The following is a 230,686-nucleotide window of genomic DNA, read 5'->3' on the forward strand; positions in this document are numbered from 1 at the left end:
CGAGTTATCCGCATGACTGCCACATGCGCTCGCCACCACGCTCGCCCGCCGTCACGAACAACATCGTGACTACGACGCCGAGTCTGCGCGATGCGACGATCAATGCACCCCGCTCTGCTTCCTGAAGGCGTCGAGAATGCGCTTTTCAAGCGAGTTGTAATCGCCGCCAAAGTGATGATCGCCAGACGTGCGAATCACCTCGATGCCGGTTTTGGTCAGCGTCGGACACAAGGTGTCCTTCTCGTTCTCGCCGTAGAAGCACTGCACGATGGCGGGCGGCACGCGCGTCAATTCCGGCTGGACCTTCAACGCCTTGTCGCTTGCCGGCATGCCGAGCCAGCCGCCCACGCGAATCTGAAAATCGGCATCGGGCGCGAAGCCGAGCAGCGCGATCAGCGAGACCTTCGCGCGCAACGCTTCCGGCAGACGGTTATAGGCGAACGGCATCACATCCGCGCCGAACGAATAGCCGACGAGCGCAATATGCTGCGCATTCCAGCGCGCGCCGTAGGTTTGCATCACGCGCGCGAGGTCGCGGCTGGTTTGCGCGGGCGGCTTCTCGCTCCAGAAATAGCGCAAGCTGTCCCAACCGATCACGGAGACGCCGTCTTTCTGCAAAGCCTGCGCGATCGTCTTGTCGAGATCGCGCCAGCCGCCGTCGCCGGAAATCACGATGGCCATCAGGCCGTTTGGATGCGCCGCCGGCAATTCGATGAGCGGCAGATCGGAAACGTCGTCGTCGCTCGTCGACACGGCCTGCAAATGCGGCGTGAGCAACGCGACGAGGCGCGCGCGATCCGCATTGCCCGTGGCCGCCTTTTCGACGAAACCGGGCACCTTGTCGCGGATAATCGTCGGGTCCGGCGGGCAAGGCTGAAAGCGTGCATCGAGCGTGTGCTCGGCATCCACCGCGACCGCGCCGGCAATCGTATTCGACGGCGCCTGTTCGAGCACATGCATCGCGAGCGTGGCACCCTGACCCGTGCCCGCGACGATCGGCGCGAAATAATGGCTCGACTTCGACTGCCGTTCGAGCTGATGGCTCAACGCTTCCGCATCGCCCACCAGTTGATGGCAGGCCTCTTTCTTCGCGGCCAGATTGGCGGCGTAGCGAGCCGTGTCGACACCGACGGTCAACGCACCGGCCTTGGCGAGCGCATCGGCGCTCTGCTGATCCGCCGCGCTCCAGCCGCTCGCTTGCGAGTACAGCACCACGAAGCCGCGTAACGGACCGGGTCCAGTCGGCTGAGTGACCGTGACGTCGCCATAACGGCCGCCGGGCACCGTGGTGGTTGCCGCGTGCGCGAGCGCGCCACCGGTCACGAGGCTCGCTGCGAGAGCGAGCTTGAACAACGAATGCAATGTCATGAACGCCGGCCTCCTGCCAGCAATGACAGGTCCGCGAGCGTGAAGAACACGCCGACCGAACCCGACGCCGCGAGATAGCGCGGCTCCCAATGCGGCTGGAACTTGCTTTTGAAAGCACGCAGTCCGCGGAAGTTATAGAAACGGCCGCCGAAGCGCCATACGATGCCGGCGAACCGGTGCCAGCGCGACGCCAGCGGCGTGGGCTGCATGCCGGAGAGCGGTGCGATGCCGAGACTGAGCGAGCGGAATCCCGCCTGCTTCAGATGCAGCGCCAGTTGCGTGAACAGATATTCCATTGCATACGGCGACGCGCTTTCCACATGACGCATCACGCCGACGGTCGCCTCGGTGTTCATGTCGGTCGTCATGAAAGTGACGAAAGCAGCGGGCTCGCCGTTCTGACGCACCAGCATCACCGATTGCGCGGCGAGATATTCGTCCGTGAAGGCGGCCACCGAGAAGCTCTTTTCGCGCGCGTCGCGGCTGTCGAGCCAACCGTCGGAAATCTCGCGCAACGTGTCGAGCGACGCGGGCACGTTCGCCTGATCGATCACTTCGACGGTGAAGCCATCGCGCTCGCCACGCTTTAACGCATAGCGAAGATGCGCGCGATGCGAGCCCTTCAGGTCGAAATCGTCGAGCACGACGTGCGCTTCCTCGCCGAGCTTCATCAGCGTGAGGCCGGCATCGAGGTAAAGCGGCAATGCGTTCGCGCGCACCTGATAGAACGCAGCGCGGCCGCCGTGCGTGTGCGCGAGCGCGACGAACTTGCCTATCAGACCGGCCCACTCTTCGCGCGGACCCACCGGATCGTGCAAAGCGGCCCACGTGCGGCCGTATTTCGCGTACATCAGGAAAGCCTTGCGCGACTCGGAGAACAGGAAGCTCTTGTCGCCCATCAGTGCGAGACCGGCGTCGCTGCGTTCCTGCGCGCGCACAATGCGCGCCGCGTCGTGCAGATCTTGCGGCGCAGGTTTGACGAAGCGCCCCGGCGCGGGACGCAGCAGCTGCCAGAACGAGAACGTCGCAGCGAACAGGCTCGCGGCCAGCGTCGCGCGCAATGCACGCGGCGCGCGTTCGTCGAAGGCGAATTGCCACCACAGGTCGCGCGTGTACGGCACGTCGCGGAAAGCAAACAGCATGACCCAGGTGGCCAGCATCAGCACCATCGCGACCGACACCAGCCAGCCCGCCGTGAAGCGCTCCGCGAACAGCGACGAATGACGGTTGAAACGCCTGCGCGTGGACAGCAGCAACACGACCAGCATGCCGAGCACGCCGGCTTCCACGAACGCGAGACCTTTGGTCAGCGACAACGCGAGACTCAGCACCGCCAGCAGAAGCGTCATCCACCACGCGGCGTCCAGGCGCCGCAGCAAACCACGCGCGACGAACAGCAGCAGCACGCCCAGCACGCTGCAAAGCATCTGCGAACTTTCGAGCACCCACAGCGGCAGCACGTTGCGCAGCATGTGAATGCGTTGCCAGAACGCGGGCGTCGCGCTGGAAATCACCAGCATGCCGCCGACCACGAAGGTGACGAGACTCAGAAACAGCGGCGCGAGCTTCGACGCCGCAGCGGCATGTTGCAGCGGCAAACGGCTTTTCAGCGCGCGCCCTTCGAATCCGGCGAGCAGCGCGGCCGAAACGATCAACGGGACACCGAAGTAAATCGCGCGATACGCGAGCAAGGCCGCAACCATCTGATGCGTTTGCACGCTGCCGTTCAGCGTGAACACCATCGCTGCTTCGAACACGCCGACGCCGCCGGGCGTGTGGCCGATCATGCCGAGCAGCATGGCCGCGGCGTACACCGTGATGAAGGTCACAAAGCTCACGTCCGCATGTGGCAGCAGCGCCCACAAGGCGAGGCCGGCGGCCACCACATCGAGCACCGCGAGCGCCACTTGCGCGAGCAGATCGCGGCGTGCGGGGATATCGAACGAGAGCCACTGCCAGCGCGTGCGCACCGGGCGCGTTTCGCCGCGGCAGGCGGCCGCCGCCGAGGCGAGCGCGGCGAGCAGCGCCACGCCGGTCCAACGCAGCGTAAGCGGTTCGAGATGCAGCATCGGTGCGAGCGTGCCGGCCACGCCGACCATGCCGAGCGCCGTCATCAGCACCAGTGCGAGCGCGAGCGACACGCTCGTGAACACCGTCATGCGGCCGATCTGCGCGGGCGTGACGCTCGCCACGCTGTAGACCCGCGCGCGCACGGCGCCTCCGGTCAGCGCGCCGAAACCGGTGGCGTTGCCCAGCGCCGAGCCCGCCGTCGCGCCGATCCACAGCGCCACACGCGGCACGGCCGCGCCCAGATAGCGCAACCCGACGGCATCGCGGCCGACCAGCGCCACGTAGCTGAGCGCGGTGGCGCCGAGCGCGGCGCTCCATTCGCCGGCCGTCAGTCGACGCAACTCGCGCATCACCGAGCGATAGTCGACTGCTTGCGAGAGGTGTTGCAAGACGACCAGCAGCAACGCGCCAATTCCAAGCGCGAGCAGGGGCGAGAGAAGTGCCCGGTTGCCGAGCGTTTTCGACGCCCGGTCGAACATCGCGCCTAGCCGGTCGAATTTATAGTTATATCGATGGAACATGGTCAATGCTGGGCCTTGCTTGGAGCTGTTGCGACGACGGATCGTCTGCCGCGGCATCGCCGGCTAATGGCGATTACAAATGGATAACGGCACAGGGGTAAAAAGGTTGACAGCGTCAGCCGTATTGCGGGGGTTTAACCTGATAACGCCATTGGATTTGAAAGCGCCGCGCGGCGCGCCACGGCGATTTGCGTGAATATGCGGTCGATATTGCCGATTGCGGCGCGAGCGAGGCGCGCCTGATAGCTGACAAGGGGCTGAAGTTTAAACGCTATTTGCGCGCTGAGAATGAAGATTCGACGTCGCGTCGATCGCATGCGCATGCCGTATCGCTCGATGTGTTGAAGCACGGCATCAAGATTTTCTCTTCGCGTGCCGTAATCGAGAGCAATAGCTCAGTGAAACGCGGCGCATTTGCCGGGTGAAATTCGGTACTTGAAGGGGAATGAAGATGGCGGAACAGGATTGGATGATGGCGGGCGTGTATCTGGTCGGCCTGGTGTCGATGGCGCTGTTGATGAGCGCGCTGGCCACGAGAGCGACCAAGGAACGCAAGACCGCAGCGACGGTGTCGAGCCGCGCTCGCGACTGAACCAGGCCACGACGTACGGTCCGGTGCCGTACGAGATTGGAACTCGAGCGGCGTCACGAAAGCCGCTCAAACGCGCAAATTACGCGCGTGCTGCCGCTGCAACGAGATTCGAATGACTGAGGAACCGGATCGCGCAGCACACGCTGCGCATGTCCGCGCCCCGCTCTATCGGTCAGCGCATGCGGCGCGGCCTTTCTCTTACTCAGGACGGCGATGCGCTTCCGCGATCACGGCGCAGTTTTGCAGATGCAGGTTCAGCGCATGCAGGGCCAGGGCGCGCAGCTTGCCGAAGAACGTGTTGTTGGCGGGGACGGCAGCGCGGACGGCGGAAGCATTGGAAGCGGTGTTCATGGCGGACTCCTGTATAGGGTTTATACCTAGGCAATAACCCGATTATAACGATCTCCTGCCGCACTGCAACAAATATCAATAAAACCTTAGGCCTCTGCCCGACGGTCACCTGCACAGCCGTCCCAATCTCAAAAAAGGGTGACATCGGCTGCCGCACTTTTAACAATCCGCACCGTACAGGTGCAATAATGACCCCTTTGCCCGCGACCATTCGCCGCAGCCCGCCTTCATGACCGCCGTTCAGAAAGCCCTGATTGCGCCCTTGATCGTCGCGTGCGCGATGTTCATGGAAAGCGTCGATGCCAACGTGATCGTGACCGCGCTGCCCGCCATGGCGCGCGACTTCGGGCGCGATCCGGTCACGCTGAAAATCGCAGTGACGAGCTATGTGCTTGGGCTCGGCGTGTTCATCCCCGTGTGCGGCTGGCTCGCCGACCGGTTCGGCGCACGCACGATCTTCCGTACGGCAATCGGCATCTTCGTGACGGGTTCGCTGCTGTGCGCGGCGTCGAATTCTCTCGCCACCTTCACGCTCGCGCGTTTCGCGCAAGGCGTGGGCGGCGCGATGATGGTGCCGGTCGGGCGGATCATCATCTTCCGGGTGGTGCACAAGGCGGACTTCATCCGCGCGATGAACTATCTGAGCGTCCCCGCCATGCTCGGTCCCGCCGCGGGGCCGCTGCTCGGCGGCTTCATCACGACCTATCTGCACTGGCGTCTGATTTTCTTCATCAACGTGCCGATCGGCATTCTCGGCATCTATCTGACCAACAAGCACATCGCCAACACACGCGAGCCGGATCCCGGCCCGCTCGACTGGATCGGTTTTTTTCTGTCGGCGGCGGGCGCGGTGCTGCTTCTGCTCGGGTTGTCGCTGGTCGGCGGTGAACTGATCTCGAATCGCGACGCGTTCGGCATGTGCGCATGCGGCGCGGTTCTGCTCGCGGGCTATATCGCCTACGCGCAGCGCGTCCCGCTGCCGCTGCTGGACTTGCGCTTCTTCAAGGTGCCGACGTTCCAGGCAAGCGTGCTCGGCGGTTCATTGTTCCGGATAGGTCTCGGCGCACTGCCGTTCCTGTTGCCGCTGATGCTGCAGGAGGGTCACGGCATGAGCGCGTTCGAATCCGGCCTGATCACCTGCGCGTCCGCGTTCGGCGGCATGTTCATGCGCACGGTCGCCGCGAGCGTGCTGCATCGTTTCGGGTTCCGTTCGGTGCTGGTGGTGAACGCCGCGTTGTCGGGACTTTCGATCGCGGCCTGCGGACTGTTTTTCCCCGGCACGCCGACCTGGATCATCTGGGTGGTCGTGTTGCTCGGCGGCTTCTTCCCGGCGCTTCAATTCACGAGTCTGAACTCGCTCACTTACGCGGAAATCGCGAGCCGCGACGTGGGCCGCGCCACGAGTCTCGGCAGCGTCGTGCAGCAGATGTCGCTCGGCCTCGGCGTGACGATCGGCGGTATCGTGCTGCAGATCTCGCGCGTGCTGCATGGGCATCCGGGCATCACATGGTCGGATTTCTGGCCGGCGTTTCTGGTGGTCGGGCTGTGCTCGTTCGCGTCGATTCCGGTCACGCTGCGCATGCCGCGCGGCGCCGGCGAGGAAATCGCGCGCGGCGGCCGGGGTTGACCGGTTCGATTCACGCCTCTTTGCGGATCACGCTCACTTCGCCGTTGCGTTCGAGAATCGCCGCGGCCACGTTTTCCATCGAACGTGAGCCGGTTTTCTGCCGCACGCTTTCCTGGACATCGGTTCGGCTGATCAGCGCGGCGTCCATCTCGCGCTCGTTGAACTCACCGTTGCTGAACACCTCGCGCTCGACGCCGCCCACTAGCCGCTCCAGCGCGCGCGAGTGCATGCACGCCCACGCCAGCGCCCGGTGACAGATGACGATCATGAACGAAGCGCCCACGGTGGCGATAAACGGCGACGCGCCGACGATGGCCCGGCTCAATGTCGCACCGAGCAGAATGACCACCACCGAATCGAACGGCGAGCGTTGTCCGAACGAGCGCCGGCCCGAAATCCGGATCAGCACCAGCGCGATCAGAAACACGACAATCGCGCGCATGGCCATCTGCAGCGGGTCAAGCGCCCTGCCCTGACCGAATAGCAGCAACGTCGCTTCCATCACGTCGCCCTCCTTTGACAGCAAGCGACGACCGCTTATCCGGCCGCCGCCCACGAAGCAAGCGTATCGCCGAAGCCGCCCCGAGCGCGGGCCGCTGCGCGCGCGCTCGTAATGACGCGCGGCGCCGCGCTCCACGCGATGCGCGCGCCGATCGCGATGAGCCGGTCGACCAGCGCGACATCCTCGCTGCATTTGAGAGGCGGAAAGCCGCCCGCGCGCCGGTAGGCATCGGCCGACACGCCGAGGTTCGCGCCGTGAATGTGACGATGACCGTCTGCATCCACGTAAGTCTTGCGGAAATATTCGCGCACGCTGTGCGGATGCGCGGTCCAGTCGTCGACTGCAATCGAACCGCACACTGCGTCCGCATCCAGCGAAAGCTGCGCGACCAGCCAGCCTGACGAGACGCGGCTGTCGGCATCGGTGAACGCGAGCCAGCGCGCGCCGTCCGCGAGCAGGAAGTCCGCGCCGGTCGCGCGCGCAATGCCGACGTTGCGCGCCTTCAGCGTGAGCGTCTCGACGCCGTAGGCCCGCGCGATCGCGCCGCTGAAGTCGTCGCATGCGTCGAGCACGACCACGATGCGCACCGTTTCGCCCGCCAGATCCTCATGGCGCGAAGCAGCGATCAAGGCAGCGAGACAAGACGCGAGCAACGCCTCTTCGTTATGCGCCGGAACGATCACGCCGATCATAGGAGCCCCTCGCGTTGCGCAACCGAGCGTGCGTCGCGCGACCAGACATCGATCAGCAGATCGGCTTCATCGTGATGCGCGAGACGCGTGAGGCCGCAGCGCGCATCGAACAGCGCATGCGCGGCATCGGCGGTTTCGAGCGCTTCGGCGAAGGGCCGGCGCCAATGACAGGCGAGCAACGTGCCGTCCGTGGTGAGCGAGGCGGCAATCCGTGAAGCCAGCGTTTCAAGCTCCGCCGAATCGAGGTAATACGCGAATTCGCTGATCACGATCAGATCGAATGGGCCGGCCTCGGTCGGCCATTCACGCGGCACCGTGCGCTGTTCGACACGCACGTGCGTTATGCCGGCGACGCGCTCGCGCGCCAGTTCCACCGCGCGCTCATGCAGATCCGCCGCGAGCAGCCTGTCGCAGCGCTTCGCCAGCTCGACGGTCAGTTCGCCATTCGCGCAGCCGGGTTCGAAGGCGTTCTGGTAACGCGGACGCGGCAGCAGCGCGAGCGTCAGCGCACGCTTGCGGCTCTCGTACCAGCCTTCGCGCAGCTTCCACGGATCGTCGCTGTGCCGATAGAGTTCATCGAAGTAGGTAGCCGGCGAGCTCATGTCAACGGCCCTCCGTGCATGACGTCAGAGCGTCCACGGGGCACCTCCGGCATCAGCATCGTCGTGATTGTCGGCGGCTTGCGCGGCTGCGATCAGTTCGCCGAGCGCGGCGAGATCGCGCTCGGCGTGGCTCTGCCGCAGGAACACCGGCAGATCCGCCAGCGCACGCGCGAAGCGCGCGTTGCGGCACAACGGGCCGGCGCCCAGCGTACGCGTCGCGTGATTCATCACGGCAGTCGACGCCTCTTCCACCACGAGACGCGCGCGCATAGTCTCGCGCTGCGAATCGGCTAGCGGATTGGCGTCGATGTGCGCGGCAGTCTCGCGCAATACTGCGGCCGCGCCCGCCAATGCCACCTCCACCGCACCGAGATGAGCGAGCCGATGCGGATCCACGCGCTGCGTGCACGCGTCGCGCAGCATCCGTCCGATCTGCGCGGCGGCCCCGTACCAGCACGCGGCGATACCGGCGCCGCCGTGCCAGAAGCCGGGACGCTGTACATAGCCATGCGCGCCGCCCACGAGTGTCGCCGCTGCGTGATCGAAGCTCACGTCGGCGCTGGCCGTGGCCTGCATGCCGACCGCTTGCCACTTCGACGTGTCGATTGAAATGGACGGCTGATTCATCGCGACGGCCGCCAGCACCGGCTCATCGTCCAACCAGGCGGTAACGAGCGCATGCGTGGCGACACGCGCGCCCGAGCACCAGGCCTTCGTGCCGGTGAGACGAAGGTCTGCGCCGTCGCTTCGGATTCCTACTTTGAGCGCCTGCACGCGCGCATCGGGCGGCTCGGCGGCCCAGACACCCCAGCGGCTATCCGCGGGCGGCGTGGGGCCGCGAAGCTCGGCGAGAATCGCGAGCGCATCCGTGTGTCCTTCGAACAGCTTGACAAGCCCGAGATCACACGCGGCCACCGCAGCGAGGCTGCGCCAGCGCACGAGCGTCTCGCCGTGGCCAGGCAAGGGCGAAAAAGGCGCGCGGTCAAAGCCGCGTTCGACCAGCGCGCGCAACACGTCGCCGAGCGCGGCGGAGTCGTTGGGATCGAAAGGCGTGTCACGCAGAAATTTTTCAAGCGACCCGGCAGGTTGCGCGTCCTTCCGGGTGCTGCTCGCGACCGCATGGAAATCGCGGGACGCGGCCATGGCGGAGCTTTGCGGCGGCCGCGCATTGACGCCGGCCGCACGATCACGCGTATCGAGCATCGTGCCTCCCTGAAGCTGTTCGATCGATTGCCGGCGGACTCTCGAGGGCCGCCGCTCACAAAAGATCCTCAGCAAGTGGCGTGCCTCCGGCGCCCAACGCCGGGACACGCACCACTTTTCTTCAGGAATCAGGAATGCCGATGCACGCAGGCCGTCAAACCACGCTGGTATGAAGGAAGCGTGCCTCGGTCGATGGGCTAGCCGGGACCGCGTTCGCTGCGCCGCGCTTCCACGTCGGCCAGCAAAGCATCGAACAGCTCAAGTGCAACCGGCTTCACGAGGTGCGCATGGAAACCGGCTTCGCGGGTACGCTCACGATCGCTCGCCTGGCCGAAACCGGTCATGGCGGCGTACAGGGTATGGGCGAGTTCGGGCATCGCGCGCAGCGCCGCGATGGTCTCGTAGCCGTCCATCTTCGGCATCGCAATGTCGATCACCGCGAGGTGAGGCACGAAGCGCGGCGCGACCTGCACCGCCTGTTCGCCCTCGTAGGCAATGCGCACCTCGTGGCCTTTGAGTTCGAGCAGCATGGCGAGACTGTCGGCGGAATCGCGATTGTCGTCGACCAGCAGAATGCGCAGTGGCCCGACTTCGGTGTCCGCTGCGTTCGCCTCATCGCCCGTCGCCTCGGGCAGCGCGGCGGCCAGCGGCAGACTCAGCGTAAAGGTGCTGCCGCAGCCCGGCCCTTCGCTGCTCGCGATAATGCTGCCGCCGTGCAGCTCGACGAGCGACTTGCACAACGTGAGGCCGATGCCGAGACCGCCCTCGCCGGCATTCTGCCCGTCCTTTTCCTGAGCGAACAGCTCGAAGATCCTGTCGAGCGAACGCACAGGAATGCCGCAACCCGCATCGCGCACTTCGAGCACGGCCATGTGGTAGTCGATGCGCGCCGCGACCTCGATGGCGCTGCCGACCGGCGAGAATTTCGCGGCGTTGTGCAAGAGGTTCTGCAACACCTGCACGAGGCGCGTCATGTCGCCGCGCACGATCACCGGCTCATCGGGCATATGCTGGACGACCCGCTGCTCGTGCGCGTCCGTAAACGGCCGGGCGGCCTCGATCGCGCGCCCCATGACCTCGGCCAGGTCGACACGGCCAAGGCGCAACTCGACCTTGTTCGACATGATCCGGCCGACGTCGAGCAGATCGTCGACGAGGCGCGTGAGGTGCGTGACCTGCCGGTCGATCAGGTCGCGCGAACGCGCCAGCGTGGGACTCACGCCGGTTTCGAGTTGCATCACGCCGATCGCGTTGCGGACCGGCGCCAGCGGATTGCGCAATTCATGGGCAAGGGTCGCGAGAAACTGGCGCATGCGTTCGCCCGAACGTTCCAGTTCTTCACGCTGACGCCGCTCGGTCAGGTCGCGCGTGACCTTGGCGAAGCCGCGCAGCCGGTTCGATTCGTCATGCACCGCGGTGATGACGACGTTGGCCCAGAAGGTCGTGCCGTCCTTGCGCACGCGCCAGCCTTCGTCCTCGACGTGGCCGAGCTGCCGGGCAATCGCCAGTTCGCGCGCGGGCTTGCCCGCCGCCGCTTCCTCGGGTACGTAGAAGGTCGAGAAATGCCGGCCGACGATTTCCTCGCGCGTATAGCCTTTGATGCGCGCGGCGCCCGAATTCCAGCTCACCACGTAGCCTTGCGGATCGAGCATGAAGATCGCGTAATCCTTGACGCAGTCGACCAGCAAACGGAAACGCTCTTCGCTTTGACGCAGCGCTTCGACGTACTCGCGTTGCGCGCTGAGATCGCGCGTGATCTTGGCAAAGCCGGTGAGTATGCCCGCGTCGTCGCGCATCGACGTGATCACGACATTCGACCAGAAGATCGTGCCGTCCTTGCGCTTACGCCAGCCTGTGTCCTCGAAGCGGCCGGTCAGCGATGCCTGCTGCAGTTCGTAGGCGGGCCAGTCGCGCGCCACGGCTTCCTCGGTATAAAAGCGCGAAAAGTGCTCGCCGACGATCTCCTGCTCCGAGTAGCCCGTCAGCTTGTATCCCCCGCCGTTGCAGCTCACGATCCGCCCGGACGGATCGAGCAGGAAGATCGCATAGTCTTCGATTGCCTCCAGCAGTGCCCAGTAATCGATTTCGACAGACGCCCTCGAGCGGGCCGCGGCCGGGACTTTGGCGGGCTTGCCGTTCTCGCCGGCGGAAGGGACATCAAGCTGTTTCATTGTGGTCGAAAATAAGGTCTACGGCCAAAAGCATACACCGCCAATCGCCGCCTGCTTCGCCTATGGTTTCACCTGAGGTCCGCGAGAAAGGCCAGCGCCAGCGTTCGCGTCGAGAAAAGCGCCGTCTGGATCGCCGGGCCCCGCAATTGCTACTCCCTGATCGCACCACCATCAAATAATAGGAGTCGCAATTGAAACAGGCATTCACCACCCTTGCTCTCGCTGCCGCGCTGGCACTCACCTGCACCGCCGCGCAAGCCGAGGGCTGTACGAAAGGCGCGGTCGTAGGCGGCGTGGCCGGCCACGTCGCGGGTGACCACGGCGTAGCGGGCGCGGCGGCCGGCTGCGCGATCGGACATCACGAGGCCAAGAAGAAGGACAAGGAAGCCAGCGCGGCCGCGGCCGCGGCCGCGAGTCAACCCGCCGGGAAATAACGGCGTGTAGAAAAGAGCCGGTAGTGACCTGCGGATCACTACCGGCTCGCTCAATCAGGGACTCGATATCTTCGCAAGATGATCACCCGGTGGCGCTGACCTTTTCCGCCAGCTTTGCGTCGTAGCTGGAATGCACGTGCACGCGCTTTTTGTCCGGATAAGCGTACGAATATGCGCGGCGCAGCGCCAGCGACGCCTCATGAAAACCCGACAGGATCAGCTTCTGCTTGTTCGGATAATTGGCGATGTCGCCCACCGCGAAGATGCCGGGCCGCGAGCTCTCATAGTTCGACGTATCCACATCGACGCGCCCGGCGTGAATCGATAGCCCCCATTGCGCGATCGGCCCGAGATCGGCAACCAGTCCATAGAGCGCGACGAGATGCTCGGCCGCGAGTTGCGTCTCGCCCTCGATATGTCGCAACGTGATGGACTTCAATGCATCGCCTTCAACGTTGAGCCCCGCAATCGCGCCGACGATGAAATCCATCTCGCCCGCCTCGACCGCGCGCCGCATCGACGCCACACTCGAATCGGCCGCACTAAAACCGCTGCGCCGATGCACCAGCGTCACACGGCGCGCGACCTTGCGCAGCGCCAGCGCCCAGTCGAGCGCGGAATCGCCGCCGCCGGCCACGACCACGACCTTGTCGGCAAAGTCAGCGAGACGCGGCACGCTGTAGTGCACATGACGCGACTCCAGCGGCACGGCTTCGGCCAGCGCCAGCTTTTGCGGCACGAATGCGCCGTTGCCGGCAGCGAGCAGGATCGCCGCGACGTCGAACACGAGGCCGCGATCGGTGCGTACCGTCCAGCGTCCATCGTCGTTCTGTTCGACCGACTCGACCCGCTGTTCGAGATGGATAGGCGGATCGAACGGCTTGCATTGCGCCAGCAGCCGCTCGACCAGTTCACGCGCGGTGCACGAGGCAATAGCGGGAATGTCGTAGATCGGCTTGTCCGGATAGAGCTCGATGCATTGGCCGCCGACCTTGTCGAGCCCGTCGACGATCTGGCAGGACAGGCCGATCACGCCCGCCTCGAAAGCGGCGAAAAGCCCCACGGGGCCGGCGCCGACGATCAGGACGTCGGTGCGGATCGGCGGCGGTTGTTGGTCTGCAGCGGAAGTCATGCGCAATCTCTTCGGATGGATAGATGGGCGAATGACCCACCATACCGAATCAGCCGATGCGCGGCAACGATGCCATTACCACCGGTAAGGACGCTCGGCGTGCCACCCGCGGTCGTCGCCGCCAAATCGAAGTGGTTACCTGAAAATAGCCGAAATCGGTTATTTCCCAGAACCAGTCAAGCGCCTAATCTTCACTCATCGCATCACGGCATGCGTCCAACCCAACTCAGGAGTGAATCATGGAACAACGTCTCGACTTCTACAAAGCCAACCCCGCCGCGATCAAGGCGCTGATCGGTGTTGAAGAACGCATCGGCAAATCGGCGCTCGAAAAATCGCTGACCGAACTGGTTCGTCTGCGCGCCTCGCAGATCAACGGCTGCGCGTACTGCGTCGATATGCACACCGCCGACGCCCGCAAGGGCGGCGAAACCGATCGCCGCCTGGCCACCGTGGTGGTCTGGCGTGAAACGCCGTTCTTCACGGATCGCGAACGCGCCGCGCTCGAATGGACGGAAGCGCTGACGCTGGTATCGCAGGAGCACGTGCCCGACGCTGTGTGGGAAGCCGTGCGCCCGCACTTCAGCGACGAAGAACTGGTCGATCTGACGCTGCTGGTCTCCGCGATCAACGCATGGAACCGCTTCGCGATTTCGTTCCGCAAGCTCCCGGCCTGAGGGCCGCGCGCTCAAAGGCACACCGATTAAGTTAAGTTAGAAAGCAGGCTCGCGCTGCGCCGCATCGCTCGCGACTTTGAAGGCCACGGTCAACTCGCTCAATTGCCGCGCCTGATCCGCGAGCGAGTTCGCGGTCGCCGCGCTCTCCTCGACCAGCGCCGCATTATGTTGCGTGACCTCGTCCATCTGCGTGACGGCGAGGCTCACCTGCTTGATGCCCTCGCTCTGCTCTTTCGAAGCCGCCGCAATCTCGCCGACGATACGCGCCACGCGGTCGATCGCGGCTTCGATTTCCTGCATCGTCTCGCCCGCTTCATTGACGAGCCCCGCGCCGCTCTCGACGCGCGAAGTCGACTCCGCGATCAGGGTGCCGATTTCCTTCGCGGCCGCCGCTGAACGCTGCGCGAGACTGCGCACCTCGCCAGCCACCACCGCGAAACCGCGCCCTTCCTCGCCCGCGCGCGCCGCTTCGACGGCCGCGTTCAGCGCGAGAATATTGGTCTGAAACGCAATGCCTTCGATCGCGGTAATGATGCCGGTCATTTTCGACGAACCCGCGTGAATCACGCGCATCGTCTCCACCATGCTGCCGACTGAAGTGCGCCCGCGCGCGGCCATCTCCGAAGCACGCGACGCGAGTTCGCTCGCGTGATGCGCGTTCTCCGCGTTCAGTTGCACGGTCGACGTGAGCTGCTCCATCGCCGCCGCGGTTTCTTCGAGCGATGCCGCCTGTTCCTCGGTGCGTTGCGAGAGATCGAGATTGCCGGCGGCGATCTGCTGCGTCGACGACGCGATCGAATGCGAGCCGGCTCGTACCGTGGTGACCGTGGCGCCGAGCTTGTCCTGCATCGAGGCGACGCCGCGCAGGAGTGTCGCCATTTCGTCGTTCGAACGAATCGGCACGCGGGTGGTCAGTTCGCCGGCGGCGATCGCGTCGAACTGGCGCAAAGCGTCGTTCAGCGGGGCCATGATCGCGCGGCGCAGCGTGCGCCAACTGATGGACGCAACCGTCAGCCCCAGCAGCGTGCTGCCGATGCACGCAGCCAACAGCGTATGAAAGAGCGCGGCCGAACGCTCGCTGGCGTCGCTCGCCTGCTGGTTCAGATAGTCCTCCAGCGCGCCCTGGCTCGCGTTCATCGCCGTGTAAAGGCCGATCAGATGGTTCGCGCGGCTTTCGTCCATCCAGCTCGCGTCGCCGGTGCGGATCGCCTCGATCAGCTTGTCGATGCCGTCGCGGCGCACGGCGGTGCGCTTCGCGTCGAGGTCGCCGGTGAGGCGTTGCAGTTCGGGCGTTTTCGGCAGATCGCGAAAGCTGTTCCACCATTTATCCGAATCGCCGAGCAGCATGCGCGCACGTTCCAGTTGCGCATTCAGTTGCGGGGAGTGCGGATTGCTCATCGCCCAGTCGAGCCCGAAACGCGCCCGCGACATGGCCGTGCCCGATTTGCCGAGCGCGACCACGGAAGCGAAATGCACCGTGTAGGCGTCGCGCTGCGCCGAGTTGCTTTCGCGCATGCCGAGAATGCCGAGCATGCCGGTGGCGATCAGCAGCACGCCGAGAAACGCGATGGTGATCGCGATCCGAAGATTGATGGTCAGATTCTTGCTCATCTTGGTTTTTATCGCTCTGGCTGGTTCTGGCGCTCTGGCTTATGACGTGCGGCCCCGCGCACGTGAACGATCAAACGTTCCTTATATGGAGCACTGAACCGTATGTGGAAAGTATAGCGATTCGCCTTCCGGTGAAAAAACAAAATTTCGCGGACGCGGTAAACGCGCAACAGGCCGCGACGTGCTTGTTTCGCCGGTGGGCGGTGCCGCCGGGCTCGGATAGATTTAATCGACGAACCACCAGACAGCGGCATGCCGCTGCGGATTATTCTGGAATCCTAGTTATACGGCACGCAAGCGTGGCATGGGTCCTCACGGCTCGCCCCTATTCGCCGATCCACGACCCGCGCAGATCGCTGTCATGCAGCAATTGCAACAGCGTGCCCGCCGGCTTGCTGAGCCGTTTCGCCGCCAGCGCAATGAATTCCACCGACGGCAGCGTCGGCAGACTCGCCATGTTCAAGGGCGCCGCGAGACCCCGCGCCGCCAGATACTGCGGACGAACCGTAATGCCGAGCCCGCCGCGCGCGGCCGCGATGCAACCCGCGTGGCTGCTGCTCGTGCACACCAGCTGCCAACTGAAGCCCGCCTCGGCGAGCGCGTCGAGCACGACGGCGCGCGTCACGCTCGGTTCGGCGACCAGAATCAGCGGCAACGGCTGGCTTAGATCGACCAGCGTGCCGGCGCGCGCCAGCCACTCCAGCCGCCCGGTGAAGAGCGGCACGCCGCGGCGGTCGCCGAGACGCCGCTTGCCGACCAGCAGATCGATCGCGCCGGCGTCGAGCAGTTCGTACAGCTTGCCAGTCATGCCGATGGTAATTTCCAGTTCGACGTCCGGATGCGCGTCGCGAAACGCCGCCAGCACGGTGGGCAATGGGCCGAGCGCGACGTCGTCCGAGGAACCGAGCCGCACGCGGCCTTTCAGACGCGGCGCGCGAAACTGCGATTCGGCTCGCGCGAGCGCCTGCAGAATCACGCTGGCGTGCGCGAGCATGGCTTCGCCGTCGGGCGTCATTGCGAGCGAATGGGTGTCGCGCACGAAAAGCCTCCGGCCCACGCTCTGTTCGAGCCGGCGGATGTGTTCGCTGACGCTCGATTGCGTCAGGTCGAGCCGCCGCCCCGCCTCGGTGAAGCTGTGGCAGGCCGCGACGGTCGAAAAGGTCTTGAGCCAGATGGGATTGAGCATGGAGCATTGTCGCGCTGCTCATCGGCAAAGTCGATAACAGTCAACATCCCTAGTGGGGTTCCCGATTGACGAGGATGTCAATATGATTACGGAATTGCCTCACTGAATGCTCGGAGCCGGGACGGCCGTCACCGCCGTCACCGCCGCCGCCCCGCTGCTCCGTCAAAAGATGACCAAGGATTCTTCCCAGACTGCTTTGCTCTGGATCGTCGCCGCCGGCTTTTTCATGCAGTCGCTCGACACGACCATCGTCAACACCGCGCTGCCGTCGATTGCGAACAGCCTGTACGTGGCGCCGCTCGCGATGCAGCCGATCGTGGTCGCCTACACGCTGACCATGGCGATGCTCACGCCCGCCTCCGGCTGGCTCGCCGACCGCTTCGGCACGCGGCGCGTCTACTTCGCCGCCATTCTCGTGTTCGTGCTCGGCTCGATCTGCTGCGCGAGCGCGCATACGCTCGGCCAACTGGTGATGGCACGCGTGCTGCAAGGCGTGGGTGGCTCGATGCTGCTGCCGATCGGGCGGCTCGCCGTCCTGCGCAGCGTCACGGGCGACCAGTACGTCGCGGCGCTCGCGTTCATCTCGGTGGCCGGACAGCTGGGCCCGATCGCCGGGCCGACGCTCGGCGGCTGGTTCGTTCAGGCGATCACGTGGCACTGGATTTTCCTGATCAACGTGCCGATCGGCGCCGTGGGTCTGTACGCGGTGCAGCGCTTCTTGCCGTCGCATGGCGAAGCAAAGGCGCCGCCGTTCGACTTCGTCGGCTGCGGGTTGCTCTCGTTGTGCATGATCGCGTTCTCGCTCGCCGTCGACTCGCCGATGCCCACGCATCGCGTGGCGTGGTCGGTGGCGCTGTTCGCGCTCGCCGCTATTAGCGCGCTCGCCTACATCCCGCATGCGAGACGCCGCGTGAATCCGCTCTTCAAGTTGTCGCTCTTTCGCGAGCCGAACTTCAGTGTGGGCCTGATCGGCAATCTGGTGTGCCGCATCGGTTCGAGCGCGGTGCCGTTTCTCGTGCCCTTGCTGCTGCAATTGCAACTGGGCTACTCGCCGCTCCATTCCGGTCTGATGATGCTGCCCGCGGCTCTCGCCGGCACCGTCGCCAAACGCTGGATCGCGCCGCTCGTGCGCCGCTATGGCTACGACACCTTCCTGCTGATCAATACGATCGTTGTCGGTTCGTCGATCGTTGCGTTTGCACTGATTACGCGCGGCACGCCGCTCGTGGTCGAAATCGCGATTCTGGCCGTGTTCGGCGCGGCCAACTCCATGCAATTCGCGGCCATGAACAGCGTCACGCTCAAAGGCCTCTCGCATGAAGATGCCGGCAGCGGCAACAGCCTTTTTTCGATGGTGCAGATGCTGGCCATCGGGCTGGGCGTATCGATCGGCGGCGGGCTGGTGAATCTTTTTTCGGCGCAAGCCGGATCGGCGGCGCTCGGTTTTCGGCTCGCCTTTGTGTGCGTCGGCGTGATCACACTGGTGTCGGCGTGGGTGTTTCGCCACCTCGACGAAGCGCCTGCCTCGCGCCCGGTGCAGGGGCAAGCGACGCAGGGCGCGGGCCGCTGATATCCACGCCTTGCGTCACGTCAATCCGGCAAGCGGATGCCGGAAAATCCCGCGCACGCCTCGATCAAACGCTCCTGAACGGCAACGTCGCGCACAGCCGGGTGTGTTTCGCACTGCTTCATGTGATAGAAATACGCGCCGCTGACGGTGGCCGCCGGCTCGTCGCTGACGGCGAGCCACACTTGAGTTTTCGGCGCGGCCTGCAAATCGTCCGGTGCACCCGGACCACCCATTTTCGTCGCCACCCAACCCGGCTCCAGCGCATTCGACAACACCCTCGGCCAGCGCCGCGCCATCGCGAACGCCAGCAACGCATCGTGCAGTTTCGAGTCCGAGTACGCCGCCGCGCCTCGCCAGGGACGCCGCTCCCAGGCCAGATCGTCGAGGCTCGCGTCGCCGCTGCGATGCAGGCCCGAACTCAGATAGACAAGCCGCTTCGGCTTCTCGATCAAAGCGGTGAGAATGTACGGCGCCAGCGTATTGACCGCGAACACGTGCGGCAAGCCGTCGACGGTGGCGACCCGCCGCGGCTCCTGATAGCCGACCGCCGCGTTGTGGATCACCGCGTCGAAACGGCCAAGCTGGTTGACCTGCTCCGCGAGCGCCACCGTGGCCGCGATGCTCGACAGGTCGCCGGCCAGCGCGGCTTGCGCTTGCGGCACGGCTTGCAACGCCTGGTCGGCGCGCGCCGCGCTGCGCGCATGCAACACCACCTGATGGCCGGCCTCGACAAGTAGACGGGCAGCCATTTGACCGAGACCATCGGCGGAACCGGTAATAAAAATTCGCGACATGGGACGTCCTCCTTGTTCAGCGTGAATATGCCCGATGCATGACGAGAAGCACTTGTCTTGGTGCTTCGGGCGAACGCCAACAGATTAACGCCCGCCGCTCGACTGACGCGATAGCCTGGCTGTCATTCCACTCATGACATCACATCATTCGTTCGCCTTACTAGGCGGCGTTTCCCCGAGTCCACGCGTGAATTCAAACGGACTTTCGCGTTAGCATGTCACGCATTAACGAATAACAAAGGACTTATCACATGCCATTTGACGAGCGCATGCTGAACGGCATGGGCGTCTTGACGGCGATTGTCGATTGCGGGAGTTTTGCGGCAGCCGGAGAAGCGCTCGACATGTCGCAATCCGGGGTGAGCCGTTCGGTCGCGCGGCTCGAAGCGCGTCTGGGCATCCGGCTCTTCGATCGCACCACGCGTTCTGTCACGCTGACCGACGAAGGCCGGCGTTTCTACGAACAGATCGTACCGCTGCTGGGCGGACTCGAAGAAGCGGCGGCTTCCGCCGCCCAAGGCGCAACCGCCGTGCGCGGACGTTTGCGCGTGAACATGGATCCGTTCTTCTCGCGCCTCGTACTCGGGCCTCGGCTGGGCGGTTTTATCGACAAGCATCCCGATCTGCAGCTCGAACTGATCACCCGCGATCAATTGGGCGATCTGGTCGGCGACGGCTTCGATCTCGCGATCCGTTTCGGCGATCCGCCGGTGTCGACGCTGATCGCGCGCAAACTATTGGACACGCGAATTCTCACCGTAGCCGCGCCGTCGTATCTCAAGAAGCACGGGCATCCGACGACTCCGGCCGAACTCGAAAACGGCAAGCATGTCTGCATCAAGTTTCGCGACCCGCTCACGGGCTACCCGTTCAGTTGGGAATTTCATCGCGGCCGCAAGAAAATCTCGATCGCGCCGCAGGGTCGCTTGACCGTGAACGACGTGGGCACCCTGCACAGCGTTTGCACGGCGGGCCAGGGCGTCGCGCAGATTCTCTCGCTCGGCACCGAGTCGTTGATGGCGAGCGGAAAGCTCGTCGAGCTATTTCCCGATTGGGGCGACGAGGTTTATCCGCTGTATGCGCTCTATCCTTCGCGGCATCATCCGCCGGCGAAGGTGCGGGCGTTTTACGATTTCATCGTGTCGCTGACAGGCGGCGCACAGCGCGAAACGGCGGCTTGAGGCCGTGTTCGGCGACGTCCGCGCATTGGCATGATGCCCTGCGCCGCGCCGCGTCAGGAAATCGTGTAGCGGTTCTGTGGGCCGCCGATGTACAGACCGCGCGCGAGCGTGAGAATCTGCTCGCGATGCTGGTCGAACGCGGCAAGCACCGCTGGTTCGTCGGAGCCGACGCTTGGGCTCAGATTCGAAATCACCGACCGGTTGACGGCAAAAGCGATTTCGCGTGCGTTGTCGTAGCCCCAGAAATTCACGCAGTGATGCGAGGCGTCGTAACTGCGGCTGGGATTCGGGAAGTTGAGGGACATGTCGTACTCCCGGGAGGTAGGGTGCTCCTTGCACGGTGCGCTGAATGGGGGAACGGGTCAAGGCTTTGTTTGTCAGCGCGCGCAGCGCGATGGCCAGACCCGAACAAAACACGAAACATGCGCCCAGGTCTGCCGATTGCTGCACTACTCATGTCATCCAACCAGGAGAGGATCATGAGCGAAACCAAAGAACAGGCCAACAACAAACCGGCCGATATCGAGCATCCGCAGCCCGCCGCGCACAGCGACAACGAGAAGAGCAAGCTGCCCAAACGCGACGACGAAGGGCGCGATCAGGCGCCATCGGACAATCCGGGCAAGAAACCCCGCGAGGGCGAGCCGCCTGTCGGCTGAAATATTAAGCGCCAATCCCGGAGCGGCTTTGCTGCTTTTCGCCAGCGAAGCCGCATAAATTTTTCCCTTCTGGCGGCTTTCATAAGCCAAACATTTCTTCCTGTTTTTTACCGATTATTTTTTCCGCGTGATGGACTATTTTTCTGCTTGCAGCGACGTGTGCGCCAAGCAGACCAGCTGCCGCCCCTCAACAGATAACAAAGGCGACGCTTATGTCCATCTCCTCGACTCCCCCTCACCGCCCCCACGTGTCCATCTGTCTGCCGACCTGCGATCGCCCTGAGCTGATCGCAACGTGCATCGACTCGTGCCTCGCGCAGAGCTACGACGATCTGGAGATCGTGATTGGAGATGACTCGAAGGACGCGCGCACCGAGCGGTTGATCGCAGCCCGCTACGCGCACGAACCGCGCGTGCGCTATGTGAAAAATCAGCCGCCGCTCGGCCAGGCGCGCAATGTTGCAAGCCTGTTCGAGCGCGCCAGCGGCGACAAGATTCTGCTGATCCACGACGACGATCTGCTCGCCACGGACGGCGTCGAAAAGCTCGTGTCGCTATGGCTGCGCCACCCGCAACTCGATGTGGCGTTCGGCGACCAGTACGAAGCCGATCACGGCGGCGCCATCGATTTCGCGGCGAGCGCGAAGCTCAACGCCGCATTCCGGCGTACGAAGGACGCTGAAGGCCTGCAGTCGCAGCCCGGTCGAACCGGTCTGATCCAGATGTTTCCGAACAACGGCTGGATGGCCAACGCCGAACTCGTGAAGCGGATCGGCTACCGGGAAGAATACGGTGTGTGCTGCGACTTCGTATTCGGCACCGAACTCTGTCTCGCTGCGCGCGAGGTGTTCTATCTGCACGACTATGTCTCGGTGTATCGAAAGACGGCAAGCTCCATCTCGCATAGCACGCGCGGCACAGCAGTCGCGGCGACGGTCAGCGCGTATGCATTCGTCAAGGCGTTGCAATTGCCCGGGCAACTGGAGCCATCGCGCAAGCTGGCGTTGCGCCGGCTCGCGCCGATCGTGGTATCGGTTCACGCCAGAAATAATCAGGTGCTCGACGGGCTCAAGGTCGCCTTCACGCATCTGTTCGCGTACAACTACGGCTTGAGCACGCGGCTTTACTATCATCTTCTCGCGCTTGCGCGTGGCGCGCTGAGGGCCCCTCAGCAAGCCGTCGCGGCGGCCGCGGTGGCGGCGGTGGCGGCCGCGCCCGTTGTGGCCGCGGAGCCGGCCGCCGTGGTGAAGGAACTCGTCTCCGAACTGGTAAGCGATCGTTCGGAACCGGTCTGACGCGCCGCCGGCGACGCGTGCAGCGCGTGCAGCGCGTGCAAGCCTTCAGCAATCAGCGTGTTTTATGCTAAGCATCCCGTGCTAAGCAAACGCGGATTTATTGCTTGGTCCGGCGTGGCGCACTGATTACGATGAAAGCGAACCATCACCAGCCCCGAGGTGACTCGCATGTCCGATAGTGCCTGTTTCAAGCCGCGTGTGATCGAACCCGTCGTCGTCAACCAGCCTGAAGGATTGGGCCTCGCTGTGGAGCTATGGCTCGCGCAACCCGTCGACGGAATCGCGGGGCGGGCGCTGCAGATTCATTTACGCAGCGACGCAAAAATGGCGCAGGCCGAGACGCTGCGCGATCTGCTGCACGCGTTGGGCACGGAGATAGTCGTGGCGTGAGCATGGGCTTTGGCCATGAGGCGCGATGGGTTTGCATCGCTGCCCACGCGCATAAAAAATCACGGCGGCCAAGGTTGCCCTGGACCGCCGTTCTCATGCGTCGCCCGAACGTACTTCGCGAGCGAGCGGGCCTCGATTCAAAGCTTCAAGCCTCAAGGCTCCAGACGCAAATACCCTTCTTTCGACGGATCGCGCATCCGCAGCGAAACGATGCCGGCAATCGCGCACAGCGCGGTCACGTACCAGTAGAAAATCGACTCGTTGCCGACCGACTTCAGCCACAGCGCCACATACTCGGCCGAGCCGCCGAAGATCGCATTCGCCACCGCGTATGAAAGCCCCACGCCGAGCGCACGCACTTCCGGCGGGAACATTTCCGCCTTGATCAGGCCGCTGATCGACGTATAGAAACTGACGATCGCCAGCGCCACCACGACCAGACCGAAGGCCGCATAAGGGCTCGTCACGTCTTTCAGCGCGTGCAGCAGCGGCACGGTGCCGATGGTCGCGAAGAAGCCGAAGAACAGCATGGAACGACGGCGGCCGATGCGGTCCGACAACGCGCCGAACGCCGGCTGCATCACCATGTAGACGAAGAGCGCCGCGGTCATCACGTTGCTGGCCGTCTTGGCGTGCATGCCGGCCGTGTTGACCAGGTACTTCTGCATGTAGGTGGTGAACGTGTAGAAAATCAGCGAGCCACCGGCCGTGAAACCGAGCACGGTCATGAACGCGCCTTTGTGCAGCCACAGGCCGCGCAGCGTGCCGGCTTCTTTGCGCTGACGGGTTTCGGCGGTGGTGGTTTCGTCGAGCGATTTACGCAGATACAGCGCGACCAGTGCCGCAACCGCGCCGATTGCGAACGGCACGCGCCAGCCCCATGCTTTCAGTTCATCGTTGGAGAGCGTTTGTTGCAGCACCACCAGCACCAGCAGCGCACACAACTGCCCGCCGATCAGCGTGACGTACTGGAACGATGCGAAGAAACCGCGCCGGCCCTTGAGCGCGACTTCACTCATGTAGGTCGCGCTGGTGCCGTACTCGCCACCCACCGACAAGCCCTGGAACAGCCGCGCGACCAGCAGCAGCGCCGGCGCCAGCGCGCCGATCTGCGCGTAAGTGGGCAGCACGGCGATCACGAGTGAGCCGCCGCACATCATGAACACCGACACCATCATGGCGGTGCGGCGGCCGTGCTTGTCGGCGAGGCGGCCGAAGAACCAGCCGCCGATCGGACGCATCAGGAAGCCGGCGGCGAACACGCCCGCCGTGTTGAGCAATTGCGTGGTGGTGTTGCCGCTCGGGAAGAACGCCGGCGCGAAATACAGCGCACAGAACGAATACACGTAAAAGTCGAACCACTCGACGAGATTGCCCGATGAAGCGCCAACGATCGCGAAGATGCGGCGCCGGGTGTCGTGAGCCGAGGCCACGGTTTGGTCGGTTAGGTCGGTCATGCTTGTCTCTATCCTTGTAATTGAACGGAGGTCACCGTGGTGGCGCCGCCTTCAGATCGCGTGCACGGGAGCGTTTATCCCGTCCAGGCTAATTTTACAGAATCGCAAGGGAGAGTTGGAGCTTTGTTCGGGCAGTTAAGGAGCTAAGTTGTCGCGCAGCCGCGCTCGTGTCTGAATCTGCTGCATCGCATATAAGAAAAAGCCAGCTCGAGATAGGAGCTGGCTTTCGTCTATCGCACCGTATATGGCGCCGTATATAGCGCGTCCTGCTGCAATGCGCCGGTCACACTCTCACTGCAGGCGGCACATAGCGGCACTCGTAGCGCTTGCGAACCGTGCCGTTCTCATCGACGCTTTCCAGATACACGTCGAACTGCCACAGCCGCGCCATGTGCTTGAGCACTTCGTCGCTATCGCCGGAGAGATGCCGGTTGTCGCTCATGAAGTGCCGTAGCGTCAAACTCCGGTCGCCACGCGTATTCACCGCCCACACCTGAATGTTCGGCTCGCGGTGATGCATGTCGTACTGCCGCGACAACGCCTGACGCACGTACTGATAGCCGCTGTCGTCGTGAATCGCCGAGACTTCGAGCGCGTCGCGCATGTCGTCGTCGAGCACCGAGAAGAGGCGCATTTCGCGGATCAGATGCGGCGACAGATACTGCGCGACGAAACTCTCGTCCTTGAAGTTGCGCATCGCGTAGTGCATGGCCGGGAGCCACGGACTGCCCGCCAGTTCCGGGAACCACTTGCGGTCTTCTTCCGTGGGCGTTTCGCAGATGCGGCGAATGTCGCTCATCATCGAAAAACCGAGCGCGTACGGATTGATGCCGCTGTAGTACGGCTTCGTGACCGGCGGCTGATAGACCACGTTGCTGTGCGAATGGAGAAACTCCATCATGAAGCCGTCTTCCAGCTTGCCCTGGTTGTACATGGTGTTGAGCAAGGTGTAGTGCCAGAAGGTCGCCCAGCCCTCGTTCATCACCTGGGTCTGCCGTTGCGGATAGAAATACTGGCCGACCTTGCGCACGATGCGGATCACTTCCCGCTCCCACGGCTCCAGCAGCGGCGCGTTTTTCTCCGCGAAATACAGCAGATTTTCCTGCGGCTCCGGCGGATAGCGCTCCTCGACTTCCTCCGGCAACGGCGTATGCCGGGTCGGCAAGGTGCGCCACAATTCGTTCACCTGCGACTGCAGATAGGCCTCGCGTTCACGGCGCGCTGCAAACTCCTTTTGCAGCGACAGCTTCTGCGGACGCTTGTAACGGTCCACGCCATAGTTCATCAACGCGTGGCAGGAATCGAGCAGTTCCTCGACCCGGTCGAGCCCGAAACGCTCCTCGCACTCCGCGATGTAATTCTTCGCGTACACGAGGTAGTCGATGATCGCGTGCGCATCCGTCCACAGCCGGAACAGATAGTTGCCCTTGAAGAACGAGTTGTGGCCGTAGGCCGCATGGGCGATGACGAGCGCCTGCATCGTCATCGTGTTCTCTTCCATCAGATACGCGATGCAGGGGTTCGAATTGATGACGATCTCGTACGCCAGCCCCATCTGCCCGCGACGGTAGCTTTTTTCGGTGGAGAGAAAGTGTTTGCCGAACGACCAGTGACGGTAGTTCACCGGCATACCGACGGACGCGTACGCATCCATCATCTGTTCGGCGCTGATGAGTTCGAGCTGGATCGGATACACGTCGAGTTCATATTGCTCTGCAACACGGGCAATATGCGAGTCGTACTCTTCGATCAATTCGAAGGTCCAGTCGGACGGGCACGGCAGAGGCCGTCTATCGGCTACGTTCATACGGACTTCCCTTTGCCCCTGAGTGGGCGTTCCGGTGTGTCCCCGTGCTGCAGCGGTGTGGACTGCTCCGGCTGCGGCGGTTCCGGTATCGTCCGCCCTTGCCTCGGCATGCCCCGACTGTTGCTGCTGCGGCACGCCTTTCCCGCGCTCCGGCGCGCCGTTCTCCGGCTCGCCGCGCGCTTCGTTGTGCAGGTGCTCGTTCGTCATGAATTCGCCGCCTGCTTTTCGAACAACTCGCGAAACACCGGATAAATGTCGGCCGCGGTCTCGACTTTCTTCATCGCCATGTGCGGCTGGCTCAAGGCCAGCTGCGCATACTCCAGCCACAGATTCTGTTCTTCCGGCGTCACCTGAATATACGCAAAATAGCGCACCTTCTCCAGGATGTCATCCGAGAGTATCTTGCGGCACTTCGGCGAGTCGTCGGTCCAGTTGTCGCCGTCCGACGCCTGAGCGCCGTAAATATTCCATTCAGTCGGCGAATAACGCTCGTCCATCACCTTCTGCATCAGCTCAAGCGCGCTCGACACCACCGTGCCGCCGCTTTCGGTCGAATGGAAGAACGTGTCTTCGTCGACCTCTTCGGCGCGCGTGTGGTGACGAATGAACACCACTTCGATCTTCTCGTAGTTTCGCTTGAGGAACAGATACAGCAGGATGAAGAACCGCTTGGCGAGGTCCTTGCGCTGCTCGTCCATGGAACCGGACACATCCATCAGACAGAACATCACGGCCTGACTGGAAGGCGTGGGCTGTTTCACGCGATTCACGTAGCGCAGATCGAACGGATCGATGAACGGAATCCGCCAGATGCGGCCGCGCAAATGGTGAATCTCCTCTTCGAGCAGCTTGATCTCTTCGCGACGATCGTCGGGATCGGCTTTCATGACCTCCAGTTGCCGTTCCATCTCGTGCAGCTGGTTGACGAGCGGCGCACCGAGCGCGATACGGCGGCCGAGCGCGCTGCGCAGCGAACGCACCACGTCGATGTTGTTCGGCGTGCCTTCGGCAGCCCAGCCCGCGCGGATGCTTTTCCACGTCGGCACGGCAAGCAGATGGGTTTTGACGAGACGCGGCAGTTCGAGATCGTCGAAGAAATACTGCATGAATTCTTCGCGGCTCAGCTCGAACACGAAGTCGTCCTGACCCTCGCCTTCGTTGCTGGCCTGATTGCCCCCGCCTCCGCCGCCGCCCCCTTGCGGGCGCTGGATCTTGTCGCCGCGGATGTAGTCGGAATTGCCCGGATGCACCATTTCCCGCTTGCCGCCGGGGCCATGTCGGAACGACGGTTCGGCAATGTCCTTGCGCGGGATGGTGATGCTCTGGGTGTTCTGAATGTCCTTGATGCTGCGGTCGCGCACGGCTTCCGAAACGGCGCGACGAATATAGTTCTTAACGCGACGCAAAAAACGTTCGCGATTCGCAATGCTTTTGTTCTTGCCTGCTAACCTGCGGTCGATAATTTGATGAAGCACGCCCGGTCTCCCGCTGTAATATCGCGTTTGCGAGACGTAGCTGCCCAAGGCAACGCTATGTCCATGCAGCTTGCGCCTCGCAGGGTGCCCGCGCGGTCGGACCGCGCGGGCGGCACGCAATACGCATCATGACGACTTGCGCACGCGCAGATACCAGTCACACAGCAAGCGCACCTGCTTCGGCGTATAGCCCTTCGTCACCATGCGATTGACGAAGTCTTCGTGCTTGCGTTGTTCCTCCGCCGAGCCCTTGGCGTTGAACGAAATCACCGGCAGCAGTTCCTCCGTGTTCGAGAACATCTTCTTTTCGATCACGACGCGCAGCTTCTCGTAGCTGACCCATGCCGGATTCTTCCCGCCATTGGCAGCACGCGCACGCAGCACGAAGTTCACGATCTCGTTGCGGAAGTCCTTCGGGTTGCTGATACCCGCCGGTTTCTCGATCTTCTCCAGTTCGGCGTTCAGCGCCGCGCGGTCGAAACTCTCGCCTGTGTCGTGGTCGCGGAACTCCTGATCCTGAATCCAGAAGTCAGCGTACGTCACATAACGATCGAAGATGTTCTGACCGTACTCGGAATACGACTCCAGATACGCGGTCTGAATCTCCTTGCCGATGAATTCCGCGTAGCGCGAGGCGAGCACGTCTTTAATGAACGACAGATACTTCTGCTCGGTTTCCGGTGGGAACTGCTCGCGTTCGATCTGCTGTTCGAGCACGTACATCAGATGCACCGGATTGGCCGCGACTTCGGTCGAGTCGAAGTTGAACACGCGTGAGAGGATCTTGAACGCGAAACGGGTCGACACGCCGGTCATCCCTTCATCCACGCCCGCGAAATCACGGTACTCCTGATACGACTTGGCCTTCGGATCGGTGTCCTTCAGATTCTCGCCGTCGTACACCTGCATCTTCGAAAACAGGCTCGAATTCTCCGGCTCCTGCAACCGAGTCAGCACGGACATCTGCGCCATCATCTTCAAGGTGCCCGGCGCGCACACCGCATTGGCCAGCGACGAGTTACGCAGCAGCTTCTCGTAAATCTTGATCTCTTCACCGTAGCGCAGGCAGTACGGCACCTTCACCACGAAGATCCGGTCGAGCAGTGCTTCGTTGTTGCGGTTGTTACGGAACGCCTTCCATTCGGACTCGTTCGAGTGAGCCAGAATCACGCCGTCGAACGGGATCGCACCGAAGCCTTCCGTGCCCTTGAAGTTGCCTTCCTGGGTGGCGGTAAGCAGTGGGTGCAGCACCTTGATCGGCGCCTTGAACATTTCGACGAACTCGAGCAGGCCCTGATTGGCGAGACACAAGCCACCGGAGTAGCTGTATGCGTCCGCGTCGTCTTGTGCGTACTGTTCGAGCTTGCGGATGTCGACCTTACCGACCAGCGACGAAATGTCCTGATTGTTTTCGTCGCCCGGCTCGGTCTTGGCGATACCGATCTGGCGAAGGATCGACGGGTAGCGGCGCACCACGCGGAACTTGCGGATGTCGCCATTGAATTCGTGCAGGCGCTTGACCGCCCACGGGCTAAGAATGCTTTTCAGGTAGCGGCGTGGAATGCCATATTGTTCTTCGAGAATCGGGCCATCTTCCTCGTAGTCGAACAGACCGAGAGGCGACTCGTTCACGGGCGAGCCCTTGATCGAATAGAACGGCACGCGTTCCATGAGCTGCTTGAGACGTTCCGCGATTGATGATTTACCGCCGCCGACCGGGCCCAACAGATACAGGATCTGCTTCTTTTCTTCGAGCCCCTGGGCCGAGTGGCGGAAGTAGGCGACCACCTGCTCGATCACCTCCTCCATTCCGTAGAACTCACGGAATGCGGGGTATACCTTGATGACCTTGTTCGCGAAGATGCGCGACATGCGCGGATCGTTACGAGTGTCGATCTGTTCCGGCTCCCCGATCGCCGTCAACATGCGTTCGCCAGCCGTGGCGTACGCGGCGGGATTGTCTTTGCAGAGCGCGAGATACTCCTCGAGCGAGAGCTCATCTTCTCGCGTTTTCTCGAAGCGGGTCGCGAAACTGCTGTAGATATCCATGCTACCTCCTCGCCGAAGTCTAGACCGATGTCGTGCGCGGCGCGCTATTCGGAAACGACATCGCTCGAATTCATCCTAAACCCTTTTAAATTTTTTTTCACGAACTACGTTGCGAAAATCGCGCCGTATTCGCCCCCCAACAATTCCTCACTTGGAAACAAAGTTTCGACCACCTACAATCTTGCGCTCATACCGTAGCGATTGTGGTCACACCTCGCTGCCCTTCTACTGCCCCGCAGCCTCGTCAGCACTCTTCTGCAATGCTGCTCGATGCTCATCGAAGTGTCCCGCATTACTTCGCGATACTCCTCAATACTCTCTTGCACCAGCCATTACGTTCATCGAACGATCCCACTGCAATACCGGACGGCATGTCTGCACACGCACACTTTGTTGCTAAAAGCGCGGACGTCTACACGCTTTCTGTGTCCGGGTGCTTTCTCCTCAACGCACGACACGAGCGTTCGGTCTACAGCGACACAGGCCTGTTACATGTTCATGAACGCGTCATGTGTGTCCCTCACGCCGTCTCACGCTTAAGCAAAGTCCGTGCAGCTCCATGCGGTTCGTCAACTCATGAACGGTTTTGTTCCGCGTCATTTACATGCGGGTCATGGATCGCCGTGCGGGACGTGTGCGCATTAACCGCGCCGTGAGCATGGTTAGCCGCGTGTATAACGGGATGACGACCTCACCATGTGTCGCTTCAATAGGTGTATACGGTGAAGCCGCAGTCACAGATGCACGGAATGTAAAACGGCCACCCGCAGGCAGCCGTCTTGATGAAGCTTCGTAATGTGTTGTTACAAGCGGTGTTGTTACAAGCCGGTCGTTACAAGCGTGTTGTTACACGCGCGCCTTTTCAGGTCAGTTCAATCTCCACTTCCCCAAGGCCGTCGATGTGCCCGCGCACGACGCCCGCCTGGTCCAGCCTGTGCGCGCCGACATACGAACCGGTGGTAATAGTCCATTCGGGTTCGATCGTAATGCCCATGGCGGCGCAATGGTTGACGAACCACACCAGCAGTTCGCGCGGGTCGCCGGCCGGATTACCGGTGGCTTCCGGCAGTAGCGAAGCGCCGTCGAAGCTCAGTTCCAGTTCCGGCGACACGAAGTCGAAGCCGCGCGCGAGCCCGGCATAAGCGACCGGCTGCCCTGTGATCAATGCACCGTTGTTCTGGGCGTCGGCGAGTTGCGCGAGCGGCGCGACGTTCGGCCACTCGGCGAAGCGGCTATCGACGATCTCGATGGCCGGCAAGACGACGCCGACCTTGGAGAGCACCTCGTCGCGCGCATAGGCCCGGCCGCGCGGTTCGATGGCCTCGGCGAAACGGAAGGCGATTTCCAGTTCGACCAGCACCCTGAAGAAGCCGTCATGCGCGACGCGCGCCGGCGATCGAAACACCAGCGAGGCCGGAATCGGCGCGCCCGCGGCAGCGCCGCCCGGCGCTTTGGCGCCGATCTTCCAGGCGCCGGTCGAGTCGCCGAGACCTGCGATGACCGCCTGCTGGATCGCGTAAGCGGTTGCCGCATCGGGCGGCAGGCAGTCGGGTGCGGGCGCGTCGATCGGGCGATGCTGCCGGCGTGCTTCGACGAGGCGGTTCGCGAGGTCGTATGGCGTCATGTCGGTCCTTTGTGGCTGGCGCATTGAGCGGTTGGTTGTGGCGTGCTGGTGGGGGGTGACCACACGTCGGGCCATGCGTTGGGCTAGGCATTGCAGCGCTCAAAGGCGGCGCAGGCACACGCGCGGGCCAAGGGGCCAACGGCGCTTGCCGCACACCATGCCGGGCAGCGTTCACCAGGCACAGTTGCTTCGGTGCGTCCGTCAATGTACCGGATCATGGCGCTCGCCAGGGCGCCGACTGACGGCGCAAACGTTACTTAATGCGCACGCCATAAAAAAAGACCGCGAATGTCTGTGCAATCGCGGTCTTTTGAAGCGAGGCAGCGTGCTCTTTCACAGCGCCTACCCATCTAATGGGATTGGCTGCGGCGCCGGGAATGAATGTTGCGCGTGCCTTGCGCTCAGAACGTTTCCCAATCCTGATCGCCGCCCGCGCTGGCGGTCGCTTTAGCAGGCGCGCGTGTCGTCGCGGCGGCGGGCTGTGCCGCCGCCGGCGCGTTCGTCGCGACCGCGGCGTGCGGCGCGGGCTGCGCGGCGCGAGTGTGCGAGACCTTGCGCGCGACCACCGAACGCAGCGGCGTCGATGCGCGCTTCGGCGGCGTACTGACGGGCGCCTTGTAACCGCTTTCTTCGAGGTGGAACACGGCCACCGCGGTACGCAGTTTGCCGGCCTGATCTTCGAGCGACGACGCCGCGGCCGCCGCTTCTTCGACCAGTGCCGCGTTCTGCTGCGTGACTTCGTCCATTTGCGTGACGGCGCGCGCCACCTGATCGATCCCGCTGCTCTGCTCCTCCGAAGCCGCGGCGATTTCGCCCATGATGTCGGTCACGCGCTGCACTGCGCCGATGATCTCGGTCATGGTGCGGCCGGCTTCGTCGACCAGCGCCGAGCCCGACTGCACGCGCTCCACCGAGGTGTCGATCAGTTCCTTGATTTCCTTCGCCGCCGCCGACGAACGCTGCGCGAGACTGCGCACTTCACCGGCCACGACCGCGAAACCGCGCCCTTCCTCACCGGCCCGCGCCGCTTCCACGGCCGCATTCAGGGCGAGGATGTTGGTCTGGAACGCAATCCCTTCGATGATCGAAATAATGTCGGCGATCTTGGCCGAGCTTTGATTGATGTCGCCCATCGTGCCGACCACCTGGCCGACCACCGCGCTGCCCTTGTTGGCGATCTCCGACGCATTGGCCGCCAGCGAACTCGCCTGGCGGGCGTTGTCGGCGTTCTGCTTGACCGTGCCGGTCAGCTCTTCCATGCTCGACGCGGTTTCCTGCAGCGCCGACGCCTGCTCTTCGGTACGCGAGGACAGGTCGATATTGCCGGCCGCGATCTGACGCGTGGCCGTCGCAATCGATTCGCTGCCGCTACGCACGGTACGCACCGTTTCGGTGAGACTGCGCTGCATTTTGGCGATGCCGTCGAGCAACTGCCCCATTTCGTCGCGCGAAGTCACGACGACCGGGCGGCGCAGATCGCCCGCCGCAATCGCGTCGAAATGGCCGAGGGCGGCATCGAGCGGCCGGGCGATCGCGCGGCTTAAGGTCAGGTACGAGATCACCGCCGCCAGCACGCCGATCAGCAAGGCGCTCATGCTGACCATGCGAAACACGCCGAAGCTGCTTTGCGCGGAGTCGTAGCCCTCTCTCGCCGACGTGAACTGGTATTTGCGCAACACGTCGTCGGAATTGGCGAGGTCGTTGTAGGCGACTTGCAAACGCTTGGCGCCGTCGACCAGTTTGGGCGAGTCGCTCGCGGCGACGATCGTCGCGAAGGCGTCCATCTGCTGATGCAGCGCCTCACGTTTGGAAACGACGTCCTGCGCAAGGCGGTCTTCGTCCGGCTCGCGCGACATGTCCATGTACTTCTTCCACCACATGTCGGACGTGGCGCGCATGCCGCGCGCGCGCTCGAGCGTCGCCGCCACTTCCGGCGTGCCGATCATGAACGCCGCGCGATCGAGCGCGAGGCGCTCGCGCGCGGCGAAAAGCTCGGCGTTGCCGATATCGACCGCACTCGGCATGGCGTTGGTGAACGTGTCCTTATAGGCGTCGTTCGAACGGCTCATGCCGAACAGACCGAATACGCCGATGGCGACGAGCAGCGCGGCGAGAAAAGCCATCGTGAGGCCAATCCGCGCCTTGATCGTAATGCCCTTGTTCAACATGCTTGTTCCTGTGCTTTGACAAAATGAGAGGCTGCGTCCGCAGCGCGGTTTGGCGTGTGGCGTCTGCGTCATGGCGCGTTTTTGACGGCGCGCTCTAATAGTTTTGTTTACGGCAGAGCGACTGCGTACTTGAAGGATTTATATGGTATGAGGAAAGACGCGGTAAGCAACGGAATAAATTACAAATTGCTGACGAAGTGGGATGCGCAGGCCGTTGATGCGGAGCGGGGAGCGGCTATGGCCAAGGGTCGGCCGAGAGAGACGCCATGCCGATGCGGCGGTTGGCGGTGTGCTGACGGCATTTAGTCGCAGGTCTGGATTCCGCGGGACGATAGGGAGCGCCGCAAGGCTGAATCCGGCCGGCTTATCGCTTTCATGGCTCAGCAAGAGCAAGCGCCGAAATACGGTTCAGCGCCGGGATTACGCGCGCCATTCCAGCGCTGTATTGAACAGCGCTTCGGGGTCGCCGACGTGTTCAGCGGCCCGCGCTGCGGGTGAAAATCGAAGGCGACGCGTTGCGCCCAAAGAATGGCCTTGCGCGAGCAACCGCTCCGCTAGCCACAAATGCGCGTTTCAAATCCGCGCATCACATCGCATCCAGTCAGGCGGCCAGATCGCGCTTGGCCGCGCCGGCCCAGGTGGCGGTGGATTCGCGCACGATCAGCCGCGGCGACACCACGCGCCGGCGGCCCGGCGCGCGTGGCGTGCCCGACGAGGTCCCGGCAATCCGCTCGATCAGCGTCTGCGCGGCCATATCGCCGAGCGCGCGCACGGATTGCCCGACCGTCGAGAGCGCCGGATAGGTGAAACGCCCCAGTTCGATATCGTCGAAACCGATGATCGAGCAGTCGCGCGGCACGCTGATATTACGTTCCGCGGCGGCCCGCAGCGCGCCGATGCCCATCATGTCGTTGCCAGCAAAAATCGCCGTTGGCCTGATCGTGTCGAACAGTTGCGCGGCCGCGCGGTGGCCGCCGGTGCCCGAAAAATCGCTTTCCACGATCGCGTCGGGCGGAATCTCGATGCCGCGCTCCGTCATCGCGCGGATAAAGCCGTGCACGCGCATCGCGCTGACCGCCGTCTGAATCGGCCCGGTGATGCAGCCGATCCTTACATGCCCCAGTTCGAGCAGATGCCGGGTCGCCAGATAGCCGCCCTTCTCGTGGTCGATCTGCACCAGATCCGCGTTCAGCCCTTCGATGTTGCGATCGAGAATGACCAGCGGCTCGTGCGAGTCGGCGAGCGTCTGCGCGAGCACGGCGTCGTCGCCGGCGGACGCGACGATCAGACCGTCGATGCGCTTTTCCTGCAGCACGCGCAGGTAGTTACGCTGCTTGGCCGGATCGTCGTCGGAATTGCAGAAGAAGACGCAGTAGCCGTTGCGCGAACAACCGTCCTCGATGCCGCGCGCCAGTTCCGCGAAGTACGGGTTCGTGGCGTTCGGCACGACCAGCCCGATGGTCGCCGTGGCCCGCGCCTTCAGCGAGCGGGCCACCGCCGACGGAACATAGTGGAGCTGACGGATCGCGTGCTCGACCTTCGCGCGCACGTCCGCCGACACCGGCCGCGAGTTGTTCACCACGTGCGATACCGTCGTGAACGACACGCCTGCCGCAGCCGCTACATCCTTGATCGTCGCCATAACCTGTTGCTCTCCCGCCTGTTTTACCCGCCGGCCGCGCCACCTGGCGACCCACCGGACGTCTCATCGAAGACCGACCCAATCCATGAATTCTTACGCTTTACCGCTCACGACGCGCTGACCGCCCCGCTTGCGTTACTTTGCCGGCTGACGGTGACCGTCACCGGTCAGGCCCGCTTGCGGCGGCTGCGATACGTATCCAGCACCACCGCCACCACGATCACCGCGCCGGTGATCATCCGCTTGGTCGGCTCGTTCGCGCCGATCTGCGCGAGGCCGGCCGCCAGCACGGAAATAATCAACACGCCGAAAAAAGTGCTGATCACCGAGCCGCGCCCGCCCATCAGGCTCGTGCCGCCGATCACCACGGCCGCGATCACCTGCAGTTCCACGCCTTGGCCCGCATTCGGATCGGCCGCTTCCAGACGCGAAATCTGGAACAGCGCGGCCAGCCCCGAGAGCGCGCCCATCAGCGCGAACACGATCACCTTGTACGGCCGCGGGTTGACGCCCGCGAGCCGCACCGCTTCCTCGTTGGTGCCGATGCCGACCAGATAGCGGCCGAACACCGTGCGCGTGAGCACCAGTTGCGCGATGACCATCACCGCCACCGCGATCAGGAACGCCGGCGAGATGCCGAGCGCGATCGGGTTCGACAGGAAGTCGAACGCGTCGCCGATATAGGCGGTGCGCGAATTCGTCATCTGATACGCCATGCCGCGCGCTGCTTCCAGCACGCCGAGCGAGACGATGAACGACGGAATCCGCCAGCCCACCGTCACCGCGCCGGTGATGGTGCCGGTCAACGCCGCCGCGGCGACGCCGAGCACGGCCGACGGCAACGGCCCCCAGCCCCACTTCAGCGCCGCCACGCTGACCACCGACGCGCCCAGCGCCAGCACCGATCCCACCGACAGATCGATCCCGGCGATGATCAGCACGAAGGTCATCCCCACCGACATCACCACCAGATCCGGAATCTGGTTGGCGATCGTGCTGAACGTGTCGTAGGTCAGAAAGTGCGAACTCAGCAGCGAGAACAGCACGATCATCCCGAGCAACGCGCCGGCAAGCCCCAGGTAATTCGAAAAGCCCAGCCGCGTGCCGGCCGGTTTGCCGCTCGCGAGCGGCGCCGACGGATCGGCCGGCGGTGTCACGCTGCCCGTGCCGCCCGCCGTACCCGGCTTGTCGCCCGACGCTTCCCGCAACGGTTGATCGTTCATGACGCACTCCCTGCTTCGCTGGTGTCGGGGGCGGCGTGCAGCAACGCTTCGCGGCTGCGATAACCGGCAAAAGCCGCGGCCAGCAACGCATCCTGCGACCAGTTATCGCGCTCGAACACACCCGTCATACTGCCCGCGGACATCACGCCGATCCGGTCGCAGATCAGCATAAGCTCACGCAGGTCGCTCGACACCACGACGAGCGCGCGCCCTTCACGGGCCAGCGCACCCATCAGGCCATAAATATCGAACTTCGCGCCGACGTCGATGCCGCGCGTGGGTTCGTCGAATAACAGCACACGGCAATCGCGCGCCAGCCAGCGGCCGATCACCACCTTCTGCTGGTTGCCGCCCGACAGTTCGCCGACAATCTGCCCCGGCCCCGACGTACGGATTCGCATCGCCGCGATCTGCGTCTGCGCCAGCGCGTTCTCCCGCTTCGCGTCGACGATGCCGTGCCGCGCTACGCTGCCGATATTGCCCAGCGACACGTTGGCCGCGATCGGCTGCGGCAGCAGCAAGCCTTCGCCTTTACGGTCCTCGGTGATGAGCGCGATGCCCGCGCGCACCGCGTCCGAAGGCGAAGCGATTTGCACCGGCGTGGGTGGCGCGCCCGGCGTTGCCGCCAGCGAAACGGTGCCGCTATCCTTCGGATCCGCGCCGTAGATCAGCCGCATCAACTCCGTGCGGCCCGCGCCGATCAGGCCGCTGATGCCGAAAATTTCCCCCGCGCGCACTTCGAACGACACCTCGCGGACCACCTTGCCGCGCGTGAGCCGGTCCACTTTCAACAGCGGCGCGCCGATGTTGCGCACCCCCAGATCGATCCGCTCGCCGAGTTCCCGGCCGACCATCCATGTGACGATTTCGTCGCTGGTCAGGTTGGCCATCGCGTCGACATGCACCAGCCTGCCGTCGCGCAGCACCGCGATCTGCTCGGCCACCCGCGCAAGTTCTTCGAGCCGGTGCGAGATGTAGACGAGTGCCACGCCGCGCGCCTTCAGCCGGTCGATCTGTTCGAACAGCAGATCGACTTCGCGCGCGGTCAGCATCGCGGTCGGCTCGTCGAGGATCAGCACGCGGCAGTCGTCGATCAGATTGCGCGCGATTTCCACCATCTGCTGATGGCCGATGCCGAGCTCGCCGACCAGCGTGTCCGGATCGATCGCGTCGAGCCCGACCTGCGCCATCGCCTGGCGCGCGTCTTCGCGCAGCTTGCGCCGGTCGATCCAGCCGAAGCTGAACGCGCCGGCCCGCGGCAAGCGGTTCAGGAACAGATTTTCGGCCACCGACAAGGTCGGAAGCAGATTCAGTTCCTGCATCACCATGCGCACGCCGAGCGCCTCGGCCTGAGTGCGGCTCGCCGGCGCATACGGCACGCCGCCGAGTTGCATCGTGCCGGCGGTCGGCTCCACCAGCCCGCCGATGATTTTGGACAGCGTACTCTTGCCCGCGCCGTTCTCGCCCGTCAGCGCCAATACCTCGCCGGCGCGCAACGACAGCGAAATGTCGGCGAGCACCGGTTCGGCGTAGGTCTTGCCGATGCCGCTGACAGACAGGACGGCGGGCACGGCGTCGTGATCGGTTGAGTCCATCGCAATCCTGGTTCCGGGGCGGCAGCCGCGACCTCATGCGATGCGCTCGAATGAAGTTGCGGCCCTTGCGCCCCTCGCGCCCCGTGTCATGCCGGCCCAATGCGCGCAATGCGCAGGCGCTAACAGCCACGCAGCCTCCCGTCGCGCGGCACCGTCATGACGCTTACCTCTGGAATTAACGGCGGCGCGGCAGGTTTCTTGAGCGTTTATTGAATAGACGCGGGTTTGCGAGCGCAAGCCAAGCGTGGAGCATGAAACGGCGCCGCAAATCCGCGTACCCGACCTACCCCGGCACTGACCGGGCGATGCTTACTTCGTGACCAGATCGCACGGCGTTTCCACCACGCCGGAGAGTTCCGCCTGCTTCTTGTGTCCGCTGAGCGCCTTCAGCGCGGTGTCGATACCGAACACCGCTTGCTTGGCAGCGTACTGATCCGCGGTGGCGAGCACGCGGCCGTCCTTGAGCATCGGCTTGATCGCATTGATGTTGTCGTAGCCGACCACCAGCACCTTGCCTTGCTTGCCCGCTGCGCGCACGGCCGAGACCGCGCCGATCGCCATGTTGTCGTTGCCGGCGAGGAGCGCCTTCAGGTTCGGATACTCGTTGAGCATGGCCGAGGCCACCGCGTTGCCCTTGTCGATTTCCCATTCACCCGATTGCACCGAGACGACCTTGGCGCCGACCTTCTGCATCGCGTCCTTGAAGCCCGCGGTGCGCTGCTGCGCGTTGGTAGTAGTCGACACGCCTTCGATGATGCCGACCTCGTCGCCCGCCTTCAGCTTCTTCGCCAGGTAGTCGCCGACCTTCTGCGCGCCCTTGCGGTTATCCGGGCCGACGAACGGCACGTTCAGGTCTTTCGACTTGAGCACCTCCGGGTCGAGCCGGTTGTCGATGTTCACGACGATGATGCCCGCGTCCACCGCTTTCTTGACGACCGGCACCAGCGCCTTCGAGTCGGCCGGCGCCAGCACGATCGCGTCGACCTTCGACACGATCATCTGCTCGACGATGCGGATCTGGTTCGCCGTATCGGTCTCGTCCTTGATGCCGTTGGTGATCAGGTCGAACTGCGACGGGTTGTGCTTCTGATAGTCCTTCGCGCCGGTCTCCATCGTGAGGAAGAACTCGTTGGCGAGCGACTTCATCACCAGCGCCACCTTCGGCTTATGAGCCGGCGCGCTCTGCGCGTAAGCGGAGGACAACGGCAAGGCGGCGGTAGCGGTAGCGAGGACGGCGGCCGTCAGGATGCGGCGGCGAATGCGTTGGCTCATGCATATCTCCAAGAGTCTGTCAGGCTCGCGACGGAGCCTTATTTTTAATTAGTGCGCAAACGTTTGCGAGGCTCATTCTCAGCGCAGTCTATTCTGATTGTCAACGACGCGCGGTGTTGCAGTGCATCGGCACGTGGCGCCGCGCGGCGCGGATGTGCGCCTCGTCGAATCGGAGCGGCGCGCTGTTTTGGCGCGCCGGCAGGTGGCGTCTGGCAAGGTTCCTCGCTTGGTCCGTGCGTGGCGGATTGACCGTCGGCTGCAAGATCGCAGGCCGACGGGCCGCCTATGCTGGACTTTTATTGCGCGCGATGCAAGCGCGAAGCGGCGCCGGGGAACGCCGGCCAACGCAGCCCCGCCCGCATCAAAGCCAGCCGGCCTTCCGGAAGCGCCAGTACAGCACGAGGTCGACGCTCAGCATGACCAGCAGACAGATCGGATAGCCGTACTGGTAGTGCAACTCGGGAATGCTCTGGAAATTCATCCCGTAGATGCCGGCGATCATGGTCGGCACCGCGAACAGCGCCGCGAACGAACCGAGCCGTTTGGTCACCTCGCTCTCGGCCAGCGAAATCATGCCGAGGTTGACCTGCACGGCGGTGACGACCATTTCGCGCCGCCCGTCGATGATCCTGACAATCCGTTCGAGGTGGTCGTAGACATCGCGGAAGTACGCCTGCATGCCTTCGCAGATGCTCGGAATGCGGCCTCCCGTCAGTTTGCTGATCGCTTCCTGCAACGGCGCGATATGGTGCTGCAGGATCACGAGGCGCCGCTTCAGCGAGTACAGATCCTGAATGATCGCGCGCGACGCCGCCGAATTGTTGCGATCGAAAATGCGGTCTTCGAGCGCTTCGATCTCGCTGTTCATCGCCTCGATGATCGGGAAATAGCGATCGACGATGTCGTCGGCAAGCGCGTACAGCACGAACGCCGAGCCTTCCTTGAGCAGTTGCGGCTCGCGCTCGCAGCGGGCACGCACGTTCTGAAAGCCGGCGCGGGTGCCGCGCCGCACCGACAGCACGTAATTGTCGCCGACGAACACGTCGACTTCGCCGATCAGCAGTTCGCCCTCTTCGTCCATTTCCACCGTGTGCATCACGGCGAACAGCGACTCGCCGTACTCCTCGATCTTGGGACGCTGATGGCCGTTCTGCGCATCTTCAATCGCGAGTTCGTGCAGGCCGAACTCGTGTTTCATCACGCCCAGTTCGCCCGGGCCCGGGTCCTTCAGCGCCACCCAGACGAAACACTCGGGCCGCGCCACGTAGTCGCTGATGCTATCGATGTCGATGTCTGCCAGCTTCCGGCCGTCCTGATAGGCGGCGCAATTGATCAGCATGTTGGATTACCTTGAAAACGGAACAGACCGGCCACACGCTTACGATACGTAAGCCTGGCGGCGGCTCTGCATGAACGGACTTGCGTTAGCCGCCATGTTAAGGGCTATGCGTGAAGGCCATGTATCGAATTGTTAAGCCTCGCGGCCGACGCTGCGCCACGCCCGGCACGCGGGGCATTTCTATTGCGTCTATCACACTCCATCGCTGCTATTGCGCGACCCGGCGCAGCGCGATGCGATGATCGTCGCCGAACGTGACCGACGCGCGGTTGGAGTAGCGCGTATCGGCGATGACCGTGAAGCGCATTTCAACCACCGGATCGAACTGCGTCGACACGCCGATGCGATGCACGCCGGGGCTCAGATAAAAAACCACATGCTCGCCGTTCATCAGGTCAGTGACCTGCTCGCCGTCGATGTAGACCAGCGCGTCGCGAAACCGGACGATCACGTCGCGGGAACGCTCACGGCGCACGTCCACGGCGACCAGCCCCGCGCCCGGCTCCGTGTAGCCGGGCTGGACGATGCGCGCGGCCGGCACCGGCTTGAACGGCACCGGCTCGGCGGGCGTCGAGGCACAGCCGGCGAGCACGCCGAGACTTAGCGCGGCAAGCGCGCCCAGCTTCGCGAATGCGGCCAATGCGGCCGGGGCGGCTTGGCGGCGGTGGTCCGGATGCGTCGGCATGCTGGTCTCCCGTGTTGTTGGTTTTGGTCCTGCTCGTGGAGGTCTTCTTTCCGATCGGGATGCTGAACGATGCCTGGCCGTCCTGATTGCTGCTGCCCGTTGCTGCCCGCTGCTACTGCCCGACCTTTGCCATGCATCATAGCAACGCGCGCCCGTTCTGCCAGCCTGGCCGAACGGCCGACCCCGCGACCTCTTGCACGGCGGCGAGTTCTTCTTCATGATCGTTGCAACGGGCGATTCCCTCGGCTGCCGCGTGCAAGCTCCACGTTGCGGACTTACCCTTGCTTCCGGCGCACACCTTCACCCGCCGGCATCTCGCCATCGCTCTGACGGCAATGTGAAACGCTTCAGGTCCGGCCTCGTCCGACATACGACCAAGGAGACTGCAATGTGGTATTTCACCTGGATTCTGGGCATTGGCGTGGCGTTGGGCTTCGGCATCATCAACGTGATGTGGCTGGAGGCCGGCGACAAGTTCACGCGTGACCCGCAACGCGCCCGCGCCGTACCCGCCACACCCGAGGACGCGCCTTCGTGACTCATCTGGTTTTCATCTGCGGTCACGCGGGCACCGGCAAGACCACGCTCGCGAAGAAACTGCTCGGCCCGCTAATGAAAGCGAGCGCGACGCCCTTCTGCCTGCTCGATAAAGACACGCTCTACGGCGGCTACAGCGCGGCCGCCATGGCCATGCTGACCGGCGATTCGAACGACCGCGACAGCCCGCTATTCCTGCAGCATCTGCGCGATCCCGAATATCGCGGCCTGCTCGATACTGCCCGCGACAATCTCGAACTCGGCGTCAGTGCGCTCGTGGTCGGGCCGCTCTCGCGCGAAGTACGCGAGCGGCGTCTGTTCGATCGCGCGTGGCTCGGTGTTGGTACGGACGTGACGCTGCGGGTCGTATGGGTCTTTACGTCGGAAGAGATGGCGCGTCAGCGGATTCTGGCGCGCGCCAATCCGAACGACGCGTACAAGCTTGCGCACTGGGACGAGTACCGGCAGCGCCGTTTCGAGCCCAGCGGCGACATCCGCGACGACCTGTTGATGTTCGACAATACCGCGCCTGCTTCGGCGGACTATGAAGCTCTGCTCGCGCGCATCGTCGGCGAGCCGCGGGCGGCGACGCTCATGCCGCCGGTGCCTGTGTAGCGCAGCGTCGGCATCGATAAAAACGAAAACGCCCCGAGAATATCGGGGCGTTTCCTCGGCTCTCTGCGAAGCCTTCCTGGTTGCTCACGGCAGACATTTCATGCGCGTTGCCGCATTGCCGCGTTGTCGCACGGCCCTCGGTGCCGATCCTTCAGACCGTCGCCATCGTCTCCAGTGCCTGCCCTTCGTACAACTGGCCGAAGCGGTTCGCGAGGAAATCGCGCAGCGACACCTGCTCCTGGCGCACGAAGCCCTTCTGCGGCAGCTTCTGTTCGCGGAACAGATCGAGCACCGCGCACATCGCGCCGGCCGTGGTGATCTGGATCGCGCTCATCGGCACGCCGCACACCGTCTTCGCGAAGATCTTGCGAGTGAAGACTTCCTGCACCAGTTGACCGTCGCGCATGCCGCTCACCGTGATGAACACCAGCACCACGTCTTGCGCCGTGGAGGGCACCGAGCGGCGCATGATGGTCTTGAGCGTGTCGCGGTCGCTGGCAAGACGCAGGTCTTCGAGCAGGAACTGCATCAGGTTGCGGTGACCCGGATAGCGCACCGACTTGTAGTCGAGCGACTCGACCCGTCCCGACAGCGTCTCGCACAGCGTGCCGAGGCCGCCGGAGGTGTTGAAGGCTTCGTATTCGGTGCCGTCGAGCGAGAAATGTTCGAGGCCTTCGAGCGGCTGCACCCACTGCGTGCGGCTGTCGCGAATCGCTTCGCACGGCTGGCAGTACTCGTTGATGAGACCGTCGACGCTCCACGTCAGGTTGTACTTCAGCGCGTTGGTCGGGAATTCCGGCAGCGCGCCCACGCGCATCTTGACGTCGCGGATTTCCGTGAAGCGGTTCGCCAGTTCGTGCGCGGCGATGCCGATGAAGCCCGGCGCGAGACCGCATTGCGGCATGAAAGCGTGATCGGCGTCGTCGGCGATCGCACGGATCGCATGCGTGGCGCGCACGTCTTCCGTCAGATCGAAGTAATGCACGCCCGCGCCCTTGGCCGCCGAGGCCACGTTCACCGCGAGGTAATACGGCAGCGCGTTGATGAGCGCGTCGAAGCCTTGCACGGCGGCGCGCAGCGCGGCGGCATCGGCGGAATCCACGCGGTGGGTCGGAATGCCCTGGGCGGCGAGTTTGTCGAGCGCGTGCTGGTCGCGGTCGAATGCGACGACGTCGTAGTCGCCGGTCTCGCGCAACATGTGGGCGATGGTGTGACCGATCAAACCTGCGCCAACGATGGCTACTTTCATGCGCTTCTCCTGATTATTGTGTGCTGTCTCCAGCTCTGGGAAGTGCGCTGCGCTCGTGGCGCGGCGCCCGGCGGGCTGTACCCTTCAGCAACAGTTTAGGGAGAAGCAAAAACAGTTCATACGCGCAAAATGCTGCGGTATGACCATGAGGTTCGACGTTATGACGAACCAGTCAGTCAATGTGTCGAAAAAGTATAAAAATGGGGTAAACGTCAGGCGTCGCTCACACCATGCCGCGATCGATCTTGCGCGCCAGAATGATCGAAGTCGTGGTCCGCTCCACGCCTTCCAGTTCGCCGATCTGATCGAGCAGATCGTTCAGGCGATCAGGCGAATCGGCGCGCAGCCACGCAACGTAATCGAACTCGCCGCTCACCGCGCACAGCAACTGCACCTCCGGCATCTTGCCGAGGCGTTTCTGCACGGCAGGCCCATGCTTCGGCGCGATGATGATGCCGACATAAGCCACGATGCTCGAGTCGAGCACGTCCTGGCCGAGCCGCACGCTGTACCCGGCGATCACGTTGCTGCGTTCGAGCCGCGCGATGCGCGCGATCACCGTGGTGCGCGCCACGCCGAGCTGGCGAGCGAGGTTGGCGACGCTCTCGCGAGCGTTCGCTTGCAGCAGCGCAACGAGGTTGCGGTCGAGGTCGTCGAGTTGGTCGAGGCGCGGTGGTCTCATCGAGGGGAAAGGAAGTGGCTCAGGTGAGGCGGATTATCGCGCGTCTTTATCGGCAAATGGAGAAGTCGGCGAGTCGATTGCCATCAACACGCCGACAGGGATCGCACGAGATGTCACCAAATGGCAGGCGTTCTGCGCATCACGGCAGCGCATGCGCCGCGAGGCTCATACACCGAACCGTTCGACCACGAAATCGATAAAGCTGGTCAGCTTGGGCGTGGCGCGGCGATCGCGCGGATACAGCAGATGGACCGGCGCGCCATCGGGCAAATAATCTTCCAGCACCGACACCAGTTCGCCGCTGGCAATCTCTCTCGCCAGCAGCGCCTCCGGCTGCAACACCAGCCCGAAGCCATGCAACGCGGCCACCTTGAGCGCCTGGCCGTTGTTCGCGCGAAACCGTCCGGCGCGCAACTGGCATTCGTCCGCGTTGTCGCCGCCGAGACGCCACAAACCTTCGCGGCCCCAATGCAGAAATCCGAGACATTCGTGATGCATCAGATCCTCCGGCGTGCGCGGCGTGCCGGCCCGCGCCAGATACGCGGGCGACGCGCACGCGCGCATCCGGTAAGGCTTCAACGGCCGCGCCACGAAACTCGAATCCGGCAGGCGGCCAATGCGCACCGACGCGTCGAAGCCCTCTTCCACCAGGTCGATGATACGGTTCGACAGATCGAGTTCGAGCGTGATGTCGGGCCATGCGCTCAGGAACTCGGTCATCGCCGGGGAAAAGACTTCCACGCCGTAGGTGAGCGGCACCGTCACCTTGAGCACGCCGCGCGGCGCGGCGGCCATCGCCTCGGCGAGCGACTCGGCCCCTTTCACGTCGGCGAGAATGCGCCGGCATTGCTCGTAATACTGCCGGCCGATCTCCGTCAGACTTTGCCGCCGTGTGGTGCGCGTCAACAGCCGCGTGGCGAGCCGCGTTTCGAGCGAACGGATATGCTTGCCCACCATCGCCGACGAAATGTCGAAGCGCTCGGCGGCCGCGGTCAGGCTGCCCGCCTCGACCACGGCGACGAAGATTTCCATGCTGACGAATTTGTCCACCCGCTATTTCCTGTTCGTTTCGGTTGTAAGCGTTTGTCGCATAAGAGCCGCATTGTAGGGATATCGTGATACTAATAGCGGCGACGGCAAAGTGGGCAGCCGGCCGCCGTGCATCGTCATGACTCGCGCATGACTGACGCACCACGGGCCGCTCGCTCGCAAGCCTTGTCCCAATTCGAATAGACATCAGGAGTTTCGATGAAAAAAGCACTGGTAATGCTGGCCACCGCAGTCGCCATGAGCGGCGCATTCGCACAAACTTCCGCGCCGGCGTCGGCACCGGTGAGCGCCGCTTCCGCACCCGCCGGCAAGGCCGGCCATGAGCGCAACGTCGAAGACCGCATCGCCTACCTGCATTCGCAACTGAAGATCACCTCGGCGCAGGAATCGCAGTGGAACGCATTCGCCGACGTGATGCGCGGCAACGGCCAGACGATGGGCCAACTGTTCCAGCAACGCCGGGCCGCCACCAACGTGTCGGCGCTCGACGACATGAAGCAATACGCGACGATCGCGCAAGCGCACGCGGACGGCATGAAGAAGCTCGTCGATGCGTTCGATCCGCTGTACAACAGCTTCTCGCCGGAACAGAAGAAGCTGGCTGATGTGACCTTCCATCAGCCGGGCGGCGTGGAAGGCCGTGGTCATCATGGCAAGGGTAAAGGCGGCAAGGCCGCGCCTGCTCCGGCAAGCGACGCCACGGTGAAGCCGTAAGTATCGAAACCCGCTTGCGCGCAGTGCCGGTTGTTCACGCTGCGCGCGGCGGATATTTTTTGCCATGTGCGGCAGAGGTTCGCCCTCACGCTTGCCGCACGTCGAACTTTCCTGCCGTCCACACCACGGTCCGGTTCGTCCCGCACCTGCGATTTCCGCGCGGCAAACAGACGATCCGCGCCGCCATCCATCGCAAAAGAAACCGGTCGCCAGATGCATCTGGCATGATGCGAGTCGTACGCGGCCCGAAGACTTCAAGTCCGGCGCGGCCGTCAAACTCTCCACACCTGCTCGCTTCATGACCGAACTGAAAAATCTCGACCTGAGTCAAGACGCCGACGCCTGCCGCGTCGTCAAAGACGAAACGGTCAGCGTTGAATTCGCCGCCGCCGAAGGCGAACTGATGAGCCTCGAAGGCCCCAACCGCTATGTCCGCGGCGACGCGCTGATCACCGGCTCGACGGGCGACCGCTGGGTCGTCTCGCGCGCACGCTTCGACGCCAAATACGTCCCCGCCGACGCCGCCGTCGTGCACGGCGAAGCCGGCGCGTACCGCAACCGCCCCGCCGTCGTGCTGGCCAAACAGATGCACGAGGCGTTCACGCTCGCGCGCTCGGCAAACGGCGGCGACGTGCTGCGCGGCGTCGCCGGCGACTGGGTCATGCAATACGCGCCGGGCGACTACGGCGTGGTACAGGCAGCCCGTTTCGCGAAGGTCTACCGGCTCGCCGATTGAGCGGGTTGAGCCGATTGAGCCGATTGAGCCGGTTGCGCATGGGCATCAGGCGAACTCGTCGCCGAGGTCCACGGTGACATCGCGCGGCACCGCCTCGCCATTCGCATACTGTTCTTCGAGCGAGCCGATGCTCGCTTCGACATACGCGCGCAGCACCGCGAAACTGCGGCCGCGCAACCGCGCCGGCAACGCGCGATAACGCGCCAACGCGGCCGGGGCGGTCACCACGGTCATCACGATACGGCGCGCGGTAGAGCCGAAACGCATCGCCACCCAGTGAATCGCCAGCGTCGGCGTGCCGTCTTCCGCGGCGCGCTGAATGAACTGTGTCTGCTCGGGAAACAGATCGCTGATGACACGCGCCAGTTCCTCGAACTCGGGATTGGCGCAGTCGTATTGGTAAGCTTCTTCCATTGAAGTGTGCCGAAAGGGTGGCCTTGAAAAGAGGCCGATTGTAGAGAACGGTTGACGGTGCAGGATGGGGCGCGTTTCATGCGCGCCATCGCGCGGTCTTCAAGCAGCCTTCACGCCGTCTTCGCGCCATCGTCACGCACGCACAAAGCGGCCATCAAGCGGCCACCACAGGACGCCTGTACGCCCGGAACAACAACCCCGCGACGATCACCGCCCCCACTGCATACAAGGCGTCCACCGCCGCAAGCGGCACGAGCTGCGCCTGAAACATCGCCGCAGGCACATCCACCAGCGCATGCAACCCGATCGCGAGCGGCAGTATGCCGCGCCAGCCGGCCCGCAAGCCGCGCCACATCAACACCGACAAGCCGATCTGGAACACCAGCGCGGCCACTCGTTCGAGCGCGAAAATGCCCGCCGTCTGCGGCGTCAGGCTGGCGAGAATCAGGTGAATGCGCATCAACGAATCGGTCGGCAGATTGCTCAGATAGCCGTCCAGTTGGCCGCGGTTTTCGAAGACCGCGAACAGGATCCATTGAATCTGCACCAGCACGCCGACAAGCCATGCTTCGGCGCCGCCGTGGCCGAGGCCGTAGGTCAGCGCGGTGCCGTCGTTCGTGCCCGCCGCGAGCGACGTGGAGCCGGCCTTCGCCGCCGCCCGCCTGAGCAGCAGCCGCATGCCGATGAAGCGCCCCACTTCCTCGCAAATACCCGCGGCCAGCGCGCCGTACACCACGAAGGCGAGCGGATTCGACAGGAAGTTCGCGGTCGCTTCGTTCCGATGCAGCACGTAGTCGTTCAGCGCGCGCTCGATCACCATGGCGAACAGCGCGAACACGGCGATGCCGGTGATGGCGTCACGCGGCTTGAGCGCGAGCGGCCGGCGCAGACGGCGGTAGATCAGGAAGGGTAAAGCGGCGACGAGCAGCGTCGCGAGGGCGAGGCTCGAGAGGGTAAGCGGTGCAACTACCATGAGTTTCCTTGCGATGACCGGCGCGCACCCGCTGCGCGCCGCAGCCCGAATGATCGCAGATCGGCGGGCATTCAGCGCAAAGTGGAGGCGCGGACGATCAATTCGCCCGGCAGAAGACAGTCGCGCGCGATGGTCTGTACGCCTTCGATACGCTCGTGCAGGAACTCGACCGCACGGTAGCCGATCTCGTAGGTCGGCTGGCGGATCGTGGTGACGCCGGTCAGTTCGGCCCAGTCGGGGTCGTCGATGGAAAGCAGCGCGACGCGGGCTTGCCAGTCGGCGCCGTAGCGCGCTTTCAGATGCAAGGCGAGGCATAGCGCGACGGGCGCATTGGCCGCGAACAGGGCGATGCGCGCGGCGTTGCCCGTGGCGGCGGCGGCATCGCTCGCTTGAGCGGCTGCGTCGATCGCGCGGTCCAGTTCAGCGAGGCTGCGCGCCACCTCGTCCGCGTCCGCGAGGTTGAGCACCAGCGTGTGACCACGCGCCGCGCTCTTGCCGCGTTGCTCGCCTTGAGCACTCATCGCCTCACGAAACGCCGCTTCGCGCAGTTGCCGCGAACTGACCTGCTCGAAAGGCTGAACCACGAACCAGATCTCGTCGAAACCATTGTCCAGCAGATGCCGCGTACCAAGTTCAGCCGCCGCCCGGTTGTCGAGCCCGACCATATCCGTGACGAGCCCATCCACCGAACGGTCCACCAGCACCGCCGGAATCCCGCCGCCGCCCACCGGCCGCAGCGTTTCCTCGCGCACGCCGAGCGCATTGACGATCACGCCTTCCACCCTGTACGTGGTGAGCAGTTGCAGATAGCGCCGCTCCATCTCGACTTCGTTTGCCGCGTGACAGATCAGCGGCATCAGCCCGAGCGCGTGGCATGCCGCTTCCACGCCTTGCAGCACTTCGACCGTGTAGGGATTCGTGAGGTCGGCGAGCAGCATGCCGATCAGGCGGTTGCGGCCGCGCTTGAGGCCGCGCGCCATCTGGTTGGGCTGATAGTCGAGGCGCGCAATCGCGGCTTCGATGCGCGCGCGCAGTTCCGGCGACAGCACGCTCATCTCGCCGTTCAGATAGCGCGAGATGCTGGTCTTGCCGGTGCCGGCTTCGCGCGCGACGTCGGTGATCGTCGCGCGGCGCGGCGCGGCCTGCGGCGTGGTGCTCATCGGCTCCTCTTCGATAGGCTCATTTGGAAAGCACTTCGCGGTTGACGATATTGCTGGTCAGCGTGCCGTCGAGCGCGGCGACCAGATTTTCCGCCGCATTGCGCGCCATCGCGTGACGGGTTTCATGGGTCGCCGAACCGATATGCGGCAGCGCGACCACGTTCGCCAGCTTCAGCAGCGGCGAGTCGGACGGCAGCGGTTCGGTCTCGAACACGTCGAGACCGGCGCCGTGGATCGTGCCGTTCTGCAGCGCCTCGATCAGCGCCTTTTCGTCGACGGTCGCGCCGCGCGAGGCGTTGATCAGGATCGCGCTTTTCTTCATCGACTTCAGCTCGGCCGCGCCGATCAGATGCTTCGTTTCCGGCGTCAAAGGCACTTGCAGGCAGACAAAATCTGCCGTGGCGAGCAGTTCCGCCAACTCGACGCGCCGCGCACCGTAAGCCTCTTCGGCCTGCGGGTTCGCGCTGCGGTTGGTGTACAACACCTTCATGTTGAAGCCGAGCGCCGCGCGCCGCGCCACCGCGCCGCCGATCCGCCCGAGCCCGACGATACCGAGCGTCTTGCCCTGCACGTCGACGCCGAACAATGCCGGGCCGATGCTGTGCTGCCAGTGCCCCGCCTTCACCCATTCGGCGAGTTCGACCACGCGCCGCGCCGAGGCGAGAATCAGCGAGAACACCGTGTCCGCGGTGGACTCGGTCAGCACGTCCGGCGTGTTCGCGAGCACGATGCCGCGGCGCGTGAGATCGGCCACGTCGAACTGGTCGAATCCCACCGAGATGGTCGACAGCGCCTTGAGCCGCGTCGCGCCTTCGAGCATCGCCGGCGTGATCTTCACACTAGAACCGATGCCGCCGTCCGCGTCTTTCAGCGCGGCCACGAAAGCGTCGTGCTGCGTGGCATCGACCTGCACGACTTGCGCATGCTGTTGCAGATAGGCGAGCACATCTTCGGGCAACGACTTCCAGGCGACGATCTTCTTCATCAGCTTATTTTCCTTGCGACGGGGTGGCGTGCGGTGGCCGCATTGCTGCTTTCCTGCTGCTGCGGTTTGACGATCAGCGTCAGAATCACGGCGGTGACGAGCGCCACGCTCATGAATGCATACGACGCGGCGGGCGAACCGGTCGCGCCGTTCAGATAGCCGACCACATACGAGCCGACGAACGAACCGAGCGCGCCCATGCTGTTGATCAGCGCCATCGCGCCGCCCGCGACGTTCTTCGGCAGCAGTTCCGGCACGATCGCGAAGAACGGGCCATACGGTGCGTACATCGCGGCGCCGGCGATCACCAGCAAGGCATACGAGAGCCAGAAATGCGTGGAGCCGAGCGCGTACGACGCCGCGAACGCGACCGCGCCGACCAGCAGGAACGGCCACACGAAGACCTTGCGGCGGTTGAGTTTATCCGATGCCCACGAAGCTGCAAGCATCGCGATAGTCGCGGCAAGATAAGGCAGCGCCGAGAGCCAGCCGGTTTCGACCATGCCGAGCGTCGAACCGTTCTTCAAGATGGACGGCAGCCACAGCACGAAACCATACACGCCGATGCTCCAGCAGAAATATTGCGCGCACAGCTTGATCACCGCAGGCGTTTTGAACGCGTCGCTGTAGTTGCGCACCGGCTTGATCGCGGCCTGCTCGGCGCGCAGCGTTTCGGCGAGGTCGTCCTTCTGCTGCTGCGTGAGCCACGACACCTGTTGCGGCTTGTCCTTCACGATGAACCACCAGCACACGGCCCAGAGAATCGCGGGCGCGCCCTCGGCAATGAACATGTGGCGCCAGCCGAACGAATGCACCAGATAGCCCGACACCACCGACATCCACAGCACCGTCACCGGATTGCCGAGAATCAGGAACGTGTTGGCGCGCGAGCGCTCGCTCTTGGTAAACCAGTTGCTGATAAAGATCAGCATGGCCGGCATCACCGCGGCTTCGACCACGCCGAGCACGAAGCGGATCACCATCAGCGAGGGGATATTGCTGACCATGCCGGTGAGCGACGCGCAAGCGCCCCACAGAATCAGGCTCCAGAACACGAGTTTCTTGACGCTGCGGCGTTCCGCGTAGATCGCGCCGGGAATCTGGAAGAAGAAATAGCCGAGGAAGAACAGCGCGCCGATCAGCGACGACAGTCCCTTGCTGATGCCAAGATCCTGGTTGATGCCGGCGGCCGACGCGAAACCGTAGTTCGCGCGATCCAGATAAGCGAGGCTGTAGGTGATGAATACGATCGGCATGATCGTCCACCAACGGCGAATCGCAAGCGATGAGGTCATGGGGTGTCTCCTTGGACGGCTTCCCGAAACAATGATGGACGGTCTTGGGGCGCTCTGTTCGAGCGCTCTTGCTGTTATCGAAGTGGCTTGGTTCAACGCGGCTTGCGGTCTTGCGGTTTTGCGAGCCGCGCGGTGCTTTCGGGCCTTTTCGGGCTTTTCTGTCGTCAGGCCGCGGCCGCGACGGACGGCGCTTGCGCGGCTTCCAACGCGTCGAGTTCGGCGCGGCTCGGCAACCCTTCCGAATCGCCGATCACCTGAATCGCAAGCGCACCGATGCGGTTGCCGCGCGCCACCGCTTGCGGCAGCGACTTGCCTTCGAGCAAAGCGCTGACCACGCCGACGGCGAAACCATCGCCCGCGCCGACCGTGTCCACGACTTTCGCAACCGGCTGACCGGCGATCATGGCGGCATCGTCGGCGGTGCGAAAGTACGCGCCCTGCGCGCCCAACTTGATGATCACGCCGCGCGCGCCCTGCTCCAGATAGAACTTCGCGATGTCATCCGGCTGCGTGTAGCCGGTCAGAATCTCGCCTTCGCCGATACCGGGCAGCACCCAGTCGGCCAGCGCGGCGAGCGCATTCAGACCTTCGACCATCGCGGCGCGCGACGGCCACAGCGTCGGACGCAGGTTCGGGTCGAACGAAATCGTCTTGCCAGCGGCACGCATTTCGCGCGCCAGGTGAAACGCGAGTTCGCGCGAGCTCGCCGAAATCGCGGGGGCCACGCCGGTCAGATGCAGGTGACGCGCTTGCAGGACGTAGTCGGCCGCATAGTCAGCCAGCGAGAGATGGCTCGCCGCCGAACCCTTGCGGAAATACTCGATCGCCGGGTCGCTGCCGTCGTCGTTTTTCGACTTGAGCTGGAAGCCGGTCGGGTAGCGCTCGTCGGTCGTGACACAGCCCTGGTCGATGCCCTCTTTCGTCAACGTGTCGCGCACGTACTGGCCGAAAGAATCGTTGCCGACGCGACTCATCCAGCCGACCTTGAAGCCGAGGCGCGACAAACCGATCGCCACGTTCAGATCGGCGCCGGCGACGCGCTTCGTGAACTGACCGACACCCGCGAGCGGGCCGGTTTCGGCGGCCACAAACATGGCCATCGCTTCACCGTAGGTGATGACATCGAGTGATGTGGTTGTCTTGCTCATGCTTTGCTCCTGCGGATCCTTTTTGCTGCGTGTTTTGCGTGTTTTGCGTGGGTGGTTGTCGCTTACGATATGCAGCGCGAGGTTGGCAGCGTGTCGTTTGGGCCTACCGCTTAGCGCACGCCGTTCATGCTTTCCGTTTGCGCTTTCCGTTTGCTTTGCGTCTGCCGCTTGCCGTTCGCTACTTTCCGTTAGCTGCCTTCCGTTTGCCGCTTCCCACGCCGCTTTCCATTGCTGCGGCCCGTTTGCCGCGTGCTTGTTGCCGCGTGCTTTTCTCGGTGCCGCTTCTATCTCTCAGGTTCCACATGCCGCTCACGCGGCGGCCAGCCACGCGACGTAATGCGCCGCGTCCGCATCCGTACGGCTCGTATCGAACGGAAACTCGATGCCGCGCGGCACATGACGCGGCAATTTGTCGAGGACGGCTGCAAACTGCGCGTCGTCGGCGGCCGGGGCGGCGGGAAAGCGTCGTGTGCCCTCACCCACCGTAGTCTTGCAATGGATGTAGTCCACATGCGCGGCCAGCGGCGCGGCTGCGTCGAGCGGCATTACCTCGCGCCAGGCCCAGTTGCCGATGTCGAAGGTCATGCCGAGCACATCGGCGTGGCCCTCGCGCGCCAACGCGTCGAACAGGCCGGTGAACTGCGCGAGCGAACCACCCTCGGCCAACTGCCCGTTTTCGACGACGAGGCGCAGTTCCGCGCAGCGCATGTGATCGGCGATCACGGCGGCATTGGCGTCGGTGGCGAAACCGCCGAGTTGCAGCTTCACGAACCGCGCGCCGAGCGCGAGCGCTTCTTCGATCGAGAGACGCAACGCTTCGGCGTCGAGCTTGCCCTGCGCCGTGTACAGCGAAGCCGGCGTGGAATACACGGACCACAAGCCCAATTCCGCGATTTGCCCGCCGAGTTCGCGCAGTTTGTGCGGCGCGGCGTCGCTTTCGTTGGCGAACAGTTCGCGGCGCACTTCGAAACCCGCCGCGCCGGCCTGTTTGCTCGCTTGCGCCCACTTCAGATGACCGTCCGTGCGGACCGCGTCCATCCCGAATGCGCTTGCGACGATCACCACGTCCACTGCATCAGCCATGTCGAATTTACTCAAACCTGTCTCATGATCGGCATTTGGAACCGGTTCCAAATGCACTTCCAAAAAAAGCGCCGAGGCGCTTTCGTTGCCCGAATAGTGCGCCGAGGGCGCCGTCATGCACCATAGTGGAAATCCCCAGGCGCGGGCTGGCACGGTGTGGGAGTTGCGGGAGGGATTGGTCAATTTGGCGGCTCTCGACCGGGAAAATTTATCCGGCGGTTAGCAGCTCTAACAGCACCAGCGCCGACCTGCGGCGCAAGCCGCGGCGCCACTCTCTACCGTCTCGGGCTGCACGCCAGACCGCGACGCGTTTTACGCAAAACCACCCGCACGCGGCGCGCCGATTGCCGGCGCCGAAGACTCAGAGCTCGTCCGCGAGACACAACGCGAGAAACTGCTCCACCACCCGCGACGGCGCGCTCGCATGCGGCACCAGAATCGACAGGCGCCGCGTGAGCGGCTCCGGGCTGAGCGACAGCAGACACAGCGCGCGGTCCTCATGGCGCATCGACATGGCCGACACAAAGCCGATGCCCATGCCCGCGCGCACCGCTTCCTTCACGCCTTCGACGCCCGCGATCTCCAGCGCCACGCGCATCGGCACGCCGGCCCGCGCGAACGCCCGCTCGACGATCTGCCGCACGCCCGAGCCCGCCTCGCGCAACACCAGCGGATATTCGCCGAAAGCCGCGAGCCCCGCCTGGCCGCCCTGGCCCACCTCCGCCGATTGCGCCGACAGCGCCAACTCCGCCAACGGATGCGTGCGCGGCATGATCGCGACGATCTCGTCTTCGCGCCACGAGTGCACCGCGGTGTCCGGCGGCAGATCCACGCCGACCGGCCCCTCGATCATCGCGATGTCCACCGAATCGAGCGCGCCGACGATCTCCGTGGTGTTGCCGTCCGCCGTATGCAGCGTCACGTCCGGATAGCGGCGATGGAAGTCGGCGATCAGATACGGCAGCAGGTAGCTCGCGGGCGTGGTGCTCGCCCCGATCCGCAACGTGCCCTGCTCCAGGCCGCGCAAGGCGTCGCGGTACGCATGCGCCTGCCGCCAGGTGTCGCGCAGGCGCGTGGCATAGCTGGCGAGCTGCTCGCCCGCCGGCGTGAGCCGCACGCCGCGGCCGTCACGCTGATACAGCGGCTCGCCGAATTCGTCCTGCAACTGCCGAAGTTGACCGGACACGGCGGGCTGCGACAAATGCAGCGCCACCGCCGCCCGGCTGATGTTGCGATGCTCGGCGACGGCAGCGAAAGTTATAAGTTGATCCGGGGTCATGGAGGTCAAAGTATCGGCTGAGACGATACCTTACATTCTAAATCACGATTTTTCATATCGATATCTCTAATTTAGGATTAGCCCCATAGAATCTTCGTCAGTTACAGAAAAGGGCTGCTCCATGTCCACCGCTCATCTCACCGCCGCGAGTACCCCGCACGCCGGGTCTTCCACCCGAGGGCAGCTCAACGGCGTCCTGTTCGTCGCGCTGTTTGCCGCTGCCGTCACGCGCATCGCCGCGATTCCCGCCATTGCCGGATTGGGCTTGAGCCCGCTGATCGTCGGCATCGTCGCCGGCGCCATTTACGGCAACGCGCTGCGCGACGGCATGCCCGCCAGCTGGGCGGCTGGCGTCAATTTTTCGGCGCGCAAGTTGCTGCGCATCGCCGTGGCCTTCTTCGGGCTGCGCGTCAGCCTGCAGGAAATCGCTCAGGTCGGCGTGCCGGGCCTCGCGGAATCGGTTCTGATCGTGGTCAGCACGCTCGTGATCGGCACGTGGGCCGGCATGAAAATCATGAAGCTCGATCGCGACACCGCCTTGCTGACGGCCGCGGGCAGCGCGATCTGCGGCGCCGCCGCCGTGCTCGCCTTCGAATCGACGCTGCAATCGAAGCCGCATAAAAGCGCGATGGCCGTAGGCAGCGTCGTGCTGTTCGGCACGCTCTCAATGTTCCTTTACCCCGTTCTCTTCAAGGCAGGCTGGCTGCATCTGGACACCGTCGGCGCGGGCCTGTTTTTCGGCGGCACGATCCACGAAGTGGCGCAGGTGGTCGGCGCGGCCAGCAACGTGAGCCCGGAAGCGACGCACATTGCCACCATCGTGAAGATGACCCGCGTGATGTTGCTGGTGCCGGTGCTGCTGGTGGTCGGCATGTGGGTGAACCGTTCGGCGCGGCGCGATTCGGCCGCGGCCGGCGCGCAGGACGGCGCCCACGGCAGCGCGCCGCGCAAGCTGGCGATTCCCTGGTTCGCGCTCGGCTTTCTCGCCTTCGTCGTGATCAACTCGCTGCATGTGCTGCCGGAAGCCGCGACCAGCACGCTCAACACGCTGGACACCTTCGCGCTGACCATGGCCATGACCGCGCTCGGCATCGAAACGCGTATTGCGCAGATCCGTCAGGCCGGCCCCCGCGCGCTGACTACCGGTTTCATCCTGTATGTGTGGCTGATTGCCGGCGGGCTCGGAATTACATGGACTGTCCAGCACCTGTTCGGCTAAGCCGCCCTCGCCTTCAAACCCACCCCGCCGCGCGCGGGGTTTCGCGCATTCTGGAGACCCAATCTGCCCGCTCGCGCGGCATACTGGTCGCTGGCGTTGTCAGCTCATGCAGCATGCTTATGCGGCCCGCTCCCGCGCTCCGCTTGGCGCGCCGTCTTCGCGTCTGTGTCAATGCAACCGGAATGAGGATCGATCGATGAGCGTGGAACTTTACTACTGGGACGGCCTGCAAGGCCGCGGCGAATTCGTGCGGCTCGCGCTGGAAGAAGCCGGCGCCGACTACGTGGAAGTGGCGCGCGGCGAAGCATCGGAAGGCCTCGGCACCAAGACGATGATGTCGGTGATGAAGAGCAAGGACGAGCCGTATCCGCCGTTCGCGCCGCCGTTTCTTAAAGACGGCGACCTGGTGATCGCGCAGACCGCCAACATCCTGTTCTATCTCGGCCCGCGGCTGAACCTCGCGCCCTCGGTGGAGAGCCTGCGCTATGTGGCCAACGGCCTGCAACTGACCATCGCGGACATGGTCACCGAGGCGCACGACACGCATCACCCGCTCGCCAGCGCGCTGTACTACGAAGACCAGAAAGACGCCGCCAAGGTACGCGCGCACGACTTCATCGACAACCGCATTCCGAAGTTCATGTCGTACTTCGAGCGCGTGCTCAAACAGAATCCGGCCGGCGATCAGTTCATGGTGGGCGACGCGCTCACTTACGTCGACCTGTCGATGTTCCAGCTGATCGACGGCCTCTTGTACGCGTTTCCCCGCGCACTCAAGCGTTTCGGCGAACACTACCCGCGGCTCGCCGCCCTGCACGACGCGGTGATCGAGCGACCGAACATCGCTGCGTATCTGCAGTCCGAGCGGCGCATCGAACACAACGAGGCCTGCATCTTCCGGCACTACCCGGAACTCGACAAGGCGGCGGCTTGAGCTGCGCCTTCTTCCCGCGTTCGCTCGACGTTTCGCGCCCGCCGTCCAAAGCGGGCGCGATGCTGTTACCGTGCGCGCTGTTCAACCTACTTTCACGACCCGTACCGTCGACGTGCTTTCATTCCTGCTGAAGCTGCGCACCCGCGCCCAAAATCTGTTCCGTCTCTCCGACGCCCACACGATGCTGATCTGGTCGGTCGTAGTCGGCGTCGCGGGCGCCTTCGCGACCATTGCCTTTCGCGAAGCCATCGCGCTGCTGCAATTCGCGATCGTCGGCAAGTCCGGCAGTTTCGTCGAAATGGCGCGCGGCCTGCCGTGGACCGTGAGGATCTGGCTGCCCGCGGCAGGCGGCCTGATCGCAGGCTTCCTTCTGCTGATCGCGCGGCGTTACGAGGACAAATGCAATCACATCGACTACATGGAAGCGGTCGCGATCGGCGACGGCGTGGTGCCGGTCAAGCTGAGCATGTGGCGCAGCGTGTCGTCGCTGTTCACGATTTCGAGCGGCGGGTCGATTGGCCGCGAAGGTCCGATGGTGCAACTCGCGGCGCTCGCCGGTTCGCTGATCGGACGCTGGGTGCATTTCGATCCGCCGCGGCTGCGCCTGCTGGTGGCCTGCGGCGCGGCGGCCGGGATCACCTCCGCGTACAGCGCGCCGATCGCGGGCGCGTTTTTCGTCACCGAGATCGTGCTCGGCTCGATCGCGATGGAGAGCTTCGGGCCCGTGGTGGTGTCGGCGGTGGTCGCCAACATCACGATGCGTGAATTCGCCGGCTACAAGCCGCCGTACGAAATGCCGGTGTTTCCGCCGGTGGCCGGCCTGGAGGTGCTGCTGTTCGTCGCGCTCGGCGCGCTGTGCGGCGCGGCCGCGCCGCAGTTTCTGCGGCTCCTCGACCTGTCGAAGCAAAGCTTTCGCAAGTTGCCGGTGCCGCTGCCCGTGAGGCTCGCGCTCGGCGGCCTGGTGGTCGGCATTCTGTCGGTCTGGACGCCCGAGGTGTGGGGCAACGGCTACAGCGTCGTCAACGCGATCCTGCATTCGCCGTGGACGTGGACCGCGCTCGTCCTCGTGCTGGTGTTCAAGATCGTCGCCACGGCGGCTACGGCGGGCTCCGGCGCGGTCGGCGGGGTGTTCACGCCGACGCTGTTCGTCGGCGCGGTAGTCGGCTCGCTGTTCGGCCAGGGCATGCACGCGCTGTGGCCGCACGGCACGTCGGCACCGTTCGCGTACGCGATGGTCGGCATGGGCGCGTTTCTGGCGGGCGCGACCCAGGCGCCGCTGATGGCGATCCTGATGATCTTCGAGATGACGCTCAGCTATCAGGTCGTGCTGCCGCTGATGCTCTCGTGCGTGGTCGCCTATTTCGTGTCGCGCGCGATCGGCAAGAACTCCATGTACGAAATCACGCTGCGCCGCAATCACGAGGAACAGGAGCGCTCGCGACTGCGCGCCACGCAGATGCGCGAGCTGATCCGCCCCGCCGAAACCGTCGTGCCGCCCAACGCCACCGTGCACGACATGACACGCGTGTTCCTCGAATATCCGGTGAAGTATCTCTACGTGGCGAACGAGTCCGGCGCGTTTCTGGGCGTCGTCGCTTTGAAGGACATCACGTCGGATCTGCTCGACGGCAGCGACACCTCCGCGAAGACCGCGGCGAACTATTTGCAGCCGCATTTCGACGTGCTCACGCCGGACATGCCGCTCGGCGTCGCCTTGCAGCACTTTCTCGCGTTTCAGGGCGAGCGCCTGCCGGTGGTCGAGAGCGCCGCGCACCCCACGCTCGCCGGCGTGGTCTACAAAACCTCGCTGCTCGACGCCTATTTCCGCATGAATCCGACGCGTTAGGCGCCACGCTCAATTCGCCTCCAGGCCGAGCCCGCGGTCTGTTTGGGGCCCGTGCAAAGCGCGGCAAATTCTCTACAATGGACAGACCGCTGCGGGTTACGCCGACAGCGCGCGTTACGCCAGAACGGGCGCACCGAGACGCCCGTCCTTCGATCGGAGCGAAGATGAGCGAACCGTCCCTCGATGCCGTGCGCCGCGACCAGGCAGGCTGGATTTTCCTGCATATCGAGGGCGAACCGTACGATCGCGGCGAGCAACACGGCCAGTTGCTCGCCAATGAAATCCGCAACGCGATCCACACCGCCCGCTACCTCGCGAAATGGGACACCGGCGAAGATTTCGACACCTTCGTCAACGCCGCGGTCTCGCAGTTCGCCAACAAACTCGACACCGAATTCGCCGACGAAATCCAGGGCATCGCCGACGGCGCGAAGCTGCCGTTCGCCGAAGTGCTGGCGTGGAACGGCTACATGGATCTGCTGCAAAGCTGGTGGCCGGCCCACGCGTCGCAGAAGCAGCCGAACCTCGGCGTGAAGCCGTGGCGCGGACGGCGCGGCCACCACTGCAGCGCGTTCATCGCCACCGGCCGCGCAACGCGCGACGGCCGCATCGTGATGGCGCACAACTCATGGGATCGCTACGCTGCCGGCGACGCGTTCAACGTGATCTTCGACATCGTGCCCGACGAGGGCAACCGCATCCTCATGCAAGGCTTGCCCGGCTGCATTTCCAGTCTCACGGATTTCTGGGTCACTGCCGCCGGGTTGATGGTGACGGAAACCACCATCTCCAACTTCGCGGGCTACAACGCAGCGGGCGCGCCCGAGTTCTACCGCTCGCGGCGCGCGTCGCAGTACGCGAACAGCATCGGCGAATGGTGCGAAATGTTTGCGATCGCCAATAACGGCGGCTATGCGAACAGCTGGTTGCTGGGCGACGCCAAGACCGGCGAGATCGCGCGCTACGAACTCGGCCTGCACTTCTCCGGTTTCGAGAGCACCAAAGACGGTTTTTATAGCGGCTATAACACCGCCACCGACCTGAAGATCCGCAACCAGGAATGCCTCGGCGAAGGCGAAGACTATACGGACGTGCGCAAGAACGGCGCGCGGCGCCTGCGCTTCATGCAGCTCGAGGAAATGCATCGCGGCAAGATCGACGTGGAACTGGCCAAGGAGATGATCGCGGATCATCACGACGTCTATCTCGACCGTAACGACAACCCATGCTCGCGCACCATCTGCGGGCATCTGGAACTGGACGACGCGCGCTTCGGCGGTACCGATCACGGGCCGTTCAATCCGTGGGGTGCCAACGACGGCAAAGTGGTCGACAGTGAAATGGCGCGCGAGATGGCGTTCAGCGCACGCTGGGGCCACCCTTGCGGGCGGCCGTTCGACGCGCAGGCGTTCATGAAGCGGCATCCGCAGTGGAACTGGCTGAACGGCTATATGCGCGATCGGCCTTCGTGGCCATGGACGCGCTTCGACGTGCTGCGTTGAAGCGCACCTGCCGCACTGCAACATCGCCGGCGCACGACCGTTCGCAATGACGCTGCTGCGCTGTTGCCGCGTTTCTGCCATCATCTGAAATCGACAATACGGTTTTGCCGCAAACATGCGCGCTCAGAAGAATTTGCGCGCATAAGATGGAAGATGCGTGTTAGCGGCCGGTCGCAATACCTCGGCCCCACCGCGCGGAGCATGCGCCGTCCTTTCGACGCGGGGACGGCACAGCGCTTGCTCAACTGTCAGCGCCGCATGAGCTTAGGAGGTCGGGATGAAAACCTCGACACTGTTGACCATGGTGACCCTGTCAGCCTCGTGTTTCGCCGCGCCGGTTCACACCGCACCGGACAGCACGAACGCCAATAGTCTCGCCGAACGTGCCAACGCAGCACCCGTCGCCCCGGCGGCGCCGGATGTTGCCGCCACGGACAATAGTCCGCAACAATGGCAACATATCGCGCTGCCCAAGTCGCGGCATCTCGATCGAAGCTTCAGCGGGCAGAACGAGCATTTGCAGACCTGACGCCGGCATGTACGCAAGTGCGCGCCGCTTGTACGCCTGAGACTTCGCAGCCCTGCATCGGCGACGATGGCGAGCGCGCCTGTGCACTTTCTCAAGCGGAATGCGGCGAACAACGCGGCCTCCGACGTTTCGCTCAGCGGCAATTCAGCGGCAACACCCACGTCCTCATCACCTCCAACCGTAATAACAGGAGCGTTTGCATGACCGCATCGGCTATTCCCGGCGAATCGATCGACCTGCAGATCAGCGATCTTCTGAGCGAAGTCCAGTTTCCGACCTACAAGGACGCGCTAGTCGACGCCGCGCGCGAAGCCGGCGCGAGCAACGAAGTACTGTCGATGCTCGACGGCCTGCCAGAACAGGATTACGCCGACGTGGCCTCCGTGACGCGCTACATCAGCGGCAATTTCGGCCCGGGGCTCGGCGGATGAGCGGAGAACCGGCTCCGTCGCTGCCGCGTTCCCAGCCGTTTTCCCCTTCGCACACGCTGTCGTCTGCCCAGAACAAGCGCGGTTCCGACTGGATCTATCGCTCGCCGCAAACGGGCGGCGCGAGCGGCATCGAACGGATCGAGGCGTTCTTTCATCAGGCCGGCTACGCGATGCATCGCCACGATACTTATGCGATCGGCCGTACGCTGTCCGGCGTGCAGAGTTTTCGCTATCGCGGCAGCACCCGCAACAGCTTGCCGGGCGGCACGATGGTGCTGCATCCCGACGAACCGCACGACGGCCAGGCCGGCACCGGCGACGGTTTCCACTACCGCATGATCTATGTCGATCCGGCGTTGTTCCAGCAGGCGCTCGGCGGCAAGCCGCTGCCGTTTCTGGAAGGCGGGCTGTCGAACGATCCGCGCCTGTTCGCCGCCACGCAAAGCCTGCTGCGCGCGATGGACAGCGCTATCGATCCGCTCGAACAGGACAGCGCGCTCTACGATCTGGCCGTCGCGCTCGACACCGTGGCAGGCGCACCGGATACACCGCGTCCGGTGGATTACCGCGCGTCGACGCTGGCGCGAGACTACCTGCTGGCGTCGCTCGATCGCGCCGTCACGCTCGATGAACTCGCTGCCGCGGCGGGCCGCGACCGTTGGAGTCTGTCGCGGGATTTTCGCGCACTGTTCGGCACCAGCCCGCATCGCTATCTGACCATGCGGCGACTCGATCTCGTGCGGCAACTGGTGCTCAAGGGCGTGTCGCTCGCCGACGCCTCGGCGGCGAGCGGCTTCGCCGATCAGAGCCACATGACGCGGCACTTCAAGCACGCCTGGGGCGTCGCACCAGCGCAGTGGCTGAAGATGCTCGGCTCGCCTTCGGCCGGCGCGCGCTGAGCGAACGCGCGCCTGAACGCGCCGCGCCGGAGAAGCGCGCACAAACGTTCAAGACCCGCATCCCGCTTGCGCCGTACGCTCCTGCCTGACACAACCGCTCAGGAGGAGCACTGCGATGTCCGACGCTCAGGTCACTCAACGGCCGTATCAGGCCATTAATTTCGCGCAGAAACTGGGGCTCTTCAACGACCAGTGGCAAGCACGCGTGGTCGCCGAAATGAACGACTATCAGTTCAAGCTCGTGCGAATCGAAGGGGACTTCATCTGGCACGAGCACGCCGACACCGATGAGACGTTCATCGTGCTGGAGGGGCAATTGCGCATCGACATGCGCGATGGTTTCGTGCTGATTTCAGCGGGGGAAATGTTCGTGGTGCCGAAGGGCATCGAGCACAAGCCGTACGCCGAACGTGAAGTGAAGCTGCTGCTGATCGAGCCGCGCGGCGTGAAGAATACCGGCGAGGAAATCAGCGAACGGACGGCGGCGAACGACGTCTGGATTTGAGTGAGTTGAGTTGCCGGCGCGGCTTTGCGGCCGTGCCTGAAGGCGAAGCGCGTCACGTGGAAACGGACCGCAAAGAGCACGTTCCAACGCCGCGCTTTCCCGCTTCGATATCCGCTCGCACCCGCCATCAAAACGGCGACGAAGCCGCGATCCGCGAGCGCGCGGCTTTGTGCAAGGGACGCGCTGCGTCGGCCGTCAATTCCGGTACGGGCAGGTCGTCGTCCATGCCCGCTGCAACCTCCGCCGCCCCGTTCCCGGAACGCACCGGCATCACAGCACGCGGATCGCGTGTCTGCTGCCCCGGCTGCTGAAAATACTCGACGAGGTGATCGATGAACGTGCGCACCTTCGCCGGCAAATGCAGGCGGCTCGGATAGGCGATCGTGACTTCGATCTGCGGCAAACGATACTCGCGCAGCAGCGGCACCAGCCGCCCGGACGCGAGGTCGCGGCCGATCAGATAGCTCGGCAGCATCGCCACGCCCATGCCCCGCAGCGCAAACTGCCTGAGCATCTCCGTGTTGTTCGCGACGATCGCATTCGTCGGACGCACGCGGACTTCGCCGTCCGGTCCGGTGAACACGCGCTCCTCGCCGCCCTGCTCGGACGGCCGGCTTAGACAAGGATGCGAGAGCAGATGCTCGGGCCGCGTGGGCGTGCCGTGCTGCGCCAGATAAGCGGGCGTCGCGCACACCGTCATGTAGCCGGTCGTGAGCCGTCGCGTGACGATGCTCGCGCTGCGCATGTGCCGCGCCACGAAAATGCCGACGTCGAAGCCCTCTTCCACCAGATCGACATGGCGATCCGCGAGCGTGACGTCTGGCACCACATCCGGATAACGCGCGGCATAAGACTGCACCACCGGGGCAAGGCTGTGCAGCCCGAACACCACCGGCGCGACGATGCGCAAGGTGCCGACCGGCTCGTGATTGCGCGCCACCACCATCTGCTCCACGCCTTCCAGGTCGTCGAGAATGTGGCGCACGCGCTCCAGATAGGTCGTGCCGGACTCGGTCAGCGACAGCCGGCGCGTGGTGCGATTGAGCAGGCGCGTGCCGAGGCGCGCTTCGAGGTCGGCAACGTGGCGCGTGACGACCGCCGTGGAAAGATCCAGCGCGCCTGCCGCGCCGACGAAACTGCCGAGGTCGGCCACTTTGACGAATACACGCATCGACTGCAATTGGTTCATGGGACGACTCCTGCCTCGGTAAAGCCGGGCCGGCGCACCCCGCGCGCCTGTGTCGACCCGCGCGGCAAGGCGCGCGCGGATTTGCCCAACGATCCGATTGTATCGACCCGATCATGTCCCAACCCTGACCCGAACATGACAATCCGGACAGGTTTCCGAGACGCTCACGCCACGCTCGTGGGCTGCGCTTCTGAGCTGAACAAGCGCTTGATGGCGAGCATTATTGCGGATTTCGAGTAGGTATAAACCCTAGTATTCTGGTAACATGGCGTCCGAAAGAAATCAATCGCATTCAATCCGCCATGACACACCGTTTTCAGCTTCTCGAAAAAATCGCGTTCTCGCTGGTCTGCTGGTCCGCCGCGGCCTGCTCGGCATTCATCGCTTATGAGCGCTGCCCGGACATCAAGGTGGTCCTGCACGTGGGCGAAGAAGTGTTGCGCTACAGCGGTCAGTATTCGTACGCATGCGCCACGCCGGTTGCCGACGCCTGCACCCAGTTGCCCACCAACTGATCGCGCGCGCCACCGCGCTTACGCATCGCGCCCGAACACCACGCGCGCGAAAAATCCCGCCAGCACCGCTTCAACTCTCTCCGCCGGCACGTTCTGCGGGTCGACCGTGTAGAAGAACTGCAAGCCGTCGCACAAGCTCATCAGGCCGATCGCCAGCGTCTCCGGCGGCATCAGCATTGGCGTGCCGACCCGCGCCGAAAACTCGCGAATGTATACGCCCAATTGCTCGAGCTTGTCGTGCATGAACGCGTTAAAGCGAATCCGGAAACGGCCGTCGCGCACCGCGAGCAGCTTCGCCTCAGCCCACAGCAAGAAGCACTTATTCTCGCGATGCAGGTTGCTGTAATAGCGCAGCACGCGCTCCTCCATTTCCTCACGCGATGCCGCGTTCGCGAAAATAGCCTGCAGCCCTGCCTGCATGACCTCGTGGTCGCGCCGCAATAGTTCGAGAAACAACTCGCTCTTGCTGCCGAAATTCGAATAGAACGCGCCACGCGTATATCCCGCCGCCGCAGCGATGTCTTCGACACTCGCTGCGACAAACCCTTTCTTCATAAAAATTGCTTGCGCAGCGTCGAGCAGACGCTCGCGCGTCTGGTCCTTGCTCTGCTCGCGTGTCAGTCGTTGCCGTTTCATGGCCGCAAGTCTAGCACTGAAAAGAATTCGAATTCACTCCAACATTCAGATACAGGTGTGTATTAGAATGCACTTCGTCATTCCGAATCAGTCGCGTATGCCAATTGCATGAAACGGCCGGCGCGTCTTCGCTGGCGGGCCGCTGCGGCTTGCCCTGTTCGTTCGCTGTCTCCAGTTGGGGTAATTGTGAAGCGTCCCGGTCTTCCCGCATCGTCCGCGATGCGTCCGCAGTCCCATCCGTATCGTCATCGCGCGCGCTTGCGGCGCGCCGCATTCGTACTGGTTCTGGCCGGCGTCGTCACGCTGGCCGCGTGTTCGAAGAAGGAAGCCGCGGCGCCCGAGCCGCGTCCGGTGGTGGCCGTCGCCGTGCATGCGGACGGCAGCGCCACGCAGGCGGCTTCCTTGCCCGGCGAGGTGCAGGCGCGGTATTCGACGCCGCTGTCGTTTCGCGTCGGCGGCAAGATCGTCGAGCGGCGCGTTCGTCTCGGCGATGTGGTGAAAAACGGGCAGATCGTCGCCCGCCTCGATCCGGCCGATCAGCAGAAGAATGCCGCGAGCGCGCAGGCGCAACTCGCCGCCGCGCAGCACGCTCTCGTGTATGCGAAGCAGCAACTAGATCGCGATCAGGCACAGGCCAAAGAGAACCTGATCGCGCCCGCGCAACTCGAACAGACCACCAATGCGTACGCATCCGCGCTCGCGCAGCGCGATCAGGCCGCGCAGCAGGCGGCGCTGTCGAAAGACCAGTTGCAATACACCACGCTCGCCGCCGATCACGCCGGCGTGATCACCGCCGAACAGGCCGACACGGGCCAGAACGTCTCCGCGGGCCAGGCCGTCTACAACCTCGCGTGGAGCGGCGACATTGACGTGGTATGCGACGTGCCGGAAAGCGCGCTCGCCGCGCTCTCGGTCGGGCAAACCGCCAACGTCACGCTCGCCGCGTTGCCGGCGCGCAAATTTACGGCGCGCGTGCGCGAACTGTCGCCCGCCGCCGACCCGCAAAGCCGCACCTATCGCGCCAAACTCACGCTCGACAATCCCGGTCCGGACGTGCGCCTCGGCATGACCGCGGATATCGAACTCGCCGCGCCAGCTAACGCCTCGGCCGGTCAGCACGGCTCGTTCACTGTGCCCGCCACGGCCTTGTTCCATGACGGCACGCAGCCCGCCGTGTGGATCGTGCGCGCCGCGGATAACGCGCTGGAACTGCGCCGCGTAACGGTCACGCGTTACAACGAACGCACCGTGGTAATCGGTCAAGGTCTCAAGGACGGCGAACGCGTCGTGCTGCAAGGCGTGCATACGGTGACGGCCGGCGAAAAAGTCCGCGCGATCGCGTCGCTGCATCCCGAGGACTTCGCTTCATGAGCACGCCGCACGAAGAAGGACGCTTCAACCTGTCCGCATGGGCGCTGCGCCACCAGGCGCTGGTGGTTTTCCTGATCGCGCTCGCGACCGCGTTCGGCATCCTCGCCTATACGCGGCTCGCGCAATCCGAAGATCCGCCGTTCACGTTCCGCGTGATGGTGATCCGCACCTTCTGGCCGGGCGCCACCGCGCGCCAGGTGCAGGAACAGGTGACGGACCGCATCGGCCGCAAATTGCAGGAGACGCCCGCCATCGATTTCGTGCGCAGCTACTCGCGCCCCGGTGAATCGCTGATGTTCTTCTCGATGAAGGACTCGGCACCGGTCAAGGACGTACCCGAGACCTGGTATCAGGTGCGCAAGAAAGTCGGCGATATCGCGGCGACGCTGCCGCAAGGCATTCAAGGCCCGTTCTTCAACGACGAGTTCGGCGACGTCTACACCAACATCTACACACTCGAAGGCGACGGCTTTTCTCCCGCGCAACTGCACGACTACGCGGACCAGTTGCGCACGGTGCTGCTGCGCGTGCCGGGCGTCGCCAAGGTGGACTATTTCGGCGATCCGGACCAGCACATTTACATCGAGATCGCCAATACGCAACTCACGCGCCTCGGCATCTCGCCGCAGCAACTCGGCCAGGCGATCAATTCGCAGAACAGCGTCTCGCAAGCCGGCACGCTGACCACGGCCGACGACCGCGTGTTCGTGCGCCCCACCGGCCAGTTCAAAGACGTCAACGCGCTCGCCGACACGCTGATCCGCATCAACAACCGCTCGTTTCGTCTTGGCGACATCGCCACGATCAAACGCGGCTACGACGACCCCGTTGTCACGCAGATGCGTGCCGGCGGCAAGGCCGTGCTCGGCATCGGCGTGACGATGCAGCCGGGTGGCGACGTGATCCGCCTCGGCAAGGCGCTCGATCAGCAGATGGCGCAGTTGCGAAAGGCGCTGCCCGCCGGCTTGCAACTGGTTGAAGTGTCGAGCATGCCGGACGCGGTCGCGCGTTCGGTCGACGACTTTCTCGAAGCCGTCGCCGAAGCGGTGGCGATCGTGCTGGTGGTCAGCCTGGTTTCGCTCGGCCTGCGCACCGGCATGGTGGTCGTGATTTCGATCCCGGTGGTGCTGGCCGTCACCGCGTTGTGCATGTATCTGTTCGACATCGGTCTGCACAAGGTGTCGCTCGGCACGCTTGTGCTCGCGCTCGGACTGCTCGTCGACGACGCGATCATCGCCGTCGAGATGATGTCGGTGAAGCTGGAACAAGGCTGGAACCGCACGCGCGCCGCGGCCTATGCGTACACCAGCACCGCTTTTCCGATGCTGACCGGCACGCTCGTTACAGTCTCCGGTTTTCTGCCGATCGCACTGGCCAAGTCGAGCACCGGCGAATACACGCGCTCGATTTTCGAAGTATCGGCGATCGCGCTGATCGCCTCGTGGCTCGCCGCGGTCGTGCTGATTCCGCTGCTCGGCTATCACCTGCTGCCCGAGCGCAAACGCGAGGCGCACGAAGCGCATCTGCCGGACGATCACGAGCACGACATCTACGACACGCGTTTCTACCGGCGCCTGCGCGGCTGGATAGGCTGGTGCATCGAGCGGCGCTTCGTCGTGCTGGCGATTACGGTCGCGCTGTTCGCGCTGGCCATGGCGGGTTTCACGCTGGTGCCGCAGCAGTTCTTCCCGAGTTCGGACCGTCCCGAGTTGCTGGTGGACGTGCGCCTGCCCGAAGGCGCGTCGTTCGAAGCCACGCTGCGCCAGGCCCAGCGGCTCGAAAAAGCGCTGGTGGGCCGCCCGGAAATCGATCATACGGTCGACTTCGTCGGCACTGGCGCGCCGCGTTTCTATCTGCCGCTCGATCAGCAATTGCCGCAGCCCAATTTCGCGCAGTTCGTGATCACGGCGAAGTCGGTGAAGGACCGCGAGAAGCTCGCGCAATGGCTCGAACCGGAATTGCGCAACAACTTTCCGGCAATTCGCACGCGCCTGTCGCGCCTCGAGAACGGGCCGCCCGTCGGTTATCCGGTGCAGTTCCGCGTGAGCGGCGACGATATCGCCACCGTGCGTTCGATCGCCGAGCGCGTCGCCGCGACCCTGCGCGCGGACCGCGGCACCCGCAACGTCCAGTTCGATTGGGACGAACCCGCCGAGCGCTCGGTGCGCTTCGAAGTCGATCAGAAGAAAGCGCGTGAACTGGGCGTCAGCTCCGACGACATTTCGAGCTTCCTCGCGATGACACTCTCCGGCTACACCGTCACCCAGTATCGCGAACGCGACAAACTGATCAGCGTCGATCTGCGCGCGCCTAAAGCGGAGCGCGTCGACCCCGCGCAACTGGTCACGCTGGCCATGCCCACGCCGAACGGTCCCGTGCCGCTCGGCACGCTGGGCCACTTGCGCAACGACCTCGAATACGGCGTGATCTGGGAACGCGACCGTCAGCCGACCCTTACCGTGCAGTCCGACGTTGCGCCGGGCGCGCAAGGCATCGACGTCACGCATGCGGTGGACAAGGCGCTCGGTCCGATTCGCGCGGCCCTGCCGGTCGGCTACCGGATCGAAATCGGCGGCTCGGTTGAGGAAAGCGGCAAAGGCCAGACCTCGATCAATGCGCAGATGCCGATCATGATCATCGCCGTACTCACGCTCCTGATGATCCAGCTGCAAAGTTTCGCGCGCGTGCTGATGGTCGTGCTGACCGCGCCGCTCGGGCTGATCGGCGTGGTGCTCACGCTGCTGCTGTTCGGCCAGCCGTTCGGCTTTGTCGCGATGCTCGGCGTGATCGCGATGTTCGGCATCATCATGCGCAACTCGGTGATTCTGGTCGATCAGATCGAACAGGACATTGCGTCGGGACATAAGCGTTTCGATGCGATCGTCGGCGCGACCGTGCGGCGCTTCCGGCCGATCACGCTGACCGCGGCCGCCGCCGTGCTCGCGCTGATTCCGCTCTTGCGCTCGAACTTCTTCGGCCCGATGGCGACCGCGCTGATGGGCGGCATTACGAGCGCCACGATCCTCACGCTGTTCTATCTGCCCGCGCTGTACGCCGTGTCGTTTCGCGTGCGTGCCGATGAACGCGAGCCGCAGACGTCCGGTCCGAAGCATACGGGGAATTGAGCATGGCCACTTTCATCTTCTCCCGATACTCGCGCGGCGCCGCCCTCACCGGCATGGCATGCGCGCTCGCCGCGTGTTCGTTCGGGCCGAGCGGCGAGCCGCCCGCGATGCCGCAACCGGCCCACTACGGAGCACAGGCGCAACCGACGCAAACCGTGCCAGCGCAAGGCGTCACCCAACAGTTCGTGGTCGGCGCGAAGCCGGTGCCGGAGTGGTGGAAGCTGTATCGGTCGGACGCGCTGAATGCGCTTGTCGATGAAGGCCTGCGCAACAGCCCGACGCTCGCCGCGACCGACAAGAGCCTCGCCGCCGCGCGTGAGCAGTTGCGCGCGCAGATCGGCAGTTCGATGCTGCCGACCGTCGACCTCGGCGGCCAGGCGACCCGCAATCGCGCGCTGGCGATCCCCGAGGCTGGACCGAACACGTTTCTCTACAACATCTTCGTCGGCCAATTGCAGGCGCACTATACGTTCGACCTGTTCGGTGCCGCGCGTCTGGCCGACGCCGCGCTCGCGGCGCGCGTCAACGTTCAGGCGTATCAGTTCGACGCCGCGCGCCGCGCGCTGGCCGCCAACATCGTGACGGCCGCGATCACGAGCGCCGCGCTTCATGCGCAGATCGAGACGACCGAACGGCTCGTGACGATCGCCAACGATCAGGCCCGCGACACACAGCGGCGCTATGCATTGGGTGCTGTTTCGCATGCGGATCAGTTGAGCGCGCAGCAAAGCGCGGCGAGTCTGTCGGCGAGTTTGCCGGGGCTGAAGCAGCAATGGCTGAGCACGCGGCACGCGTTGGCGGTGCTGCTGGGCCGCACGCCGGATGCGGCGCCGGATGATCTTGAACTCGCGCAGTTGCGTGTGCCTGAGCAGGTGCCCGTGGTGGTGCCGTCAGAGTTGCTGCGCGCGCGCCCGGACATCCAGGCCGCCGATGCCGCCTTGAAGGCCGCGGCGGCCGACGTCGGTGTCGCCACCGCGCAGATGTTCCCGAGTCTGTCATTGAGCGCGTCGATGGGCCAGGGCGGCTTTAGCTGGCCGGTGGCGCTCTCCGGCGCGGGCGCGATCTGGAGCATCGGTGCGTCGCTGTCGCAGCCGCTGTTTCATGGCGGCGCCCTGTTCGCGCAACGGCGTGCGGCGGTCGATACCTACGATGCCACGGTCTCGCAGTACAAACAGACGGTGTTGGCCGCGTTCCAGAATGTCGCCGATACGCTCGCCGCGCTCGAGCACGACTCGCAGGCGTTGGATGCCGCGAACATTGCGGCGCGTTCGGCGCAAGGGATCTTTGATGAGACCTCGGGGCGTTATCGATTGGGGGCGTTGCCCATCGCATCAGCACGTTCGAGCGAGCAGCAGTTTCGCAACGCGCAGCTCGATGAGATCCGCTATACGAGCGCGCGTTTGACGGACACGGCGGCGTTGTTTCAGGCGATGGGGAATCCGCCGGTGGGGACGGCGGCGGATTCCGCAGCCGCTTCGACTGCGGCTTCGGCTTCGGCATCCGCGATTCCTGCTGCAAACGCGGGCATCTCCGAATAGCTTAACTTGGGATTCCGTACTGATTGCAGCGAACTTATCCCCATTTTTTGTTGATGAGCCTGTTGAAAACTATCTGACAAGCGGGCTAACTCATTGAACGCGTGGAGATTCGTGCGGGCGGTACGGAATGTACCAGCGGGGCGCGGAACGATGACTCTTCCACTGAACGAAGATCCTGGGATGCCTCAACGTTATCCCCAGTTTATGTTGACAGGGTTGTTGATAACTCCATGGCTACCCACTTAAGTGTTTGACCCGAATGGGTTTGTTACGCGAGCTGCCGGTGGATGCAGCGGCCTTGCGCACCGCGGGAATGACTGACAGCGCTGCCGCTTATCCACAGATTGTGTTGACAGGGCTGTTGATAACGCCAGGAGATCCTACCTAAGTACTTGACCCCGCACCACATTCACCCGCAGACCCGTCTGACACCTACCCACATCAATAAACCCCCGCCTCCCCCGCCGGCCGATTCTTAAACCGCTTATGCACCCAATAATATTGATCAGGAATCCGCCTCACCTGCGTCTCGAGAAACTCGGTAATGCGCCGAGCGTCGACGGTCACGTCGTCGGACGGGAAATCGCTCAACGCGTCGAAAATCGTGAGCTTGTAGCCGCGATAATCCGGCAGCACTTCCGTCACGAACGGCACCACGCGCGCATTCGCCGCGCGCGCCATCCGCGAGACGGAGGTCAGTGTGCAGGCCGGCACGCCGAAAAACGGCACGAACACCGAATCGCGCAAGCCGAAATCCATGTCCGCGGCCAGCATCACCGGCTTGCCGTCACGCAACGCGCGTAACGCGCGCCGCACGCTGTCGCTGCGCGGAATCATCTCCGTGCCGAAGCGGCCGCGCTGTCGCTTGGCCATCGCGTCGAGCAGGAGATTGGACATCGGCGTATAGAGAGAAGCGACCGGATGCCGCGTCGAATACATCATGCAGCCCGCCTCGATACCGACGAAATGAAAGCCCACGAAAATCGTCGGCTTCCCTTCCATGTCGGACAGATCGATGGCGCTTTCCACTTCGACGAGTCGCGCCAGCGCCTGCGCATTGCCGAACCATTGCGGCCCGCGCTCGACATAGCTGCGGATCACGTGACAAAAGTGCGCGCGCGCCAGACGCTCGCGCGCCTCGTCGTTCATATCCGGGAAACATAGCTTCAGGTTGGTGTGCACGACGCGCCGCCGCGTGCTCGGAATTCGGTACAGCAAGGCGCCAATGCCGGTGCCGATTCGCGCGACAAGGCTATACGGCAAAAAGGCAAACGCGCGCAGCAGACCTGTCGTCAGACAGATCAGAATTCGACTTTTCACAAGGCGGGACCCGGTGGATGCTGGATGGCAAACACGCCGGCCGTGGCAACTCGACATTGCCAGCGGACGAAGTGACAGGCGCGCGCGTCATACCGGGTCTCGCGCGGCGCGGGGGTTCGAGAATGGACATCTCGCTCGCGGCGAGACGCAGTGGTGCTGGAGGCCGAGAAACCGTCTAGGGATCAGGCGTCCTTTAGGACCCTTGAGAAAGCACCGCCGGCGTGATTAAAACACATCGCGCGTGGCGAACACAGATTCTCCTGGTCGCACCACCCGACGAACGGCGCGCATGCCGTCCGGGGCGGCGTTTTCCTGTTCTTTCAAAAACTTGCCTGCGTGCGCGGCCGCACTCCAAGGGAATGCCCTTGGAGAACATCACGGCTTGTTCGATTCGAACAGATCCATGATCTGCTTCTTCTCATTCGACGAGACACTCGGCGGCGGCACCGCCGGCGGTGTCATTCCCGCAGGGCCGACGCCACCGACCGCATCGCTCACGCCGGCGGTCGGATTCGCCGAGTCCAGACCGATGCTGGCGACGAAGCCATTGCCCGGCGTCATATCCGTATAGAACAGTTCACCGTCGACGGAAGTCACGCCGTCCGGTTGCGCCGGTTCGCTTTGCGGCACCCCGCGCAGCGCGCGCTGCATGTATTCCACCCAGATCGGCAATGCCAGTTGCGCGCCGAATTCGCGGCTGCCGAGGCTCTTCGGCTGGTCGTAGCCCATCCACGCCACCGCCACCAGCGACTGCTGATAACCGGCGAACCAGCCATCTTTCGCGTCGTTGGTCGTACCAGTCTTGCCCTGCAAGTCGGTACGGTGCAGCGCGTTGGTGCCCGCGCCCGTGCCGGCCGTGGCCACCGAATGCAGCAGACTGTTCATGATGTAGGCGTTACGCGGTTCCAGCGTGCGCGGCGCATCGCGCCCGGCCGTCAGCGGCTGCGCCTTGGAGAGCGGTTGGCCGCGCGCGTCCGTGACCTCGTTGATCAGATACGGATTGATCCGGAAGCCGCCGTTCGCGAACACCGAATACGCACCCGCCGACTGCAACGGCGTGACGAGGCCCGCACCGAGCGCCATCGGCAGATATGGCGGGGTCTTGTCGGCGTCGAAACCGAAACGCTGCGTGACGAAGTCTTGCGCGTACTTGGTGCCGATGAACGACAGAATGCGGATCGACACGAGGTTCTTCGACTTCTGCAACGCGAGACGCATAGGCATCGGACCGTCCGGCTGGTCGTCGTCCTTCGGCTCCCACGCATCGCCGCCCGGCGTGCTCGACGGGAAGTACAACGGCGCGTCGTTGATGATCGTGGCCGGTCCGAGACCCTTGTCGAGCGCAGCCGAATAGATGAACGGCTTGAAGCTCGAACCCGGCTGACGCCACGCCTGCGTGACGTGGTTGAACTTGTTCTTGTTGAAGTCGAAGCCGCCCACCAGCGCGCGAATCGCGCCGTCCTGCGGCGTGAGCGACACCAGCGCGCCTTCCACTTGCGGCAGTTGCGTGATCTGCCAGTTGCCCTTGTCGTCCGCGATGAGGCGCACGATCGAGCCGACCTTGATCTTCGTGGCGGCCGTGGCGCGCGCGCTCAATGCGCCGGCGGCAAAACGCAGGCCGTCGCCACTGATCGTCACCTGCGTTCCGTCCACGAGTTGCGCCTTGACCTGCTTCGGAGCCGCCTCCGTCACCACGGCGGCGATGATCTCGCCGTTGTCCGGGTGATCGGTGAGCGCGTCGTCGATAGTCTGGTCGCGGTCGTCGCCCGGCGCGGGCAGTTGCACGAAACCTTCAGGCCCGCGATAGCCATGGCGCCGCTCGTAATCCATCACGCCCTTGCGCACCGCGCGATAAGCGGCGTCCTGATCCGCGGAGTCGATCGTGGTGGTGACGTTCAGGCCGCGCGTGTAGGTTTCGTCCTTGTATTGGGCGTACATCATCTGCCGGACCATTTCGGCAATGTACTCGGCGTGCACGCTATATTCGTTGCCCGGATTCTTGGTGTGAATCTCTTCCTTCACAGCCTGATCGTACTGATCCTGGCTGATGTATTTCAGTTCGAGCATGCGCCGCAGAATGTACTCCTGACGGATCTTCGCGCGCTTCGGATTGACCACCGGGTTATACGCGGACGGCGCCTTCGGCAAGCCGGCCAGCATTGCCGATTCCGCCAGCGTGATGTCCTTCAGATCCTTACCGAAGTACACGCGCGCGGCCGCGGCAAAACCATAAGCGCGTTCGCCCAGATAGATCTGGTTCATGTACAGCTCGAGAATCTGATCTTTGGTCAGCGCGCGCTCGATCTTGTACGCGAGCAGCATTTCGTAAATCTTGCGCGTGTAGGTCTTCTCGCTGGAGAGGAAGAAGTTGCGCGCCACCTGCATGGTGATCGTGCTCGCGCCCTGCGAGGCGCCGCCGTGCGAGAGGTCGGAGACACCCGCCCGCAGAATGCCGATGAAGTCGACGCCGCCATGCTCGTAGAAGCGATAGTCTTCGATCGCGAGCACCGCTTTCTTCATCTGATCGGGAATGTCCTGGAAGCGCACGAGCGAGCGCCGCTCCTCGCCGAATTCGCCGATCAGCACGTGGTCCGCCGTATAGACCCGCAGCGGCACCTTCGGACGATAGTCGGTCAGCGCGTCGAGCGACGGCAGTTGCGGCCCCATCACCACGAGTGCATAGCCAACGATCAGCGCGCCCACCACCGCGATGGTCGCGAGCAGGCTGGCGAACCAGATGACGAGCGTCGTGCCAAGGGAACGGCGGCCGGCCTCGGCATCGCGCGAAGCTGCATTGCGTCCTGGCGTGCGTTGGTAGGAATCCCGGTCTTCACCAGACGGAGAATTGGATGAATGCGGTCGTTTGATGATTGGCATGACTGGAATAGTGGGCGCATGACTGAACGCCTTTCTGCACGCGCTCATGGCGCGCACACGGATCATGTTCGAGGATCGTAGCCTGAGGCGCAAACCACCGCGCGGCCCTGAGCCCCCGGCCGGCCGCACGGCGCGCCCGGGTCGAGTCCGGCGCAACGTAACAGCGCATTTTAAAAGAAATCAAGCGCGGTCCAAGTTAGTTTTTTTGTAAGAATTCCCTTCGCGCGAAAGGAATCTGTAGTTTCGGGTGGTGCTACGAGCGCTTTCCCACGCGGTCAGAGTTATTCACAGAAAATGTTGAAAGGCCTGTGGACAAGCCGCCCGCAAACGCTACAACTCATTGATGTCACGGGATTTTCATGTCGCGCCCGTTTCGCATCGGGGCAACTCGTCATATGATGGACTCGGCGCGCGCTAACACGTGCGCGCGCCGCGGCGTCCGCCAAACGCCCGCTTTGAACCGCCCATGCCAACAAGTATGCGAGCCGACTATGAATAAGCCCAGCGAACGCATCGTCGTATTCGTCACGACCGCGCAGAAACGCGCGATCACCACCACCGCCGAGAATATGGGCATCAGCGTCAGCGAACTGATGCGGCGCGCGGTCCTGAGTTTCGGCGCGACCAGTGAACAGGTGAAAGCGGCCAGCATCGTCGACCGTTTGCGCGCGCCCCGCGCGCCGGACGCGCTCGACGCCGCATTGCAACGGGTCGCGCGCGGCACACGGCACGCACGCGCCGCATTGCCGCCGGCTTTGCAGACGCACGTCGATAGCGCAACCGGCGCGTCCACGGATGGTGCGGTGGGGGTCAATGCGCCTGCGCCGGGTGCATCGACGGATGCATCGACGGATACATTACCGAGCGCAGCAGCCGGGCAGGCAGAGCCCGCGCCGCTGTTACCCGCTGGTCTTGCCGCCGCCCTCGCCGCCGGCATCGACGAGGAAGCCGCGGCAACCGCTGAAGCCGTCGCGCGCATGGCAGCGGCCGAAGCGGCATCGGCGGAAGGATCAACACTTCGGACGGATACGGAAACGCAACTGCGCAGCGTGCTGAAACGCCCACGCGTCGACACCCCGCGCGACGACGATGATCCGCTCGGCGATCCCAGCACAAAGGGCGGCCGTTTCGCGTAACGAGGTTAGCGATGCATATCGCGCGACGCGCAACGCGCGTCGGCACGTTGCATATCGTTACATTAGCGTCGCTCAAAATGCGCGAGCTTTCGGCATTGCAAGCTTGGTATTCATCCCGCGATTAAAGGCGGCTTGTTGCGCATTAAAAATACGCTCGGCATGCACGTCTTTCATGTCGTTGAATGCACGGCTGCCAGACGTGCTCAGCCATGCTCAGGCACGAGCAACAATAGACGCAAACCGTGCGCACGCGCACCGCGCCTATTCACGCCAGCGACACTTGCCGCGCGCAAAGTTGTCCAATTTGTCATCGCGCCCTTTAAGTCGGTTTTAAGAGAGCCCGTGGTGTAATATCCGCGAGCGGCTGAATGACGCGTCGCGCGATTTAACCTTTGAGCTGTTTGCCGCTCGATATTCGAATCGAACAATTTACGTCGCCGCTATTGCAATCGGCGCGCGCGCCCCGAACTCCGGTCCGAACGTTGCGCAGCTTCGCGTGCAGCGGCGTAAAGTAGCAGTTGAATGCAGTTGAGCGCGCGGGATCATTCAGCGCCGTTTACATTCTTTGGAGGTTTTCATGTCGCTTTTCGACAGCATTTCCCGCACGCTTAAAGGTCTCCTGAACGACGCAGCCGACTCCGTGCAAGATCCGTCGCGCGACTCGCGCCAGATCGTGCGGGAGCTCGATGAGAGCATCGCCAAAGCCGAGAACTCGCTGATCGAGATTCAGGCGCAAGTGGCCACGCAGCAAAGCAAGCGCGATGTTGCCGCGGACAAGGCGAAGAAATACGAAGACGGCGCGAAGCGCGCGCTGCAATCCGGCGACGAAGCGCTCGCGCGCGAAGCCCTCGGCGCGCAAGCCACGGCCGAAGCCGAACGCGATGCGCTCGCCAAGGAACTCACTACGCTGGAGCCGTCGGTGGCGCAGCTCAAGAGTCAGATCGAAGACATGCGCACGCGTCGCAACGACCTGAACGCCCGCTCGAACATTCTGCAAGCCAAGCAGCAGATCGCTCAGGCGAAAGACGTGGCGGCCACGGCGTTGGGCGGCATTGGCGGCAAGAATCTGTCGGAAGATTTTCAGAAGCTCGAAGACAAGGTCGCGCTGTCCAATGCCCGTTCGGACGCCCGCCTGAATTCGGCCGACGTGAAGAGCGGCAAGGCGCTCGACGACAAGCTCGCGGATCTGAACCGCGGCCCGTCCGTCGAAGATCGTCTCGAAGCATTGAAGAAGCAGATCAATACGCCGGCCCAGTAATTGCGTCGACAGCAGTACATACCGGCGGCCTTCGTGTGAGCCGCCGGAATCGACTGAAGGAGACGGGCGCAACGCGTCCGGTCCGCAAATGAAAAAATTTCTCGCAACCGCGTTTGCCTCACTGCTGTTCGTGTCGGCCGCGGCGTTCGCAGTGCCCACCGTTCAGCAAATCGAATCTGCCATGTCGCAAGGCAACTGGCAACAGGCCGACGCCGGCCTGAGCGAAGTGCTGCAGGCGCATCCGAACAATGCGCGCGCGCACTATCTGTATGCCCAGGTGCTCGACCGCGAAGGCCGTTCCGCCGATGCGCTCGCCCAGGTGCAGCAGGCCAAGACCCTCGACCCGCAGATCCGTTTCACCGATCCGACCCGCTTCGCGCAGACCGAAGCGCGCATCCGCAAAGACGCGGAACGCGCAGGCGCTGCGGGTGGCAACACGACCAGCCGCGCACCCAACCCGTTCGCGCAGCAGCAGACCGCGCCGTCCGTGCAGCAACAGTCGGCCATCGTGCCGCAAGCGCCGCAACGGCATGGTCCTGGCATGGGCATGTGGATCGGCATTCTGGTCCTCGTCGGCGTGATCGCGCTGGTGCTGCGCTGGACCTTGCGGCGCGCCCGCGCACAAGGCGATACGCGCGCCGACGACGACCGTCGCGTGCAACTCAAGCGCGCCACGGAGATGCTCAACACTGTGCGTTCGCTCAAGCTCGACGTGAAGCTCTCAACCGTGCAAGGTCATGAGGCGCTGGAGAAGGAAGTCGAAGCAACCGAAGACCAGTTGCGCGGCCTCGTCGAAACGCTGTCGAATAGCAAGAATCCGCTGCCGCCGTATCAACTCGACGAACTCGAACAACGGCTCGGCAGCATGCGCGCGCGCCTCGAAGGCCGGCCCGATCCGTATGCCGCTCCGGCCGCCAGCGCGCAGCAACAGTCGCCATATGCGCAGGAAGCCGAACGCTTCGGTAATCCGCCGCAAGCGCCCTATCCGCAGCAAGGTCCGTATCAGCAACAGCCGCCGGTTATCGTGCAGCAAGGCGGCGGGGGTTTCGGCGGCGGCATGGGCGGTCTGCTGACTGGCGTGCTGCTTGGCGAAGCGCTGAATTCCGGACGTGAGCGCGTGGTGGAGCGCGACGTGATCGTCGACGACGAAGCGCGCCGTCGCGGCAACGACGGCGGCAATGGCGGCAATGGCGGCAATGGCGGCGGCCTCGACTTCGGTCAAGGTTCGAACGACTGGAACGACAACGGCGGCGGCGTCGATCTGGGCAGCAACGACGACTCTGGCGGCTGGAACGACAACACCTGAGCTTCGCCGCGCGGCTGAAGTCGAATCAGGCCGCACAAGCGTGCGTCACGGAAACAGGCTCCTTTACGGAGCCTGTTTCGTTATGGCGATTCGTCTCTGAGGCTTCACGCCCGCATCGGCACCACTTCACTGACCGGCTCATGCTGCGCCAGCACCGCCGAACCCGCGAACAGTCTGACGATGAAACGCTCCGCATATGCGATCAGCGCAGTACGGCGCGCGTCGTCCGCATCGATATATTCGGCTGAGAGATGAAAGAGTTGCAGCACGATCTGCGTGCAGACTTCGTCGACGGTTTCACGCGAAAGTGTCGGCATCAATGCCAGTTGAACGACGTCGTCGGCCATTTCCGCCGACACCTCGTGCAGGTTCGCGCGCACGGCCTCGCGCAACGCCGGCGACGTACCATGATATTCAGCGAGCGCGCTCAGAAACGCCGCGCGGTTTTCCAGCGCGAACGCAAAGAACGCGACGCAGGCGCGACGCGGCACGCTATGCGGCTCGTCGTGCGCGGCGAGCCAGCGCTCACGCCGCAGCATCGGCCGCAAACGGCGGCTCACCGATTCGACGGCTTCGCGCGCAAGGTCGTCGAGCGTGTCGAAATGACGGTAGAACGTGTTGGGATTGAGTCCGGCCTCGCGCGCCAGTTCGCGCAAACCGAGGCTCGTAAAACTGCGGCCGCTTGCCGTCAAGCGCAATGCGGCTTCAATCAGTTTGCGCTTGCCGGCCGGCAATTCCTGCTTGACGGCAACGTGGTGTTCGACGGCAGCAGCCGCGTCCGGTACGGATGTCATGTGTTTTCAATCGGTGCGCGCCAGGCGCGTTTAATAGCCGTACTCTAAACGATCTTGACGCCAGGTGCACAGTTGTCTACCCTGCGCGTTATACCGCAGTAGACACATGTAGACGCCTGAAACTCGCCCCATGCCGGAGACCGCCGTGACGCCTGCCTCATCTGCTCCGCCTGCCGCGCCGCGCATCGCGATCGTCGGGGGCGGCTTTGCCGGCATCGACATGGCGATTCGCCTGCAGCGAATGGGCATCACGTCGTTCACGATCTACGAGGCGGCCGGCGATATCGGCGGCACGTGGCGCGACAACACCTATCCCGGCGCGGCCTGCGACGTGCCCTCGCATCTCTATTCGTTTTCGTTCGAGCCCAATCCGGCGTGGTCGCGCGCGTTCGGCGGCCAGGCGGAGATTTTCGCCTATCTGAAGCACTGCGCGCGCAAATACGACGTAGAACGTTACGTGCGTTGCAATGCGCGCGTGGCCGCGTCGCGTTTCGACGAAGCGCGCCAGGTCTGGCATGTCGACGTCGATGTGAACGGCGTACGCGAAACCATCGAGGCCGATGTCGTGATCGCTGCGAGCGGTCCGCTGTCGCGCCCGGCCATGCCGCAAATCGCCGGGCTCGAACGCTTCGAAGGCAAACTGTTTCATTCCGCGCGCTGGGACCACGCGTATCCGCTCGAAGGCAAACGCGTCGCGGTGATCGGCACGGGCGCGAGCGCGGCCCAGTTCGTGCCGAAAATCCAGCCGCGCGTCGCGCATCTCGATCTGTTCCAGCGCACCGCGCCATGGGTCATGCCCAAGCCCGACAAGCCGATCGACGCCCGCGCCCGCTGGCTGTTCCAGCATCTGCCGTTCACGCAGCGCTTCTTGCGCAGCGCGATCTACTGGCAGCTCGAATCGCGCGCCATCGCATTCGTCGTCAGTCCGGAACTGCTGAAGGTGCCGATGAAGTTCGGCCTGAGCTACCTCGAACGACGCGTCAAAGATCCAGAACTGCGCGCCAAGCTCACGCCGAACTACCGGTTCGGCTGCAAGCGCGTGCTGCTTTCGAGCGACTACTATCCCGCGCTCAGCCAGCCTAATGTCGACGTGGTGACGAGCGGCATCCGCGAGATCGTCGCCGACGGCATCGTGACCGAAGACGGCGTGCATCGCCCCGCCGACGCCATCATTTGCGGCACGGGTTTCCAGGTCAACGACGTCCGCGCGCCGTTCGAAGTGACCGGCCTCGACGGCGCGGATCTCAGCACTCAGTGGCTGCGCGACGGGCCGGAAGCCTACCTCGGTGTCAGCGTGGCGAACTTTCCGAACTTCTTCATGATCGTCGGCCCGAATACGGGCCTCGGCCACAACTCGCTGCTCTACATGATCGAGTCGCAAGTGCAGTACATCGCCGATTGCCTGCGCGTCTTACGTCGCCGCAAGGCTCGCACGATGAATCTGCGGCCCGACGTGCAGCGCGATTTCAACGCGCGTTTGCAGAAGGACATGCAGCACTCGGTGTGGGCGAGCGGATGTCGTAGCTACTATCAGACCCGCAGCGGCAAAGTGACCGCGTTATGGCCGGGCTTCAGCTTCAGCTTTCGCAAACGCACGCGCCGCGCGCGTCCGCACGACTATCGTTTCGCGCCCTGACGCCCTGACGCAGTGAACGGCGGCCGACAACCCAAGAGAACACGACGCCGTCGATGCAATCCGCTTCAAAGCCACGCGAACCAGAAATCGAACGACAAGGGAGATAACAAACATGGCAAGCATCGACTCCGGCACGCCCGCCTCGACATCCTCGCTGCCGCCGCGCTCGCTCGCCGCGCGGCTCGGCATTACCAGCGTGCCGCGCGACGAATTACGCCGGCGTTATACGCAGAGCGGTTCCAGTTTCGTGAAGATCATGGGCGCGGACGTGCATTACGTCGACGAAGGCAGCGGCGACATCATCGTGATGATCCACGGCTTCGCGTCTTCGCTGCACACCTGGAATCGCGTCGCCGACGAACTCAAGCGCGAGCATCGCGTGATCCGCCTCGACCTGCCGCCGTTCGGCGTGACGGGACCGCTGCGCTCCAGCAGCGGCGCAATCGAAACGATGAATCTGCCGACTTACCGGCGTTTCATCGACACGTTCATGCAGGCACTCGGCATCTCGCGCGCGACCTTCATGGGCAATTCGCTCGGCGGGCTGATTGCGTGGGACTATGCGGTGCGGCATCGCGATGCGGTTGAACGGCTCGTGTTGATCGACTCGGCGGGCTTTCCGATGAAGCTGCCGATTTACATCGGCCTGTTCAACAGCGCGCTGGTGCGCGTCAGTTCGCCGTGGTGGCTGCCTGAGGTCATCGTGAAAAGTGCGGTGCGCAACGTGTATGGCGATCCGCGCAAGATCGATGCGGTGACGCTGCGGCGCTACGTCGAGTTCTTCCACGGCGAAGGCACGCGCACGGCGATCGGCAAGATGGTGCCCACGCTCGACTTCGAGGATGTCGACACCGACGTGCTGAAGACACTCGACGTACCGACGCTCGTGCTATGGGGAGCGAAGGATCGCTGGATTCCGACTGCGCACGCCGCCGAATTTGCGAGCCGCATTCCGGGCGCGAAGTCGGTCATGTATCCGGGGCTCGGCCATATTCCGATGGAAGAAGCGCCCGAGCGCGTGATGGCCGATCTGCGTGCTTTTCTCGGCACGCGTGGCGCGCGTGTTCCGGTTGACGAAGGCACTCGCCGCGCACCGGCCTGACCCGGCTGCTTTCGTCACTGCGATCATTTGATCGATGCTTCGCGCGTGCTCGCGCGTTCTAAGCGCATATATCGCGCGCGCGAATCTTGCGCGCCCTTCCCTCGCGTCGCGTCGACGCGTTCAGCCGCCGCCCAGCAGACGCAACAATCCCCAGAGAAACTTGCAGAGCATGACGATCAGCTCCCACAGATGATAGAGCTGTTGCCAGCCCGAAACGCGTGCGAACGAGTCGATCATGAAATACCGGTAAGAAACGGAAAGGCCTGCGGATAAGGGTGTGGATCGCAGTTGGACCGCACATGATAACGACTGCGGGATACCCCGTATCAAGTCGCTTGAAAGATTGCCGTAAAGGCGGCGAGGAGACGCTGTAGACGCGTTGGGTGATTCGCCGATTGAATGCGCTGAGCGCGCCAGTCGAAAACAGATTGCATGGGAGACGAGCATGACGCGTTTCAGCTTTCGCCGTTCGGCCCGTTCGCACACGGTCGTCGGCGATATTGCCGCGCAAGCCGGCAAACTGGGCATCGAAATCTGCGACGTATCGGGCCACGTCGAGGAAGTGGCCGCGCGCGTGCAACATCAGGCGCAAGTATGCCGCGCGTTGCGCGAATCGGCCGCGCAGACGCTCGCGGGCAATCATCGCATTGCCGCGGCCGCACGGAAAATGAGCCACGTATCCGCCGAAGCCGCGACCGGCGTGCAGGACTCGCAGCAAACGCTCGAAGCGTCGCTCGCCGACATTCATGGACTCGTTGAAGGCGTGACTGTCATCGAAAGCCAGATCGGCGCGCTGCGCAGTGCGCTGGCGCATGTGAGCCGTGTCTCCGAGGAGATTTCGCTGATCGCGCGTCAGACTCATCTGCTGGCGCTGAATGCCGCGATCGAAGCTGCGCGCGCCGGCGACTCCGGCAAAAGTTTCGCGGTCGTCGCGGCCGAAGTGAAGAACCTCTCGGCGAAGACCGCGCAGGCCACCGGGCAGATCGAGACGACGCTCGCGCAACTCACGCAGCAGACCGAGCAACTGATCAGCGAGGGATCCGTGAACACCGCGCGAGCGCACCGCGTGCGCGAAGGCACGCGCAAGATCGGCGACGTCGTGCATGCAACCGGCGATGCGATCGCGCATCTGAATGACGAGGCGGGCCAGATCGCCGTGCTGACCGGCGAGATCGAATCGCAGTGCGACGGACTCGAGGCGCAGGTGTTGGAAATGGCGAGCGGCGTCGAGGATTCGAGCGAGAATTTCGTGCAGGCGAAGGACCGGTTGGGCAATTTGCTCGGTGTGTCCGAAACTCTGATCGAGCTGACCGCCGCGACAGGTGTGGAAACGGCGGACACGCGTTTTATCAAGGCCGTGCAGCGGGCGGCGGCCGCCGTGAGCAAGGCATTCGAAACGGCGGTGGCGCGTGGTGAAGTGTCGCTTGATGACCTGTTCGACCGGCATTATGTGCCGGTGGCCGGGAGTAATCCGCCGCAGTTTTTGACGCGATTTACCGCGTTGACCGATCGTGTTTTTCCGGCTATTCAGGAGCCTCTGCTCGGTCTCGATCCGCGCGTCGCGTTTTGCGCGGCGGTCGATTTGCGGGGTTATTTGCCGACGCACAATCTGAAGTTTTCTTTGCCTCAGCGTGATGGTGATGTCGTCTGGAATACGGCGAATTGCCGGAACCGGCGGATGTTCGATGATCGGACCGGGATTGCCGCGGCTTCACATACGAAGCGGTTTTTATTGCAGACGTATCGGCGGGATATGGGGGGTGGCGAGTTCGTGTTGATGAAGGATGCGTCTGCGCCGGTTTTTGTCGGTGGGCGGCATTGGGGTGGGGTTCGGATTGGGTATCGGGTTTGAGGGAAGGCCGAACCTGTCCGCATTTTTGTGTGCGAGGCGGTTAGCGGATTTAGCCGCGTGCGTTGGTGAAGCGCTCGCCAAACAGGATGGCAAACTGGTTCATGGCTGATTTCCAGTCGAAGGTGGTCCGTACGGACTTTGCCAGCACGTTGCGAAGCGCCAGCCACAGCAGCTTGATGGCCGCCTCGTCATTCGGGAAGTGACCACGGGTCTTGATGATCTTGCGCAGTTGCATGTTCAGACTCTCAATGGCATTTGTGGTGTAAATGACCCGGCGTATCTCCGGCGGAAACACAAAAAATGGCGTGACGTTTTCCCACGCCCGCCGCCAGGATTGCACGATAGTCGGATACTTCGTTCCCCATTGTCCTTCGGCAAACGCCTCCAGCGCCTGCCGCGCGGCCAGCTCGTTCACAGCGGTATAGATGGGCCTGAGCGCGGCAGCGACGGCCTTGCGATCCTTGTAGCTCGCGTACTCCAGGCTATTGCGCATCAGGTGCACGATGCAGGTCTGCACGGCCGTACGCGGGTACGCCGTGCCGATCGCTTCGGCCAGTCCCTTCAGGCCGTCGACCACGGCGATCAGGATGTCCAGGCAGCCGCGCGTTTTGAGCTCGTTGAACACCTTGAGCCAGAACTTTGCGCCCTCGGTCTGTTCGATCCACAGACCGAGCACGTCGCGCTGGCCGTCAGCCTGGATACCCAGCGCCAGATAGACGGCCTTGTTGCTGACCACGCCCTCGTCACGGATCTTCACGCGCAGCGCATCGAAGAACACGACCGGGTACATCGGCTCGAGCGGACGGTTCTGCCAGGCGAGCGTTTCGGCCATCACCTCGTCGGTAACCGAGCTGATGAAATCGGGCGACACCCCGGTGCCATAGGTTTCGGCCAGAAACGCCTGGATCTCGCGCACACTCATGCCGCGCGCGTACATGGCGATGATGCGCTCATCGAAACCGGTGAAACGGCGCTCGTGTCTGGGGATCAGGATGGGCTCGAAACTGCCGTCACGATCGCGCGGCAGATCGACCCGCAGCGGGCCATAATCGGTGAGGAGCGTCTTGCCACTGGCACCGTTACGTTCATTGCTCTGGCCGTCGGGTTTGGGCTGACCCGCCGGGTAGCCCAGATGCATCTTCATCTCGGCGCCCATCGCGCGCTCGATGAGTGCCTTGTTGAATGCCAGCATCAGGTCCTGAACCTCGTTGGGCGTCATCGGGCCTTTGACCAGGTCATCAAGCAGACCTTCCGGCAGGACAGGCAGCGGCCCTCGGGCCGCTGCCTGAGAAGCGACGGTGCGTTTTTTCTTCATCGGCATATCCATGACTTTTACCTCTCATGATATGCCTCGCCCACAAAATTACGGATAGGTCCGGAAGGCCAAAACGTAAAGCCACCCTCGCCACCCTCCACCAAAACCCAAAAAAATCAAACCGCCATCACCGCCCGTTTCCTCTCCGCCCGCTGCATAAAATAATTAGCCGCCACCACCCCAACAGTAACCACGGCAATAAAGAGCGTAGCCAACGCGTTCATCTCAGGATTCAGTCCCAGCCGAACACGCGAGAAAACAACGAGCGGCAAAGTAGTCGATCCAGGCCCAGATAAAAACGCCGACAGCACCAGATCATCGATCGACAAGGTGAACGACAGCAGCCACCCGGAAACAAGCGCCTGAGAAATCAACGGCAACGTAATAAAGAAAAACACGCGCAACGGCGTAGCCCCAAGATCCAGCGCCGCCTCTTCGAGCGAGGGATGCAATTCCTTCACCCGCGACTGCACGATGATCGCCACATAAGAAATACACAGCATCACATGCCCGATCCAGATCGTGAAAATGCCGCGTCCGGCCGGCCATCCCAACCACTTGGCCATTTCGATGAACAGCAACAGCAGCGAAATCCCCTGAATCACTTCTGGAATCACCAACGGCGCATTGATCATCCCCGTATATAACGTGAAGCCGCGAAACCGCCCCATCCGCGCGAGCACGAAGCCCGCCCACGTTCCAATGACAACAGAAGCAAACGCCGTCAACAAAGCCACCCGCAACGACAGCCACGCCGCCGCGATCAATTCGTCATCCTGCAGTAATGCCGCATACCAGCGCGTCGAAAACCGCGTCCACACCGTAACAAGTTGCGATTCGTTGAACGAATACACAATCAGACTCACGATCGGTATGTACAGAAACAGAAAACCGATCCCCAAAGCGATCAACTGCAAAATCCGGTTCGGTTTCATCAGCGTCTTTCCTCCATCGCCTTCGCCTGCGCGTACTGGAAAAACGCCATCGGCACCAATAACAACAACACCATCGCGCACGTCACGGCGGACGCCATCGGCCAATCGGCATTGTCGAAGAACTCATTCCACATCACGCGGCCGATCATTAGCGTATTCGCGCCGCCCAACAATTCGGGAATCACGTACTCGCCCACCGCCGGAATGAACACCAGCAAACAGCCGGCGATAATGCCGTTCTTCGAGAGCGGCAAGGTGATCTGCCAGAACGCCTTCCACGGCTTCGCGCCGAGGTCGTACGCGGCTTCCAGCAATGTCATGTCCATCTTCACGAGATGCGCGTACAGCGGCATCACGAGGAACGGCAGATACGAATAGACCATGCCGATATAAACGGCGGTATTCGTGTGATACAACTCGATCGGCGAGTGAATCAGTCCGATCGACATCAAAAAGTTATTCAGCAAGCCGTTGTTCTTCAGAATCCCGATCCACGCATACACGCGAATCAGAAACGACGTCCAGAACGGCAGCATCACGGCCATCATCAGCAGATTGCGGCTGCCCGGATTCGAACGCGCGATGTAATACGCCATCGGATAGCCGATCAGCAGACACAACAGCGTCGAGATCGCCGCGACCACCACGGAATTCACGTAGGTCGCGAAGTACAGACTGTCGGTCAGCAAAAACGCGTAATGCGACAGATCCAGAGTGATGTGAATCGCGCCGTCCGCGAAGTTCGTCAACTCCGTGTACGGCGGAATGCCGAGTTGCAAATCGGCGAAGCTGATCTTCACGACCAGCAGGAACGGCACGAGGAAAAACAGCAGCAACCAGATAAACGGGCCGGCCACCACCGCGGTGCGGCCGCTCAGTTTGAAGCGCCGCACCGGCCACGTGGCTAAGGAATTGAACGAGCGCTTCATGACGTCAGCACCACACCGGCCGATGCGCTCCAGCGTACGTACACTTCGTCGCCCCACGTAGGCGGATCGATCTCGGTCAGCGCGAGGCTGGTCACGTTCGCGATCACGGTTTTGCCGGCCTCGAGCTTCACGTGATAAAGCGAATAGCCGCCCATGTAGGCGATATTCGTGACGACGCCCTTGCCCCAGTTGTAGGCGCCCTCAGGCGGTTTGCGCGTCAACGCGATGCGCTCGGGGCGCACCGAAATCGTCACCGGCATGCCGAGCGGACCGGTGATGCCGTGGCTCACATACAGGCGGCACGGCAGGTCCGGCGTTTCGATGAACACGTAATCGGGCTCGTCTTCAACCGTATGGCCTTCGAACAGATTCGTCGAGCCGATGAACTCGGCCGAGAAACGGCTATTCGGATACTCGTACACTTCGTGCGGCGTGCCGAGCTGCACGATCTCGCCTTCGCTCATCACGGCAAGGCGGCCCGCCATCGTCATCGCTTCTTCCTGATCGTGCGTCACCATCATGCAGGTCACGCCGACCTTGTCGAGAATGTTGACCAGTTCGATCTGGGTGCGCTGACGGATCTGCTTGTCGAGCGCGGACATCGGCTCGTCGAGCAGCAGCAGCTTGGGCCGCTTGACCAGCGAACGTGCGAGCGCCACGCGCTGCTGTTGACCGCCGGAAAGCTGATTCGGCTTGCGCTTCGCGAAGCGCCCCATCTGCACGAGTTCGAGCGCGGTCTGCACGCGGTCCTTCAGTTCGGCCTTCGGCACGCCTTCCTGCTTCAGACCGAAGGCGACGTTTCCTTCTACCGTCATGTGCGGAAACAGCGCGTACGACTGGAACATCATGTTGACCGGCCGACGGTACGGCGGCAATTGCGCGAGGTCTTCGCCGTCGATCAAAATCTTGCCCGAGCTCACGCTTTCGAGCCCGGCCATCATGCGCAGCAAGGTCGACTTGCCGCAGCCGGAACTGCCGAGCAGCGCGAACAGTTCGCCCTTCTTCACCGACAGGTTGACGCCCTTGACCGCCACGGTCTCGCCGAACTTCTTCACGACATCGACGACCTGGACGAAGTTGTCCGTGGCGTCGCCCGTAACGGCGTTCAGGCTCGGGGACGGCGCGACGGCCCCTGCCAGCGCGCCCGACTGGTCACTACTCATCACAATGCTTGACTCCGGCGTTTGACGAACAAAGCCCCCGGTGAACACCGAGGGCTTCTTGATGATGCTTACCTGTTCACTCTGGCCGCGGGTCAGCGGCCGGACTTGAACTCAGTCCACAGCCGCGTCTGCAGCCGCTGGATTTCCGGCGGCAACGGCTTCAGCAGGAACAGGGTCTTGATGACTTCAGGCGGCGGATACACGGCCGGATCGTTCGCCACGTCCTTGTCCACGTACTTGCGCGCTTCGAGGTTGGCGCTCGGGTAGTAGACGGCGTTGGTGATCGCGGCGTGAACCTGCGGCGTTTCGATGTAGTTGATCCACTCGAGCGCGGCTTCCTTGTTCTTCGCGTCCTTCGGAATCGCCATCACGTCGAACCACACCGGCGCGCCGCCCTTCGGAATGTAGTACTCGACCTTATAGGGCTTCTTCGCCTCGACCGCGCGATGCTTGGCGATCACGACATCACCCGACCAGCCGTACGCGAAGCACACGTCGCCGCCGACCAGGTCGTTGATGTAGCCCGACGAGTTGAACTGCGTGATGTACGGGCGGATCTTCTTCATCATGTCGAGCGCGGCGCGGTAGTCGGCCGGGTTCGTGCTCATCGGATCTTTACCGATGTAATGCAGCGCGGCGGCGAACATCTGGTCCGGCGCGTCGAGCACGGACACGCCGCAAGCCTTCAGCTTCGAAATGTTTTCCGGTTTGAAGAGCACGTCCCAGCTATCGAGCGGCACGTTCTTGCCGAGAATCTGCTGTGCCTTGGTGACGTTGTAGCCGAGGCCGGTCGTGCCGTAGGCCCAGGGCACTGTGAACTTGTTGCCCGGATCGGCGCCGGCGACGAGCGCCATCAGCGAAGGATCGAGGTACTTCAGGTTCGGCAGCTTCGACTTGTCGAGCGGCGCGAAGATGCCGGCGGCGATCTGCTTGCCGGCGTAATTGCTGGTCGGCACGACGATGTCGTAGCCGGAATTGCCGGTGAGAAGCTTGGCTTGCAGCGTGTCGTCGCTGTCGTAGTTGTCGTACTTGACCTGGACGCCGGTCTGCTTGGTGAAGTTCGGAATGGTGTCCTTGGCGATGTAATCGGACCAGTTATACACGTTGAGCTGCGTGTCTTTCGCAGCAGCCGTCAACCACGGCGCCGCGCACAAGACCAGCGCCGCCACTTGCCCCACTACCCGTCTTTTCATTCCGTTCTCCGATCCTGACCGGCCTGTTGCCGGCCGCCCTCACCAGCGCCGAGGCACTGCGCCCGCGGCTCCCCTGAAAAACCCGAAAAGTACCATCAATTATTGCGCGCTCCAAAAAAATTGCCAGGCTGTCGCGCAAACGGTACAGCGCAAGCCGTATCGCTAGAAAATTGGCCGCAATTTTAGCGGGTTATGCGCGCGTGTCCACCCGAAAAAAACACCCGCACCGGCGCGCTGTTATCCGGTCGTCAAATTGACGCTGTGCAGGGCGCGCCGCGTTCGTGCAAACGGTGGTGGCCCACGACCGCATTCCGTAGCTTCGATGCCGGACGGCTAAGGTCGAAGCGCACTCAAGCCGCGAAGCGTTCGACGGTGCACAATAGCTCTCAAAGGCTCTCACGGGCCAGGCGCCGCCCGCTGCGCGCGCAGCGGGCACGTGGCTTGCAAGAGGATGCAGTCTTGAACCTCAGGCATCGATGAACACGAATCCGTTCGCATTGCGTCCCAACCGCCGCCGGCGTCTACCGGCCGATGGGGGCGCACGTCCGCCGCACTGGTTCTCGTTCGTCGGCGCGGGCGCACTGATCGCGGTCGGCTATATCGATCCGGGCAACTGGGCGACCGCGCTCGGCGCCGGCGCGGGCTACGGCTACCGCCTGCTCGGCATGGTGCTGCTGTCGAGCCTGATGGCGATGCTGCTGCAGTGGCTGTCCTCGCGCCTGGGCGTCGTGACCGGGCGCGATCTCGCGCAGGTCTGCCGCGAACGCACGGGCCGCCGCGGCACCCTGTTCCTGTGGCTGACCAGCGAGGTCGCGATCATCGCGTGCGATGTCGCCGAAGTGGTCGGCAGCGCCGTCGCGTTGCAAATGCTACTCGGCGTGTCGCTCACGGTCGGGGTGTTGATGTCGGCGGTGTGCACCTTCGCGCTGCTCGCGCTCCAGCAGAAAGGCCGCAAACTGGAAGCGGTGATCGCGGTGCTGATCGGTTTCGTCGGCCTGTGCTTCGTGGTCCAGCTCGCGCTGGCGCGCCCGGACTGGCACGCGGCGCTCGCCGGCACCGTGCCGAGCGTCGAACTGCTGCGCAACGCGGGCATGGTGTGGCTCGCGGCGGGCATCGTCGGCGCGACGGTCATGCCGCACAACCTCTATCTGCACTCGGCGCTCGTCAAGCATCACGCGCCCGACGGCAGCGACGCGCAGATCAAGGTCGCGCTGCACGTGGTCAATCTGGACACTTTCGGTTCGCTGTCGTTTGCTTTCGTGATCAATGCGGCGCTGCTGATCGTGGCCGCCGCCGTGTTCTATGTGAGCGGCCATCGCGACGTGACCGATCTCGCGGATGCCCACCGCCTCATCGCACCGCTCGTCGGCACGCATTGGGCGGGCATTCTGTTCGCTGCGGCGCTGCTCGCCTGTGGACTGAGCGCGACCGTCACCGGCACGCTGGCGGGCCAGGCGGTCATGGAAGGCTTTCTTCGCATCCGCCTGCCGCGCTGGAAGCGCGCCCTGCTGACCCGCGCGCTGGCGATCGGACCGGCGCTGTTCGCGGTCGCGCTGTTCGGCCAGCACGGTTCCAATCAGTTGCTCGTGGCAAGCCAGGTGGTGCTGAGCCTGCAATTGCCGCTCGCGGTCGTGCCGTTGATCCGCTTCACGTCGGACGCCACGCTCATGCGCGGCTGGCGCGTGCGCGGCGTACCGCTCGTGCTCGCGTGGCTGTCCGCCGCGTTCATCATCATGCTCAACGGCGCGTTGTTGTGGCAACTGGCATTCGGTAGTTGAACGGCCGTTTTTCGACCGGCTGCCACTGAAGTGACTTTGTAAGTATCCTCTGAGTATTTCGCATGACCTGCAACGCCGCCCGCTTTCGCGGCACGCCGGCCATGCGGCCTGTTTCATCGCGGCTGCCGGGTTTTGTCTGCGGCAGCCGTTTTTGTGCCCATTTTTGCGCCCTTCAGCGCTTTTGCGAGATCGATCCGGTGAGCATTGCGGAGGTCGTCTTTCGATGCCTGCCGCGTCCGGTTCGCTCGCGGCCCTTGCTCCAGGACGACAGCCCCATGCGCTTTGACGCCTCAACCGACCACCTTGCCCGCAACGCCTTCCCTCAGTTCCGTCAACTCGTGACGCGCTTCTCCCGCGTCACGCTGCTCGCCACGCTGGTCGTGTGCGCCGCACTGTCCAACGAGGCGCGCGCGACGGTCGCGATGCTGCAGCCCGCGCGCGTGGCCGCGGCCAACGAGCCGCTGCAGATCACGCTGCTCTACTCCGCCGACGACGCCAAACCCCTGACCATCACCGTCCCGCGGACCATCCGCGTGACGCTGAGCGCGGGCGATCAGTCGCCGCAGCCGCTCGATCTGAAGCGCGAACCCGGCGTGGCCGACACGCTGCGTCTGCGGCCAGGTCAGTTCCGCAAGGTGCGTTTCTCGGCGCCCTGGCCGCAGTCGGCGCGGGGCGAGGTGCGCATCGACCCGGTGGGTTTCGATGCGTCGCCGGCGCTCGTCGCGATCAATCGCGGGCCGCAGCAGGACGCGATTGCCCAGGCGGAACGCGCGGAGAGCCAGGCGACCACGCCCGCTCAAGCCGCCGCGACGGCGGCGGTAGTCGGCGGCCCGACCGGCGACGCCATTGCGCCGCCCGGCGATTCGCTCGCGACCGTCGGACGCGGCGTGTTCTCGCACCTCTCCTATTACGATCCGATGTACATCGCCTTCGGCCATAACGGCGACACCAACGCGCGGCTGCAACTGAGCTTCAAATACCGCATCCTGATACCGGACGATCTGCGCTCCAAAGCCTTCCTCGACAACCTGTACTTTGCGTACACGCAAACCTCGATCTGGGATCTGTCCGCCGATTCGCGCCCGTTCCGCGACACGAGCTACTCGCCGCAATTGTTCTACTACGTGCCGGACACCGGCTGGCAGAGCCCGTTCTTCACGCGCATGGGTTTCGCGGCCGGCGTGGCGCACGAATCGAACGGCAAGGCCGGCGCGGACTCGCGCAGCATCAACATGCCGTTTATCCGGCCGACCTGGGAATTCGGCGATCTGACGGCCAACCACCTGACCGTGTCGCCGAAGATCTATTACTACGTCGGCACGAGCAGCAACCCCGATATCGCCGACTATCGCGGCTACGTGGACTTGCTGGTCAAATATGGCAGCCCGGACGGCTGGCAACTGGCGACCACGCTGCGCAAGGGCACCAAGCACTGGTACGGCAGCGTGGATTCGCAATTCACCTATCCGCTCGCCAAACTGCTGGGCAGCGCGTGGGGCGGCTACGTGTGGGTGGGCTATTTCAACGGCTACGGCGAAGACCTGCTCGACTACAACAACCGTCAACACTGGATAGCGCGCATCGGTTACAGCATCGCGCGCTGATGTTGATGTGTGCGGGCAAATTCGCGCGTCGAAGGTGGCGTCGAAAACATGCGGTGGATGCTGCCAACCGTGCGCGAGCCGCGGCCATGACGGTCGCGCACGGCGAGGTGCACGGCGCGCATCGGCTAACATAGCGGAACTTTGCTTCTCCGCCCCAAGGTTTCCGATGGCTTCGAATCTCCACGATCTTCCCGACAGCCCGTGCATCGGCGTCTGTTCCACGCTGTTCGACGACGTCTGCAAAGGCTGCGGCCGCACCGCCGTCGAAGTGTCCAACTGGGTTTTCCTCAGCGACGAGGAAAAGCGCGCCGTATGGGTTCGCATCGAGCAGGAAGGCACGGCGATGCGGTTCGCGAACGACAAGCTGTAGATTTGCCTCACGGCCTGCGTCCCCTGTTGTAATCAGAAGCGCATCCCGACACCCAGACCGACCACCACCGGATCGATGCTCAAGCGGCCCAGCGGCTGCCCGCCGAGCGAGGCATCCGTATGCATCCAGATCTTCTTGATGTCCGCGTTGACGAACAAGGATTTAGTGACCTGCACGTCGACGCCGGCCTGTAACGCCGGTCCCCAACTGTGATTGGTGATCGAGATCGACTGGCCACCCGCGTTCAGACCGTTGTTGTAGAACAGCGTGTAGTTCAGACCCGCGCCGACATACGGACGAATACGGCCCGCGTGATTGAAGTGATATTGCAACAGCAGCGTGGGCGGCAACACGTTCACGCCGCCGAGCCCGCCGATGTTCGAAGTCACTTGATGCCGCGAGGTGCCGAGAATCAGCTCGACGCCGAGGTTGTCGCGGATCATGTATGTCAGATCCAGTTCCGGCACGATCGCGTTATTCACGCCGACGTTTAGCGCGCTCAGCGATTGGGTCGTGCTCACGTTCGGCATGATGCTGATGGCGCGCAATCGCACCAGTACGTCGCCGGCGTGAATGCCGCTCATCGCGTCGTCTCCCGCTGCATGCGCCTGCGGCGCAAGTGCGCCCGCGAACAGCAGGCTTGCTGCGATAGCGGCGGTTCCGATTCTGTTTCTTTTTCTGTTTCTGGATGCGTGCTTCATGTGTTTCCCCGCTTTGTTTGTTTGCATGCGGGGATTGTCGAAGTTCTCGTCGCGCGTCAGGTTGACGCGTATCAACCCAGCGAGAAAGCCCAGCGGCCTGCGACAGCCGGTCGCGTCGCGCCCGTCAACAGCAGTTCGAGCAGGTCGTGCACGCTGCGAATCGCCGTGCCGAACGGCAACGCTTCGCGGCCGCGAAAGAACAAACCGTTCGCCACGTCGCCGCGCAATGCGGCCGCGAGTCGCGTGTCGATGCAGAAGTGGCCGAACTTCTCGATACCATCGCGCCAACCGCACGCGCTGAGACATTCGAGCGCGGTCGGGCAGATATGTTTGAGCGCGCCGACTTTTTCGCGGATCTTCGTTTCATGCCGCAGATAGCGCATCAGCCACGGCGTTTTCACGGCGCGCGCGGGCAGTCCTGTCACGCTGACGAATTCGACAATGTCTTCCGGCGTAGCTTCAGCCAGTACGCGCTTGAAATTCGGATGCGCGTCGCCTTCCTCGGTGACGGCGAACGGCGTGCCGAGTTGCACGCCGCTGGCGCCCGCGTTCAGCAGTGCGCGCACGGCCTCATGACTATTGATGCCGCCCGCGACGATCAACGGCACGTCCTGACGGTTCAGGCCGAGCGAGACGAATACAGCGTCGAGTTCCTCGAGGATGCGCAAGAAATCGAAGCGCCCGTCGTGTTGATCGGCCAGGTTATTAACGCCGAGATGGCCGCCCGCATGCGCCGGATGTTCGATCACTACCGCATCGGGCAAACGGCCTTTTTTCATCCACTTCTTCAGTACGAGCGCGACGCCGCGGCTGTCCGACAGAATCGGAATCAGCGCAATGTCGTAGCCTTGGGTCATGTCCGGCAGATCGAGCGGCAGGCCCGCGCCCATGACGATCGCATCGGCGCCGCTCTCGCATGCGACGCGCACGTAGTCGGCTTGCGCGCTGACCGCTTTCATCACGTTGACGGCGATCATACCGCGGCCTTCGCTCAGTGCCTTGGCAGAGTGGATTTCGCGGGCCAGCGCGGTGAGATTGGCTTCTTCGAGCGTCGCGCGGTCAGGCGACTCGCGGCAGCGTTCCATCAGATCGCGATGATGATGCCGCAGGTCGATACTGGCGATGGTGCCCAGCGCGCCTTCGCGAGCGACACTGCCGGCCAGCCGGTGCGCCGAAATGCCGACGCCCATGCCGCCTTGCACGATCGGCAGTAACGAGCGGCCGCGAATGACGAGTGGCGGGAACGAATGAGAGGTGAGCATGACTGGCCCGATGGAGGATTATCGAAACGCTGATAATCGTCGGTCGGGCGCAGCCTGCGTTGCTTCAGGTCAATGAGTGGGCAAGTGTCCGGTCATGTGTGCCCTTCTATTGATGCCGGTCAGTCGAATCACGCTTTGAATTGCATGGACTTGAGTGCATGCTGTAGAAGGCCGGAGGCTATGCGTGCGCCATGAAAAAAGCCCGCTTCGGAGAAGCGGGCTTTGAGGTGCGGCGTGATCGCGGCGTGGAGTTCAGCCGTGCTTACTGCACGCCTTGGCTCAACAAAAAGTCTTCGTAATTGCCACCAAAGTCATTCAACGTGCCATTCGTCTTCACTTCGATAACCCGATTAGCAAGACCACTCACGAACTCACGGTCGTGCGAGACGAAAATCAGCGTGCCGTCGAACTTGTCGAGCGCGATCTGCAGCGACTCGATCGACTCCATGTCCATGTGGTTGGTCGGCTCGTCCATCAGCAGCACGTTGTGGCGGCCCAGCATGAGCTTGCCCCAGATCATGCGGCCTTTCTCGCCGCCGGAGAGCACCTTGACCGACTTGCGGATGTCGTCGGCATTGAACAGCAGCCGGCCGAGCGTGCCGCGCACCATCTGCTCGTCGTCGCCTTCCTGGCGGTAGCCGTCGATCCAGTCCATCAGCGTGACGTCGTCCGGAAACTCTTCGTACGTGTCCTGCGGCATGTAACCGACGTTCGCGTTTTCAGCCCACTTCACCGTGCCGTGATCGAGCGTGAGTTTGCCGAGCAGCGAGCGCAGCAGCGTGGTCTTGCCCGCGCCGTTCTCGCCGATGATCGCGATACGCTCGCCCGGCTGCACGCTGATGCTGAAGTCGTTGAAAATCTGCCGTTCGTACTTCTTCGAAATCTTCTCGGCCACCACCGCGATGTTGTGCAGCTTCTTCTCGTACTCGAAGCGGATGAACGGGTTCTGCCGCGACGACGGCTTGAATTCCTCGATCTTGATCTTGTCGATCATCTTGAGACGGCTGGTAGCCTGACGCGCCTTCGACTTGTTCGCCGAGAAGCGGCGCACGAAGTCCTGCAGGTCGGCCACGCGTTCTTTCGCCTTCGCGTTGGCGTTCTGCTGACGCTCGCGCGCCTGCGTGCTCGCCAGCATGTAGTCGTCGTAATTGCCCGGATAGACCTTCAGCGTGCCGTAGTCCATGTCGGCCATGTGCGTGCAGACCTGGTTCAGGAAGTGTCGATCGTGCGAGATGATGATCATCGTCGAGTTGTACTGGTTGAGCACGTCTTCCAGCCAACGGATCGAGTTGATGTCCAGGTTGTTGGTCGGCTCGTCGAGCAGCAGCACGTCCGGCTTCGAGAACAGCGCCTGCGCGAGCAGCACGCGCAGCTTCCAGCCCGGCGCGACGTTGCTCATCGGGCCGTTATGGTCCTCGATCGCGATGCCGATGCCGAGCAGCAGTTCGCCCGCGCGCGCTTCGGCGGTGTAGCCGTCGTACTCGGCGAACTTCGCTTCGAGTTCGGCGGCGTGCATGTAATCGTCGTCCGTCGCGTCGGGGTTCGCGTAGATCGCGTCGCGCTCGGTCATGGCGGCCCACATTTCAGCGTGGCCCATCATCACCACGTCGAGCACGCGCACGTCTTCGTACGCGAACTGATCCTGACGCAATTTACCGAGGCGGATGTTCGGTTCGAGCATGACGTTGCCCGAACTCGGCTCCAGGTCGCCGCCCAGAATCTTCATGAAAGTGGACTTGCCGCAGCCGTTCGCACCAATCAGGCCATAGCGGTTCCCTCCCCCGAATTTGACCGAGATATTCTCGAAGAGGGGCTTTGGCCCGAATTGCATGGTGATATTGGCGGTAGACAGCACGGCGCGTCCCTTTGAATGTGATATCGGCGAAAAACCCAATATTTTAGCAGGTTATCGCGAATTCAACCCGCGCGCCCGTCGCGCTACCGGCTTGGGACGCCGCGCGGCGTCTGCAAAACGTCGATGAAGGCGGACAGGTCGGCCTCGCCGAGCCCCATCGCCGCGCCGAGCCGCAGCAATTGCTGGACCGTCGACGACACCGGCATCGGCGTCCCGGTCTCGTACGCGGTCGCCGCCACCGTGTCGATGTCCTTCTGAAAGGTCCGGAACGCGCCGATCGGCGCGAGCCCGGTTTGGGTCATGCGCGGCACGAAGGTCTGCAGCAGCACCGAATCGGCCCAGCCGCCGGCCAGACCTTCGGTCAGCCGCGATGCGTCGAGGCCGCTGCGTTGCGCGAGGCTCACCGCTTCGGCGATCGCCGCCAGCGTCGCGGTGACGATGGTCTGATTGCACAGCTTGGCGGTCTGGCCCGCGCCGACGTCGCCCATGTGCGTGACACGCGACGCGTAAGCGCCAAGCAGCGGCTTGACGGCCTCGACATCCGCCGCGGCGCCGCCCGCCATGACTGCCAGCGTGCCGGCGGTGGCGCCGGCCACGCCGCCTGAAACTGGCGCGTCGATCCAGCCGATGCTGCCGGGGGTCGCACTGTCGACCGCGTTCGGGTTCGCGCCGGCGTGCTTGTTCACGCCAGCGCCTGTGCGTGGGTCCGCAGCTGCGTTCCTTACTGCACCTGCGACGTCGCCCACGCCTGCGTCCTCGCCCATCCCCGCGCCCCCGTCCACACTCCCAACCGTGCGAACCACCGTCCGCGCCGCCACCCGCTGCGCGAATGCGCGCGTCGCGGCCGGCGGGATGCTGGAGTGATCGACGATCCAGCGCAACCGGCCCGACACGGCCGCATCGGCACCAAGAAGGCCGGAAGCGCCGAACACGGTTTCCTCTACCGCCGCTGCATCCGCGACGCACAGCAGCACGGCCTCACACCGCGCGGCGAGTTCGCGCGGCGTGTCGACCACTCGAGCGCCGTCCGCCACCAGCGCTTCCGCCTTCGCTCGCGTGCGGTTCCAGACATGCACGGTATGTCCCGCGCGCAGCAGATGCCGGGTCATCGGCGCGCCCATCAAACCGGGACCGCAAAAACCAATTTCCACTTCGAACCTCGTCGGATATCAGATTGAGTTGCGCGGACATGATAACGGCGGCGCCTCGCCACGGCATACCGGGCACGGCATGTGCGACATGACTCCGTCACACGAGGCCGTTCGCGGCGCTCTCGTTGCCTATACTTTTTGAACACCAACGAAGATCAAAGGAGGAAGTCCATGTCCGAACACGTCTACAAACAGATCGAACTGACCGGCTCGTCGACCAAATCGAGTGACGACGCCGTCAGCACGGCAATCGCGAAAGCGTCGAAGACGCTGCGCAATCTGCACTGGTTCGAAGTGACGGAAACACGGGGCCAGATCGAGAACGACAAGGTGGCTTACTGGCAGGTGACGATCAAGGTCGGCTTGCGCATCGACTGATGCGGCCGACAGCCGGGCCGTCAGCGCGAGCGCGCTAAACGTCCAAGGCAAAAAAAAAGCTGCGTCCGCGCTGGACGCAGCTCCTCAAAGCAGCGGTTGCTGAGACCGCCGCCTGGTCGATCTGTTGGCGGCGTTACTTCGGCAGCGTGCCGTCCACGCCTTCCACATACCAGTTCAGGCGTTGCAATTCCGGGTCGGTCAGCGTCTTGCCGGCCGGGACCTTTACCGCGCCGGACTGATCCTTGATCGGACCCGTAAACACGTCCCACTTGCCACCCGCCAGTTCGTCGCGCTTCGCCGAAACCTGCTTTTGCGCGTCAGCCGAGATCGCGGACGTGTTCAGATCCTCGAGATTGACGGCCTTCTGCGGAATGCCCCACCACACCGGATCGTTTTTCCACTTGCCGTCCAGCACCTGCTGGATCGCCGCGTTGTAATACACGCCCCAGTGCGCGACCACCGAACCGAGGTGCGCGTCGGGACCGAACTTCTTCATGTCCGAATCCCAGCCGAACGCGTGCACGTGCTTGGCCGATGCCGTGGCGAGCGTGGCGCTCGAATCGGTGTTTTGCAGCAGCACGTCGGCGCCCTGGCCGATCAGCGTTTCAGCCGCCTGCTTTTCCTTGCCCGGATCGAACCAGCTGTTGATCCAGATGACCTTGGTGTGCACCTTCGGATTCACCGAGCGCGCGCCGAGCGTGTACGCGTTGATGTTGCGGATCACTTCGGGAATCGGCACCGACGCCACGAAGCCGAGCGTGTTGGTCTTCGTCACATAGCCCGCGGCAACGCCGGCGAGATACGCGCCCTGGTACATGCGCACGTCGTAGGTGCCGAAGTTCGGCGCCTTCTTGTAGCCCGTCGCGTGCAGGAACACGGTGTCCGGGAAATCCTTCGCGACCTTCAGTTCGAAGTCCTGATAGCCGAAGCTCGAACCGATGATGATCTTGTTGCCCTTGTTCGCCAGATCGCGGAACACGCGCTCGGAGTCAGCCGATTCCGGCACGTTTTCGATGCGCGTGATCTTGATCTTGTTGCCGAATTTCGCTTCCGCTTCCTTCGAGCCCTGATCGTGCGCGAAGGTCCAGCCCGCATCGCCCGGATTGCCCAGATAGACGAACGCGACGCCCGGCGCATCGGCGGCCTGCGCGCTTTGCGCGAGCGGTGCAGTCACCGCGGCACCAAGCGCCAGCGAGGCCGCGCCCCAGGCGCAAGCGGTCAGCAGATTTCTTCTCTTCATGTTTTCTCCTGTCGTGTTTATCGAATGATTTGAAAAGCGGAGTCGATGGTCGGTCAGCCCGCCGAGAAAAACGGTTTGCCCAGCGATGCCGGCGCATTCAGACGGATCGTGTTCGGATTGCGCGAGATCAGCACCAGCACGACGACCGTCGCGACGTACGGCAGCATCGCGAGGAATTGCGTCGGCACCGGCACGCCGATCGCCTGCGCGTAGAACTGCAGGCCGGTCACGGCGCCGAACAGCAGCGCGCCGATCAGCAGACGCCCCGGGCGCCACGTCGCGAACACCACCAGCGCGAGCGCGATCCAGCCGCGGCCCGACGTGAGCTGTTCCTGCCACAGGTGCAGATTGACGATCGAATAGTAGCCGCCCGCGAGCCCGGCCATGCCGCCGCCGAACGCCACCGCGCCGTAACGCACACCGATCACCGGAAAGCCGACCGAGTGCGCGACCTGCGGCGATTCGCCGACCGAGCGCAGCACCAGACCCGCGCGCGTGCGGTACAGGAACCAGCCGATCACCGCGAACATCAGGAAAGCGAGGTAATCGAGCGGCGTGAGGCTGAAGAACGCGGGGCCGAGCACCGGAATCTTCGAGAGGCCGGGAATCGTCCACGTGTCGATGGTCGCGCGCACCGCCGCCGACGTGTACGGCTTGCCGACATAAGCCGACAGACCGATGCCGAAGATCGTCAGCGAGAGACCGGTGGCGACCTGATTGGCGAGCATGGTGAGCGTGAGAAACGCAAACAGCAGCGACATGGCGAGACCGGCGCCGATCGCGGCGAGCACGCCGAGCCACGGGCTGCCGGTTATCGCGGTGACCGCGTAGCCGGTCACCGCGCCCATCAGCATCATGCCTTCGACGCCGAGGTTGAGAACGCCCGATTTTTCGGTGACGAGTTCGCCGGCGCCCGCGAACATCAGCGGAATCGCGGCGGTGACGGCGCTCGACGTAAGCGAGCTGGCTTGTTGAATGTCCATTTGGATCCGGCGCAAAAATCAGTGAACGATAAGCAGTGAGCGAGTCAGTGAGCCTGGGCGGCCAGCGTACGTCGGCGCACGCGGTAGTTCACGAACAGGTCGGCGCCGAGCAGGCAGAACAGCAACAGCCCCTGGAACACGCCGGAAAGCGCCTGCGGCAATTGCATCGAGGTTTGCACGGCTTCGCCGCCGAGATACAGCAGCGCCATCAGCAGGCTCGCGAGCACGATGCCGAGCGGATGCAACCGCCCCACGAACACGACGATGATTGCCGTGAAGCCGTAACCCGGCGACCACGTAGCCTGCAACTGGCCGATCGGGCCGGAGATCTCGCCCATGCCGGCGAGACCCGCGAGGCCGCCGCTGATCAGAAGCGAGGTCCAGATGGTTTTCTTGTCGGAGAAGCCGGCGTAGCGCGCGGCGAGCGGCGCGAGACCGCCGACGTTCATACGGTAGCCCGCGAAGCTCTTGCGCATGAAAACCCACACGAGCGGAATCGCGATCAGCGTGACGAACACCGACGCGTTCAGACGCGTGCCGCGCAGCCATTTGATGTGCCAGTCGCCGGAGAAAGTCGGATAGAGCGCGTCGCCGCTGAACATCTCCGAGAGCGGAAAGTTCATGCCCTGCGGGTCACGCCACGGGCCGCTCACCAGGTAGATTAGCAACTGCGTGGCCACGTACGTGAGCATCAGGCTGACGAGAATCTCATTGGTGTTGAAGCGGCTTTTGAGCAGCGCCGGAATCGCCGCCCACGCCATGCCGCCGAGCACGCCGGCGATCATCATGGTCGGCAGAATCCACCAGCCGGTGGCTTGATCGAAATAGATCGCGACGCCGCTCGCGGCGATGCCGCCAAGCAGCATCTGCCCTTCGGCGCCGATGTTCCACACGTTGGCGCGATAGCCGATGGCAAGGCCGAGCCCGATCAGGCACAACGGCGACGCCTTCAGCAGCAGCTCGGACCAGCCGTTCACGCTGGACAGCGGCTCGATGAAAAACGCGTGCATGGCTTGCAACGGATCGCGGCCGACGAGGCTGAAAATCAGAAAGCCGATCGCGAGCGTGAGCAACGCGGCGATCAGCGGCACGGCGAGCTGCATGGTGCGCGAGGGTGTCGTGCGTGCTTCGAGTCGATACGGAAGAATCATGGGTAGCGTGTGATTTATTGGGTTCTCGTTCTGATGCCGGGCGACGTCAGGCGTATTCGCGAAACAAACGCCCGCTCAGGCATGCGCCGGCTGTTCCGCCGAAGGCGCCGAGCCCTCGCGGTCGCCGAACAGGCCCGCCATCCAGCGGCCGATTTCCTCGGCGTTGGTCGCCCCCGTGCCGCGCACCGGCGAGAGTCTGCCGCCTGCGAGCACCGCGATACGATCGCAGATGTCGAACAACTCTTCTAACTCCTCCGAGATCACCAGAATCGCCACGCCGCGCGCCGACAGATCGAGCAACTGCTGGCGAATGAACGCCGCCGCGCCGACGTCGACACCCCACGTGGGCTGCGCGACCACCAGCACCTTGGGCGCCTGCAGAATCTCGCGGCCCATGATGTACTTCTGCAGATTGCCGCCCGACAGACTTTGCGCGAGCGCTTCGGAGCCGCCGCAGCGCACGTCGAAGGCGTCGATGCAGCGCTTCGCGAATGCGCGCATCGCACCGGCCTTGATCCAGCCCGAATTCACCATCTGCTGACGATGCGCGGTGAGCAGCGCGTTTTCCGACAGCGTCATGGCCGGCACTGCGCCGCGCCCGAGACGCTCTTCCGGCACGAAGCCGAAGCCGAGCGCGCGCCGCCCGCCCGCGCCGAGGCGCCCGGCCGCCTTGCCGCAAATCGTGACCGCATCGGCGCGCACGCCGCGCTTTTCGCCCGACAACGCCGACAGCAGTTCCGCCTGGCCATTGCCCGAGACGCCCGCGATGCCGAAGATTTCGCCCGCATGCACGCCGAACGACACGTCGTGCAACGAGGTGCCGAACGGGTCGTCGCTTTCCACCGAGAGTCGCTTCACATCGAGCAGCACGGCGCCCGGATTGTGTTCGCGCCGCGTGTAATCCGGCAGCGAGTGACCGACCATCAACTGCGCGAGCGACGCATGTGTTTCGCCCTTCGGCTTCACGTGACCCGTCACGCGGCCGCCGCGCATCACCGTCGCGGTGTCGCACAACTCCTGGATTTCGTCGAGCTTGTGACTGATGTAAAGGATGCTGCAGCCTTCGGCGGCGAGCCGGCGCAGCGTCTCGAAGAGCTTGCGGACCGCTTGCGGTGTCAGCACCGAGGTCGGCTCGTCCATGATCAGCAAACGCGGGTTCTGCAGCAGACAGCGCACGATCTCGACGCGCTGCCGCTCGCCCACGGTCAGGCTGTGCACGTGACGCTGCGGATCGATATCGAGGCCGTAATCGGCGGAGACTTCGCGGATGCGCCTCGACAGCGTCTTCAGATCGAAAGGTTCGTCGAGCGCGAGCGCGATGTTTTCGCCGACAGTGAGTGTCTCGAACAGCGAAAAGTGCTGGAACACCATGCCGATGCCCAGTTTGCGCGCCGCCGCCGGGTTGGCGATCTCGACCGTCTGGCCTTCCCAGCGAATCTCGCCGGCGTCGGGCCGCACCGCGCCGTAGATGATTTTCATCAGCGTGCTTTTGCCGGCGCCGTTCTCGCCGAGCACGGCATGGATTTCGCCCGGCGCGACGATCAACGTGACGTCGTCGTTGGCTCGCACGGCCGGGTATTGTTTGGTGATGCTCTGGAGCATCAACCGGGGCGCCGCCTGTTCCGGCCTGTCTGCCGGCTGCGCGGCGGCGCCGTCGCTATAAGAAGAGTCGCTCATGTGATTCCGTAGTACGTCAGTGACTGCCGGTTACAGCGCGTCCGCCCACCTTGCCGGCAAGCGATCCGTCACCACAACCGGATGACAATACCTAATTCGACCCGCTCAGTCGAGCCGTCAAAATTCCCGCAAACCCGCGCCGTAGCGCGCTCTGCGGGTATCCCACTCTTGACTTGGCCTTGCGTTCATATTAAAAGTCATATACCCCCATGCCCGCTCGATCAGCCAGAACATATATTTCGGAGAAGTCATGAGTCAGCAACGCGAGGCGATCGATACGTACCTGTTACGCGTCTTGCACACCCTGTTGATGGAACGCAGCGTCACGCGCGCGGCCGTCAAACTGAACCAATCGCAACCCGCCATCAGCGCGGCGCTGCGCCGTTTGCGCGACATCACCGGCGACCCGCTGCTGGTCCGCGGCAAATCCGGCATGGTGCCGACGGAATACGGCCTGCGCCTGCTCGAACCGGTGCAGAACGCGCTGCGCGAGATCGAACGCATCAAGTTCCAGCAGCACAATTTCGATCCGGCCACGTCCATCCGTTGCTACCGGATCGGCTGCCCGGACTATCTGAACGTGCTGTTCGTGCCGACGGTGGTCGAACGCTTTCGTCAGGCCGCGCCGAACGCGACGCTCGAGTTTCACTCGCTCGGCCCGGCCTTCGACTATGAACTCGCGCTCGAAGACGGCAAGCTCGACATCGTGGTCGGCAACTGGCCGGAGCCACCGGAGCAACTGCATCTGTCGAACCTGTTCGTCGATCAAATCGTCTGCCTGATGAGCAACGCGCATCCGTTCGCCAAGCGCGGCGGTCTCACGCTCGACCAGTATCTGAATGCGCCGCATCTCGCGCCTACTCCCTATTCGGTGGGCCAGCGCGGCGCGATCGACGTGCATCTCGCGCGCGAGCGGCTCAAGCGCCATGTGGTCGTGACGTTGCCTTACTTCAATCTGGCGCCGTACGTGCTGATCAAGTCCGATCTGATCTTCACGACGACGCGTCTCTTTGCCGATTACTACGCCAAGTTCCTGCCGCTCACGGTCGTGCCGGCGCCGCTCGATTTCCCGCCGATGCAGTACTACCAGCTGTGGCACGAGCGCGTCCATTACTCCGATGAAGTGCGCTGGTTGCGCAGCCTGGTCGCCGAAGCGACCAAGACGTTGATCGACAAGCCTTGAGGTTCCGCTTTGCTCTGCGGGTTATCGGCGCTCGCCGATAACCCGCTCCTCCTTTTACGCCGCCGCTTCGTAAAGCGTCTTCGCCAACCGGTTGTGTTGCTCGATGACCGGTCCGAGTTCCAACGTCGTCAACTGCCCTTCTTTCACGACCACCTTGCCGCCGATCACGCTATAGCTCACCTGTGACGGCGCGCAGAACACGAGTGCCGCGACCGGATCATGCAACGCGCCGGCAAAAAGCGGCTGGCGCAGATCGAACGACACGAAATCCGCCGCCATGCCGGGCGCCAATGCGCCGATGTCGTCGCGATTGAGCACCTTCGCGCCGCCGAGCGTCGCGATCTCCAATGCCTCGCGCGCGGTCATGGCATCGGGCCCGAAACCCACTCGCTGCAGCAACAAAGCCTGGCGCACTTCGGCGACCATGTGCGCGCCGTCATTCGACGCCGAACCGTCGACGCCCAAGCCCACCGGCACACCCGCTAAACGCATGCGCTTCACCGGCGCGATGCCCGACGCGAGCCGCATGTTCGAACACGGGCAATGCGCGACGCCGGTGCCGGTGCGCGCGAACAGCTCGATGCCCGCGTCGTCGAGTTGCACGCAGTGCGCATGCCATACGTCGTGACCGACCCAGCCAAGGTCTTCCGCGTATTCCGCCGGCGTCATGCCGAACTTCTCGCGGCTATATGCGATGTCGTTGACGTTCTCCGCCAGATGCGTGTGCATCGAAACACCATACCGCCGCGCCATCACCGCCGACTCCCGCATCAGATCGCGGCTCACCGAGAACGGTGAGCATGGCGCGACCACCACGCGCAACATCGCGTAACGCCCCTCGTCGTGGTACGTCTCGATCAGCCGCTGCGTGTCCTTCAGAATGTCCGCTTCACGCTCGACCACCGAATCCGGCGGCAAGCCACCGTCTTTCTGCCCCACGCTCATGCTGCCGCGCGCCGCGTGAAAACGCATGCCGATCCGGCGCGCCGCGGCGATGCTGTCGTCGAGGCGGCTGCCGTTCGGATAGATATACAGATGGTCGCTCGACGTCGTGCAGCCGGAAAGCAACAGCTCGGCCATTGCCGTCAGCGTCGAGACTTCGATCATCTCCGGCGTGAGGTTTGCCCACACCTTGTAGAGGTTCGTGAGCCAGCCGAACAATTCGGCGTTCTGCGCGGCGGGAATCGCGCGCGTCAGGCTCTGGTACATGTGGTGGTGCGTGTTCACCAAGCCCGGGATCACCAGATGCCCGCGCATGTCCAGCACTTCGTCGGCGGTTTGCGGTAAATCCGCCGTCGGTCCGACCGCGACGATGCGGTTGTCCTCGATATACAGGCCACCGTCGCGCAGTTCGCGCCGGGCGCCGTCCATCGTGACCAGCACATCCGCGTGCTTCACCAGCATCGTTTTTTTGGGCTTGTTCGTTTGATTAGCCGCTTGTTCCATCGTCATTCGTTTCTCCGCTTCATTGCTTCCGTGCAAAGCCGTTCGAACGCGATGTGACGGCGCTGCCGTGCCGCCGCGTCCCGTCGAACGCCGTTGGCCCGGTTACCCAGCGTGCTTCCGCCGTCTTCGGGGTGTGCGCCGCGGCTGAATCGTCGTCGATTCGCGTTTGCTGCAACGCACAGGCGTAACCTTCGACGGCCAAAATAATGCTGGCAACTCGCGCCAATGCGATACCCAACTTCAGGCCATCGATATAGTGGGTCTTTTTTGGCGCCGGTACGATCCGCGGGAAGGCAATTGCGCTGTAATAGTCGAGGGAATCGAGTCTTTGCGGCTTTCAGCAGGCTGTCCGTCATGCGCCAGCTATTATCTTTCCTATCTCGCGCGCGCTGAACGGAACATCCTTTTTACAATGGCTGTCACGGCGCTCGCTTCAATTCGCCGACGGGTATGTAGCCACTGACGTGGAGCCTCGATCCGCCGCAAACGTATCTGGATCGGGCTGCCGCCGAAACCTCGCATTCACATAAGGAAAATTGCGAATGGGAAAGCTCACTACCCATGTGCTCGACACCGCGAACGGCCGTCCCGGCGCGGGCATCAAGGTCGAACTCTTCGCGCTCTCAGGCGACACGCGCCGCGCGCTCAAAACCACCACCACCAATGACGACGGTCGTTGCGACCAGCCGCTGCTCGAAGGCGATGCGCTAGTCGCGGGCGAATACGAACTCGTGTTCGGCGCCGGCGACTACTTCGCGTCGATCGGTACGAAGGTGCCGGAGCCGCGCTTCGTCGATCGCGTTGTGTTGCGCTTCGGCGTGGCCGATGCCGGTGCGCACTATCACGTACCGCTGCTCGTGTCGCCTTGGTCGTATAGCACGTATCGCGGCAGCTAAGAAGACATCTGCCGCGAAGTGCTGGAAAGCGGTTGGAGAAAGCGAGGCCGGGTTCGCGCAGCATGACGGTCGCGCTCGATTGCATTGCGCAGATGCTCAGGGAGACCCAGGCGAGCACCCGCGGAACGCAATCGAACGCACGCGACTCGCCCCGCTTCGAACCCAACCCGACCAACGGAACGAGCCGATAAAAAACGGCGCTGTGCGAACTGAGCGCATCGCGTCTTCACCCCGCAGTCTGCGCAGCGACGTGCCGCCCTGCCAACGACCCGTCAGCCGGGTTTCAGAAGGCACATAACGTCGCTGCGTGTACAACGAATCAGAAGTGGAGGAGTTTCATGGAAGGCTTTATCACAGACTGGTTGAATCTGGCGATTCGCTGGTTTCACGTCATCGCCGCGATTGCATGGATCGGCGAATCGTTTTATTTCGTCGCGCTCGACAACAGCCTCAAACCGCCAACGGACCCGAACCAGCGCCGGCGCGGCGTGTTCGGCGAACTGTGGCACGTGCACGGCGGCGGCTTCTACAACATGCAGAAGTACACCGTCGCGCCGCCGGAAATGCCGGACGATCTGCACTGGTCGAAGTGGCCGTCGTACACCACCTGGCTGTCGGGCTTCGGTCTCTTTACCGTGCTGTATCTGTTTTCGCCGAGCACTTACCTGATCGACAAGAACGTGCTGGATATGGGACCGGTGGTCGCCGTCGCCTCGGCGCTCGGCTTCCTCGCAGCCGGCTGGATCGTGTACGACTCGCTGTGCCGCATTCTCGGCAACAAGGACAAGGTGCTCGGCATCTGCGTCGGCGTGTATGTGCTGATCGCGGCGTGGCTCGCATGCCATATCTTCGCGGGCCGCGCGGCTTACCTGATCATGGGCGCGATGCTGGCAACGATCATGTCGGCCAACGTGTTCTTCGTGATCATTCCGGGCCAGCGCAAGATGGTCGACGCGATGCTCAAGGGCGAGACGCCGAACCCGATCTACGGCAAGCGCGGCAAGCAGCGCTCGGTGCACAACACGTATTTCACGCTGCCGGTGGTGTTCGCGATGCTGTCGAACCACTACGCGATGACCTATACGCATCCGTACAACTGGGCCGTGTTGCTGGTCATCATGCTGGCCGGCGCGCTGATCCGTCAGTTCTTCGTGATGCGTCACCGTGGCCAGGTGTTGTGGTATCTGCCGCTGGTCGGCATCGCGCTGATGTTCGGCGCCCTCTTCTGGACGATGCCGAAGCCCGTCGTGCCGCAAGCACAAGCTGCGAACGCGCCGGTGGTCCGTGTGGCCGATATCGCGCCGGTGCTGCAACAGCGCTGCGTGGCGTGCCACTCCGCGCATCCGACGATGATGGGTAGCGCCCCGGCCGGCGTGCTGTTGGATACGCCGGATGAGATCTCGCAGAACGCACAGCGGATCTATCAGCAAGCCGTGACGTTGAAGGCCATGCCGCTCGGTAACGTGACGCACATGACGGACGACGAGCGGATGAAGATCGCAGCGTGGTTCCAAGGTGGCGCAGTGAAGTAATCATCGGGCCGGGCGTGTTGCCCGGCCTTGCCATGGATAGATCAAGAAAGCGGGCTTTTCGCGCGAGCGGGAAGCCCTTTTTTGTCTGGCGGTCGTGAGGTCGATGAGGCAAACAGATTCATATCGTTTGTCGCCCAAGGGCTGCAAACGAATCCGTAGTCGTTGCCTTGTGAGATTCCATAGAACTGGCCTCTGCCAAATTGGCGCCTTGAGAAGCTACAAATCAGTAACCCTCGTGCGCATGGAATCGCTTGCCAGTGACGATATAAGCGTCTTCGAGGGTCTGGCCAAGGCAATGGGCCACGACCCAAAGTCCGCCGCGCGCGGACTAAACGCTCAACGACCGCAGTACATCCACCAAAACAAAAGCCCACAGCACTCATCATGCTGTGGGCTTCTTCACGTCGACCTGAACGCTACGTCAAAGCAAAATACTCAAACAACGACCGCGCTCAACGCATCTTCAGTGAGCCACAACGACTCCGTGAGGTCCTGCTCATTAAGATTAAGTCCATCGCCGCCACGATCGACGACGATAAAGTCGCTCACGTCGCCCAACGCGATCAGCGGATGGTGCCAGACGCCCTTCGCGTAGTTCACGCCCTGCCAGCCGCTCGTCACGAACGCGCGAATCTTCGACGCGTCCAGTTCGCCCGCCGGCGCCACGACCACCAGATACGGCTTGTCGTTCAGCGGCACGAACGCCTGGCTGCCAAGCGGATGCCGCTCGAGCATCTTCACTTCGAACGGCAGCATGCGTGGCTGTCCGCGAAACAGGTTGACGAGCGTGCGGCCGTTCTCGTCGGTGACGTCCACTTTCGCGAGATCGTGAAAGCGGATCGTCGTGCCGAGGTTGATCGGAATCTGCTTCGCGCCTTCGAGTTCGATCACGTCGCCGAACGCGACGAACGCTTCTTTCGTCAACGGTTCGATCGCAAGCGTTTTCATGATGCGAGCGTGCCCCACAAACGCAGACGCGACACGCCGCCGTCCGGAATGATGTTAAACCGCACGTGCGTCACTGGACCCAGCGCCGCGATTTCGCTTTCGAAATAGTGCTGGTTGTCCATCTTCAGCTTCTGTTCGCCAAGCAGCACCGGCCAGAACATGGCCTGCGTGATCAGCGAGCTGTCCGTGCCGCCCGTCACGTACGCGGCCTGAATCGAGCAGCGGTCCGGAAAGTTGCCCTTGAAGTGCGCCGTATCGACTTCGATCTTTTTGATCACGCCCGGCTGCGCCAGTGCGACGATCGCCCAGTCGTTGCCCGGTTCGCGACGGCGGCGTGTTTCCCAGCCGTCGCCCATGTTCACGCCACGGCCCGGCATCAGGATCGTCGACGCAGCGCCGAAGTGCTGGTTGTTCGCCGCGACCAGGTATGCGCCGTTTTCCATCGCAGCCAGATCGAATTGCTCCGTGCGGCTAGCGCCGGCCCAATCGACTTGCGGTTGACCATACACACGCAGACGCGCGATACCGCCGTCCGGGTAAATGTTCACGCGCAGATGCGTGTACGCGTTCGCGTCGCTGACTTCATGGTAGTGGTGGCTGTTGCCTTGCAACGTGGTCGACGGCACGATTTCGGTCCATTGCGTCGACTGGTTCGGTGCGCCGTCCACCACGCGCGCGGCTTCCACCGACGCCGCCGGCGGGAAGTTGCCCGTAAAGTGGCTGGTGTCGAGGTCGAGTCCCTTGATCACGCCCGGACGCGCCAGTTTCACGACGCACCAGTCATAGCCGTTGGCGCGCTTGCGGCGCGTTTCCCAGCCGTCCATCCACTTGCCGTTGTCGTCGTACTTGCCCGGAATGAAGACGGCCGGCTCCGGATTCAGCATGCGTTCCTTCGGTGCGAAGAAATCGTCGCTGGCCTCGAGCGCCTGCGCGCCCAGACGCGGGTCCGCCAGATTCACATAGCGGCGCGTGAATTCCGGTGCGTTGGGGTCGAGAATCGGGAGTGCCATCTTTGTCTTCCTTAGTGTTAGTCAGTGCTGAAAAAACGTTTCGTTTCGAGTCCAGCGACGCGCAGTCTGTAAAACCTTACGCGTCGATCAGGTCGTCGAGCCGGAAACGTGCGATGCGGTAGATTTGATCCAGGCTCGCGCGCAGTTCGTCGGCGCGGCTATTGTTCACGCGCGCCTCGAAGTTCGCGATGATGCCGTGACGGTCATACCCGCGCACGGCGAGAATGAACGGGAAGCCGAATTTCTCGCGATACGCGGCGTTCAGCGCGAGCAGTCTGTCGAACTCTTCCTGCGTGCATTGCGCGAGGCCGGCGCCGCTCTGCTCACGCGTGGATTCGGCGGTCAGTTCGCCGCGCACCGCGGCCTTGCCGGCGAGCTCCGGGTGAGCGTTGATCAACGCCAGTTGCTTCTCTTCGCCTGAAGTCTCGACGATATTCGACATCTTGCGATGCATATCGTCGATGCTGGCGAAAGGCCGTTGCTGCGCGGCGATTTCCGCGACCCACGACGAGTGCTCGAAAATGCCCGACAGCGCTGCGACGAACGCGTCGATCGAGGTGCTGTTGAGTTGGTCCAGAGTGTATTGCATCGCCTTCATGCCGCAGCCCCGCGGTTGTTTTGTTGATAAGGATGATGTTCGCGCCAGTGGCGCGCAATATCGACGCGCCGCGTGACCCACACGCGATCGTGCTGTTCAATATGGTCGAGGAAACGTTGCAGCGCGCGGAAACGCCCGGGGCGTCCGAGCAGACGGCAGTGCATGCCGATAGAGAGCATCTTGGGCGCTTCGTCGCCTTCTTCGTAAAGCACGTCGAACGCGTCGCGCAGGTAGGTGAAGAAGTGGTCCGCGGTGTTGAAGCCTTGCGGGCTCGCAAAGCGCATGTCGTTGGTGTCGAGCGTGTACGGCACGATCAGTTGCGGCACTTTCGCGCCGCCTGTCACGTCCACGTCCATCCAGAACGGCAGATCGTCGCCGTAGTAATCCGAGTCGTACAGGAAACCGCCGTATTCAGCGACCAGACGCCGCGTGTTGGGACTGTCGCGGCCGGTGTACCAGCCAAGCGGACGCTCGCCCGTCACCCGCTCGATGGCTTCCATGCCGAGGCGCATGTGCTCCGCCTCTTTCTCCGGCGCCATGTCCTGATAGTGTATCCAGCGATAACCGTGGCAAGCAATCTCATGCCCGAGTTCGACGAAGGCGCGCGCGAGTTCCGGATGCCGTTCGACCGCCATGCCGACGCCGAACACCGTGAGTGGCAGCTTGCGCTTCTCGAATTCGCGCAAAATGCGCCAGACGCCCGCGCGCGAACCGTATTCGTAGATCGACTCCATGCTCATGTGACGCGCCGGAAAAGACGCGGCGCCGACGATTTCCGACAGAAACTGCTCCGAGCCGGGATCGCCATGCAACACGCAGTTTTCACCGCCCTCTTCGTAGTTCAGAACGAATTGCACCGCGACACGCGCTCGACCCGGCCAGTTTGCCTGCACCGGGTGGCGGCCGTAGCCGATCAGATCGCGTGGGTAGTTCGGGTCGAGTGGCATGGTTTGACGAATGCGTGGTGATGGTACGTAAAATTCGCGTGTAACTCATATGACATGCACATGAGGTTGTGCTTGAGTTTACGTGCGGCATGCGAAATGACTCATGCGAGCGCTAGCGAAACCGCGCCGGAAAAAGCACGGACAGCATCAGAAAAAGCCTTTCAGGCAGCCCGCGCCGAGTTGGACCAGTGTAGCGAAAACACCCGGGTGCGCCCATACACCCGGGCAGATAGTGCGTGTCAGACTGAATGTATGTGCGGCCCCGATTCTGTAGTGTTTACCCGCAATAAATCGGCCGTTCCCGCGTTCTCCGGCGCATTTGCGGCGGAATTGACGGTAGCGCCGCGCGCGGCGCGCGGATTCGGATCGGCGTCGGTCGGACTGAAGGACGCTAGCGCGCCGTCGTAGCGCTTGGCCAGCGGCCGCGCGTAATCGCCGCGTTTGGCCGTCGAAAGACGCAGCGCGACCAGCGCCTCGGTCCACTTCACAGCCGCCGTCACGCCCTCGATCACCGGCGCCCCGAGCGCGTCTTCGATTTCCGCGCACAACTCGGCCATGCCCGCGCAGCCGAGCACGATCGCGTCCGAACCGTCTTCCGCGAGCGCACGCCGGCATTCGTCGAGGATGATACGGCGCGCCGCCGAGCCAGGCTTGTCGAGGTCGAGCACGGCGACGTCGGTGGCGCGCACGTTGCGGCAAAAGCGCTTCATGCCGTAGCGCTCGGCGAGGTGCCACGCCATGCCGCACGTGCGCGCCAACGTGGTCACCACCGAGAAGCCCGGCGCCAGCACGCTGGCCGCGTGCATCGCCGCCTCGGCAATCCCGATCACCGGGCCACGCGCCAGTTCGCGCGCCGCGTAAAGGCCTGGGTCGCCGAAGCAGGCGATCACGTAGCCGTCGCAGCCTTCTCCCTCACCGGCGGCGACTTCGGCGAGCAAGCCTGGCGTGGCGAGCGCTTCGTCGTAATAGCCCTCGATCGACGGCGGTCCCATGGTCGGATTCACCGCGATGACCTCGGTGCCCGGCGCGGCGACTTCGCGCGCGCAGCGGCCCATTGCTTCCGTCATGCGCTGGGTCGTATTCGGATTGATCAGTTTGATACGCATATCGACTCCTGTTGCGTCCGCAAAATTCAGCGTGCAAGAACACGATAGAACAACGCAGCGAGGCCTGCGCCGATAAACCACGAGAAATTCGCCATGCCGTCGAGCGCGGGCACCATCACGCAGCCCACCGCGATCACGGCAGCCGGCAGCAACGCGGCGACCGCCCGGTAGTTGACGCCGTTGCGATACCAGTAAGCACCCGTCGGCGAAACGGTGTACAGATCGTCGAGAACGATCTTCTGACGCTTCACGAGGAAGTAGTCGACGATCAGGACACCGTACAACGGTCCAATGAAACTGCCGAGCACGTCGAGCGTGTAGTGGATCACGGCCGGGTTGTTGAACAGATTCCACGGCGTGATGAAAATCGACGCCACCGCCGCGAGCATGCCGCCCATGCGCCAGCTAATGAGGCGCGGCGCAACGTTGGAAAAGTCGAAAGCCGGCGAAACGAAATTCGCGACGATGTTGATGCCGATAGTCGCGATCGTGAAAGTCAGCGCGCCGAGAATCACCGCGGTCGGATAGTCGATACGGCCAACGGTTTCGACCGGGTCGGTGATCAGTTCGCCGAACACCGGGAGCGTGGCCGCGGTCGTGATCACCGTCACCAGCGAGAAGGCCAGAAAGTTGACGGGCAGGCCCCAGAAGTTGCCGCGCTGCACGCTGCGGAAGCTCTTGCCGTAGCGCGAAAAGTCGCCGAAATTCAGCATCGGTCCGGAGAAATACGACACCACCAGCGAGATCGCCGTGATCATCACCGGCACGACCTGCATGCCGTGATATTTGACGCCGCCCAGGTTGATGCCGATGTTGCGCCAACCTGCGCGATACACCATGTAGCCCGCGAGAATGAACATCACCAAATAGACGGCGGGGCCGGCGAAGTCGATGAACTTCTTGATGGTCTCCATGCCGTGCCAGAACACCAGCGCCTGCAACACCCACAGCAGCATGAAGCCGGTCCAGCCGAGCGTCGAAAGCCCGAGGAAGCCGTGGTGATGAACGTCGGCGTAAGGCAGCAATTGTGGGACGAACTTCAACACGACAATCACGAGCGCGCTCGACGCCAGATAAGTCTGGATGCCGTACCACGCGACCGCGATCAGGCCGCGAATCACCGCGGGAATATTCGCGCCGAGCACGCCGAAGGTCGCGCGGCACGCCACCGGATACGGCACGCCGTTCGCCTGGCTCGGCTTGGCGATCAGGTTGCACAACAGGTTGACGATCGTGATGCCGACCAGCAGCGCGATCAGCACCTGCCAGCTCGTCAGGCCGAGCGCAAACAGACTGCCCGCGAATACGTAGCCGCCGACGCTGTGCACGTCCGACATCCAGAATGCAAAGATGTTGTAGGCGCCCCAGGTTTGATGCCGTAACGGCGCGAGGTCTTCGTTGTAGAGGCGGTCGCTGTAGCCTGCGGGCATCGACGGTTCGCTGGATGCGTGGTCGTCTGCGTAAGTGGGAATTGCGGGATTGCCGGGCGCTGCACTGAACTGAGCCATGATTCCTCCTTGGAATAGGGACCGTCGATAGCGAATCGAAGGACGTTGCATCGGCCATGCCAGTCGCGCCCACCTCGTCCGTATGAATCGAGGGTCCTGGCGCGTCTGTCCGGCCGTGCCGCGGATGTCTCCGTACTTGAAGTACTTGTGGTTATCGCACCGCCGGCAGCCGCGAAGTCCGGCGATGCGTCATTACCCGAGGTCCGTCGCCCGGCGGCGGACAGGCGTGCACAAGCCGGCAGCGCTCGCGCCGAGCCGCCTTGCAACGCTTGATTCGTTCAGTTCAATTCAGTGCGGCGCGCACCGGCAACGGGCGCACGCCGGCCGCGTGCCTCAGCCTGGCGCGGACTTGGTCTTCGATGAATCTCTGGCTGCACCGTTGAGTGCGCCGAACACTTCATGCAGATCGGCCGCGCCGCGTGCGGGGCGGTCCAGCATCTTCAACTCGACGCTTTGCAAATGGCGCGACATCAATGCCGCCGCCTCTTTTGCATCGCCGGCGTCGAGCGCGGCGAGAATAGCTTCGTGGTCCTCGAACGAGCATGGGCTGCGTCCGAGCGACTCGTACAGCGCGGAAATCAGCGTGGAGCGCGCTACCAGGCCGTTCAGGCAGTCGCACAACACGGCGTTGCCCGTGAGGCCCGCCAACTCGGTGTGAAACTCGCCCGACAGACGAATCCACGCTGGAAAATCACGTGTTTCAAACGCTTTGCGTTCCCGGCCGATCATGCTGCCGATGCTCTTCAACCGCCGCATGCCGTGGCCGCTGCAGATCTTTTCGACCACCGCAAGCTCGATGATGCGACGCATCTCGAACACTTCGTGCACTTCCTGCAGCGACGGACTTGCCACGAACGCTCCGCGATTCGGTTCGAGATCGACAAGGTGGTCGGTGGCCAACTGCGCCAGCGCCTGCCGGATCGGGCCGCGCTTCACACCGAATACTTCGCACAACTGGGCTTCTGTCAACTTGGCGCCCGGCGCGAGCCGATGCTCGAGGATCGCCGCGCGGATGCGCTCGGCGATCGCTTCGGGTTTCGAACTATTCGCAGCGGCGGAGTCTGTGTCGGACATGATGTTCGTCTCGGTATGTTGGTCATCATAGGATGGACATAAAAATTGTCAACAATTTTTGCCTTGAATTTCGACAATCTTCGGGGTGAGCCCTAGCTGATATACCGCTCACATGGCCCGCGTGGCCTGTGCTGTGTCGGCATGAGTTTAATTAAGAGAGGCGGCGGCCGTCTATTGGAGGCTGGTTTTGTCAACAAAATCGGGAAGCCTTCAGGGTCTTTCTGCTGGCAAGTAGGCCGCAAACACCGACCGTTAGTTGCGTATCTGAGGGCAAAAAGAAAGCGGACAACCGCCCGCCTCCTTGCTCCGCCCGTTCAGGCGAGGTATGGATAGCCCGACAAGCTTAGTTTGAACCCACGTGCGTCCGCGACGAGATGCGCGTCAGCGCCCACCGGCAGCGTCAGCATGTTGCGGACATGCCCGAATTGCAGCCCGCTGACGACGGGAATACCGATCACCGACCTGACCTGCTCGATCATTGTGTGCAGGTCGTAGCCGTTGTCGTATTCATAGGGTTTGGCGCCGGAGAAATCGCCCAGCACGAGCGCCTGTTGCTGCGCAAGAATGCCGGACAGGTGCAACTGATAGATCATCCGCTCGACCCGGAACGCTTGCTCGTTCACGTCCTCGAGGAACAGGATGCCGCCCTGCACCGGCGGCATGTACGGCGTGCCGATCAGCGACGTCAGCACCGCCAGATTGCCGCCCCACAACATGCCGGAGACGTCGACCGGCTGCGCTTGCGGCGTGTTGTTCGAGATCGTCATGGTCGGCTTCGTCACCGCCGACCAGAAGTGTTGCATGGTGAATTCGCTCAGTTCTTCCGCGCCGAAGTCGCTCATCACCATCGGGCCGCCGAAAGTCTTCACGCCGGCGCGTGCCAGCAGCGCAAGCTGGATCGCGGTGAAATCGCTGTGTCCGACCAGCGCGATTGGCTGATCGGTCAGCCGCCGTTGCAACCCATCGTAGTCGAGTCCGTGCAGGATGCGCACTGCGCCGTAACCGCCGCGCACGGCCAGCACGATGTCCGGCAACTTACGCGACGGATCGGCGAGCCGGTTCAGATCGGCCGCGCGCTCGCCATCGGTGCCGGCGAAGCGCTGGTAGCGACGCTTCGTCGTTTCCACGCCCTCGACGCGATGCCCCTGCGTATGGAAGCGCTGCAACGCGCGATGCAGCACCTCCGGGTCATGCGGATACCCGGACGGCGCGATCAGTTGGATGGTGCGATGGACGGTCATTGGCAAGACCTGGTTGGACGTAGTTGTTTTAGAGCGACTCGGCTGGGCCCGGTTCGATGCTGCCCGGTGCGCCGGCTACGTCGGCACGTGCTGCCGCGCGTGCTTCGCGGCTCGCGCGGCGCCGCTCGGCAAAGAACGATTTGAGCGCGGCGCCACATTCGTTTTCGAGCACGCCGCCGATCACCGTGGTGTGATGATTCAACTGCGGATTCGCGAAGGCGTCGACCACACTGCCGCACGCGCCGGTTTTCGGATCGCGCGCCCCGAACACGACTCGCGCGATGCGCGCATGCATGATCGCGCCGGCGCACATCAGGCACGGCTCGAGCGTCACATAAAGTTCGCAGCCCGGCAAACGGTAGTTCTCGACGGCTTGCGCCGCGGCGCGCAACGCGGCCATTTCCGCATGCGCCGATGGGTCGTGCCCGCCGATCGGATGATTGAAACCGGTCGCAATGACTTCTTCACCGCGCACGAGCACTGCGCCAACGGGCACTTCGCCGGCGGCGCGCGCTTCTTCGGCGGCGGCTTGCGCGAGTGCCATGAAGCGGCGATCGCGCTCCGAGACTTCGGGGACGGTGCAAGATGCGGGCGGTTCGCCAAGGGCAGGATCTAAACCCGCCGAGGTGGCGGCAGCGCCCGAATCCGTCGTTGCCAATTCAGCGGCGCCGCTCACTGAGCGTTGGGAACCCAGCGCATTCAACGCGGCGTGAGACTCGCCAGAGTCTGAACTCGCTACGGCGGAGTGAGCAAGCGGCTCGCTCACTGCGAACCCGCGTCTGCCGTATCGAGGTTGCCCGCGCGCTCGGATAAGCGCTCGGCAATGCGCCGGCAGTATTCGCGCGGCAGAACCAGCGGACCGCCACGCAACGATTCAAGTGCCATATCGAGCGCCAGCATGCGCGCCTGGAGACGGCAACGGGTAGCCCGGTCGCTCACGGCATTCAACTCCGCTTGCAGGTCGCGCAACGCGCGCAACTGCTCGACAGCGGGCGGCACGAAGCCCGCATTCTTCAAAATCCGGTTGGCGACTCGTACTTCCTGGGGGACCAGAGCATCGTCGTCCAGGGAAAGCGGCGCGCCTGCGCCCGGTAACTCGTCGAATTCGCCTCGCGCGGCGGCGGCGGCAATACGCTGTTCGACTAATGCATCAAGCAATCTCATCTGCAATCCACTACGTTGCGGCCCAAGCATTCTATCAGGGCGCGCACGATCGTTCCGCTTCTCGAACCGACGAAACCTCCTACGTTTTCAGATTCTGCGTATTTCAGCACGGACGGTCGAGCGCTAGCCTCAGCGATTCGCGGCTGCGTGTTCGACGCTCCGCGTACCGTCCCCTGTTCCGCGACAAAAAACCTGACAAAACACTTTCATCGAACGACGCAGACGCTCCTTCGCTCGCCGCTCACCAAAGCCACCAACGTTATGCAATTCCGAACGATCAATTCAAGCCGCAACCACGCCGTCATCGCTTTCGACGCCCGCATCGATCCGCATCCCGCCGTGGCACTCGCGCATGCCGGCAAACGCAATCCAAAACGCTGGCTACGCGCGACGCTGGCCGCCATCACCATGACACTCGCGCTATCCGGTTGTGGCGTGTTCTGCGGTGGCGCGGGCGGAAGCGGTGGCGGCTTCGCAGGCGGTTGCGCGACCGGCATGCGGTTCTAGCTCGCCGCCCTTCCGCACGCCGCCCTCACCCAGACAACGCGCGCTACGATTCGGCGCCAGCCAAAGTCCAGCGAGCCAACGCGACATGCCGCGTACGCCCGAGCAAACTGTGCATCAACGCAAACTCACGCACGTTCCAGCAAACCGGCTCAACGGGACGTGCCGCGACCCACGGCATCCCGTACGCTAGCGTGACATGCGGCGTGTAGTGCGCCGCGGATGAAACCGCGCGATCCCCAAAACCGGCGTTCTGCAGCGCACAGCCCAAAGCGTCGTGCAGTACGTGCAGGCCAGCGACACCCTCGCCTCCGCCCAGCACCAGCGGTCCCGGTCGCGGCTTCGACGCAAAGCTGACCGCTGCGTCGAATTCGACGCTAAACGGCTCCATTCTGATCGATGCGGCCGCCTGCATCGCCGCATCGACCCGCTCTTGCGGCAAACCACCCGCGAAATTTCCCAGGTGATGCAAGGTGACATGCAGGCGGCCCGCAGCAAGCGGCTTGCTCCGGGAGCGCGTCTCGCCGCAAAGGTTTTGCGCGAGCTTCGAGATGCTGACCGCAGTGGTCGCATCGGGAAAGACGGCGAAGAACAGGCCATCTGTCGGCGTTGGCGGCGCCTCGAGACCAGGCAGCCAGAGTTGTTCAGGCATGGCGTTCCTGACCGGATAAAGCCGGCATGTCGATGAATCTCCGTTCGTTGTGCGGGCTCACCCGCGTACCTGATCTATGCCGACCGCCCGACTGTGCGAGCTTGCACAATCGCCTTTTATCAACCAATCGTTACTCTTGAGCTAGCGCCGCGTTGCAGGCAAAAAACGCAGCGCAATCCCGCGCACGCCCATTTCCGCTGTAGCGCTTGCGCCCCGCTCGTTCGTCAAATACGCCCCGAAGCCAACGCCCGTTTTCCCATTAAAAAAACCGCTTGCAGTCATGTCTCTCCACGTACGATACTGTACATTCATACAGTATCGGTGGCAACGTGGAACTGCTCAAAAAGCTGGAAGTATTGGCCGACGCCGCGAAGTACGACGCGTCATGCGCAAGCAGCGGCGCGCCCAAACGCGGCTCGCGCGGCACTGCCGGTCTGGGCGCCAGCACCGGCGCGGGCATTTGTCACAGTTTCACGCCTGACGGGCGCTGCGTCTCGCTGCTGAAAATCCTGCTCACCAATTTTTGTTTGTATGACTGCCAGTATTGCGTCAACCGGCGCTCGAGCAACGTGCCGCGCGCGCGCTTCACGCCCGAGGAAGTCGTCGAGCTGACGCTGGATTTCTACCGGCGCAATTACATCGACGGACTGTTTCTGAGCTCCGGAATCATTCGGTCGTCGAACTACACGATGGAACAGCTCGTGCGCGTCGCGCAGTCGCTGCGCGAGGATCATCAGTTTCGCGGCTATGTTCATCTGAAGACGATTCCCGATGCCGATCCGCAGTTGATTGCGCAAGCCGGGCGTTATGCCGACCGTTTGAGCGTGAACATCGAACTGCCTACGGACAGCAGCCTCGCGCGGCTCGCGCCGGAAAAGAACGTCCGCACCATCAAGCTCGCCATGGGCTCGATCCGCCTTGCGCAGGAAGAAGCGCACAGCGACGCCAAGGCGCCGAAGTTCACGCCCGCGGGCCAGAGCACGCAGATGATCGTCGGCGCGGATCAGACGAACGACAGCACGATCTTGCAGACCGCCGCGACGCTCTACGGAGCGTACAAGCTCAAGCGCGTCTACTACTCCGCTTTCAGCCCGATTCCCGACAGCCCTTCCGCATTGCCTGCTCAGGCGCCGCCGTTGTTACGCGAACATCGGCTGTATCAGGCCGATTTCCTGATGCGAGGCTACGGCTTCAGCGCGGACGAACTGTTCGAACAACCCGGCAACCTGTCGCTCGACATCGATCCGAAGCTCGCGTGGGCATTGGCGCATCGCGACCAGTTTCCGGTCGACCTGAACCGCGCGCCGCTGCGCATGATCGCGCGCGTGCCGGGCATCGGCATGCGCAACGCGAAACGCCTGGTCGAGTTACGGCGTTCTCGCCGTGTGCGCTACGAGGATCTCGTGCGGCTGCGTTGTCCGCTGGAAAAGATCAAGCCGTTCGTCGTGACGCAGGACTATCGCGCGGCGCTGCATGACACGTCGTCGGCCCGCTTGCGCCGGGTGTTGGCACCGCCGGTGCAACTGGCGTTGTTGTGAAACGTCGCGATGCGTTCCATTGTTATCGAAGACCATTTCGTCGCCTGGCGCGCCGCCTCGCTCGGCGCTCTGGCCGAAGACCTGGCACCGGAAGCGATTGAATGGCGCGTCAAGCAGGAATCTGAGTTACCGCAAGGGCAGGCGCTGTTCGACTATGGCGCGACGTCCGAGGATGCGGAGCCTCGCTCCACTGCCGTGCGTGTTTCGAAAGAACTGGCGGCGCTCTTGCAAGACGCCGCGCTGTTCCGCGAATCACAGCGCTGGGCGTTTTTGTACAAGGTCCTATGGCGCTGGCACCATGGTGACCGCGCGGTCGCGTCGCCGGCGGACGAAGACGGCGCACGTCTCCATCGCATGGCTAAAAGCGTGCGGCGCGCCAAGCACGACATGATCGCTTACGTGCGGTTTCGCAAGCAGGCGCCGGCGTCGGCATCGACGGTGCAGACACCCGAATATATCGCCTGGTACGAGCCTGAGCATGATGTGCTGGCGTGGGCCGCGGAACACTTCTCGCAACGCATGGGCCGCGCGACCTGGATGATCACCACGCCGCGCGGCGCGGCCTTCTGGGATGGCGAGCAACTGCATCTGGAGCAGCGCCGCGCGTTGCCCGGCGAGCATCGTTGCGATACCGCTGACGAAGCCGAGGCGCTATGGCTCGCCTACTACCGCAGCACGTTCAATCCGGCGCGGTTGAACGAAGCGGCGCTCGAACAGCACATGCCGGTACGCTTCTGGAAAGGCTTGCCGGAGGGTCATCTGATCCCTGCCATGATCAGTGAAGCGAAAAGCGGCGCGCGCCGCGTAGCGCAGGCGAGCGGCGTCGGCGCGCTGGGCGGCAAAACCATTCCGGTCGAAGCGGACATGGCGCAACCGGCCCGCGAGCAACCCTCGTCGCTCGATACCTGCCGGCGTTGCGATCTGTGGCGCAATGCGACGCAAGCGGTCGGGAGTTCGGGGCCGAGCGACGCGCGCATCATGCTGATCGGCGAGCAGCCCGGCGACCAGGAGGATCTGAGTGGTCAGCCGTTCGTCGGGCCGGCGGGGCAATTGCTGGAGACCGCGATCACGCGCGCCGGCCTGTCGCGCGAGCAGGTTTATCTCACCAACGCGGTGAAGCATTTCAAATGGGAACCGCGCGGCAAGCGCAGGCTGCACAAGACGCCGGGACAGCGTGAGATCGAAGCGTGCTCTTACTGGCTCGAGCGGGAGTTACACACAGTGCGTCCGGTGGTGATTGTCACGCTTGGCGCTACCGCGCTCACCGCCTTGCTGCGCGAAAAGGTCAGCCTGAGAGACCATCTCGACGCACCGTTTAGAGTGGAAGGCGGCTGGGGCATCGCCACTTATCATCCGTCGTTCGCGTTACGGCAGCAGACTGATGCAGACCGCGACAAAGTATTGGCCGAGATCAGCAACGCGCTTATCCGGGCGCGTGAGCTGGCCGAATCCGCCGCGCCGACCACAAAGAAACAGCGGCAGTGAATAACAAATGACGCCGCAACGCCCTCTTCCGCGCCGTTAGATCGTTGAATCCATTCCTGCTGAGACGTTGCCGGGGCAAGCGGGCGTTGTATCTGAAAACAAATGCGGATGGTTACTTCAGGTCATTCGATCTATCGAACCGTCCGGGTCAATAAATCGACAAATCCCCGTCAACCAAAATCGGCTCGCAACGAGGACTCACGCGACGCTACGAATGCCCAGCGTCGTCCTGCTGCACCAGCGCAACGACATTCCCGATTCCCTGCCGCGCCATCTTCGTGTAAGGGCAAAACCGTTCGGTGTTGCGAACCAGTTCCTCGGCCACGCCCCGTTCGACACCGGGCAGGCGGATACGGGTCTCCGCGGTCAGGATGAACAGACCGTCCACCGGGTCGCGGCCAAAATCGACGGTGACTTGCACCGAGGCACCGGGAATCGGAATGCTCGCTCGTGCCGCAAGCAGACTCAGCGCGCCATGAAAGCAGGCTGCGTAACCGGCCGCGAATAGCTGCTCCGGATTGGTGCCGTCGCCGGGCCCATCCAGCGCCTGCGGCAATCGCAAGTGGACGACGAGATTGCCGTCGTCGGAACGGGCGATGCCCGACGCTCGACCGTGACCCGCGTCGCCGCCTGTTACGGTGACGGTGGTCGAATACAGCGTTTGGGGGTCTCGCCCGTGATACTTGTCGAGCAGTGTCAGCGGCGGTGGACGCAAGCGGGTCATGGCACGCCTCAACGGCTCGCGGCTTACTGCGCCGACTGCGTGTGGGCGAACCACGCCTCGAACTTCATCGCGCCCAGACGCGGATTGGCCCCCGGAACGAGCGTGTCGTCCTGCAACTTCGCGCCGAAGTAGCGAGCGTGCGGGTCTTCGATCACCTTGCGCGAATCGTGAGTGGCGAGGAGGAAACGCCGCACCATGCCGGCAAGCCGAACGCGTTCCGGGCCCGCGATCTCCGCGATGCCGTTGCGCGGTTCGCCGGCGGCAAAATCCGCGACGGCTGCCGCCACATCGTCGGACGCGATCGGCTGGAAGAATGCCGGAGACAGCCGTATGGTCTGGCCGTCGCTACCCGATTGCGTGATGCCGCCGAGAAATTCGAAGAACTGGGTTGAATGGACGATCGTGTACGGTACGCCCGATTCGCGGATCAGTTTTTCCTGCGCGATCTTGCCGCGAAAATAACCGCTTTCCGCGAGCCGCTCAGTGCCGACGACGGAGAGCGCGACGTGATGCCGTACGCCCGCGGCAATCTCCGCCGCCAACAGATTGCGTCCGGCTGTCTCGAAGAATTCGAGCACGGCGGCATCTTCGAACGACGGCGAATTGGCCAGATCGATCACGACATTCGCACCCGTCAACGCCTCGATCAAACCTTCGCCAGTGATTGTGTCCACGCCCGATGCGGGCGACGCGGCAACGACCGCATGACCGCGCGCGCGAAGATTCCTGATGACCTTACTGCCGATGAGTCCCGTGCCACCGATCACGACGATCTTCACAATGTGTCTCCATGAGGCGGACGTGTGGCTCTCACGCCACCGCCAATTGTTCGACTCCGGCTTTGCATCGCGTCGCGAACGGTACAAGGCAATACAAGCGATAAAAGCGGCATAAGCAGAGCGGACGGATTTGCCGGTGCCTTGCCGGACGTACCGCGATTCACCTGCCGTCCGTACAGAAAACATGGTAGGTACGCACCGCGTCATGCGGTAGAGCCGCAGCGGGACGCACCGTGTTGCATGAAGCGCATCAATCGACGCCAAGGCCATCCAGACGCCATCACTCGACCGTCGCTAACGGCGATCGCGTTGTCATCGTAGTCAGACACTGCAGGTCGAGCGCGCGCGTGTGCTCGGTCATGTAGTCGACGAACACGCGGACCCGCGCAGGAAGCTGCTTGCGGCTGAGATAACAGAGGTAGTGGCCGCCATCCTCCGGCGCGTGCTGTGCGAGACAACTGAGCAACTGCCCGCCGGCCAGCAGGTCGCACACCTGATATGCGGGCAACTGCGCAATGCCCAGCCCGTCCAGCACCGCCTGCACGATCAGATCCGGGTCGTTGAACGTGTGCTGTGCAACGGGCTGGCGCCGCTGCGGGAGGCCGTTCACCTTGAACTCCCATTCACGGATGCGGCCGGACGCGGCCAGGAAGTTGATGCAGCGATGATCCGCCAGTTCATCGATATGCCGTGGCAGCCCGTGTCTTCGTGCATAAGCGGGCGATGCGCACACCAACATCTGCATCGGAATCAACTGGCGCGCCACGATCCCGCTGTCTTCAAGACGCCCGTCGTGAAACGAAACGTCGACGCGGTCGGTCGTGAAGTCGGCGGGTCGATCGTTCAGCAGCAGTTCGAGGGCGATCTCGGGATAGCGCGTGTGAAAGCCTCGCAGCAGCGGCGCGACGATCTTGCGGCCGAAGCCCGGTGCCGAGACGATGCGCAGATGGCCGCGCGGCGGCCCGTTGCGCAGCTCCCGCATGTCTTCCAGCGCCTGGGCGATGCGTTCGATGCCAGGCTGACAGTTCTCGTAGAACAGCTCGCCCTCGCGCGTCAACGACGTGCTACGCGTGGTGCGCAGAAACAGGCGCGCGTCGAGCAGGGCCTCGAGTTTCTGCACGTTGCGGCTAACGGAGGACCGCCCGATGCCGAGTCGATCGCCCGCGCGGGCGAAGCTGCCTTCGTTGGCAACGGCGAGAAAAGAAACGACGCCGGCGTAGCTGGTCGCGAAACTGCTTGCGAACGGGTCGGCGGCGCCAGCGATGCGGCGGCGTGATGGGTCGTCTGACATGGAAGCGCGGTTAGTGAAGTCCATAGCGACTAGACGTATCAGCGCTGCTGTTTGTGACACGGTCCGCCATTTTTTAAACCGAAGGCCGCGCGCTAGGGCGGCTATTTCTCCGGTACGAGAACCGGCGCGCCCTTATCCTTCAGCAGTAGCACGAGAAACCTGGCCGGCTTTGTCTGGCTCGCGTTGCGTCCGACCGTGTGGACATCGTTTGGACCTTCGTAGAAGGTCTGTCCGGGTGTCAACGTGACTTCCTTGCCGCCCTTGACCTGCATCACGATCGATCCTTCCAGCACATAGATAAACCCGTGCGCATGATGCCGATGGACGGGGTCGACCGCGCCCGGCGGATACTCGACGGTGATCATCAGGGCTTCCTTGCCCGGATAGTCGTCAAGAGGCTGCGTCATCAACGGCGTGACGATGGCGGCGGGCGCCTCGGCACGGGCCACGCTCAGCGACGTGCTCAACGACGCGCTCACGGCGACGAGCGCGGCCAGAGCCGTATTTCCCAAACGAAGCATGATAGTGTGTCCCAGAGTAACGCGGCCCGCTCGCGCGGGCCTGAACTGGACAAAGACGAACGCGTCTGCTCAGACGAGGTTCGCCTTGTCCAGGCCGAATGCCTTGTCGGATGAACCCGGCACCGTCTTGAACGCGACGTTCGCGCGGTTCCATCCGTTGATCGCCATCACTTCGAACGTCAGGTCCGAGAGTTCCTTTTCGGAGAACTGGGTACGCACGCGCTCGTAGAGCTCGTCGGGCACGCCGTGCTCGGGAAGCCGGGTCAGCACTTCCGTCCACGCCAGCGCGGCGCGTTCGCGCGGCGCGAAAAGCGTCGATTCGCGCCACGTCGCGAGGTGATGGACACGCAACTCGCGCTCGCCGTGCAGGCGTGCTTCCTTCACGTGCATGTCCAGACAGAATCCACAGCCATTGAGCTGCGACGCCCGGATCGACACCAGGTCACGGATCGATTCTTCGATTGTGCTGTCTTTCAGCAGATTGCTGAGTTCGAAAAACTTCTTGAACAGTTCCGGCGATTGCTGCACATAGTTGATACGCTGCGTCATGTTTTCTCCTGGCGACGATGAGCGGCCACCCCGCCTCGCGGGTGCCATTAGCGGCACTGAGCCGCACAAAGTCATCGTAGGCGGGCGCGTGATGTCAGGGTAGCCACGGGAACGAGCTCACCATGTTGTCCGCGCGGCACCAATCGACGCGTCGAGCCGCGCCCGCTCTGAGGAGAAGCAGCGTTCAGCCGTTGGCGTGTGCCGCCGCGATGCGCGCGAGCTTGTCAGGGTTGCGCTGCACATGAATACGGACGATACGCTCGCCGTCCGTTTCGAACGACTGTGCCGATTCGAGTTCGCCCTCGATAAACCGCAGCAGCGCCCATTGGCCGTTGAGCATTACGAGCTTGACGCTCAGTTCGTCGCCATAACGCCGGTGCGACGCGTAGAACAGTTGTGCGATGCGCTGGCCGCCCGCCATCGGCTCCGGGAAGCTCTGGACTTTGCCGCCGCCGTCGCCGATCAGCTTTGCGTCTTCGGCCAGCAATGCGTTGATCGCGTGAAAGTCGCCGCGCTGCAGCGCCTGCACGAATGTTCGCAGCAGGCGCAGATGCGTTTCGCGCGGCACCTCGGAGCGCGGACGATCGTCGCGCAACTGCGCTTTTGCGCGGCTGACCAGCTGACGGCACGCCGCCTCCGTCTTGCCGATGGCTCGTGCGACTTCGTCATAGTCGGCGTCGAATACCTCGCGCAGCAGGAACGCCGCCCGGGCATCAGGCGTAAGCCGCTCGAGCAGCACCAGAAAAGCCACGGAGACGTCGTCGGCGCGCTCCGTGGCCTCCTCCGGCGTAGCCGGGAATTCGGTCATCTCGGGTTCGGGCAACCAGATGCCCGCGTAGTGTTCGCGTTGAATCTTGGCCGCGCGCAGACGGTCGATGGACATTCGCGTCGTGACCGCGACCAGCCACGCCTCCGCGTTGTCGATGGCTTCGCGGGCTGTTGCATGCCAACGCAGCCAGACGTCCTGCACGATATCTTCGGCCTCGGCAACGGACCCCAGCATTCGATACGCGATTTTCTGCAATCGCGGGCGCAGCCCGTTAAAGGCAAGTACGTCGTCGTCCATGCACCGGCTTCCTATTTTTCCCGCAGCGACGTGACATATTGTTTGGCCGCTTCGTTGCCATGCGCGAGCGCCCGTGACGCAAGAGAAAATCCCACCTGAGTTTCATGGGCGACAGCGCTGCGATCTTCATCGAAAACTTTTGCCGCGCGCCGCAGATGCTGCGCCGCCTGGCCATGAAGTTCCGACGCCGCCGCATGATGTTGCGCGGCAGTCAGGCCGCTATCGACGGAGCCTGCCGGCAATGGAGCGCCTGAATGTTTGGCGGCGAGATTGGATTCCTCGACGGCATACAGTGCATGGCCTTGCGCCAACACGGCCTGATGCGCGGCGTGATCGTAATTTTTGGCCGCCTCGTAGTACTGCGATGCCTCCCGATGAAAGCGCGCTGCCTGCTCGTGATGCGATGCAGCAGCATCGAGATGTACTTTTTTACCCTGCTTCGTATTCATGGCGGATCCTCCAGGAGTGGCGTCGCTCTGCAGCAATGCCGGAGACGCTCGAAGCCGACCGGTACAGGCCTGATTGGCGAGAGCGTCTCGCGCCGAATGCATGGCTTGTTCTAATCGATGTTGCAGTTCACCGCGAACAAATACTACCTGAAAATATGCGCGCAACCCGGCCTCATCCGGCGTGTGTGATGGGTGTTGGATGTCGCTCCGCTCGTGCTCCTCGCCCGTAACGCGCCAGTGGATCTCTACGTTGCGTGGGGCCGCCCTCGTGCCTCGCGCAGGCTGTCACGACTTCTTCGTTCGCGGTAGCGCCGCGTTCAGAAACGGATTGAAGGTGCCCGAACCGGCCGGCGTGTCGGCTTTGTTCGAACGACGTCGCTTGCCTGATTGTGTGCTGCCGGACAATTGCGCCAGCAGTTCATCCGCGTCGGCGTCTTCGTCTGCGTCTGCGTCTTCGTCTGCGTCGGCGGTTTTTTTGCTTCTGGCGCGCCGCGGTTCAGCCTCTTTGGCAGTTTCGCTCGCAGCGCCAGCCGAAAGCGCTGCTTGCGCGATATGTTCGATCACCGTCATGAACGACGTCGAAGCCGACTGCAGGCCATCGCCCGGAAGCATTGTCCGTACGACGATTTCATGCAGCGAGCGGCCATCGACGGAACGGACTCGCGGGTTGCCTTGCCAGGCGGCATCCGCCTGCGCGAACGCGCCAATGACGCGCTCCAGCACCGCCGGCGACAGAACGCCGCCGTCGTAGAGGCTGATAACCACCCGCTCGAAAATTCCAAATGCAGTTGATGGAGAAGCTTTCGGCACGACTTCTTACTCCTTGAGAGTCCGTTATTGATCGTCTTGCAGCCAGGCGGCCTTACCCCTGAACTGAACTCCGGACGCGGCGCCGTTACAGGAACACCCGTTGCTCGGGTGGTCTGCACTCAGCACACACATGCATTCGCGCGACATACCCATGAAACAGATCGGCGACCTACGTATCGGTATTTCCGGTTGGCGCTACAAAGGATGGAGAGATAGCTTCTATCCCCGCGGGCTGAAACAGGCCGCCGAATTGCAGTACGCGTCGTCGCTGTTCCAGAGCATCGAAATCAATGGTACGCATTACAGCCTTCAGTCGCTCGACAGCTGGCGGCATTGGTATGCCGAAACGCCTGCCGACTTCATCTTCAGCGTGAAGGGCGCGCGGTATCTGACGCATCTCCTGCGTTTTCGCGACGACAGCGCGCAAGTCGCCAGCGCCAACTTTTTCGCGCAGGGCCTGCTCGCCCTGAATGAAAAGCTAGGGCCTATTCTGTGGCAGTTCCCGCCTTCGTTCCGCTTTGAACCGGCGGCCATGGAACGCTTTTTACGTTTCCTGCCTCGCGACACCGCGGCTGCGCTCTCTCTCGCGGAGCAACACGATGCGCGAGTCAAGACGCCTTACCTCGAAATGGACCGCAAGCGCAGACTGCGCCATGCCGTCGAGATACGCCACCCCAGTTTTATGGACCCTGTCTTCATCGAGTTGCTCAGACAGTACGACACCGCGCTGGTTGTTTCCGACTCGACCGAATCGTGGCCGCTGGCGGAAGACGTGACCGCTGACTTCGTTTACATCCGCTTGCACGGCACCGAATCGCGGTATTCCGGCGCCTACGCGGACGAAGCGCTTGACGACTGGGCCGCCCGGATCGACGCATGGCGCCGCGGTTCGCAGCCGGCGGATGCGCGGCTAATCGCGCCGCATCTTCATCCACCGGCTCGGACGCGGCGGGACGTGTACTGCTATTTCGACAACGACGCCAAAACACATGCGCCCTTCGACGCGCAGCGGTTGATTGAACGGCTCGGCTTACAAGCAGTGCATTCGGCGGCGTAAGCGGAAGCCACGCTTTCAGCGTGGACCGCAAGCATCAGCTCGATGAGCGTTCGCGCTTACCGCTCGGCTTGTCCGCGTGTTGAAGGGCCGTGACAATCGCGTCATACACGCGTTGCCGCGTTGCAGGATCAGGAGCGCGCAACGCGAACGACGGATGATATGTCGCGACAACCGTCCGCCCGCCGCGCTCGATCGTTTTGCCGAGCACGTCCTGTTGCCGGGCGTGCGTTGTATGTGGAGCGGCAAACGTGCGAGCGTGAAAGGATGGAGTGCCTGCTATCCGACAGCGCCACGATTTACCTTGGAGCAAGGCACAGGCCCGGCGCACCCTGCCGCTATTCAAAGCGGCATGCATCTTGCGCAAGAGGTCAAACATCTCCGGTTCTGGCCGGCTGCATTCTTGCATGGGAGACGGCATGACCACGCTAAAAATCGAACGCCTGCGTCCCACTCAACTGACGCACGGCGCGCGGGAGGTCCGCGACAAAATCAGGCAATACAAAGCGCTGAGCGGGCACGATCTGGAGATGGCCATCGCTGAGAAACCGATACCCGTGGTCTACGGTCCCGGTGACACGCCGTTCGCGATCGACCATCATCACGTGGCCGCCGCGCTCTGGCACGTGGGCGTCAAGTCCGTGCCGGTCGTTCTGGTGAGGGATCTTTCCTCTTATTCGAAGGCTTCCTTCTGGCTTAGTATGGAAAACGAACGGTGGACGTACCCGTTCGACGCTGAAGGCAAACGTCGGCCGTTTTCCGATTTGCCGGAACACATCTGGGCGCTGCTCGATGACGAGTACCGCAGCCTCGCGGCAGCAGTTCGCGACGCCGGCGGTTACGAGAAAACCAATGTCCCGCTGGAAGAATTCCGCTGGGCCGACTTCTTCCGCTCGAATCTGCCGCGACCGGACAGTGACGAGAAATTCGCCGCGCTAGTGGACGAAGCGATCAGGCTGGCCAAGACCCACGCGGCGCTGGGACTGCCCGGCTACCTCGGTCAGGACACGGACGGCTAGTCTCTGTCCAAAACAAACCGGCCCGTGTAAGCAGGATGGAGAACCAATCGAATGAAACTCGTCTACTGGAATGTTCAATGGGGACGCGGCGTGGACGGCCGGGTCGACCTTGCCCGCATCCTGCGCGAAGCGCGCGCGCTGTGCGATTTCGATGCGTCAGTTCGGCAATGCGATCGTGACGCGCTTGCCCGTCAGGCAGGTGTTGCGTCACTCCCTGCCCTGGCCCGCGGATCCCGCGAAACCGTCGATGATGAGGGTCGCACTCGAAGCCGTGATCGATACCGATATCGGTGCAATCCGGGTGATCTCCACGCACCTCGAGTTCTATTCGGAGAAACAGCGTTTCGCGCAACTCGCCAGATTGCGCGAACTGCACAGGGAAGCGTGCAATCACGCGCGAGCGCCCGCCAAGGCGGAAAAAATCGACAGCCCGTTTTCCGACACCGCGCGACCGATGAGCGCGGTTGTCTGTGGTGACTTTAACAGTGCCTTCGAAAGCAGCGCGTACTGCCGGATGCTTGAACCGATTGCCGATGCCCCGCGTTTTATCGATGCGTGGGCCAGCGCGCACCCTCGCGCGCCGCGTGCCCCGACAGCGGGTTTGTATGACCACGAGCAGTGGCCGGAGGGTCCATTCGCCTGCGATTTCATCTTCGTCACGGAGGATCTGACATCACGCATTGCGGCCTGCGAGGTCGATGCGGTCAGCGAGGCCTCGGATCATCAGCCGATGTGGCTCGAATTGCACTAGGCCCTGACGAGGCAGGTATATCCCAGGTCCCAGCGGCTCGGAAATTGCTCGCCCTGAAGACACTGAAGCGACGAGCCGGCGGGAGAACAGCATGGAATACCAGCAACGCAACGCAGGCGCGCGATCCAGCCGATCAGGCGGCGCAGTGGCCGTCATGAAGGACGCCGTCGAGCGATTTTCGTCGGACCGGTGCGCGATGATGGGCGCGAGCATCGGCTTCTACTCCGCGTTCTCGCTGGCTCCGACTTTACTGATCGTCCTCGCGATTACGGGCTGGTTCGTCGGCCGCGACATCGCGCAGGGGCGATTTTTTGGTCAGATCAGGCAGTTGCTCGGCAACGACGCCGCCACCGCGATGCAGGCTGTCGTCGAACACGCGCATCGTTCGAATGGCAGCGGCATGGCTGCGGCGTTCTCTGTCGTGCTGCTTCTCGTCGGGGCTTCGGCGACATTTTCCTGCCTGAATACAGCACTCGATGTCGTCTTTGCCGCGAAATCACCTAAAGGCCTTGCCGGTCTCGCGTGGGTGATCCGGGCGCGGCTCGTCTCGCTCGGCCTGCTTATGGGACTCAGTTTTCTGCTGGTGGTCTCGCTGGTCCTCGACGCCGCATTACAGACGGCCGGCAGTGCCGTTTTCGGCAACTCGACGCTCAGCGTCGTTGCCGACGTCGCGCAATCTGTTTTCGGCCTCGTGATACTGACTTTCGGACTCGGTGCGCTGATCAAGTGGCTCCCCGACAAGCGGGTCAACTTTCGTTCCGCGTTGATCGGCGGCGCCGTCGCGGCGTTGCTGTTTACCGTGGGCAGGCACCTGTTCGGTTTCTATCTCGCGCATGCGGGAACGGCGGGCGCATTCGGCGCGGCAGGCTCACTCGCTGTGTTGATGATGTGGCTATATTTTTGCGCCATCGTTTTTCTTTTCGGCGCGGAGGTCACGGCTTCGCTGTGTCAAACGCCGAAAGACGGCAATGCGGCGGACGTCAAGGCCCGCTTGAACGCTGCACATTGAAGCGCTCTTGCAAAACGGACGATGCGAAACTGACATTGAAAGCGGCGAGTGCGCGGCGTCGGTTCCGCGCACGCGAGCCGCGTTAGCGCGAGGCGATCTCATCGATGCTCGTAAAGCAGTTCGGATCGTCCGAGCACCCAGCGAGCACCAACTGCGAGGCGTGCATGCCAAACGCCATCGCAGCGACGGGGCTACCGCTTCGCTCGACGCGCCGTCTTCGCATCATCGCCGGCCACGTCCTGCAGTTGCTCTTCCGGCGCGCTGCGCCCGCCTCGCTCCCGTTCCGCGGATTGATCGGCGCTCGGATCAGCACTGTCGGGCGAATCGTCACCCTCGGCTTCGATCTGTCTGCGCGCTTCCTCCCAATGCTTTTCCGCGTTGTTGTCCGGCGACGGATCGTTTTCCCAGAGCTGATACGCCCGGGTACGAATGCGGGCTTCGAGATCGTTGTCCATGCTGCGTTTCTCCGTAAAAAATGGTTGCCGCTGTGCGCTATGAATGGCCTGCGGCGATGCGAGCCGGTGTCACTGCGGGTCCGGCTGCGTGAAAAGAACGGCAGTGACAGGGCGAGCAAAGCCCATACCCGCACGGCTCTCGACACATGGCGGTGTTGGCGCGTCAGCAGTGAGCGACGTCGCTGCCTGGCGGGCATACCGTGATCGATCACATAGGTATGTCGCGGATGTAGCAATATTCACGCGGCGTCCAATGTTTTGCTCAAGTTGCACTGCAGCGTAAAAATTCGCGCCTAAGCGTGTTTCTTCTATAAACCGCTAAGGGGTCGATGGTTGCCCTATGCCTTGACTGACCATTCGCATAATGGCAATGACACGCCAAACCATAGTATCGACAAGAGATTCAGCGGAGCCTGGCGCACAGATCATCGGCGATTCCGGCGCGCAATCCTAACGTTCGGCGACCTTGCGGACTATAACGGTACTCATACAGTGAACGTCCCGGGAGCAGCCGAGCGGCTTAAGCCCCTGCCCCGCACGACTGGTCATTCGGAGTTCAGAATGCAATCGACCGACGAGCAAATCGCAATGCCACCGGACGAACCCGCCACGAAACAAATGGCGGTTGGAAACAGCACCCCGGGGCAACACGATCGTTACCGGCTCACCGTGCGCGCAAAGGCAGGGGATCTGAGGGTCGTTGCCGCGTGGCAGGTTCTCGGTTGCGAGGCACCACAGGCGGACCACGTCCGGATCCGTGTGGATCGCCGTCACTGCTACGAAGAAATGACCATAACGTTCACTGCGGTGTCGCCGGATACACTCGCGGCGATGGTGGGCCGGCTGGTCGCACTCCCGTGGGCGCTCGACGCGTACTTTTGTCCCTGTGCGTTAGCACAGGCGTAGAGCTTCCCATCCGGGAGCGGCCGTCAGGCGAATATCTGGCGCGCGCGTCGGTTGGCTCCCGCGCCCGTGTCGACTTACCGCGCCATGTCGCCCCAGCCCTGAGCACCAATCAACGGCACAAAGCGCACGAGATCGAGCATTTCCTCGTGGTAGGTCGTGCTGCTGTCGCGAGTGAGCCGGATCAGTCGCTGATGGTCAGGATCCGGCCCCACCGGCATCACGATCCGCCCGCCGATTTCGAGTTGCGCGCTCCACGCGGGTGGTACGCCCGGACCGGACGCGGTGGCGACGATTGCATCGAACGGGGCACGCGCCGGCAGCCCGAGCGTGCCGTCAGCGGTGTGGACGTTCACGTTGTCGTAACCGAGGGCGCGTAGCCGATCCATAGCGCTCTCAGCCAGTTGCGGATGACGCTCGACCGTATCGACGCGTGCAACCATTTCCGCGAGCACAGCCGCGGCGTAGCCGGAGCCCGTGCCGATCTCGAGCACACGGTCTTCCGGCTTGAGTCGCGCCGCCTGCAACATCCGCGCGACCATGAATGGTTGGGTGATGGTCTGGCCGGCTTCGATCGGAAGCGCTGCGTCCGCATAAGCCCACGCGCGCAGATCGGGACTCAGAAAGGCCTCGCGCGGCACGCGCCGCATCGCGTTCAGAATGCACGGCTCCGCGATGCCGCGCGCAATCAGTTGCCGCTCGACCATCGTTTCGCGCGACGCCGCCAGATCATCATGCACCGTGCTTCTCCCCTCGTTGTGACAGCGGTTCGCTGTCACGGGGGCTGCCCTTACCATGCATCACGATAGCGCGGAAAACGCCGGAAAACATGATCTAAAAACGAAGACTGGTGCGTTCGCGGCAGAATTCCGAGCCGGATTCGCGACCGGCTATGCAGGGTGGCGCGCTTGAGGGAAGATCAGACGTAGACGTGTTGCGTTGCGAGCAACATGTGTTCATTGTGTTCGTTCAAAGGAATTCCGCGGCCGCGTCACCGCGCCGGCTAACGCGATGTGGCGCTCAATGCCCGGCGCTGCGCCAATGCGGCCAGTAGTGATGGTGACCCATCTGCCTAAGCCGCTTCCGACGCATTTGCTCCTGGCGATAGTGAGCGGCGACGAACACGGCTGCGGTCGCCATCACGAACGAACCTACGACGATTGCCACTGCTTCATTCATCGGAACCTCCGTTGCTGACTATCCGCTTCATTGCAGGTGTTGCCCGCCATTGATCGCAATGTTGGCTCCGGTCACGAAACCGGCTTCGCGCGAACACAGGTACAGCACGAGCGCGGCGACTTCGTCGGGCTGTCCGAGCCGGCCGACCGGCGTTATTGATCAGGATATCGACCGGGCCGACTTCGGCAGCGATCTGCGCCGCGCATCTGCCGCACGAGTCGTAGCCGGCGACATCGACCGCGTACGCGCGCAACTGCCGTCCCTGCTCTTCCATGCGTGCGAGCCACTCGTTCGCGCCGGTGTTGGCCGGCGAACAGGTGACCACGACCGCATACCCGGCGTCATGCAGCTTGATACTGATTGATTCACCCAGTCCGCCCATTCCGCCCGTGACCACCGCGATCTGCTTCGCCATCGAATCGTCCTCGCAAAAAATGGCCTTGTAGATGTCTGGGGCCACACTGCATTCAGTCAAGAACTTGATGTACTGGAAAACCGGTTTGCGCCTCTCCCTCAGTATTCCTTCATATAGAGTAAGAACGGCAACGCGGGCATCGCTGCCCGCGTCGGCCTTATCCCTTCGTGCCGGCGGCTACGGGAGCCTGCTCGGCCCGTCGCGCGGTCTTCGACGCTGTGGCCGCGACCGAGTTGAAATTACTTTCCGCGGCCTGCACGGCCTGTTGCCCGGTTTTCTGCAGCGTTTCGTACAGCGTGCTCGTGGCGCTGGTCGCGGACTTCCACGCGGCGATCGCCGCTTCGGAACCTGCCGGCGCATTCTTCGCCGCTTCCTCGACGAATGCCTGCACACGTGCGTTGTGCCGTTCGTACTGCGCCTGGGCGAATTGCGTGAGTTCAGCCTGCGTAGTCGATGCGATATCGAACACTTGCCGGCCGTACGACAGCGAATTCTCCGCGAAAGGCCCGGTGAGGCCTGATTGCAACGCGAACCACTGCAGCGGGTCTGTCGTGCCGGGCGCCTTCGTCATATTCTCCTGCGCCTCGGCCAGCGTGGACCTGACGGCCTGCAGGTTAAGCGCGGCCAGTTTCTCCGCGCCTTCAAAGATCTTTCCGGTCAACCCGAAAAATGCGTCGAGGTTGGCCTTCACGACGGCGGCCGGGTCGGGACTCGATAGAGCCATGGTTGAATTCCTCAAATTCGATCCGGTGCACGAAACCCCCGATCGGACGGGTGTGTTGCGACGGATCGCGATGGTGGATAAATCGAAGCGCAAGGACGCCTGTCAGGCAGAATGCGTCGCGAGAGCTTCGACGGTCGTTACATCAACAGGCACTGCAAACCCGCTCGCAGCCACGCCGCTGCGTTCATGACTGTGTCTTCGGCGCGCTCGCCGGGAGGCGCGCGCCGCGAATGTCTAGCGCATCCGGGCGACCGCTTTGAGAATAGAGTCGCCGTCGCTCGTAAGGTGAGCACGCGGGCGTCCTGACGCAAAATTTTCCAGCGAGATAAGTTGCCGCTCCAGCAGCGTGTCCAGTTCGGCGCGATCCAGTTCGATCTGGTCCGGTGCGTTCTTGATGAGCATCAAGGTAGCGAATTCATGGGGACTCAGCATTGCGTCTCCTCGATTTAGTCTCTCTACGCGGAGAGTACGAATTGCCTCTCGTGCGTGACTGCCGGCAATTCTTCCTGCCGCCCCCTCTGTCAATCGATCATGCAAGCGATCGAATCGCAGAGACGCCATCATAACCGTTCAATTTTTGAACGCAATATGTGAAATGCTTTTTTACGCCGCACGGTCTTTTTTTATAAATGATTCCGACTCGCAGGCTTTCCAATTCAACCGCACCATCGCCACAGGCCCCTACCAGTAAGGCTCTCATCGATTAATTCATCTATTTTGTTTTAGCAGCTCACTTACTTAACGTCTGAATCTATCGAAAAACCATTGGTCTATTTATATTTGAATTGAATATTTATAAGTCGAGTCCTGTTCGTTATGATTACCTCAAAATTGCGAAATATTTATTACAGAGGAAGTATTTGGCCGCGCATTGCCGGGTAAAACCGAGGGCTAGCGCTCGCGAGCGTTCGGCGTCCATATCAGCCATCTCTGGTTCGGGCGATGGTCGCCAAAAAACTTGACCCGGCGGGTACGTTGTTCGGCTTCGACGGAGTTATGATGAATGTTGCTGGTCACGTTTGCGTAGGAGGAAATCATGCCTTCAACCCCGCCCACACGCCCCACTCACCGGCCAGGAATTCCAGACCACCCAGTCCGCGGCGTAACGCCGGGCAGCCAGTCGCTGGCTACTGAATCTGCGCCACGCACCAGGCCCGATGTTCCCGATGCCGCAGAAGCGGAACCGGTGCCGCACGAACATCTGCCGAGCCGGTCGGACGACAATTGAACTGCCTGCGTGTCTCTGAGTGACGCCGCGCGATCGCGCTACGTGCGGCCAGTTCGACCCAAATGATCTATAACAATAAGGCGCCGGGAATGGCCACGCTGCGTGCTGCCCGGCCGCCCTTAAAGTCGGCCATTCAACCGTGGAGGTTTAGCGAAGACAGCATGATGAATCCATGTTTAGTCTGTTCGGTTAGCAGGTATCGGAGGCAACATGAAGTACGAGTACGGCGGCTGGGTCATTGACGCAACCCCGGATTTTTCGCTTGGTCAGTTTTTCGCGCATGCGAGGATCATCAGAACCTCATCCGACGACGATGTGGACACTGAAATGCACATCGAGCGCAATCTTGCATGGTTCGAAACCGAAGACGAGGCAATCGAGGTCGCGCGGCAATGGGCAATCGAGTGGATCGATGCGCGCGACGATCACCTCGCGATGACGGACCCCGGTTCGTTGACCCGGCAGAACGAAAGTCCGGCGAAGGTCCCGGCCAGATAACCAGATACCGTGGTCCCGATCTGGACGAGCAGCCGTGTGGCCATAGCGCAACGCCTGCGTCAGCGACAATCCTGGCCCGTGCCACGGCGGATGCCGCAATCCGGCCGCGCGCCAATATTCAGGCGAGACGCCTGATTGCTTCGGGATCGCGATTGTGTAGGATAGATCCAACGCCAGCGCCTCATGCGCGGCGTGTGTGTTCGGGCCGCAGCGATTGCTGCGGCTTTTTTTCGTCAACACACTGTCGTCAGCGCGCGAACGTGTCGTCCACTACCCGCTGCCCTGCGCTATACCCTGCCATGAGCGCTTCGGCCTGGGTCGGGAACGGCTGCTGGATGGTCGCGCCGAGGCGGATCGGCGCAACCACGGGGCGCGTGGCGCCCACGGAACCCATCGTTCTGACTTGCACGACCGCGACGAAGCCGCGCGGAGGCAGCAGCGTCACGCTGCCCGCGGTCTCCCAGACCGGCTCCAGCTCCACGGTGACCTCAAAGCCTTTGTACCCGTAGATTCTTTTCATTGATGATCCTGCGTGTTCTACCCGGTCGTTAAACCGTGGAATGCTCCTGCAGGAAAGTGTACATCGCACAAGCAGCCGGGCGACGAACGGAATTGCCGAATAGTTCGCTTGCAATCGCAGGTTCGCAAAACAGCGTCGCTCACATCATCCGCTTGACCGTTCTCTACTTGCGCGCACACTGCTTATTTACGGCGACCGTCTCCAGACATGGAGCCCGACCATGACCAAGCCTTTTCAGCAGTGGAAAGTCTTGCCGCACGGCAAGCTCACGGAAGTCGACGAAAACATTCTTACCGTGACCGGCCAACTCCATATGCCGCTCACCGACCTTCCCCGCCGCATGACCGCGGTTCGTTTGAACGATTCGCGACTGGTGATATTCAGCGCCATCGCGCTCGATGAAGACGAGATGCAAGCGCTCGAAGATTACGGACGTCCTGCCTTTCTGGTGGTGCCTAACGACCATCATCGATTGGACGCAAAAATCTGGAAAGAGCGCTACCCGTTGATGCAGGTCGCCGCGCCCGAAGGCTCACGAACCAAAGTGGAAGAAGCGGTGCACGTCGACACGACGGACCCCGGCTTCGGCGATCCGAACGTGCAGTTCGTGACAGTGCCTGGAACGCGTAGCCATGAGGCAGCACTCGTCATACGGACGCCGAACGGCACGACGCTGGTGCTGAACGATCTGGTCGGCAATATTCGCCATGAATCCGGATTCGGCGGCTGGTTTCTGCGCATGACGGGATTCGCGGGCGACGAACCACATATTCCGAAGCCGGTGAAGTTGATCCTCGTCGCGGATAAAGAGGCGCTGCGCGCCCAGCTTCTGGCATGGGCCGAGCTTCGGTCGCTGAAACGCATTCTCGTGTCGCACGGTTCGCCTATCGAAGATGAGCCGAGCCAGACTCTGCGCGCTCTGGCCAGCTCGTTGGCGTAGCGTCAAAGCGCGCGACATCGCTGTGATCTCCGGTGGCCGACGGCTCGCTCGCTCCGCCCGGCATGGTGCTTCAAGGCGGATAAACATCGATTAGGATGGCGATCTATCCCAGCGCCCTGCTCTCACTGGCTAGTCCGCAAAACCGCGCTGACGATGAATCGCCTTCCGCGACCGACGAGCCGTTCAATAAGAATACCGAGCCGCCTCTCCTCCTCCGCTCAATGGAAGGTTCATCCGGCAAGAATGCGGTCTGTCTTGGAGTCTATTCGACAAGCATGATCGCGATTCTTGGCCTGGTACATCGCGAAGTCGGCCTTCCTGATGAGTTCTTTGGAGTCCTCGCCCGCTTCCAGAATAGCCATGCCAAAGCTCGCACCGACCGCTTCGACCCCCCAGCGTGAAATCAGCGGAGCCTGGAGAGCAGCCGTCAACTCAACGACCATCTGCCCGACTACGCCGGTTATAGCGTGAACTTCGAGTACAACCAGGAATTCATCTCCGCCGAGGCGCCCCACTACGCCACGCTCCTGTACGGTAGTGTGCAGGCGAGCCGCCACCAAGGCCAGAACCTCGTCGCCGCACTGGTGGCCGTACGTATCGTTGAGCGCCTTGAAGTTATCCAGATCGACAAAAACGACAGCGACTTTTCCGACTGCACCCGGCGCCGCGATCGCCTCCTCGAGCAGATCCACGATCTTGCCGCGGTTCGGCAAATCCGTCAGTCGGTCCGTTTGAGAAAGACGCCGCAATTCCTCCTTGCCGTTGAGGAGTTTGACGATCAGAGCAGTAATCCAGGCCGATAGTGCAGCGAGCATCAACGTGATGGTCGAGGCCATCGTCACATACACGCGGCGCATCCTGAAGTAATCGTCCAGCGCCTCATCCACAGAAAGACCGGCGACCACCGTCAAACCATATTTCTCGAGATGGCGACTTGCTACGACACGTTCGATGTGATCGATCGGATCGACGAAGTCGGCGAGCCCCGTCTTGCCGAGCGGCACATAGCTGCTCGGCAGTGCCTCGCCAGAGCGGCTCGGCGAATTGCCCGCACGACGCGACAACATGAACCCACGACCGGACAGAACGGCAATCATGCCGCGCTCGCCCAGCGCAGCACTGTTGTAGAAGCCATCGGTCAGATACGCCGGGTCTTCCGAGACGATCACCACTCCACCGAAACTTCCGTCGGGACGGTCGATACGGCGGGTTGCCTGAATGGACCACTGCCTGGAAATACGTCCAATCACAGGCTGGCTGATGAAGAGCCCGATATTTTCAGGCGACAGGTGAACCCGGAAATGCTCCCGGTCCTTGAGATCGACCGTACCCGTAAATGGCAAAGTCGATGTAATCACGCGGCCGTCGGCACCCGCTATGGTGACCTGCAGGGCGGTGTCCGCGGTAATCAATCCGTATGCCCGGTACGCTGCCAGGTCAAAGCTTTGCGGCGTACGTTCGTAACCGTATTTGACCAGCAACGCGATCTCATCGACATCGTGGACAGTTTTCAGCGTATGGGTTTCCAAGGCATCGGCTAGCGTGCGGGCCGCCACGCGCGTGTCGCGCATCACGGAAGCCTTCTCGACCTGCAGGCGCAACAGTATGGTGACCCACAGTATGCCGAGGACCAGGACGGTCAGCGCGGGCACCAGAACCAGCGCGTGGCGTGAGGATCTGGTGCTTTTCGTGGCGTAGATTGTTCGATCCATGGTTCGTTTTCACACTGCACAGGCGAACGCGAGTCTCTCAGTGCACCTAATGCTCACGACATTCCGGCAGCACACTCGACGACGCCAGCACGATTCCTGGCTCTTTCAAATGAAATGGCGGGCCGGCCGTTTTTCAGGTCGCGCAATGCTATAACGACAAACTGCGAAAAAAGTTTATTGTTTTTGATGAAAATAAAAAAGGACGGTCGTTTTGTCTGAGGATAAATGGAGTGCCGTGCATCCACGATGTATGGAACCGATAGCGATGCGAGTCACGCAAGGCTCGGCAAGACGCTCGGCGAGAATAAGGGCGGCTCAATCTGAAGGGAATGGAGAGAGCTTATATTCCATCTCATTCCGACGATCCAGATCCTGAGCAAATTAACTCAGCGGTTGAATGATTTTTCTATTATCAATGATCCCCCCAATCAATCGGAGCTGCATTCTGCAATGCCGAAAAAATCGTAAAGATCAGGCGAGTTCGGAAGCACTGAACTTCGCCAGTTCCGCGCATCTCGTCGATCACACATTTCACGCAACGGTCGATGACGCGTATCGCCCCTGCGTCGCGATGCAGGCGAACGTTAACAACGACCAACCTATCCGGATTGTCATAGACAGCACCTGATTTTTCCTGAGAACGAGTGACGGATATCCGCCATGACATCCAGTTGCCCCATTCCCGGCGCCGGCGTGCGGCGCGCCCGAAGACGTGAGCTGGACGCTCGCGCGCAAACTGGCGCCGCTGTGCGGCAAACGCCAGTTCGCTCCGCGCGGTCGCTACGGCTTGGTGAGCCAGATTTCACACTGGCGTCGAAGAGGACCTCCTTTTATTTGTCTCGCCTCTCCGATACGCGGGCACGCCAACAGTCACGACTGTCTCGCCGCACAACCCGTAACACCGGCAGCCGTTTGTCTGCGCCGATAATCTGTATCGCGCGAGGCGAGCCAGTAATACAGCGGCGAAGTCAGAAGCAGTCCGATAACCCAGGAGAGATCCGCACCGTCGAGATACTTCGGCACCGGACCCGCATACATCGGCGTGTTCATGAATGGAATCTGCACGACGATGCCGATCCCGTAGGCAATCAACGCCTGTGGATTGAAGCGGCCGTAGATGCCGCCGTCCACCTGGAAGATCGACTGGATGTCATATTTGCCTTTGTGGATCACATAGAAGTCGATCAGGTTGATCGCGGTCCACGGCACCAGCACGACCAGCAACGCAAGCACGAGATCGACCAGATTGCCGACGAAATTCGTCGACGCGCCGATCGCTCCATAGCAGCAGGCGAGCAGAATCGCGATCGACAGCACGGCCCGCGCTTTCGCCGTGGGAATCCAGCGATAGGCGAAGGTCTGCAGCGACGTGATGGCCGCGAGCACCGCGCCATACAGGTTCAGCGCGTTATGGCTGATCACGCTCAACAGGAAGAGGACGAGCATCGGCAGCCCGAGCGGACCGGTGGCCTGCTTGACGGCGTCCATCGCATCGGCGCCGGGCGCCACCGCCAGCACGGCGACCGCGCCGAAGACGAACGCGAGCGTCGAACCGATCGTGCAGCCGAGGTAGGTCGCCCAGAACGTGGACGCGACGCGCACGTTCGCCGGCAGATAGCGCGAATAGTCGGACACGTACGGCGCGAAAGCGATTTGCCAGAGCGCCGACAGCGAAACGGTCGCGAGCCAACCGGCGATGTTGAATCCACCGCGTGTCAGAAAGTCGCCCGTCGCGATATGCGTGAGGATATAACCGAATCCGACGACTATGCCGATTCCGAGTACCCACGTCCCGATGCGAGTCAGGATATGGATGATCCGGTAACCGATGATGCCGATCAGCCCCGAGCCCAGCGCGCCGATCACGATGCCCACCGGAACCGGAATACTTTTTTCGATGCCATGAAGAGACTTCCCGGCGAGCACGATATTGGACGCGAAGAACCCCACGTACATGACACCTGCGATCACCGTGACCAGCAGCGCGCCCCATGAACCGAACTGCGCGCGGCTCTGGATCATCTGCGGGATGCCCATTTGCGGACCCTGCGCCGAATGCAACGCCATCAGCACACCGCCAACGGCCTGACCGACGACGATCGCCACGATGCCCCACAGCAAGTTCAAGTGGAATATCTGCACGCCAAGCGCGCCGGTGACAATGGGCAACGGAGCGATATTTCCGCCGAACCACAGCGTGAACAGATCGCGCACCTTGCCATGGCGATCTTCGGGCGGCACATAACCAATGGTGTGTTTTTCGATCAATGCCGGGGCATTGTGTTCCGAAGTACTCAAGTTCGTCTCCTTCTGTTTGTGTCGACCGGAGTTAGCGCTTTAGCGCTTACTCCGGTCCCATGCAAAGCGGTCGACCGGAGTTAGCGCTTTAGCGCTTTACTCCGGTCCCATGCAAAGCGGTCCCATGCGTCCCCGATGCACCCGTCTCACGACGCAGCCGAAACGTACTCCGTCAACCGGGCCAGCATCGCATCGCATTCGCGCAATTGCGCCACGGTGACGAATTCGTCCGGTTTATGCCCCTGGTCCATGCTGCCGGGTCCGCAGACCACGGTTGGAATGCCCGCCTCATCGAAGAGGCCGCCCTCCGTGCCGAAAGCAACCGTGCCGTACTCGGTAGAGCCGCTGAGCAGCGCCAGAAGACGCGCCGCTTCGCTGTCGGGAGACGTGGCCAATCCCGGATAGGCGGACAGAGATTGAAAGCGGATATCGGTATCGGACTTCACTGCGCGCATCTTCGGCAGCAACTCGGCCTCGGCGTAGATTTGCAACTCATCGGCTACCCGGTTTGCGTCGAAGCCAGGCAACGCGCGCACTTCGAAATCGAACTCGCATTCGGCGGGCACGATGTTGAGCGCACGGCCGCCGTTGATCACGCCCGTTTGCACGGTCGAGAACGGTGGATCGAATCGCGCGTCATGATGTTCGGGCCGCGCCAGCAGCTCGCCGATCTCTTCCAGACGGCCGATCATCCGCGCCGCGTATTGAATGGCGTTGACGCCATAGGGCGCATAAGCCGAATGGCAAGGCGCGCCTTTCACCTGACAGCGCATCGCCAGCTTGCCCTTATGCCCCAGCACCGGCTTGAGTTCAGTCGGCTCGCCGATCAGGCACAGCGCCGGCTTGTGCGCACGCTGCGCCAATTCCGCCAGCATCGGCCGCACTCCGAGGCATCCGACTTCTTCGTCGTACGAAAAAGCGAGGTGCACCGGCAACTTCAATTCGCGCTCGCGCAGCCCGGGCACCGCCGCCAGCACCGAAGCGATATAGCCCTTCATGTCGGCCGCGCCGCGGCCATAGAGCCGCCCGTCGCGCTCAGTGAGACGGAACGCATCGACGGTCCATGCCTGGCCCTCGACGGGCACCACGTCGGTATGGCCGGACAGCACGATGCCGCCGCCCTCACGCGGGCCGATGGTGGCGAACAGATTCGCTTTGCTGCGCTCGGCGTTGTAGAACAACTCGCTCTCGACACCAAGTTCACCGAGGTAACCTCGGATGAAGTCGATCATCTCGAGATTGGAGTCGCGGCTGACCGTGGCGAAGCCGATCAGCCGTTCGAGCAGCGCGCGGCTGGAGCGGTCATTCATTGCCGGGCACTCCGTAGCTCGGCGCGGCGGTCGGATTCGACGCCCGGGTCAGGTAGTCCCGCATCTGCGGCCGGTACGCTTGCCACAGGCCGTCGAGCTGGCCGATGGGGTCGTGATCCGCCCAATCGACCCGCAAATCGACGATCGGCCAGCTCACGTCGCCCACGATCTTGAGCGCCACCGAATGCACGGGCCCTGCTTCGCCGCCCGCGGCAATCGCGGCATGCATGCCCGCGAGCAGTCGATCGGCAAGCGTGCCGCTTGCCTGCTCGAACGCCGGAAGCATGGCTTCGATCACTTCGACGCCCGCGAGCATGTTCCCTGCCGCCACACACTGCTTGCCGGCGACGGCGTGATACGTGCCGAGCGCTTCCTTGCCGCTAAAGAACGCCGTACGGCCTTGCGCATCGATCACGGTGACCTGGCGGTACTCGCTCCACTCGCTCGCGCCGAGCACACGGTCCAATGCCGCGGCGGGATCGATCTGCTCATGCTCCAGCAGATCGAGAATCCGCGGCCCTAGCGCGGGCAGCGTGACGTTTTGCGTCGCTACCGCCCCCACGCCTGCGCGCACCCATGGGCACCGGGCGCCCACCGCGATGCTGGACGAACTGATCGCGATTCCAAGCTGCCCGGTTTCGGGGCAACGTCCGACGATTGAAAATGTCATGTCCCGCTCCTTAGGCTTGCGGCGGCGTCCATCCGTCCGGAACGACCGCAACAACGTCGATCTCCATCAACCACTGCGGCTGACCCAACGCCACCACCACCAGGCCGGTCGAAATAGGAAACACGCCCTTCAACCACTTTCCGACTTCCCGATAGACCGGCTCGCGATAGCGGACGTCGGTCAGGAAGGTCGTCGTCTTGACGATGTGAGACAGGTCGCTGCCTGCTTCTTCCAGCAACTGTTTGACGTTCTTCATCGCCTGCTCGGCCTGAGCGCGCGGATCGCCGATGCCGACCAGGCGGCCGTCGAAGTCCGTGCCCACCTGACCCCGCACATAGACCGTGTTGCCGGCGCGCACGGCCTGGCAAAGATCGTTGTCGAGCGTCTGGTTCGGATACGTGTCCTTCGTGTTGAACATGCGGATACGGGTATGCGTAGGCTGGTTCATCAAAGCACCTGAATGTTAGGAAGAAATGGATCGCGAATTAGACAGGCGTACGTATCAACTCACGCCGATTTCGCTGACTTTGTGGACGCGCGAACCGGTGGAGGTGTTTTCAACGCTTTCCTCGCCGCTGGTCTGTTTCTGCTGTTGCGCGTCGCCGTAATAAGCCGCGTATTTGCGCTGCGTGACGATGTGATCGGCAATGTGTTTCGCGTCGTGCCACACGCCCCAGATGAATGCGGAGCCACGGCGCGACAGCCAGGGCAGACCGAGGAAATAAATGCCCGGCTCTTTCGATACGCCACGCTGATGTTTCGGCTTACCCTTTTCATCGAACGCGTCGACGTTCAACCAGCTGAAATCGACGGCATAGCCGGTCGCCCAGATAATCGACGTCACGCCGGCTTTCGCCAGATCGAGATCGTGCAACGGGTGCGCCACGCATTCCGGATCCGCGGGAATGACGCGCGCTTCGGGTTCTTCGGGAAGATCGAGACCGTTGCGCTCGGCGTAGGCGTCGGCCGCGTCGAGCAGCGACAGATAGTTTTCGTCGCCGCGCGCGATGTTCTCCGCGAGATCCGCTTCGAAGGTCACCACGCCGTCATCGAACGATTTCGTCAGACCCACCAGCGTGATGCCCTGATTCGCGAGACGGCGGAAGTCCACCGTATGGCCGCCGCGCGCACCGCTCACTGCAATCGTGACGTGTTCCCTGCCCGGCTTCATGACCTCGGCATCCCACTCGCCGAGCACGCCGAGCCACCAGCAGAAGTCGCGGCCGCGATAGGCGCGCGGCGGACGATCATGCGCGCCGACCGACAGATAGACGCGCTTGCCCGCACGTTGCAACTCGTCCGCGATCTGCACGCCCGACGATCCCGCGCCCACCACCAGCACGCCGCCTTCGGGCAATTGATCAGGATTGCGATAGTCGGCGGAATGAATCTGCGTGAGACCCGGATCTTGCGGCGCGATGGGTGGGATGACCGCGCGCTGGAAAGGCCCGGTTGCAACCACGACACGATTGGCCTCGATCGTGCCTTCCGAGGTTTCGACGGTGAAGCCCTGCCGCCCTGCATTGCGCACCACCTTCTTCACTTCCACGCCGGTGCGGATCGGCGCTTCGAATTTGTTCGCATACGCGACGAAATAATCCGCAACCTGCTCCTTCGAAGCGAATGCGTTCGGGTCGAAGTCCGCAAACTCAAGATTGGGAAAACGATCGTGCCACGCGGGGCCATTGGCAACCAGCGAATCCCAGCGTCCCGTGCGCCAGCGCTCGGCAATACGGGCGCGTTCCAGCACGAGATGCGGCACGCCAAGCTTGCTCAGATGTTCGCTGATGGCGACGCCGGCCTGACCGGCGCCGACTACGAGCGTGTCGATTGACGTTGTTTCCACTGTCATGGCTGTGTCCTTCTAAAAGAGGCGGATATTTCGATTCGATCGCGGCGTCGCGGCCTTTAAGCGCCCGCGATTGTGCGGACCCGGCAGTGTTTTCCGACAGTGGGTTGTCTCCTGGTCCGGCTGTCTGGTCTGCTTGTCGCTTCTGTTTGCGTCTCGTGAAAATCTACGCGCCCATTCAGAATTTGAAAAATATATTTAAAAAATGCATCGCATCGGATTTACCTATGCAAGGCTTTTTGGCCGCTGCACAATGCCGCGCAATACAGGACTTGAAACACGGAGCGTCGTCGATGGAGAGTCACCCGTTGCGCTACTCGTTGCGCCAGTTGCGCTATTTCGTGGTCACTGCGGAAGTACTGTCTTTCACCGCCGCCGCGAAACGCCTGCACATCTCTCAGCCGTCGATCTCGACGGCGCTCGCGGATCTCGAAGTGTCGTTCGGCGTACAGCTGTTCATCCGGCATCACGCGAGCGGTCTGTCGCTCACGCAAGCCGGGCGCGATCTGCTCGGGCAAGCGCGCAATCTGCTGAAGTTTGCGGAAGAGCTGCAGACAACCGCGAAAGAAATGGACGGCGGCATGACCGGCGCCATCACACTCGGCTGCATGGTCTCGCTCGCGCCACCGCTGATGCCGCGACTCATTAGCCGATTCATCGACGAGCACGCGGGCATCTCGTTTCGCACGGTGGAAGCGCATCAGGACGGCCTCTTGCGCGGCCTGCACGACGGCTCGCTCGACATTGCCCTCACCTACAGCCTCGACCTGACTGAAGACATCGCGTTCACGCCGCTGCTCTCGCTGCCGCCTTATGCGATCCTGCCGAGAACGCATCGTCTGGCACGCGCGCGCAAGGTATCGCTCGCGGACCTCCTGCCCGAGCCGTACGTGATGCTCGACCTGCCGCACAGCCGCGAGTACTTCGCCGCACTCTTCGACGCGGTAGGCAGCCGCCCCGTGCCCGCCTTCCGTTCCTCGCAGCCGGAGGTCGTGCGCGGCATGGTGGCCAACGGTCTCGGCTATAGCCTGCTGAACTTTCCGCTCAAATCGAATCGCACCGTGGATGGCGAAGAGTTCGTCATTAAGCGTTTCAAAGACAACGTCAATGCAACGATGCTCGGCATCGCACAATCGCGCACCATGAAGCCGCGCCAGGTGGTGCATCGCTTCGCGTCGTTCTGTGAGACCTATATCCAGAGGCTGCATTTCGACGCATGATGAGAAAGGCGCGATTGTCTGCGCCAAGCGCGCACACGCTGCATAGGCAAAAGCTTTGCTTTGTATCTGAAAACAATATTTTGGCTTGCAATTTGGCTTGATAGATTGGTGTCCATGTTGAGCGCCACGCCGTACAAGCCTCGCGTTGACGCGCTCTCACCGTGACGAATCAAGGGGGACACCATGGCCAGCCCGGCAAGCACGATCGCAGTGCAAGCACTTGTCGACGAACTGCAAGCGGGTTGTGAACGGCCATTCGGCGATGCGCATGCGATGCCGCCCGGTGTCTACACATCGCCCGAATTCCTCACACTGGAAGAGCGCGGCATATTCGAGCGTGAATGGCAATGCGTCGGCCGCGCCAGTGCGCTCAAGGTGCCTGGCGATTACATGACGGCGCGCATCGGCGCGCAACCTGTCGTCGTATTGCGCGACGAACAGATGCAACTCAAGGCGATGTCGAACGTGTGCCTGCATCGCATGTCGGTGCTGCTCGAAGGACGCGGCAACGTGCGTCGAATCGTCTGCCCCTATCACGCCTGGAACTATTCGCTGGACGGCGCGCTGCAAGGCGCACCACTCATGGATCGGCAGGAGAGCTTCTGCAAGGAAAGCTATCGGTTGCCCAACGTGCGCTGTGAAGAATGGCAAGGCTGGATCTACGTGACGCTCGACGAACACGCGCCGCCCGTTCGCACGCAGCTCGCCGAACTGAGCGCGCTGATCGGCGCATACGGCATGTCGGACTACGTCGAGACCTTCCATGAAGAGCACGTGTGGAACACGAACTGGAAGATCCTCGCGGAAAACTTCATGGAAAGCTATCACCTGCCCATGCTGCATCGCGCGACGGTAGGACCGCATTCGCGGCTCGAAGAAATGGAATGCCCGCCCGGCTATCCCGCCTTCAATTACCACTGGATCACCAAGGAAGCGTCCTTGCCCATCGGCAACGCGCATCCGGAGAACACGCGCCTCGCGGGACACTGGCGCAAGACTACGGCGCTGCTCGCGATCTACCCCACGCATCTCGTCACGCTCACGCCGGGTTACTTCTGGTATCTCGTGCTGCAGCCGCAAGGCGTGGAGCACGTGCATATCCGCTTCGGCGGCGGCCTTGCACCGGAGTTCATCGCCGATCCCGAGGCCAACGCCCATATGACGACGCTGAAGAAGCTGCTCGACGAAGTGAACGCCGAAGACAAACGTGGCGTGGAAGCCGTGTTTCGCGGCGTGCATGCGCCGCTCGCAAAGCCCGGTCACCTGAGCCCGCTCGAGCGTCCCAACTATGACTTCGCGCGCTATATCGCCGGCAAGATCGGCGCGGCGCAGACCGGCACGCATTGATTACGACGCACCATCGACAGGACGCTACACGATGTCAAACCCTTCCTTCATTTCGTTCTCGGGCGTGAGCAAATCGTACGACGGCGCCCAATACGTCGTCGACGACTTGAACCTCGACGTGCGCAAGGGAGAATTCCTGTCGCTGCTCGGCCCGTCCGGCTCCGGCAAAACGACCACGCTCATGATGCTCGCCGGATTCGAATCGCCCACGCACGGCGAGATTCGCCTCGACGGCCGCCGGCTCGACGACAAACCGCCGCATCAGCGTGACATCGGCATGGTGTTTCAGAACTACGCGCTCTTTCCACATTTGACAATTGCGGAGAACGTAGCGTTTCCGCTTTCCGTGCGGCGCGTGAGCCGTGCCGAGCAGAAAAAGCGCGTGCAGCGCGCGCTCGAAATGATCGAACTGCCGCATCTGGCGAACCGGCGTCCCGCGCAACTTTCCGGCGGACAGCAGCAGCGCGTGGCGCTCGCACGCGCGCTCGTGTTCGAGCCGAGCGTCGTGCTGATGGACGAACCGCTCGGCGCACTCGACAAGCGCCTGCGCGAAACCATGCAATACGAAATCATGCGTTTGCATCGCGAGTTGTCGCTCACGATCGTGTACGTGACGCACGATCAGGCCGAAGCGCTGACCATGTCGGACCGCGTCGCCGTTTTTTCCGACGGCCGGATTCAGCAGGCCGCCACACCGACCGAACTGTACGAGAACGCGCAGAACGCCTTCGTCGCGAACTTCGTCGGCGAGAACAACGGCTTGACTGGCCGCGTGGTCAGTGTGGGCGAGGACTGGGCAACGCTCGCGTTGTCGGACGGCAGCGTCATTCGCGGGCGCAGCGAACCCGGCCTGCGCGCGGGCGACGAAGCGATGCTCGCGCTGCGCCCCGAGCGCGCGCATATCCCGAGCGCCGAAGGCACGCAAGCCGACGAACACAGCAACGTGGTGCGCGCACATGTCCAGGAACTGGTGTATTGCGGCGATCATCACCGCGTGCACCTCGCGCTCGGTTCACGCGATTCCTTTGTCGTGAAAGTGCCCAATACGCAGCGCCATGCGCTGCCTTCGCCCGGCAGCGAGATCGAAATCGCATGGCGCCACGACGACTGCAAGATTCTCGCGATGAGCGTGCCGCGCAGCGCGCCCGTGATCCCCGCATCCACCCCGCTCTCACCCTCCATCATCACGACCGCACCTGCAGGAGCCAACTAAAATGCGCACTCTCGTCAAAACACAAAACGTCGCACTCGCAATACTAGCCGCAGCCGCTTTGACCACCGTGACCACCCAGGCAGCGGAGACGCTTTCCGTCGTGACCTTCGGCGGTGCATACGAAGCGGCGGCAAAGAAGGCTTATTTCGAACCGTTCACCCAGGCCACCGGCATCGGCTTCTCGACGGAATCGTATGACGGCGGCCTCGCGAAACTTTCCGCGATGGAGCAGGCGAAGAACACCACGTGGGATCTGATCGACCTCGAAACAAACGACGCGATCACCGCCTGCGACGAAGGCCTCCTGCAGAAGTTCGACAAGAAGACGATCGGCAAGACGAGCGACTTCATTCCCGGCACGATCAGCGATTGCGCGGTGGCGAGCATGGTCTGGTCGACGATCTACGCGTACGACGCGAGCAAGCTCAAGAGCGCCCCGACCACCGTCAACGACTTCTTCGATCTGCAGAAATTCCCGGGCAAGCGCGGCTTGCGCAAATCGCCGAAGGTCACGATGGAATGGGCGCTGATTGCGGATGGCGTCGATCCCAAGGATGTCTACAAAGTACTTGGAACACCTGCCGGCGTGGATCGCGCGTTCAAGAAGCTGGACACGATCAAACCGAACATCGTGTGGTGGGAGTCGGGTGCGCAGGCGCCGCAGTTGCTCGCTGACGGCGCGGTCGTGATGACGCAGGCCTACAACGGCCGCATTTCCGGCGCCGCGAAGAAGGACAACAAGCCGTTCAAGACCGTGTGGGACGCGCAGGTCTACGACTTCGACTGGTGGGCCGTTCCGACGGGCGCGAAGCACGCCGATGCCGCCGCGAAGTTCATCGCCTCCGCTTCGCAGCCGAAGGCGTATGCGGATCTGTCGAAGTACATCGCCTACGCGCCGCCGCGCAAGGACGCGATCGCGCTGATCGACAAGCAGCGCCTCGCCGATCTGCCGACCGCGCCCGACAACTTCAAGCGCGCCTTGCAGATCAACGCGAATTTCTGGGCCGACAACGCGGACCAGATCAACAAGCGCTTCCAGGTGTGGCTGACGCAGTAACACCACCGTCCGACGAGAGCCCGACTTGACTACTCACATGCCCGCTTCGGCCCGCGCCACGGCCCCGGGCTCTCCGACGAGAGCCGACGGCCGCGCGTCGTTTGAAAAGGCGCGCCGCCGCGCATCGGTGCAGGCGCTGCTGCTCGCGCTGCCGCTGATCGTATTTCTGCTGTCGACGTTCATCGCGCCGATCGCGCTCCTGCTCGCGCGCAGCGTACAGAACCACGAAGTGCCCGACAGCATGCCCGCGCTCACGCGTACGCTCGATGCCTGGGACGGGCGCGGCGTTCCGGACGAGCATATGTTCGCCCTGCTCGCCGCCGGACTCAGGGAGGCGCAGCAGAGCGGCCAGCTTGGCACGGTCGCGAGGCGGCTGAACTTCGATCAGGCCGAGTTCCGCAGCCTGCTGATGCGCACCGCGCGCCAGTTGCCCGCCAACGCGCCGCCCGCATGGAAACCGGCGCTCATCGAGCTCGACCCGCGCTGGGATTCACCGGAAATCTGGCGCTTGCTCAAGCGTGCCGCCTCGTCGCCGACACCCGACTATCTGCTCGCGGCCGTCGATGCACATGTGACACCGCAAGGCGCCGTCGCGTTCGTGCCGGACGACGCGTCGATCTACCGGCAGGCGTTCGCGCGCACGATCTCGATCAGCGCCACGGTCACGCTGCTGTGCCTCGTGCTCGGCTATCCGGTCGCGTGGCTGCTCGCGAACCTGCCCGCGAAAAGCAGCAACCGTCTGATGCTATTCGTGATCGTACCGTTCTGGACCTCGCTGCTCGTGCGCACGACCGCATGGTACGTTCTGCTGCAACCAGGCGGCGTCATCAACAGCCTGCTGATGGGTCTCGGTCTCACCACCCATCCACTACCGCTCGTCTTCAACCGCGCGGGCGTGCTCATCGGCATGACGCATGTGCTCCTGCCGTACATGATTCTCGCGATCTATTCGGTGATGAAAAGCGTATCGCCCGTGTACGTGCGCGCCGCGCAATCGCTCGGCGCTCACCCGTTCACCGCGTTCGTGCGGATCTACATTCCGCAGACGCTGCCCGGCGTGGGAGCGGGCTGCTTTCTCGTGTTCGTGCTCGCGCTCGGCTACTACATCACACCCGCGCTGCTCGGCGGCGCCGGTGACGAGATGATCAGCCAGCTCATTGCCATTCAGACCAACACGCAACTCAACTGGGGCCTCGCCGGTGCGCTCTCGGCCTATCTCGTGATCTTCACGGCGATTTTCTATTTCCTGTTCAACCGTATCGTCGGCATCGACCGCTTACGCTTCGGTTAAACACGCTGACACGACCAGGGAACGACATGCAAGAACAACGCAACAAGGTGCTGACGGAACGCGTCGCCGCGCGCTGGGTACGGCTGCATACAGCGCTTGTGCTGTTCTTCCTGATCGCGCCGATTCTCGCGATCATCCCGCTCTCGTTCAATTCGGGTTCCTACTTCTCCTACCCGTTGCAAGGATTTTCGCTGCGCTGGTATGAGCAGGCGCTCACGAGCCCGGACTGGCAGCGATCGCTGCTGAACAGCATTGGCATCGGCGCGGCGTCGACGCTGATCGCCACGTGTCTCGGCACGCTGGCCGCCCTAGGCATTTCGCGCACGCAATTTCCGCTACGCTCGCTGATCATGCCGATCCTCATCTCGCCGATGATCGTGCCGATTGTGGTCGTGGCCGCGGGCTTCTATCTGATCTTCGCGCCGCTCGGTCTGGTGAACTCGTACCCCGGCGTGGTGCTCGCGCATGCTGCACTCGGCACGCCGTTCGTCGTGATCACCGTGACGGCGTCGCTGCTTTCGTTCGATCAGAGCCTGCTGCGCGCCGCTTCCGGACTCGGAGCGACGCCCTGGATCACATTCAGGCGCGTGACCTTACCGCTCATCACACCAGCGGTTGCGACCGGCAGCGTCTTCGCTTTCGCGACCTCGTTCGACGAAGTCATTGTCATTCTATTCATTGGCGGCCCGGATCAAAGAACAGTGCCGCGGCAGATGTGGAGCGGAATTCGCGACTCGATCGATCCTTCGATCCTCGCCGTGGCGACGATGCTGATCGTGTTCGCCGTGCTGCTCTTCGCGAGCATCAACTGGCTGCATGGGAGCCGGGTACGGCACTAACGAAAACGGGTCGTGCTGCCTCTCGATAGCTGTCGCCGTCGTGGGCACAAGCCGCCTGCGCAATCAATGGTAAATCGTCTTGGACGACTGCAGCTTCGTCAGCACGCCGCCTTTGAATCTGAACCAGCCTTGCGAGCTTTGCATCACGACTTCATCGCCTTGCCAGAACACGCGCTTGACCGTCATGCGCTGACCCGAGCGCTGCACAAGTGCCGGACGACGGCGAAAGTCGTACAGCACCGGACCGGCATCAGTCTGCACGAGCGTGCGCGTGACGGTGTCGCTTGCGCTACCGGCCTCGTCAAAATGCGTGAGCGAATTCGCAGCGAAGCGATCGAATACTTCCTTATCGAGCATCCCCACGAATTCGCGGTCGGCGCGCACGAATTCCAGTGCGCCCGAAGGCGTGGCGAGCGGGCCAGGCGCGTTGCTCTGTGCCTGAACAGAGGTCACGAAGGAGATGGCTGCGAGCGAAGCGAGAAATAGTCGTCTCATGTTGTCTTTTGGATCCAAGGGCGGCTCCGACTGCGGAGTGCGACTTGCAATCGTAGCGTGGGAACATCGACGCCAATTCTGACCGACACGTTTAAGGTCTGCAATTGGACCGGGTAATCGGCGCGCAACTCCTGTCACCCATCCTTGTCCATTCCCTTCCGATAAAGACTGGGCGAGTTTCCAGTCCACTTCCTGAATGACCGGCGAAAGCTCGCCGCGTCCGAAAATCCAATGCGTTCGGCAACCTGATCGATAGGAAGCCGCGTGTTCTCGAGAAATTCGATGGCGAGCTGCCGGCGCACATCGTTCAGCAAGGTTTGATACGAGTAGTTGTCGTCGGCCAGACGTCGATGCAAAGTTCGCAGCGACATACCGAGTTGGGCGGCCATCTTCTCGGCGGATGGGAACACGCCCGGTGCGTTCAGGCAGGCCATGCGAATCTGGCGCGGAAGTTCTGGAATGCCGTCGCGTTCTTCGAGAATGCGATCACACAATTGCTGGCAGATTTGCGCGGTAATTGGATTCGCATTTGGACACGGACGGTCTAGTACATGCACGTCGAAATGCCATTCCATCGTATCCGCGCCGAACTCCACGGGACAGTCAAACATCCTTTCGTAATTCCTCCAATGCGGCGGCGCCGGATATGCCATGACCATGCGCTTCGACGGAAAAGGCGCTTCCAGCACGCGGCTGAATAACACGGTCATCGAGCTTCGCCAGAATTCGGCGACAAACGGCAACATGTCGCCGAGCGATGCGAGCCCGTGGCTGCGCAGAATGCCGGTGTTCCCCTCCGTGGAATAGCTGATCTGCAAAACCGCGCCGGCCATCCTGACATTTTCGACGCTGAATTTCAGGGCGTCTCCAAAGGTCGTGCTGCTGACCATGGCATAGCCATATATGCCGAAGTCGCTGATCCTCTGACGCGCACCGGCAAGCAAGCCAACATCGGCTCTTGTTGCGAGCCGTTGAGCGTTCCGATAAATGGCGAGGCGCTGACGATGCGAAATTCTCGCCTGCGAATCCTCCAACTGGTTCGGATGGACGCCCGTATTCGCGAACAGTTTATTGACCGACACGCCCTCGGCGGCCAGTTCGGCGGCGAGCGCGGCCAGGCCCAGAAGACTCTGCGTCGGCGCGTCGAGATCCGGATGCAATGGCGTGATGATTTTAGGTGGTCGCACGGTATGTCTCGCTTCAACTGCGAACATGCTCGCACATTTTTCCAATCTTCGTCGCGCGCGTTTGGCACAGTTTGACACGGCAATTGGCAGGGTTGGACGTTGCCGCTCAATGCTCTCGCTGGGATAGTAACCATCAACGGCGCATGCCGAAAAACAGATGGAGACAAGCCATGAAGCCCTCAATTCAACCCACCCCAACAGTAGTGACAACCCTGATCGGCGCGCGTCTTGCAATCGTGGATGGCGCGATCGGTCCCGTCCACGCCGCGACGCAACACACTGCCTGAAGCCAGCGGGCTTTGCTTCGCCTATCGCACATTGCAGAGAGAACCATGACCACAATAAAGATTGAAATGGACGGCGCCGTCGGAATCGTTTCGTTAGCCAAGCCGCCGCACAACCTGATCGACGACGCGATGATCGCGGATCTGCTCGCCGCGTATCGCGGCGTGCTCGCCGATGGCGCGCGCGCGATCCTGCTCAAGAGCGAGATGCGGCACTTTTCTGCCGGCGCGGAAATGAGCTCATTTACCGATGGCAAAACGGCAATCCAGCATAACGCCGATCAATTCCTCGAGTTTCTCGACGTGCTGGAAAACGCGCCGGTGCCGACACTCGCCGCCGTTCACGGCGCCGCGCTCGGCGGCGGCCTCGAACTCGCGCTCACGTGCGACATGATCGTCGCTGCGGACACGGCGTACTTCGGCCAGGTCGAGAACATCGTTGGTCTGATTCCCCTGCTCGGCGGCACGCAACGGCTCGTACAGAGAGCGGGCGTTGTGCGCGCCAAGGAAATCGCGCTGATCGGACGGCGGCACGCAGCGGAAGCATTCGAGCGCTGGGGAATCATCAATCACGTCGTGCCCGAAACCGAGCTCCAGGCCGCCGCCATGTCGTTCGCCCGGCAACTGGCCGCGGGCCCCACCAAAGTTCTCCACGGCATCAAGCAGCAGGCAAACCTTGCTGCGAACGGCGGCGTGCGCAGCGCCGACCTGGAACAGATCAACCTCAACAACATGATCTGGCAGACGGGCGATCGCGAACGCGGTTTCGCTTCGTTCTTTTCGACCGGGCCCGCCACCGCCGAATTCAAGGGAGATTGATCATGTCCGCACCGCTCGAAGGTATTCGCGTGATCGATTTCACGCGAGTGCTGGCCGGACCGCATTGCACCAAAACGCTCCTCGATCTCGGCGCCACCGTGACGAAGATCGAGCCACCCTCCGGCGATATCGGCCGCGTGAGCATGCCGCATATCGGCGACATGTCGCTGTATTACGTGCAGCAGAACGCCGGCAAGCGCAACGTGAGCCTTGATCTCAACTTCCCCGAGGCACGCGCGATCATGGTCGACATGTGCCGGGACGCGGACATCATCGTCGAGAACTTTCGCCCCGGCACGTTGGACCGGTTTGGACTCGGCTATGAACAGGTGCGCGCTTTCAACCCGTCTGTGATCTACGCGTCTTTGAGCGGCTACGGACAATCGACCTCATGGCGCAATCGTCCCGCGTTCGCGCCAACCGTGCAAGCCGAGTCGGGACTGACCGACATCGTCCAGCACCATTTCGGCGCTGCGCTTACCGAAGTCCGCAACGACGCATGCAGCCACGCCGACATGTACACCGGCCTTCATGGCGTGATCGGTATTCTGGCCGCTCTTCAGCATCGTGCGCGTACCGGCGAGGGGCAACACGTCGACGTCTCGATGGCGGCCACCATGCTATCGGTGAACGAACGCGTGGGCGCACAACTCTCGGAAATCGATACGGATGGCGAACCAATCATTCTCTCGGCACCCGATTCGCACATCTTCGATTTGCCCGACGGACGCCAACTCACCATAGCAGGCAGCCCGATCTACACGCCGATGTTTTCGCGCTACTGCGCGATGATGCGCCGCAACGATTTGCTGGGCGATCCCCGCTTCGGCACGGCGCTTTTGCGGCGGCAGAACATTGCTGATCTGCTGGCCGAAGTGCGCGCCTGGCTTCTCACGTTCAACGATCTTGATCAGCTCCAGACGCAGGTCAGCGAAGCGGGATTGGCTATCGGCGTGGTCCGGAGCGTCAACGAGTTCGCCGATTCCGAGTGGGTGCAGGAATGGGGTGCGCTAGTGGATGTCGACGACAGATCAGGCGGCACGACACGCATGCCCGGCGCGCCGTGGCATTTCAGCGAGTCTGAGTTGCCGCAGCCGGGCAGCCCCGCTTTCCAGGGCGAGCATAACGCCGAGGTGCTCTCCGAACGCAAGCTCAGCGCGGCGTTCATTCGTGATTTGCAGGAGCGCGGAATTCTTCTCAGCAGGCACAGCCCCACGCGTCCATTCGACTGAACGTCGTTGCCATTATGCGAGCGGCTCGCGCTTTAACCGAATGAATCGAGACGAACATGCAACACATACTGAACCAAACGCATGATCCCGCTGCGCGCAGTTGGGTCGAGTCCGCCAATGCGCCGACATGTGACTTTCCAATCCAGAACTTACCGTTTTCGGTTTTCCGCAGAAGGCATTCCGACGAGGCGTTCCGCGGTGCGGTCGCGATCGGCGACCAGGTGATCGACATCGCGGCCTGGGCGTCTCGTGCCGGTCTCAATGGAATCGCTGGCGAGGGCGCGCGGGTGTGCGCTCAGCCCGTGCTCAACGAGTTCTTCTCGATGGGTCCGTCCGCATGGCGCGCTGTACGACACGCGCTATTTGCAGCGCTTCACGAGCGAGCCCCTTCGGACGATCGCGCGGCGCTCGAGGCATGTCTGATCCCGCAATCGGAAGTGGAATACGGCCTGCCTGCGCAGATCGGCGATTACACGGATTTCTATACGTCGATTCATCACGCGACCAACATCAGCAAGCTACTTGGCCTGAGCGGCGTGGGCGCCAACTTCAAATCGATCCCCATTGCGTACCACGGCCGGGTTTCTAGCATCGGGCTCAGTGGTCAGCGGTTCCGGCGCCCAGCGGGTCAAATCATGCTTCCAGGCGAAGATGCACCCATCTTCTCGCCCTCGCGCAAGCTGGACTACGAACTCGAACTCGGCATCTACATTGGGCAGGGCAATGCCGCCGGCGAGCCGATCGCTCTGGATCAGGCCGACAGTCATGTATTCGGGCTATGCCTGCTCAACGACTGGTCCGCTCGCGATATTCAAGCGTGGGAAATGCAGCCGCTAGGGCCGTTTCTGGCCAAGAATTTTGCCACCACGATCTCGCCGTGGATCGTGACCATGGAGGCGCTGGCGCCGTTCAGGCTACCCCTGCCCCGCCCGCACACGGACGGCAAGCCGCTGCCTTATCTGGATTCCGACCGCAATAGCACGACGGGCGCGATCGATATTCAACTGGAAGTCTGCATCGAGACTTCTCGCCATCAAGCCGGGAATCTCCCGGCGGCGCAACTCTCACTCACGAGTTTCAGACATCAGTACTGGAGCATCGCACAGATGGTCGCGCATCACGCCGCGGGCGGCTGCAATCTGCGTGCTGGAGACCTGCTTGGCAGCGGCACCATTTCAGGTCCTGGGCAATCGGAAGCAGGCGCACTGATGGAACTTGCACGCAACGCCAGCGAACCAGTCACGCTGAATACCGGCGAAAAGCGCAGCTACGTGGAGGATGGCGACGCCATTATTCTGCGCGGCTACTGTGAGAAAGCAGGCTTTGCACGAATCGGATTCGGAGAGAGCCGCGGCGAAGTTTTGCCGGCAAAGCGCTAGCGATTCGCCGCTTCAGCTGTCTGTCATAAACACCATCACGGAGGAGACCCGACATGCAATCGATGGAATCAATCAACGCGGAGTTCGAGAGGCAAAACGCGACGAAAGTCAGATTATCCCGCTTGTCCCTCGACGAGAAGACGCGAGCGCTCGCCAAGTTCCGCAACCGCTTCGTATGGTCATTGCTTTACACCTCACTGGGAATCTATTTCGGCCTGTTGATTGCAGTACTGGAGTTTCCTGGCGCGATGTCCCTGTCCGTCTACGGCGAGCTCAATCTTGGACTGCTCGCGGTAGTCGTTCAGTTCGCGCTCACGATCGCTACCTTCTGGGCCTACTGCGCATGGGCCGAGCGAGTCTACGACCCGAAAGCGGCCGAGTTGCTTCGCAGCGCGTTTGCACATTCGAACGGTGATCGCCATGAATAATCTGATCAGTCACGGCGGGCTCCGAATCATCGCCTTTGTGGGCTTTATCGGACTCAGCCTCGTTCTCACCGGATGGAGCGCTCGCCGATCGCGCGGAACCTCCGGATTTTTCGTGGCCGGACGCAATCTGTCGCCGTTTCAGAATGGCCTCGCGCTGGCGGGGGACTTTATGTCCGCCGGTTCGTTTCTCGGTGTGACGGGACTCGTTTCCCTGTTCGGATTCGACGGCATCGTGTATCAGGTCGGCTTTATCGCCGGATGGATCATGATCATGCTGATTGTCGCCGAACCGGTCAGAAACTGCGGCAAATACACTCTCTCCGATGTGGTCGCACTGCGTTTGCGCAGCCGCGGCGTGCGAGCAGCCACATCGGTCTCTTCGCTGATCACTTCGTTAGCCTATCTACTCGCGCAACTCGTTGGCGGGGGTGCACTAGCCAGTCTGCTATTGCCGATCGGCACCAACGCGGCGATCGTGCTAATCGGCATACTCATGATCGCGTATGTGCTGTTCGGCGGAATGGTGGCCGCGACTTACGTGCAGATCGTCAAAGCCGTCCTCGTCTGGACTGCCGGCGCGGTGCTCGTGCTGCTCGCTCTCGCGCATTTTTCCTTCGACGTGGGTGCGCTATTCAATAAGGCACGCCTTTCGTCGCTGCATCCGGCGCAGTACTTCGTGCCGGGCGGCTACTTCAAGGATCCGCTGGATACGCTGTCGCTCACGCTCGCCCTGGCGTTGGGCACAGCAGGACTGCCGCACGTCATGACCCGATTTTACACGGTGCCGTCCGCCGTCGCGGCGAGAAAGTCCGCGAAAATTGGCCTGATCGTGATGACGTCTTTTGCGGTAATGATGATCTTGCTCGGATTTTCCGCCACCGCAATCGTGGGACCTGCAGCAATTCTCGCCACACATAGTTCAGGAAATAGCGCCATTACGCTGCTCGCCACGACACTCGGCGGCGGTGCGGGGTCTGCCGGCGGCGAACTTCTTCTCGCCTGCGTGTCGGCCATTGCCTTCGCGACGATCCTTGCGGTTGTCTCGGGCATCATGATTTCCTCGGCCTCGACTATCTCCCACGACATCTTCGGCCAGCTCTTCTCGGCGTCTCGCGACAAGGAGCGCCGGCAGGTCGTGATCGCGAAGATCGCCACGATAGTCTTTGGTATCGCCGCGATGGGACTCGCGCTGCTCGTCAAGACGTTCAATGTCGCGTTTCTCGTGGGGCTCGCGTTCGCCATTGCGGCAAGCGCAAACCTGCCCGTGATTCTCTTCTCGATGTACTGGCGGCGTTTTACGGATCGCGGTGCTGTAGCCGCGGTGCTCGCCGGCACCCTTTCCTCGATTGGACTCGTACTGCTGGGGCCGGCCGTGATTGGCGCGAAAGGCATCATCTTCAAGGATTCCACCCCGCCTTTCTGGCTCTCGAATCCCGGTCTGTTCAGCATTCCGGTGGGCTTTATCGCGGGCTGGATCGGATCGGTCACGACAAGCCAGAACGCCGCCGACACTTCCTTTGATGCCCAGCAACTTCGAATGCTAAGCGGCCTTGGCGCGGAAGCCGCGTCGGAACACTGACGCGAGAAAGCACACTCTACTTATTTGTCCAGCAAGGAGACAACAGTGATTAACTTACGTACTGCCGCTTCACGAGTTGCATTGTCTATAGCGGCAACTGCCGCGATCAGCATGAACGTGTTCTGCGCGCAAGCGGTCGCGGCGACCGTCGAGGTATCGGAAACAAAGACGATTATCGATCACGTGACCGTCTCTTCCAGCAAACCCTACGCTGCCGTCAAACAGGATCTGGAGAGCCGTCTCGGCCGACTCGACGATCATATCCGCACGCTTCTGAAGCAGGACAAGGTCGACGAATTGCGTACCGCCCTTCAGAAAGCCGCAGGCAACGACGGCCTTGTGATTCATTACATCGGTCTGCATGGAGATTGGCTTGTATTGAAAGGACAGCGCAGGAACGGCACCGAGTATTTCACCGGCAATATTCTCACCGCGACCGAAATGACCAGCGTCAATATGGCGGCGGGACTGTACGCGCCATTGCGTATCATGGTCTACGAAAACGCACAGGGCGGCACGACGATCGAATACGATAAGCCGTCGACCCAACTGAGCCAGTTCCACAGCGCCCAGATCGACGTACAAGGCCGCTCGCTCGACGACAGGCTAGCGAAACTATGTGCTTCGGTATTGCAATAGCAACGTACGGGATCTGATGGGTCAATGAGCCACGCTGCCAGACACGCCGCGTCTGGTGATTCGCTACGAGGAAGATATCGTCGATGGTCTGGAGAAAGCCCCTGAGGCATTTCCCGGCACGCTGGAGGGGCGTACCTTCGGCGAGGTGGTGGCGCGGGTCGCGGACCCGGTCGGGTTCGACTGATCGAAGTGGCTGCAAACTCAAGGGGTAGAGGCCGGCGCCAGGCCTGGCCCAAGCTTGGCCACGAAGCGAACGCGCTCCCAGCGCGTTCCACGATATGCTAACTTAGCGCGTCCAGGCGCCAGTCGCGTCGAACCACTGCTTACCCCAAGACTGTAGTTTTCCTCTGTATGCCGTCCTCAACCAAGATGTCGCGCCTTCCCCCTCTCAACGCGCTGCGGGCATTCGAAGCCGCCGCTCGTCATCTCAACTTCCGTGTCGCTGCAGAGGAAATAGGCGTCACTCAAGGTGCGGTTGCTCAACAGGTGCGCAATCTCGAAGATGTGCTTGGACATCAGCTATTCGATCGCGTACCACGCGGGCTCGCACTAACTGCCAACGGTTCGATTTACTTCTCATCGGTGCAGCGCGCGCTGACGATCATCGCGAATGCAACGGAAGCGCTAGCGCACCGGGCATCGAGTTTGACGGTCAGCACGACGCCTTCATTTGCGTCGAAATGGCTTATCCCACGGCTGGCGACGTTTACGGACGCCCATCCGTCCATTGAAGTGCGCGTGATCGCGGATCAACAACTCTCGACTTTCAAGGGCGACGGTGTCGATATCGCAATCCGCCACGGCAAGCCGCCTTTCGGTAAAGGACTAGCTGCCGATCCACTCTTTCCGGTCGATATCTATGCCGTGTGCAGCCCTTCATTGGCCGACGCGAGACGACCACTTAAAAAGCCGTCCGATCTGAAGCGTCACGTCTTGCTGCATGATTCACATAACCTGTGGCCCGAATTTCTCGAAGCGCTGAACGAGGGAGGACATGTCGATGCGAGTAAGGGTCCTCGATTCAGCCAGTCCGCCCTTGCAATCGATGCCGCGATATCGGGTCAAGGCATCGCTCTGACGAGCGAACAACTCGTGGAACGGGATCTTGCCGCCGGCCGCCTGTGCCGCCTCTTTGATTTCGCGCTGCATCTCTCGCTCGGCTATTATGTCGTCTATCCCGAGGACCGGCGCGACTCCGAGACTATTCGGGCGATGCGAGATTGGCTGATCACGCAGGCTCGATATGAACTAAACGTAGCGGCAACAGCAAAGCGATCGCGACGAGGCAGTAGAAAAACTACTGCCAAGCCGGACAAATTATGATTCGACGGCGGCTGTCCATAAAATTAAAATATCGGCGCACGAATGTCTCGCCTCGTTGAATCCGTCATACCCGCATCGCAACGGCTTCGCGCGACTCAAGGGAATCGTTCCCACGTCATCGCAATTCGCACCGGAAATCCAATCCATGAACGCACCCTATTCGAATCGTCAATGGTTCTACGTAAAACGTCCCACGAGTCGCGTTGGATCGGAACACTACGAGCTTCGTGAAAGCGAAATCTCAGGACCGTTGGCGGCGAACGAAGTGGTTGTCCGCGCGCGGTATATCAGCGTGGACCCGTACATTCGCATCCAGCAGCACGAGCGCAATACGTATGACGTACCGCATCCCCTCGGCATCGTGCAACGCTCCGGTGTCGTAGGTGAAGTAGTCGAGTCGGCCAGCCCGCTGTTCGCCAAAGGCGACTGGGTGTCGGCTTATTCGGGTTGGCAGTTATATGCACGGTGCCATCAGAGCGAACTGACCAAACTCGATCCGGCAAGCGCGCCGGTTTCCACGGCACTCGGTGTGCTCGGCATGCCAGGGCGTATCGCGTGGTTCGGCCTCATGGAAGCCGGCCGGCCGCGCCCTGGCGATACCCTGGTCGTTTCCGGCGCGGCCGGGGCCGTCGGCTCGCTGGTTGCACAGTTCGGGAAAAAGGCGGGCTGCAAGGTCGTGGGCATTGCCGGTGGTCCAGACAAGTGCCGATTCCTGCTCGACGAACTGAAACTGGATCGCGCGGTCGATTATCGGGAACACAAGACGCACAAAGACTTGACGAGCACACTGATCGAGGCCACCGGAGGGGTGGACGTTTATTTCGACAACGTCGGCGGCCCGATCACAGATGCCGTGATCCCGCTTATCAAGCGCCGGGCCCGCATCGTGATTTGCGGAGCAATCAGTCAATACGACGGTGGTTTGGACACGCCGGACATGGGCCCGCGATTTTTACAGCACATGCTCTTTCAACGCGCCACCATCCAGGGCGTGCTGGCCAGAGACTACATCAATCGTATGGACGAAATGGTGGCGCAAGTGGCGCCTTGGGTTAAGAGCGGTGAGATTGTATTCAAGGAGACTTTCGTCGACGGGTTCGAACAACTGCCTGCCGCGCTGAATAGCCTGTTCGAAGGCGGCAACATCGGCAAGTTGCTCGTGAGGGTTTGAAAAGAATTCGTTTAGCGCCTGTAGAAGGGTCAAGAGCCGCGAGTAGCCATCAGTCGAAGCCCGGATCAAAGTTATGTGAGTTCGACAGCCCGGTGTTAGTCACCGGGCCCAGCGCTTCACGCAGAGCGGCGCACACGGCGCATGCTAGTAATGGCTGCGCCGCCAAAGCGTCGACGGCGCGTCGAGCAGGTGACGCAAGCCGCTGCGCTCGAGCATCTGTTCCGCGGCCGCGGTGACGCGTTCCAGTATCTCGCCTTCATCGACCGACAACACGCGGCCCTCCTCCATCAGTATCTTGCCGCCGACCATCGTCATGCACACGTCGCCGGCATTGGCGAAGCACGTGACGCGATACACCGGCATGTTCATCGGCATCATGTGCGGCTTGAACAGGTCGACGAGAATGATGTCGGCCAGCTTGCCGGTTTCGAGCGACCCCAAACTGTCGTCGAGCGACAGCGCCTTCGCGGCGTCGATGGTGACCATTTCCAGAACCTTGCCGTGCGGCAGCACGTCCGGATCGCCGAAATGCCGGCGATGGTAATGCATGCATTGCCACATATGGCGGAACATGTCGTAGCCGCGATCGGGCGCCGCGCCGTCCGAGGCGATCGCCACGTTGACCCCGGCGTCGAGCAACTCCGGCACCGGACAGCGTCCGATGATCGACATGATCGCGCTGGGATTGTGCACGATCGATGCGCCCGTCTCGACACAGGCCGCGATGTCGTCCTCCGTCAAATCGATTGCGTGCGACATGAAGGATGTTTCGTTCAGCAGTCCCAACTCGCGATGGGCAAAGGCGAGCGTGCCGGCCCGATGTCCGTCCTGGGTGAAGCGCAGCCCGCGTTCGCGGGCAAGCGCCATGTATTGCCCGGCCTGAGCGCGAAATTCCCGCTCGTACGCGGCCTGCTCTGGGTAGTGCTGCGGTGCATAGACGGGCAAGGTCAGCGCAATGCCGATGCGGCCCTTCGCGTCGCCGTGGCACGTGTCGACGATTTCCGTGCAGACTTCGTACATGGTATCGAAATCGATTTCCCGCGTTACGCTGCCGTCCGCTGTATAGCGGGTATAGGCACGCGGCGCGGGCGGACGCGACGGACCGACCGCCACGAGCGAGCGGGTGCCCGTTCTGACCACCGCGTCGCAATGACGTCGCGCGTACACCGGATCGTCGACGCGCATGATCGAATTCCCTCCGCCAAGCAGAGACACGCCGGTCGTCACGCCGGCCTGCAGACGCTCGAGCGCCGCCAGGTGCGACTCCACTTCCCAGAATGTTTCGTCGGACGCTCGCGTGTAGATCGTCTCGCACGCATCGGTCCACGCATCGCCGTCCGCGCCGCCGATGGTTCGGAGCATCGCATGGCCGGCGTGCGCGTGCGCATCGATCAACCCAGGTAGCACGGCCTTGCGGCGCGCGTCGATCACGCGATCCGCGCAGAATTGCGACGCAAGCGCCGATGTATCGCCGACCGCGACGATGCGCTCGCCCTTCACCGCGACTGCGCCATCTTCGATCACACGGCGTTGCGAATCGACAGTGATCACACAGCCGTTTTTGATCAGTACATCGACCCGTTCCCGATTGTCCATGCGTGAAGTCCTCTCCGTGTGCATTGTCCTTCTGAAGCCGTCACATTACGCCGCCGCGACCAGCTCACCATTGCGCGCGACGATGCGCCCGTTGGCCACCACCAGCTTGCGCCTCGGCCGGGCGACCACCGCTTGCGCGATGGTTTCCGCGTCGACCAGCACGAGGTCCGCCCTCGCGCCGGCATGCAGCCCGTAGTCGTGAAAGCCGCAGCCGCGCGCCGCCGCTGTACTGACGCAGTCGAATGCGATGGCCAGTTCGTCGTCGCGGCGCATGTCGTAGCGCAGGCCGATCAACATCGCGCGTTCGAGCATGTCGGGCGAGCCATACGGCGACCAGGTATCGCGAATGCCGTCGTTGCCGCCAAAAATAGTGATGCCTCTTTCCCGGCAGATCTTTAGTGGCGGAACCGGACGCGACGGCGGCGCCGAGGTCAGGAGCGCCACATTCAGACGCGCAATCCGTTCGAGCAGCACGTCGCGTTCGCGCTCCGGCAATGCACCCAGACAGAACCCGTGGCTGACCACGACCTGCCCTTGCATGCCCAGCGCCTCGACACGATCGAGCAGCAGTTTGAGGCTGAATGCGCCCACCTCGCCGGGCTCGTGCAGATGGATATCGATCGGCTTGCGATAGCGTTCGGCGAGCGCGAACGTCAGGTTCAGCGACGCGACCGGATCGCCGTCTATCAAGGCCGGATCGAGCGCGCCGAGCACGTCCGCGCCGTCGGCGAGCGCGCGCTCCAACAGTTCATCCGTTCCCGGACGGCCCAATACGCCCGACTGCGGAAATGCCACGATCTGTATGTCGAGCATGTCGCGCATCGTCTGCCGGGTCTGCAGGACGCCTTCGAGGTAGCGCAAACCCGCGTCGGTATCCACGTCCACATGCGTACGCAGGCGCGTGGTGCCCGCCTGCACGAAGGCACGCGCAAGCGCGAGCGACTGCGCGCCCGCGTCGTGCCCCGACTCCTTGCGCCAGCGCCGCTCATTGTTGATCCTGTCGAGCAGCGTCGCGCCGACCTCGTTGCGATACCACGGCCTGCCCCAGTTGGTTTTGTCGAGATGCGTGTGCCCTTCGACGAAGCCAGGCAGCAGCAACGCGCCGCCGCCGTCTTCCATAACGGCGCCTGGTTGCGCCGCGAGGTCCGGGCCGAGAGCGGCGATGCGGCCGTCGGCGATCGACACAGCCACCGTCTGGCCGTCGGCCAGCCGCACATTGGAAATGACGAGAGAAGAATGAGAAGAAGTCATGTCGATTCGATTGAAGTAGCCATACGGGCCCGCACTGCGCGCTGCACGGCGCTGATCGCAATGAAAACCACCGCGTTTGCGAATAGCGCCACGAGTCCGGGATTAATGGACGTCAACGTGGCCGGCGCGCCGGGAAACAGGGACGCAAGGGTCACGCCCCGCCAGCTTACGAGCGCTAGCACGATGGCGCCAGCGACAATCCCTCCGAACGCGGCCTCGCGCGTGCCAAACGGACGCTTCAGGAAACTCGACGCGAGCATTGGAAGCAGTTGCGTGAGCAGGCTCGACGAAAAGATCGCCAGCGTGACAAAGGTGGCCCCGCCGACCAGCGTGAAATAGACCACCACCAGCGTGAATAGAGGCAGCGCAATACGGGCGACGCGAGCGACCTGCTGCTCGGTGGCGCGCGGCGCGAAGCCTTCGCGATAGATGTTGCGCGCGATCGTCGTCGACGCGTTGAGCATGATCAGCGAACCCGGCACGAGCGCGGTGAGCAGCCCGGCGCCGCCGACAATGCCGACGAACCACGGCGCGAAAGTCTGCTTGACGAGACGAAGCAGCGCCAGATCGGTTTGCGCGCCCTCCAGCCCGTGAACCGTCAGGATGGCGGCAAAGCCGACGAGGAACAGGAAGGCGATCAGCACCTGATAGATCGGCATCATCACCACGTTGCGGCGCAGCGCCTTCGCGTCACGGGCCACATAGACGGCCGTGAAGCCGTGCGGGTACAGGTAGTAGCCGAGCGAAGTCAGCAGGATCGTCGAGTTGTACCAGCTCAGGTTGAAGCCGTGTTCGGGCATCCGCAGCAGTTCGGGATGCACCTCGTTGATGCGCGTGAACATGGCGCCGATGCCGCCGTAATAGTGCAGCGGCAGATAGAGGCCGAGGAAGATGGCCAGCCCGAGGATCAGCACGTCCTTCACCACCGCGATGCTCGCGGAACCGTGAATGCCCGACACGGTCATGTACACCGTCATCAGAATCGCGCTGATCCAGATCGCGACGGCCGGCGGGATCGTGCCGTACGACATCTCCGACACGATGATGCCGAGCCCGCGCAACTGGATGATCAGCAGCGATACCATCGCGAATACGGCGACGATGGACACGAGCACGCCGATACTACGGCTCTCGTAGCGCGACGCGAAGTAGTCGGCGAACGAGACCAGGTTGCGTTCTTTCGAATAGCGCCAGATGGCGGGCAGCATCCAGTAGCCGATCACGTACGCGAGACAGCCGTACGACAGGATGTAGAAAGCGGGAATGCCTTTACTGTAGGTCCAGCCGCTCGCGCCGAGAAACGTGAAGGTCGAGAATGCTTCACCGGCCATCAGCAGGAAGGTAAGCAGCGAACCGAAGCCGCGGCCGCCGACTGCCCATTGTTCGAGACTCAGCTTCTTGCCGCGACGGGCGAACAGTCCGATCCCCAGTGCGAACGCAGCGAACAGGATGATGATGACCAGCGCTACGTTCATTGCCGGCCTCCGTTCTGGTTGGCGGCATTCATCGCTTCATCGCGGGTGTCGAGGTAAAGGATGAAGGCGAGAACGGCAGCCGTGCCGGCCATCCAGATCAGGTTCCATGACAGCAGGAACGGCATCCCGAACAGCATCGGCAGATGCTCCGCGAGTGTGCCGCCCGAGTACATGCCGATGAACGGCAGCGCGGCGAGGAGGAGTCTGAGTTTCATATGAACCTTGCGCGAAGGACGTGAACGCTCGATCAGAAGTGGGGGTTGGGTCGATGCACCGCATCGCCACTCACGATGTTATCTAGACAACCTCGCATTCAAAAATGAAATGTTCCACTGACAGCCAGTTGGAAATCGAATAGCGGCGAGAACCCGTTTCCGTTCTTTGGTTACCTTACGAATACGCCGTAAACGAAACGTAGGCTTGCGGCTTGTCGGGGCGGTGCAATATTGCCGGACTGCACCATGCGTGATACAAGTCGGCGAGGACATTCGGAAATCAGATAGCTCGATGGCAAACAGTGCAAAAACGCGTAGGCCGCTGTTCGATCTGGATCTGCTCAAGGCGATCGTCATGGTCGCCGATTGCGGCACATTCACCGCCGCGTCCGCGCGGCTCCACTCCACCCAGTCCACCGTTAGCCAAAAAGTGCGGCGGCTGGAGGACATGGCCGGGCATAAACTTCTCGATCGCGGAAGCCGCGATGTGCGTCCAACCGATGCCGGTGAAACGCTGCTTGGATACGCACGCCGAATGCTCGCGCTCAACGATGAAATGATCGAAGCGCTGTCGGGCGCGACCGTGGGGCTGACTGTGCGGTTCGGCGTGCCGGAAGACTTCGTGGGCGGACCGACGACGCATGTGCTCGCGACGTTCAACCGCAAGCATCCGCAAGTGAAACTGGAAGTCACCAGCGGCCTGAGCCGCGACTTGAGTAATAGCTTCGATCGCGGCGACCTCGACCTTGCTATCGTCAAACAACGGCGTAACAGCCGTGAAGCCGTCGCGACGTGGCCCGAGCAATTGAGGTGGATCGACAGCGTAAAGAACCCTTCAATCCAGCTCGATCCCGTTCCGCTCGTCGCGTTTCCGCCGCGCGGCCTTTATCGCGACGACATGATCAACACGATCGAAGCACTCGGGCGGCGCTGGCGGATCAGTTTCATCAGTTCGAGTTTGAGCGGCATCCAGGCCGCGGTTGCGGACGGTCTTGGTGTCAGCCTCCTGCCCGCGCGCGCCGTCACGGCGGAACACGTCGCCTTGACGCCGAAAAGCGGGCTTCCGCCGATCAAGACCATGGACATCGCGCTGCTGCATCGCCCGACCGCTGACCCGGTCGTGAAAGAACTGGCGCGCGCGTTGACCCGGATGTTGGGGCCGCAGCGGCGCTAGGCTGCGAGAAAGCACTGGAGCGGTCAAGACGTGCCACGCGCAGTTCTTCCCGCTGATCGGCAATCTTGCAGAATTTCCTGGTCCCGCGTCAGGCAATCCATCCACCGTCGACCGTCAGGCTTTCGCCGGTCGTGTAGCCTGCTTCGGGGCTGGCGAGATAGGCAACGGCTGCAGCGATTTCCGCCGGTTTACCGAAACGGCCGACGCTCGCGAGCTTTGCCATCGTCGCGTAATCTTCCGTGCCGGGCTGCGGAGCAAGTTCTGTATCGATCGGGCCAGGCTGAACAGCATTCACGGTCACGCCGTATTTGCCGAGTTCACGCGAGAGCCCGCGGGTGAAGCCTCTGAGAGCGAACTTCGACGCGATGTAGAGCGTCACGCCAGGCAGGGGCGCGGCTTCGCCAAAGGCCGAGCCGACGTTGATGATGCGCCCCCAGCCCGCCGCGACCATACGCGCCGCCGCGTCTTTTGCCAGCTTGATCGGCGCACGAACGTTCAGGTTGAAGTGCGTGTCGTATGAACTCTCCGAAGAATCGAGAAATGGTCCGTATTCGACCGTGCCCGCGTTGTTGACAAGGATGTCGAGCCGCCCTTCGAAACGGCCACCGAACGCGCCGCTCAGCGAATCGATGAGGCTTCTGACGCCTTCCGGTTTCGACAGGTTGGCGCCCACGGTTTCCGCCTCGCCGCCGGCATCGCGGATCTCTTTGACGACTGCTTCGGCGCGCTCCGTGCTCGACGCATAGTGAACGATGACGGATGCACCATCGCGCGCAAGACGTGCCGCGATGGCCGCACCGATTCCGCGCGAAGCGCCGGTAACGAGGGCGAGTTTGCCTTTCAGAGCTTGAGTCATGGTTTTCCTCAACGGGTAGGGTTTGAATCGGTCCTCCGGCATGAACTGCCAGGACAGACCGCTGCATCGGAGCCAATCTTTAATGCATTGGTTGATGCGTATCCTCCGCTCAGGCGGCGTCGTACGGTAGTCATGGCCGGGGAATAGCTTCTATTCCCGCGGCAAGGGAGCAGATCGAGGCCAATCGAACCCGGCTGCACTGGGGCTAGGCGATCGGCTTGTCGCTGGATGTGTGCTCATTGAGAACGTGCTCGACGAATGCGACGAAAGCACGCGCTTTCGTTGTCGCCATACGCCCGGCGGGAAAAACTGCCCACACATCGATGGTCGGCAAGGACCAGTCCGTCAGGACGGCCTGCACCGTGCCGTTCGCGAGTTCAGGTGCGAACATCCACTCCGATGCGACAGCAAGGCCCATGTGAGCGAGCACTGCCGTGCGCATGCCTTCAGCTGCGTTCACGCTGATTCGGCCGGACAACGTCACGGTTGAATCCGAACCGTCATCGCGGCTGAACAACCACGATTCGCCGCCGCCTCGCAAGGAATAGACAACCGCCTGATGCCGGCTGAGGTCGAGCGGTGTTTGCGGAAGTCCGGCTTCCGCGAAATATGATGGCGTGCCGACCACGAGTCGCCGTCCGTTCGCGATGCGACGCGCGGTCATGCTCGAGTCGTCCAGCGTGCCCATACGCAATGCGACATCGACGCCCTCTTCGAGCAAATCGACGGACCGGTCGTCGAGCACGATGTCGATGCTCAGATTGGGGTGTTGATCGAGGAAAGGCTTTAGCGCCGGCAAAACGTGCAGTCGGGCGAAGGTGACGGCCGCGCCTACGCGCAGTTGCCCCGACAAGCCATCGGACGACTCGCGCACAGCCTGTTCAGCTTGATCTGCCTCATGGATGGCTCTGAGTGCGTGCTCATAAAACCGCTGCCCGGCAGCCGTCGGCGCCAGACCGCGTGTCGATCGTAGTAGCAAACGGGCGCCCAGACGCTCCTCCAGTTGGGCGACCGCCTTTGAGACAGCTGGCTGACCTAGCTTCAGGCGACGGGCGGCGGCAGAGAATGAACCCGCATCGACCACCGTCACGAAAGTCTCCATCGTCGCCATGCGGTCCATGCGCATCCTCCGGGCAAAGTTGTCGGCGAAAATGCGCAGTGTAGCGTTCGCCCGGTCATCGCGAGTTCATTCGGCGCCGGGCTATCTCACTCTGCACGAACTTCAACGGAAACCCGCCTGTCCGGTTGCAAGCAAGCGATGAGCGACTTGCCGCCGCCGTCCGGACATTGCGTCGTTGCATTGTGGGAGCCCACGCCCGTTGCGTGTATCAACTCACCGTCCAGTCCATGATCAATCATGTACTCCCTCACTGTCTGGGCACGCGCGAGGGACAGCGGGTAGTTGACCGTTTCAGGCCCAAGACGGTCGGTGTGACCTACGACCGAAACGGACTGAACGCCGCGACTCTGCCTGATACGCGCAATGACCTGGTCAAGAGCGGCCGCTCCGCCCGGTAAGATCGAAGCGCGGCTTGACTGCCCGAAAGCAAACAGGGCATCGCTTTGCAGCACGAACTCATCGACCGTTTGCGCCACAGGTGCGGCCTGCTGCGAGGCCGCTGAAGCCGGAGTATCCGGCGCGTCACCACACGCGAACGTGAGCCGCCGCGTGACATCGGCCTGGTCATTGTCCGGCAGGAGGCGTCCGACTTTCTGCACAGGGTGAACGGGCTCTCCGTGACATATCCGCTGGGCCACTGTCATACAGGTAGCCGGTCCTTCGAATATCCCATGACATTCGACCTGATGAAGCCGCGAGCCATCCGCGGCCGTGACCGTATAGGCGTTAAACGTCGGCCCGGAAGCACTCGAACATCCTGCAAGAAGAACCAGGCTCAGTGACAAACTCCATCCAGAAAGCTGCTTCATTGTGTTCTCCATATTATTTTTCGCACGCCCGTGCGGCGCGCGATCACGTTGTCCGCACTTGAGCGAAGGCGTCCGCGCACTACCATTGCATGGCCGCGCCCATTCCGAAGGTTGTGCCGCCAGGGCTCATGCCGACGCCGGCTTTCATCTTGATGTTCTCGGTGAGACGGGCGGTTCCGCCCAGCGCCACGGCCTGGTAGCCACGGAAGCCCGCTGTGCCGATGCCGAATGACAACGTCTTGTCCTTGTCGACCTCCGGAATCATCGTCAATGCGGTCGCCGCGGCGATGCCGGAGTAGGCATTGCGCGCGACCGAGTTGATGCCCGATTGCAACTGGTCCACGCGTTGGTCGGTATACGCGTTGGCCTGCGCGAGCCCGGCATTGAGCTGGTCCACGTTGACGGCGTCCGTCCCTTGCGTTCCCGCGGCTACATTCGCCACCTGCCGCGTATCGTTAATCGAGCCGACAGACACCACGTTGCTTCGGCCTCCGTCTGTGCTATTGGAACCCAGCGCCACCGAGTTATTCCCGCTCGCGGCCGCGCCAACCCCGACAGCGGTCGCGCCCGTCGCGCTGGCTTGCGAACTGTTGCCCACCGCCGTGCTATTGGACGCGGATGCCGATGCACCCTGGCCGCCCGCCGACGAATTCGAACCCGATGACGAAGGTGGCGTTGGCGTGCCGGGCGAGGACGAGAAGCTGCCGCCGTTGTTCGTGGTGCGCTGGTCGATCAGCGTGGTCAGTCGGGTCGACACCGCGTCCAGTTGTGAGACGTTCACCGCATCGGTTCCGGCCTTGCCGGCAGCAACACCGGTGATCTGCCGATTGCCGATATTGACCTCACCCGCGGAGGACTGCGGACTGCTCAACCCGTACGCGATGTAATTGCTCAACGCGCCAATCGTCGTCACCGATCCCGCGCCCAGCGCAACACTGTTTGCCATTGTCGCGCTCGCGCCCGAGCCCATCGCGACCGCATCGATGGCGCTGCTTTGCGCCCCCGAGCCGATAGCAATGCCGCCCGCGTTGGCGGCCTTTGCGTTCGCGCCTTGTGCGATCGACTGCGCACCGCTTGCGATCGAGCCGCTGCCGAGCGCAAGCGCATCGGCCTGTGCCGCGTTCGAGCTCTCACCGATCGCGACGCCGCCCGGTGCCGTGGCATCGACGACGGCGCCGTTGCCGATACCCACGCCGTTGTCACCGTTGACCACGGTGGTCGGTCCGACGGCAATCGATTGCGCGCCGACCGCCAGCGAATCCGCCGCCGTCGAATTCGCGTGAAAGTACATCTGTCCGGAAACAGCGAACGACGAGAGCGCGCCCGCAAGCTGTCTGATGGTGACCGCGTCCTGGGCCTGCGTGCCGTCCGCGACGTTGGTCAACTGGCGATAGGTATTGCCGGCCGCGCTGCCGAACGACACGGCGCCGAGCAAGGTTTGATCAGACGTGTTGAAGGGAATCGCATGGGTGCCGTTCGCAATTGAACCGATACCGGACAGGACTGCGCGATTGGACACAGAACCCGAGCCGATTGCCACTCCGCCCGCCACCGACGCGCTCGACAGCGCGCCCAATGCAAGCGCGTTGTCCGCTTGCGCGGCAGCGCCGTTGCCGCCGGCGAAGCTGCTCGCCCCGACGGCCGTCGCCCCCACACCCGCCGCCAGCGCACCGACGCCAGTGGCGCCATTGTTGTTGTAGTTGCCACCCTGCGTGCCGCCGTCGTTGACGCTGTAGTAGTGCGTTTTGCTGGCCGTGACTACACCGGCGAGGTTGTCGACAGCCTGATCCGTCGCGTACAGCTGCGAACCGTTCACTGCATCGGTACTGGCTGCGCTCACCCGGCCCGCCGCCACGTTGGTCACCGTGCGCTCATGACCCGCGCTGCCCACGCTCACGGTGCTCGTCGGGGCAGTCCCCGCGTACGTATAGGCCGTGCCGTTGATCGTGTCGCCGGTCGTTGCCACTGCCGCGGCGGTGGTCGAACCGCTGCCGACGGCGACCGCGTTGGCGTTGTTCGCCACTGCGCCCTGACCCAACGCCGTGCTGCCAGCGCCGGTCGCGCTGGCAGCCACGCCCGCCGCAAGCGAGTTGATGCCGGTGGCGCCGTCGTCGGCGTAGTTGGCACTCTGAGTACCGCCGTCGTTGACGCTGTAGTAGTGCGTCTTGTTGGCGGTTACCGCCGTGGACAGACTGCTGACTGCCTGATCGGTTGCATACAACTGCGAACCGTTCACCGCGTCGGTGCTGGTCCCGCTCACCCGGCCCGCCGCCACGTTGGTCACCGTGCGCTCGTGACCCGCGCTGCCCACGCTGACCGTGCTGGTCGGAGCCGCACCCGCGTAGGTGTAGGCCGTGCCGTTGATGGTGACGCCCGGTGTCGCCACCGCCGCGGCCGTTGTGGATCCGCTGCCGAGCGCCACGCTATTGGCGAACGTCGAGCTGGCCCCGGCACCTAGCGCTACTGCGTCGGCAGCGCTGCTTTGCGCGCCGGAGCCGATCGCCACGCCGCCCTGGTTCGCGGCATTTGCGTTGGCGCCCTGCGCTATGGATTGCGCGCCGCTCGCGACCGCGCCGCTGCCAAGCGCCATTGCGTCAGCCGCGGCCGAATGCGATTGCTGGCCAATCGCGACACCGCCGGGCGCCGTTGCATCGACCACCGCCCCGTTGCCGACACCTACGCCGTTGTCGCCGTTGACGACGGTCGTCGGTCCGACTGCGATCGACTCCGCGCCCACGGCGAGCGAATCGGCCGCCGTCGAATTGGCGTGGAAATAGTTCGTGCCCGTCACTGAAAACGACGACAGTGCACCCGCCAGTTGCCTGACGGTAACCGCATCTTGTGCCTGCGTGCCGTCGGCCACGTTGGTCAACTGCCGGTAAGCCGTGCTGCTGCCGACGGACACTGCGCCGAGCAATGTCTCGTCGGAGGTATTGAACGGAATCGCGTGGGAACCGTTGGCGATCGATCCCACTCCGGGCAGAACCGTGCGATCCGAAACCGATCCCGAGCCGATCGCCACGCCGCCGACAACCGAAGCCGTTGCTTGCAGTCCGAATGCGGTTGCGCTGTTCGCCAGCGCCTGTGCGCCATTGCCCAACGCCGTGCTGCTCACGCCCGAAGCCAGAGCGCCGACACCCGCGGCCAGCGCGTTGACGCCGGTGGCGCCGTCGTCGGCATAGTTGGCGCCTTGCGTGCCGCCGTCGTTGACGCTGTAGTAGTGCGTCTTGTTGGCGGTTACCGTCGTGGCGAGCGCGTCGACGGCCTGATCGGTCGCGTACAGCTGCGAGCCGTTCACCGCGTCGGTACTGGCCGAGTTCAACTGGCCCGCGGCAACGTTCGTCACCGTGCGTTCGGCGCCCGCTTTGCCGACGCTGACCGTGCTCGCCGGCGTGGTGCCGGCAAACGTGTACGCGGTCCCATTGATCGTCGTGCCTGGCGTCCCCACCGCGGCGGCTGTCGTGCTTCCCGCCCCAAGAGCCACAGCACCGGCGTTGGTGACTGCGGCGCCCGAGCCGATCGCCACGCCTTGCGTCGCCGCGGCCGACACCGTTGCGGCGTCGCCGAACGCGATCGAACCCGCGTTGTTCGCTTGCGATGCATTGCCCAGCGCGACGGCGCCCTGGCCGGTCGCGATATTGGCATTGCCGAGCGCCACCGCGCCCTGGCCGTTGGACGTATTGTTCGCGCCCATAGTTATCGCACCGGTCCCGATCGCCGAGTTCGGATCGCCGATGGCGACCGCGCCGTTACCGCTGGCGGTATTGCCCACGCCGATCGATACCGCCTTGCCGCCGGTGGCGGTTGCCGTCTGACCGATCGCAATGGCGCCGGCCGTGTTCGCGATTGCCCCGGTGCCCTGAGCGATCGAGTCGCCACCCGTGGCTTGAGCCCCGTTGCCCAACGCTATGTCGTTAGCCGTTGTCGGTGCGCCATTTACGCCGGCCACTGCATTCAGGCCCAGGGCGATCGAAGCGTCACCGTACGCATTGGCGACCGGTCCCACCGCAATTGCGTCGGTGCCGGTGGGGACACTGTCAGCCAACACCGAATTGGCGTGGAAATATTTGATCCCGCCGCCATTGTTGATGTTGGCAATCGCGGTTGTATTGGTCGAGACCTGCTGGTTGGTGGCGAACAGTTGGGATCCATTCACCGCATCCGTGCTCGTAGCATTCAATGCGGCCGGCGCCATGTTGGTGATAGTCACCGCAGACCCGGCTCCCGCCCCGCCGGTCGCACCAAGCGTGATCTTCGTTCCGCCCGCCGCGTCGTACTTGACCGCGATATTGGCGGTGTTGTCGATATTCGTATTCAGCGCGGTCAACGCGCCGGCAACCGTCGTCTGCGGGTTGGGTCCGCTTACGGCTCCGGTAGCACTGACGGTGTTGACCGGCTGGCTAAAGCCGGTGATATCGCCGGTCGTCGCGCTATAGCTGGCGCCGCCGCCCAACGTGCCGGCCGTCGACGCGCCGAGATTATTGACGCCGGTGACAACCGTATTCAGTTGCGAGCCGTTGATCGCGTCGGTGCTGGTAGCCGAAATGACACCGGCTGCCACGTTCTGCAGTTGCCGCTCTTTGCCGGCGGAGCCCACCGACACCACGCCATTGGCCGCGTTCGCGATGCCGGCGGCAGTGCCGCCGTAAAGCGCAGTGGTGCCCGTATGGGGCGCTGCGGTCGTACTGCCCGCACCCAATGCGACGTCGTTCGCGTTGCTGGTCGATGCGCCGGCACCGAGTGCAATCGCATGGGTCTGGTTGGCCACCGCCGAATCGCCGAACGCCAGCGCGCTCGCGCCGTTCGCGGTGCTCGCGTTGCCGAGCGCGAGGGCGCCTTGACCATTGGCGGTATTGCCGTTTCCCTGCGCTATCGCGCCGTCGCCCGTGGCGGTATTGTTCGCGCCCACGGCGACCGCGCCATTGCCGGTCGCGGTATTGGGATCGCCAATCGCGACTGCGCCGTTGCCGCTCGCGGTCTGCGCCTGACCGAGCGCGACTGCGCCCGTCCCGCCGAGTACCTGGGAATTATGGCCGCCGGCGAACGAACCCGCACCGGCTGCGGCAGCCACTGTGCTGCCGTCGCCGATCGCAACCGTCGAGGCGGCGAGCGCACTTGCGGCATTGCCGATGGCGGAAGCATTGGCCGCGTTAGCCGTCGCGGAGGTGCCCATGGCAAGGGCATCCGTGTTGGCGCCCGTCAACGCCGAATCGCCTATCGCGATGGAAGACGAGCCAGCGGAGCTCGCGCCGGAGCCGATCGCAATCGCGCGAATGCCCGACGCCGCGGCGCCTGCTACTGTCGCCGGTGCCGACGCGCCGCCTTCCGCTACGGTATCGGATGACCCCAACGCTATCGAATTAGCACCGGTGGCTTTTGAGCCGTTCATCATTCCGAGAGCGTTGAGCCCTGAGGCGGCGGCGCCGGCCCCCAAAGCCACGGCATTCTGCGCCGTGGCTTTGGACACGGTGCCCGCAGCCAGCGACGAGGGACCGGACGCGGTCACATCCGTGCCAACGCCGATCGCACCCGCCGCCGTTGCGCCCGTGCCTGCGACAGAGCGCGGTCCGAGATAAACGGCGTTCAGACCGCTGGCGATGGACTGGAAGCCGACAGCGACGGCATGCGTCCCGGAAGCCGCTGCGGTATAGCCCACTCCGACGGCCGCGGGTCCGCTTGCCACGGCCTGGAAGCCAATCGCCGCGGCATAATCGGCATTCGAGATGACATCGGTGCCGATGGCGATGGAGGCAGTTCCGGTCGAACCGCTGCCCGCCGCGGTGCGCGCGCCCAGATAAAGGGCGTTTGCACCGGTGGCGCTGGCTCCCGAGCCGACGGCTATACCGTTGGTCTGGGCGCCAGAGGCTCCGCTGCCCAATGCGACCGCGCCCGAGGCGGCAGCGTTGGCACTCGAACCCATTGCAAGGCTGTTGTCCCCGGTAGCTTTCGCCAACGGGCCGACAGCAGTGGACACATTCCCGCTCGAGACGACATCGACGCCAATCCCGATAGCCGACGATCCGCTGGCGGTGACATCCGTACCGATGCCAATCGCCGATTGCGAGGTCGCGCCGGTGCCTGCCGCGGTGCGCGCCCCCACGTAAATGGCGTTGATACCATTAGCAATGGCCTGAAAGCCGAAGGACAAGGCATTAATGCCCGTACTGCTGGCGCCGTAACCTACCGCGGTGGCTCCGCCGCCAGAGGCCGTGGACGCCAAGCCCACGCACGTCGTGCTGCCACTATAGAAATTATAGGGCGCCGACGCGCAGCTCAACTGCGCTTGCGCCTGCGCGCCCCATCCCCCGAAACCCATTAGCAACAGCACGGTGACGACGCGCGGTCCCGGACCAGGCGACGCTGCGGCATCCTGCTCGCCAGCGCGTGCGCCGCATATGGAAGCAGCCGCCCCCGACTTTCCCTTGCCCCGCGACGTGTCCAGCTCCGACGCGGCTACGAAGGCGCCAAGCGCCTTGTTCCAGATGGTCCGATATGCTCTGTTCATGTCGTTGCCTCACCAGTTAATTTAAATTCGAAGTTCACAAGTACGAGCATGTATATGCACCTAACATATTCAGTAAGACTACTTATCATGTTTAATTGATCCAGCTTCGGCGCGCGCCGCCTTAGCGATGACCGTGCGGCAAACTCCTCCTACTCCCGGCGAATGATGAATCCCCAGAGCTAGCGCATACCCACGCCGACAATGCGATTCGCATGACTAAGTAAATATCGAAGATCGATCAGAGCGCCGTTTTTCGAAGCACTGGCTCCCCGGACGCTTGGCGAATGTCCGGTTTATGAAGGTCCGAAGGGGAGACGCAAAGGAAAGGCAATCGAGCGGCGGAGCGCCAATTGCCGGCCAGGCTGATGTGGTCGCTTAGCCGTGGCAGCGCCCGACTCTGTTCCGACTGGGATACTCATCGATACTGTCCCCTCAGTAGCCTCTTGCAACGTTTCGCCGGCTCGTGGCATGACAAGTAGTCTTGCGCCGGCTACACGCACCGCTTTTTCTTTCTCGCAACGTATTGAGCACTATGTGAGACGAAGGCCGGCGCGCTATTCGCATGGAATGTGGCGGCTCCCTTTATTTGAGTCGTGTAATAAAAGGAAAGATGGGTGCCCGCGCGAACTCTCTCATAGGTCTTTTCATTTGTCTAGAAAAAGCCTTTGGCGATATCCGGTTATTCCAAATGTAACAACCAGATTCCATTAACCCTATTAGCAACTGCGAAAATGGTCAGGATTTCCTGACAATTGTTTCAGGAAATCTGCAATTATTTTTCTATTTTTTAACGCCAGTTGCGTGTAGCAAGGTGCATTAAAAATGCGAGGCAGTTAAGGAGAAGGAAAAAGAAATCCATTCAGAAAGCCGGCCTGACAGGTTCTCCTGTTTCTTGCCTGTCTGCCCGCTGCTGCTGCACGAGGGCGGCAGCAGCGGAACGCAGTCAAGCTACTTACCAGCGGTAGCCGACGCCCGCGCCAGCACCCACGGAACCGTGACCCGAAACGCCCGTCGTGACGGAGCCTTTCACCATCCACTTCTGCGTCGCGACCGAAAGCCCGACAGCCATTGCGGATTGTCCACCGTAGTTGCCGCCTGCGAGTGCAACAACCTTCTCACCCGGCAACACAGCTTGCGGCAAATTCGCCATGGCGATTGCGGACGCTGTACCAGCGTTCGCGTCACGACGATATTTCTGCACGTCATCGCGAACGCTGTTGATTGCGTCATTCATCTGTCGCACGTTGACTGCGTCAGTCGGAGCCGTACCGTCTGCAACATTGGTGATCTGACGCTCAGCACCTGGCGCGCCGACCGAAACCGTGTTGTCCCTGTCCGCGACTGAATTTGCACCCAGGGCAACCGAATTATTCGCGGTGGCCTGGCTATTGGTGCCGATCGCAGTCGAGTCCGTCCCTGTGACTCTGGAATTCGCGCCGATGGCGGTTGCGCGTGCAGCGGTGACTGTCGTGTTCGTGCCGATTGCCGTACCGTCTTGCCCCGAAACGTTCGCACCGTTGCCCACAGCGGTTCCGTTCGGAACTGACACCACCGAATTTTTGCCCACTGCGGTGCCGGTGTCGTCAGTGGCCGTGCCATTCGAGCCGGACGTCGAGATCTTGTCGACCGTAACGGTGATTGACGCCAGATTGGTCGAGAGTGCCGAAACCTGCGAAGCGATCGAGAAAAGCTGCGAGCCGTTCACAGCGTCCGTGCTGGTGGCGCTGATTCGACCGGCGGCGACATTCTGCAACTGATGTTCCTGACCGACCGCGCCGATACTCACGACGCCGGTCGGCGCCGCCCCCGCGAAGCCACCGAAGGTGACGCCGTTCAGCGTGACGCTACTCACGTTCGTTGCTGCACGTGTAACCGCGCCGGACCCGAGCGCTGTCGATTCTGCAGTCGAAGCGACGGCTGCGTTACCGATCGCGATTGAATTTGCGCCTGTGGCCTGTGTGAGCGTGCCCAGCGCGATCGCATTGGCCGATGCGGCATTCGCATTAAATCCGACTGCGATGGAAGTGAGTGATGATGAAGTTGACGACTGGCCAATTGCAATGGCCGATCCGCCACTGGCCACGCTGGAGTTGCCGAGCGCCGTCGAGCTACCGCCGCTTGCCGTCGCTAAGGGACCTATTGCCGTGGCGCTGTTGCTGCTCGCGTTCGCCCCGGCACCTACGGCCACGGCAGCTACGTTGCTTGCCGCTGAAGACTCACCGATCGCAATTGCGTTCTGGCCGGTCGCCTGTGCGCGGGCAATTGCAACGCTACCGATCCCTGACGCCACGGAATCCACACCGACTGCCGTGGCGTCAGACGCGTTCGCACTTGCCTGGAAACCCAGCGCCGTTCCGCCAGCGGCCGAACTATTGGTACCGACAGCCGTTGAAAATTCAGAAGTAGTGTGTGCAAGCGCACCGATTGCAGTCGCGTCGCCGGTCGTCGTGGTCGCCCCACCGCCGATCGCAACGGCTCTCGTGCCGTTTGCGACCGAATTGGCGCCGACCGCCGTGGCATTCGTACCATTCGCCGTGACCGTATCACCCACTGCCGTCGCGGCACCGCCTTGCGCCGAAACATTTATGCCGACAGCCGTATTCTGGCTTGAACCGTCCGCACCAGCGACCGCAGGGAACACTCCGCCCGTGCTCGCGGGGGGCGCCGTGGCGCCCCCGACGGTCGCAGTCTGACCAGCGTTTTCGCCACCGACAGCGAGGTTATCTGCGTACGCCTGACCCACCGGCAGCAGTATCACTGCCGTCAGTGCTGCCAGCGCCGCCTTTGATTTCAGTGGGATACCGATCTTACTCATTTCCGCTTGCCCGTCGTCACCCCGCACGCCGCGCTGCGTCCCGGCTGCGGCGACCAGCGCGCCAACTTGACGATTCCACACCAACTTATTTCGGCTCTTGTTCATTACGTTCCGCTCTCGCTTGTCTGATAGTCAATAGAAGGATCCATATCTGGTCTCCGTCACGCTCTACCGCCGGAAACACGCCACTGCACCCATGCTTACGAATGCATTAACTGGCAATTTTGTGTAAGGCCGCGAGGAATTATGTGCAGCGTTATTGCGGCAATCGTTTTGCCGGAGGGACGAAATGCTTTGCCGGAGGGAAAATTCTTTTGCTATTCGTGCCCAAACCGCTCGATTTAAATTGAATTAACAATCTGGTACTCTTCGCGGCACTAAGATGGCGACCGATCCCCGCAACACTCAAGCCGCGCGATTCGCCGCCGTTAATCAGAAGTTCACCTGTCAGCTCATTTCGCCTACACGATGTCGCCCCGAAACAGTGCCCTCACGGACGCCCATCTACTTCTGGTAGACGACCAGCCGGATCAGCTTCGATTGCTAATCGATGCGCTGCGCAACGCCGGGTGCCGGATCAGTGTCGGATTCGACGGGTCACAGGCTTATCAGCGAGCCCTGGCGATCTCACCCGATCTGATCCTGATGGACGTCCGGATGCCACGCATGGATGGATTCGCCGCCTGCCGGCTGCTTGCCGCGGACCCTCGCACTTCTGCGATTCCGGTCATATTCCTCACCGTTGCCGGAGACCTTCAGGATCGGATCAACGGTCTGGAAATCGGGGGCGTGGACTATGTATTGAAGCCTTTCGAGCCGGACGAGGTACTCGCACGGATTCGCGTTCACCTCGCCCGAACACGCGGCAACCGGTATGCCGATCAGGAAGTGTCCGTTTCGGACTTCACGGGCAATAGCGTCATCGTTCGCGCGGCCATCCGTCACTTGTCGCAGAGGCTGAACGACGCGCCGACGGTCGAACAACTCGCGCGCCTGGTGGGGACTAATGAAAAACGACTGTCGCGTGCGTTTAGGGACAACCTTGGCAAGACAGTCTTCGAGCATCTTCGGGACGAACGGCTGCGGATCGCACAAAAGCTGTTGCGCAGCACCTCATTGAGCATTGCCAGCATTGCCGAAGAAATCGGCTTTTCCAGTGCCGCGAATTTTGCCACTGCGTTTCGCGAACGATTCGGTATGCCACCGTCGAGCTATCGGGAGGAATTTCGCAGCCGGGATCTGGCTGACACCGTGGAATCCGCCCTCGAGGCAGAGTGACGACATCATGACGACGACCCGGTGGCTTCGCCTATTGTTCTTGTGTCTGAGCTGGTGGACCACCCATGCGTCGGCCATCGGTCTCGACACCTCGGGGGCGAGGACACAAGAAGCTCCCACCGTGGATCAACTGCAGGTATTCGAAGACGTCTCGGGCAAGATGAACCTCGACGATATCCTCACACTGTCCGCGGGGTCCGCGCCAGGCTTCCGTCCCATGCAGCGGAGCCGATTGACACCAGGGTTCACCCGCTCGGCGTGGTGGCTGCGCATGTCGGTGAGCAATAGTGGCTCAACAGCCCTTCCACTCGTGCTCGTGTTCCCGGACGCGCGCTTTCTGACAGTGGACTTTTACACCGGGTCCCGGTCCGGCAACCACTGGACACACGCCGGCATCGATCCCGCTCGCTCGGTGCCCCAGTCCCTTCCGGCGCGGTATCGGTTGGTCAATTTCTCGCTCGTTCCCGGTGAACAGCGCCTTTTTCTCATCCGGGCAGCCAGCGATACTGCGCTCACGCTCGAACCGAAACTGTATCCCGCAGCGGTATACGACGCGCTGGAGATGCGCGCAGCGCTCTGGGACGGCGGATTGATTGGCGGCACGCTTGCATTGGCATGGTGCGCGCTGCTCATCGCTTATTTTTCCCACAGTGTCTCGTTCCTCGTGCTGGCCGCGCTGTGCGCCATGACAGCACTGTTCGAAGCTGCGGATCGCGGCTATACGAAGATCTATCTGTGGCCGTTCGCGACCGGCTGGAGCGCCAGAAGTGTGACGGTGCTTGGATGTACTGCCGTCCTGCTGTTCATCGTCTTTATCTTGCGCATCTCTCGCAGTGAAAAAGCAAACCTGCCCGCGCGCTACATACTGTTCGGGTTTGCGTTGCTGGAGTGTGTCGCAGCGATAGGCGCCGCATTCGGCAATCTGTTCGTGTTCGCCCAAGTCGGCGTGTATATCAATGCCCTGTTCGGCGTCTTCACGGTGATAATTGCTGCACACCTCGCGCGTCAGTCCACCCCCACCGCGCGGATCATGCTGCTCGTCATGAGCTTCTCGCTGTTCAGCTTTGCGTTGCGCATGCTCGAAACGCTTGGCTCTTTGCCGACGGCGCTCGCCTGGTTGAAGTCCGACATTCATCCGAACCCCGTCGTTGCAGTCACTGGTTTGGCCACCAACCTCATTGTGCTTGCAGCGTGGATAAACCACGTCGGAAAGCAGCGATTGGCGGCAAGAACTGCACTCGCAGACTGGCAAAGAACCGAACACGACCGCCTACGCGAACAGGTGGCGCAGCGCACAGTGGAGTTGAACGAAGCATTGCTTTACGCCGAGGAGAAAAACCAGCAGCTGATCGAAACCTTGGGCTACGTGAGTCATGACCTCCGTGCGCCGCTTGCTACGATCACGGGTTATGCCAGACAGTTGCGAGAACTGGCGGATTCGAAGCAGGTTAAGCCGATCCTGGCAATCGAGCGTAGCGTGAACTATCAACTTGGCCTGATCGACGAACTGGTCGGGTATGCGAAAACCGAGTTGCAGCCGTTGGAGATCGCGCCAGTCGCAACCGACCTGCCTGCGCTTCTCGATGACATTGCAGAATACGCGCTCGCACTCTGCTCGCAGTTGAACAACCAGTTCAACTATCAGGCTCTGACGCCGTTGCCCCGTCGACTGACGATCGACGGCCGCCGGCTGCAACAGGTACTGCTCAACCTGCTCTCGAACGCGTCCAAGTTCACCCGCGACGGCTTTGTCACGATGACGGTGAGCACGCGCCTGCAGGACGGTCAATGGCACATGAGGTTTGAAGTCGCTGATACTGGCATCGGCATCGACATCGAAGCGCAGTCGAGACTCTTTGCGGCTTTTCGCCGGATACAGGCTGTGAACGGCAGCACGGGACTTGGTCTTATTATCGCGCAGCGCATTGTCAACTCCATGGGCGGCGACTTGCGTGTGTCGAGTGCGCCGCATCGCGGCACCTCGTTTACCTTCGAACTCATCGTTCCATCTGCGGCAGATGAGAATGCGCTGCCGTCGAGCATCGTAGAGCATTCTTCTGGCTGTTCCGTTCCTATTCGCTCTCAACGCAAACACGGGTTTGCTGTTGCCGTTCCTCCAGAGAGCGATCGCCGGGAACTGGCGGTTCTTGCGAAGAACGGGCGCCTCACTGACATAGAGCGATGGATAGACAGCATGACCAACGCTCACCCCGCCTGCGTCGCGTTTCTGACCGACATGCGGCATTGCCTCGAAGCGTTGGATTTCCCAGCCATCGAGGCTCGTGCTCTCGCACCGCACAAAAAGTACGAAGGCTCACGCGCCTGCTAACGCAGCCCTGGCTGCATTCAAGCTAGTGCAACTTCGGCCGACATCCGCGAAACACTCGTGCGCAATGCAACGAAGAGAGCCACGCCACTGAAGCGAGCGACGCTCACCGCGGAAAAATGAGGCGGCGGCCGGACGGCTGCCGCTCTTTGACAAACGGGCCGGCCGAGCAGGCTGCCAAGAAAATGGAGCAGCAGAAGATGGTGTGGACAACCGCAGCAAGGCAGCGTGCGATCACAGTGACAGTGAACGGGATGTTTTGCGCGGCGACAGCCGGTCATGCGTATGCACAGGTGGCACAATCAGCGAACGACAATGTGAAACCCGAGGTCACGCTGTCGGAGATTAAAGTGCAAGACGCGGCAAACGCGGCGTCCGTCGGGCTCGTCGGCAAACGCACCGCGACCGGCACGAAGACCGACACACCGATCACCGAAGTCCCGCAAACGATCAACGTCGTCACCGAGCAGCAGATTGAAATGACTGGCGCAACCGACCTCAATCAGGCGCTGCGCTACGTGCCAGGCTTCGCATCGTTTGGATCCGACAGCCGCACAGACCTGTATGCGGTGCTGCGCGGCTTTACACCCACCTTGTTCATCGACGGATTGCAAGCGCCGAATACAACGCCCATCGCGAGTTGGCGCGTCGACCCGTACATGATCGACAGCATCACTGTGCTACGCGGGCCGACATCGGTTCTGTATGGAGCAGGAGATCCGGGCGCGATCGTCGACGTGCAAACCAGGCGAGCCGACGGCGAGCGCGTGCGTGAGGCGGATGTGCAGTTCGGCAACTCTGCGCGCAAGCAGATCATGTTCGACATCGGCGACAGGCTGGACGCCGATGGCAAGTACGCGTATCGCTTCGTTGGCGACGCGCGCGACGGCAACGCGGTGACCGGGCCGAATGCGGACCGGCGCGTCGCGCTTGCGCCGTCGTTTCGCTGGCGACCGGATTCCGGCACTTCCCTCACGCTCACGGCGACCTACCTGCAAGACTGGAATGATATTTCGCATAACTTCCTGCCCGCGCAGGGCACCGTAGTGCCCAACCCGAATGGGCAGTTGTCGCATGACGTCTACACGGGAGACCCCACATTCAATGACTACCGCAAGAAGCAGTGGTCCCTCGGCTACCAGTTCTCGCACGACCTCGATACCATCTGGACGTTGACCCAGAACCTGCGCTGGATGCACCTTTCTCTCAGTGACGCGTCGGTCTTTGGCGGCGGCCTTGCCCAAGGCAGCACGACCGATATCACGCGTTATGCAGGGCTGTTTCAGCCCAACTACAGCCGCTTCGACATCGACAACAACGCGCAGGCACGTTTTGGTACCGGCCAACTCGAGCATATTGTGCTGCTCGGCTTTCAGTACAACCGGCAGACGACGATTAACAGCGTGTGGCTCGCGTTGGCGCCGGAGCTGAACATCTACAATCCGGTCTACACACCGGTCACGAGTGCGATTTTCTCGAGCCCCGCGTCGCTCGGCCACCAGGACCAGTACACCACGATGAACACATTCGGCGTGTACGCGCAGGAACAGCTCAAATGGAATCGCTGGACCTTGACGTTCGGCGGCCGTGAGGATTGGGTCGACACGCATCTGGACGACCACGAGGCCAGTACGCAAACGAAACAGGATGTCAGCGCGTTTTCCGGTCGCGTCGGCCTCACGTATGAGGGCGATTACGGACTGTCGCCATACATCGGCTATTCGACCTCGTTCAATCCGGTCATCGGCGTGAAGATGTTCGGTGGCGGATTGCCCGAGCCGACGCGCGGCACACAGATCGAGGCCGGCCTGCGCTGGCAGCCGCCCGGCAAGAACCTGATGTTGAGCGCAGCCGCCTATCAGATCAACCAGACGAACGTCGTAACACCGGCGCCGACGAATCTCGATCCCACGGGAACGTCTTCCGTGCAGACGGGAGAGGTGCGTTCACGCGGCATTGAACTGAGCGCGGTCGGAAACGTGACGCGCGAGTTGTCCATAATTGCGTCGTACATCTATCAGGACGTGAAAAACGTAAAGGCAAACGACGCGTCGCTGAACAACTGGCCGGTCGACATTCCCCGCCCTCGCCAGATGGCGTCGCTGTGGACCGACTGGACATGGCATACAGGAGCGCTCGCGGGCTTCGGGATCGGCGGTGGGATTCGCTACCAGAGCGCGTCCGCGGGGGCGCCGGACAACTCGCTGACGGTCGCAAGCTATACGTTGTACGACGCGGCACTCCACTATCAGATGCGTGACTGGCGTTTCATGCTGAACGCGGCGAACCTGTTCGACCGCCACTACATCAGCGGCTGCCAATCGTACTCGGTCTGCGCATTCGGCAATGGGCGAACGCTGCTAGCCAACGCAAAGTACAGCTGGCAGTAAAGCACCCTCGATTGTTGCGCTGACTTGAGCGAACCTTCAAGGGCACTGTCATAGTTTTTTCACGCCTACTCGAAGATGCATCGAGCGCGCTCAGGCCAGTTTGCACTCACTCTCTTCAGCCCGGCGGCCGACGGTATTTCGCAACATACTGCGCCCTGCCGAGAACCTTGCCATGCATCTGATAAGCGACGAGCGCAGCGCTCGATGCCGAACTCACATCGATATGCGAGACAGCGAGAGCAGATGCTGTCACAACATAACGATGCGATTCTCCTTGAGGAGGACAGGGTCCGCCGTATTTGGACTCGCCAAAATCCGTCAAGGTTTCGACGGCGCCGGTTGGCATCAAGCTGGCCGTACCCGAAGCGCCCTTTTCAAGCGACGACTCCGACGCCGGTATGTTCGCGACTTGCCAGTGAGTCCATCCGAGTCCCTCTGTCGGCGCGTCGACGTCGTGAATCGTTACAACAATGCTTCTGGTTCCCCGCGGAACGTTGGACCATGAAATGTGCGGGGATACGTTAGCTCCGTGACATCCGAATCCTCCGTACACCTGTTCGTTTGCGAACTGGCCGCGATTCAGATCATCGACCTTGACGGTAAATGGCGCTGCGATCGCTATCGCCGGCATCATCGCAATTAACGCCGAATAGCAAAGCGTCGTACGAAGACAGAATGTCGACCTCATATCAACCTCCGTGAGAGATAGGTCAGTGGGAATGCTCCCACGCTATCTATCAACAGTACGGTCTGGAAGATCGATTCGGGGAACCACTACGTTGTCGTTAGTGCAACGTCAAATCTGACCAGCGCAACGGAGCTGCTCCGAATATTGGCTGTGCGGCTGTTCGAATAAGTGGCCCGCTGGAGGCGGCGAGCTGCGTCGTTGATTGGTGCGGGGTGGGCAACACCATGTAACCGTCCGCGAGACTATCGCAACATCCGGCATCCGCACTACGATATCGACGTGTATATCGCGCATGCTCTGGACACGTCGAGTCGGCGAGACGCACATGCGAGGGTCGTCTCGATCGCCAATGCAGGAGAACGGGTTATGAAGATCATCGTCATCGGCGGTGGAGGCCTGGCAGGCTCACAAGTCATGACCGTTCTGCGGCGGGACGGCCACGAAGTTGCTGCCGCACCGTCCCAAGGTGAGTCGATGCCATCGACGGCAATGCTCATTAAGCAACCGCTAGTGCTCCCTGATTGATTGACGTGATTGATTCAATTGACCGACCATCATGCGTACCATTCAAATCCTGCTCCAAACGACCATCCCATTTACAGCTGACGACTGGTCGATAGCCCGGTTTAGCCTATTGACCGAATTATTGCGGACCTATCGAGATCCCAAGGAGCAGGTGACGTTCAACGTTGTGGCTCGTGACCGCGAGCCGCGCGGAGAGCCGGACCCTATTCTTTCTCGACTCGATGAGAGCGAATTCGATCAACTGTGGCTGTTTGCCGTCGACGAAGGGGACGGACTGACTTCCGAGGACTGCGCGGGAATTACACGATTCCGGGAGGCCGGTCGTGGCTTGCTGGCGACCAGGGATCACATGGACCTGGGCAGCTCGCTTTGCAGTTTGGGCGGAGTGGGCAATGCACACCACTTTCACACGCGCAATCTGGATCCCGACCAGTCGAGACGCATGATCGATGACCCGTACTCGGCACACATTTCCTGGCCCAATTTTCACTCGGGCGCAAACGGCGACTTTCAGGAAGTATCGATCGTCGCACCCGCGCATCCGCTATTGACGGACCCTGACTCGCCAACCGGCTCGATCCGCTTCCTACCGGCTCACCCCCACGAGGGCGCCGTCTGCGCGCCAGATGGCGAAAATGCTCGAGTCATCGCACAAGGCAAAAGCAAGGTGACGGGGAAACTCTTCAATCTTGCTGTCGCGTTCGAACCGTCGATTCGCGGAGGCCCCGCGGTCGCCCAAAGCACCTTTCATCATTTCGCCGACTACAACTGGGCCACCGAACTCGGTTGCCCATGCTTCGTCACTGAACCGCCCGGCAGAGGAATGCGGGAACAGCCGCAGGCGCTGCGGGACACCCATCGATATTGCGTAAATGTCGCGCTGTGGCTAGCCGGGGTCATGTGACGCATCGGCGTTCGTGATGATTGCTTTTGAAGCGGACCGGCTGGGAGCAGCGGCGGTTGCCTACTCGTGCAACCACCGCGACGGTACTCCGCTTTCATCTGCTGATTTGGATTGGTGCTAATCCGGAAACACCGCGAGTCCGCCGGCGGCACTATCGCCATGATTTGCGCCCGACTACTATTGACTCAGGGATCCTCCGGAGATTCACCCACGCATCGCGCTGTCCGTGAACACCTGAATAAAATGACGCGCGTTGCCGTGATTCGGAGATGATGCCGTCCTGACCATCTTTCAGCGCTGACACCGTAGGTTTCGACGAATGGGCGGCGGACAGTAGAGAACGCGAGTCACCGATCTCGAGAAGACATCATGGACAACAACAAGCTGCAACCACCACCGCTTTCCCTCCTCGACCGGTATCGCGGCCAGGATTTCGAGTCCCTGTACACAACGACTGTCACCGTTTCCGGTGGCGAGACGGGGCATGGCCGCGCGTCGGGCGTGGCCCGATCAGATGACGGAAATCTCGTTCTGGATCTGCGGCTGCCCAGTGAGCTGGGCGGACCGGGCACCGGGACCAACCCCGAACAGTTGTTCGCCGCGGGCTTCGCAGCATGCTTTCACGGGGCGCTGAATCTGCTTGGAAGTCGCGCTGCGATGGAGATCAGCAATACTGTCGTAGAGGTGCAGGTTTCGTTCGGTCGCGATCCGGTCGATGGAGGCTATGCATTAGCTATCGATATCCGGGTCCGAATGCCGGGCGTTGAGCGACACCGCGTGGAAGAACTGGTTCGCAATGCCGAGCGCCTGTGTCCGTATGCAAAAATGGCCCGACAGGGAACCGTCAATATCGTGACCGTTGTTGACTGACTCCGCGTGCGCTTCTTTCGCCGGGGTCTGCGGAGCGTTCCGCGCGGTCTGGCATCGTCGTGACCGGGCTTCTCGCACGAAAGGCCTTGCAAACGCCGATCGTCGGTTGTATCTGCCGGTTTGCTGTTTTCACATTCGCTCGACGTCAATGACAATCGGCGAGAACCGTCATTGCAAGGTGTGGCTTCGTTCGTGCACCGCTTCACTTCGTCATTCTGCTCGGTACCGTGTTTTCAAGCACCGTTCTGTGCCGGCTTCGCCGGTCATCGCTGCTCAACGCGAGCGCGGCTCGGCAGTGTCCCCCTTATCAGTCCTCATTCCTAACACTCTTTGCAGCCTCAATGCCAATACCCGGTTGCGGAGCTGCTACGTCTGGCTGTGTCAGAAATATGTCCGACGGCTCATATCCAGGTATAGGGTCCCCACTTGTTCGTAGGTACAAAACCAGCCGTTTGTTGAATGTTTTTTGCGCTGCCCAGGGCATAGATTGGTAGTCGTGCGAAAACCCGGTGTTGCCCGCCGAAATCGCTTCCAGTCTCGCACGAAGAGCGGCGTCCACAATCCGACGCCGCACACACCATCATTAAAAGGGAGCCTGCAGTCGCGCCCGAGACACCGAAGCACACGTGACGGCAGCAGGAATGCCACGGCGAACGGTACAGCGGGCCGCATCAGTTCTCCTTTTTGGAAAGCAAAATGAATCAATCGGACACATCGGAACGCTGCTTTCGAATCGGCTTGCCGAATCGCGCTGACGCGCTGTCCACCAGTATTGCCGCGAGCTACGTAGGCATCATGGCCTTCATGGCGGTGGCGAGCGAGGGCAGTTTCGCCAAGGCCGGCGAACGTCTGGGCGTCGGCAGATCGGCCGTGAGCCGCAACGTCCAGAAGCTCGAAACGCAGTTGAGCACGCGGCTATTCCTGCGCACCACGCGCAGCACGCAACTGACGCGTGAAGGCCAGCGGTTCTTCGAGAACTGCCACCAGGGTGTCTCGCACCTCGTGGAGGCCATGAACGACATGCTGGAGCTTCGCGAGGGACCGCCTCGCGGCCTGGTGCGCATCAGCTCGACGGTCGGCTTCGGCAGGAAAGTGGTGGGACCGTTGCTGGAACAGTTTGTCAAGGCCTATCCCGACATCGCCGTCGATCTGCTGCTCGACGATCGGCCGATGGACTTCGCCTCCGAGCAGATCGACGTGGCGTTCCGCAGTGGACGCATCGAGGATTCGAGCATCATCGCCAAGCAGCTGATTCCGATGCAGATGGCGCTCTGCGCCGCACCATCTTACGTGGCAGCGCACGGTCTGCCGCAAACGCTGGACGAGTTATGCCAGCATGATTGCATCAACTTCCGACTCTCCAGCGGCCGGGTGTTCGAGTGGGAGTTCAAGGTAGACGGCCACGTGCGCAAATACCTGCCCACTGCCCGCCTCACGTTGAACGATGCCGACCTGGTCTTACACGCGGTTCTGCAGGGCTCGGGCATTGCGCAGATGGCCGGCTACCAGATCCGCGACCACATTGCCGCCAATGAACTCGTCGTGGCGCTGGCGAGGCACGTGCCCGACGATGGCGGGCACTACATCTGCTATCTGAGCCGACGGCACTTGCCCACGCGCATCCGTGTTTTTATCGACTTTATGACCGAGCAGATCCGCGCGCTCGATCTGAATTGCCTGAGCGGCTTTAATGCTGAAGCAACCGGACCATCGGCAGCGGGAATGGCGGCCTGAAGCTGTCCTGGCGGCTATGCGCGCCAACGCGATGAGTCTGCGACTGTCGCAACACTTTTCAGCGCAACGTGGGCGGGCCTGGTGCTTGCGCGCACCCGAAGTCAAGACGCGCCGCCACGCCCCATACGTCTGTATGATTTGGCGCCGACCGCTTCCGGGCTAGTCTGTAACGATTAAGCATTCACGGCGCAAGCCTGCCGAGCCGGCGGCCTCGCGCGCGACAGTCGAGGTCTGAGCTTTGGATACCAACCCGGTTGTCTGCATCGTCGACGACGACGAGGCCGTCCGTTGCGCGACCGCGAGCGTCGTTCGCGCCGTGGGCTGGCCAACGCGCGTTTTCGCTTCCGCGGAGGACTTTCTGCAAGCCGCGGACGCCCTCGGCCGTCTGGCCTGTCTGATTTGTGACGTGCAAATGACTGGTATGTCCGGCGTCGAAATGCACGAGCGCCTGCTGTCACGCGGCTGTGCGCCGCCGATCATCTTGGTGACGGCATTCCCTACCCCTGAACTCGAGGCACGAGCTCGCGCCAACGGTGCGTATGCGTTTCTAGAAAAACCGGTGGATGCGACCACCATCACAGGTTGGCTGGCGCGCGTTTGCGGCAAAGCGTGACGCTTACCCGCGCCGGGCGCCTAGCCTCCGCACAGGTTAACCAACTATCGTGTGGCGTGTGGTTCATTTTTCAGTGCTTCCGCCTTGCGAACGAGGTCCGCAACGGAGCGTGCCGCCATTTTCTTCATCGCTTGCCCTCGGTGGATCTTGACGGTAATTTCGCTAAGATGCATTTCCGATGCAATCTGCTTGTTCATCAGTCCCATCACGACGAAGCCCATCACTTCTTTTTCCCTCGGTGTAAGCGACTCGTAGGCAGCGCGCAGCGCACCGTTCGCCTGCTCGACATCAAGCCGTTCACGGTCGCGCTTGAGCGCCTGATCTACAGCATCGATCAAGTCCTGGTTGCGAAACGGCTTGGGAATGAAGTCCACCGCGCCGGCTTTCATCGCTTTGACTGTCATTTCAATATCGCCATGGGCAGTGATGAACAGGATCGGCATATGCAACCCGCTCCCCGCCAGTTCCTGCTGAAACGCAAGGCCGCTCTCGCCGCGCAGTCTGACGTCGAGAATCAGACAACTCGGTCCACCGTGCTTCGGAAAAGCGAGGAACTCCCGCGATGACGCGAACGTCTCGACACTCAGGCCGATCGAGCGCAGCAGCGCACTCAACGCAAGCCGCATGGGCTCCTCGTCGTCGAGGACGTAGACAACGGATGCATCGCCGCCGTTTTTCGTCGAATTGGAATTCGGGTCCGAAGGCATTTCGGCTCCTTGTGAAACAGGAAAGTCGCGGCGCTAACCGGAGTGGACGGGCATCAGCCAGGCGGCAAACGACGCCAAGCGAAACGCGTATCAGGTGAACGATAGAACCTTAACGCCTCTCTGAGCTAGCGCGCCCATCTGAGAGTGTAATGATTTAGTCTTGCTCTTCAATACGAATCCCGTATCAAAGCGCGGCACCTGTGTGCTTTAACGCGAACGAGCCGCCTAAATTCCATGGTCTTGCAACCCGCTGCGCCGCAGGACGGAGCCTACGGCACCGCAGCAGGCAAGATGCCTTGACCACGCTGCCTGCAGCTACCTCGCTAAACGGGAAAATGCTGGCTTGCACAACGGCTCGCGTTTACCCTTGGACTGCATCAGGTAAGCGAGCATGGCAGACAGCCAAAAGAGGGAACGTGCGTGGAGGACGGCGTGCGCGACGCGTCGCCTGCTCACTCATCAAGGTTGCGTCTGTACCATCGTCCGTGTTTTCAGCTCGATGCGCGCACGTCGATGCTCACTTCTTCCGGCGCGGCAGCGCTAACACCTGTCTCGTTTCCGCATTTATTCAAGGCGGACTGTCCTGATGCTATCGATGACACGTAAGCGCCGCACATCGTCGTCAATTGCTTGCGAAGCAGCTGCATCAGGTGATCCGACGCATGCTGCTCAAAGGCAAGACGTGTCGATCCCAGTAGTGTTGAAGTCAGCATGAATGCAACGACCGGCAGTTGTTCGCCTTCCAGGCGGCTCGAACTCGCCAGCATCGCAACGGTTGCCGACTCGAGTCGACGATACGTCTCCTGAACCAGCTCACCGGTGTCCAGTTCCGGCCAGACGAGGTAGAACGCTCTTGCCTCCAGATTCTGTGCCGTCGATGCCGTAAAGAACGAGTCGACAAAGCCGGCCACCATTCGGTCGAGTGAACATCGATGAAGCCCAAGACACGCGGCCTCGACTGCATTTGCCACTCGCTGCAAATGTCGCTGCACGACAGCATAAAGAAGCGAATCTTTATTTGCGTAATACTGGTAGACGGTGCCGACAGAAAATCCGGCACGATAGGCTACTCGAGTGGTCGTCAGCTTCTTCGGACCGTCTAGCAGAATGACTTGCACCGTTGCTTCCAACACCGTTTCGAGTGTGCTTGCAGAGCGAGCCTGGCGGGGTGACTTTCTTGGTTGCGATACGCTCGCGTTTTTCCGCCTCATTGCCGCGCCTCTAGTCACGATCAAAAATAAACTCACTTCTTCAACGCAAACTCGGCGCTATGCTATTACAGGAAACGAAGTCTCTGACGGATCGAGCCGCCGAAAAAACTGAGGATTCAGCTCGAGTAGTGCCCTGCGCAAGAACCCGGCGACGGCTTCGCCTTTGCCAATGGGACTTCGCCGCACGAGATGCATCGAGAAAAAAATGAATGGTGGAATCGCGACAGAAAGCGATGACGCCGGTTGAATCTGATCCTTATATAGGCGCTTTAAGCGTAGAGCCTCACAGCCTGGAGCTTGGCCCAGTAAGATAAAACCCGGCGATTGCCAATTACCGCGAAGTCGGGCGCGCCAAGTAGGCTGACATGGAAAACGCGCGGCATAGTGGTTGCGCCGCTTGGACGCACCCATGCTGGCATTCGCGATATGGTCCGCGGCTTTTTCAAGCGCGCATAATCGGCGCACACCAAAATAGATTCGCCGCAAACCAATTAATGCGCGAAAAGCTTCTCCCCTTCTCCACTAATGGCAGCGTCGCTTTCCACCGCCATCGGATCGACGTCGAAGCCCGCGTCGCGCCAGGCACCGATGCCACCGGAAAGCGGCAATGCAAGTTTGACTCCGGCCCGTCGCAACCGCTTGGCCATCCACGCCGCCGACACGTCGTTTGGACACGAGCAATAAATGACGAGAGTCCGGTTTGCCCCATAGTTCTCGACGATCTGCTGAAGTCTCCGTTCGTCTACAAGGACGGCACCCGGAATGACAAACGGATCGAGCATCCTGCGCTCGGCAGAGCGGATATCGAATACGATGGGTCGCGGCTTGTTGGCCAGCAAAGCATGTAACTCGTCCACGCTGATCCGCGCCTTCTCGAGCGCATTTGCCAACAGAACTCTGCGGCCGTACCGATACGCTACATAGAGCACCAGCGCGATGCCAATCACGAGCAACGTATCCCAGCCGAAATGAGAGATCAACGCGAAAACACCGTCGATCTGCGAAGCAAACAGTGCGCCGACGGTCGAACCAGCCGAAGCCCACAGCGCCACGCCGGCGCAATCGTACAGAATAAAAGAACGCAACCTGACTGCCATCGCACCGCATAGCGGCACGGCAACCAGCGATAAGCCGGGCAGGAATCGTGCAACGATCAGCACACGAACTCCCCAGCGTCCAAAGAAGCACTCCGTTTTGCGGACGCAGGTTTCGCGCGACAGCGACAGTTTGCAAACCATGTGAAGCGTACTTTCACCGTACCGTTTGCCGCCCTGAAACCAGACCAGATCGCCCAGCACGCCACCAGCCACAGCCGCGCCGACTATTGTCGCGAAATGCAGGAGCATGGGCGACGCACCGTGTGCATTGAGGGCAATGCCTGCGCCAACCTTGATCAATGTCGGTATGACGGGCAGTGGCAGGCCAAGCGATGAACCCAGAACATTCAGGAATACGACTAGCACGCCATACCGTGCGATCAGTTCATTCGACAACATGATGCTCTCCCTTCCGGCTTACGTGTACCCGTCTTGACGATCGATTATCGCTTCGCTTGGATCGGGCTGCCTGAAGCGAGCCCGGCACTGACTCGCATCCTGCCCGTCGAGGTCTGGGCGTTCGACTCATTTTTTGCTGACGAGTCAAAATAAACGCCCCACGACGAGATCCGATAGGCGCTACTTCGCACCTGATAATTCTTTCTCGGCCAACCTCTTTGATTGCGGCGCAATGTCTTTCACCGGGCCGGCGAGATCGTCATGATCCTGCCGATAGCGGTGAACGTCACGCGTGACAAAACCAGTCTCGTGGCTGGGAATGTCGAACCACTCGGGGTGTCGGAAGGAACGCCGGATGTCCGCGAGCCCGCTCGCCCAGTGCTCTCGCATCGTACCTTTGCTGAACTCATAGTCCTTGTAATGCCCCTCGAACGCCTTGTTCTTGTAGATCAGGTGTACGACGTTTACCGCGCCGCCGTCCGCCACTTGCTGCGCCTCGCGAAGCAACGGGTGGGCAAGCCGAATGTTTTCTGGAACGTGCTCGAGCAGTTCCTTGATCATCTGCGCATGTTTCTGCTGCTGCGACATAAAGGCGGTGATCGCTCTTGTACGGCTCGAATACTGAATGTCTTTGGTACGCTCGCTGACGTCCAGAAAGTCGCCGGGCAATTTGCCGCGAGAACTCCATAGATCCACCTGGAAAACGAGTGTGTCCTTATGCTGACACTCCTTGATAATCTCGGTGAGCGGCGTGTTGGAGACAAGTCCGCCGTCCCAGTAAAATTCTCCATCGATCTCGACGGCCGGAAAACCCGGTGGCAGAGCACCGGATGCAATGAAATGCTCGGGGGCCAACCGCATTGCCGAATTATCGAAGTAGACGAGATTGCCCGTTCGCACGTTGACCGCGCCAACGGACACGCGAACGTTGCCGTTGTTGATTCGATCAAAGTTTGCGTATCTCAGGAGCGTTTCACGCAATGCGGACGTATCGTAATAGCTGATTTGGTCCGGGCGCTTTTTGCCGAGCGGCGCCAAAGACATGTGCGCGCGCGGTGAGAAGAAGCCCTCCTGACCTTCCATCAGGGTACGGGTCGCAGCCCACGCACTTGACCATCTGCGGCCTATGTCTTCAAATCCCGGCCACGCCGGAACGCGCGCGCTGGCATGCGAGAAGAAATCCAACGGCTGGCTGATCGTGTTCCAGAAACCGCGCAACGCCTCTACTCGATCCGAGGGTGCATTGCCGGCGATGATCGCCGTGTTCAGTGCGCCGATGGAAATGCCCGAGATGCGAGTGGGCTCGACACCGGATTCGGCCAGGCCTTCATATACGCCGGCCTGATATGAGCCTAAGGCACCGCCTCCCTGTAGCACGAGTCCGATTTCGTCATACGAGGGGAGTTTCAGGTTTGAAGGCTGCAATAGCTCGTCACGCTGACTCGCATTCATGACGGTCTCCTTACTGCATGAACCAGCCATGACTGACCACGATCGATTGGCCGGTGAGCGCGCTCGACTCGAACCCGGCAAGGAATGCAACCGTGTTGGCGACATCGTCGACCGACGTGAATTCGCCGTCCACGGTGTCTTTCAACATGACGTCGCTTACCACCTGTTGCTCGGATATACCCAAAGCCTTGGCCTGCTCAGGGATCTGCTTATCCACCAGCGGTGTCCTGACGAAGCCAGGACATACGACATTCGCGCGTACGCCATGCGGACCGCCTTCCTTCGCGACAACGCGAGCGAGACCGAGAAGCCCGTGCTTGGCTGTCACGTAAGCGGACTTGAGCTGCGACGCCTCGTGGGAATGTACCGAGCCCATATAGATCACCGCGCCGCCCTTTTTGGAGGCGTACATGTGCCTGATAGCGGCTTTGGTTGTGAGAAACGCGCCATCGAGGTGAATCGCAAGCATCTTCTTCCAATCGGCAAACGGATACTCTTCGATCCGGTTGACGATCTGAATGCCCGCATTCGAGACGAGAACGTCGAGGCTGCCCAGTCGCCGCACCGTTTCAGCCACACCGGCATTGACTGATTCTTCGCTGGTCACATCCATACCGATAGCAATGGCTTTAGCACCAGTCTTTACGATATCTTCAGCCACCTTCTGCGCGTTCACCAGATTCAGATCCGCAATCACGACTGTCGCGCCGTCTGCCGCGAGCTTTCGTGCACACTGCTCGCCGATGCCGCTTGCCGCGCCCGTAACGAGCGCGACCTTATCATTCAGTGCCATATTCTCTCCGTGAACGTTTTACTGGTTGACCGCGAGTTTCATCGACTCCGCGGGAGCAAGATAGTCATAGGCCACCTCACCCACATCGAGTGTGAGATGGGCAATGACGTGACGTGCGCCGATAACCCTGCGAACGGGCAGATCGGTGACCGACGCGAGAGCGTGCGGATTCAGTTCGAGCGCTGCCGGACCTTCCCACGCGCCGATAACCTCGACATCGCGTAAAAAGAAGCGGACCAGTTCGCAAATTCTCACCGATCCGTCGACATGGGGAATGACCTTGAGCAAATAGTTCGGCGTGTCGGCAAGCTTGCGGCATTCCGCGGCTGTATCGAGTGCGCGAAACTTGTAGCCCATCGTTCCTGTAGCGATACGCTGCGTCCCATAGTCGAGCGTGCCGAGCAACGTGTCCTTGCCGTCGACGCATAGCTTGGGCGAAGCGAGTTTCTTCGGAAACCCCCAGATTTCCCGTCCGCCGGCGATGGGGCCTTCGTCATCCAGAAACATCGCGTGCGTAAAATTGGCGCGATTTCCATCCGCGTCGAGAACGGAAATGACCTGCCCGCTTTCCGTGTAGTCGCCGAACCCCGAAGAATCCGGCATACGAATGAACTCGTAGTGAACGATCGGCTTGTCGACCATCAGCGGCTCGGGAACAACGGCCTCGAGCGCATTCATATCCGTCTCATACGAGATGATGAAGTATTCCCGATTGACGAAACGGAACGGCGGACGCGGATAGGCGGGGTTGTGCACCGGCATCGCAAACGCGTTCTTGCGGATATCTTCTTCTGTCATGGATCGTGTCCCGGTTAGTGAGGTGCGGCGTATCGGCAGGTCAACTTTCGGCCGCTGTCAGGACAAATCGTAGGCGCGGTTGGCGAACTCCAGTAGCCCCGTGAACGAAATCATCATGTTGTCGGACCCGCAACAATCGACGACACCACGAAGATGCACCACCGTGTCGAGCGCGACGCGCAAACCCGTTCACGCGGTGACGAAACGATCATCCGCATTGGAGCAATGCTGCTTGTTCCGGCTACTTCGACAGATGCAGCGTCTTCGACAGCACCACGCTTCGCTGTGCGCTTATCAGCCAGATGGCGCTGATATCAACGTATAAGCGGGAAGTTCTGGTCGTGATATCGGTTGGTTCGTCATCCGTAGGATCGCGATGATCGATCTGATCGCTGAAATACGGCGGCACCATATGTCCCGTGATGGCAATCGCGTACTCCCCTTCCGTTTCCGCATATGCGGCCGGTGAGAGCGTCACGCTTCCGCGAACCGTGGTCTTCTTACTCTTGCCTGACTCGAGTTCGATTACGTCGACTTGCTGGATGAACCCCTTGGCCCGCGCTTCGGGTGCGACCACAAGCTTTCGTCCGCTTAGTCCGCTTACTGTTCTTTTGATCAGAATGTCTGCTGGATCTTCGTCACCGGACAGATCGACGTTGACCGTCAACCGGTGCTTGTCCGCCTGATACCGTATTCCATACCGGACGGGTACGACAAACGTGAAATCGTCAGCCAGTCCGGACTCCGTCGAGTCGTGATGGGATCGCTCATCACCTACAGGAAGGTGGACCAGGCGCAGAACGCGATTGCCAAAGGAAGGCGGCTCGGCATGCGCATGTTGATTCACCACCCTATCTCGAACGACAACGGGATCGTCACCTACAACTGGGTACCTCGCGGATTGGGCGACATTGGAGGGCGCCATGTCTGCCGCACGCATCGCCGTTACCGCGTTCGCTGGTGTTCCGACTTCCGTCAGCATCAGCGCACATACGAGCCCACGCGTGACGTTGCATAAGGTTCGTCTGGATCTCGGTTTAAACATGACCGTACTCCTCGCATTCCAACACGGCTGTTGCAAAGCCACTCCGGTTCGATCCGGACGCGCGCCAAACGCGCGCACACCGTCGCCTCCGCAATTCCATTCACTTCCAATCTAGAGCACGACGGTAGTCTCGTGGTCCGGTGTGGGAGCCATTTCCACATCGCCGAGCATCTCTTTGAGTTCGCGTTCGACAGTCCGGCAAAGCATTGAAATCGGCACGTCATTGGCGCCTCCTTCAAAGGGGTTTTCAGTGCTGTCCCCGACCTGCTCGAGCGTGGTGTACATCCACGAAACGACCACGCTGAACGGCACGACGAGCCAAACCATGTTGCCGTGCATGAACCCGGTCACGCCGTCGTTAAGTTTGTTGAACTCCTGAAGCAAGCCAAACGGGAAAAGCAGACAAAAAAACCGCACGAACAATGTATTGATGGTTGCGTACTGGCGCGGGTAAGGAAAGTTCTTGAGTCGCTCAGCGCTCGCTTGCTGGTCGATCAGATCCCGGAGTGTTCTTTCCAATTCCATGTAGAAGCTAACGCTGATTTTTCCGGAAGCAAGCAGTCGGCAAATAGCCGCACCTTGCAGACTTAAAACCTGTGTGGGCTTATTCGCACTCGACAACACCTGCTTTGTCTCCTCGGGAGGCAGGTACAACGGGAGCAGATCCTGGATTGCCACCGCACGCTCGGGAATACGGTAGAAGCGTTGGTATTCGGCGTTGAATGGCTTGTCCGCACTTTCCCATACACGCGGTTGCCTGAGCTCGTAACGCAGTGCCGTGAGCCATGCCAGATGGCGGTTCACCAGTGCTTTCGAGACCTCCGCATCCATAGGGAAATCCCGGGCTATGACGCCCCAGAGTCGGCTGGCGCTCAGGATCGAGGTCCAGATCTGCTGCGCCTCCATCGCCCGATTGTAGGTCTGAACGTTCTTGAAACCGACAATAAACGATGTGGCCGTACCGAGCAGAACAACGACACTCAGCGGTACGGACAGCCACGAAAGCCCCAGGGCTTTATAAAGAACGACCGGTACCGATCCCCACAGGAACAGCGCGTAGATCTGCCTTCTGGTCCAGACCAGAAACTCGGACAATTTGTATGATTTTCCTAGATGCATGAAAAGTTGAAGACAAGAAAATTGCCGAAATGGGAGTGAATGACGCCGTGCAAAACGACGTCGGGCGCGCCGATCTGCAAGCGCGCCTTTGCAAGGATTTTTTACCGGCAACATCCGCAACGCTCGACCGGTTGGCGCTCATCTGATTCGGGCGGGCGTTGCGCAATTCCGCGGGTCACATCGAATTCCACTAGCAGATCGAGAGCCGTTAGTGCGCGCCGGCCGCCGCGCCGCCATCGACCTTGCCGGGTCTCGTCAGCCAGACCAGCGGAATGATCACGATGAAAATCAGTGAAGAGAGCCAGAAAATATCGTTCAGCCCGAGCATCGCGGCCTGTGCATTCAGCGAACGTTCGAAAAACGCCGTGGCCTGCTCCAGATTGCCGCCGAGTATCGTCTGGAGGTTCGCAATAGCGCTCATGTAGCTAGGGTTATTCACGCTCGACTGTTCGGCGAGTTGCGCATGGTGCAGAATCGTACGGTCGTTCCAGCCCGTCGAGATCAACGACGTGCCGACGCCGCCCGCGAATACGCGCACGAAATTGGACAGGCCCGCGGCCGCCGGAATCCTCTCGGGCGACAGTCCCGACAGGATGATCGCGGTGAGCGGCGTAAAGAAGAGTGCCATCGGAATGCCCTGCAACAGCGTCGGCAGCACCAGGGTATAGGGATCGACGCTGGTTGTGTAATGCGAACGCATAAAGAACACGCCCGCAAAACCGAGGAACGCCAGAGTCGCGAGTACCCGTGCGTCGGACTTCGGCATGATCTTCGCCATCACGGGGGCGAGCAGCACCGCGAAGATGCCGAGCGGCGCCGTCACGAGACCGGCATCCACTGAACGATAGCCGAGATAGCCCTGAATCCACTGGGGCAAGATCACGAGGTTCGAGAAGAATACGGCGTACGCTACCGAGATCGCAATCGTGCCGCCACGGAAATTGCGCCCTGCGAAAAGACGCAGCTCCACGATTGGATTCTTCTCCGTGAATTCCCAGATCAGGAAGAACAGGAAGCTGATGCCGGCAACGACAGCGAGTACGCAGATCACCGGCGAGTTGAACCAGTCGAGATCCTTGCCCTTGTCCAGCATGATCTGGAGCGACGCGACCCATGCGATCAGTGACAGCAGGCCGACCTTGTCGATGGGAAGCTTGCGCGTCGACGAGTCGCGGTCCCGATAGATCATCCAGGTCACGGCGGCGGCGAACAGGCCCACGGGAATGTTGATATAGAAGATCCACGACCAGCTATAGCTGTCGGTAATCCAGCCGCCCAGCGCCGGACCCGCAATCGGCCCGACCGTTGCCGTCATCGCCCAGAGCGAAAGCGCCGTCGAACTTCTTTCCTTTGGATACGAGCCGAGCAGAATGGCCTGTGAGAGCGGAATCAGCGGGCCCGCGACCGCGCCCTGCAATACGCGCGCCGCGAGTAGTACGATCAAATTCGGCGCGATGCCGCACAGCCACGACGAGAATACAAACAACAGGATCGCGCTCACGAATAGTCTGATCTGACCAACACGCTGCGTCAGCCACCCCGTAAGCGGAATCGCCACGGCATTGGCCGCCGAGAATAGCGTGATCACCCAAGTGCCTTCGTCGACGGAGACACCGAGATTGCCCGAGATGGTTGGAATGGCCACATTGGCAATGGACGAATCGAGCACGTTCATGAACGTCGCGAGCGCGACGGCGAGTGTCGCGAGAACCAGTTTGCCGCCTGTCAGCGGCGGCGGTGCAAGTTGCGTCGAGGGATTCATCTCGTTCCCAGTCCGAAGTTTTCGACAGGTCCGCGTAGTCGCGCGGCCCGCCAGCTTACTGAATGAACCGGAACGCCGCGGCGAGACGCGCTCCGGCAGGTCGTCTAGCCCGCGCGCTGTCTGGTGCTGCTCCTGTCGCCTGCCTCGCGCTTCGCGGATGGCATCGACGATGCAACGTTGCCTGTGGATCCCGCATGCAACGGGACGATGTTTCGCGCGATGATCTTCTCGATCTCCGCATCGGCTTGCGCGCCGTATTCGGCGAATACATCCGTGCGATACGACGTCTTCGTCGCCGCGCCGAGTTGCGGGCCCGTGTTGTCGCGGGTATCCACGTCGACATCCATCGAGAGGCCGATCCGCAGCGGATGCGCTTCGAGTTCCTTCTGATCGAGCTGGATGCGCGCGGGCAGACGCTGGACAATCTTGATCCAGTTTCCCGTCGCATTCTGCGCAGGCAAGCTCGCAAACGCGCTGCCCGTGCCTGCGGAGAACCCCACCACCCGGCCGTGATACTTGACCTTGCCGCCGTACACATCGGCCGTCAGCGTGACAGGTTGACCGATGCGCATATTGCGCAACTGGTTTTCCTTGTAGTTCGCATCCACCCACACGCCGTCGAGCGGCACAATCGCCATTAACGGCGTGCCCGGCGACACGCGCTGCCCGACCTGCACCGCACGCTTCGCGACATAGCCGGTGACGGGCGCGGGCAACGTGTTGCGCGCATAGCCGAGATAGGCGTCACGCACTTTCGACGCGGCGGCCTGCACATTGGGATGCTGTTCGATCGTGGTGAGATCGGTCAGCGCGCGATTAGCTTCGGCCTGTTGATGCGCGGCGTCGAGGGCGGCCTGTGCGGCCGTCACGGCGTCGCGGCTGTGCGCGATATCCTCGGCCGATACGGCGCCCATATCGGCGACGCCCTGGCGGCGCCGCAGATCGGCCTGCGCGCGGACCAGATCGGATTGCTTCTGCGCCACATTCGCGGCGTAGAAATGGTTGTTCACGTACAGGCTGCTCACCTGCCGCACGGTCTGGCCCAGGTTTGCTTCAGCGTTGCCGAGCGCGACCTTCGCGTCGGCAACGTCGAGCGTGACCACCGGGTCGCCGGCCCTGACGATCTGCGTATCGTCGGCGTTCACCGCGACGACCGTGCCCGTGACCTGCGGCGTGAGTTGCACGAGATTGCCGCTGACGTATGCGTCGTCGGTTGATTCGTGATAGCGCGCATAGGTCATGTAGTAAGCACCATAGGCCGCCGCCGACATGACGACAGCCACGCCAAGCAGCGCGAGCAGCACCTTGCGCTTGCGCGGATTGGGTGCGTTTTCAACAGCACCGTTTGCCGTTGCCGCTTCATGCTTCGCGGCCGCCGCGCGGCCCTCGGGACGCTCCGTTGTGTTGGTTTCGCTCACTTCAATTCTCCAGGCGGATTCGGTGGGTAACGGCTCAGCGCACAGCGACGACCGGCGCGCCGGGTGCCGTTGCATTGGCGCGCGGCGCCGCCGCGGGGGCTGCGTTCGGCTCGTCGACGAAACCGCCGCCCAACGCGGACGCCAATGCAATCTGCTGATCCCGGCGGTTCATGCGCAGATTCGCGACGGCCTGATCGGCGGACAACGCGTTCAAGTCGACGTTAAGGACGGTCAGTTGATTCGTGAGGCCGGCCTTGTACTGAATAAGCGCGAGTTCATCGGCTTGGCGGGCCGCTTCCTGCGCGGCCTGCGCATCGACAAGTTGCGCATCTGTCGAATGCACGTCCGCGAGTTGCGTGGCGACTTCGTTCAGCGCGGTCACGAGCGTCTGGTTGTAGGCCGCGACGGCATAATCAAAGTCGGCGTAGCGGCCCTTTAGCTGCGCGCGCAATTCGCCTGCGTCGAAGATCGGCAGGTGAATGGCCGGACCGACCGACGCCGTGCGGCTCGCCGCCGTCAGAAAGCGGCCGAAGCCGAACGCATCGAGCCCGATTGCGGCACTGAGGTTGATGTCGGGATAGAACTCCGCTTTCGCTTCTTTCACGTCGTGCGCCATCGCATCGATGCGCCAACGCGCGGCCACGATTTCCGGGCGGCGACTCACGAGATCGGCGGGCAGATTGTCGGGCAGACGCACTTCGTCGCCCAAGCCGAGCGTTGGGCGTGAGATCTGCAAACCACGATCAGGACCCGCGCCAAGCAGCGCGGCGATCTGATAGCGTGTCGTGAGGATTCGTCCGTCGAGCGATTTCAAAGTGGCGCGACTTGTCGCAAGATTGGCATGCACTGTCTTGCGCTCCACTTCCGTGTCGAGACCTGTCGCAATTCGCCCTGCGGTAATGCGGTCGATCCGCTCGCGCTGTGTGATTTCCTTTTGCGCGATGTCGCGCAGCACGTATAGGCGCGCAAGCTGGTTGTAGGCGCGGGCAATCGATGTGGTCAATGTCAGCTTGACGACTTCCGCATCGGCCTGGCTCGCCTGAGACTGCGAGATTGCCGCTTTCAGCGCTTCGCGGTTCTTGCCCCACAGATCGAGATCAAAGGAAGCGCCCAGCACGCCCCTGTTCTCCGTCTGCCATGAGCCGCCGAACGGAGGCGGCAGGAAAGTCGTATTCGACAACTGTTCGCGAGTGAGCGAATAGCTGGCGTCGACACGCGGCATCGTGCTCGCCTTCGCCGTCTCGGTGTAGGCGAAGGCGGCCGCCACGCGGGCACGCGCCTGGTCGAGCGTCGGGTTGCTGCTCAATGCTTCGCTGATCAGCGAGCTCAGTTGCGCATCGCCAAACTGGTCAGCCCAATTGGCTGCGGGCCAATGGCCTTGCTCGGCGGGAAGGCTTTGCCGCGTTGCAAACTGCTGCGGGTCGGCCGTTTTCGCTTCGCCATGGATGCCTGCATAGTTCACGCAAGCCGACAGCGCCGCCGTGAAGATCAAAGACAGCGCCGATTTCATTGCGCCTGATGCACGCCGTCTCGCGTTTGACTGAATGCTCATTCTCTTGCCCATCAGATAGTTGCTTAAGCGGTTCCGCGTGGAAAAGCGCGTGGTGCACTCGCCCCGAAGTTGGCGACACAAAGCGCGCGTTAGCCGGTGAACGTCCCGAAGAGCCGGCGCCGCGAAATCACGGCAACCGTCTTCCGCTAGCGCAAACAGCGTCTTGACACCTGCCCATGGATTCCTCAGGCATCGACGCACCTGCTGACTACGCCCGGACCCCAGCACACACCAAGTACAGAAGTGTTCGCAGTTATTGGTCAACAATCGATATCGGTCTTCACCGAGACGGGACCGGGCTCTCTCCACGGCTTGGATTCCGCTATAAACAGCATCTGGTTCGGGCTGAATCGTTATTCCGTTTCCCGCTGCAAAGTCGCGCAGCGCAATATATTCAACGGGACGGCGTTTAACGGATTGAAGAAAGCCTCCGTAGTGAATGACGAGTCCATTCCCAGCATATATTCCATGGTGCGTATAGCCTTCCCGCTCACTCACGAGATGAGCGCCGACCTCGATGCGCCCAATTGTTCGGGCCCAAGCCGGCGACGTTGCGAGGCCATCAATCTCTGCGGTTTCCATGACGAACCACCCATGTCGTATCTGCAATGAATTCAGTACCACCGGCGAGCAGATTCGCTTTGTCGTCACACAGCGCTGGTAACGCAAGATTCGCGATTCCGGCGTTGCAGATCCGGCATCAGAGAATGCCGCTGAATGAGAGTGCGATGGCAAGTCCGACAATGACCGTGGATATCGTGATCCAGCCGACCAGCATCAACAGAGGTGCGAGACGAAACATAGTGCTCTCCACAAGCGACCGCGACGACCCGTCAACTCCGTTGAGTCACCGCGCTGCCATGTTGGAAATCATAGGTGCCGGCTTTCTGCCGTGGTAGATACGTATAGGGACACGCTCCGTTTCCGCGTGGGCACCAGTGAGCGCCGACCGTTATGTATTACGACCGCTACCGCAGGTGTCGCCACTGCCATCTATGCGACATCGCTGCCGACGGCGAGATGCTCGCTGGCGTCTCGACCGGCGCATTGATCAATGCGCTCTTCGGTACGCACCCACCTGTTTTTTGATTGGTGCCAAAGAGGCAACACCGTGAGCCCATTTGCACGTCTACCGCACTACGCCGCGCCGGCCTACGATACCTTCACGCGGCGCACTGCCGCTTACGACATCCGCTAGCAGTGGATATTTACCGTCGTCGTTCAGGAGATGTTCATGACCCAGCGTATCAACTACATCCAGCAATCGCCGGAACTCTTCAAGAAATTCCTCGAATTCAGCAATCAGCTGAAGGACTGCGTGCTCGAAGAGTCGATCCGCGACCTCGTTTCGCTCCGGGCGTCGCAGATCAATGGCTGCGGCTTTTGCGTCGATATGCATGTGAAGGAAGCACGCTTGCACGGAGAGCGCGAGCTGCGTCTGCACCATGTCGCGATCTGGCGCGAGTCGACGCTTTTCGCGCCGCGGGAGCGCGCCGCGCTCGCGTGGACTGAAGCTCTGACGAAGCTTGCCGAACATGGCGTTTCCGACGATATCTACCAGCACGTGCGCACCCAGTTCTCCGAGAAGGAACTGTCGGACCTGACGTTCGAAGTGATGGCGATCAACGGCTGGAATCGCGCGAGCATCGCGTTCAAGGCCGTGCCGGGTTCGGCCGACAAGGCATTTGGGCTCGACAAGGCGAATCTCGCCTGAGCGCTCGGTGTGTTCCGGTCACCGTCATCGTCGTCCCGCGCGCGCGTCGCGCCACTTGGAATACACACCATGTCTGCCCTGAAGAACACCGCAATTGCCGTGCTGGTCCTTGCCGGCATGCTCGTTGGCACGGCTCGCGGCGCCGCTCCCGAAGCCGTCGTCAGCCCGCTATTCAACAAGCAGCTCGACGATTATCCCGGCAAGGAAGCCGTGATGATCACCGTGACTTATCCGCCGGGTTCGGTCGATCCCGTGCACCGGCATCATGCGCACGCGTTCGTTTATGTACTCGAGGGTTCGATCGTGATGCAGGTCAAAGGCGGCAAGGAAGTGACGCTGACGCCCGGACAGACCTTCTATGAAGGTCCGAACAATGTGCACGTGGTCGGGCGCAACGCAAGCCAGACTAAACCTGCGAAGTTCATTGTGCTTCTTTTGAAGGACAAGGGCGCGCCCGTGCTCGTGCCAGAGAAGTGAGCGCTTTGAGGCAGCGGCGTTTTTATTCGCAAGCGCCCGCCTCGTAGGGCACCGGCGTTACTCCCGCGATGCGTCACCGAACCGCATTGTGATTAATCAACGCGTCACGAAGCAGAGCATCGGTTGTCGCGAGTTCGCTACTTGGCGTTGAATCCGCAACCTTCCAATAGAGGCAAATCATGTCGCAGAAGATCCTGATTGTGGGTGCCGGCTTCGCCGGCGTGTGGGGTGCGCTAGGCGCGGCTCGCGTACTCGATGTTGCAAAGATATCGTCCCGTGACGTCGAGATCACCCTGATCTCACCGAAGCCGGAACTGCAGATCCGGCCACGCCTGTACGAAAGCGAGCCAGCGCGGATGGCCGCGCCGCTGCTGCCGCTTCTTGAAGCCATCGGTGTGGGCTTTGTCGAGGGTGTTGTCGACGAAATATGCGTTGCTGACAAAACCGTGCGCGTGGTGGGCGCAAATGGGCAGGAGCGCACGCTCGCGTACGACCGACTGCTGCTGACAAGCGGCAGCAAACTGAACAGACCACCGGTTCCGGGGCTTGCGGATCATGCCTTTGCCGTCGATCGCAGCGAGGACGCGGTCGTGCTCGAACACCACCTGGAAGAGTTGGCGAAACTGCCGGATTCACGCGCCCGCAACACCGCTGTCGTGGTGGGATGCGGCTTCACGGGGATCGAGGTCGCGACCGAGTTGCCTGCGCGAATGCGCAAGCTGTTTGGCCCTGATGCCGCTATCAGGGTCGTCGTGGTCGGCTCTCAGCCGGAGATTGGCCCCGACCTCGGACCTAATCCTCGCCCGTTCGTAGCTGCAGCGTTCGACTCACTCGGCATCGAAGCCGTGCTCGGATCGGGCGTCGTGTCGATTGACGCGGATGGGGCTCGCACTGCCTCGGGAGCGCATATCGAGGCCAAGACGGTGATCTGGGCGGGAGGCATGCGCGCCAGTACATTGGCCGCGCAGGTTTCCTCGCATCTTGATTCGCTGGGACGCGTTGAGGTGGCCTCGGATCTTCGCGTGCCAGAAGCACCCGATGTTTTTGTGGCGGGCGATGTGGCGCGAGCACGGTGCGACGATGACGGGCGCTACGCATTGATGTCTTGTCAGCACGCTATCGTGATGGGGCAATTTGGCGGACACAATGTCGCCGCAGACCTGATCGGCATCCCGACTCTCGAATACCGGCAGCCGTTTTATGCCACCTGTCTCGACCTCGGCGAATGGGGTGCTATCTATTCGGAAGGCTGGGATCGGCAGATCAAATTGACGCACACCGAAGGCAAGGCGCGTAAGCAGATCATCAACACGCAGTGGATCTATCCGCCAGCGCCAAATCGCAATGAGGCATTGGCTGCGGGGAACCCGCAAGCGTCTTTTGGCTGATCTCCGGAACCGCGTTCGCGGATGCAGTGAGCGAAGTGGGATTGCCAGGTGCAGCAGCGGCAATGAATGTTTACAACAATCGCGCGCCGCTGCCGCCCGAGGCAGCATTCGCCCAACCTCTGTTTGTCACGTGGAACGTGATGCCATTCGATGTGGACCTGACATGCCGCGCTATGCCAGATCTGGAGAAGCGCTCGTGACGAAGAGCCCTTTTCACCTCGTTGCCGCCAGACCCTGCGATCAAACGTATTCTCTCCCAGAGACATCTCCGTGCGAGAGCGTAGTCAAAGCAGTCACATGAACGCTTCCAAAACCTTGCTTGCGATGCGCGCGGACCTCCAGCAATGAAATTGCGCGCGTTCGTATAGTTAAACCAGAATGTGACAACGAGTACAGAGACGTGCGTCCTGCATTGACTCATCAGTCGATGTTCCCAGTCCTTCATCTAATTTTTTCTTCGCGCAACCTCTCCTGACCCAGAGTCGCGAGAGGCACTTCGCTTTCTTTCAAAGGCACGTTTCTGCGCCTGTACGCGGCGATACAACTCTGCGAATCCAGTCATACAAAGTGAACTCGCAGTACTACCATCCGCGGAATTCAAAATCAGTTGGAAGAAAAACCTGACATCCATGTGATGACGGCGCGCACGCCACAACACACTCGAACTCAGGTCGCATCGGATTTCTTTTTGGGGTTACAGAATGAATCATTCGGACACGTCGGATCGTTGCCTTCGCCTCGGTTTACCGAATCGCGCTGACGTGCTGTCCACCAGTATCGCGGCGAGCTACACGGGCATCATGGCATTCATGGCAGTAGCGAGCGAAGGGAGCTTCGCCAAGGCCGGCGAACGTCTGGGCGTCGGCAGATCGGCCGTGAGCCGCAACGTCCAGAAGCTCGAAGCGCAGTTGAGTACGCGGCTATTCCTGCGCACCACGCGCAACACGCAACTGACGCGTGAAGGCCAGAGGTTCTTCGAGAACTGCCACCAGGGTGTCTCGCACCTCGTGGAGGCGATGAACGACATGCTCGAGCTTCGCGAGGGACCGCCTCGCGGCCTGGTGCGCATCAGCTCGACAGTCGGCTTCGGCAGGAAAGTGGTGGCGCCGCTGTTGGAAAAGTTCGTCAAGGCCTACCCCGACATCGCGATCGATCTGCTGCTCGACGACCGGCCGACGGACTTTACCTCCGAACGGATCGACGTAGCATTCCGCGATGGCCGCATCGAGGATTCGAGCATCATCGCAAGGCAGCTGATTCCGATGCAGATGGCGCTCTGCGCCGCACCATCCTACGCGGCGGCGCACGGCCTGCCGCATACGCTGGAAGAACTATGCCGGCATGATTGCATCAACTTCCGCTTCTCCAGCGGGCGGGTTTTCGAATGGGAGTTCAAGCTCGATGGACGTGTACGGAAATACCTGCCGACGGCCCATCTCACATTCAACGATGCCGACCTGGTCTTGCACGCGGTTCTGCAGGGTTCGGGCATTGCGCAAATGGCCGGCTACCAGGTCAGCAATCACATTGTTGCCAAAGAACTCGTCGTAGCGTTGTCCGCATATGCACCCGACGATCGCGGCCACTACATCTGTTACCTGAACCGACAACACTTGCCAACGCGCACCCGTGTGTTTATCGACTTCATGGCCGCCCAGGTCCGCGCACTCGATCTCAATTGCCTCAGCGGATTTAACGCCACCGCAATCCGGCCTTCGACGGGGGGGATCGCGGCGTGAGTCAGGATTCGTGGTTCTGCGCGACCGGCGCAATTCTGCTCTGGGCGTCCGTCGCGACACCAGCCTTGCGCGCGTGAATGGCATATGCCCTTGCGGACAATGGCATTCGGTACCGTTGACCCGTTCGTGAATCATCGACCGCTGCCGGAGTTTGATGCTCGGCTGCCAGCATCCAGCTCCATTGCGAGACTGCCAAGGACCAGACCCGCGTCTACCGAAACCGGGCTGCTTTCCGGCGGCGAGACGATAATACTTCCGTTCGGATCAGCGTTCTTCTGGAACTGCTCCACCCTGGCTTTCATCTGGTCAACGAAGTCAGCAGTGTCGAATGGATTGGGCAAACTATCCTCCAGTTCCCGCACGGAAACGGAACCATCGCCGTTTTCATCCATGGCCTTGTACATTGCGACCGCCTGAGCATTCGTCCCGCCACCGGCAACCACTTGCTTCCCAAGTTCGGATAACGAAATCGTGCCGTCACCGTTTTGATCCGTCTCGACCATGACTTCATTTTTGTAGCTAGCCACAAAAGATCCAAGCGTCAGGGTAAAGCCCTTTTTTGCCAACTCGCTGATGGCAACCGCATTCTCTTGCGTGATCTCGGCATTTTCTCGAGCGTCTTGTACCGATGCGCTCTGCGCATTCTTGATTACATTCGCGCCGGCTCCCGCATCGACTGAAAACTGTCCACTGCTTCCCGCAACCGAATGCCGCTGCTTCGATTTGTTCGCTTCCTGATTGACGAAGTTCGAATAAAACGACGACAACGACGGAATCACAGCCATCGCCCTCTCCAAGGTAGTTGAGAAAAAAGTGTGTGATAGGCCGATTTTGGCATTCATCGCTAAGAGATCTTCGCAAGCACATTGCACGGAAGTTGCGGCAGGCACATGCCGATATCCTACTGCAGCCACCGAGACCATAGAGTCTTAATAATCCAACGCGCGATCAAAATAATCCATTCACTTTCCGCTCAGCAGAGAACTCATTTGGAAGTCGCGCTGGGCAAAGAAGCAAGCGGAAACAGCGCCTGGCGAGATGCACCTCGCGCTCGAACATTCAGGTTTTGCAGCCGTTTAACGTGCCCTTGCGGACTCTTGTTGTACTAGCATAGCAACGCATTGCGTGCCATGAGACTGCTCAGCCTGAATGTGTGCAGAGGCACGGCAATAAGTGCGAGAAAGGCAAAGGTGTCGCAAACATCTCAGACGCAACATGGCCCATCGCAGACACCGTAATTGTCGGGCTTAGCGACCTGCCCTCACGAATCGAGAGACCGATGCGTGCAACCGGAACGTCCGCGTTCATTGAACAATCGCGCTTCAATTTTTTCGACACAGAACAAAGCATGCGAGCGCAGTTTTTTCCCGCTTCCGGCACTGTATCCACATTCGACTGCAACGCCAGCGCGACCGAGCCGATCAAACTCATCGGTTCCGCTTATTCCCGTTCGATATGGGAGGGCTTCGACACACGTCCGCTTTGCGTGGACCGATGGAATGTCGATTTACGCGGCCCATGCTTCGCGGCGGATACGGACAGTGATGACGGAATCATCGACACACTTAGTCTCTCCGTCACGACCATCGCGATGTCCAATTACCCGATAAAAACAACGGGCTACCTATACGACGGACATGGCAAACGACATCTCGGGTTACTGGACTTGAGGTACTTCGGCCAGAAGCTGCCGAGGACGCTGAGCTTTTCTCTCGCCGAGCACGGCTTTCCCATGTCAACGCGGTTTGAAATCCGCTTTAGTGTCGATGGAGGAGGTTCACCGCTTATTCCTCGTCCGCCGACGGTGACAAGTGTCGGATTACTGATCACGGAAAGCCGCCGCTGCGCGGCAACGCCCACGTTGAACGAAGCTTCCCAATACCAAGGTGACTCATGAGTTATCAAACCGGCCTTAGCGGCCTCTCCGCAGCCTCGACGGACCTCGATGTGATCGGCAATAACATCGCGAATGCGAACACTGTCGGGTTCAAAAGCTCGACGGCACAGTTCGCCGACATGTATGCCAACGCGGTGATGACCGCGGCCAATAACCAGGTGGGTATCGGCACGCGCTTATCCACGGCCGAACAGGACTTCAGTAACGGTACGTTTAGCAAGACCGATCGGCCACTAGACATTGCAATAAACGGAAATGGATTCTTCCAGCTCTCCAATAACGGCGCTCTGGTCTACTCGCGCAATGGTGTGTTCCATCTCGACAAAAGCGGGGTAATTGAGAATGCTCAAGGACTGCCATTGATGGGTTACTCCCCCGGACCCGACGGGAAGATGAATACGGGCAGCGTTGGGCCGCTCATGGTCTCGTCCGCCAGCCTGCCGCCCACGGCGACAAAAACCATTTCCGCCGCGTTCAACCTCGATTCTCAGGATCCGGTCCCGACGAACCCGTTCAATCCATCCGATCCCGCCAGTTATAGCTACGGCCAGCCAATGTCGGTCTACAACTCCCTGGGCGGGAGCCAATCCACTAACGTCTATTTCGTAAAGAAGGCAACCGGTTCATACGACGTCTACGGAACCAGCGGAAATCCACCCGCACCTGTCGGCCCCAATCCTTCTGGAAGCATGGGCACCATCACGTTCGACACTTCCGGCCATCTCACGTCACCGAATGCATCCGCTCTGACATTCAACATTCCCAACGCCGCGGACAACGGCGCCACGACCCAAAGTCTGACGCTGAACCTGACTGGCACGACACAATATGCCGGCAAAAACGGCGTGACCGCGCTGCTACCGGACGGCAATAGCTCGGGGCAACTGACGGGGTTCTCCGTAGGTGAAGACGGCACGTTGACTGGATCTTATTCGAACGGCGCCACGCTAGTGCTCGGTCAGGTCGCTCTCGCAACCTTCAGCAATCCAAATGGTCTTGCGAATATGGGAAACAACCTCTATGCCCAGACGGGAGATTCCGGCGCGGCGCAGGTGTCGAGTCCCGGCTCGACCAATCACGGCGTTCTCCTCGGTGGACAAACGGAGGACTCGAACGTTGATTTGACACACCAACTGGTCGACCTGATAACCGCGCAGCGTAATTACCAGGCGAATTCACAGACAATCAAGACTCAACAGACGGTCGACCAGGCGCTCATCAACCTATAAGCCGGCGCGGCTATAACTGACGGTCGACAGATGCGCAACTGGCCGCGTCCTGATCATGACGTTGCTCGCGCATCTTGTCGCCGGTGTGGTCAGCCGTCCTTTATGCAGACAAAAAGCCCAAGACGATGGCCCGCGCGTTATCAACGGTACTGGCCCGCGTACTTCACCACTTTGTCCAGATTGGCCTTTGTAATGAAGCTCGGTCCCGAGCGAATGTTCTTCGGCCCATACGACGGTTCGAGGCCGTACATCTCCAACCGCGCTTTGAATTTCACATTCTCTTTGAGCACCTGGCGGATCTTGACGGGATCGGTGGTGCGCTCCTTCTTCGCGATCGCGAGGACCGCCACCGCCATATAACCCTGGAGATAGGGCTGCTGGTCGATCGCGAAAGCAATCGTCCCATCCCGAATGGCCTTTGCGATTTCGTCGGAGAAATCGAACGTGCAGAAAAAAATCTTACCCGCAATGCCCATCTGGTCGATAGCTTTGAGCGTCGCCGACGCAGGTGGCGGCCCGAGCGTGAGGACCGCATCCGTTTTCGGATGGTTGCGCAAATAGGCACTGACCTTCGATTGGATCTCGGTCGGGTCCTGGCCCGAGTCGATCGTGGAAGTCTTGTAGTCGGCGCCGATCGCATCCGCAAAACCACGGCAACGGTCGAATGAAACCGGATTGGTCGCGAAGTGGTTCACGCACAGAAACGTCTTCACGCCCGCGGCTTTGGCTTTCTCGCCGGCCGCCTTGCCCGCCAGATATTCGGGCTGACCAATGTGCATGATCGCGGCGAGTTGCGCGCTTTGTTCATTGGTGCCGGAGTTGATCGTCACGAGCGCGATCTTCTTCGCGGTCACCTTTTCGATGGAACTCTTCAACACGTCGAAGTCGGCGATCGTCGTAATCACGCCATCATAATTGCGCGCCGCCGCCTGCTCGATCAGGCGGGACATGTCCGCGAGATCGCCGTTCGGCGGGTTGCGGTAGTCGGTCTCGACGTTGAAGTCCTCATCGGCCTGCTCAATAGCGTTTCTGATCGTGTTCCAGAACGTGTCCGAATCCGGTGCGTGGCTGACCAACACGAAGTGAGCGTCCACCGCGCGCGCCGCCGGCTGCGCAGCAAACCCCGCAGTGAGTGCCAGTGCTGCCACCAGAACCCTGAGCGATGCTCTGGATGCCTTGCCATTGCCGAGTGTCATTGTCGCCACCATTCCGGGTCGATTAGTTTTTGCGGCGTACACGCAGCGCGTCATGTACTTGTCATCTCGCCGACTGCACCACCGCTCGGAGCGTACTTAGGGCAGCTTATGTTGCGGGGGCTATGCAGGAAAAATAGAATAAAGTTATAGCAGGAACACGATCCATTGCCGGCGCGGCTGCATATAGGCATCCGTCTCGAAGCGCCGGTCACGCTGCGTCCCTCCTGCCGGTCCTGATGCTGACGGCCGAGGTGTATCCTGCAAAATGCCTGCCTCTCCAGCGTGGCGATCACAGGGAAGTCGTGCCGTACACCGCTTTCGCGAACGAACTTCACCTGGGCAGCAACCTGCTGACACGGTGCGGCGGATAACGGCTGCATAGGGTTCGGATGCCGATGGATAACAGCCTTCAGATTGTGTGGAATGACGGCCAGCGAGCCGTCAGTCGGGAACGGCGCGCAGGCGAGGCCGGCGAACGCGACGTCCTGCTTGCGCGGGCCGCCGCCGAACAGCCCCGGCCCGACAGCGTCGATCAACTAGCTCACGAGTTTGGCCTGAAAGACGAACTCGATAGTGCGTGGGCCGTGCGGCCGCTGGAGCTGATGCGCGAAGGTAGCCGGACACTGCTCGTACTCGAGGATCCGGGCGGCGGGCCGCTTGCGCACCTGTTAGGCGCGCCGCTGGAGATAGAAGATTCTTTGCGGCTCGCTGTCGGGATAGCCGCGGCGCTCGGCCGGCTTCATCAACGCGGTCTCGTCCACAAGGATCTCAAGCCCACTCATATCATGGTGAACTGCGCCGACGGCCGCGTGCGCCTCACCGGCTTCGGCCTCGCTTCGCGTCTGCCGCGCGAGCGGCAAGCTCCCGAGCCGCCCGAGACCATCGCGGGCACGCTGGCCTACATGGCGCCCGAGCAGACCGGCCGGATGAACCGCTCGATCGATTCGCGCAGCGACCTCTACGCGCTCGGCGTCACGCTCTACCAGATGCTGACGGGCGCGCTGCCATTCATGGCCGCAGACCCGACTGAATGGGTGCACTGCCATATAGCGAGAAAGCCGGTGGCGCCGAGCGCGCGGCTTGCTACCGTCCCCGCTGCGATCTCCCATATCGTCATGAAGCTGCTCGCCAAGACGGCCGAAGAGCGCTACCAGACCGCCGCCGGGGTCGAGCGCGATCTGCGGCTGTGTCTCGCCGACTGGCGGCGTCAGCGCCGCATCGATGACTTTCCGCTCGGCGAGCACGACAGCCCCGACCGGCTACTCATTCCCGAGAAGCTGTACGGCCGGGAGCACGAAGTCGAGATACTGGTCGCCGCATTCGACCGGATCGTCGGCAGCGGCGTGCCGGAGCTGGTGCTCGTGACCGGCTATTCCGGCATAGGCAAATCCTCGGTCGTTAATGAACTGCACAAAGTGCTGGTGCAGCCGCGGGGACTCTTCGCGGCCGGCAAGTTCGACCAATACAAGCGCGATATCCCCTATGCGACGCTCGTGCAGGCATTCCAGAGCCTCGTGCGGCCGCTGCTCGGCAAGCGCGACGCCGATCTGGCGAGTTGGCGCGACGCGTTGCTCGCGGCGCTGGACGTCAACGCCGGGCTCATGACCGACCTCATTCCCGAGCTGAAGCTCATCATCGGCGAGCCGCCTCCCGTCCCGGACCTTGCGCCACAGCAGGCGCAGCATCGCTTCATGCAGGTGTTCCGGCGTTTCATCGGCGTGTTCGCCCGTGCCGAACATCCGCTGGCGCTCTTTCTCGACGATCTGCAGTGGCTCGACGCGGCCACGCTCGATTTGCTCGAGGATCTGTTGATCCGCCCGGAACTGCGATATCTGATGCTGGTCGGTGCCTATCGCGACAACGAGGTCGATGGCACGCATCGGCTGACGGGCAAACTCCAGGCGATCGGGAGCGCCGGTGTGAGGATCAATCAGATCACGCTCGCGCCGCTCGCCCGTGCCCATGTCAGCCAGCTGATCGGCGAAGCGCTTCACTGCGAGCCGGCGCGAACCGAGCCTTTGGCGCGACTGGTCCATGAGAAGACCGCGGGCAATCCGTTTTTTGTGATCCAGTTCCTGCATGCACTGGCCGAACGGGATCTACTCACCTTCGACCACGACGCCGGACAGTGGCGCTGGGATCCCGATCGCATCCATGCCACGGGTTACACCGATAACATCGTGGATCTCATGGTCGGCAAGCTGAGCCGGCTGCAGGGGCAAACGCAGCAGGCGTTGCAGCAGTTGGCCTGTCTCGGCAACGTCGCCGAAATCACGACGCTCTCGACCGTTCTCGGCGTGGCGCAGACGCAGCTCCACTCGGCGTTATGGGAAGCGGTCCGCCAGGAACTGGTCGAGCGGCTGGGCGGCTCGTACCGGTTTGCTCACGACCGGATTCACGAAGCCGCCTATTCATTGATCCCGCCAGCCTCGCGCGCGCAGGCGCATCTGCGGATCGGCCGGCTGCTTGCTGCAGAGACGCCGGCGGAAAACCGCGAGGAAGCGATCTTCGAAATCGTCGGGCAGCTCAATCGCGGCGCGGCCCTGATCACGTCACGCGACGAACGCGAGCGACTGGCCGGATTCAACCTGCTCGCCGCCCAGCGCGCCAAAGCGTCGGCGGCCTATGGCTCGGCGCTCACCTATCTGGTCACCGGCATCGGACTACTGGACGACGATTGCTGGGAGCGCCGGCATGAACTGATCCTCGCGCTGGAATTGAACCGGGCCGCCTGCGAGTTTCTGACTGGCCAGCTTTCCACCGCCGACGAGCGTCTGGCGTCGCTGTCGCAGCGGGCCGCCACCACGGTCGAACAGGCCAGCGTGGCCTGCCTGCATACGGATGTCTGTACCACTCTCGACCGGAGCGATCGCGCCGTTGCCGTGTGTCTCGACTATTTGCGGCATGTCGGCTTCGAGTGGTCCCCCCATCCGGACGACGAGACGGTTCGACGCGAATACGAACGCATCGGCTCACTGCTTGGGAAGCGCGCCATCGAGGCCCTCATCGACCTGCCGCTCATGCAGGACCCCGCCTCCCTCGCGACCGCCGAGGTTCTGAGCAAGCTCCTGCCGCCGGCCGTGCAGACGGATGCGAATCTCGCTTCCCTGACGATCTGCAAAGCAGTCAGTTTTAGCCTCGAACGGGGCAATTGCGATGCTTCATGTGTGCCCTATATCATGCTCTGCCGAATCGCCGGGCCGCGTTTCGGCGACTACCAGGCTGGCTTTCTATTCGGCCAGCTTGGCTATGAACTGGTCGAGCGGCGCGGCCTTAAGCGCTTCGAGGCGAGCACCTATCACTGCTTCGCGGTATTCGTGGTGCGCTGGATGAAACACGTGCGGGTTTGCCGCAATCTGCTGCGCCGCGCGCTCGAAGCGGCCAACCGGATCGGCGATCTCACGTATGGAGCCTACACGTGCCAACACCTCAACTCGAACCTGCTGTTCGCCGGCGACCCGCTACCCGAGGCGCAAGGCGAAGCCGAGCGCGGCCTTGCGTACGCCGAGAAGGTGCGGTTCGGTCTCGTCATCGACTTCATCAGTACGCAACTCGCGCTGATCCGGATGCTCCGCGGCCGGACGCCGACGTTCGGCTGCCTCGACGACGGACGGTTCAGTGAGCGTCATATCGAAGAGCATCTGTCGAACAATCCGACCCTCGCGCTCGCCGCGTGCCTGTACTGGATCCGGAAACTGCAGGCGCGCTATCTCGCCGGCGACTATGCCGTCGCCATGGACGCCGCGTCGAAGGCGCAACAGCTGCTCTGGACCTCGGCGTCGTTCCTCGAGGAAGCCGAGTTTCATTTTTACGCCGCGCTGGCTCGTGCCGCATGGTGCGACGCCGTTCCGGGCGGAGAACGAACGCAACACCTGAACGCAGTCGCCGCACATCACCGGCAGCTTCGGATATGGGCCGCCAACTGCCCGGAGAATTTCGCCAACCGCGTCGAGCTGGTCGGCGCCGAGATGGCGCGAATCGAAGGCCGCGTGCTCGATGCTGAAAACCTTTACGAGCAAGCCATCCGCTCGGCGCAGGAAAGCGGCTTTGTCCACAACGAGGCGCTCGCCTATGAACTCGCGTCACGGTTTTACTCGGCGCGCGGTTTTGCAAGGATCGCCCGCCTCTATCTGCAGGAGGCCCGCTACGGCTACCTGCGTTGGCGCGCCGACGGCAAGGTGCGCCAACTCGAGGAGCGCTATCCGGACTTGCGAACGGAGGAACTCGCGCCAGGCCCGACCACCACGATCGCAACGCCCGTCGAACGCCTCGACCTCGCGACCGTGATCAAGGTGTCACAGGCCGCTTCGGGCGACATCGTGCTGGACAAGCTGATCGATATGATCATGCGGACGGCCGTCGAACAGGCCGGCGCGCAGCGTGGCTTGCTGATCCGGTCGAACAGCGGCGAACAGTGGATTGCCGCGGAAGCGACGACCGACGGCGACGCAACCCGGTTGCAAGTGCGCGACATGCCTGTAAGTGCCGCGTCGCTACCGGAATCGATGCTCTACCACGCCCTTCGCACCCGCGAGAACATCATTCTCGACGATGCCGCAAGCGACTCTCCATTTGCCGCGGATTCGTATATCCGTCGGCATCGCACCCGCTCCGTGCTTTGCCTGCCCTTGATGAATCGGGCGCAACTCACCGGCGTGCTCTACCTCGAAAATAATCTGACCGCCGGCGTGTTCAACCCCGCCCGGCTCGCGGTGCTAAAGCTGGTGGCCTCGCAGGCGGCAATCTCGCTGGAGAACGCTTATCTGTATCGCGACCTCGCGGAACGCGAAGCGAAGATCCGCCGCCTTGTCGACGCCAACATTATCGGCATCCTGGTCTGGAATGCCGGCGGTGTCATTCTCGAGGCCAACGACGCCTTTCTTCGGATGGTGGGTTATGAGCGGGAAGATCTCGTGTCGGGTCGCGTACGCTGGCGGGACCTGACGCCGCCGGAGTGGCTTCAGGGCAGCGAGCAGGCTCTCGGGGAGGCGGTGCAAACGGGCCGCGCCCCGCCCTATGAGAAGGAGTACGTGAGGAAAGACGGCAGCCGTGTGGCCGTCATGGTCGGGTTGGCGACTTTCGAAGCGGGCCGCGAGGAAGGCGTCGCCTTCGTACTCGACCTGACCGAGCGCAAGCGCGTGGAGGAACAAGCTCGCCAGAACGAGCGGCGCTATCGCGAGGTACAGGCCGAATTCGCTCACGCCAACCGGGTGGCCACGGTCGGCCAGCTTGCGGCGTCGATCGCTCATGAAGTCAAGCAACCGATCGCCGCAACGGTGGCCAACGCCGGCGCGGCGCTGTTATGGCTAAGCGCGCGACCTCCTGATCTGAGCGAGGCCCGGCAGGCGCTCGAGCGTATCGTCAACGACGGCAGCCGTGCGGGCGACGTGATCAACCGCATCCGCGATCTGATCCGCAAGGCGCCGCCGCGCAAGGAACGGGTGGACATCAACGCAGCGATTCATGAGGTGATCGAACTGACCCGCAGCGAAGCCGCGAGGAGCGGTGCTTCGGTGGAGACGCAACTCGCGGAGGACTTGCCGTCGATTGAAGGCGATCGTGTCGAACTGCAACAGGTTCTCCTCAACCTGATCATCAATGCGCTCGAGGCGATGAACGACGTCGGCGACGGCGTGCGGCACCTGTTCATCACAACCGTGAAAGTCGACTCCGGCTCCGTGCTCGTGACAGTGCGCGATTCGGGACCGGGCTTCGCTCCGCAGAGCGCCGAGCGCGTGTTCGTACCTTTCTACACCACGAAGCCCACTGGCTTGGGGATGGGGCTGTCGATCTGCCGTTCTATCATCGAAGCGCATGGCGGTCGATTGTGGGCAAGCGCGAATTTGCCCCGTGGCGCCATCGTTCAATTCACCGTGCCGCCCTATCCAGTCGTTTCATCGTGATCTCCCGGTGGCGCAAGAGCCCGGTGACGATGCGTGGCGCGCGCGTGGGCGAGCCGCGCGCGCGGCTTGGGGTTCACGTAGAACGGCAGTGCCACGTTAAATTGCTCGCGGCGTAATAAAGCATAAAGCAAAACGCTATACCGTCAGACATGCCGTCGACAGCAACCAGCTATTGTCGGTCGCCATCAGAGCGCGCCAGGCAGTAAACCCACAATTCCGTGCGGAAAAGCAGGAGCATTTCGATGCTCTGCAGACTACTGCAGAGCATTCTGAATTACTCCCACTCGATTGTCGCCGGCGGCTTCCCCGAGATGTCATACACCACCCGGTTAATCCCCCGCACTTCATTAATGATCCGGTTCGACACATGCCCCAGCAGCTCATGCGGCAGATGCGCCCAATGCGCGGTCATGAAGTCCAGCGTCTGCACGGCACGCAGCGCAACGACGTACTCATAAGTCCGCCCGTCGCCCATCACCCCAACGCTCTTCACCGGCAGAAACACCGCGAACGCCTGGCTCGTCAGATCGTACCAGGACTTGCCCGTTTCCTTATCGATGAAAGTGCGCAGCGTCTCGATGAAAATCGCGTCCGCGCGGCGCAGCAGGTCCGCGAAATCGCGCTTCACTTCGCCGAGAATCCGCACGCCCAGACCCGGGCCCGGGAACGGGTGGCGGTACACCATGGCCGGCGGCAAACCGAGCTTGACGCCGAGTTCGCGCACTTCGTCCTTGAACAGTTCGCGCAGCGGTTCGAGCAGCTTCAGATTCAACGTTTCAGGTAGGCCGCCCACGTTGTGGTGGCTCTTGATAGTCTGCGCGCCCTTCTTGCCCTTGCCGGCCGATTCGATCACGTCCGGATAGATCGTGCCCTGAGCCAGCCACTTTGCATCGGTCAGTCGTCCGGCTTCAGCCTGGAACACTTCGACGAATTCCGCGCCGATGATCTTGCGCTTCGCTTCCGGATCGGTCACGCCGGCCAGCTTGCGCAGGAACACTTCGCTGGCGTCCACGTGAATCACCTTCACGCCCAGGTGATCGGCGAAGGTCGCCATCACCTGCTCGGCTTCGTTCAAACGCAACAGACCGTGATCGACGAACACGCAGGTCAGTTGATCGCCGATCGCGCGATGCAACAGCGCCGCGGCCACCGACGAATCCACGCCGCCCGACAGCCCCAGAATCACGTGCTCGTTACCGACCTGCTCGCGAATCTTCGCGACGGCTTCGTCGATATAGTTGCCCATTTCCCAGTCGGCCCGCGCGCCGCAAATCTGCAGCACGAAACGTTCGAGCATGGCGCGGCCCTGCACGGTGTGCGTGACTTCCGGGTGCCATTGCAGGCCGTAGAAATGGCGCTTTTCGTCGGCCATGGCCGCAATCGGACACGATTCCGTCGACGCCATCAGCGCGAAGCCCGGCGGCATTTCCAGCACCTTGTCGCCGTGGCTCATCCACACCTTCAGCATGCCGTGACCTTCCGGCGTGGTGAAGTCTTTGATGCCTTCCAGCAGGCTCGTGTGATTGCGCGCGCGCACTTCGGCATAACCGAACTCGCGCAGATGGCCGATATCGACCTTGCCGCCGAGTTGCTCGGCCATGGCCTGCATGCCGTAGCAGATGCCGAGCACCGGCACGCCGAGTTCGAACACGGCTTGCGGCACGCGCGGCGTATCGGTTTCGGTGACCGAGCTCGGGCCGCCGGAGAGGATCACGCCCTTCGGCGCGAAGTCGCGGATGAACGACGCATCGACGTCGTACGGATGAATTTCCGAATACACGTTGGCTTCGCGAACGCGACGTGCAATCAGTTGGGTGACTTGCGAACCGAAGTCGAGGATCAGGATCTTGTCATGCATGGCAGCGGACGGAGTCAAAAGTGAGCGGATACGGAATGCCGCGCGCGATGCGCGGCGTTGAATTCAAAGCGGTCCACGTGGGGACGATCGAGCATGAAACGTAACGATGCAGCGGGTTGGCGCATGCCGCGCCGCGGGCGTTTGCCCACGGCGCACGCAAACGGAATCCGGATGCTTGAGCGGGCGGTGTGGCGCGCGGCGCATCAACCATGAAACGGCGGCCGGGGCGCGCCAGGCGCGTCGGCCGCGCCGTTGCGGGCTTCGTCTCGCGCGGCGGCGGCTTCCGCCCGCGCTGCGCGTTCGGACGGCGTCAGACTGGCTTCGTCGACCACCGGATGAAGCGGCGCCCCTGCCACAGGACTCACGGAACTGACAGGTCGCGTAACCGGCACGACGGGCTCGACGACCGGCTCAGCGTGATAAACCGGAAAACCCGCTGTGACACGGCCCGGCTCGCGCCGGTTGGCCGCATCTTTCGCGGCGTCTTTGGCAGCCTGCTTTTCGGCGCGCTCGGCAGCGGCGGCTTCTGCAAGCCGCACTCTTTCACGCCGACGCACAGCTCCCGCCAAACGCACGCCGCCCAGACCGATTACCAGCAGCACCACGCCCGTCAGCACCGCGACGATCTGCCCAAAACCGGTCAGCGCCGGCGTATGCAGACCGAGCAGCCAGATCAGCATCAGCACGCCGGTCAACCAGTTCACGTGGCCAATCACCTTGGCGACGGCGGTGGTCAGCGCGCCGTCGATCGACGCGTGGAAGGCCAGCCATGCCAGCCCGATAAGCGCCACGCCAAACCCCTGGCCGACCAGAGCCGGCTGGGTTTGCACCAGAAGCAGCGCGTTGTACAACGAAGTCCACGGCGTCAGCAGAAACAGCAGGCCGAACGCAAGCAACAACAAGGCATCGAGGATGAGTACAGCGCGCAGCAATGGTTTCATTGGCGTTTAGTCCACGTGGTAGTTGGGCGCTTCCTTGGTGATTTGCACGTCATGCACGTGCGACTCGCGCAAGCCCGCGCCCGTGATCTGCACGAACTCGGCCTTGTCGTTCATCTCGGCAATGGTGCGGCAGCCGCAATAACCCATGCTGGCGCGCACGCCACCGATCAGTTGGAACAGGATCGCGTTGACCGAGCCCTTGTAGGCGACGCGGCCTTCGATACCTTCCGGCACCAGCTTGTCGATGTTCGCGGAGTTGTCCTGGAAGTAGCGGTCCGCCGCGCCGTCCTTCATCGCGCCGACCGAGCCCATGCCACGGTAAGACTTGTACTGGCGGCCCTGATACAGGAACACGTCGCCCGGCGCTTCTTCGGTGCCGGCGAACATGCTGCCCATCATCACGGCATTCGCGCCCGCTGCCAGCGCCTTGCTGACGTCGCCCGAGAAGCGCACGCCGCCGTCGGCGATGACCGGCACGCCCGTGCCCTTCAGCGCTTCGGACACGTTGGAGATCGCGGTGACTTGCGGCACGCCCACGCCGGCAACGATCCGCGTCGTGCAGATCGAGCCCGGGCCGATACCGACCTTCACACCGTCCGCGCCGTATTCGACGAGCGCCTTGGCGGCCGCCGCGGTGGCGATGTTGCCGCCGATCACCTCGACGTGCGGGAAGTTCTGCTTGACCCACTTGACGCGTTCGAGCACGCCCTGGCTATGGCCGTGCGCGGTATCCACGACGATCACGTCGACGCCCGCCTGCACCAGCAGTTCGACGCGCTCTTCATTGTCCGCGCCCACGCCGACCGCCGCGCCCGCGCGCAGCTTGCCGTGTTCGTCTTTACAGGCGTCCGGGTGCTCGGTCTGCTTGGTGATGTCCTTGACGGTCATCAGGCCGCGCAGTTCGAATGCGTCGTTGATGACCAGCACGCGTTCGAGGCGATGGCTGTGCATCAGCGCCTTGGCTTCGGCGAGCGGCGTGCCTTCCTTGACGGTGACGAGACGCTCACGCGGCGTCATGATGTTGCGTACCGGCTCGTCCAGACGCTCTTCGAAACGCAGGTCGCGGTTCGTGACGATACCGATCAGTTGCGCGCCTTCGACGACCGGGAAGCCCGAAATGCCATGCTGCTGCGACAGGGCGATCACATCGCGCACTTTCATTTGCGGCGGCACCGTGATCGGATCACGCACCACGCCCGACTCGAAGCGCTTGACCTTGGCCACTTCACGCGCCTGTTCGGCTGCGGTGAGATTCTTGTGGATGATGCCCACGCCACCCATTTGCGCCATCGCAATGGCGAGGCGTGCTTCGGTGACGGTGTCCATGGCGGCGGACACGAGCGGCATATTCAGGGAGATGTTGCGGGTCAGCCGGGTCTTGAGGCTGGTGTCGCGCGGCAGAACATCGGAGAAAGCCGGGACGAGGAGCACGTCATCGAACGTGAGTGCTGTTTGGATCAGACGCATGGCAAATCCTATAGGCGCAAAAGCGAATTATACGCGATACCTCCCTGGTTTTCACTGCACTAACAGCAGCTTAGCGAATTTCGGGCGGTTTTTTTCGCGCTATCGGGCCCCTCTATTTCGCTTGGCTGTTCGCCTCGGGTTCGATCGGGTTTCGTTTGCGCGTTCGGGCGCAGCCGGGCGCCGGCGGGCTCGAATTGCAGAATCGAACAAGACGCCCCGCCCGCCAACCGGCTATTCTGCCGACCATTCCAGTTTTTTTGCAGGGGCAGTCGATGCAGCGCGGTGTGGCATATGGAGTAATGGCCGGGGCCTTATGGGGCATGGTTTTTCTGGTGCCGCGCGTGCTGCCGGACTTTTCGCCGCTGCTTCTGAGCGCGGGCCGCTACACGATGTACGGCATCGTCTCGCTGGCCGCCGCGCTGCCCATGGCGCGCTCGCTCGTCAAACGGCTGACCCGCGAGGATCTCGGCGCGCTGGTGAAGCTGGCTTTGGCCGGCAACCTCCTCTACTACCTGCTGCTGACGGCGGCCGTGCACCTGATCGGCATCGCGCCGGCGTCGCTGATCGTCGGCGTGCTGCCCGTTACGGTGACGCTGCTGGGCCGCCGCGATCACGGCGCGGTGCCGCTCGCCCGCCTCGCCTGGCCGCTCGCGATGGTGATGGCGGGCATCGTCTGCATCAACATCGATGTCTTTACGGTGGTGGACAGCACGCCGGTCAGTGTCGTCACCAAGCTGATCGGGCTCGCCTGCGCGGTGGGCGCCTTGGGATGCTGGACGTGGTTTGCGGTCGAAAACGCCCGCTATCTGCAGCGCCAGACGCATTTCAGCGGCAATGAATGGTCAGTCTTGTGGGGCGTGGTGACGGGCGCGCTCGGCGCGGCGCTATGGCTCGTGATCGCCGTGCTGCCGGCGGGCGGCCCGCAAGGCGAACTGGCCGACGGGCGCTGGCACACCTTCTGGATGCTGAATCTCGGGCTCGCGATCGGCGCATCTTGGCTCGGCAACGGATTGTGGAATGCCGCATCGAAACGGCTGCCGTTGACGCTCTCCGGCCAGATGATCGTGTTCGAGACGCTTTTCGCGCTGCTTTACGCGTTCATTTACGACCAGCGGCTGCCGCGCCCGCTCGAACTGGCGGCGATTCTGCTGCTGGTGGCCGGTGTGTGCTGGTCAGTGCGCCAGCATGCGGACGACGATACATCCGCGCCTGCAGGGATCGAGGAAAAGCCGCAGGTGTCGGCGCCTTGAGACAGGGCGCTCTCGCCCTTCTCTGCTCACGCGAAATGCGCCTAGCGCGAATCCTTGTTCTGCCAGCGACGCCCTTCGATCGAACCCGCTTTGCGGGTCTTCTCGACGCGCCGCTGACGCGACGCCTTGGGATCGACCAGCAGCGGCCGGTAAATCTCGACCCGGTCATGGTCGGCCAGCACCGCGTCGAGCGGCTTGAGTTTGCCGAACACGCCCACTTTCTGCGTGCCCAGATCGATTTGCGGGAACCGCCGCAAGATGCCGCTGGCGTCCAGCGCCTGCTGCAACGTGGCGCCTGCGGGCAATTCCAGCGCGATCAGCGCCTGCTCGTCGGCCGACGCATAACAGACTTCAATCGACAGGCGCGCGTTCATGCCTTACCGTAGCGCTGATCGGCACGCTTCACGAACGATTCGACGAAGGTATTGGCAATGTGGTTGAACACCGGGCCAATGATCTTCTCAAGAATAATGTTGGTGAATTCGTAGTGCAGCGCGAATTCGATCTTGCAGGCATCGGCGCGCAATGGCGTAAAACGCCAGAAGCCCGTGAACTTGCGAAACGGGCCGTCCGCGAACTCCATATCGATGCGCGTGGGCCGCTCCATGCTGTTACGCGTGGCGAAGTGCTGCTTGATGCCCTTGAAGTTGATATCGATCTTCGCCTCCATGCCGGTTTCGTCCCGGCGGCGGATTTCGACTCCCCCGCACCACGGCAGGAAGTTGGGGTAATCGGCGACGTCGGTGACGAGGTCGAACATCTGTTCCGCCGAATGGCGGATCAACACGGTTTTCTGGACATCTGCCATAAATTGAACAGCGCGTGGCAAGGGTGGACGAGCGCAGCGGGCTTTCCTTGCCCCGCTTTGCTAAAATCGTGATTTTAAACGAGTTGGGCACTTTCCATTCATGAGCATCATCGACAACAGAAAAGCCTTCTACGACTACTCGGTCGAAGAACGCTATGAAGCAGGGCTCGTGCTCGAAGGATGGGAGGTCAAGGCGCTGCGCGCCGGGCGCGGCCAGATCAAGGAAGGGTACGTCGTTATCAAGAATAACGAACTGTTCCTGATCGGCACGCACATCAGCCCGTTGCCCGAAGCCTCGACCCACATCAATCCCGATCCGGTGCGCACGCGCAAGCTGCTGTTGCACAGCGAGGAGATCAGCAAACTGATCGGCAAGGTCGAGCAGCGCGGCTACACGCTCGTGCCGCTGAATTTTCACTACAAGGGCGGCCGCGTCAAATGCGAGATTGGCCTCGCCAAGGGTAAGAAGCAGCACGACAAGCGCGAAACCGAAAAGAAACGCGATTGGGAACGTGAAAAGGCGCGGTTGATGCGCTCGCCGACTTGATGAGCGGCGTGGTTTGATCGGCCGTTGAATGCGGCCGGTATGCTGTTATGCCGCTTGTGGTCTGCCCACATGCGCTGCGATCGGCTCGAATGTGGCAAGGAAGCGCGCCTCACAAGCGCAAAAAGAAAATGGCCCGCGAACGATGCGGGCCATTTTCTTTTTGCAAGCCGGCAAATGCGGCGGGCAAGCATCGTGACGGGCTATCCGCCTGCGGAGAACTGCACTTTCTGCCTTGCCGCGACGACCGCCTCGTGCTGATCGTGCCAACGCTTTCGTTCGGTGCTTTCGTGCTTTTTTCGGCGCTTTCGATACGGTCAACGCACTCACGCTCACCGCAAACGGCACGGTCAGTAGGCTACGCGCGGCCCGTCCGTTTCGCGCAGCCGGCGCGTTGAGCGCAGCCGGCCCGTTCAACGCACCTCGCTCACGCCCTTCCCTTTATTCACAATCGTCAGCGCCGAGGCGATCATCGAGCTCATGTCCGCGAGATTGCCCGGCACGATCAGCGTGGTGCCCTGCTTCGCCAGATTGCCGAACGCGTTCACGTATTGTTCGGCCACCTTGAGGTTCACCGCTTCCATCCCGCCGTTCGATTGAATCGCCGCCGCGATCTTCTGGATCGCCTGCG

General features: G+C 62.3%; 199 protein-coding genes and 4 pseudogenes (1 of these 203 running past the window's edge). 83 read left to right on the forward strand and 120 right to left on the reverse strand.

The window, feature by feature from the left end:
* Positions 1 to 99 precede the first annotated feature (99 nt).
* On the reverse strand, positions 100 to 1,368 hold the full coding sequence (locus tag BPHYT_RS11070; protein ID WP_012433229.1) for a virulence factor family protein: 1,269 nt from the start codon (positions 1,366 to 1,368) through the stop codon (positions 100 to 102).
* Positions 1,365 to 3,917 carry a bifunctional lysylphosphatidylglycerol flippase/synthetase MprF gene (mprF, locus tag BPHYT_RS11075; protein ID WP_085966723.1) on the reverse strand — a complete coding sequence of 851 codons (2,553 nt, stop codon included), beginning with the start codon at positions 3,915 to 3,917 and terminating at the stop codon, positions 1,365 to 1,367. Before mprF ends, BPHYT_RS11070 begins: the two co-directional genes overlap by 4 nt.
* 230 nt (positions 3,918 to 4,147) lie before the next feature.
* On the opposite strand from mprF, the gene BPHYT_RS11080 reads away from it, so the two are divergent.
* Entirely contained in the window at positions 4,148 to 4,384 is a 237-nt protein-coding gene (locus BPHYT_RS11080) for a hypothetical protein (protein ID WP_041758438.1), read from the forward strand.
* Positions 4,385 to 4,410: 26 nt separating this feature from the next.
* Positions 4,411 to 4,551: a hypothetical protein gene (locus tag BPHYT_RS38635; RefSeq protein WP_012433231.1), complete on the forward strand. Its 141-nt coding sequence runs from the start codon at positions 4,411 to 4,413 to the stop codon at positions 4,549 to 4,551.
* A gap of 198 nt (positions 4,552 to 4,749) precedes the next feature.
* Here the strand turns inward: BPHYT_RS38635 and BPHYT_RS38640 are convergent, their stop codons facing one another.
* Positions 4,750 to 4,902: a hypothetical protein gene (locus tag BPHYT_RS38640; RefSeq protein WP_012433232.1), complete on the reverse strand. Its 153-nt coding sequence runs from the start codon at positions 4,900 to 4,902 to the stop codon at positions 4,750 to 4,752.
* Between the two features lie 229 nt (positions 4,903 to 5,131).
* Here BPHYT_RS38640 and BPHYT_RS11085 point away from each other — a divergent pair, with 229 nt between their 5' ends.
* Positions 5,132 to 6,529, forward strand: coding sequence for an MFS transporter (locus BPHYT_RS11085; protein ID WP_012433233.1), 1,398 nt, complete (start codon positions 5,132 to 5,134; stop codon positions 6,527 to 6,529).
* A 10-nt stretch (positions 6,530 to 6,539) separates the two neighbouring features.
* Here the strand turns inward: BPHYT_RS11085 and BPHYT_RS11090 are convergent, their stop codons facing one another.
* From BPHYT_RS11090 to BPHYT_RS11110, 5 genes are all read right to left on the reverse strand, one after another.
* Positions 6,540 to 7,031 (reverse strand): DUF421 domain-containing protein, encoded by a 492-nt coding sequence (locus BPHYT_RS11090; RefSeq protein WP_012433234.1) that lies wholly within the window; start codon positions 7,029 to 7,031, stop codon positions 6,540 to 6,542.
* Positions 7,032 to 7,066: 35 nt separating this feature from the next.
* A complete protein-coding gene (locus tag BPHYT_RS11095) occupies positions 7,067 to 7,723 on the reverse strand; it encodes a glycosyltransferase (protein ID WP_012433235.1) in 657 nt (218 codons plus the stop codon).
* Positions 7,720 to 8,325: an SAM-dependent methyltransferase gene (locus tag BPHYT_RS11100; RefSeq protein ID WP_012433236.1), complete on the reverse strand. Its 606-nt coding sequence runs from the start codon at positions 8,323 to 8,325 to the stop codon at positions 7,720 to 7,722. Before BPHYT_RS11100 ends, BPHYT_RS11095 begins: the two co-directional genes overlap by 4 nt.
* Before the next feature lie 24 nt (positions 8,326 to 8,349).
* The gene (locus BPHYT_RS11105; RefSeq protein WP_012433237.1) at positions 8,350 to 9,528 is read right to left on the reverse strand and encodes an acyl-CoA dehydrogenase family protein; all 1,179 of its coding nucleotides are present in this window, start codon (positions 9,526 to 9,528) and stop codon (positions 8,350 to 8,352) included.
* A gap of 197 nt (positions 9,529 to 9,725) precedes the next feature.
* Positions 9,726 to 11,699 (reverse strand): PAS domain-containing hybrid sensor histidine kinase/response regulator, encoded by a 1,974-nt coding sequence (locus BPHYT_RS11110; RefSeq protein ID WP_012433238.1) that lies wholly within the window; start codon positions 11,697 to 11,699, stop codon positions 9,726 to 9,728.
* Positions 11,700 to 11,890: 191 nt separating this feature from the next.
* On the opposite strand from BPHYT_RS11110, the gene BPHYT_RS11115 reads away from it, so the two are divergent.
* Positions 11,891 to 12,133, forward strand: a complete 243-nt coding sequence (locus BPHYT_RS11115; RefSeq protein ID WP_012433239.1) for a hypothetical protein — start codon at positions 11,891 to 11,893, stop codon at positions 12,131 to 12,133.
* 82 nt (positions 12,134 to 12,215) lie between these two features.
* On the opposite strand, the gene BPHYT_RS11120 is transcribed toward BPHYT_RS11115, so the two are convergent.
* Positions 12,216 to 13,265 carry an NAD(P)/FAD-dependent oxidoreductase gene (locus tag BPHYT_RS11120; RefSeq protein ID WP_012433240.1) on the reverse strand — a complete coding sequence of 350 codons (1,050 nt, stop codon included), beginning with the start codon at positions 13,263 to 13,265 and terminating at the stop codon, positions 12,216 to 12,218.
* A gap of 239 nt (positions 13,266 to 13,504) precedes the next feature.
* On the opposite strand from BPHYT_RS11120, the gene BPHYT_RS11125 reads away from it, so the two are divergent.
* Complete coding sequence (locus BPHYT_RS11125) at positions 13,505 to 13,942, forward strand: carboxymuconolactone decarboxylase family protein (protein WP_012433241.1); 438 nt, start codon at positions 13,505 to 13,507, stop codon at positions 13,940 to 13,942.
* A gap of 36 nt (positions 13,943 to 13,978) precedes the next feature.
* Here BPHYT_RS11125 and BPHYT_RS11130 read toward each other — a convergent pair whose 3' ends face one another.
* Both BPHYT_RS11130 and BPHYT_RS11135 read right to left on the reverse strand, forming a co-directional pair.
* On the reverse strand, positions 13,979 to 15,553 hold the full coding sequence (locus BPHYT_RS11130) for a methyl-accepting chemotaxis protein (RefSeq protein ID WP_012433242.1): 1,575 nt from the start codon (positions 15,551 to 15,553) through the stop codon (positions 13,979 to 13,981).
* A gap of 325 nt (positions 15,554 to 15,878) precedes the next feature.
* Positions 15,879 to 16,739: a LysR family transcriptional regulator gene (locus BPHYT_RS11135; protein ID WP_012433243.1), complete on the reverse strand. Its 861-nt coding sequence runs from the start codon at positions 16,737 to 16,739 to the stop codon at positions 15,879 to 15,881.
* A 169-nt stretch (positions 16,740 to 16,908) separates the two neighbouring features.
* Between BPHYT_RS11135 and BPHYT_RS11140 the strand changes: the two genes are divergently transcribed.
* Entirely contained in the window at positions 16,909 to 18,309 is a 1,401-nt protein-coding gene (locus tag BPHYT_RS11140; protein WP_012433244.1) for a DHA2 family efflux MFS transporter permease subunit, read from the forward strand.
* Positions 18,310 to 18,329: 20 nt separating this feature from the next.
* Here BPHYT_RS11140 and BPHYT_RS11145 read toward each other — a convergent pair whose 3' ends face one another.
* Positions 18,330 to 19,103, reverse strand: a complete 774-nt coding sequence (locus tag BPHYT_RS11145; protein ID WP_012433245.1) for an SDR family NAD(P)-dependent oxidoreductase — start codon at positions 19,101 to 19,103, stop codon at positions 18,330 to 18,332.
* A 251-nt stretch (positions 19,104 to 19,354) separates the two neighbouring features.
* Between BPHYT_RS11145 and BPHYT_RS11150 the strand changes: the two genes are divergently transcribed.
* Positions 19,355 to 20,284, forward strand: coding sequence for a LysR family transcriptional regulator (locus BPHYT_RS11150; protein WP_012433246.1), 930 nt, complete (start codon positions 19,355 to 19,357; stop codon positions 20,282 to 20,284).
* Positions 20,285 to 20,337: 53 nt separating this feature from the next.
* Here BPHYT_RS11150 and BPHYT_RS11155 read toward each other — a convergent pair whose 3' ends face one another.
* Positions 20,338 to 20,589, reverse strand: coding sequence for a DUF1488 family protein (locus tag BPHYT_RS11155; protein ID WP_012433247.1), 252 nt, complete (start codon positions 20,587 to 20,589; stop codon positions 20,338 to 20,340).
* 174 nt (positions 20,590 to 20,763) lie between these two features.
* Between BPHYT_RS11155 and BPHYT_RS11160 the strand changes: the two genes are divergently transcribed.
* The 3 genes from BPHYT_RS11160 (at position 20,764) to BPHYT_RS11170 (ending at position 22,628) form a co-directional block, all read left to right on the forward strand.
* A complete protein-coding gene (locus tag BPHYT_RS11160) occupies positions 20,764 to 20,943 on the forward strand; it encodes a hypothetical protein (protein ID WP_012433248.1) in 180 nt (59 codons plus the stop codon).
* 212 nt (positions 20,944 to 21,155) lie between these two features.
* On the forward strand, positions 21,156 to 22,238 hold the full coding sequence (locus BPHYT_RS11165) for a glycosyltransferase family 2 protein (protein ID WP_012433249.1): 1,083 nt from the start codon (positions 21,156 to 21,158) through the stop codon (positions 22,236 to 22,238).
* Between the two features lie 168 nt (positions 22,239 to 22,406).
* The gene (locus tag BPHYT_RS11170) at positions 22,407 to 22,628 is read left to right on the forward strand and encodes a hypothetical protein (RefSeq protein ID WP_012433250.1); all 222 of its coding nucleotides are present in this window, start codon (positions 22,407 to 22,409) and stop codon (positions 22,626 to 22,628) included.
* 152 nt (positions 22,629 to 22,780) lie between these two features.
* Here BPHYT_RS11170 and BPHYT_RS11175 read toward each other — a convergent pair whose 3' ends face one another.
* From BPHYT_RS11175 to BPHYT_RS11230, 12 genes are all read right to left on the reverse strand, one after another.
* On the reverse strand, positions 22,781 to 24,085 hold the full coding sequence (locus BPHYT_RS11175; protein ID WP_012433251.1) for an MFS family transporter: 1,305 nt from the start codon (positions 24,083 to 24,085) through the stop codon (positions 22,781 to 22,783).
* Between the two features lie 283 nt (positions 24,086 to 24,368).
* On the reverse strand, positions 24,369 to 26,099 hold the full coding sequence (locus tag BPHYT_RS11180) for a SpoVR family protein (RefSeq protein WP_012433252.1): 1,731 nt from the start codon (positions 26,097 to 26,099) through the stop codon (positions 24,369 to 24,371).
* Positions 26,096 to 27,367, reverse strand: a complete 1,272-nt coding sequence (locus BPHYT_RS11185) for a YeaH/YhbH family protein (RefSeq protein ID WP_012433253.1) — start codon at positions 27,365 to 27,367, stop codon at positions 26,096 to 26,098. Before BPHYT_RS11185 ends, BPHYT_RS11180 begins: the two co-directional genes overlap by 4 nt.
* A gap of 126 nt (positions 27,368 to 27,493) precedes the next feature.
* Positions 27,494 to 29,416 carry a PrkA family serine protein kinase gene (locus BPHYT_RS11190; protein ID WP_012433254.1) on the reverse strand — a complete coding sequence of 641 codons (1,923 nt, stop codon included), beginning with the start codon at positions 29,414 to 29,416 and terminating at the stop codon, positions 27,494 to 27,496.
* 862 nt (positions 29,417 to 30,278) lie between these two features.
* The gene (locus tag BPHYT_RS11195) at positions 30,279 to 31,040 is read right to left on the reverse strand and encodes a hydratase (RefSeq protein WP_012433255.1); all 762 of its coding nucleotides are present in this window, start codon (positions 31,038 to 31,040) and stop codon (positions 30,279 to 30,281) included.
* A 401-nt stretch (positions 31,041 to 31,441) separates the two neighbouring features.
* Positions 31,442 to 33,208 carry a methyl-accepting chemotaxis protein gene (locus tag BPHYT_RS11200; RefSeq protein WP_012433256.1) on the reverse strand — a complete coding sequence of 589 codons (1,767 nt, stop codon included), beginning with the start codon at positions 33,206 to 33,208 and terminating at the stop codon, positions 31,442 to 31,444.
* 601 nt (positions 33,209 to 33,809) lie between these two features.
* Positions 33,810 to 34,850, reverse strand: coding sequence for a LacI family DNA-binding transcriptional regulator (locus tag BPHYT_RS11205; RefSeq protein ID WP_012433257.1), 1,041 nt, complete (start codon positions 34,848 to 34,850; stop codon positions 33,810 to 33,812).
* A 167-nt stretch (positions 34,851 to 35,017) separates the two neighbouring features.
* Positions 35,018 to 36,073 (reverse strand): ABC transporter permease, encoded by a 1,056-nt coding sequence (locus tag BPHYT_RS11210; protein ID WP_012433258.1) that lies wholly within the window; start codon positions 36,071 to 36,073, stop codon positions 35,018 to 35,020.
* Positions 36,070 to 37,668 (reverse strand): sugar ABC transporter ATP-binding protein, encoded by a 1,599-nt coding sequence (locus BPHYT_RS11215; protein ID WP_012433259.1) that lies wholly within the window; start codon positions 37,666 to 37,668, stop codon positions 36,070 to 36,072. The genes BPHYT_RS11210 and BPHYT_RS11215 overlap by 4 nt, the downstream gene beginning before the upstream one ends.
* Positions 37,669 to 37,977: 309 nt before the next feature.
* Positions 37,978 to 38,940 (reverse strand): sugar ABC transporter substrate-binding protein, encoded by a 963-nt coding sequence (locus BPHYT_RS11220; RefSeq protein ID WP_012433260.1) that lies wholly within the window; start codon positions 38,938 to 38,940, stop codon positions 37,978 to 37,980.
* Between the two features lie 361 nt (positions 38,941 to 39,301).
* Positions 39,302 to 40,279 (reverse strand): magnesium/cobalt transporter CorA, encoded by a 978-nt coding sequence (corA, locus tag BPHYT_RS11225; protein ID WP_012433261.1) that lies wholly within the window; start codon positions 40,277 to 40,279, stop codon positions 39,302 to 39,304.
* Between the two features lie 208 nt (positions 40,280 to 40,487).
* Positions 40,488 to 40,964 (reverse strand): hypothetical protein, encoded by a 477-nt coding sequence (locus tag BPHYT_RS11230; RefSeq protein ID WP_012433262.1) that lies wholly within the window; start codon positions 40,962 to 40,964, stop codon positions 40,488 to 40,490.
* Between the two features lie 388 nt (positions 40,965 to 41,352).
* Between BPHYT_RS11230 and cydX the strand changes: the two genes are divergently transcribed.
* Positions 41,353 to 41,502, forward strand: a complete 150-nt coding sequence (gene cydX, locus BPHYT_RS36905) for a cytochrome bd-I oxidase subunit CydX (RefSeq protein WP_012433263.1) — start codon at positions 41,353 to 41,355, stop codon at positions 41,500 to 41,502.
* Positions 41,499 to 42,116, forward strand: a complete 618-nt coding sequence (locus tag BPHYT_RS11245) for an AAA family ATPase (protein ID WP_012433264.1) — start codon at positions 41,499 to 41,501, stop codon at positions 42,114 to 42,116. Before cydX ends, BPHYT_RS11245 begins: the two co-directional genes overlap by 4 nt.
* Positions 42,117 to 42,267: 151 nt before the next feature.
* Here the strand turns inward: BPHYT_RS11245 and BPHYT_RS11250 are convergent, their stop codons facing one another.
* The 3 genes from BPHYT_RS11250 to BPHYT_RS11260 form a co-directional block, all read right to left on the reverse strand.
* Positions 42,268 to 43,365, reverse strand: a complete 1,098-nt coding sequence (locus tag BPHYT_RS11250) for a saccharopine dehydrogenase family protein (RefSeq protein ID WP_012433265.1) — start codon at positions 43,363 to 43,365, stop codon at positions 42,268 to 42,270.
* 223 nt (positions 43,366 to 43,588) lie between these two features.
* Positions 43,589 to 44,047 carry an Lrp/AsnC family transcriptional regulator gene (locus tag BPHYT_RS11255; protein ID WP_012433266.1) on the reverse strand — a complete coding sequence of 153 codons (459 nt, stop codon included), beginning with the start codon at positions 44,045 to 44,047 and terminating at the stop codon, positions 43,589 to 43,591.
* Between the two features lie 165 nt (positions 44,048 to 44,212).
* Entirely contained in the window at positions 44,213 to 45,097 is an 885-nt protein-coding gene (locus tag BPHYT_RS11260; protein WP_012433267.1) for a LysR family transcriptional regulator, read from the reverse strand.
* Positions 45,098 to 45,295: 198 nt separating this feature from the next.
* Here BPHYT_RS11260 and BPHYT_RS11265 point away from each other — a divergent pair, with 198 nt between their 5' ends.
* Both BPHYT_RS11265 and BPHYT_RS11270 read left to right on the forward strand, forming a co-directional pair.
* Positions 45,296 to 45,811 (forward strand): Spy/CpxP family protein refolding chaperone, encoded by a 516-nt coding sequence (locus BPHYT_RS11265; protein WP_012433268.1) that lies wholly within the window; start codon positions 45,296 to 45,298, stop codon positions 45,809 to 45,811.
* A 298-nt stretch (positions 45,812 to 46,109) separates the two neighbouring features.
* Positions 46,110 to 46,547, forward strand: coding sequence for a PGDYG domain-containing protein (locus tag BPHYT_RS11270; protein ID WP_012433269.1), 438 nt, complete (start codon positions 46,110 to 46,112; stop codon positions 46,545 to 46,547).
* A 45-nt stretch (positions 46,548 to 46,592) separates the two neighbouring features.
* Here the strand turns inward: BPHYT_RS11270 and BPHYT_RS11275 are convergent, their stop codons facing one another.
* From BPHYT_RS11275 to BPHYT_RS11310, 8 genes are all read right to left on the reverse strand, one after another.
* Positions 46,593 to 46,961, reverse strand: a complete 369-nt coding sequence (locus tag BPHYT_RS11275; protein ID WP_012433270.1) for a DUF3022 domain-containing protein — start codon at positions 46,959 to 46,961, stop codon at positions 46,593 to 46,595.
* A gap of 154 nt (positions 46,962 to 47,115) precedes the next feature.
* Positions 47,116 to 47,934 carry a YhfC family intramembrane metalloprotease gene (locus tag BPHYT_RS11280; protein ID WP_012433271.1) on the reverse strand — a complete coding sequence of 273 codons (819 nt, stop codon included), beginning with the start codon at positions 47,932 to 47,934 and terminating at the stop codon, positions 47,116 to 47,118.
* 71 nt (positions 47,935 to 48,005) lie between these two features.
* The gene (locus BPHYT_RS11285) at positions 48,006 to 49,094 is read right to left on the reverse strand and encodes a LacI family DNA-binding transcriptional regulator (RefSeq protein WP_012433272.1); all 1,089 of its coding nucleotides are present in this window, start codon (positions 49,092 to 49,094) and stop codon (positions 48,006 to 48,008) included.
* A gap of 19 nt (positions 49,095 to 49,113) precedes the next feature.
* The gene (locus BPHYT_RS11290; protein WP_012433273.1) at positions 49,114 to 50,079 is read right to left on the reverse strand and encodes a 2-hydroxyacid dehydrogenase; all 966 of its coding nucleotides are present in this window, start codon (positions 50,077 to 50,079) and stop codon (positions 49,114 to 49,116) included.
* The gene (locus BPHYT_RS11295; protein WP_012433274.1) at positions 50,079 to 51,374 is read right to left on the reverse strand and encodes an MFS transporter; all 1,296 of its coding nucleotides are present in this window, start codon (positions 51,372 to 51,374) and stop codon (positions 50,079 to 50,081) included. The genes BPHYT_RS11290 and BPHYT_RS11295 overlap by 1 nt, the downstream gene beginning before the upstream one ends.
* A gap of 164 nt (positions 51,375 to 51,538) precedes the next feature.
* Positions 51,539 to 52,522, reverse strand: a complete 984-nt coding sequence (locus tag BPHYT_RS11300) for a sugar kinase (RefSeq protein ID WP_012433275.1) — start codon at positions 52,520 to 52,522, stop codon at positions 51,539 to 51,541.
* Between the two features lie 309 nt (positions 52,523 to 52,831).
* Positions 52,832 to 53,605, reverse strand: coding sequence for an apurinic/apyrimidinic endonuclease family protein (locus tag BPHYT_RS11305; RefSeq protein ID WP_041758986.1), 774 nt, complete (start codon positions 53,603 to 53,605; stop codon positions 52,832 to 52,834).
* Between the two features lie 361 nt (positions 53,606 to 53,966).
* Positions 53,967 to 54,884: a LysR family transcriptional regulator gene (locus tag BPHYT_RS11310; protein WP_012433277.1), complete on the reverse strand. Its 918-nt coding sequence runs from the start codon at positions 54,882 to 54,884 to the stop codon at positions 53,967 to 53,969.
* Between the two features lie 121 nt (positions 54,885 to 55,005).
* On the opposite strand from BPHYT_RS11310, the gene BPHYT_RS11315 reads away from it, so the two are divergent.
* The 8 genes from BPHYT_RS11315 (at position 55,006) to BPHYT_RS11350 (ending at position 62,749) form a co-directional block, all read left to right on the forward strand.
* Positions 55,006 to 56,103: a YeiH family protein gene (locus BPHYT_RS11315; protein WP_012433278.1), complete on the forward strand. Its 1,098-nt coding sequence runs from the start codon at positions 55,006 to 55,008 to the stop codon at positions 56,101 to 56,103.
* Between the two features lie 196 nt (positions 56,104 to 56,299).
* On the forward strand, positions 56,300 to 57,037 hold the full coding sequence (locus BPHYT_RS11320; protein ID WP_012433279.1) for a glutathione S-transferase: 738 nt from the start codon (positions 56,300 to 56,302) through the stop codon (positions 57,035 to 57,037).
* Between the two features lie 112 nt (positions 57,038 to 57,149).
* On the forward strand, positions 57,150 to 58,883 hold the full coding sequence (locus BPHYT_RS11325) for a ClcB-like voltage-gated chloride channel protein (protein ID WP_041758444.1): 1,734 nt from the start codon (positions 57,150 to 57,152) through the stop codon (positions 58,881 to 58,883).
* 164 nt (positions 58,884 to 59,047) lie between these two features.
* Positions 59,048 to 60,385 carry a C45 family autoproteolytic acyltransferase/hydolase gene (locus BPHYT_RS11330; protein ID WP_012433281.1) on the forward strand — a complete coding sequence of 446 codons (1,338 nt, stop codon included), beginning with the start codon at positions 59,048 to 59,050 and terminating at the stop codon, positions 60,383 to 60,385.
* A gap of 277 nt (positions 60,386 to 60,662) precedes the next feature.
* Positions 60,663 to 60,914, forward strand: coding sequence for a hypothetical protein (locus BPHYT_RS11335; protein WP_012433282.1), 252 nt, complete (start codon positions 60,663 to 60,665; stop codon positions 60,912 to 60,914).
* Positions 60,915 to 61,114: 200 nt separating this feature from the next.
* On the forward strand, positions 61,115 to 61,345 hold the full coding sequence (locus BPHYT_RS11340) for a DUF2795 domain-containing protein (protein ID WP_012433283.1): 231 nt from the start codon (positions 61,115 to 61,117) through the stop codon (positions 61,343 to 61,345).
* Positions 61,342 to 62,244 (forward strand): AraC family transcriptional regulator, encoded by a 903-nt coding sequence (locus BPHYT_RS11345; RefSeq protein ID WP_012433284.1) that lies wholly within the window; start codon positions 61,342 to 61,344, stop codon positions 62,242 to 62,244. The genes BPHYT_RS11340 and BPHYT_RS11345 overlap by 4 nt, the downstream gene beginning before the upstream one ends.
* Before the next feature lie 115 nt (positions 62,245 to 62,359).
* The gene (locus BPHYT_RS11350) at positions 62,360 to 62,749 is read left to right on the forward strand and encodes a cupin domain-containing protein (RefSeq protein ID WP_012433285.1); all 390 of its coding nucleotides are present in this window, start codon (positions 62,360 to 62,362) and stop codon (positions 62,747 to 62,749) included.
* A 127-nt stretch (positions 62,750 to 62,876) separates the two neighbouring features.
* On the opposite strand, the gene BPHYT_RS11355 is transcribed toward BPHYT_RS11350, so the two are convergent.
* Complete coding sequence (locus BPHYT_RS11355) at positions 62,877 to 63,938, reverse strand: LysR family transcriptional regulator (protein ID WP_012433286.1); 1,062 nt, start codon at positions 63,936 to 63,938, stop codon at positions 62,877 to 62,879.
* Positions 63,939 to 64,240: 302 nt separating this feature from the next.
* Here BPHYT_RS11355 and BPHYT_RS11360 point away from each other — a divergent pair, with 302 nt between their 5' ends.
* Positions 64,241 to 64,453, forward strand: coding sequence for a hypothetical protein (locus BPHYT_RS11360; RefSeq protein ID WP_012433287.1), 213 nt, complete (start codon positions 64,241 to 64,243; stop codon positions 64,451 to 64,453).
* Between the two features lie 18 nt (positions 64,454 to 64,471).
* Here the strand turns inward: BPHYT_RS11360 and BPHYT_RS11365 are convergent, their stop codons facing one another.
* Complete coding sequence (locus BPHYT_RS11365) at positions 64,472 to 65,089, reverse strand: TetR/AcrR family transcriptional regulator (protein WP_012433288.1); 618 nt, start codon at positions 65,087 to 65,089, stop codon at positions 64,472 to 64,474.
* Positions 65,090 to 65,308: 219 nt separating this feature from the next.
* On the opposite strand from BPHYT_RS11365, the gene BPHYT_RS11370 reads away from it, so the two are divergent.
* Genes BPHYT_RS11370 through BPHYT_RS11380 form a run of 3 tightly spaced genes read left to right on the forward strand, consistent with a single transcriptional unit; the run spans position 65,309 to position 71,123 of the window.
* Entirely contained in the window at positions 65,309 to 66,460 is a 1,152-nt protein-coding gene (locus BPHYT_RS11370) for an efflux RND transporter periplasmic adaptor subunit (RefSeq protein WP_012433289.1), read from the forward strand.
* A complete protein-coding gene (locus BPHYT_RS11375) occupies positions 66,457 to 69,585 on the forward strand; it encodes an efflux RND transporter permease subunit (RefSeq protein WP_012433290.1) in 3,129 nt (1,042 codons plus the stop codon). Before BPHYT_RS11370 ends, BPHYT_RS11375 begins: the two co-directional genes overlap by 4 nt.
* 2 nt (positions 69,586 to 69,587) lie before the next feature.
* A complete protein-coding gene (locus BPHYT_RS11380) occupies positions 69,588 to 71,123 on the forward strand; it encodes an efflux transporter outer membrane subunit (RefSeq protein ID WP_012433291.1) in 1,536 nt (511 codons plus the stop codon).
* A gap of 441 nt (positions 71,124 to 71,564) precedes the next feature.
* Here BPHYT_RS11380 and BPHYT_RS11385 read toward each other — a convergent pair whose 3' ends face one another.
* Positions 71,565 to 72,443: a lipid A biosynthesis lauroyl acyltransferase gene (locus tag BPHYT_RS11385; RefSeq protein WP_041758446.1), complete on the reverse strand. Its 879-nt coding sequence runs from the start codon at positions 72,441 to 72,443 to the stop codon at positions 71,565 to 71,567.
* A gap of 375 nt (positions 72,444 to 72,818) precedes the next feature.
* Positions 72,819 to 75,320: a penicillin-binding protein 1A gene (locus tag BPHYT_RS11390; protein WP_012433293.1), complete on the reverse strand. Its 2,502-nt coding sequence runs from the start codon at positions 75,318 to 75,320 to the stop codon at positions 72,819 to 72,821.
* A gap of 491 nt (positions 75,321 to 75,811) precedes the next feature.
* On the opposite strand from BPHYT_RS11390, the gene BPHYT_RS11395 reads away from it, so the two are divergent.
* The 3 genes from BPHYT_RS11395 (at position 75,812) to BPHYT_RS11405 (ending at position 79,020) form a co-directional block, all read left to right on the forward strand.
* The gene (locus BPHYT_RS11395) at positions 75,812 to 76,456 is read left to right on the forward strand and encodes a hypothetical protein (RefSeq protein WP_012433294.1); all 645 of its coding nucleotides are present in this window, start codon (positions 75,812 to 75,814) and stop codon (positions 76,454 to 76,456) included.
* Positions 76,457 to 77,033: 577 nt separating this feature from the next.
* A complete protein-coding gene (locus BPHYT_RS11400; RefSeq protein WP_011488613.1) occupies positions 77,034 to 77,714 on the forward strand; it encodes a PspA/IM30 family protein in 681 nt (226 codons plus the stop codon).
* Between the two features lie 88 nt (positions 77,715 to 77,802).
* Complete coding sequence (locus BPHYT_RS11405; protein ID WP_012433295.1) at positions 77,803 to 79,020, forward strand: tetratricopeptide repeat protein; 1,218 nt, start codon at positions 77,803 to 77,805, stop codon at positions 79,018 to 79,020.
* Between the two features lie 104 nt (positions 79,021 to 79,124).
* Here the strand turns inward: BPHYT_RS11405 and BPHYT_RS11410 are convergent, their stop codons facing one another.
* The gene (locus tag BPHYT_RS11410) at positions 79,125 to 79,814 is read right to left on the reverse strand and encodes a TetR family transcriptional regulator (protein WP_012433296.1); all 690 of its coding nucleotides are present in this window, start codon (positions 79,812 to 79,814) and stop codon (positions 79,125 to 79,127) included.
* A gap of 145 nt (positions 79,815 to 79,959) precedes the next feature.
* On the opposite strand from BPHYT_RS11410, the gene BPHYT_RS11415 reads away from it, so the two are divergent.
* The 3 genes from BPHYT_RS11415 to BPHYT_RS11425 all read left to right on the forward strand — a co-directional run bounded on the left by BPHYT_RS11415 (position 79,960) and on the right by BPHYT_RS11425 (position 84,404).
* Positions 79,960 to 81,450: a flavin-containing monooxygenase gene (locus tag BPHYT_RS11415; RefSeq protein ID WP_012433297.1), complete on the forward strand. Its 1,491-nt coding sequence runs from the start codon at positions 79,960 to 79,962 to the stop codon at positions 81,448 to 81,450.
* Positions 81,451 to 81,562: 112 nt separating this feature from the next.
* Positions 81,563 to 82,552, forward strand: coding sequence for an alpha/beta fold hydrolase (locus tag BPHYT_RS11420; protein WP_012433298.1), 990 nt, complete (start codon positions 81,563 to 81,565; stop codon positions 82,550 to 82,552).
* A 445-nt stretch (positions 82,553 to 82,997) separates the two neighbouring features.
* A complete protein-coding gene (locus BPHYT_RS11425; protein ID WP_012433300.1) occupies positions 82,998 to 84,404 on the forward strand; it encodes a methyl-accepting chemotaxis protein in 1,407 nt (468 codons plus the stop codon).
* 49 nt (positions 84,405 to 84,453) lie between these two features.
* Here BPHYT_RS11425 and BPHYT_RS11430 read toward each other — a convergent pair whose 3' ends face one another.
* The 5 genes from BPHYT_RS11430 to BPHYT_RS11450 all read right to left on the reverse strand — a co-directional run bounded on the left by BPHYT_RS11430 (position 84,454) and on the right by BPHYT_RS11450 (position 89,939).
* The gene (locus tag BPHYT_RS11430) at positions 84,454 to 85,725 is read right to left on the reverse strand and encodes an IS256 family transposase (protein WP_407669188.1); all 1,272 of its coding nucleotides are present in this window, start codon (positions 85,723 to 85,725) and stop codon (positions 84,454 to 84,456) included.
* Between the two features lie 110 nt (positions 85,726 to 85,835).
* A complete protein-coding gene (locus BPHYT_RS11435; protein WP_012433302.1) occupies positions 85,836 to 86,654 on the reverse strand; it encodes an ABC transporter permease subunit in 819 nt (272 codons plus the stop codon).
* Positions 86,654 to 87,583 carry an ABC transporter permease subunit gene (locus BPHYT_RS11440; RefSeq protein ID WP_012433303.1) on the reverse strand — a complete coding sequence of 310 codons (930 nt, stop codon included), beginning with the start codon at positions 87,581 to 87,583 and terminating at the stop codon, positions 86,654 to 86,656. The genes BPHYT_RS11435 and BPHYT_RS11440 overlap by 1 nt, the downstream gene beginning before the upstream one ends.
* A complete protein-coding gene (locus BPHYT_RS11445; protein WP_012433304.1) occupies positions 87,580 to 88,746 on the reverse strand; it encodes an ABC transporter ATP-binding protein in 1,167 nt (388 codons plus the stop codon). The genes BPHYT_RS11440 and BPHYT_RS11445 overlap by 4 nt, the downstream gene beginning before the upstream one ends.
* 92 nt (positions 88,747 to 88,838) lie before the next feature.
* The gene (locus BPHYT_RS11450; protein ID WP_012433305.1) at positions 88,839 to 89,939 is read right to left on the reverse strand and encodes a polyamine ABC transporter substrate-binding protein; all 1,101 of its coding nucleotides are present in this window, start codon (positions 89,937 to 89,939) and stop codon (positions 88,839 to 88,841) included.
* Positions 89,940 to 90,415: 476 nt separating this feature from the next.
* On the opposite strand from BPHYT_RS11450, the gene BPHYT_RS11455 reads away from it, so the two are divergent.
* The 3 genes from BPHYT_RS11455 to BPHYT_RS11465 all read left to right on the forward strand — a co-directional run bounded on the left by BPHYT_RS11455 (position 90,416) and on the right by BPHYT_RS11465 (position 93,691).
* Positions 90,416 to 91,717: an Nramp family divalent metal transporter gene (locus BPHYT_RS11455; RefSeq protein WP_012433306.1), complete on the forward strand. Its 1,302-nt coding sequence runs from the start codon at positions 90,416 to 90,418 to the stop codon at positions 91,715 to 91,717.
* A gap of 275 nt (positions 91,718 to 91,992) precedes the next feature.
* On the forward strand, positions 91,993 to 93,321 hold the full coding sequence (locus BPHYT_RS11460) for a phospholipase A (protein ID WP_012433307.1): 1,329 nt from the start codon (positions 91,993 to 91,995) through the stop codon (positions 93,319 to 93,321).
* 166 nt (positions 93,322 to 93,487) lie between these two features.
* Positions 93,488 to 93,691 carry a DUF1289 domain-containing protein gene (locus BPHYT_RS11465; RefSeq protein WP_012433308.1) on the forward strand — a complete coding sequence of 68 codons (204 nt, stop codon included), beginning with the start codon at positions 93,488 to 93,490 and terminating at the stop codon, positions 93,689 to 93,691.
* A gap of 32 nt (positions 93,692 to 93,723) precedes the next feature.
* Here BPHYT_RS11465 and BPHYT_RS11470 read toward each other — a convergent pair whose 3' ends face one another.
* The 4 genes from BPHYT_RS11470 to BPHYT_RS11485 form a co-directional block, all read right to left on the reverse strand.
* Positions 93,724 to 94,392 carry an OmpW/AlkL family protein gene (locus BPHYT_RS11470; protein ID WP_012433309.1) on the reverse strand — a complete coding sequence of 223 codons (669 nt, stop codon included), beginning with the start codon at positions 94,390 to 94,392 and terminating at the stop codon, positions 93,724 to 93,726.
* Positions 94,393 to 94,463: 71 nt separating this feature from the next.
* Positions 94,464 to 95,654: an NAD(P)H-dependent flavin oxidoreductase gene (locus tag BPHYT_RS11475; protein ID WP_012433310.1), complete on the reverse strand. Its 1,191-nt coding sequence runs from the start codon at positions 95,652 to 95,654 to the stop codon at positions 94,464 to 94,466.
* Between the two features lie 262 nt (positions 95,655 to 95,916).
* The gene (locus BPHYT_RS11480; RefSeq protein WP_012433311.1) at positions 95,917 to 97,509 is read right to left on the reverse strand and encodes an ABC-F family ATPase; all 1,593 of its coding nucleotides are present in this window, start codon (positions 97,507 to 97,509) and stop codon (positions 95,917 to 95,919) included.
* 83 nt (positions 97,510 to 97,592) lie between these two features.
* Positions 97,593 to 98,630 carry an NAD(P)-dependent oxidoreductase gene (locus BPHYT_RS11485; RefSeq protein ID WP_407669190.1) on the reverse strand — a complete coding sequence of 346 codons (1,038 nt, stop codon included), beginning with the start codon at positions 98,628 to 98,630 and terminating at the stop codon, positions 97,593 to 97,595.
* A 201-nt stretch (positions 98,631 to 98,831) separates the two neighbouring features.
* On the opposite strand from BPHYT_RS11485, the gene BPHYT_RS11490 reads away from it, so the two are divergent.
* A complete protein-coding gene (locus BPHYT_RS11490; RefSeq protein ID WP_012433313.1) occupies positions 98,832 to 99,038 on the forward strand; it encodes a dodecin in 207 nt (68 codons plus the stop codon).
* Positions 99,039 to 99,171: 133 nt separating this feature from the next.
* Here the strand turns inward: BPHYT_RS11490 and BPHYT_RS11495 are convergent, their stop codons facing one another.
* The 4 genes from BPHYT_RS11495 to BPHYT_RS11510 all read right to left on the reverse strand — a co-directional run bounded on the left by BPHYT_RS11495 (position 99,172) and on the right by BPHYT_RS11510 (position 104,089).
* Positions 99,172 to 100,278 (reverse strand): BMP family ABC transporter substrate-binding protein, encoded by a 1,107-nt coding sequence (locus tag BPHYT_RS11495; protein ID WP_012433314.1) that lies wholly within the window; start codon positions 100,276 to 100,278, stop codon positions 99,172 to 99,174.
* Between the two features lie 53 nt (positions 100,279 to 100,331).
* Positions 100,332 to 101,261 (reverse strand): ABC transporter permease, encoded by a 930-nt coding sequence (locus BPHYT_RS11500; RefSeq protein WP_012433315.1) that lies wholly within the window; start codon positions 101,259 to 101,261, stop codon positions 100,332 to 100,334.
* Positions 101,262 to 101,305: 44 nt separating this feature from the next.
* The gene (locus BPHYT_RS11505) at positions 101,306 to 102,412 is read right to left on the reverse strand and encodes an ABC transporter permease (RefSeq protein ID WP_012433316.1); all 1,107 of its coding nucleotides are present in this window, start codon (positions 102,410 to 102,412) and stop codon (positions 101,306 to 101,308) included.
* Positions 102,413 to 102,487: 75 nt separating this feature from the next.
* Positions 102,488 to 104,089, reverse strand: a complete 1,602-nt coding sequence (locus BPHYT_RS11510) for an ABC transporter ATP-binding protein (RefSeq protein WP_012433317.1) — start codon at positions 104,087 to 104,089, stop codon at positions 102,488 to 102,490.
* 250 nt (positions 104,090 to 104,339) lie between these two features.
* On the opposite strand from BPHYT_RS11510, the gene BPHYT_RS11515 reads away from it, so the two are divergent.
* The gene (locus BPHYT_RS11515; RefSeq protein WP_012433318.1) at positions 104,340 to 105,272 is read left to right on the forward strand and encodes a LysR substrate-binding domain-containing protein; all 933 of its coding nucleotides are present in this window, start codon (positions 104,340 to 104,342) and stop codon (positions 105,270 to 105,272) included.
* A gap of 54 nt (positions 105,273 to 105,326) precedes the next feature.
* On the opposite strand, the gene BPHYT_RS11520 is transcribed toward BPHYT_RS11515, so the two are convergent.
* On the reverse strand, positions 105,327 to 106,724 hold the full coding sequence (locus BPHYT_RS11520; RefSeq protein WP_012433319.1) for an 8-oxoguanine deaminase: 1,398 nt from the start codon (positions 106,722 to 106,724) through the stop codon (positions 105,327 to 105,329).
* A 536-nt stretch (positions 106,725 to 107,260) separates the two neighbouring features.
* On the opposite strand from BPHYT_RS11520, the gene uraH reads away from it, so the two are divergent.
* Together uraH and BPHYT_RS11535 are read left to right on the forward strand one after the other, a co-directional pair.
* Positions 107,261 to 107,614 (forward strand): hydroxyisourate hydrolase, encoded by a 354-nt coding sequence (uraH, locus tag BPHYT_RS11530; protein ID WP_012433320.1) that lies wholly within the window; start codon positions 107,261 to 107,263, stop codon positions 107,612 to 107,614.
* A gap of 338 nt (positions 107,615 to 107,952) precedes the next feature.
* Entirely contained in the window at positions 107,953 to 109,146 is a 1,194-nt protein-coding gene (locus BPHYT_RS11535; RefSeq protein ID WP_012433321.1) for a urate hydroxylase PuuD, read from the forward strand.
* 435 nt (positions 109,147 to 109,581) lie between these two features.
* On the opposite strand, the gene BPHYT_RS11540 is transcribed toward BPHYT_RS11535, so the two are convergent.
* From BPHYT_RS11540 to BPHYT_RS11585, 10 genes are all read right to left on the reverse strand, one after another.
* The gene (locus BPHYT_RS11540) at positions 109,582 to 110,094 is read right to left on the reverse strand and encodes an ureidoglycolate lyase (protein WP_012433322.1); all 513 of its coding nucleotides are present in this window, start codon (positions 110,092 to 110,094) and stop codon (positions 109,582 to 109,584) included.
* Positions 110,091 to 111,104, reverse strand: a complete 1,014-nt coding sequence (gene alc / locus BPHYT_RS11545; protein WP_012433323.1) for an allantoicase — start codon at positions 111,102 to 111,104, stop codon at positions 110,091 to 110,093. The genes BPHYT_RS11540 and alc overlap by 4 nt, the downstream gene beginning before the upstream one ends.
* Positions 111,105 to 111,180: 76 nt before the next feature.
* Positions 111,181 to 111,702, reverse strand: a complete 522-nt coding sequence (gene uraD / locus BPHYT_RS11550; RefSeq protein WP_012433324.1) for a 2-oxo-4-hydroxy-4-carboxy-5-ureidoimidazoline decarboxylase — start codon at positions 111,700 to 111,702, stop codon at positions 111,181 to 111,183.
* Positions 111,699 to 112,649, reverse strand: a complete 951-nt coding sequence (gene puuE / locus BPHYT_RS11555; RefSeq protein ID WP_012433325.1) for an allantoinase PuuE — start codon at positions 112,647 to 112,649, stop codon at positions 111,699 to 111,701. The genes uraD and puuE overlap by 4 nt, the downstream gene beginning before the upstream one ends.
* A gap of 239 nt (positions 112,650 to 112,888) precedes the next feature.
* The gene (locus BPHYT_RS11560; RefSeq protein ID WP_012433326.1) at positions 112,889 to 113,755 is read right to left on the reverse strand and encodes an aspartate/glutamate racemase family protein; all 867 of its coding nucleotides are present in this window, start codon (positions 113,753 to 113,755) and stop codon (positions 112,889 to 112,891) included.
* A gap of 26 nt (positions 113,756 to 113,781) precedes the next feature.
* Positions 113,782 to 115,263 (reverse strand): NCS1 family nucleobase:cation symporter-1, encoded by a 1,482-nt coding sequence (locus BPHYT_RS11565; RefSeq protein ID WP_012433327.1) that lies wholly within the window; start codon positions 115,261 to 115,263, stop codon positions 113,782 to 113,784.
* A gap of 333 nt (positions 115,264 to 115,596) precedes the next feature.
* Positions 115,597 to 116,337, reverse strand: coding sequence for a GntR family transcriptional regulator (locus tag BPHYT_RS11570; RefSeq protein ID WP_012433328.1), 741 nt, complete (start codon positions 116,335 to 116,337; stop codon positions 115,597 to 115,599).
* Between the two features lie 314 nt (positions 116,338 to 116,651).
* The gene (gene ldcA, locus BPHYT_RS11575) at positions 116,652 to 117,578 is read right to left on the reverse strand and encodes a muramoyltetrapeptide carboxypeptidase (protein ID WP_012433329.1); all 927 of its coding nucleotides are present in this window, start codon (positions 117,576 to 117,578) and stop codon (positions 116,652 to 116,654) included.
* 28 nt (positions 117,579 to 117,606) lie between these two features.
* Positions 117,607 to 118,236 carry a tRNA adenosine(34) deaminase TadA gene (gene tadA / locus BPHYT_RS11580; protein WP_407669129.1) on the reverse strand — a complete coding sequence of 210 codons (630 nt, stop codon included), beginning with the start codon at positions 118,234 to 118,236 and terminating at the stop codon, positions 117,607 to 117,609.
* A 104-nt stretch (positions 118,237 to 118,340) separates the two neighbouring features.
* Positions 118,341 to 118,742, reverse strand: coding sequence for a DnaJ family domain-containing protein (locus BPHYT_RS11585; protein WP_012433331.1), 402 nt, complete (start codon positions 118,740 to 118,742; stop codon positions 118,341 to 118,343).
* Between the two features lie 261 nt (positions 118,743 to 119,003).
* On the opposite strand from BPHYT_RS11585, the gene BPHYT_RS11590 reads away from it, so the two are divergent.
* The gene (locus BPHYT_RS11590) at positions 119,004 to 119,249 is read left to right on the forward strand and encodes a hypothetical protein (protein ID WP_012433332.1); all 246 of its coding nucleotides are present in this window, start codon (positions 119,004 to 119,006) and stop codon (positions 119,247 to 119,249) included.
* A gap of 43 nt (positions 119,250 to 119,292) precedes the next feature.
* On the opposite strand, the gene BPHYT_RS11595 is transcribed toward BPHYT_RS11590, so the two are convergent.
* Positions 119,293 to 119,898, reverse strand: coding sequence for a 2'-5' RNA ligase family protein (locus BPHYT_RS11595; protein ID WP_012433333.1), 606 nt, complete (start codon positions 119,896 to 119,898; stop codon positions 119,293 to 119,295).
* Between the two features lie 329 nt (positions 119,899 to 120,227).
* On the opposite strand from BPHYT_RS11595, the gene BPHYT_RS11600 reads away from it, so the two are divergent.
* Together BPHYT_RS11600 and BPHYT_RS11605 are read left to right on the forward strand one after the other, a co-directional pair.
* Positions 120,228 to 121,436: a putative DNA modification/repair radical SAM protein gene (locus BPHYT_RS11600; protein WP_012433334.1), complete on the forward strand. Its 1,209-nt coding sequence runs from the start codon at positions 120,228 to 120,230 to the stop codon at positions 121,434 to 121,436.
* A gap of 9 nt (positions 121,437 to 121,445) precedes the next feature.
* The gene (locus BPHYT_RS11605) at positions 121,446 to 122,921 is read left to right on the forward strand and encodes a UdgX family uracil-DNA binding protein (protein WP_012433335.1); all 1,476 of its coding nucleotides are present in this window, start codon (positions 121,446 to 121,448) and stop codon (positions 122,919 to 122,921) included.
* 208 nt (positions 122,922 to 123,129) lie between these two features.
* On the opposite strand, the gene BPHYT_RS11610 is transcribed toward BPHYT_RS11605, so the two are convergent.
* The 8 genes from BPHYT_RS11610 to BPHYT_RS11645 form a co-directional block, all read right to left on the reverse strand.
* Positions 123,130 to 123,645 carry an Ohr family peroxiredoxin gene (locus tag BPHYT_RS11610; protein WP_012433336.1) on the reverse strand — a complete coding sequence of 172 codons (516 nt, stop codon included), beginning with the start codon at positions 123,643 to 123,645 and terminating at the stop codon, positions 123,130 to 123,132.
* Between the two features lie 23 nt (positions 123,646 to 123,668).
* Positions 123,669 to 124,424 carry an SDR family oxidoreductase gene (locus tag BPHYT_RS11615; protein WP_012433337.1) on the reverse strand — a complete coding sequence of 252 codons (756 nt, stop codon included), beginning with the start codon at positions 124,422 to 124,424 and terminating at the stop codon, positions 123,669 to 123,671.
* Between the two features lie 280 nt (positions 124,425 to 124,704).
* Positions 124,705 to 125,715: a LysR family transcriptional regulator gene (locus tag BPHYT_RS11620; protein WP_041758451.1), complete on the reverse strand. Its 1,011-nt coding sequence runs from the start codon at positions 125,713 to 125,715 to the stop codon at positions 124,705 to 124,707.
* A 101-nt stretch (positions 125,716 to 125,816) separates the two neighbouring features.
* Positions 125,817 to 126,236 carry a cupin domain-containing protein gene (locus BPHYT_RS11625; RefSeq protein WP_012433339.1) on the reverse strand — a complete coding sequence of 140 codons (420 nt, stop codon included), beginning with the start codon at positions 126,234 to 126,236 and terminating at the stop codon, positions 125,817 to 125,819.
* Positions 126,237 to 126,305: 69 nt separating this feature from the next.
* Entirely contained in the window at positions 126,306 to 126,785 is a 480-nt protein-coding gene (locus BPHYT_RS11630; protein ID WP_012433340.1) for a carboxymuconolactone decarboxylase family protein, read from the reverse strand.
* 184 nt (positions 126,786 to 126,969) lie between these two features.
* Complete coding sequence (locus BPHYT_RS11635; protein ID WP_012433341.1) at positions 126,970 to 127,851, reverse strand: RNA polymerase sigma-70 factor; 882 nt, start codon at positions 127,849 to 127,851, stop codon at positions 126,970 to 126,972.
* A gap of 11 nt (positions 127,852 to 127,862) precedes the next feature.
* Complete coding sequence (locus tag BPHYT_RS11640; RefSeq protein WP_238535589.1) at positions 127,863 to 128,336, reverse strand: hypothetical protein; 474 nt, start codon at positions 128,334 to 128,336, stop codon at positions 127,863 to 127,865.
* Positions 128,337 to 128,585: 249 nt separating this feature from the next.
* Entirely contained in the window at positions 128,586 to 129,110 is a 525-nt protein-coding gene (locus BPHYT_RS11645; protein ID WP_012433343.1) for a hypothetical protein, read from the reverse strand.
* 151 nt (positions 129,111 to 129,261) lie between these two features.
* On the opposite strand from BPHYT_RS11645, the gene BPHYT_RS11650 reads away from it, so the two are divergent.
* A complete protein-coding gene (locus BPHYT_RS11650) occupies positions 129,262 to 130,167 on the forward strand; it encodes a DUF72 domain-containing protein (RefSeq protein WP_041758454.1) in 906 nt (301 codons plus the stop codon).
* Positions 130,168 to 130,201: 34 nt separating this feature from the next.
* Here the strand turns inward: BPHYT_RS11650 and BPHYT_RS39095 are convergent.
* A pseudogene (locus tag BPHYT_RS39095) lies at positions 130,202 to 130,393 on the reverse strand (uracil-DNA glycosylase); the annotation flags it as partial.
* 190 nt (positions 130,394 to 130,583) lie between these two features.
* Here BPHYT_RS39095 and BPHYT_RS11655 point away from each other — a divergent pair.
* From BPHYT_RS11655 to BPHYT_RS11665, 3 genes and pseudogenes are all read left to right on the forward strand, one after another.
* The gene (locus BPHYT_RS11655; RefSeq protein WP_012433345.1) at positions 130,584 to 131,183 is read left to right on the forward strand and encodes a ParB-like protein; all 600 of its coding nucleotides are present in this window, start codon (positions 130,584 to 130,586) and stop codon (positions 131,181 to 131,183) included.
* Positions 131,184 to 131,234: 51 nt separating this feature from the next.
* A pseudogene (locus BPHYT_RS11660) lies at positions 131,235 to 131,934 on the forward strand (endonuclease/exonuclease/phosphatase family protein).
* Positions 131,935 to 132,025: 91 nt separating this feature from the next.
* Complete coding sequence (locus tag BPHYT_RS11665) at positions 132,026 to 132,943, forward strand: YihY/virulence factor BrkB family protein (RefSeq protein ID WP_012433347.1); 918 nt, start codon at positions 132,026 to 132,028, stop codon at positions 132,941 to 132,943.
* Positions 132,944 to 133,134: 191 nt separating this feature from the next.
* Here BPHYT_RS11665 and BPHYT_RS11670 read toward each other — a convergent pair whose 3' ends face one another.
* On the reverse strand, positions 133,135 to 133,398 hold the full coding sequence (locus BPHYT_RS11670) for a DUF2934 domain-containing protein (RefSeq protein ID WP_012433348.1): 264 nt from the start codon (positions 133,396 to 133,398) through the stop codon (positions 133,135 to 133,137).
* Between the two features lie 561 nt (positions 133,399 to 133,959).
* Here BPHYT_RS11670 and BPHYT_RS11675 point away from each other — a divergent pair.
* A complete protein-coding gene (locus BPHYT_RS11675; protein ID WP_012433349.1) occupies positions 133,960 to 134,304 on the forward strand; it encodes a hypothetical protein in 345 nt (114 codons plus the stop codon).
* Between the two features lie 74 nt (positions 134,305 to 134,378).
* On the opposite strand, the gene BPHYT_RS11680 is transcribed toward BPHYT_RS11675, so the two are convergent.
* From BPHYT_RS11680 to phaP, 4 genes and pseudogenes are all read right to left on the reverse strand, one after another.
* A complete protein-coding gene (locus tag BPHYT_RS11680) occupies positions 134,379 to 135,041 on the reverse strand; it encodes a protein-L-isoaspartate(D-aspartate) O-methyltransferase (RefSeq protein WP_012433350.1) in 663 nt (220 codons plus the stop codon).
* Between the two features lie 280 nt (positions 135,042 to 135,321).
* On the reverse strand, positions 135,322 to 135,480 hold the full coding sequence (locus BPHYT_RS38645; protein ID WP_012433351.1) for a hypothetical protein: 159 nt from the start codon (positions 135,478 to 135,480) through the stop codon (positions 135,322 to 135,324).
* Between the two features lie 27 nt (positions 135,481 to 135,507).
* Positions 135,508 to 135,895 (reverse strand): annotated as a pseudogene (locus BPHYT_RS37230) (SDR family NAD(P)-dependent oxidoreductase).
* Positions 135,896 to 136,052: 157 nt separating this feature from the next.
* The gene (gene phaP / locus BPHYT_RS11685; RefSeq protein WP_012433353.1) at positions 136,053 to 136,619 is read right to left on the reverse strand and encodes a TIGR01841 family phasin; all 567 of its coding nucleotides are present in this window, start codon (positions 136,617 to 136,619) and stop codon (positions 136,053 to 136,055) included.
* Here phaP and BPHYT_RS38155 point away from each other — a divergent pair.
* Positions 136,618 to 136,809, forward strand: a complete 192-nt coding sequence (locus BPHYT_RS38155; protein WP_148225083.1) for a hypothetical protein — start codon at positions 136,618 to 136,620, stop codon at positions 136,807 to 136,809. The genes phaP and BPHYT_RS38155 overlap by 2 nt on opposite strands.
* A gap of 44 nt (positions 136,810 to 136,853) precedes the next feature.
* On the opposite strand, the gene BPHYT_RS11690 is transcribed toward BPHYT_RS38155, so the two are convergent.
* Positions 136,854 to 137,051 (reverse strand): hypothetical protein, encoded by a 198-nt coding sequence (locus BPHYT_RS11690; RefSeq protein WP_012433354.1) that lies wholly within the window; start codon positions 137,049 to 137,051, stop codon positions 136,854 to 136,856.
* Between the two features lie 1,006 nt (positions 137,052 to 138,057).
* Here BPHYT_RS11690 and BPHYT_RS11695 point away from each other — a divergent pair.
* Positions 138,058 to 138,345: a hypothetical protein gene (locus BPHYT_RS11695; protein ID WP_012433355.1), complete on the forward strand. Its 288-nt coding sequence runs from the start codon at positions 138,058 to 138,060 to the stop codon at positions 138,343 to 138,345.
* 247 nt (positions 138,346 to 138,592) lie between these two features.
* Here the strand turns inward: BPHYT_RS11695 and BPHYT_RS11700 are convergent, their stop codons facing one another.
* Positions 138,593 to 138,865 (reverse strand): hypothetical protein, encoded by a 273-nt coding sequence (locus BPHYT_RS11700; protein WP_012433356.1) that lies wholly within the window; start codon positions 138,863 to 138,865, stop codon positions 138,593 to 138,595.
* 220 nt (positions 138,866 to 139,085) lie between these two features.
* On the opposite strand from BPHYT_RS11700, the gene BPHYT_RS11705 reads away from it, so the two are divergent.
* Positions 139,086 to 139,805 (forward strand): hypothetical protein, encoded by a 720-nt coding sequence (locus tag BPHYT_RS11705; protein WP_012433357.1) that lies wholly within the window; start codon positions 139,086 to 139,088, stop codon positions 139,803 to 139,805.
* A gap of 230 nt (positions 139,806 to 140,035) precedes the next feature.
* On the opposite strand, the gene BPHYT_RS11710 is transcribed toward BPHYT_RS11705, so the two are convergent.
* The 6 genes from BPHYT_RS11710 to BPHYT_RS11735 form a co-directional block, all read right to left on the reverse strand.
* Positions 140,036 to 141,517 (reverse strand): GGDEF domain-containing protein, encoded by a 1,482-nt coding sequence (locus BPHYT_RS11710; protein WP_012433358.1) that lies wholly within the window; start codon positions 141,515 to 141,517, stop codon positions 140,036 to 140,038.
* Positions 141,518 to 142,387: 870 nt separating this feature from the next.
* Positions 142,388 to 143,815 (reverse strand): purine-cytosine permease family protein, encoded by a 1,428-nt coding sequence (locus BPHYT_RS11715; protein ID WP_012433359.1) that lies wholly within the window; start codon positions 143,813 to 143,815, stop codon positions 142,388 to 142,390.
* 146 nt (positions 143,816 to 143,961) lie between these two features.
* Complete coding sequence (argE, locus tag BPHYT_RS11720) at positions 143,962 to 145,125, reverse strand: acetylornithine deacetylase (RefSeq protein WP_012433360.1); 1,164 nt, start codon at positions 145,123 to 145,125, stop codon at positions 143,962 to 143,964.
* Positions 145,118 to 145,795: a DUF1028 domain-containing protein gene (locus BPHYT_RS11725; protein ID WP_012433361.1), complete on the reverse strand. Its 678-nt coding sequence runs from the start codon at positions 145,793 to 145,795 to the stop codon at positions 145,118 to 145,120. The genes argE and BPHYT_RS11725 overlap by 8 nt, the downstream gene beginning before the upstream one ends.
* A 10-nt stretch (positions 145,796 to 145,805) precedes the next feature.
* Entirely contained in the window at positions 145,806 to 146,243 is a 438-nt protein-coding gene (locus BPHYT_RS11730; protein ID WP_012433362.1) for a RidA family protein, read from the reverse strand.
* Between the two features lie 54 nt (positions 146,244 to 146,297).
* Positions 146,298 to 147,647 carry a flavin-containing monooxygenase gene (locus BPHYT_RS11735; RefSeq protein ID WP_012433363.1) on the reverse strand — a complete coding sequence of 450 codons (1,350 nt, stop codon included), beginning with the start codon at positions 147,645 to 147,647 and terminating at the stop codon, positions 146,298 to 146,300.
* A 290-nt stretch (positions 147,648 to 147,937) separates the two neighbouring features.
* On the opposite strand from BPHYT_RS11735, the gene BPHYT_RS11740 reads away from it, so the two are divergent.
* From BPHYT_RS11740 to BPHYT_RS11765, 6 genes are all read left to right on the forward strand, one after another.
* Positions 147,938 to 148,864 carry a LysR family transcriptional regulator gene (locus tag BPHYT_RS11740; protein ID WP_012433364.1) on the forward strand — a complete coding sequence of 309 codons (927 nt, stop codon included), beginning with the start codon at positions 147,938 to 147,940 and terminating at the stop codon, positions 148,862 to 148,864.
* 183 nt (positions 148,865 to 149,047) lie between these two features.
* Positions 149,048 to 150,211 carry an aromatic ring-hydroxylating oxygenase subunit alpha gene (locus BPHYT_RS11745; protein ID WP_012433365.1) on the forward strand — a complete coding sequence of 388 codons (1,164 nt, stop codon included), beginning with the start codon at positions 149,048 to 149,050 and terminating at the stop codon, positions 150,209 to 150,211.
* 31 nt (positions 150,212 to 150,242) lie between these two features.
* A complete protein-coding gene (locus tag BPHYT_RS11750; protein ID WP_012433366.1) occupies positions 150,243 to 151,424 on the forward strand; it encodes an ABC transporter ATP-binding protein in 1,182 nt (393 codons plus the stop codon).
* Position 151,425: 1 nt separating this feature from the next.
* Entirely contained in the window at positions 151,426 to 152,481 is a 1,056-nt protein-coding gene (locus BPHYT_RS11755) for an ABC transporter substrate-binding protein (protein WP_012433367.1), read from the forward strand.
* Between the two features lie 37 nt (positions 152,482 to 152,518).
* A complete protein-coding gene (locus BPHYT_RS11760) occupies positions 152,519 to 153,772 on the forward strand; it encodes an ABC transporter permease (RefSeq protein ID WP_012433368.1) in 1,254 nt (417 codons plus the stop codon).
* Between the two features lie 26 nt (positions 153,773 to 153,798).
* Positions 153,799 to 154,611: an ABC transporter permease gene (locus BPHYT_RS11765; RefSeq protein WP_012433369.1), complete on the forward strand. Its 813-nt coding sequence runs from the start codon at positions 153,799 to 153,801 to the stop codon at positions 154,609 to 154,611.
* Positions 154,612 to 154,674: 63 nt separating this feature from the next.
* Here BPHYT_RS11765 and BPHYT_RS11770 read toward each other — a convergent pair whose 3' ends face one another.
* Together BPHYT_RS11770 and BPHYT_RS11775 are read right to left on the reverse strand one after the other, a co-directional pair.
* A complete protein-coding gene (locus BPHYT_RS11770) occupies positions 154,675 to 155,106 on the reverse strand; it encodes a hypothetical protein (RefSeq protein WP_041758456.1) in 432 nt (143 codons plus the stop codon).
* A gap of 134 nt (positions 155,107 to 155,240) precedes the next feature.
* Positions 155,241 to 156,503, reverse strand: coding sequence for an AraC family transcriptional regulator (locus tag BPHYT_RS11775; protein ID WP_238535590.1), 1,263 nt, complete (start codon positions 156,501 to 156,503; stop codon positions 155,241 to 155,243).
* Between the two features lie 122 nt (positions 156,504 to 156,625).
* Here BPHYT_RS11775 and BPHYT_RS11780 point away from each other — a divergent pair, with 122 nt between their 5' ends.
* The 9 genes from BPHYT_RS11780 (at position 156,626) to BPHYT_RS11815 (ending at position 165,147) form a co-directional block, all read left to right on the forward strand.
* Positions 156,626 to 157,396 carry an enoyl-CoA hydratase/isomerase family protein gene (locus tag BPHYT_RS11780; RefSeq protein WP_012433373.1) on the forward strand — a complete coding sequence of 257 codons (771 nt, stop codon included), beginning with the start codon at positions 156,626 to 156,628 and terminating at the stop codon, positions 157,394 to 157,396.
* A 2-nt stretch (positions 157,397 to 157,398) separates the two neighbouring features.
* Positions 157,399 to 158,628: a CaiB/BaiF CoA transferase family protein gene (locus BPHYT_RS11785; protein WP_012433374.1), complete on the forward strand. Its 1,230-nt coding sequence runs from the start codon at positions 157,399 to 157,401 to the stop codon at positions 158,626 to 158,628.
* 56 nt (positions 158,629 to 158,684) lie between these two features.
* Positions 158,685 to 160,007 (forward strand): fumarylacetoacetase, encoded by a 1,323-nt coding sequence (fahA, locus tag BPHYT_RS11790; protein WP_012433375.1) that lies wholly within the window; start codon positions 158,685 to 158,687, stop codon positions 160,005 to 160,007.
* A 53-nt stretch (positions 160,008 to 160,060) separates the two neighbouring features.
* Complete coding sequence (locus BPHYT_RS11795; protein ID WP_012433376.1) at positions 160,061 to 160,435, forward strand: DUF485 domain-containing protein; 375 nt, start codon at positions 160,061 to 160,063, stop codon at positions 160,433 to 160,435.
* A complete protein-coding gene (locus BPHYT_RS11800) occupies positions 160,428 to 162,014 on the forward strand; it encodes a solute symporter family protein (RefSeq protein ID WP_012433377.1) in 1,587 nt (528 codons plus the stop codon). Before BPHYT_RS11795 ends, BPHYT_RS11800 begins: the two co-directional genes overlap by 8 nt.
* A gap of 24 nt (positions 162,015 to 162,038) precedes the next feature.
* A complete protein-coding gene (locus BPHYT_RS11805; RefSeq protein WP_238535591.1) occupies positions 162,039 to 162,653 on the forward strand; it encodes a DUF302 domain-containing protein in 615 nt (204 codons plus the stop codon).
* A gap of 55 nt (positions 162,654 to 162,708) precedes the next feature.
* Positions 162,709 to 162,837, forward strand: a complete 129-nt coding sequence (locus tag BPHYT_RS39445) for a hypothetical protein (protein ID WP_274378456.1) — start codon at positions 162,709 to 162,711, stop codon at positions 162,835 to 162,837.
* Between the two features lie 167 nt (positions 162,838 to 163,004).
* Positions 163,005 to 163,976 (forward strand): transcriptional regulator GcvA, encoded by a 972-nt coding sequence (gene gcvA / locus BPHYT_RS11810; RefSeq protein WP_012433379.1) that lies wholly within the window; start codon positions 163,005 to 163,007, stop codon positions 163,974 to 163,976.
* A 145-nt stretch (positions 163,977 to 164,121) separates the two neighbouring features.
* Entirely contained in the window at positions 164,122 to 165,147 is a 1,026-nt protein-coding gene (locus BPHYT_RS11815; RefSeq protein ID WP_012433380.1) for an NADP-dependent oxidoreductase, read from the forward strand.
* A 144-nt stretch (positions 165,148 to 165,291) separates the two neighbouring features.
* Here the strand turns inward: BPHYT_RS11815 and BPHYT_RS11820 are convergent, their stop codons facing one another.
* The 4 genes from BPHYT_RS11820 to BPHYT_RS11835 are packed head-to-tail and all read right to left on the reverse strand — an operon-like array spanning position 165,292 to position 169,684.
* Complete coding sequence (locus BPHYT_RS11820; protein ID WP_012433381.1) at positions 165,292 to 166,743, reverse strand: amidohydrolase family protein; 1,452 nt, start codon at positions 166,741 to 166,743, stop codon at positions 165,292 to 165,294.
* Between the two features lie 45 nt (positions 166,744 to 166,788).
* Positions 166,789 to 167,994, reverse strand: coding sequence for an amidohydrolase family protein (locus tag BPHYT_RS11825; protein WP_012433382.1), 1,206 nt, complete (start codon positions 167,992 to 167,994; stop codon positions 166,789 to 166,791).
* Positions 167,991 to 169,469 (reverse strand): sodium:solute symporter family protein, encoded by a 1,479-nt coding sequence (locus tag BPHYT_RS11830; protein ID WP_012433383.1) that lies wholly within the window; start codon positions 169,467 to 169,469, stop codon positions 167,991 to 167,993. The genes BPHYT_RS11825 and BPHYT_RS11830 overlap by 4 nt, the downstream gene beginning before the upstream one ends.
* On the reverse strand, positions 169,466 to 169,684 hold the full coding sequence (locus BPHYT_RS11835) for a DUF3311 domain-containing protein (protein WP_012433384.1): 219 nt from the start codon (positions 169,682 to 169,684) through the stop codon (positions 169,466 to 169,468). The genes BPHYT_RS11830 and BPHYT_RS11835 overlap by 4 nt, the downstream gene beginning before the upstream one ends.
* 292 nt (positions 169,685 to 169,976) lie before the next feature.
* On the opposite strand from BPHYT_RS11835, the gene BPHYT_RS11840 reads away from it, so the two are divergent.
* A complete protein-coding gene (locus tag BPHYT_RS11840) occupies positions 169,977 to 170,858 on the forward strand; it encodes a LysR family transcriptional regulator (RefSeq protein ID WP_012433385.1) in 882 nt (293 codons plus the stop codon).
* Between the two features lie 88 nt (positions 170,859 to 170,946).
* Here BPHYT_RS11840 and BPHYT_RS11845 read toward each other — a convergent pair whose 3' ends face one another.
* The 5 genes from BPHYT_RS11845 to BPHYT_RS11865 all read right to left on the reverse strand — a co-directional run bounded on the left by BPHYT_RS11845 (position 170,947) and on the right by BPHYT_RS11865 (position 183,068).
* Positions 170,947 to 171,714 carry an SDR family NAD(P)-dependent oxidoreductase gene (locus tag BPHYT_RS11845; RefSeq protein WP_012433386.1) on the reverse strand — a complete coding sequence of 256 codons (768 nt, stop codon included), beginning with the start codon at positions 171,712 to 171,714 and terminating at the stop codon, positions 170,947 to 170,949.
* A gap of 205 nt (positions 171,715 to 171,919) precedes the next feature.
* Positions 171,920 to 172,834, reverse strand: coding sequence for a LysR family transcriptional regulator (locus BPHYT_RS11850; RefSeq protein WP_012433387.1), 915 nt, complete (start codon positions 172,832 to 172,834; stop codon positions 171,920 to 171,922).
* Between the two features lie 86 nt (positions 172,835 to 172,920).
* Positions 172,921 to 173,643 (reverse strand): OmpA family protein, encoded by a 723-nt coding sequence (locus BPHYT_RS11855; RefSeq protein WP_012433388.1) that lies wholly within the window; start codon positions 173,641 to 173,643, stop codon positions 172,921 to 172,923.
* 79 nt (positions 173,644 to 173,722) lie between these two features.
* Positions 173,723 to 180,148: an ESPR-type extended signal peptide-containing protein gene (locus BPHYT_RS11860; RefSeq protein WP_012433389.1), complete on the reverse strand. Its 6,426-nt coding sequence runs from the start codon at positions 180,146 to 180,148 to the stop codon at positions 173,723 to 173,725.
* Between the two features lie 952 nt (positions 180,149 to 181,100).
* Complete coding sequence (locus tag BPHYT_RS11865; protein ID WP_012433390.1) at positions 181,101 to 183,068, reverse strand: YadA family autotransporter adhesin; 1,968 nt, start codon at positions 183,066 to 183,068, stop codon at positions 181,101 to 181,103.
* Positions 183,069 to 183,431: 363 nt separating this feature from the next.
* Here BPHYT_RS11865 and BPHYT_RS11870 point away from each other — a divergent pair, with 363 nt between their 5' ends.
* The 3 genes from BPHYT_RS11870 to BPHYT_RS11880 all read left to right on the forward strand — a co-directional run bounded on the left by BPHYT_RS11870 (position 183,432) and on the right by BPHYT_RS11880 (position 188,957).
* Positions 183,432 to 184,241: a response regulator transcription factor gene (locus tag BPHYT_RS11870; protein ID WP_012433391.1), complete on the forward strand. Its 810-nt coding sequence runs from the start codon at positions 183,432 to 183,434 to the stop codon at positions 184,239 to 184,241.
* A gap of 121 nt (positions 184,242 to 184,362) precedes the next feature.
* Positions 184,363 to 186,570: a sensor histidine kinase gene (locus BPHYT_RS11875; protein ID WP_238535592.1), complete on the forward strand. Its 2,208-nt coding sequence runs from the start codon at positions 184,363 to 184,365 to the stop codon at positions 186,568 to 186,570.
* A gap of 197 nt (positions 186,571 to 186,767) precedes the next feature.
* Positions 186,768 to 188,957, forward strand: a complete 2,190-nt coding sequence (locus BPHYT_RS11880; RefSeq protein WP_012433393.1) for a TonB-dependent siderophore receptor — start codon at positions 186,768 to 186,770, stop codon at positions 188,955 to 188,957.
* A gap of 115 nt (positions 188,958 to 189,072) precedes the next feature.
* On the opposite strand, the gene BPHYT_RS11885 is transcribed toward BPHYT_RS11880, so the two are convergent.
* Entirely contained in the window at positions 189,073 to 189,645 is a 573-nt protein-coding gene (locus BPHYT_RS11885; RefSeq protein WP_012433394.1) for a YbhB/YbcL family Raf kinase inhibitor-like protein, read from the reverse strand.
* 366 nt (positions 189,646 to 190,011) lie between these two features.
* On the opposite strand from BPHYT_RS11885, the gene BPHYT_RS39635 reads away from it, so the two are divergent.
* From BPHYT_RS39635 to BPHYT_RS11905, 5 genes are all read left to right on the forward strand, one after another.
* Complete coding sequence (locus BPHYT_RS39635) at positions 190,012 to 190,170, forward strand: hypothetical protein (protein ID WP_238535593.1); 159 nt, start codon at positions 190,012 to 190,014, stop codon at positions 190,168 to 190,170.
* Positions 190,171 to 190,201: 31 nt separating this feature from the next.
* Positions 190,202 to 191,074, forward strand: a complete 873-nt coding sequence (locus BPHYT_RS11890) for a hypothetical protein (protein ID WP_012433395.1) — start codon at positions 190,202 to 190,204, stop codon at positions 191,072 to 191,074.
* Between the two features lie 369 nt (positions 191,075 to 191,443).
* The gene (locus BPHYT_RS11895; RefSeq protein WP_012433396.1) at positions 191,444 to 191,944 is read left to right on the forward strand and encodes an Ohr family peroxiredoxin; all 501 of its coding nucleotides are present in this window, start codon (positions 191,444 to 191,446) and stop codon (positions 191,942 to 191,944) included.
* Between the two features lie 696 nt (positions 191,945 to 192,640).
* Positions 192,641 to 193,678, forward strand: coding sequence for a LysR family transcriptional regulator (locus BPHYT_RS11900; RefSeq protein ID WP_012433398.1), 1,038 nt, complete (start codon positions 192,641 to 192,643; stop codon positions 193,676 to 193,678).
* A 238-nt stretch (positions 193,679 to 193,916) separates the two neighbouring features.
* The gene (locus tag BPHYT_RS11905) at positions 193,917 to 194,291 is read left to right on the forward strand and encodes a response regulator transcription factor (RefSeq protein ID WP_012433399.1); all 375 of its coding nucleotides are present in this window, start codon (positions 193,917 to 193,919) and stop codon (positions 194,289 to 194,291) included.
* A 44-nt stretch (positions 194,292 to 194,335) separates the two neighbouring features.
* On the opposite strand, the gene BPHYT_RS11910 is transcribed toward BPHYT_RS11905, so the two are convergent.
* From BPHYT_RS11910 to BPHYT_RS39105, 12 genes and pseudogenes are all read right to left on the reverse strand, one after another.
* Entirely contained in the window at positions 194,336 to 194,998 is a 663-nt protein-coding gene (locus BPHYT_RS11910) for a response regulator transcription factor (RefSeq protein WP_012433400.1), read from the reverse strand.
* A gap of 491 nt (positions 194,999 to 195,489) precedes the next feature.
* Entirely contained in the window at positions 195,490 to 196,116 is a 627-nt protein-coding gene (locus BPHYT_RS37240; RefSeq protein ID WP_167315747.1) for a TetR/AcrR family transcriptional regulator, read from the reverse strand.
* A 584-nt stretch (positions 196,117 to 196,700) separates the two neighbouring features.
* On the reverse strand, positions 196,701 to 197,705 hold the full coding sequence (locus tag BPHYT_RS11920) for a DedA family protein/thiosulfate sulfurtransferase GlpE (RefSeq protein WP_012433402.1): 1,005 nt from the start codon (positions 197,703 to 197,705) through the stop codon (positions 196,701 to 196,703).
* A gap of 180 nt (positions 197,706 to 197,885) precedes the next feature.
* Positions 197,886 to 199,157 carry a DUF3734 domain-containing protein gene (locus tag BPHYT_RS11925; protein WP_012433403.1) on the reverse strand — a complete coding sequence of 424 codons (1,272 nt, stop codon included), beginning with the start codon at positions 199,155 to 199,157 and terminating at the stop codon, positions 197,886 to 197,888.
* A 10-nt stretch (positions 199,158 to 199,167) separates the two neighbouring features.
* Complete coding sequence (locus BPHYT_RS11930; protein WP_012433404.1) at positions 199,168 to 199,950, reverse strand: 3-hydroxybutyrate dehydrogenase; 783 nt, start codon at positions 199,948 to 199,950, stop codon at positions 199,168 to 199,170.
* An 18-nt stretch (positions 199,951 to 199,968) separates the two neighbouring features.
* Positions 199,969 to 200,748: an acetoacetate decarboxylase gene (locus tag BPHYT_RS11935; protein WP_012433405.1), complete on the reverse strand. Its 780-nt coding sequence runs from the start codon at positions 200,746 to 200,748 to the stop codon at positions 199,969 to 199,971.
* A 241-nt stretch (positions 200,749 to 200,989) separates the two neighbouring features.
* Positions 200,990 to 201,793: a hypothetical protein gene (locus tag BPHYT_RS11940; protein ID WP_012433406.1), complete on the reverse strand. Its 804-nt coding sequence runs from the start codon at positions 201,791 to 201,793 to the stop codon at positions 200,990 to 200,992.
* A gap of 111 nt (positions 201,794 to 201,904) precedes the next feature.
* Positions 201,905 to 202,912, reverse strand: coding sequence for a bestrophin family protein (locus BPHYT_RS11945; RefSeq protein ID WP_012433407.1), 1,008 nt, complete (start codon positions 202,910 to 202,912; stop codon positions 201,905 to 201,907).
* A 208-nt stretch (positions 202,913 to 203,120) separates the two neighbouring features.
* Positions 203,121 to 204,674 carry a DHA2 family efflux MFS transporter permease subunit gene (locus BPHYT_RS11950; RefSeq protein WP_012433408.1) on the reverse strand — a complete coding sequence of 518 codons (1,554 nt, stop codon included), beginning with the start codon at positions 204,672 to 204,674 and terminating at the stop codon, positions 203,121 to 203,123.
* Positions 204,675 to 204,778: 104 nt separating this feature from the next.
* Positions 204,779 to 206,092 carry an HlyD family secretion protein gene (locus BPHYT_RS11955; RefSeq protein ID WP_012433409.1) on the reverse strand — a complete coding sequence of 438 codons (1,314 nt, stop codon included), beginning with the start codon at positions 206,090 to 206,092 and terminating at the stop codon, positions 204,779 to 204,781.
* Between the two features lie 34 nt (positions 206,093 to 206,126).
* Entirely contained in the window at positions 206,127 to 207,602 is a 1,476-nt protein-coding gene (locus tag BPHYT_RS11960; RefSeq protein ID WP_407669191.1) for an efflux transporter outer membrane subunit, read from the reverse strand.
* Between the two features lie 318 nt (positions 207,603 to 207,920).
* Positions 207,921 to 208,226: pseudogene (locus BPHYT_RS39105) on the reverse strand (lecithin retinol acyltransferase family protein); the annotation flags it as partial.
* Between the two features lie 652 nt (positions 208,227 to 208,878).
* Here BPHYT_RS39105 and BPHYT_RS11965 point away from each other — a divergent pair.
* From BPHYT_RS11965 to BPHYT_RS11980, 4 genes are all read left to right on the forward strand, one after another.
* On the forward strand, positions 208,879 to 209,358 hold the full coding sequence (locus tag BPHYT_RS11965) for a carboxymuconolactone decarboxylase family protein (protein WP_012433412.1): 480 nt from the start codon (positions 208,879 to 208,881) through the stop codon (positions 209,356 to 209,358).
* Between the two features lie 69 nt (positions 209,359 to 209,427).
* Positions 209,428 to 209,835, forward strand: coding sequence for a cupin domain-containing protein (locus BPHYT_RS11970; protein ID WP_012433413.1), 408 nt, complete (start codon positions 209,428 to 209,430; stop codon positions 209,833 to 209,835).
* Positions 209,836 to 210,014: 179 nt separating this feature from the next.
* Entirely contained in the window at positions 210,015 to 211,223 is a 1,209-nt protein-coding gene (locus BPHYT_RS11975) for an NAD(P)/FAD-dependent oxidoreductase (protein WP_012433414.1), read from the forward strand.
* Between the two features lie 701 nt (positions 211,224 to 211,924).
* Positions 211,925 to 212,962, forward strand: coding sequence for a LysR family transcriptional regulator (locus tag BPHYT_RS11980; RefSeq protein ID WP_012433416.1), 1,038 nt, complete (start codon positions 211,925 to 211,927; stop codon positions 212,960 to 212,962).
* A 131-nt stretch (positions 212,963 to 213,093) separates the two neighbouring features.
* Here BPHYT_RS11980 and BPHYT_RS11985 read toward each other — a convergent pair whose 3' ends face one another.
* Entirely contained in the window at positions 213,094 to 213,747 is a 654-nt protein-coding gene (locus tag BPHYT_RS11985) for an EF-hand domain-containing protein (RefSeq protein WP_012433417.1), read from the reverse strand.
* Positions 213,748 to 214,241: 494 nt separating this feature from the next.
* Here BPHYT_RS11985 and BPHYT_RS11990 point away from each other — a divergent pair, with 494 nt between their 5' ends.
* Both BPHYT_RS11990 and flgE read left to right on the forward strand, forming a co-directional pair.
* Positions 214,242 to 214,859: a hypothetical protein gene (locus BPHYT_RS11990; RefSeq protein WP_012433418.1), complete on the forward strand. Its 618-nt coding sequence runs from the start codon at positions 214,242 to 214,244 to the stop codon at positions 214,857 to 214,859.
* Entirely contained in the window at positions 214,856 to 216,088 is a 1,233-nt protein-coding gene (flgE, locus tag BPHYT_RS11995) for a flagellar hook protein FlgE (RefSeq protein ID WP_012433419.1), read from the forward strand. The genes BPHYT_RS11990 and flgE overlap by 4 nt, the downstream gene beginning before the upstream one ends.
* Positions 216,089 to 216,228: 140 nt before the next feature.
* Here the strand turns inward: flgE and BPHYT_RS12000 are convergent, their stop codons facing one another.
* Positions 216,229 to 217,284, reverse strand: coding sequence for a sugar ABC transporter substrate-binding protein (locus BPHYT_RS12000; protein ID WP_012433420.1), 1,056 nt, complete (start codon positions 217,282 to 217,284; stop codon positions 216,229 to 216,231).
* A 395-nt stretch (positions 217,285 to 217,679) separates the two neighbouring features.
* Here BPHYT_RS12000 and BPHYT_RS12005 point away from each other — a divergent pair, with 395 nt between their 5' ends.
* Entirely contained in the window at positions 217,680 to 223,187 is a 5,508-nt protein-coding gene (locus tag BPHYT_RS12005) for a trifunctional serine/threonine-protein kinase/ATP-binding protein/sensor histidine kinase (protein WP_148225085.1), read from the forward strand.
* A gap of 274 nt (positions 223,188 to 223,461) precedes the next feature.
* Here BPHYT_RS12005 and guaA read toward each other — a convergent pair whose 3' ends face one another.
* The 3 genes from guaA to guaB form a co-directional block, all read right to left on the reverse strand.
* A complete protein-coding gene (gene guaA, locus BPHYT_RS12010) occupies positions 223,462 to 225,045 on the reverse strand; it encodes a glutamine-hydrolyzing GMP synthase (protein ID WP_012433422.1) in 1,584 nt (527 codons plus the stop codon).
* A gap of 203 nt (positions 225,046 to 225,248) precedes the next feature.
* Positions 225,249 to 225,986 carry a hypothetical protein gene (locus BPHYT_RS12015; protein ID WP_012433423.1) on the reverse strand — a complete coding sequence of 246 codons (738 nt, stop codon included), beginning with the start codon at positions 225,984 to 225,986 and terminating at the stop codon, positions 225,249 to 225,251.
* Positions 225,987 to 225,992: 6 nt separating this feature from the next.
* Positions 225,993 to 227,453, reverse strand: a complete 1,461-nt coding sequence (guaB, locus tag BPHYT_RS12020) for an IMP dehydrogenase (protein ID WP_012433424.1) — start codon at positions 227,451 to 227,453, stop codon at positions 225,993 to 225,995.
* Positions 227,454 to 227,725: 272 nt separating this feature from the next.
* Between guaB and BPHYT_RS12025 the strand changes: the two genes are divergently transcribed.
* Positions 227,726 to 228,703 carry a DMT family transporter gene (locus BPHYT_RS12025; RefSeq protein WP_012433425.1) on the forward strand — a complete coding sequence of 326 codons (978 nt, stop codon included), beginning with the start codon at positions 227,726 to 227,728 and terminating at the stop codon, positions 228,701 to 228,703.
* A gap of 41 nt (positions 228,704 to 228,744) precedes the next feature.
* Here the strand turns inward: BPHYT_RS12025 and BPHYT_RS12030 are convergent, their stop codons facing one another.
* Together BPHYT_RS12030 and BPHYT_RS12035 are read right to left on the reverse strand one after the other, a co-directional pair.
* Positions 228,745 to 229,077: an RnfH family protein gene (locus BPHYT_RS12030; RefSeq protein ID WP_012433426.1), complete on the reverse strand. Its 333-nt coding sequence runs from the start codon at positions 229,075 to 229,077 to the stop codon at positions 228,745 to 228,747.
* On the reverse strand, positions 229,074 to 229,511 hold the full coding sequence (locus BPHYT_RS12035; protein WP_012433427.1) for a type II toxin-antitoxin system RatA family toxin: 438 nt from the start codon (positions 229,509 to 229,511) through the stop codon (positions 229,074 to 229,076). Before BPHYT_RS12035 ends, BPHYT_RS12030 begins: the two co-directional genes overlap by 4 nt.
* Positions 229,512 to 229,611: 100 nt before the next feature.
* Between BPHYT_RS12035 and smpB the strand changes: the two genes are divergently transcribed.
* Complete coding sequence (smpB, locus tag BPHYT_RS12040; protein WP_012433428.1) at positions 229,612 to 230,058, forward strand: SsrA-binding protein SmpB; 447 nt, start codon at positions 229,612 to 229,614, stop codon at positions 230,056 to 230,058.
* Between the two features lie 410 nt (positions 230,059 to 230,468).
* On the opposite strand, the gene BPHYT_RS12045 is transcribed toward smpB, so the two are convergent.
* Positions 230,469 to 230,686, reverse strand: the 3' portion of a protein-coding gene (locus tag BPHYT_RS12045; RefSeq protein ID WP_012433429.1) for an SPFH domain-containing protein. 715 nt of this gene lie beyond the right edge of the window; 218 of the gene's 933 nt are visible here — the last part of the coding sequence; the start codon falls outside the window, past its right edge; it ends in the stop codon at positions 230,469 to 230,471.

The sequence above is a fragment of the Paraburkholderia phytofirmans PsJN genome, from assembly GCF_000020125.1.
GTDB classification, from domain to species: Bacteria; Pseudomonadota; Gammaproteobacteria; order Burkholderiales; family Burkholderiaceae; genus Paraburkholderia; species Paraburkholderia phytofirmans.

Excerpts from the sequence above, each read along its gene's own strand:
- BPHYT_RS11070 (WP_012433229.1), bottom strand. The coding sequence starts at position 1,368 with ATGACATTGCATTCGTTGTTCAAGCTCGCTCTCGCAGCGAGCCTCGTG.
- mprF (WP_085966723.1), bottom strand. The coding sequence starts at position 3,917 with ATGTTCGACCGGGCGTCGAAAACGCTCGGCAACCGGGCACTTCTCTCG.
- BPHYT_RS38635 (WP_012433231.1), top strand. The coding sequence starts at position 4,411 with ATGGCGGAACAGGATTGGATGATGGCGGGCGTGTATCTGGTCGGCCTG.
- BPHYT_RS38640 (WP_012433232.1), bottom strand. The coding sequence starts at position 4,902 with ATGAACACCGCTTCCAATGCTTCCGCCGTCCGCGCTGCCGTCCCCGCC.
- BPHYT_RS11085 (WP_012433233.1), top strand. The coding sequence starts at position 5,132 with ATGACCGCCGTTCAGAAAGCCCTGATTGCGCCCTTGATCGTCGCGTGC.
- BPHYT_RS11090 (WP_012433234.1), bottom strand. The coding sequence starts at position 7,031 with ATGGAAGCGACGTTGCTGCTATTCGGTCAGGGCAGGGCGCTTGACCCG.
- BPHYT_RS11095 (WP_012433235.1), bottom strand. The coding sequence starts at position 7,723 with ATGATCGGCGTGATCGTTCCGGCGCATAACGAAGAGGCGTTGCTCGCG.
- BPHYT_RS11100 (WP_012433236.1), bottom strand. The coding sequence starts at position 8,325 with ATGAGCTCGCCGGCTACCTACTTCGATGAACTCTATCGGCACAGCGAC.
- BPHYT_RS11105 (WP_012433237.1), bottom strand. The coding sequence starts at position 9,528 with ATGCTCGATACGCGTGATCGTGCGGCCGGCGTCAATGCGCGGCCGCCG.
- BPHYT_RS11110 (WP_012433238.1), bottom strand. The coding sequence starts at position 11,699 with ATGAAACAGCTTGATGTCCCTTCCGCCGGCGAGAACGGCAAGCCCGCC.
- BPHYT_RS11120 (WP_012433240.1), bottom strand. The coding sequence starts at position 13,265 with ATGACTTCCGCTGCAGACCAACAACCGCCGCCGATCCGCACCGACGTC.
- BPHYT_RS11125 (WP_012433241.1), top strand. The coding sequence starts at position 13,505 with ATGGAACAACGTCTCGACTTCTACAAAGCCAACCCCGCCGCGATCAAG.
- BPHYT_RS11130 (WP_012433242.1), bottom strand. The coding sequence starts at position 15,553 with ATGAGCAAGAATCTGACCATCAATCTTCGGATCGCGATCACCATCGCG.
- BPHYT_RS11135 (WP_012433243.1), bottom strand. The coding sequence starts at position 16,739 with ATGCTCAATCCCATCTGGCTCAAGACCTTTTCGACCGTCGCGGCCTGC.
- BPHYT_RS11140 (WP_012433244.1), top strand. The coding sequence starts at position 16,909 with ATGACCAAGGATTCTTCCCAGACTGCTTTGCTCTGGATCGTCGCCGCC.
- BPHYT_RS11145 (WP_012433245.1), bottom strand. The coding sequence starts at position 19,103 with ATGTCGCGAATTTTTATTACCGGTTCCGCCGATGGTCTCGGTCAAATG.
- BPHYT_RS11150 (WP_012433246.1), top strand. The coding sequence starts at position 19,355 with ATGCCATTTGACGAGCGCATGCTGAACGGCATGGGCGTCTTGACGGCG.
- BPHYT_RS11155 (WP_012433247.1), bottom strand. The coding sequence starts at position 20,589 with ATGTCCCTCAACTTCCCGAATCCCAGCCGCAGTTACGACGCCTCGCAT.
- BPHYT_RS11160 (WP_012433248.1), top strand. The coding sequence starts at position 20,764 with ATGAGCGAAACCAAAGAACAGGCCAACAACAAACCGGCCGATATCGAG.
- BPHYT_RS11165 (WP_012433249.1), top strand. The coding sequence starts at position 21,156 with ATGTCCATCTCCTCGACTCCCCCTCACCGCCCCCACGTGTCCATCTGT.
- BPHYT_RS11170 (WP_012433250.1), top strand. The coding sequence starts at position 22,407 with ATGTCCGATAGTGCCTGTTTCAAGCCGCGTGTGATCGAACCCGTCGTC.
- BPHYT_RS11175 (WP_012433251.1), bottom strand. The coding sequence starts at position 24,085 with ATGACCGACCTAACCGACCAAACCGTGGCCTCGGCTCACGACACCCGG.
- BPHYT_RS11180 (WP_012433252.1), bottom strand. The coding sequence starts at position 26,099 with ATGACGAACGAGCACCTGCACAACGAAGCGCGCGGCGAGCCGGAGAAC.
- BPHYT_RS11190 (WP_012433254.1), bottom strand. The coding sequence starts at position 29,416 with ATGGATATCTACAGCAGTTTCGCGACCCGCTTCGAGAAAACGCGAGAA.
- BPHYT_RS11195 (WP_012433255.1), bottom strand. The coding sequence starts at position 31,040 with ATGACGCCATACGACCTCGCGAACCGCCTCGTCGAAGCACGCCGGCAG.
- BPHYT_RS11200 (WP_012433256.1), bottom strand. The coding sequence starts at position 33,208 with ATGTTGAACAAGGGCATTACGATCAAGGCGCGGATTGGCCTCACGATG.
- BPHYT_RS11205 (WP_012433257.1), bottom strand. The coding sequence starts at position 34,850 with ATGGCGACGATCAAGGATGTAGCGGCTGCGGCAGGCGTGTCGTTCACG.
- BPHYT_RS11210 (WP_012433258.1), bottom strand. The coding sequence starts at position 36,073 with ATGAACGATCAACCGTTGCGGGAAGCGTCGGGCGACAAGCCGGGTACG.
- BPHYT_RS11215 (WP_012433259.1), bottom strand. The coding sequence starts at position 37,668 with ATGGACTCAACCGATCACGACGCCGTGCCCGCCGTCCTGTCTGTCAGC.
- BPHYT_RS11220 (WP_012433260.1), bottom strand. The coding sequence starts at position 38,940 with ATGAGCCAACGCATTCGCCGCCGCATCCTGACGGCCGCCGTCCTCGCT.
- corA (WP_012433261.1), bottom strand. The coding sequence starts at position 40,279 with ATGCTGATCAATTGCGCCGCCTATCAGGACGGCCGGAAGCTGGCAGAC.
- BPHYT_RS11230 (WP_012433262.1), bottom strand. The coding sequence starts at position 40,964 with ATGCCGACGCATCCGGACCACCGCCGCCAAGCCGCCCCGGCCGCATTG.
- cydX (WP_012433263.1), top strand. The coding sequence starts at position 41,353 with ATGTGGTATTTCACCTGGATTCTGGGCATTGGCGTGGCGTTGGGCTTC.
- BPHYT_RS11250 (WP_012433265.1), bottom strand. The coding sequence starts at position 43,365 with ATGAAAGTAGCCATCGTTGGCGCAGGTTTGATCGGTCACACCATCGCC.
- BPHYT_RS11255 (WP_012433266.1), bottom strand. The coding sequence starts at position 44,047 with ATGAGACCACCGCGCCTCGACCAACTCGACGACCTCGACCGCAACCTC.
- BPHYT_RS11265 (WP_012433268.1), top strand. The coding sequence starts at position 45,296 with ATGAAAAAAGCACTGGTAATGCTGGCCACCGCAGTCGCCATGAGCGGC.
- BPHYT_RS11270 (WP_012433269.1), top strand. The coding sequence starts at position 46,110 with ATGACCGAACTGAAAAATCTCGACCTGAGTCAAGACGCCGACGCCTGC.
- BPHYT_RS11275 (WP_012433270.1), bottom strand. The coding sequence starts at position 46,961 with ATGGAAGAAGCTTACCAATACGACTGCGCCAATCCCGAGTTCGAGGAA.
- BPHYT_RS11280 (WP_012433271.1), bottom strand. The coding sequence starts at position 47,934 with ATGGTAGTTGCACCGCTTACCCTCTCGAGCCTCGCCCTCGCGACGCTG.
- BPHYT_RS11285 (WP_012433272.1), bottom strand. The coding sequence starts at position 49,094 with ATGAGCACCACGCCGCAGGCCGCGCCGCGCCGCGCGACGATCACCGAC.
- BPHYT_RS11290 (WP_012433273.1), bottom strand. The coding sequence starts at position 50,079 with ATGAAGAAGATCGTCGCCTGGAAGTCGTTGCCCGAAGATGTGCTCGCC.
- BPHYT_RS11295 (WP_012433274.1), bottom strand. The coding sequence starts at position 51,374 with ATGACCTCATCGCTTGCGATTCGCCGTTGGTGGACGATCATGCCGATC.
- BPHYT_RS11300 (WP_012433275.1), bottom strand. The coding sequence starts at position 52,522 with ATGAGCAAGACAACCACATCACTCGATGTCATCACCTACGGTGAAGCG.
- BPHYT_RS11305 (WP_041758986.1), bottom strand. The coding sequence starts at position 53,605 with ATGGCTGATGCAGTGGACGTGGTGATCGTCGCAAGCGCATTCGGGATG.
- BPHYT_RS11310 (WP_012433277.1), bottom strand. The coding sequence starts at position 54,884 with ATGACCCCGGATCAACTTATAACTTTCGCTGCCGTCGCCGAGCATCGC.
- BPHYT_RS11315 (WP_012433278.1), top strand. The coding sequence starts at position 55,006 with ATGTCCACCGCTCATCTCACCGCCGCGAGTACCCCGCACGCCGGGTCT.
- BPHYT_RS11320 (WP_012433279.1), top strand. The coding sequence starts at position 56,300 with ATGAGCGTGGAACTTTACTACTGGGACGGCCTGCAAGGCCGCGGCGAA.
- BPHYT_RS11330 (WP_012433281.1), top strand. The coding sequence starts at position 59,048 with ATGAGCGAACCGTCCCTCGATGCCGTGCGCCGCGACCAGGCAGGCTGG.
- BPHYT_RS11335 (WP_012433282.1), top strand. The coding sequence starts at position 60,663 with ATGAAAACCTCGACACTGTTGACCATGGTGACCCTGTCAGCCTCGTGT.
- BPHYT_RS11340 (WP_012433283.1), top strand. The coding sequence starts at position 61,115 with ATGACCGCATCGGCTATTCCCGGCGAATCGATCGACCTGCAGATCAGC.
- BPHYT_RS11345 (WP_012433284.1), top strand. The coding sequence starts at position 61,342 with ATGAGCGGAGAACCGGCTCCGTCGCTGCCGCGTTCCCAGCCGTTTTCC.
- BPHYT_RS11350 (WP_012433285.1), top strand. The coding sequence starts at position 62,360 with ATGTCCGACGCTCAGGTCACTCAACGGCCGTATCAGGCCATTAATTTC.
- BPHYT_RS11355 (WP_012433286.1), bottom strand. The coding sequence starts at position 63,938 with ATGAACCAATTGCAGTCGATGCGTGTATTCGTCAAAGTGGCCGACCTC.
- BPHYT_RS11360 (WP_012433287.1), top strand. The coding sequence starts at position 64,241 with ATGACACACCGTTTTCAGCTTCTCGAAAAAATCGCGTTCTCGCTGGTC.
- BPHYT_RS11365 (WP_012433288.1), bottom strand. The coding sequence starts at position 65,089 with ATGAAACGGCAACGACTGACACGCGAGCAGAGCAAGGACCAGACGCGC.
- BPHYT_RS11370 (WP_012433289.1), top strand. The coding sequence starts at position 65,309 with ATGCGTCCGCAGTCCCATCCGTATCGTCATCGCGCGCGCTTGCGGCGC.
- BPHYT_RS11375 (WP_012433290.1), top strand. The coding sequence starts at position 66,457 with ATGAGCACGCCGCACGAAGAAGGACGCTTCAACCTGTCCGCATGGGCG.
- BPHYT_RS11380 (WP_012433291.1), top strand. The coding sequence starts at position 69,588 with ATGGCCACTTTCATCTTCTCCCGATACTCGCGCGGCGCCGCCCTCACC.
- BPHYT_RS11390 (WP_012433293.1), bottom strand. The coding sequence starts at position 75,320 with ATGCCAATCATCAAACGACCGCATTCATCCAATTCTCCGTCTGGTGAA.
- BPHYT_RS11395 (WP_012433294.1), top strand. The coding sequence starts at position 75,812 with ATGAATAAGCCCAGCGAACGCATCGTCGTATTCGTCACGACCGCGCAG.
- BPHYT_RS11400 (WP_011488613.1), top strand. The coding sequence starts at position 77,034 with ATGTCGCTTTTCGACAGCATTTCCCGCACGCTTAAAGGTCTCCTGAAC.
- BPHYT_RS11405 (WP_012433295.1), top strand. The coding sequence starts at position 77,803 with ATGAAAAAATTTCTCGCAACCGCGTTTGCCTCACTGCTGTTCGTGTCG.
- BPHYT_RS11410 (WP_012433296.1), bottom strand. The coding sequence starts at position 79,814 with ATGACATCCGTACCGGACGCGGCTGCTGCCGTCGAACACCACGTTGCC.
- BPHYT_RS11420 (WP_012433298.1), top strand. The coding sequence starts at position 81,563 with ATGGCAAGCATCGACTCCGGCACGCCCGCCTCGACATCCTCGCTGCCG.
- BPHYT_RS11425 (WP_012433300.1), top strand. The coding sequence starts at position 82,998 with ATGACGCGTTTCAGCTTTCGCCGTTCGGCCCGTTCGCACACGGTCGTC.
- BPHYT_RS11430 (WP_407669188.1), bottom strand. The coding sequence starts at position 85,725 with ATGCCGATGAAGAAAAAACGCACCGTCGCTTCTCAGGCAGCGGCCCGA.
- BPHYT_RS11435 (WP_012433302.1), bottom strand. The coding sequence starts at position 86,654 with ATGAAACCGAACCGGATTTTGCAGTTGATCGCTTTGGGGATCGGTTTT.
- BPHYT_RS11440 (WP_012433303.1), bottom strand. The coding sequence starts at position 87,583 with ATGAAGCGCTCGTTCAATTCCTTAGCCACGTGGCCGGTGCGGCGCTTC.
- BPHYT_RS11445 (WP_012433304.1), bottom strand. The coding sequence starts at position 88,746 with ATGAGTAGTGACCAGTCGGGCGCGCTGGCAGGGGCCGTCGCGCCGTCC.
- BPHYT_RS11450 (WP_012433305.1), bottom strand. The coding sequence starts at position 89,939 with ATGAAAAGACGGGTAGTGGGGCAAGTGGCGGCGCTGGTCTTGTGCGCG.
- BPHYT_RS11455 (WP_012433306.1), top strand. The coding sequence starts at position 90,416 with ATGAACACGAATCCGTTCGCATTGCGTCCCAACCGCCGCCGGCGTCTA.
- BPHYT_RS11460 (WP_012433307.1), top strand. The coding sequence starts at position 91,993 with ATGCGCTTTGACGCCTCAACCGACCACCTTGCCCGCAACGCCTTCCCT.
- BPHYT_RS11465 (WP_012433308.1), top strand. The coding sequence starts at position 93,488 with ATGGCTTCGAATCTCCACGATCTTCCCGACAGCCCGTGCATCGGCGTC.
- BPHYT_RS11470 (WP_012433309.1), bottom strand. The coding sequence starts at position 94,392 with ATGAAGCACGCATCCAGAAACAGAAAAAGAAACAGAATCGGAACCGCC.
- BPHYT_RS11475 (WP_012433310.1), bottom strand. The coding sequence starts at position 95,654 with ATGCTCACCTCTCATTCGTTCCCGCCACTCGTCATTCGCGGCCGCTCG.
- BPHYT_RS11485 (WP_407669190.1), bottom strand. The coding sequence starts at position 98,630 with ATGGGCGCGCCGATGACCCGGCATCTGCTGCGCGCGGGACATACCGTG.
- BPHYT_RS11490 (WP_012433313.1), top strand. The coding sequence starts at position 98,832 with ATGTCCGAACACGTCTACAAACAGATCGAACTGACCGGCTCGTCGACC.
- BPHYT_RS11495 (WP_012433314.1), bottom strand. The coding sequence starts at position 100,278 with ATGAAGAGAAGAAATCTGCTGACCGCTTGCGCCTGGGGCGCGGCCTCG.
- BPHYT_RS11500 (WP_012433315.1), bottom strand. The coding sequence starts at position 101,261 with ATGGACATTCAACAAGCCAGCTCGCTTACGTCGAGCGCCGTCACCGCC.
- BPHYT_RS11505 (WP_012433316.1), bottom strand. The coding sequence starts at position 102,412 with ATGATTCTTCCGTATCGACTCGAAGCACGCACGACACCCTCGCGCACC.
- BPHYT_RS11510 (WP_012433317.1), bottom strand. The coding sequence starts at position 104,089 with ATGAGCGACTCTTCTTATAGCGACGGCGCCGCCGCGCAGCCGGCAGAC.
- BPHYT_RS11515 (WP_012433318.1), top strand. The coding sequence starts at position 104,340 with ATGAGTCAGCAACGCGAGGCGATCGATACGTACCTGTTACGCGTCTTG.
- BPHYT_RS11520 (WP_012433319.1), bottom strand. The coding sequence starts at position 106,724 with ATGACGATGGAACAAGCGGCTAATCAAACGAACAAGCCCAAAAAAACG.
- uraH (WP_012433320.1), top strand. The coding sequence starts at position 107,261 with ATGGGAAAGCTCACTACCCATGTGCTCGACACCGCGAACGGCCGTCCC.
- BPHYT_RS11535 (WP_012433321.1), top strand. The coding sequence starts at position 107,953 with ATGGAAGGCTTTATCACAGACTGGTTGAATCTGGCGATTCGCTGGTTT.
- BPHYT_RS11540 (WP_012433322.1), bottom strand. The coding sequence starts at position 110,094 with ATGAAAACGCTTGCGATCGAACCGTTGACGAAAGAAGCGTTCGTCGCG.
- alc (WP_012433323.1), bottom strand. The coding sequence starts at position 111,104 with ATGGCACTCCCGATTCTCGACCCCAACGCACCGGAATTCACGCGCCGC.
- uraD (WP_012433324.1), bottom strand. The coding sequence starts at position 111,702 with ATGAAGGCGATGCAATACACTCTGGACCAACTCAACAGCACCTCGATC.
- puuE (WP_012433325.1), bottom strand. The coding sequence starts at position 112,649 with ATGCCACTCGACCCGAACTACCCACGCGATCTGATCGGCTACGGCCGC.
- BPHYT_RS11560 (WP_012433326.1), bottom strand. The coding sequence starts at position 113,755 with ATGCGTATCAAACTGATCAATCCGAATACGACCCAGCGCATGACGGAA.
- BPHYT_RS11565 (WP_012433327.1), bottom strand. The coding sequence starts at position 115,263 with ATGGCTCAGTTCAGTGCAGCGCCCGGCAATCCCGCAATTCCCACTTAC.
- BPHYT_RS11570 (WP_012433328.1), bottom strand. The coding sequence starts at position 116,337 with ATGTCCGACACAGACTCCGCCGCTGCGAATAGTTCGAAACCCGAAGCG.
- ldcA (WP_012433329.1), bottom strand. The coding sequence starts at position 117,578 with ATGACCGTCCATCGCACCATCCAACTGATCGCGCCGTCCGGGTATCCG.
- BPHYT_RS11585 (WP_012433331.1), bottom strand. The coding sequence starts at position 118,742 with ATGAGATTGCTTGATGCATTAGTCGAACAGCGTATTGCCGCCGCCGCC.
- BPHYT_RS11590 (WP_012433332.1), top strand. The coding sequence starts at position 119,004 with ATGCAATTCCGAACGATCAATTCAAGCCGCAACCACGCCGTCATCGCT.
- BPHYT_RS11595 (WP_012433333.1), bottom strand. The coding sequence starts at position 119,898 with ATGCCTGAACAACTCTGGCTGCCTGGTCTCGAGGCGCCGCCAACGCCG.
- BPHYT_RS11605 (WP_012433335.1), top strand. The coding sequence starts at position 121,446 with ATGCGTTCCATTGTTATCGAAGACCATTTCGTCGCCTGGCGCGCCGCC.
- BPHYT_RS11610 (WP_012433336.1), bottom strand. The coding sequence starts at position 123,645 with ATGACCCGCTTGCGTCCACCGCCGCTGACACTGCTCGACAAGTATCAC.
- BPHYT_RS11620 (WP_041758451.1), bottom strand. The coding sequence starts at position 125,715 with ATGTCAGACGACCCATCACGCCGCCGCATCGCTGGCGCCGCCGACCCG.
- BPHYT_RS11625 (WP_012433339.1), bottom strand. The coding sequence starts at position 126,236 with ATGCTTCGTTTGGGAAATACGGCTCTGGCCGCGCTCGTCGCCGTGAGC.
- BPHYT_RS11630 (WP_012433340.1), bottom strand. The coding sequence starts at position 126,785 with ATGACGCAGCGTATCAACTATGTGCAGCAATCGCCGGAACTGTTCAAG.
- BPHYT_RS11635 (WP_012433341.1), bottom strand. The coding sequence starts at position 127,851 with ATGGACGACGACGTACTTGCCTTTAACGGGCTGCGCCCGCGATTGCAG.
- BPHYT_RS11650 (WP_041758454.1), top strand. The coding sequence starts at position 129,262 with ATGAAACAGATCGGCGACCTACGTATCGGTATTTCCGGTTGGCGCTAC.
- BPHYT_RS11655 (WP_012433345.1), top strand. The coding sequence starts at position 130,584 with ATGACCACGCTAAAAATCGAACGCCTGCGTCCCACTCAACTGACGCAC.
- BPHYT_RS11665 (WP_012433347.1), top strand. The coding sequence starts at position 132,026 with ATGGAATACCAGCAACGCAACGCAGGCGCGCGATCCAGCCGATCAGGC.
- BPHYT_RS11670 (WP_012433348.1), bottom strand. The coding sequence starts at position 133,398 with ATGGACAACGATCTCGAAGCCCGCATTCGTACCCGGGCGTATCAGCTC.
- BPHYT_RS11675 (WP_012433349.1), top strand. The coding sequence starts at position 133,960 with ATGCAATCGACCGACGAGCAAATCGCAATGCCACCGGACGAACCCGCC.
- BPHYT_RS38645 (WP_012433351.1), bottom strand. The coding sequence starts at position 135,480 with ATGAATGAAGCAGTGGCAATCGTCGTAGGTTCGTTCGTGATGGCGACC.
- BPHYT_RS38155 (WP_148225083.1), top strand. The coding sequence starts at position 136,618 with ATGGTTGAATTCCTCAAATTCGATCCGGTGCACGAAACCCCCGATCGG.
- phaP (WP_012433353.1), bottom strand. The coding sequence starts at position 136,619 with ATGGCTCTATCGAGTCCCGACCCGGCCGCCGTCGTGAAGGCCAACCTC.
- BPHYT_RS11690 (WP_012433354.1), bottom strand. The coding sequence starts at position 137,051 with ATGCTGAGTCCCCATGAATTCGCTACCTTGATGCTCATCAAGAACGCA.
- BPHYT_RS11695 (WP_012433355.1), top strand. The coding sequence starts at position 138,058 with ATGAAGTACGAGTACGGCGGCTGGGTCATTGACGCAACCCCGGATTTT.
- BPHYT_RS11700 (WP_012433356.1), bottom strand. The coding sequence starts at position 138,865 with ATGAAAAGAATCTACGGGTACAAAGGCTTTGAGGTCACCGTGGAGCTG.
- BPHYT_RS11705 (WP_012433357.1), top strand. The coding sequence starts at position 139,086 with ATGACCAAGCCTTTTCAGCAGTGGAAAGTCTTGCCGCACGGCAAGCTC.
- BPHYT_RS11710 (WP_012433358.1), bottom strand. The coding sequence starts at position 141,517 with ATGGATCGAACAATCTACGCCACGAAAAGCACCAGATCCTCACGCCAC.
- argE (WP_012433360.1), bottom strand. The coding sequence starts at position 145,125 with ATGAATGACCGCTCCAGCCGCGCGCTGCTCGAACGGCTGATCGGCTTC.
- BPHYT_RS11725 (WP_012433361.1), bottom strand. The coding sequence starts at position 145,795 with ATGACATTTTCAATCGTCGGACGTTGCCCCGAAACCGGGCAGCTTGGA.
- BPHYT_RS11730 (WP_012433362.1), bottom strand. The coding sequence starts at position 146,243 with ATGAACCAGCCTACGCATACCCGTATCCGCATGTTCAACACGAAGGAC.
- BPHYT_RS11735 (WP_012433363.1), bottom strand. The coding sequence starts at position 147,647 with ATGACAGTGGAAACAACGTCAATCGACACGCTCGTAGTCGGCGCCGGT.
- BPHYT_RS11740 (WP_012433364.1), top strand. The coding sequence starts at position 147,938 with ATGGAGAGTCACCCGTTGCGCTACTCGTTGCGCCAGTTGCGCTATTTC.
- BPHYT_RS11745 (WP_012433365.1), top strand. The coding sequence starts at position 149,048 with ATGGCCAGCCCGGCAAGCACGATCGCAGTGCAAGCACTTGTCGACGAA.
- BPHYT_RS11750 (WP_012433366.1), top strand. The coding sequence starts at position 150,243 with ATGTCAAACCCTTCCTTCATTTCGTTCTCGGGCGTGAGCAAATCGTAC.
- BPHYT_RS11755 (WP_012433367.1), top strand. The coding sequence starts at position 151,426 with ATGCGCACTCTCGTCAAAACACAAAACGTCGCACTCGCAATACTAGCC.
- BPHYT_RS11760 (WP_012433368.1), top strand. The coding sequence starts at position 152,519 with ATGCCCGCTTCGGCCCGCGCCACGGCCCCGGGCTCTCCGACGAGAGCC.
- BPHYT_RS11765 (WP_012433369.1), top strand. The coding sequence starts at position 153,799 with ATGCAAGAACAACGCAACAAGGTGCTGACGGAACGCGTCGCCGCGCGC.
- BPHYT_RS11770 (WP_041758456.1), bottom strand. The coding sequence starts at position 155,106 with ATGAGACGACTATTTCTCGCTTCGCTCGCAGCCATCTCCTTCGTGACC.
- BPHYT_RS11780 (WP_012433373.1), top strand. The coding sequence starts at position 156,626 with ATGACCACAATAAAGATTGAAATGGACGGCGCCGTCGGAATCGTTTCG.
- BPHYT_RS11785 (WP_012433374.1), top strand. The coding sequence starts at position 157,399 with ATGTCCGCACCGCTCGAAGGTATTCGCGTGATCGATTTCACGCGAGTG.
- fahA (WP_012433375.1), top strand. The coding sequence starts at position 158,685 with ATGCAACACATACTGAACCAAACGCATGATCCCGCTGCGCGCAGTTGG.
- BPHYT_RS11795 (WP_012433376.1), top strand. The coding sequence starts at position 160,061 with ATGCAATCGATGGAATCAATCAACGCGGAGTTCGAGAGGCAAAACGCG.
- BPHYT_RS11800 (WP_012433377.1), top strand. The coding sequence starts at position 160,428 with ATGAATAATCTGATCAGTCACGGCGGGCTCCGAATCATCGCCTTTGTG.
- gcvA (WP_012433379.1), top strand. The coding sequence starts at position 163,005 with ATGCCGTCCTCAACCAAGATGTCGCGCCTTCCCCCTCTCAACGCGCTG.
- BPHYT_RS11815 (WP_012433380.1), top strand. The coding sequence starts at position 164,122 with ATGAACGCACCCTATTCGAATCGTCAATGGTTCTACGTAAAACGTCCC.
- BPHYT_RS11820 (WP_012433381.1), bottom strand. The coding sequence starts at position 166,743 with ATGGACAATCGGGAACGGGTCGATGTACTGATCAAAAACGGCTGTGTG.
- BPHYT_RS11825 (WP_012433382.1), bottom strand. The coding sequence starts at position 167,994 with ATGACTTCTTCTCATTCTTCTCTCGTCATTTCCAATGTGCGGCTGGCC.
- BPHYT_RS11830 (WP_012433383.1), bottom strand. The coding sequence starts at position 169,469 with ATGAACGTAGCGCTGGTCATCATCATCCTGTTCGCTGCGTTCGCACTG.
- BPHYT_RS11835 (WP_012433384.1), bottom strand. The coding sequence starts at position 169,684 with ATGAAACTCAGACTCCTCCTCGCCGCGCTGCCGTTCATCGGCATGTAC.
- BPHYT_RS11840 (WP_012433385.1), top strand. The coding sequence starts at position 169,977 with ATGGCAAACAGTGCAAAAACGCGTAGGCCGCTGTTCGATCTGGATCTG.
- BPHYT_RS11845 (WP_012433386.1), bottom strand. The coding sequence starts at position 171,714 with ATGACTCAAGCTCTGAAAGGCAAACTCGCCCTCGTTACCGGCGCTTCG.
- BPHYT_RS11850 (WP_012433387.1), bottom strand. The coding sequence starts at position 172,834 with ATGGACCGCATGGCGACGATGGAGACTTTCGTGACGGTGGTCGATGCG.
- BPHYT_RS11855 (WP_012433388.1), bottom strand. The coding sequence starts at position 173,643 with ATGAAGCAGCTTTCTGGATGGAGTTTGTCACTGAGCCTGGTTCTTCTT.
- BPHYT_RS11860 (WP_012433389.1), bottom strand. The coding sequence starts at position 180,148 with ATGAACAGAGCATATCGGACCATCTGGAACAAGGCGCTTGGCGCCTTC.
- BPHYT_RS11865 (WP_012433390.1), bottom strand. The coding sequence starts at position 183,068 with ATGAACAAGAGCCGAAATAAGTTGGTGTGGAATCGTCAAGTTGGCGCG.
- BPHYT_RS11870 (WP_012433391.1), top strand. The coding sequence starts at position 183,432 with ATGTCGCCCCGAAACAGTGCCCTCACGGACGCCCATCTACTTCTGGTA.
- BPHYT_RS11880 (WP_012433393.1), top strand. The coding sequence starts at position 186,768 with ATGGTGTGGACAACCGCAGCAAGGCAGCGTGCGATCACAGTGACAGTG.
- BPHYT_RS11885 (WP_012433394.1), bottom strand. The coding sequence starts at position 189,645 with ATGAGGTCGACATTCTGTCTTCGTACGACGCTTTGCTATTCGGCGTTA.
- BPHYT_RS39635 (WP_238535593.1), top strand. The coding sequence starts at position 190,012 with ATGAAGATCATCGTCATCGGCGGTGGAGGCCTGGCAGGCTCACAAGTC.
- BPHYT_RS11890 (WP_012433395.1), top strand. The coding sequence starts at position 190,202 with ATGCGTACCATTCAAATCCTGCTCCAAACGACCATCCCATTTACAGCT.
- BPHYT_RS11895 (WP_012433396.1), top strand. The coding sequence starts at position 191,444 with ATGGACAACAACAAGCTGCAACCACCACCGCTTTCCCTCCTCGACCGG.
- BPHYT_RS11900 (WP_012433398.1), top strand. The coding sequence starts at position 192,641 with ATGAATCAATCGGACACATCGGAACGCTGCTTTCGAATCGGCTTGCCG.
- BPHYT_RS11910 (WP_012433400.1), bottom strand. The coding sequence starts at position 194,998 with ATGCCTTCGGACCCGAATTCCAATTCGACGAAAAACGGCGGCGATGCA.
- BPHYT_RS11920 (WP_012433402.1), bottom strand. The coding sequence starts at position 197,705 with ATGTTGTCGAATGAACTGATCGCACGGTATGGCGTGCTAGTCGTATTC.
- BPHYT_RS11925 (WP_012433403.1), bottom strand. The coding sequence starts at position 199,157 with ATGAATGCGAGTCAGCGTGACGAGCTATTGCAGCCTTCAAACCTGAAA.
- BPHYT_RS11930 (WP_012433404.1), bottom strand. The coding sequence starts at position 199,950 with ATGGCACTGAATGATAAGGTCGCGCTCGTTACGGGCGCGGCAAGCGGC.
- BPHYT_RS11935 (WP_012433405.1), bottom strand. The coding sequence starts at position 200,748 with ATGACAGAAGAAGATATCCGCAAGAACGCGTTTGCGATGCCGGTGCAC.
- BPHYT_RS11940 (WP_012433406.1), bottom strand. The coding sequence starts at position 201,793 with ATGTTTAAACCGAGATCCAGACGAACCTTATGCAACGTCACGCGTGGG.
- BPHYT_RS11945 (WP_012433407.1), bottom strand. The coding sequence starts at position 202,912 with ATGCATCTAGGAAAATCATACAAATTGTCCGAGTTTCTGGTCTGGACC.
- BPHYT_RS11950 (WP_012433408.1), bottom strand. The coding sequence starts at position 204,674 with ATGAATCCCTCGACGCAACTTGCACCGCCGCCGCTGACAGGCGGCAAA.
- BPHYT_RS11960 (WP_407669191.1), bottom strand. The coding sequence starts at position 207,602 with ATGAAATCGGCGCTGTCTTTGATCTTCACGGCGGCGCTGTCGGCTTGC.
- BPHYT_RS11965 (WP_012433412.1), top strand. The coding sequence starts at position 208,879 with ATGACCCAGCGTATCAACTACATCCAGCAATCGCCGGAACTCTTCAAG.
- BPHYT_RS11970 (WP_012433413.1), top strand. The coding sequence starts at position 209,428 with ATGTCTGCCCTGAAGAACACCGCAATTGCCGTGCTGGTCCTTGCCGGC.
- BPHYT_RS11975 (WP_012433414.1), top strand. The coding sequence starts at position 210,015 with ATGTCGCAGAAGATCCTGATTGTGGGTGCCGGCTTCGCCGGCGTGTGG.
- BPHYT_RS11980 (WP_012433416.1), top strand. The coding sequence starts at position 211,925 with ATGAATCATTCGGACACGTCGGATCGTTGCCTTCGCCTCGGTTTACCG.
- BPHYT_RS11985 (WP_012433417.1), bottom strand. The coding sequence starts at position 213,747 with ATGGCTGTGATTCCGTCGTTGTCGTCGTTTTATTCGAACTTCGTCAAT.
- BPHYT_RS11990 (WP_012433418.1), top strand. The coding sequence starts at position 214,242 with ATGCGTGCAACCGGAACGTCCGCGTTCATTGAACAATCGCGCTTCAAT.
- flgE (WP_012433419.1), top strand. The coding sequence starts at position 214,856 with ATGAGTTATCAAACCGGCCTTAGCGGCCTCTCCGCAGCCTCGACGGAC.
- BPHYT_RS12000 (WP_012433420.1), bottom strand. The coding sequence starts at position 217,284 with ATGACACTCGGCAATGGCAAGGCATCCAGAGCATCGCTCAGGGTTCTG.
- BPHYT_RS12005 (WP_148225085.1), top strand. The coding sequence starts at position 217,680 with ATGGATAACAGCCTTCAGATTGTGTGGAATGACGGCCAGCGAGCCGTC.
- guaA (WP_012433422.1), bottom strand. The coding sequence starts at position 225,045 with ATGCATGACAAGATCCTGATCCTCGACTTCGGTTCGCAAGTCACCCAA.
- BPHYT_RS12015 (WP_012433423.1), bottom strand. The coding sequence starts at position 225,986 with ATGAAACCATTGCTGCGCGCTGTACTCATCCTCGATGCCTTGTTGTTG.
- guaB (WP_012433424.1), bottom strand. The coding sequence starts at position 227,453 with ATGCGTCTGATCCAAACAGCACTCACGTTCGATGACGTGCTCCTCGTC.
- BPHYT_RS12025 (WP_012433425.1), top strand. The coding sequence starts at position 227,726 with ATGCAGCGCGGTGTGGCATATGGAGTAATGGCCGGGGCCTTATGGGGC.
- BPHYT_RS12030 (WP_012433426.1), bottom strand. The coding sequence starts at position 229,077 with ATGAACGCGCGCCTGTCGATTGAAGTCTGTTATGCGTCGGCCGACGAG.
- BPHYT_RS12035 (WP_012433427.1), bottom strand. The coding sequence starts at position 229,511 with ATGGCAGATGTCCAGAAAACCGTGTTGATCCGCCATTCGGCGGAACAG.
- smpB (WP_012433428.1), top strand. The coding sequence starts at position 229,612 with ATGAGCATCATCGACAACAGAAAAGCCTTCTACGACTACTCGGTCGAA.